The sequence below is a fragment of the Stenotrophomonas sp. FW305-C-20-S1 genome (genome assembly GCF_058783335.1).
In genome coordinates this window covers 1-228,995 of record NZ_JBYTEK010000001.1, presented here as the reverse complement: position 1 = coordinate 228,995, position 228,995 = coordinate 1, and the positions used below count along the sequence as shown (strand labels likewise).

Below are 228,995 nucleotides of genomic sequence, written 5' to 3'. Positions count from 1 at the left end.
GCGCGTGTGGCTATCCAGCACGCTGAAAAGGTCGTCCTTCCGGCGGCGTGGCCCCAACAGCCCGATGAAGGGCACGCGCGCGCCTGCCAGCCGTTCGAGCGCGTCACGGTCGAGCTCGAAATTGTGATGCATCACGAGTGCGGCATCGGCCACGCCGGCGGCAGCGGAAGAACAATACGAACCCGCGGCAAGGGGCAGATGCTCGCGCCAGCGGAGTCTCGGTTCTTCGACATGCGCGCACCAGCCCAGATGGTCCAGCAGGGGTAGCAGAAGCGCCGCCTCCGGGCCTGCTCCGTGCACGTGCACGACAGGCGAACGGTGCCACTGCAGCCGCCAGCGGTGGCTGCCGTCCGGCGGCTGCGGGGCGGCCGGGGGCACCGTGCGGGTGAAGGTGAAGCCGGCGCAGCGAGCGTCCAGCCGTCCATCAGCCTGCAGTGCCAGGTGCAGCGTATGCGGCCCTTGCAGCCACGCATCGAGAAGCTGTTCGATGCCGCCGAGCTGCGGCAATGGAAGCAGTGCCAGCCACTGGCGACCCCGGCATCCGGTGGCATTGCCGGAGAACAGCGCAGCGTCGTCGCGGTTGTCGATCTCCATCCACGCGATGCGCCCGGTATCCACCGCGTTGGCGGCCTGTCGCGCCAGCTCCGGTTCCAGGCAGCCGCCACTCAGCCAGCCCACCTGTCGACCCGGTTCGAACAGCGCACAGGTGCCCGCGCGGCTGTAGCTGGACCCTTCCGTCTGCAGCACCACTGCCAACGCAGCCGGACGACGGGCTCGCGCCGCGTCGGCGGCAGCCTGCAGCACCGGGCGCGGGTTGCCACCGTCCAGATCCAACGGGGCAGGGTGGAGCGCACTGGTCATGCGATGTCCGGCAGGCCGGCGAGCAGCTTGTCCAGGGTCAGTGGATAGTCGCGCACGCGGATTCCGGTCGCGTTGTACACCGCGTTGGCCACTGCCGCGCTTACGCCGCACAGGCCCAGCTCGCCAACGCCCTTGGCCTTCATCGGCGACGACACCGCATCGCTTTCATCGAGGAACACCACCTCCTGGTGCGGCACGTCGGCATGCACGGGTACTTCATAGCCGGCCAGGTCGTGATTGACGAAGAACCCCAGCCGCCGATCCACCACCAGTTCCTCCGACAGCGCTGCGCCGATGCCCATTGTCATCGCGCCAATCACCTGGCTGCGCGCGGTCTTCGGGTTGAGGATGCGGCCGGCTGCGCACACGGCCAGCATGCGGCGGATCCGGCTTTCGCCCGAGGCCACATCCACGCCCACCTCGACGAAATGCGCGGCGAAGGTGGACTGCTGGTACTTCTCCTGCAGCGTGTCGAACTCGATGCTGTCTTCGGCCACCAGCTCGCCGGCCTGAGCGGCATCGGCAAGGGCGCGGCTGCGGCCCCCTGCGGTCACCTTGCCGGCTTCGAACTGCGCTGCCGCCGGGTCCATTCCCAGCGCCTGCGCGACCTTCGTACGCAGTGCCATGCATGCGGCGTAGACGCCCGCGGTGGAGCTGTTGGCGCCCCACTGGCCACCGGAACCGGCAGCCACGGGATAACGGGAATCGCCCAGCTTGACCGTGACCTGCTGCAACGGAACGCCGAGCATTTCCGCGGCCGTCTGGCCGATGATGGTGTAGCTGCCGGTGCCGATGTCGGTCATGTCGGTTTCCACGGTGACCTGGCCATCAGCGGCCAGGCGGACGCGTGCGCCGGATTTCATCACCAGGTTGTTGCGGAAGCCTGCCGCCACGCCCATGCCGACCAGCCAGCGTCCGTCGCGCACGGCGCCCGGGGTGGCGCTGCGCCGCTGCCAGCCGAACCGTTCGGCGCCCGAGCGCAGGCACTGCACCAGCTGCCGCTGTGAAAAGGGGCGTTCGGGATTGGACGGGTCGACCTGGGTGTCGTTGCGGATACGGAATTCAATCGGGTCCAGGCCGAGCTTGATGGCCATTTCGTCCATGGCGATTTCCAGCGCCATCAGTCCCGGCGTTTCGCCCGGCGCGCGCATGGCATTGCCTTCGGGCAGGTCGAGGGTGGCAAGGCGCAGTGCGGCCAAGCGGTTGGGCCCCGCATACAGCAAGCGCGTCTGCTGCACCGCTTCCTCCGGCGAGCCCCCTGGCAGGTTGCCCGACCATGATTCGTGACCGATGGCGGTCAGGCTTCCTTCCGGCGTTGCGCCCAGCCGGATGCGCTGCAGCGTGGCCGGGCGGTGCGTGGTGTTGTTGGCGATCAGCGGCCGCTGCAGGGCCACTTTCACCGGCCGCTTGGCAGCGCGTGCGGCGAGCGCGGCCAGCAGCGCATCGGAGCGCAGGAACAGCTTTCCGCCAAAGCCGCCGCCGATGTAGGGCGACACCAGCCGTACCTTGTCCTTGGCGATGCCCAGGGTGCGGGCCAGATCGGTGCGGCCCCAGTCGATCATCTGGTTGGAGGTCCACACCGTCAGCTGGTCGCCTTCCCAGGCGGCCATCGTCGCGTGCGGCTCCATCATTGCGTGCGACTGGTCCGGCGTGTGGTAGATCGCATCGAGCGTAACCGCCGCCTGGCTGAAGGCCTTCTCGAAATCACCGACGCGCGCATCGGGCTCCGGCGTCTGCAGGGAATCGCCGGCCTGCTTGGCGTCCGCCAGATCGAAGTGGCCACGCTGCGGGGCATAGCGGATGCGGATCTGTCCGGCCGCAGCCCGGGCCTGTTCGAACGTTTCGGCCACCACCACCGCCAGTGCCTGGTGATAGTGGTGCACCTTCGGACCACCCAGCAGCGGCGCCGCGTTGCGCTTGACCGGATGCAGCGGCCCGGCGGTGTCTGCGGTGACGATGGCCAGAACACCGGGCGAGCGCCGCGCTGCGTCCAGCTCCATGCGGGTCACGGTGCCGGTGGCAATGCCCGCCCCGACCACCACGCCATAGGCGGGGGCGGAAGGCGTGGCGTCATGCCATTCGTGTGCGTAGGTGGCCTTGCCGGTGACCTTCAACGGGCCGTCGATGCGATCGTGCGGCTTACCGATGACGGTCTGCGCATCGATCGGATTGCGGCCTGCGGGGGTGTCGAATTTCATGCCTCGGCCCTCACGTCCTGCAGGATGGAAGCCAATGTGCGTTCGGCCAGCGCCAGTTTGAAGGCGTTCTGTGCGGTGGGCGCAGCACCCTGCAGCAGCACCGACATCACGGCGGCGGCGCCCTGCGGCAGGGCCGCATCGGCCGCGGCGCTGTGCCACGGCTTGTGCGCGACACCGCCAAGGGCGATCCGGCCGCTGCCATCGGGCCGCAGGATCGCCGCCACCGACACCAGGGCGAACGCATACGATGCGCGGTCGCGCACCTTGCGGTACACGTGCACGCCACCCGGGGGCGGCGGCAGGACCACGGCGGCGATCAGCTCGCCCTTGTCCAGCACAGTGTCGATATGCGGCGTACGGCCAGGAGCGCGATACAGGGCGTCCAGCGCGATGTTCCGGCGCGATCCGTCGGCGCGGACGGTCTCCACCGATGCATCCAGCGCCATCATCGCCACCGCCATGTCGCTGGGATGGGTGGCGATGCAGTGCTCGCTGGCGCCGATCACGGCCAATTGCCGGCTGAAACCTTCGCGCGCGCCGCAGCCACTGCCGGGCAGCCGCTTGTTGCAGGGCTGTGCGGTGTCGTAGAAATAGGGGCAGCGGGTGCGTTGCAGCAGGTTGCCGGCGGTGGTGGCCTTGTTGCGCAGTTGACCCGATGCGCCGGACACCAGTGCGCGGGTCAGCACCGCATAGTCGCGCCGGATGCGCCGGTCGGCCGCCAGATCGGTATTGCGTACCAGCGCGCCGACGCGCAGGCCTCCCTGGCTGGTGGGCTCGATGGTGTCCAGGTCCAGCCCGTTGACGTCGATCAGATGGGCGGGCGTCTCGATCTCCAGTTTCATCAGGTCCAGCAGGTTGGTGCCGCCGGCAATGAACCGAGCGCCCTGGGTACGCGCCGCTGCCGCTGCCGCCTCGGCGGGAGAGCGGGCGCGCTCGTAGCTGAAAGCTCTCATGCGCTGGCCTCCCCGACGTCCTGGATGGCCTCGATGATGTTGGAATAGGCGCCACACCGGCAGATGTTGCCGCTCATGCGCTCGCGCAGTTCTTCGGCGGTGAAGGCGCTGGGCGCGTCCAACGCGGCGCTGACGTGGCTCGGTATGCCCGCCTTGATTTCCTGCAGCACGGCGACGGCCGAGCAGATCTGCCCCGGTGTGCAGTAGCCGCACTGGAATCCGTCATGCTTGACGAAGGCCGCCTGCATCGCGTGCAGCCGGTCTGGCGTGCCGAGGCCTTCGATGGTGGTGATCTTCGCGCCTTGGTGCATCACCGCCAGCGTCAGGCAGGCATTGATGCGCCGGCCGTCCACCAGCACCGTGCAGGCGCCGCACTGGCCGTGGTCGCAGCCCTTCTTGCTGCCGGTCAGGTGCAGGTGCTCACGCAGGGCGTCGAGCAGGGTGACGCGGGTGTCCAGCCGCAGCGATCGCGCTGTTCCGTTGACCTCGAAGTCCACCTGCATCAGTTCCGGTGCCCGTGCACCTGTCCGGTCCGGCTCCGCCGCAGCGACCACGGCAGGCAGGGCCATGGTGGTGGCCGATCCCGCGCTCAACTTCAGCAGTTCCCGGCGCGAAAGGGGAAGGTGTGACGGTGGGCTCATCGTGGCTCCTCGCTGGCTGCGGCAGGCTGGCTGGCGGATTCAATGCCGGGACAGCATGGCGGTGCCGCGGTAGGCATGCGGTGAAGCATGACCCGGTCGCGCATTCATCCGCTGCCGGCTGCGGCGCAACCTGCGTGGCGGCCTTCAGCCATCGCCGGCCAGCGCGATCCTTACCCGCGAGGCCAGTTCGCCGATGGTGAACGGTTTGCCGATCAAGTGAACCTGCGCATCCAGCACGTTGTTGTCGACCAGCGCGTTGCGGCTGTTGCCGGTGGCGAACAGCACCTTCAGCTGCGGATGGCGCGCACGTGCCTGCTCCGCCAGCTGCCGTCCATTGACCTCGGGCATCACCACGTCGGTAAACAACAGCGCGACCTCTGGATGGGCCTGCAGCAGCGCCAAGGCGCTGGCGGCGCCATCTGCGGCCAGTACCCGATAGCCGAGTTCAGTGAGGGCATCGACCGAGAACGCGCGGACGGCCGCATCATCGTCCACGACGAGAATGTGCTCGCGCCCACCGTGCAGGGCCGGCGCATCGTCATCCGATGCGGCAGCGGGCATGTCGACGTCGGCCAGCAGCCGCGGCAGGTAGACCTGGACCCGCGTCCCTTTGCCGGGCGCGGAATCGAGTTTCACATGCCCGGCCGATTGCTGGACGAAGCCATACACCTGCGACAGCCCGAGCCCGGTGCCTTGGCCGACCTGCTTGGTGGTGAAGAACGGATCGAACGCGCGCGCCATCACCTCCGGCGTCATCCCGTTGCCGTCGTCGGTCACCGCGATCACCACGTAGTCGCCTGCAGGCACGCCCGCATGCGCCGATGCGGTGTCGAGGTCGACGCGCTGGTTGCGGGTCTCGATCTTCAATCGGCCGCCGGAGGGCATCGCATCGCGCGCGTTGACCGCCAGGTTCAGGACCACGTTCTCCAGCTGGTTGGCGTCGGCATGGGTCCACCACAGGCCCGCGCCGAGTGCGGTTTCAAGGATGATGCTGCTGCCAAGGGAATGCACCAGCAGGTCGGTCATGCCGGCCACCAGGCGGTTGGCATCCATCGCCACCGGCTGCAGCGGTTGCTGGCGCGAGAACGCAAGCAGGCGCTGGGTCAGCTGGGCGGCGCGCTGCGCGCCATCAAGGGCCATTTCAATGTACCTGCTGGCGCGCGCGTCGCTGTCGCCGAGGCGCAGCGCCAGCAGGTCGAGCGGCCCGATCACCGTCGCCAGCATGTTGTTGAAGTCATGGGCGATACCTCCGGTCAGCTGGCCCACCGCCTCCATCTTGCGGCTCTGCCGAAGCGCCTCTTCCACCCGCAGGCGCTCGGCGACTTCGGCCCGCACGCGTGCCTCCAGCTGCCCGTTCAGCTCCTGCAGGCGCGCGTCGGCGGCCTTCCGCGCGGTGATGTCGATGGCCACGCCCAGCACGCGCACGCACCTGCCGAACTCGAAGATGCCGCGGCCCTTGGCGGCGACCCAGCGGACGATGCCATCCTCCTTGCCGACGGTGCGGTACTCCACGTCATAGGTCTCGCGCCGCTCGGGATCGCAGGCGGCGGCGAACGCGGCCAGGGTTGCCGCGCGGTCGTCCGGGTGCAGCCCGACACGGAAGTCGTCCATGGTCACCGGCGCACCGGCGGAGATGCCGAACATGGCCTTGGTGCGCGCCGGCCAGATCAGCACGTCCTGCACCATGTCCACGTCCCAGAACCCTTGCTCGCCTGCTTCGGTGGCCAGCCGCAGGCGCTCTTCGCTGTCGGCCAGCGCCGCTTCGGCGGCCTTCCGACCGGAGAGATCCAGCATGGCCCCGATCATCCGCAGCGGGGTGCCATCGGCGTCGCGCAGGACCGTTCCGCGATCCAGCACCGACGCATAACTGCCATCCGCGCGCTGGAAACGGTACTCGTCCGTCCAGCCGCTGCCGTTCCCGTCGATCACGGCGTGGATGCCGTGATCGATGCGTGCGCGGTCATCGGGGTGGATGTGCTGCAGCCACCATTGCGCGGTCGTGTTCTTCTCCGTGTGGCCGAACAGGCTGGCCAGCGCTTCGTTCCAGATCACCTGGCCATCGGCGATGCGCCAATCCCAGATGGCATCGTTGGTGGCCTGTGCGGCCAGCCGGTAGCGTTCTTCGATATCACGACGCTCGGCTTCGGCGGCCTTGCGGTCGGTGATGTCCAGCGACGTACCGACCAGGCCGATCACGGCGCCATCGGCGTCGCGCAGCGGCGATTTGGTCGACAGCCACCAGGCCCGGCGACCATCGGGGAAGCTCACTTCCTCCTCCAGCTGCTCGCTGTTGCCGCTGGACATGATGCGCTCGTCGGTCGCCATCACCGACGCCGCCTGCGCGGGGTCGCCCAACAGCTCGGCATCGGTGCGCCCGATATATTCTCCCGGCGGCAGGCCGATCAGCTCGGTGGTGCCGTGGTTGCCGATCAGCAGCCGGCCTTGCCGGTCCTTGGCATACATCACGCCCGGTGCCGCCTCCACGAACGAGCGCAGCAGCGCCTGCGCCTGGTCGCGCTCGGCCTCGACGCGCAGGCGCTCATCGATGTCGATCAGCACGCCCGGGAAACCCAGCGCGCGACCCTGGGCATCCATATCGACCCTGCCGATGCTTTCCAGCCAGTGGTAGCTGCCATCGGTGGCGCGCGCGCGGTACTGGTGGGCAAAGCGCCCGCCCGTCTGCACGGTCTGCTCAATCGCCGCCGACAGCGCGGGCAGGTCATCGGGATGCACGGCGCCCAGTACGTCCTGCAGGTGCAGTTTCCGCTGCGCCATTGCCGGGTCCAGGCCGAAGGCGCGGGCCAGGGCTTCATCGACCGTGAGCTGGTCGGCCTGGACGTCCCAGAACCAGGTGCCGACGATGGCCCCGGCGGCCAGTGCCATGTTGACGCTGTCGGTGGCCCGGCTGTCGCGGGTGGCAAATGAGGGCAGGGACGTCACGTTGATCTCGAGCGGGAGGAGGGGTGCTGCGCCAGCGTGGCGGGATCAGCACGGGCGAAGGGGCGCAAGTCTAGGCAGCGCCGCGTCACGGCTGCGTGGTGCCGGTGCCCGACGGGGAGCAGGCTACACTGCGGCTCCCATCCCGGCAGGGAACATCGATGTCCGCAGCAGAAGCCGGCGAAGCCTTTCGCCAGAGAGCGCTGCATGAGTGTGCCGCGATCGCTGCGGCGTTGTCGTCGGCATCCGACCCGCACCCGGCCATCCATTCCGCGCGCAAGGCCATCCGCCGATTGCGGTCCCTGCTGGCGCTGCTGGAGCATGCAGCGCTGGACGTCGAGGCTGCCGACCTGGGATTGAAGCGCCTGGGTGATGGCCTGTCCCGCCTCCGTGATGCGCATGTGGTGGTCGAGGTCGCCCGGCAACTGCAGGAGCGGGTTGCCGATCCGCGATGGACCGGCGTCATCCGGATGCTGCTCCTGCGTCGTGAGGGGCTGCTGCAGGCGACCCTGCAGCGTGACCCGGGGTTTGCACGCCGCCTGCGTGTCCTGGCAGCGGTGCAGCAGCAGTTGGCGGTCCAACCCTGGCATCAGCTGCGGCGTGGCCCGCTGCGCCAGAATCTTGAGCGTAGCTGGCGCCGCGTGGACAAGGCTGCCGCACGGGCGAAACGCGACGGCGGTGCCGCGGCGGTCCACCGCTGGCGCCGACGCGTGCGCAGGCTGCGCATGCAACTGGATATCGCCTGCGACCTGCAGCTGCACGTGCCGCACAGCAGGCCGCTGCACGCCTCGGGGCATCGTTACAAGGCGCTGCATCGGCTCAGCGACGAGCTTGGCCGGCAGCAGGACCTGCGGCTGCTGCGCAACCTGGTGCGGGCGTTGCCTGCCAGTGACGGCAAGCGCTCAGTGATGCAGCAGATCAACGGAGAGGTGGCGCCGGACTGAATCGAGGGGCATCGGGACGTACGGCCACCTGACGTTCCGGTTTGCTTCGAAGGCTGGGATGGTCCCAGCCCCCGAAGCGCTGGCGGAGCGTTCAATCGTCTCCGCTGCTCACCCGCGCCACCCGCTTTCGATACTCATACACGTTGTCGCCGCGGATCCGCTTTTCCTGCGTGCCCGAGATCGAATCGACCCGGCGATCCGAGCCGGTCACCGGCTTGGCATCGATCTCGGTCTCGTGCTCGAACGAATGCGATTTGTCGGTATTGCGGTAGAAGCGGTACAGCGCCCAGTACAGCGCAGTTGCGCCGGCCGGGCCTGCGGCCAACAACCAAAGACCACTGTCATCACTCATGTGCTGGCCACCAGGAAGGCAATTGCGAGGGCTTCGATGATCGTACCTGCGGTCAGCGCCGCCAGCAGCATCTTCCACTGCTGCACCGGAACGCTGCCCATGGTTTCACCGGTCCGGCCGTTCACCGCGATGTAGTGCAGCATGCCGCCGTTCCTGCCGGGCTGGTGGTACGAATACAGCCACACCGGCAGGTACATGGCCACCCAGCGGGTGCCGTGCACTTCCAGTTGCTCCTGTTCCCAGCGCACGCCACGGTCGTAACGGCGCACCGTGCCTTCCACCTGCGCGCGGGCGATCGACAGCAGCTGGTCTTCCAGGCGCGGCCGCAGCTTTTCGACGTCCAGGTTGCGCTTTTCCGAAGTGAACCCTGCCAGGTACGAGGCGTTCCACTTCACCGCGTTCTTGGTGTCGAACGGCAGAATCGTGTTGATGATGTTGTTGGTGTTGGCGCGCGTGTCCAGGTTGCCGCGCTCGGCAGAGGATTCCAGCGGCAGGTCGTCCACGGTGAAATCGACCTGGCGTTCCACCTGGTAGATATCCGCGTCGTAGTAGGTCTGCTTGTTCTTCTCGGTGCCACGGGTGTACTCGCGGGTCTTGATCTCACCCTTGCCAGCCACCGCTGCGCTGACATTGCCGTCGACGATCATGTAGGGCAGGTACACGCCCACCACGTTTTCCGGGGTGAACTGTTCCTTGAACGCCTTGAGCGCGAACATCCGGCGCTTGTCGACGAACTGGCGGATGCGCGCGACCGCATCCTCCTTCTTGATATGGAACGGCAGCACGGCGTCGGGCACCGCGCCGTTGGCGATCTGTTCGTTCACGCCGAACACATGCCGGCACCAGTGGCAGCGCGCCGTCATCGTGCTTTCGGTGTTGACCGTGACTTCGGCGCCGCAACCGGTGCACTTGAAGGTCATCAGTGCCGAGGTGTCGGCATCGATATCGCGTGCGCCCGATGCGATGACGGTGCCACGCAGCTGGTCGATGGCTTCGCCCAGCCCGAATTCCTCCTCCACCCGCGCACCATGCCATTGGTGACGGCAGTACAGGCAGACCAGGATGTCGGTGCCCAGCTTGGGCCGTATGTCGGTGGCGCCGCACTTGGGGCAGCGGTTGAGGCCGTCTTTCAGTTCGGCCGCAGCGGTGTCGATGGCGACCGGGTCGGGCGCCTCGACTTCGTTGCGGATGGCCTCAGGCAGCTTGGAAGTATCCAGCGGGAAGCTGCCGGGCAGGGGAGGAACATCCTGCGGCGAACCCGGGCCATCCAGCACCGCCGCCGGCAGGGGCGGGGGTGCTGAAGCGGAACCGGGCAGCGGCGGAGGCGTGTTTCTGGTATCGGACATGGTGGTTGCGCGTCCTGCGTCTTCTTACAGTCCCAGCGCCTTGGCCTTCAGCGCGTCGTAGTCGGTCTGGGTGATCAGGCCCAGGTCGAGCATTTCCTTGGCCTTCTTCAGCTTGGCCACCGGGTCGTCGGCGGCAGGGGTGGCCGGGGTTGCCGGCTGCTGCAGGTTGCCCGCGCCGAACATGCCCGATGCCATGCCCACGCCGACAAGCCCGGCGGCACCGCCGTTCTCACCGGCGGACTGGATCCCCTGGGCGACGCTGGCCTGCAGGTTGGAATTGCCACGCGAGCCGGACAGCGCATCGGCGCGCTGCACGGTCTTCAGCAGCTCGCGGGTGTTGGCGTCGTACTCGATCGAGACGATGGCGGTCTTGACGATGGCCAGGCCACGATCGGACTTCCACTGGTAGCCCTGTTCGACGGCGGCCGACAGGCTCTGCGCAAAGCCCAGCGAATCCTGCTGCAGCTTGGTGATGCGGTTGCCCTTGCCCGGATCGTTGGTGTACAGGCTGAACGCCGGTGCCAGCGAACCCACCACTTCATTGAACAGCTGGCTGGCAGCAGCATTGTCCAGGTCGGTGAAGTCGAACACCTGGCCCGGCCGCAGGTAGCTGGCCGGAACGAAGTTCTTCACGAACAGGATCGGGTCGACGATCTTCAGCGTGTACGAACCACGGGTGACCGCGCCGACCTGGGTGTTGAGGAAACCGTCGTCCCAGTAGATTTCCGACTGGGTGCCGAACCGGTTGTCCGGCAGTTCCTTCAGCGAAACAAAGAAGGCGGCCTGCTGCGAGCCCGGCTGGCCGCCGAACTTGAAGCGCTCCCAGCTCTGCTTGATGAAGGTGCTGACCAGGCCGTCGCCGGCGAAGATCGACTGCGAGTTCAGATCGTCCGAACGCCACTCGTAGCCACCCGGCTCGGCCACGAAGGCAGTGATCGCGCCATCCTGGAACAGCAGCAGGCCGTAGCCCTCGGGTACGACGATCTTCGAACCGTTGCTGATGATGTTGGAGGAGCCGCTGGTGTTCGAACCGCGCCCGGCATTGGTGCCCTGCGGCACCGCCGCGAACAGGGCTGCCGTGGACGGCAGGCCGGTCGGCACGGTGTAGAAGTCCTTCCACTGGTCGGCCAGCACACCGCCGACTGCACCCTTCACCGCTTGTACCAGACCCATGACCCACTCCCTGTAGTTGCCGGACAGGCACCACGCCTGTCGTGCTCGGCTGACTATAGAGGAGGCAGGCTGCATGCGGCTAGCGGCTGGGTGTACCCCCATTCATCTCGCGTCACAGGCCAGGCTGCGGTTGATCAGGCCTGGCCGATCAGCGGCACCCGTTCCGGAGCCCATCGCCGCAATGCGACAGTCCGGCCTGGGCACGGCCCCGCAGCGGATCAAGCCTGCACAGTGCTGGCAACCCGGGGTTCCGGAGCCGGTGCCGATGATTGCTCCATCACACATTCCAGGCCTGAAGCATCTGTGTCCAGCAGGCAGGTGGCGAACAGCAGGAAGCGATACGCATCGGTGAAATTCGATCCCAGCCCGAACGAAATCCTGACCGCACCGCAATCACCCTTCTCCAGGATCTTCTCGTCGAATGTGGTGCAGTCGAGAATCTTCCCGGTCTTGTCCAGCTCACAGTGCTCGGCGCCTGCGGTCGCGTAGGTCGCCTGCTGGACGGCGCCCAGGTTGCAGAAGCAGCCATTGCGCAGGGTGATGCCGAACCGGTCTGCGGCGCGCTTGATGCGGGCGTGCGGCAGGATGGAGCCATAGCAGTCGAAGAAGTTCAGCATCAGCGTCGCGCCCCGCTGCGCAGCGGGCGGGCCATAGATCTGGCACAGCGGCAACGCGCCGCCGATGTGGTGGCGAAGCGATGACAGCTGCGCCTGCAGCCACTCGGCCAACGCACGCGAGCGCAACGCGACCGCTTCCACTCCGCCCAGCGCAGCCACGAATTCAAAGCCTCTGGCGATGGCCGGGAAGGCGGCGTAGTTGGGCGTGCCGACTTCGAATCGCTGGCCCGCATCGCGGTACAGCAGGCGATCGGTGGGTGACCATGGCCCGGAGTAGTAGCACACGCCACCACCGGCAAACGACGGCGGTTTCAGCAGGTCGAGGGCGGCCCGCCGGGCGAGCAGGCAACCGGCGCCGGTGGGGTAACCGAAGATCTTGTAGAACGATGCCACCACGAAATCGGGGTGATGACGGCCGCAGTCAAGCCGGTATTGCGGCACCAGGGCCGCCGCGTCACACAGCACCGTCGCGCCATGCGCCTGGGCCCGCTCGATCCAGGCCAGATCATGCCGGGCGCCGGTCGCATTGGATTGCGCGGGAAAGGCGAGCAGATGCGGCGCGCCGGGCTGCAGCCGCTGCAACGCGCGCCACATCAGCCCTTCATGCAACAGCAGCTCGTCATCCAGCGGAATGTACTTCACCTGTGCGCCCTTCGCCGTGGCGTACTCGCGCAAGCCGTGTACCGAGGTGTGATTGTCCTTGGTCAGCAGAGCCTGCGACCCGGCCTGGAACGGGAATGACTCGGCCACCAACCGGATTGCGCTGCTGGCATTGGCGGTGAACAGTATTTCGTACTCCTCCGGCGTGGTTCCGAAGAAGGCGTGGATCTGTTCACACGCCCCATGAAGTGCGTCCTGGGATGCTTTCGATCCGCTGTGCGGATTGCCGAGAATCGTCCGCTTGAGTGCCTGGTAATCCTGCTCAAGCAGGCTGTCGGGTGGCAATGTTCCGCCCACGTGATCCAGATAGGTCACCTGTTGCTCATCCAGCCGCGCATATTCCTGCTGGCGCATGGCCTCGACCTGATCATGGGGATAATCGGGGTGGTCGGCGAGGAACCGTGCGCGAGCGCTTTCGAAGCCGCGCATCGCGCGCGCATCCTGCTGCAGCGGCAGGTGGAACGCCAGCAGGGGTGAGAAATCCGGTGCCCGGAGGGCGGCCTGCGCAGGAGTGTGTGCAGCATCGACACAGCCGCGCAGCAACCAGGCTTCCACCTGGTAACGCCGGTCTGGCACTGCTGCATGGACGGCGTCCAGCATCGCGTCCAGATAGCGTTCCCTGCTGGGGGCGTCGCACTGGTTGAACTCCTCCAGAAGGATGCAGGCGTTGAACAGGAACTCGCGCACATCGGCGTCGCCCATGGCAAACGCGAGGGGCCGCAGTTCAGCCATCTCGCCCTCGCGCGGGGAAAGTCCTTCGATCGCGAACGCGCGTGTGATGGGCGACGGGTCGGTCAGGCTTAGGGCTGCATCCATCAGCCGCGAGGGCATGCCAAAGTGCTGCCGGGACTGTTCGCGGGCCAGCTCGAACAGCTGGTTGTAGTGGAATGCCGTGGCGTAGACCCGTCCGCCAGGGCGGAGCACGCGCCTGAACTCGCGGGCGACGCGCGCCTTGTCCGGCGGGAACATCAGGCCGAACCCGCAGACGATGACGTCGAAGCTGGCGTCGGCGAAGGGCAGCTCCGCCATGTCCACATCGGCAAGGAGGGGCACGTTGCGCTGCACCTCATCGCTCAGCACGCTGCGTGCCACGTTCACGGCGATCGCTGAGAGATCGGTGGCGACCAACCGTAGGCCGAGCGGCCTGCTCAGGTGCTGGTAAAGGTTTGCGGTGATGACCCCGGTGCCGCAGGCGACCTCCAGGACGTCGGACGCGTTGAAACCGGCCCGGATGTCGCCAGCGATCTCCTCGGCCAGCAGCTTTCCGTACGGACCGAAAATGCGCTGGCTCAGTACGCGCTCATAGAACTCCATGAACGTGCTGAGAGACCATTTCCGTTCGGATACAACCTTGCACTGATGCGGCGAGACATCCTGCATGGCACGCTCCCTGTGGCCGGAGGCCGGTGAATCTTCGCCGCCTTTATTGCATGGGAGTAAATGTCTTTAAGTGATATTAATCACATAAAGCGGGATTGATAATCCGTGAAAGGCCGGGCAGCCCTATATTCCCCCATTCATGGGGCAATGGCGCCATTCGGCGCTAGCGTCATTCTGTTCTGCAACATCACTTCGCGCGGGCTCAGCGCACCGACTGCGGCACACGGCGCAGCTTGCCGGTGTCGTAGCCCATTGCCTTGATGCGGGCGACCGCCTGCTGGTAGTCCGCCTCGCTCACCTGCGGCGTACGCGCCATGTACCACACGTAGTCACGCTTGCTGCGGGCCACGATGGTCTGGGTGTAGCCCTCATCCAGCCAGGCAATCAGGTATTCGGCCTGGATGGGCCAGATGAACTGCATGCCCCAGACCGCACCATTGCCGTGTTTTTCCACACGGCCCACCGGGTGCATCGACTTCTGTGGCGACTGGAAGCTGCCCTTGCGATAGGTGAAAGTGGTCTGGATGCGGCCATCGGCCTGCAGCGCGTAGCTTTCCACCGCGTCGAAGGCCTCGCGCTCGGGCCGGGACGGAATATGGGCGATGACATACCAGTCGCCCATGAAGCGCGGCACGTCCACCTTCGGAGGCAGCGGGATGGGGCGGGTGTCGTGGCTGCTGCAGCCTGCGCCGAACAGGGCAACGGCCAGCAGCGGGAACAGCGATGCGATACGCATGAGGGCGGTCTCCTTCAGCGCGGGCGGAACAGGTAGTGGGCGACCAGCCATTGCTGGCCGTCGTCGTAGCCGAACAATTCGGCGCAGGCCATCCAGAACATGCGCCAGCGCTGCCACCAGATGCGTGCGGCCGCTTCGTCGCCATAGGTCTGTGCCAGCACCGGCAGCAGCTGTTCACGGGCGGCATCCTGGTTGGCCAGCCAATGGTTGGCCGTGCGCTGATAGTGCGTGCCGTCCAGCAGCCAGCGCTGGTCCAGCACCAGGTCGCGCTGGAAGTGCAGCAGCGTGTCCGCTGCCGGCATCAGGCCGCCGGTGAAGAAGTGCCGGCCCATCCAGTTGTCGTCGCCCTCGGTCTCGAACGGATACATCAGCGTGCGATGGGCGAAAATGTGCACGAACAGCGCACCGTCCGGCTTCAGCCAGCGGGCAATGCGGCCCAGCAGGCGGTCGTAGTTGCGGACATGCTCGAACATCTCCACCGACACGCAGCGATCAAATGCAGCGGCAGGCAGGTCCAGCTGGTTGACGTCCCGGGTGAGTACCTCGACGTTACCGAACCCGCGCGCCTCGCACTGCGCCAGGATATGGCTGCGCTGGCTGTGCGAGTTGGACACGGCGGTGATGCGCGCGTTCGGGTAGCGCTCGGCCATCCACAGCGTCAGCGAGCCCCAGCCGCAGCCCAGCTCAAGAATGGCCTGGCCGTCGGCCAATCCGGCGCGCTGCCCGTACAGTTCCAGCATCGCATCCTCGGCCTGGTCCAGCGTCTCGCGGCCGGTGCGGTAGTAGCAGCTGCTGTACTTCAGGCGATGCCCAAGGCAGCCCTGGAAGAAGGCGGCAGGCACCTCGTAATGCTGGCGGTTGGCCGCATCCACGTGCAGTGCCAGTGGGCTGCCAGCGAGCTCGGCGATACGGCGGCTGAAGCGCTGCGCCTGCTCCTCCATGCTGCCGCTCGACTCCTCGGCCAGGCGTTGCGCACACAGGCGGCGTATGCCCGCGCGCAGCGCCGCATCGGGCAGCCAGCCACGCTCGGCCCAACCGGTAAGGCCGGCTTCCGTATCGGCAACCGGAGCAAGGGACGGGGTGCTGTTCATCGGGATCACTCCTTGGGGCTGCGCGGAAACCAGGGGAAGAACATCGGGGTACTGCGCTGGTAGTCGCGATAGTCATCGCCTCGACTGCGCAGCGCCTGTTTCTCGGTGAAGGGAACGCCACTGAGGTAGCGCAGGAACACGTACATCAGCGCCGGCCCGGACCAGGCCAGCCACCACAAGGGTGAGCCGGCTGCCAGCAGTACATAGGTGAACCAGTGCAGCCACTCGAAGAAGTAATTGGGATGGCGCGTGTACCGCCACAGTCCTTGGCGGCAGGTCCGGCCCCTGTTCGCCGGGTCGGCACGGAAGCGTGCCAGTTGACGGTCGGCGAGTGCTTCGCCGCCCACGCTGAGCAGCCACACGACGACCGCCGCTGCGATCCAGCCAGGCATGTCGCTGTGGGGATTGCCGGCCACGGCCGTGAACGGCAGCGCAAACAGCACCACCAACAGCGCCTGCGCCATGAAGAAGCCGAAGATCCTGCCCTGGTGGCCGTGCCAGTGTTCGCGCAGATAGCGGTAGCGACCGTCTTCTTCCTCGCTGCGTACGCGGCGCCACAGATGCAGGGCGAGACGACTTCCCCACAGGCCACCGAGGACGGCCAGTGCGATGCGTGGTTGCAGCGCGCCTTCGCCCAGCCATGCAAGCAGCAGCGCGCCTGCCGCCACGCCCTTTGCCCACAGGACATCGACGATGCCGATGTTGCGGTGCCTGCGCTGCCAGGTCCAACCCCAGGCCATGATCAGCACGGCGTACAGCAGTACCCACCACAGAATGCTCATCAGGCTGCTCCGATCAATGGGGTGTCACGATTGCTGGGCGTTCCGCGACGGGCGACGGCGCACAGCAGCGACAGTGCCACGCACCAGCCCAGCGCCAGAGTTGCCACGCCCAGCCAGGCCGGGGCGGTGAAATGTACGGCCTGGAAACCCCGCGCCGCGGACAGGTACGCCAGCGGCGCCAGCAGGCCCAGGGCCACCGGCAGCATCCAGTGCCGCTGCAGGAACGCCATCGACGCCGTCAGCGTCATCGCAAAGGCCGCCCACAGCGCGAAAATCCACGGTGGCGGCACCCATCCAAGCGGTGCGGCGGCGTACTGCACAGCACCGCTGGCTGCAGCGCTGCCATCCACCAGCCAGGCACACCCCAGCGCGAGCAACAGCAGGCGCAGCTCCAGGCGTGGCCGCGGTGAGGCAAGCAACTGGCTGCCGACATAGAGCGTGGCCGACAGCAGGGCCGGCCATTGCCAGCCGCGGCCGGCACCGGCAACGGCGCACAGCCATACCAGCTGGTTGCCGATCACGTTGACCCAGGTGCGGCGCATGTCAGCCGGCCCGTTGGCCATGGACGTCCGTCTCGGGACGGTAGCCCGGGCGTGCCAGCAGCAGATGGGACACGCCGATCGAGCGCTCCAGGAAGCCGCCCTCGCAGTAGGCCAGATAGAACTCCCACAGCCTGCAGAAGCGGTCATCGAAACCCTGCGCACGTACCGCCGGCAACTGCGCGAGGAAGCGCTGCCGCCAGGCGCGCAGGGTGAGGGCATAGGAGTGGCCGAAATCCTGCTGGGCGATCAGCTGCAGGTCGCAGGCCCGGGTCTTGGCGGCCAGGATGGCGTTGATCGAGGGGATGAAACTGCCGGGAAACACGAAGCGCTTGATGTAGTCCACGCTGCGACGCGCCTGCTCATAGCGCTGGTCCTCGATGGTGATGGCCTGCAGCAGGGCCACGCCATCGGGCTTCAGCAGCCGCTGCAGGGTCGCCATGTAGGTGTCCAGATACTCGGCACCGATGGCCTCGATCATCTCGATCGACACCAGCTTGTCGAACTGGCCCTGCAGATCACGGTAGTCCTGCATCAGCAGGGTCACGCGCTCCTGCAGGCCCGCCTCGGCCACACGCTGGGCGGCAAGCGCGTGCTGTTCGGCGGAGATGGTGGTGGTGGTCACATGGCAGCCGTAGTGCTGGGCGGCATGCAGGGCGAACCCGCCCCAGCCGGTACCGATCTCGACGACGCGATCACCGGGTTGCAGCTGCAGCTGCTGGCAGATGCGGTCCAGCTTGCGGCGCGAGGCGGTTTCCAGCGAGTCGCCGGCATCGCTGAACACCGCCGAGGAGTACATCAGGTCCGGCGACAGGAACAGCGCGAAGAAGTCATTGCCCAGATCGTAGTGGGCGGCGATGTTGCGGCGACTGCCTTCGCGGCTGTTGCGCCGCAGGCGGTTCCAGCCGCGCAGCAGCCAGCCACCGATGCGCGCCGGCCCGCGTTCCATGCCATCCAGCAGGTCGCGGTTGCGCACCAGCAGCCGCACCAGGGCCACCAGGTCATCGCAGTGCCAATCGCCGTGGATGTAGCTCTCACCCGCGCCGACGCTGCCCTGCGCGGCCACCTTGCGGTAGAACGCCATATCGCTGATGGTCACCGTGGCCTGCAGTGCGCCCGCACGATCACCGAGGATGACCTCGCCCAAGGGGTCGCGTACCCGCAGCCCGCCTTCGCGCAGCGGCGCCAGTACCGCCAGCAGCCTCCGGCGCAGGAATACGTCCACCGCGCCGGGGCGGGGCAGGGCAACGGAAGGATTCAGCTCGTTCATCGCGGTTTCTCGGCAAGAGCGGGGTGGTCATGCACGGGATTGCGCTTCAGCCACAGGCGCAGTGCCTGCCAGTGGATGGCGGCTACCACCTGCACGGTCATCAACGGGTAGAACGCCAGTACCCGGGCCAGGCCGCGGCCATCAAGCGGGCGTCGCTGCATGGCCTGGGTGGCATCGAACTGCCGGACACCGTCGCGCCAGACCTGCATATGTACGCGCAGGTCATCGCCGGGCGCGGTGAAGCGCCAGTCGTAGCGGCAATCCATCGGCATGAAGGGGGAAACGTGGAAGGCTTTGTCGAACTGCCAGCGCAGGGCATGCCCCTGCGGCTGTGCGCTTTCAACAGGCAGAACATAGGCGTGCCGTTCCTTCCACGGCGTGTTGGTGATGTCGGCGACGATGCAGTCCAGGGTGCTGCCGTCGGCCCGGTAGCAGTAATAGAAGCTGACCGGATTGAACACGTGGCCACCGAAGCGCAGGTGCGCCAACAGCCGCACCGGGCCGTCCGGGCGCCGCCCCAGCACGGTCGCGGCATGGTCACGCACGGCGTCTGCAAGCGATGTCCTGGGATCGCCGAGATAGTCGCTGCGGCGGAACTCTGCCAGGTTGCGGCGCCCGACCGACCACAGCCAGCGCCCGGCAAATACCTGGTCCAACTCGTCCAGGTCCAGCAGCAGCTGCGCGATGGGGTAGCGGAAGGCATGCGGATGCGGATGGTGCCGGCGGTGCACCACCTGCCCGAAGTAGAGGGCGCTGGCGCTCACGCGGCCACCTCCACCTGCAGGGGAGGCGGCGCGCCGGCATTGCGCAGTTGCAGCGCATCCACTACGCGGCGGGCACTGCGAATTCCATCTTCGTGGAAGCCCCAGCCCCAGTACGCACCCGCAAACCAGGTGTGCCGCCGGCCCTGCAGTTCGGCCCAGCGCCGCTGCGCGTCCACCGCAGCCGGATCATGCACCGGATGCGCGTACTGCAGACGGCGCAGCACCTTGGCCGGATCGATGGCCTCGCTGCGGTTGAGGGTCACCACCAGCGGCGTATCACCGGGCAGCCCCTGCAACAGGTTCATGCAGTAGCTGACCGTGCAGGGTGCGGTGGGGTCGCGCGGTACATGCGCGTTCCAGGCCGCCCACGCCTTGCGGTTGGCGGGCAGCAAGGAGGCGTCGGTGTGCAGTACGGCCTCGTTGGGTTGGTAGCGGATCGCGCCGAGCACCGCATGCTCGATCGGATCGGCGTCGGACAGCAGGGCAAGGGCCTGGTCGCTATGGCAGGCCAGGATCACTTCATCGAAGCCTTCAATGCCGGTTGCGGTGTGTACGCGTGCCCCCCAGGGCATGCGTTCGACCGCGTGTACCGGGCATTCCAGCCGCTCGTGCACCCGCCAGCGCGCACGCAGGGCGTCCACGTAGCGCGCCGAGCCGCCCTTGACCACGCGCCAGGGCGCGCGCCCGGTCATCTGCAGCATCTGGTGATTGGCCATGAACTGCACCAGGTAACGGGCCGGGAAGTCCAGCACCTGCGCGGTCGGCGAGGACCACAGCGCCGAGGCCATCGGCAGCAGATGCTCCTGCACGAACGCTTCGCCATAGCGCTGGCTGTGCAGGTACTGGCCCAGCGTCGGGCCCTGCTCCTCGCCCAGCAGCAGGGGCGCGTCGCGATAGAAGCGCCGCAGGTCGGCCAGCATTCCCCAGAAACGCGGCGAGAGCAGGTTGCGGCGCTGGCAGAACAGGCCATCGAGCGATGTGGCGTTGTACTCCACGCCGCTGCGCTCGCTGTGCATCGAGAAACTCATCGTGGTGGGCTGCGAGTCCACGCCCAGTTCGCCGAACAACGCCGACAGCAGCGGGTAATGGTGCGGATTGAAGACGATGAACCCGGTGTCGACCGCCATCCTGCGGCCGTCCACCGTCACCTCGTGGGTGTGGGTGTGGCCGCCCAGGTAGTCGTTGGCCTCGAACAGGGTGACGTCATGCTCGCCGTCCAGCCACCACGCACTGGCCAGACCCGCGATGCCGGAACCGATGACCGCGATACGCATGTCAGTGCCTCGCCTTGGCCAGTACCCAGGCCGGGATCGGCTTGAGGCCCTTCACCAGGCCCAGCGCAGCCATTGCGCGCAGGCCATACCAGCTGATGTCGATCTCCCACCAGCGGAAGCCCTGGCGGGCGGTGCCGGGAAAGAAGTGATGGTTGTTGTGCCAGCCTTCGCCGAAGGTCAGCAGCGCCAGCCAGAGGTTGTTGCGGCTGTCATCACGGGTCTCGAAGCGGCGCCGGCCGAATCGGTGCGCCAGCGAATTGATGGTGACCGTGGCGTGGAACAACACCACGGTGGAGATGAAGAAGCCCCAGACCAGCAGCTGCGGGCCGGAGGTATGCAGGCCCGGTGCCACACGCTCGAGCACCGCACCCACACCATACAGCGCAGCGGCCAGCAACACGGGAACCACGGTGTCAAACCGGTCCAGCCAGCGCAGCTCGGGGTAGCGGGCCAGATCGGGAATGCGCTGCAGATCGGTGGCAAAGGCGCTACGGGTGAGGAACCAACCCATATGGCTGCGCCAGAACCCGCCCTGGCGCGGGGAATGCGGGTCCTGCGGTTGATCGGCGTGGCGGTGGTGGTGGCGGTGGTGCGCTGCCCACCAGAGCGGGCCACGCTGCACGCTGGCGGCGCCGATGACCGCGAACACGAACTGCACGGTGCGCGATGCCTCGAACGTCCGGTGCGAGAAGTAGCGGTGATAGAACGCGGTGATGGCGAACATCCTGATCGCGTACAGGAACACTGCGACGGCAACCGCTGTCCAGGACACGCCCACCCAGATCACCCCGAGGCAGGCCACGTGCAGCAGCGCGAAGGGCAGGGCGCGCAGCCAGTCGATGCGGTCACCCTGGCTGCGGTCCATCGCCGCTTCGCTTCCGGCATCGGTGTCGAACCAGCGCTGGAAGGTGCGCAACAGGCGCGAACGTCTGCGGAGTGGAGGCGCTGCGGATGCCATGGACGGAAGCCCGAGGGAGTCGATTGCCTACCTCTACGCGTTGCAGTGCAGGTTGGATGCAGTGGATTGCAGCTGACTGCATGTTCACCTGGTCGTAACACCGCAGCTGGCTACCAGCGGTCGCTGCAACTCAGTGCGCCAGCGCTGCTCCGGCTGCTCGGTTGCGGGCGCGGCGAAGCGCACGGTCACCTGCGGATAATCGCCACGTGCATCGCGCAGGTTGCTGGTACCACGGAACTCGAGCAGGCGGCGATCAGCATCGGCGTAGACCAGCGACAGACGTGGGGCCACCGCGCCGAACCAGGTATCAAGGCGGACATTCACCGCATGGGCGGAAAGCCCCTGCCAGCGCACCGGGCCCTGGTACTGCACCTGCACGGGGTAGAAGCGTTGCCGGCCGGGCACCAGAAAAGGCAGGCTGACCGGTGCTCCACCCTGCAGCGTGCGCCAGTGGGCCCGCACGGCGGCATCGAAGCCGGCGTCGATCACGGCATCCGGGGGCAGCGGCAGCTGCTTGGTGCGGGAAGGCGTGGACGTGTCCTCCTTCCAGTCGACCCGGACCACGCCGGGGCCGACCCTCACATCGGCCGCTTGGCCGCTGCGGGCGTCCTGCAGCACATAGCCCCGCACCTGCGGCCGGGTGGCGGCGGGCATCTGCTTGCGGGCGAAAGGTTGGCCAGCAGGGCAAAGGTATTCCACCCAGCGTTCGCTGCCATCGCCGGCGCCGCGCTGCCAATGCACTTCGCGGTAGGCAATGACTCCGTTGGCCAGGGTGGCCACGCCCTCCGAACGCAGCAGCGGCGCGGCCGAAGCGGCGCAGGGCATGCAGAGCAGCAACCAGGCAAGACGCATCGGGGCGATCCATGGGAGGCTTGCGGGCCTGTACGCGCGACGGCGCCGGCTGGATGCACGTTGGCACCCATCCCGGGTGCATCCAACAGGCGCCACCGTGCGTAGAGGGAAGGACTCCTCTTCACCCAACGGCAGCCCCCGCCGATGTACCGTCCTCCCGCCAGTCCCTCCCATCCCTTCGACACCGCGCGGATCGTGTCCAGTTCACAGCAGCCCAGCAACGAGCCAACGAACTGGAACGGCGAGATGGATGGCGTCGCCCGGCTGCGCGATCGTGACTGCTTCATGCGCATCTACGACCATTTCATGCCGCGCCTGTGCATTTATCTGCGTGGCCTTGGCGCACCCGCAGCGGTGGCCGAAGAGCTGGCCCAGGAATGCCTGCTGCGCCTGTGGCTGCGCGCGGCCGAGTTCGATCCTGCCCAAGGTGCGCTGAGCACCTGGTTGTATCGCATCGGCCGCAACCTGCACATCGACCGCGTGCGTCGCGAGCGCAGCTGGATGCAGGTGCAGGAAGCCGTGGAAGACGCCGCTGCCGCTGACGTCAGCGAGCGCAGCAGCGCCGAGCAGTTTGCCGACCATGCCCGCCTGCGCCAGCGCATCAATGAACTGCCGGCCACGCAGGCGCGTCTGGTTCGCATGTCCTACTTCGAGGCCAAGAGCCACAGCGAGATCGCGCAGGCGCTGGGCATGCCGCTGGGCACGGTCAAATCACACCTGCGACGAGCGTTCCTGCAGTTGCAGTCCAAGGTCGGGGGTGCACCATGAATCCGCACCACCACCTGCATGAGTCGACGCTGATGAGCTACGCCGCCGGTGCTCTGCCGGCACCGTTGAGTATCGTCGCCGGCACCCATCTGGAGCAGTGCCCGCACTGCCGCCAGCGGCTGCGCGAAGCGGAGGCCATCGGTGCCGCACTGCTGGAGCAGACCCAGCCCGTGGCGGACGAGGCGCGGCGGGCGGGCCTGCGCGAAGCGATGCTTGCGCAGCTCGTCGAGGTCCAGGCCGACGCGGTGCCAGGCCCGATACGGTCGATGCCGCGCGAACGCCCCGAGGCGGATCCGGACCATCTGCCGACGTCGCTGCATCCGTACTTCGGCGATTCGCTGGGCCGGCTGCATTGGCGCTGGATGGCGCCGGGAGTGCATTGCATCCGTGCCGAGCAGATGCCGTCGCTGATCATGCTGAAGATCGCGCCGGGCAAATGCCTGCCGATGCACAGCCATGGACGCAGCGAACTGACACAGATCCTGCGGGGTTCCTACAATGATGCGCTGGGTCTGTTCGCGCCCGGCGATGTGGCCGACCTGGACGAGGAGGTCGAGCACCAGCCGGTAACGGCGCCGGGCGTACCGTGCATCTGCGTTTCCGCGCTGGATGCGCCGCTGGTATTCAGTGGTTGGCTGGCCCGCCGGATCCAGCGCTTCGTGAATCTCTAGGCTTCTTCAAGGTCAACGCATGTACGAAACACGCCCGCTGCGGATTCTGCTGACCGGCGCGACCGGACTGGTCGGGCAGGGCGTTGCCCGTGCCTGCCTCGCTTCGCCGCAGGTGGCGCGCACCGCTGCCCTGGTCCGCGGCAAGGCCCGGCTCGACGCGCGTATCGAGCAGATCGTGCTGGCCGATTTCCAGCATGCCCGTGGTGTGGGCCCGCAGTTGGCCGGATTCGATGCGTGTTTCTATTGTGCCGGAGCACCGCCGGTCGGCACCGCCGAGGACGAGTATCGGAAGGTGACGCTCGATGCCACCCTCGCCGTGGCTGCAGCATGGGCCGAGGCGAATCCGGACGGCCGGTTCCTGTATGTCTCCGGCGCCCATGCCAATCCCCACAGCCGGATCATGCCCCTGCGCATCAAGGGCGAGACCGAGGCCGCGTTGGCGCAGCTCGCGGTGCGCACCGTCATGCTGCGTCCCGCCGGGGTGCGCCCCGTGACGGGCACCGGCACCCGTCATGCGGCGCTGAAGCCGCTGTATCGCTTTGGCGGTCCCCTGATGGCGGCGGCGGGCCGCGTCCTGCCCTCACTGGTGACCAGCAACGAAGCCATCGGCCGCGCGATGATCGTGCTGGCGACGATGCCGGACCCGCCGCCGGTGCTGGAATGTGCGCAGATCAACCGACTGGGGGGCGCTGCTGCAGCCTGATGGGTGCGGTGCACATCTGCTGCACATCGCGCCTACTACAGTCGTCGCTCATCCTTCTGTGACGCATCGACGTGAACCTGCAGCCATCGTCTTCCCTGCTTCGCCCATCGCGCCCAGCGCCTGAGAACGGCCGCTTCGACCTGCTGGATGTCAATGCACTGCAGGATCCCGGCAGCGGCCGCATCGTCCATCTGTATTCGCTGGTGGCTCGCTGCCTGTGCTGCGAGGTCGTATTCAAGGCGCAGGAGGGCGATGGGCTTGTCAGCACGTCTGCCGCGCGTGTACTGCGCTGCCCGACCGGCTGCGGTGAGCAGGCCTTCAGGGGCAGCGCGCTGCGCCAGTGGCGGCCCGCAGCGCAAGGCTCTCAGGCATTGCCCGGCTAAAGCGCGGCCGGATTGGCCTGCCACACCGCGTAGTTGAGCGCACTGGCGAACGTCACCCATGCCAGGTAAGGCAGCAGCAGCCATGCCGCCGCCGGACGCACGCGATGGAAGGCGACGATCGTGGCCACGATCAGCGCCAGCAACAGTGCGATGTCAGCGAACGCCAACGCCCCCTGTTTCCAGCCGAAGAACAGCCAGCTCCACAGCACGTTGAGGGCCAGCTGCAGCAGATAGAGTGCCAGCGCAGGCGCGGTCGCGCGCCATCCGCCTTGGCGCCACACCAGCCACGCCGCCAGCGCCATCAATGCGTACAGCACCGTCCACACCGGACCGAACACGCTGGCCGGCGGTGCCCATGCCGGCAGCGCCAGGCTCGCGTAGAAATCCGCTGCCGAGATCGAGGCACGCGCGCCCAGTGCGGCCGCCAGAAAAGTGACGATGGCCCAGCCCAGAAGGCCAACCGCTTGCCTGCGGACATTCACGGTGTCTTTCCTCCTGCACTATCGCGAACTGCGGTAGTGCGTTGTACGTAAAGGCGTCGCAACTGGATGCAACCTGCGGCTCAGTCGGCCGTTCCGCCGACGCCAGCCTGTGCCGGGGCCGGCAGCAGAGCGGGCCGACCGTCAAACCATTCCCGCGCGCCGGCCAGGTGCCATTGCCGGCGCTGCCCATCCAGCTCGATGCCGGCACCCAGCAGGCCCCAGCGAAGGTAGAGGTCGCCACGCTTGCGCTGGTCCAGCAGATCCAGCCGCGCACGCAGCGAAAGGCGCTCGTTCTCCGCCTGCAGTCCATCCAGTACCAGATGCCCGGCGCGCCAGCGCAGGCGCGTATGTGCATCCACCTGGCCGGAGTCGAGCAGCGACAATGCCCAGCGCGGGTAATCGCTGCGCTCGGCAAACAGCGCCAGCAGCGGGCCCGCGTCGCGCATGGCAAGATCCGCGCGTGCGTCCACCTGGAACGGTGACTGCGCATCGATGTCACCGCGGGCGATGGTGACCCGGCCCCACCACGGCTGTGAACGCTGCTGCTCACCCACCTGCACGTTGCGCAGCTCGATCACGCTACCGCCCAGATCGAAGCGGCGCTGGCTGAAATCGCCACGCCGCAGCCTGCCATCAACGCGGGCGTCGCCCTGCAGGCCAAGCCCGGCCACCTGCAGGCGTGCGCGTTGGCTGCGCAGGCGGACACTGCCATTGCCAACCCGGCCCTGGGTATCGAGTTCAACGTCGCCGCTCACCTGGCCAGCGCCTCCCAGCAGCCGCACCTGGCCGTCGCCCAAGTAGCGGTTGTAGGCGGTGAGGTCTGGAATGCTTGCGTCATTGAAGCGCAGCTGAGCGCGCACGCCCTTGCGCAGCTCGCGCAGGCGACCGTCACCGGTGAGTGTCAGTGCCAGGTCGCGCCCATCGAACAGCGTGGCACCCTTGGCGCCGCCTGCACGCGCATTGAACGTGGGAAGCTTCACTGCCAGTACGGCGTGCGTCGGCGTCCCGGCCTGCAGTTGGCCATGGGCGCTGGCCGTTCCCTGCATGTGCACGCCGGCCACTTCGGCCACCGCCCGCGCCGCAGGAATGTCGACGCTGCTGCCAGCGGCCAGCTCGCCGTTCTGCAGGCGCAGGTCGGCGCGCAGCACGCCACCGCCCTGCAGCTGGAACCAGGGTTTCTGCACGAACAGTGCGGGAATCCAGTTGAGCGAGGTGAAGGTCCATTCGCCCTTGACCGTCCCGGAGGTGCGGCCCAGCATCTCGCTGGGTTCGGCGAATGGAATGTGCCGGCCGGTGATGGTCAGATCCGCGTCCAGCGCAGCGCCTGTGCCCTCGCGCTGCGGCAACCGCGCCTGCAGGCGGATATCGCGGGCGGTATCCAGCTGCACCGCCAGCGTTCCGCGGTCGGGGGCGCCAGCTCCCATCTGCAGGGGAACCCGCCAGACCGCATGGCTGCCGGGCTGAAGCGCGCCCTGGTCCAGGGTGATCGAGGCCTGTAGCTGCCCCGGCACTGCGGCGCTGGCAATGGAAGGACGTTGCGTGTCCGTATCCAGGCGCAGGCCCTGGCTGCGTGCCTGCACCTCCAGCACGGCATGCAGCAGCCCCAGCTTTGCCAGCCCGGGTGCCTGGTCGCGGTAATGCCGTGGGTAGGAGAACTGCGTTTTCAACTGCATGTCGCCGAGCAGCTGGGTGCCGCTAAGGCTGACGTCGGCATCAGCGAACGCCACCTCCGAGTCCAGCAATTCCGAGGGACCACCACGCAGCTGCTTAACGAAACCGACCGTGCCGCTGCCCTGGCCAACGATCAACAGCTTGCCCGCGCGCACGCTGCGGATGGTCTCGCTATGAATGGCATCGAACCGCAACGTCCAGCCGCGATCGCCGCGCGGTGGTGAGGGAATGGCCTCCTCCACGCGCGCGATCTCGGCGGCCACCCCGGTCGCGTGCAGCGACGGTACGCGCACCTCGCGCTGGAACAGCGGCAGCAATGCCAAGCGTGCACTGGCGCGGTCCGCGCGCAGCACATACACGGTGTGATTGACGTGGCCGCGCATCTGCACATTCCAGGCGATGACATGCCCCGGCAGCAGCGTGATCGCCGGGCCGGTGGTCATCACGAACTTGTGCGGTTTGCGATTGGTGACCTGATCGAACAGCGGCGTATTGAGGAAAACATTGCCCGCCAACAGGTACAGCAGATACAGGCCCAGCAGGTACGGCAGCAGCTTGCGGCCGTGACGGCGCCATCGCTGCGGGCGGGCGAGGGAGTGGGGCATGGACCCTCGGCGTGGAATGGGATGGCCATCACTATCGTGGATGCGGCTGCGGCGCGATGTGAACGTGCTGCGCACACCGCGTCCTATAATCAGCGCGTCACTGTTCAAGGAGGTCACGGCATGAATGCCCAGACCAGCAAGGAAGGCGCAACCCAGGATGCGCCGCGCGATGCCGCCTCGGCGTCGTTCGATCCGACCTACACCTCGTCCAACAGCGAGGTGCGGGCCGCCGCCGGTGGTTACTCGGTCACGTTGAACGAGGGCGACGGCGCGTTGAAAGTGGGTACCGAGCACAAGCGCGCAGTGTCCAGTCTCGCATCGCAGTTCCAGGGGACGTCGCTGAACATGGCCGGCAGCCCGAGGCCCGATGGCGGCAGGGATTACCTGCTCACGATGGAGTCGGTGGTCGGGGCAAGCGCGAAAGGTGCCGGCTTCCAGGACACCAGCAGCACCGGCGTACGCGGGCGCTACAGGGTCAGCCTGCCCAGCGAGGCGGTGGACGTCGATCCCACCCGCATCAACCCGTTCGATCCGCAGACCATTCCCAAGGGGGGCAGCGTCACCCTGGATGGCCAGCAGTTCACCGGCACCGCACTGGAAGGCAGCTTCCGCAACATCGCCATGCAGAGCCAGACGACCGAGGCGAGCGGTGCCAGCTACCGCGTGGATCGCCTGGATGATGGCCGGGTGCGCGTCTCCACCGGGCCGAACGAGGCGGTGGAAGCCTTCAACGGCATGGGATTCATTGCCGGCAGGTTCAGCGCGATTGCCGGTCGCCAGGACGCGCTCGGCCACGCTGCCGTCCGCACTGCCACGTTCGACCTGGATCAAGCCGAAGGCCGCCAGGCCTATGAACAGTTCATCGACAACGGCACCCTGAGCGGCCAGACCCCGGGCGTGCAGGATCTGGCGACGGTCGAGCGGCTGGGCATGAGTTCGCAGACGCGGCTGAAGGTCGGCTATGGCGACACGTTCGGCCTGGACCTGGCGGGGGCACGCAACAGCGGCGACGTGGTGCAGGTCAGTCGCGAGGACGGCAGCCGCACCGAACTGCGCAGCGTGCAGTACAACGGCAACCTGCCGGCAACCCGGGTCAGCGCCTACGGCGCCGACGGCCAGGAAGACAGGGCGCAGCGCCGCTATGAATTCACCTTCGACCTGCGCGGCCATGCGCAGGGTGAGCAGATTGCCGGAATGGCCAACGCGGCGCTGTCCGGCGACCCCAGCGGTGATCGCGGACCGGTGAAGGCCGGTGAGCTCACTACCCTGAGCTTCAGCGAGGCCCAGATGCGCACGCTGATGGAGCGTACCCAGTCGATGGTCGGGGACAACCCGATGCTGGGGCCATCGTGGCAGGTGCTTGCAGAGGACGGCAACGGCAGGCCGCAGCAGGATGTGGACGCCTTTGCACTGGGGCTGGCGCGCAACCAGGGGCAATCCACCTATGGCATGGCCGAACGCCTGTTCCATATCGCCGCGGCTGGCGGCAAGGATCTGCAGAAGATCGACGCTGCCGTGCAGGGCGATCACCTGCAGTCGCTCGCACCGCCCTCACCGCTGCTGCCACGGCAGGACCCACGGCACACCGCCAGCCCGGACCACGGCATGTGGCTGCAGAGCCAAGGCGCGGTGAGCAGCCTCGACCAGGCGATGGGGCGCCAGCCTGATGAGATGAGTGAACGGCTGGGCATGGCCCTGCTGGTCGCGGCCAAGGGCAAGGGCATGCAGCGGATCGACGAGGCCGTGCTCAGTGACGACGGCAGGTACGCGTTCGCGGTGCAGGGCCAGCCGCACGCCGCCGATCGACAGATCGCCCGCACCGATACTGCGCAGGCAGTGGCTACGCCGGTCAGCGAGCACGTGCGCGAGCTGCAGCAGGGCCAGTCGCTGGCGGCAAGCTCTGAGCAGGTGAGCCAGCAGCAGGAGCGGGAGCAGATGTCCCAGGAACACGCTGCACGGGCCATGGCGCGTTGAGTCGGGCGCGCCAGCCCAGCGGCTGGCGCATCGGGTCAGGCAGGCCTATCAGGCTCGCCAAAGCGCCCGGGCCTCATCGGCAAGCAGCGCAGGCTGTTCCTCAGGCCAGAACAGGCGTCCGCCTTCCACCCAGCGGACACCGCGCGATGCCGGCAGCGTCTGGTCCAGCCACTCGGCCCAGCGCCCCGGAAAGAGGGGATCGGCCGTTCCCCACACCATGCGCGTGGGAATCGTACTGCGTTGCAGCGAGGCCTCGATGGCCACCAGCGGATTGGGCTCGAACGCCGCGAGGTGGTCATTGAGCTGCTGTTGGCGCAGGGGCGAGGATACCAGCGGGCGGAAACTGTATTCGATGGCCTCATCGCTGAAATGTGCCGGATCCACATAAGCCGAGCCGCCGATACCGGCCGCTGATCGCGCGTAGCCGCGATCCTGCAGGTGGCGCACAATCTTCTGGTGATAGGTGCCTGCGCGTGCGGCGGCCAGCGAGTTCTTCATCTGCACCGGCGGGCTGTTCTGGTGCACGTCGCAGTTGGTCAGCAGCATCGTGCGCACGCGGCTCGGGTGCTGCACAGCGAACAACTGGGCCACGGTGCCGCCACTGTCATTGGCAACCAGGTCGACCATCGCAACGGACAGCGCATCAAGCAACGCAACGAGCATGTCGCTCTGTGCCTGTGGGGACAGGTCCTGCGTGGCCGCCACCGCGCTGTGGCCCAGGCCCATGAAATCCGGTGCAATGCAGCGGCGGGACGAGGAAAGCTGCGCGATCGCATGCCGCCACTGGAACCCGCTCAACGGGAACCCGTGCAGGAACAGTGCGGCCGGACCCTTCCCTTGTTGCACGCAGGCGATGCGCCCGAACGGTGTGCGGACCCAGCGCCGGCGGGCGGCGAACGCTGCGGCATCCATGGGCTCGCGCAGGCCCGCGCTGGCGCCGCGCACGCTGGGCGGCCATCCCATGGCCAGCAACAGTCCAGCACCGATCAGCAGTGACCTGCGCGACGATGAAGGCGCATCGTTGGATGGACCGCTCATGACGTCACCGCCGTTCGACCGACGACCGCATGCTTGAACAACCGCACGGGCTTGCCCGCTGCGCGCTCGATCACGCCCTTGGCTTCCAGATCCAGCTGCACGGCCTTCAGCCACCAGCCTGCGGTCGCGCCTGCGGGGAACAGATCTGCAGGCAGCGCCGGCAGCAATGACTGCTTGGCAATGGCAACGGAAACCCCGGGCGGCGTCTGCGGCAGCACGTCGAGCAGGGCGATACGCATGGCGCTGTACTTGCCCCGGTCGACCCACTGGGTCCTGCCGGGCGAGGTGATGCTCTCGATCTCGATCTTGTCTGGCTCAGCCATGGACCTCTCCTTCAATGCGGATATCCGGGCTGCGCAGGCCCATCGCAATCCAGGCCTTCATCAACCGGGCATAGAAGCGCAGCGAGTGTTGCTTGAGGTTGGGTACATCGGCGGGCAGCACGGAGGGATCGGGCAGATCGCCCACCATGGTGCGCATCTGCAGCGGCGGCCGGGCATCCTCCGGCCACAGCCCGCCATACAGGCTAAGCCAGTGGCCGCCGGTCAGTTCAAGAAACAGTGGCGTGCTGCAGCAGGTGGCCAGCACGCGACGGGTGCCGGCATCGGCAGAGAGGCGGAACGCGGCCAGGCGCTCCACTCCTGCCAGGAACTCCACCCGGTCCTTGCGATACATGACGAACCGGGTAGTTCCATGTCCGAGCAGCCGCTGGGCGCCGGGCAGGCGCTGCAGACGCAGGCCTGCGGCGCGGCAGCTGTTGCAGCAGCAGTCGACGCAGGCGATGGGTGTGCCGGTCAGGTTCAACGTCACTTCGCCACAGCGGCAGGCAACCTGTTGTGCGGAAGGCATGTGGATGCTCTCTTCGGGGGCTCTTTTTCTATCGACGAACCGGGGGCCCCGGAATCGACAGGGACGGTGGCAGCCGATAGCTCACCCGGTACAGGTCCAGGCTGGCGCCATCCCCGCGACGCGCTGAATAGGTGAGCGTGCCAGGGCGGGACCAGTCGAGCATGGCGCCATAGCTGTCGCTCGCACCGTCGTTGACGGGTGCGGGCAGTCGTATGCCGGGCAGGTAGCGGTCACCGAACGCGCGTGCCGCGAACTGCTCGACCCGCGAACTGCCGAAGTCCTGTGCACGTGCGAAAACGATGGTCCGGCCATCGCCCAGGAAGGTGGCGTCGAACTCCTGCGCGGCCGTGTTGACCGCGCCTGCCACCGGCCGCGCAGGTTGCAGTTGGCCATCGTCCACCCGCGCGACATACAGATCGTGGCCACCGGCGCCACCTGCTCGGTCGCTGGAGAACAGCAGGGTGCCACCGTCGGGTGCGAGCATCGGCGCAAACTCGTTGGCGGGACTGTTGACGGCAGACCCGAGATGCTCAACGGCACCGAACTGCAGGCCCTGCACGGGCACCCGGTACAGGTCATCGCCGCCCAGGCCACCGGGGCGATCAGAGCAGAACAGCACGAAGCGGCCATCGGCGGTGAACGCAGGGTCGAAATCGCGGCCGGGTGTGTTGAACGGAACCGGGCGCGCGGCACTCCACTGGCCGTGCTGCAGGCGCGAAACCCAGATGTCATGGCCACCTTCGCCGCCAGGCCGGTCACGGCTGAACCAGAGCGCTGTGCGTCCGTCGGGGCTCAGCGTCAGGCGGATTTCGCTGTATCGGGTCGACGCGATGCCTGGTGCGAAACGCTCTGCGTGAGGGTCGAGTGCCAACGCCTCTTGGCTGGCATCACCCCCCAGCAGTCCAGCGACCGCGACCGCAAGCGCGACCAGTGAGGCAAGCGCATTCATGCCTGCCGCTCGAAATCGCTGATCCAGTTGGTCTCCCAGGTCGCTCCGCCGTCTGCGGATGCCGCCTGTTCCCAGCGTGCGGAACGCGAGGTGATCCGCGACCAGATCACCCGCGTTCTGATCGGCTGTCCCTGCAGCTGGTCGTCTCCCATGAACGTGCCGACGCCATCGACAAAACCGCCGCGGACCGGTGCGCCGATCCGCGTGGGATCGCGGCCATCCAACCACCAGCTCGACCACTGGCCACTGCTGGCATCCCATGCGCGGATGCCCATGCCGCGTACGGTCGCAGCGGGGAAGTTCATGACGTTGTCGCCAACGTTGCCGAAGCCGCCCAGCACCGGCCAGTTGTGCAGCGTGCCATCGAAGTGGTCCCAGCGGTTGCTGCCAGACAGGCGTTCGCGCAGTCGCTGATGCTGCACGCTCCAACGGCCGACCAGGAAGTCGAAGTCGCGGGGCGCATCCGATTGCAGCGGCAGCGGCGAGGGTATCGCTGCCGTGCGGGTGAACCAGTTGCGCCAGTTCACTTCCCAGTGCACGCCGTTGTCCGCGGAGAATGCCTGCTCCCACCACGGCTGCGCAGCGTGGATGTCGTGCCAGCGGAACCAGACCTGGACGGGCTGGCCCTTGAAGGAATCCGCACCACGGAAGCTGCCGCCTGTACCGCTGAAGCCGCCACGCACTGGCGCTTCGAAGCGGCTGGGAGCGCGGCCATCCAGCCACCAGATTGCCCAGGTGGCGGAGGCCGGATCGAAGGCACGTACACCCAGGCCGCGGTAGGCGCCGCCGGGCAGCTGCATCAGGTTGTCATCGATCGTGCCCAGCCCGCCCAGGGTCAGCCAGACCGCACTGGTGCCGGTGAAGTCCACCCAGCGCGTGTCGGCCACCAGGCGTTCCTGCAGCCGGCGGTGACGCACGTTCCAGTTGCCCTGCAGCCAACGCCAGTCATTGGCATGGTCTCTGCCGGCATGGGCAGGAGTGGCGCCCAGCGGCAGGCACAGCCCGAAGGCGCCGGCACCGTACAACGCGGCAAGGCTGCCCAGAAATCCACGTCGCTGCATGTCTGATCCCCGTTGTCCGAGGCCTCATCTTCGGCGTCGTATGGGGGATTGACCACGCGGATATCGAGGCTCAGGCTAAGCCACACTTATGGTCGCCCACCGCCACCTGCCGTCGCTCGTTGCCATCCGTGCCTTCGAGGCCGCGGCGCGGCTGGGCAGCTTTGCGCGGGCCGCGGAAGAACTGGACACCACGGCGGCATCGGTCAGCTATCACGTCCGGCGCCTGGAAGAGCAGACCGGTGCACGACTGTTCCTGCGCCACGCCCAGCACGTCGAACTGACCGAGGCCGGTGCAAGCGTCGCAAAGGAGGCTACCCGCGCCTTCGATGCCCTGCGTGCCAGTTTCATGCGCGCCGCCGACATGGATGCCACCCGCCTGCGCCTGACCGCACTGCCTACGTTGGGCACCAGTTGGCTGACGCCGCGGCTGGGTGGCTTCCGCGCCCGGCATCCGCAACAGGTGCTGGAGCTTGATCTGTCGGCGGAGCCGCAGGACCTGGCAGGCGGGCGCTTCGATGCGGCCATCCGCAACGGTCACGGCGACTGGCCGGGGCTGCACGCCGTGGAGCTGTTCCCCAGCGTGTTCACGCCACTGTGCGCGCCCGCGCTGCTTGAAGCCGCCACCGGCCTGGGCGGCGCGCGGCTGCCGGATGTGCCATTGCTGGGGCGTCCGGACTGGTGGGCGCTATGGTTCCAGGCATTCGCGCAGACACCGGCACCCGGGGCGGAGCGCTTCGCCACCAACTTCGCTGCCGAGCATCTGGACGTAGCCGCAGCGATCGCTGGCCAAGGCATCGCCATCGGCTCGCCGATCCTGTTCAAGGCCGAGCTGGATGCGGGCCGCCTGGTGCAGGCTCACGAAGGCGTGGCCAGCGATGGCCGCAGCTTCTGGTTTGCCAGTCCGGCAGGACGCAGCAACGCCCCGAAAGTCGCGCACTTCCGTGAGTGGCTGTGCACCGAGGCAGCGGCGGCCCGGCATGCTGCACGATCCCTGCTGCGCGGGGTGGCCACGCCATGACCCAGAGCCCGGAACTGCTGCGCCGCCTGCTGCGTGCAAAAGACCACATGGACCGGGCCAGCCATGAAGACTGGCCGGTGGCGCGGCTGGCCGGGATCAGTGCGGTTTCCGCGGCCCATTTCGCGCGCTCCTTCAAGGACGCCTTCGGGGTGCCGCCACACCGCTATCTGCTCAGCCGCCGCATCGAGCGCGCTGTCGCCCTGCTGCGCGATACCGACCTGCCGATCACCGAGATCGCACTGCAGACCGGCTGGACCAGCCTGGGCACCTTTGGCCGCATCTTTCGTGACATCACCGGCGACAGCCCCGGCGCCCTCCGCGACCGAGAGCGGACCGATGCCCCGGCGCAGGGTCCGGTGCCGGAGTGCCATGCGCGTGCCGCAAGGCGCCCGGACCTGAAGATCGCAGTTTTGGAGAAGCGCCGCCGCACCGGCCTTGTTAGCGTAGATCCCACCTGAGGGAGGATCCTATGACTGGCATGGTGAATGTGGTCGGCCTGTATGTGCACGACCAGGACGCGGCACTCGATTTCTACGTCAACACGCTCGGCTTCCAGGTGCATACCGATGTCGGCAACGGTGACTATCGCTGGCTCACGGTGCATTCGGGCGGCGAGGGCGGTTTCCAGCTTGGCCTGTTCAAACCGGGGCCGCCGGTACACGATGCGGCCACTGCGCTGACCCTGCAGCAGATGGTGGCCAAGGGTGCGATGCCGCCGCTGGTGCTGGCGGTGGACGATTGCCGCGCCAGCTACGAACGGCTGCTGGCACGTGGGGTGGAATTCACCCAGGAGCCGGTGGAGCGCTATGGTGCAGTGGATGCCGGATTCCGTGATCCGTCCGGCAATGGCTGGAAGATGATCGAGCGCCCTGCGAAGACTGCCGCGAGGGCGCCGCAGTGAGGGCCGGCAGCTGGGCGCGTCCCGTGCACCGCTGGACGTCTATCGTCTTCACCCTGACAGTGATTGCCAACTTCGTGGCGCGCTGGATGGGGCAGGGCGAACCACCGGACTGGCTGACCTACTCGCCGCTGCCGCCGTTGTTCCTGCAGCTGTTCACCGGGTTGTATCTGTTTGCGTTGCATTACCGCCGCAGGCCGGATGCCGCGCGCGCCGGCGTCGCACCCTGACGCCGGCTGCAGAGGCAGATCAGGCAGGGTCCTCACGCAGCGCAGGCCCGGCGGAGAAGACTCTGCCGGGCCATCCGGCGCTCAGCTCAGATCGCATCCACTCGGCAGCGGCCAGCTGGCACTGGGCAGCATGTTCTTCAGCGACGCCGGCGCGTTGATCGCCACGTAGCTGGCACCCAGCAGCTCTTCCAGATCCGCGATGGTGACCAGATAACTGTCCAGGCTGCCCAGACCCGTTTCATTGGGAATGATCCAGCTGATGGCCTTGGCGGTGCCGGTGTTTGGATCCTTGGTGATGATCGTCTTCCAGAAGAACTCCGGGGTCGGAACGCCATGGCTGGCCAGGAAATGGTCATTGGACGCATCGCCATAGACAACGCCGCCATAGACGTCGACCGGGGCGATGTCCCGGTAGCATTCGGCCACGTTCTCGGCCTTCACCCAGATGCCCTGGTTGAAGCTGGACACCTGCGGCACGATGTTGGTCATGTAGTTGGCGCGGCGGATGTAAGTGGCGTCGTAGTCCATGTGATTGGACGTCACCAGATGTCCCCGGTCATAGCCGGACCGCACGCTGGCATAGGAGGCGGTGCTGGTCTGGCCGAGGCAGCCTGCCGGCAGGTCCGGGTCCTTGTAGAAGCTGGACGGGCGGGCCGCCGAGCCGGTGTCAGCCACCAACGTGTATTCGTACCGGGTCGCGCTGTGGATGCTGCAGTCATAGGTCAATACGAACCCACCCTTGTTGAGGGTCACGACCTGGGCATGTGCAGCCCCGGCAAAAGTGCTGAAAACAAGGGCAAGGAAGAACGTGGCAAGGCGCATTGCGGATCTCCATGGATATGGGCAAGGCGCAGCCGTCCACCACGGCAGGCCAGGCCATTCCGTGTGAAGGACGATGCGGTGACAGGTATTGGGGATGCGACCCGGCCGTAGCCGGTATTGCCTGGGATCTCGACCGCGCACTGGCGTCAGGAACGCTGTCGCGGTGTCGTTAGCGTCATTTTTTGGCGTCAACAGGTCAACGACCAAAGTGCGAAGGTGTGACTGCGCGCAAGCACTGGACTCCTGTCAGATCAGGGTGCCCATGCATGAAAAGAAGACCTGTTAGTGGCGTGGCCGCTCTCCACAGACCGCTTTGTCGCTGGGCAGAGCAGGGCGAAGGAGCTCGCTTCCAGCAGCACGTCGCGAAGGCGGTCGAGGCCTGCACGCAACGGCCATCCATTCTTGACGGCGCCTTGGCGCCGGACGTGGATACTTCCGCCGTCATTGGCCGAGGAGGACTGAAAATGGGTAGCACCGAGACCAGCAGGGCGCCGCGCATTCTGCGCGTGGAAGTGATGCCGCTGGACTGCGGGGAAACCGCAGTGGTGGTGGAACTGGCATCGCCCCCCGGCAGGGCCTGGGAGAAGGCACTGAAGCGCGTGATTTCTGAAACCGAGGGGCTTGAATCGGCGCAGTCGCGCTGTGACGGTCGCTTCGTCTACATCATCGGTATCGAGCCCGGTGGCCGTGGCATGCTCCATCGGGTGAACCAGGTCCTGGCCGCCACCCACGAACGCATTGCACCGCGCAACGGGCATTCCATGCCGATGCCACAGCAACCGGCAGGCGCCATGGTCAACGCCAGCCTCTGAGCAGCGATGGCCGATACACGGCAACCTGACGGCTGCAGGCCGCGGCACAGGCTTCACGCTGCAGCCAACGTGCGTTCACCATGTTGCTACGAGCCTGTCGCCACCGTAGCGCCATGGCACGTGAACTCCGTCATCCGCGACCGGGCCACCCGGTCGCCGTGGGCTGCGCAGGGTGGTCGCTGCCCACGGACATCGCCCACGCGTTCGCGGCGGGAGACAGTGCGCTGCAGCGCTATGCATCGCGCTTTCCGATCGTGGAGATCAATTCGTCGTTCTACAGACCACATCAGCCCGCCACGTATGCGCGCTGGGCGGCCAGCGTGCCGCACGGTTTCCGTTTCTCGGTGAAGATGCCGCAGGCCATTTCCCATGACGCGCGCCTGCGCGGTGCTGCGCCGTTGCTCGACACGTTCCTGCACGCGGCGGCGCATCTGGGTGATCGACTGGGCGCCCTGTTGCTGCAGCTGCCGCCGAGCCTGGCCTACGATGGCCGCACGGCCTCGGCCTTCTTCCGGGCGCTGCGCCGGCGCAGCGCCGTGCGGGTCGCCTGCGAACCACGCCACCCGAGCTGGTTCGACGACAAGGCCGACGCGCTGCTGGATGACCACGGCATTGCCCGGGTCGCGGCCGATCCCGCCCGGGTTGCAGGGGCTGATCAGCCGGGCGGAGCCAGGCACTGGAGCTACTGGCGGTGGCACGGGCAGCCGCGCATGTACTACAGCGCCTACCAGCAACCGCAGCTCTGCAGTCTGGTGGCCGCCGCAGTAGAGGCCGCCCAGGCGGGGGAGGCGTGGATCATCCTTGACAACACGGCGCACGGCCACGCCGTGCCCAATGCACTGCAACTGCAGTCGATGCTGGAGCACGCCAATGCCTGAAGGTCCTTCCATCGTGCTGCTGCGCGAGGCCGCCGCCAGGTTCAAGGGAAAGACCGTCCGTGGCGTCAGTGGCAACAGCACGCTCGACCTGGCCTGCCTGGAGGGACGCCGGGTGCGGGCCGTGCGCAGCTGGGGCAAGCATTTCCTGCTGGAGTTCAGCCACGTCAGTCTGCGCATCCACCTGATGATGTTCGGCAGCTGGCGCATCGACGAACGCAAGGAGACGCCAGCGCGGGTGTCGCTGCGCTTTGACAACGGCGAACTGAACTTCTACACCTGCTCGGTGAAGCTGATCGATCAGCCGTTGGACGAGGTCTACGACTGGCGCACCGACGTGATGAGCGACCTGTGGGACCCCCGGCTTGCCCGCCGTCGCCTGAAGTCGATGCCCGATGTCCTGGTCTGCGATGCCCTGCTGGACCAGACGCTGTTCTCCGGCGTGGGCAACATCATCAAGAACGAGGTGCTGTTCCGCATCCGGGTCCACCCGGCCAACCCTGTTGGTGATCTTCCGCCGCGCAAGCTTGCCGAACTGGTCAAGCAGGCCCGCGAATACAGTTTCGACTTCCTGCGCTGGAAGCGCGGCTTCGAGCTGAAGAAGCACTGGCAGGTGCACACCCGGCGGACTTGTCCCTGTTGTGGTGGTCCGGTCAGCAAGGTCTACATGGGCACCACGCATCGGCGCACCTTCTTCTGCCCGGTATGCCAGGTCGATTATCGCGCTCGGACGCCGCGGCCGCCGGCGAAGAAGCGCACGCTGGCGAGAGGCCCGGTTCAGCGCGGTGGTGCCAGGCCCGTGCGTTGATATGAGGACGTGGATGACAGCGAAGCGATGATCTGACGGTTGCTGAGTACTTCGACGGCGCCCGATCGCTGCAGTGTCTGCAGGGCCGGCTGGCGGCGGTCGGGCAGGGCGGCGACCGCTTCCCGGGCGACCACCGTCGCGTACTCGCGCGAGTTGGCATCGATGGCAGTGGCCAGCACGCACGCGTCCAGTGCCATGCCGGCCAGCACCAACCGCCGGGTGCCGAGCTTGGCCAGCAGCACCGGCAGTGGCGTGGCGAGGAAGGCGGAGTGCTTCGGCTTGAGGATGAAGTAGTGTTCCTCGCTGGGGGCAAGGTACTCGACGATCCGCGCCGAGGCTCCGCCCTTCTGCCGGCAGGCCTCGACCAGCTGCGGGAAGTCGCGCTGCCAGTTGCCGAAATTGTCATTGGCGTAGATCACCGGCGAGCGGTGCGCGTCGAATGCAGCACGCAGGCGGGCGGTGCGCTGGGCTGCACGTACGGCGTACGGAGCCAGTTGCCGCCCCTGTGGAAAGTCGAACAGGCTGAAAAGATCGATGATGAGCAGGGCGGTGGGCTGTTCCATGGCGGGCTCCGAGGTGTCAGGCCTCCACTGCCTGTTCGTCTTCGGCACCACGCACCAGCGCGCCGGAGCCGCCTGACGGGCGCGGGCTGCCCGGCCCCCTCGGCGGGAGCGCAGGCCCGATCACTGGCCAGCTCCGTCGTCCCCCTCACCCTTGTCGTGCCGAGCGGGCGCCACGCGCTTGCCAAGCCGTTGCGCCTGCTCATCCGGCGTGGCGGCGGCGACGAAGGGAGAGATCGGATCACTGGCCGGGAACGTCTCCGTCAACGCCTGATCATGATTGGCACTGTTGTGGGCCTTGGCCTGTCCAGCGCTGCCAGCAGGCACCGCGGCCGTGTGGTCATCCGGATGGGGCAGGTCTTTCTGATCGCGCTGCATGACATTTCCTCATTGATTGGACCGCATGGTGCGGGTTGCACGACAACGGTAAACGTGAACGCGTGAGTACCCGCATCAAGCCGGTGTAGACGCAACGTCAACAATCAAGGCGTCCTTCCAGATGAGCTCGAAGCCGTTGCACGGTTGCGGCGCCACGCCAGCAGCTGTCCGATCAGCGCGGTTGCCAGCAACAGCAGGTTGGTGACCACGAACACGGTGGCACCCAGCAGCGCGCTGTAGATCGTGAACAGCGTAGACGCGGTCATCTGCCCGATGAAAAGCCACTTCGAGACGGTTTCCGGGTGAGGCGAGTGCCATTGCTTGACCATCTGCCGGACCAGCGTGGCCATCAGTACGGCTGTGGCGGTCCATCCAAGAAGATCAGGGTGCATACGTCATCCTCGTGCAGAAGCGCGCCGCCCCTTGGGGAGCGACGCGTGGGCTGATCTGCGGTGCACCTGCGATCACGCGGCCTGGGCGGCCTTGGCGTTGCCGCCGCTCTTGGCCAGCAGGGTCAGCTTCTCGTCCGTGGCCTTTTCTTCTTCCAGCGTTTCCAGCAGCAACGGCACAGCGTCCTTGTATCCGAGCTGCTTGGCCAGCGCGGCGATGGTGCCGTAGGAAGCGATTTCGTAATGCTCGACCTTCTGCGCGCCGCCAATCAGTGCTGCATCGCGCACCGGGCCCTTTTCAATGCTCTCGATGACTTCCTTGCCTTCTTCCACCAGGCCTTCCATCGCCGCGCACTTGATCCGCTTCAGGCGGATGCCCAGCACCTCCACGACCTGGTCGATGCGCTCGATCTGGCCCTGGGTCTCCTCCAGGTGCGTCTCGAACGCGGCGGCAAGTGCGGGGTTCTCTGCGGCGCGGGCGAGGCGCGGCAGGGCCTTGGTCAGCTGCTTCTCGGCACTGTAGATGTCGGACAGTTCGTGGATGAAAAGGTCTTCAGCGGTCTTGATGGCCATGGTGCGCTCCAGCAGGGAAGGAGCGACGAGGCTATCCCGGCCGGTGTTGGGGTGCGGGGTAGATGCAGTGAACGGCGGATGCGCATCGAGCGCGCAGATGCATGCATTCCCCTCACGCCGGGCACTGGGCGCGCGTCGGAACCTAGCTCAGCGTGGGTCGGCCGCTGCTGCAGATTGGCCGGTTGCCGCCAGGTGTTCGCGGTCTACCAGGCGCGCATTGCTGACGGCCTGGTGCGACCCGCACCTTCCGCAGGTCAGCAGCGTGCCCCCCGTCATCCGCTTGAGCTCCGCGTCGGCGCGGGACACGTGGTGGCACTGGTTGCAGCGGAAGGCGATAGCGGTGACCTGATCGATGCAGCCTCGTGCATCGGTCGCGTAGTCCACTGAAAAGACGTAGAAGAGTCCGGTGTCAGGCATGAAGTCGATCTCGCGGGCGGACCTGTTTCATGCCATGGGGCAGCAGTGCATGGCGTGAATCCTTTTCGGGTTCGTTTTCACATTTCACTGAATTGTTCTGTTTCAGGCTGCGCCTGCTGCGCTGCCTCAACCGGCCTTCTGCTACGGTTGGGAGCCCACTGCAGGGAGGTCGAACGTGCCCATCAGAGCCGTTGTATATACCAGCGAGGCGGCAGCGGATATTGCTGCCAGCCGGCTGGGCCAGACCGGGGGCAGGCTGTGCGGAATCGTGGATGACGCAGCACGTTTCAACCGTGGTGCCGGCGTCACTGGCGTACTACTGTTCGATGGCGCGCGCTTTGTGCAATACATGGAAGGCCCGGACGATGGCCTGCAGGTGGCATATTCCCGGGTGCTGGGTGCCAGCAGCCACAGCGGCCTGATCGAACTGCAGCGAGGCAGGGTGGGGCAGAGACGCCTGCCTTTCTGGCCCATGCGTTGGCTGCCGGTGGAACCGACGGAGCTGTGGCGGGTGGCCGGCGCGGACTGGACCGGTTTCGTCCAGCGCGAAGGCACCGCTGCGCCCACCACTACTGCCACGGGCATGGAGCTGCTGCGCGCCCTGGTTGAACCCTATACCGCCTCACCCAGTACGGAGTCGCCATGACACAAGCAACTTTCCACAGCGGACACCACCGCCGGCTGGACGTTCTTGCCGGAGCGTGGGAGACCACCCTCATCGCGCTGCAACCCGACGGCAGCACGGGCGGGGTGTCGTTCGCATCGGACGTTTACACGTGGATGCCCAATGGTCACTTCCTGGTGCATGAGGTCGACGCGATGATGGACGGGCAGCGTGTGCGCTCCACGGAAATCATCGGCGTCGATGTTGAATCCGGTGGTTTCTTCAGCCGCAGCTACGACGCTGATGGTGGCACCAGCGATTTCACTTCACGACTTGATGGCGGCAGGTACACCATCCAGGGCCAGTCCCAGCGGTTCGACGGCGTGATCAGCAGCGACCGGCAGTTGCTGACCGGGGAATGGGAGCATCGGGTCGGCGATGACTGGATACCGTTCGTCCGCATCGTGCTTGAAAAGGCCGAGTAGATTCGCTCGTTCGGCGGGCGCCCCCGGATCGGGGGCTTCGCGGCTCGCTGCGCCTAGCGCTTGGGCGGCGGCGGCGGCGCGGCTTCTTTCCCGCGTTCGGCCTTTGGCCCCGAGGCCTGGTCTTCGGAGGCGGCGGTGCCGCTGCCGCCGCCGGGCACGTTGCGCGCCGGCGCGCTGGCCGCTGGCGGGGTTTGCCGAACCGCATCGGCATGTTGTGCCTTATCGGTCGGTTCGCCTTGGTTGCAGGCCGACAATGCCATCGTCGCCACGGCACACAGCAGCAGTACCCGCATGGCCACTCTCCAGAGTAGGAAACCCCTTGTTTCTAGCGTTGAGCGCGTTGTGCGGGCGTGACGGGGGCGGCAGCGCACCGGCTGAAATCTGCCTCTGCTGGTGCCGGGAAGAAGGGCGCTTCGGCGCGCAGCGGCTCTTCCTGCTCACTCCGCGACGACGTTCAGGTGCGTTAAAGTTGCCCGCGTAGGTGCCCCCCGCGTCGCGGTCAGGGGCAGCCGAAGAAGTGACGCATCAGGAGTCCACATCATGAGTGTTCCCGAGGGATTGGAAGGGAGTGGGCAAGGCCTGACGCGCAGAACCTTCCTGCTGGCCGTTGGCTCCGCTTCGCTGCTGGTTGCCTGCAACGGCAAGGCGCCAGCAACCCATGCCGGTGCCACGCCAGCGAAACGGGCGGACGGGCGCTTTCTGCAGCTCTCCCAGGCACTGACCGGCAAGTCCGACCTTGATCCGGCAACCGCCGGGCGCATCGAAGCCGCCTTCGCCAAGCTGCATCCCGACATGCACGCCCAGTTCCCCGCACTCGCGGCCAAGGCGCAACAGGTGCACGGCGCTGAAGCACTGCTGGCGGCTGTTGGTGATGCACGGCCGACAGCGCTGGCCATCATCACTGCCTGGTACACCGGCAGCGTAGGCAAGGGGCCGCAGGCCATCACCGTTTCCTATCGCGATGCGCTGATGCAGCGCCCGGTGGACGATGGCCTGTTCCCGCCCACCTACGCACAAGGCGGTCCCGCATGGTGGACGGCCGAACCGCCGGCGGCGGTACGCGCGCACGGCTGAGCCTGCGCTTCCAGCTCTTTTCCCGTAATTGTTATGGATTCCCCTCATGAAAGCTCCGGTTTTCCGTGATGGCGACGCCGATGCCGATGTTGTGATCGTCGGTTCGGGCGTCGTCGGCGCATTGATTGCCCACCAGTTGGTTCGTGCCGGAAAATCGGTTCTTGTGCTGGAGGCGGGCCCCCGCCTGCATCGTTCCGACGTGGTCGAGAACTGGCGCAACGTCAGCTTCGAACGACGCATCGGCAGTGATTTCCAGGGACCGTATCCGCAGTCACCGCTTGCCACCGCGCCGCTGTACTTCCCGGCCAATGACTACGTGGGCCTGACCGGCCCCGACGCCAGCAGCTTCCATCAGGGCTTCATCAAGGCCGTGGGTGGCACCACCTGGCACTGGGCCGCCTCCTGCTGGCGCCACCTGCCGGTGGACTTCAGGATGCAGAGTACCTACGGGGTGGGGCGCGACTGGCCGATCAGCTACGACGACATCGAGCCTTATTACTGCCGCGCCGAGGAGGCGATGGGCGTCTCCGGGCCGAATGATCCGGACAAGCAGAGCCCCTCCGAGCGATCCAGGCCCTACCTCGCCGACATGATTCCCTGGGGCAACGGTGACAAGGTGTTCGCCGAGGTGGTCAATCCGCACGGCTACAACCTGGTGCCCATTCCGCAGGGCCGCATGGTCACGCCCTGGAATGACCGGCCCGCCTGCTGCGGCAACAACAACTGCCAACCGATCTGCCCGATCGGCGCGATGTACAACGGCATCCATACCATCGAAGCGGCCGAGAAACTGGGCGCGCAGGTGCTGGCCGAAGCAGTGGCCTACAAGATCGATACCGACGCGCAGAACCGGGTCACGGCCATCCACTGGTATGACAACAACAAGGTCAGCCACAAGGCCACCGGCCGCAGTTTCGTGATTGCGTGCAATGCACTGGAGACGCCGCGTCTGCTGCTGCTCGCCGCCAATGAGCAGAACCCGAACGGCATCGCCAACAGTTCCGACCAGGTGGGGCGCAACATGCTCGACCATTCCGGTTTCCACTGCTCGTTCATTGCCGACAGGCCGATCTGGCTGGGCCGTGGACCGGCGCAGTCCAGCTGCATGGTCGGCCCGCGCGACGGCGCCTTCCGCTCGCAGTACTCGGCCACCAAGATCATCCTCAACAACATCAGCCGGGTGGCGATCGCCACCGACCAGGCGCTGAAGAAAGGCCTGGTCGGCGACGCGCTGGATGCGGAGATCCGCCGCCGTGCGGTCTTCGGCGTGGATCTTTCGATCAGCCTGGAACCCTTGCCGGATCCCAGCAATCGCCTGACGCTGTCGAAAACGCGGGTCGATGGCCACGGCCTGGCCTGCCCGGATATCCATTACTCACTGGGCGACTACGCCCGCAAGGGCTACGACGAATCCTGCAAGCAGTTGCGTCACATCGGCTCGCTGTTCAACGCCGAGGAATTCGTCATCACCACGGCGCTCAACGCCAACAACCACATCATGGGCTCGACCATCATGGGCGCGGATCCGCGCGATTCGGTGGTCGATGGCGATTGCCGCGCACACGATCATCCCAACCTGTGGCTCCCGGGCGGCGGCCCGATGGTGTCGGCCAGCGTGGTCAACAGCACCTTGACCATGGCCGCGCTTGCGCTGAAGGCAGCAGATGCCATCGAGCGTGCCGCATGAAGACCTTCTGCTCGCTTCTGCTGATGATGCTGGCTGCAGCCAGCCAATCCGCGCGCGCAGACGAGGTTGCCGAACGTGGGCGCTACCTCTCGGTCGCTGCGGACTGCGTGGCATGCCACACCAGCCCCAAGCAGGGCAAACCCTACGCAGGCGGCTACGCGATTGCCTCGCCGCTGGGTGAGATATGGGCAAGCAACATCACGCCCTCCAGAAGCCATGGCATCGGCCTCTACAGCGAAGACGATTTCGCCAAGGCGGTACGCGAAGGCGTGCGCAAGGACGGCGCCCATCTGTATCCGGCGATGCCCTATACCTCCTATGCCAAGCTGACCGACGAGGACATCCACGCGCTGTATACCTACTTCATGAGGGAGGTGGCGCCGGTCGATGAGGAAGCTCACGCGACCGAGCTGCCGTTCCCCTTCAGCATCCGCCAGTCCATGGCGGTGTGGAACCTGCTGTTCCTGGACAAGGAAACGTTCACCCCCGATGCGGGCAGGAGCGCGCAGTGGAATCGCGGCGCCTATCTGGTGGAGGGTCTGGCGCACTGCTCCAGCTGCCACAGTCCGCGCGGGCTGATGATGCAGGAGGTGGACGGCAAGGCCTTCGCCGGCGGATCGCTGGGTGACTGGTACGCCCCCAATATCACCTCCCACCCCACCAGCGGTATCGGGGGTTGGAGCGATGCCGAGCTGGCCCAGTACCTGAAGACCGGCCGCGTCGCCGGTAAGGCGCAGGCCGGCGGCGGCATGGCCGAAGCGGTGAGCAACAGCCTGTCCAAGCTGCAGGACGAGGACATCGCCGCCATCGTCGCGTACCTGCGCACGGTGCCGGCCGTGGCCGACCCTGATGCCACGCGGGCCGCCTTCGCGTGGGGAGACGCCGCCACGGCGCCGGGTGAGCAGCCGGTACGCGGAACGAGTGCTGCATTGGCCTCGGGCGGTGTGCTGTATTCGGGCCTGTGTGCAAGCTGCCACGGTTCGCGCGGCGAGGGCAGCAGGGACGGGTACTACCCCTCCCTGGTGCACAACACCACCGTCGGCATGACCCGCCCGCAGAACCTGATCGCCACCATCATTGGCGGCATTGACCGCGATGTGCACGGCGAACACGCGTTGATGCCGCACTTCTCGAAAGGCTCGTTCGTACAGGACCTGAGTGACGCCGATATCGCAGCGGTTGCGACCTACGTGCGCACGCAGTTCGGGCCGGGCGACCAGGTCACCGAGGCGCAGGTTGCGCTGACCCGTGCCGGCGGCGAGAAGCCACTTCTGGCGAAGATTGCACGCTTGTGGCTGCCGATGCTCATCCTTGCCGTGCTGGCGTTGGTAGGCATCGTGCTGCTGGTGCGACGCGCCTGGAAGACCCGAAAGGCGCGGAGGGCGGTCGCATGAATTTCGTATCCTTGACCGGCATTGGGCTGCTTGCCTTCATCGTCAACGGGTCGGTGTCGGCTGCCGAATCCAGTGCCACCGCCAAGCCCAAATCGGTCGACAGCGTCGCGCAGACGCCGCTGAGCGCAGATTGGGCGGCGCGCCTCTGGCTGCAGGACCGCGGTGTCACGCCGAGTGCGCGCATCGTGATCGGCAGCGGTGTCAACAGCGATGGATACAAGGGCAGCGGCTGGTCCACCGCCGAGCACATCGACCTGGGCGCGACGATCGACACCGGCAAGGCATTCGGCTTCGACGGCACCCTGCGCGTGGTGTTCTCCGATCGCTTCGGCAACGCCATCAACGAACGATCCACCGGTTCCTACATCCAGAACCAGGCCTTCTATGGCCAGGGCCAGAACCTGCGTTTCAACGAGCTCTCCTACGAGCGTTTGCTGCTGGGCAAGCGGTTGAGCCTGAAGGGTGGCTTCTACTCGATGGGCAACGACTTCGGTGGCTTGCCCTACACCTGCAATTTCAACAACAACGGCCAGTGCGGGCATCCGCTGGGCCCGATCTACAGTTCTGGCTGGCTGGACAATCCGACAGGCCAATGGGGCCTGCGGGTCAAGTGGAATGATCCTTCAGGCTGGTACGCACAGACCGGCATCTACGACGTCAACCCGACGCGCAAGCAGGCCAAAAGTGGCTTCCGTGTTTCGACGAAGGGAAAGACCGGCCTGTTCCTGCCGGTCGAGCTGGGCTACAGCCATGGCAAGTCCGGCGAGGACTATGGCGGTACCTACAAGGTCGGCTACTACCTGGATACCTCCAACGCCGATGACATCGGTGACCCGACGGCACCTCGCGCTTCGCATCGCAGCGGTTCGTACGTGCAGGCCGCACAACGGGTGTGGAAGCCCGAGGGTGACACGGTGCGCGGCATTTCGGTGTTCGGCGTGGCTACCCGTGCCGACGCAAAAACAGGGCTCATGCGCTACTCGTGGGAAGCGGGCGTGAGCTGGCGTGGCGTGATCGCATCGCGCGAAGATGATGTGCTCAGCCTGGCCTGGAACCGGCTGGACATCTCCGACCGGCTCGCCCGCCATCAGCAGCTGACCGGAAAGGATGTGCAGAGCAACGAGCAGTTCGTCGAGCTGAACTACGGCGTGCAGGTCGCCCCGTGGCTGGTGCTGCGGCCGGCGGTGCAGTACGTGGCACGGCCCGGCGCCTATGCCAGCCGACCCGACAGCTGGGTGTTCACCCTGCAGGCGCAGGCGACGCTGTAGCCGGATCAGGGCCCGCAGCATGGGGTGCCGAACGTGCGCCCCATGCTGCAACGCAAGGTGTAAGCCACCATTCGCACTGGTACGGTCCTGCCCGTTGCACCACCAACGACGGGGAGAGACGACGATGCGCAAGGTATTGCTGCTGTTGATCCTGCTGACCGGACTGGCGCCCACCGCCTGGGCTGCCACGGTCAAGACCACCCACCGCACCCTTCCCAGCTGGGACGGCACGCCCCTCGGGGTCTTTGTCATCGAACCCCAGGACGCAGGTGGCGGCAAGTACCCGCTGCTGGTGATGCCCAGCAGCTGGGCCGTTCCCAGCGTGGAGTACGTAGGGGTGGCACAGTCGCTGGCCAAGCGCGGCTATGTGGTCCTCAGCTACAGCTCGCGCGGCTTCTGGGAGTCCGGCGGGGCCATCGATATCGCCGGGCCGGCCACGGTCGAGGATGTCAGCGCATTGATCGACTGGGCGCTGGACAACACCCAGGCCGACCCGGCGCGGATCGGCGTCTCGGGCATCTCCTACGGCGCAGGCACCAGCCTGCTGGCGGCGGCACGCGATCCCCGCATCAAGGCGGTGGCCGCCCTCAGCGGATGGGCCGACCTGCAGGCGTCGCTGTACGCCAACGACACCCCCAGCGCACAGGGAATCGCGCTGCTGGTGGCCGCCGGCCTGGTCACCGGCCGACCCGGGGCAGAGCTGGCCACGATCAACCGCAACGTGGTGGTCGGCAACTACCAGGGTGCAGTGGAATCGCTGCTGCCCGTGGCCGCCATCCGCAGCCCCGCTGCGAGCATCAGCGAGATCAACGCCAACCAGCCGGCCGTGTTCCTGGCCAACGCATTCAACGACAGCCTGTTCCCGCCGGGTCAGCTGGTGGACTTCTTCAACCAGCTGAAAGGCCCCAAGCAGCTGCAACTGCGCCACGGCGACCATGCCCTCAACGAGGCCTTGGGCGCACTGGGCATTCCCAACGAGGTCTACGACTCGGCGGGTGACTGGTTCGACCATTACCTCAAGGGCGTGGCCAACGGCATCGACCGCGAGCCGGCGGTGCAGCTGAAGTCGCAGAAGGGCAGCTGGAGCAGCTACCCGGACTGGCAGGCGACCAACAGTGGCGCGGTCAGCTATGCGTTGACCGCACCCGGCGGCCTGCTTCTGCCCACCGGGGGGTTGGTTGAGAACGGGCGCAGCAATGGCTGGAACTATCGCATCGGCAGTGGCCTGGCAACCGCCGCCAATTCCGGCGTGGCGATGGTGTCCGGCTCGCTGCAGATGATCAACCTTCCGCCGGGTGCGTACGTGCCTTTCATCGGGCGCAACGCCGCCGGCGTCTGGCAGGGGCCGGTGTACTGGAACGCACGCCGCCTGGACGGCGCGCCGGAAGTGCGCGTGACCGTCACTCCCAGCCGCGCCAACACCACGCTGTATGCCTATCTGTACGCGGAAGATGTGCTGGGCAATGGCCAGCTGATCAGCCACAAGCCCTACACCCTGCGAGGCGTTGCGCCCGGCCAGGCGACCACCCTCGATCTGCGCCTAGAAGCGAGCAGCTGGAACATTCCGGCGGGCAGCCGGCTGACGCTGGTGGTCGATACGGTGGACCTGCGCTATGCAGGCATCAGCCAGTTGGGCGGGGCGGTGACCTTCAGTTCGCCCGCGTCCGCACCATCTGTGCTGAAGGTGCCGTTGCATTGAATCGATCCCGTGCCCGCCGTTGCGGGCACGGGCACTCCCTGTGCGCACGGACGCCACCACGTGCTGGAGTCAACGCTTGCCGGCCGTCCTGTATCGGGACGCTCCCTGTCCGCTCAGCGTACTCCTCAGGGCTGCACGTGCTGTGTCTGCACCATCTGCACCACCACCTTGCCCTTGGCGCGGCCGCCGTCCATGTAGGCCAATGCTCTGCCGGTTTCCTCGAAGGGAAAGACCGTGTCGACCACCGGGCGCAGGGCGCCTGATTCGACCAGTGCCGTGACCTGTTCCAGCTGTTGCCCATCAGCACGCATGAACACGAAGCTGTACCGGATGTTCCTGCGCGCGGCCTTGCGGCGGATGCGAAGGCTCAACAGGCGCAGCACCTGCCGAAGCGGCCAGGCCAATCCTCTTGCCGCACCGAATGCTGGCGTGGGTGGCCCGGAAATGGAAATCAGGTGACCGCCGGGCTTGAGGATGTCGAGGGATCGATCGAGTTCGTCGCTGCCGAGGCTGTTGAGGACCACGTCGTAGTCACGCAGCACGGTAGCGAAGTCCTGCTGCCGGTAATCGATGACGACGTCCGCACCCAGTGCCTTCACCCAGGCAACGTTGGCCGTGCTGGTGGTGGTGGCGACGAAGGCGCCCAGGTGCTTGGCAAGCTGGATCGCAATCGTGCCGACGCCACCGGAGCCGGCCTGGATGAAGATCCGCTGTCCCTTCTTCAGTGCTGCGGTTTCGACCAGCACCTGCCAGGCGGTCAGTGCCACCAGTGGCAGGGCAGCCGCCTCGACCATGCCAAGGTTCTTCGGTGCAGGTGCTACCGACGAGGCCTTGACCGCGATGTACTCGGCAAATCCGCCGATGCGATCATCGTCCGGGCGGGCATACACCTGGTCGCCCGGTTTGAACCGGCCTGCGCGATCGCCGACCCGCACCACCGTCCCGGCCACATCGTTGCCCAGGATCAACGGAAAGCGATAGGGCAGGATCTGTTTGAACTCGCCGTGCCTGATCTTGCTGTCCAGTGCATTCACGCCTGCGGCATGAACCCGGATCAGGACATCGTCGTCGCCCACATGCGGCTCGGGCACGTCGGCGATTCGGCCGACGTCCTTCCTGCTGTAGCGGTCAATGATGAAGGCTTTCATGGCGGACGGTTCCTGCAGTGATGGGGCCGGGTGGATGCAACGGAGGCCGGCCTCAGGCGCCGGTGCGGTAGCGCTCTGCGGCGTGCGCCTGGCGGATGTCGCCGAGCAGAGCCTGACGTGCGCCATCCAGCGTGTCCCAGCGTTCGGCCACGTGCAGCGGCGGAATGGTCACCGTTTCGCGACGATCGAAGCCGACCAGCGCTGCATCGACCAGTTCGCCCACGTCCATCACTTCAGCAAGCGTGGTGATGTCGATACCGGCGCGTTCCCAGATCTCGGTGCGCGTGGCAGCGGGCAGCACCGCCTGCACATGGACGCCCTTCGGGGCCAGTTCCTGGCTCAGGCCCTGCGACAGGAACAGCACGTACGCCTTGCTCGCGCCGTACACGGACATGCCGAACTCCGGTGCAAGGCCAACCACCGATCCGATGTTGATGATCGCGCCGTTGCCGGCACCGACCAGCCGCGGCGCAATAGCGGCGGCCAGGCGCGTGAGCGCGGTGGTGTTCAGGGTGACCAGGCGTTCGATGGCGTCGGCCGACTGTGCGAGGAAGTCGCCGGACTGGGCGATACCGGCATTGTTGATGAGGATGCCGATGCGCGCATCGTCGCGCAGCCGTGCCTCGACCGTGGCCAGCGCGTCAGCCTGGGTGAGATCGGCCGGCAGTATGTCCACCGCCACGCCGGTCTCTTGGCGCAGTCGCGCGGCGAGTGCTTCCAGTCGGGCGCTGTCACGCGCGACCAGGACGAGGTCATGCCCGCGCCGCGCGAAGCGGTCGGCATAGGTGGCACCGATGCCGCTGGAAGCGCCGGTGATGAGGACGGAAGGGAGGACGGACATGATGGGCTTCTCTGGACGGGGGACGTGTCGGATGCGGGCGGCCGCGTTACTGCGCGTGCGCTTCAGCCAGGGTGGGGTAGTCGGTGTAGCCTTCGGCGCCACCGCCATACAGCGTGGCCGGGTTCAGTGCCGCCAGCGCTGCGCCGCGCTTGAGGCGCTCGACCAGATCGGGGTTGCTGATGAACGGGCGACCGAAGGCGACCAGATCGGCCTTGCCTTCGGATACACGGGCGCTGGCCAGCTGCAGGTCGTAGCCGTTGTTGGCCAGGTAGGTGCCGTTGAAGCGACGGCGCAGCCCATCGAAGTCGAACGGTGCCACATCGCGCGGGCCACCCGTGGCGCCCTCGACCACATGCAGGTAGACAATGCCCAGTGCGCTGAGTTGATCGACGATGTAGTCGTACTGGGGCTGCGGATCGCTGACGGTGGAAATGGCATTGGCCGGCGACACCGGCGAAATGCGCACGCCGGTGCGGTCAGCGCCGATTTCGCCCGCCACCGCAGCGGTCACCTCAAGCAGGAGGCGGGCACGGTTCTCGACCGAGCCGCCATACGCGTCGGTGCGCTGGTTGGCCCCGTCCTTGATGAACTGTTCGAGCAGGTAGCCGTTGGCGCCGTGGATCTCCACGCCGTCAAAACCCGCTGCGATGGCGTTGGCAGCCGCTTGGCGGAAATCGTCGACGATGGCGGGCAGCTCGTCGATTTCCAGGGCGCGCGGCTCGGACACATCGACGAAACCATTGTTGACGAAGGTCTTGGTCTGCGCGCGGAGGGCCGAGGCGGAAACCGGCGCGGCGTTGCCGGGTTGCAGGTCGACGTGCGAGATGCGGCCGACGTGCCACAGCTGCACGAAGATGCGCCCGCCGCGTGCATGCACCGCATCGGTGACGGTGCGCCAGCCGTCGATCTGGTCCTGCGTGTACAGCCCCGGGGTGTCCTGGTAACCCTGCGCCTGCGCCGAGACCTGGGTGGCTTCGGTGATGATCAGGCCGGCTGATGCGCGCTGGGCGTAGTAGGTGCTGGCCAGCGGACTGGGCACCAGGCCCTCCCCGGCGCGGTTGCGCGTCAGCGGTGCCATCACGATGCGGTTGGCCAGCGTCAGCGGGCCGAGGGGATAGGGCTGGAAAAGCGTGGCGTCGGACATGGGAGGGTGGGCTCGTCTAAGGAGGAAGGGTCTTGATCAATGATGATGACCGTCATCATTGATGTCAATGGTTTGATGATGAATATAATCTATGTGTGTTAAAGTGCCCTCCACACGCGACAGGACTCCCAAGGGCGAAGGCTCATGAAGGTCACCAAGGCACAGGCGCAGGCCAACCGGGCACACATCGTCGAAACCGCCTCCACGCTGTTCCGCGAGCGCGGCTACGACGGCGTTGGCGTGGCCGACCTGATGGCCGCCGCTGGCTTCACCCATGGCGGCTTCTACAAGCATTTCGGCTCGAAGGCCGACCTGATGGCCGAAGCAGCCGCCTGCGGCCTGACCAGCTCGGCTGCAGCGGTGGCTGATCTGGATGTGCAGGCATTCGTGAGCGAGTACCTGTCCCGCGCGCACCGCGACGGGCCCGGCCAGGGTTGCACGCTGGCGGCGCTGTGCACCGATGCGGCGCGGCAGACGGACGCGGTCAAGGCTGCCTTTGCGGCCGGCATCGAGGCCAGGCTGGCAACACGTGCCACGCAGGAGGGGCAGGCGCAGCGCGATCCGGATGATGCGGCGCGTGCGCGCAGGATTGCGCTGATGGCTCAAGCGGTCGGCGCGTTGGTGCTGTCGAGGTCCTGCCCGGACGAATCGCCGCTGGCGGACGAAATCCTGGATGCATGCCGGGCGGATCTGCTGGCCCGGTTACCAGCTGCGTCCAGCCGCTGAGCTGCGCCTTCCAGCGCCAGGACGTGCTGGAAGACGCAGCGCTGAAAGGCAGTGGTCAGTGCTAGCCGGACGTGCGCAGCAGCGCCGCAACCGCTTTTGCCGTCGCCTTGGCCGACTGCGGATTCTGGCCGGTGACCAGCCTGCCATCGACAACCACCTTCGGCACGAACGGCAGTAGCCCCTTCTCGTACAGCGCTCCCCGCCGGGACATTTCCGCCTGCGCGTTGTATGGCATCTGCCTGGAAACACCCGCCAGGATTTCCTCGGTCCAGGAGAATCCTGTTACCCGCCGGCCCTGCACCAGCAGTTTCCCATCGCTCAGCCGGGTATTGAGCAGGCCGCAATAGCCGTGGCAGACCGCCGAGACGATTCCGCCCTGCTCATGGATGTCCCGGGTGATTTTCTGGATGCCCTCGCTGTCCGGGAAATCCCACATCACCGCATGCCCACCGGTGAAGTAGATCGCGTCGTACGCGGCAGCGTCGACGTTGTCGGGGGCGAGCGTGTTGTCCAGCAGTGCCATGCGCGCCGGATCCTGCAGCCATGCCTTCGCCGAATGGTCCAGCGCCGGCCATTTCAGCGAGCGCGGCTCAAGCGGTGAGTGCCCGCCGCGCGGGCTGACCAGGTGCTGTTCATGGCCTTGCCCGGCGAACAGGTCGTAGGCATGCGTCAGTTCCGACAACCAGAGCCCGGTCCTGTGGCTGGGGTCATCGTAATGCGCGACGTTGGTAACAACATGAAGGATGCGACGGTTCATCAGATACGCCTCTGGCTCATTTTCCGGTTTCCCATTCGTGCTTGATCTGCCGCAGTCCTGCGTCGTAGCTGGTTACGGGAAAGTCGGGAAAGCGCTGCTTGAACTTTCCGGATTCGAAGCGATTGTCATGCTCATAGCGCGGCAGCAGCTCCCGAATCTCGCGCGCACCTTTCGAGAACAGGCCGGCGATGTACAGCGCAGTCCTGCCGAGGGTGGCGTGGGTGTCCGGCCTGCCGAACACAGTGCAGGCCAGGGTGGCGAACTGGGCATAGGTCAATCTCGGCTCACTGCAGGGCAGATGCCACGTCTGGTTCTGCGCGTCGGGCGTATTGCCCAGCAGTGCGAGCGCGCGACTGGCGTCGGGCGTCCAGATCAGCGTTCTGAGGGTATCGTCGCGCAGTGGCACGCGCGGCGACTTGCCAGCCTTCAGCCTGTCGATGACGAGGGCATTGGTGAAGCTCTGCGTGTTGCCCGGGCCATAGAATTCCGGTGCTCGGGCGATGGTGACGGCGATGCGCCCGGCTGCCATCTCATCCAGGACCATGCGCGCCATCTCTGCACGCACGCGTGCCTTCCTGCCGGCCGGCGCGAACGCGGTGTCCTCGGTCTGCGCAGCCGCCGTCTGCGGATACATGTAGGTATTGTCGAAGTACGCAAATGCAGCGCCGGTGGCGACGGCGGCATCCAGTGCGTTCTTCAGCATGGAAGGAAACTGCCGCTCCCAGAGCCCTGAATCCGGCGGCAGCCCTGCGGTGAAATAGACGATGTCGCTGCCTTCAACGGCTTTCAGCGTCTGCTCTGCATCCAGCAGGTCCGCCGGCACAAGCTGGTCGCCCGTGTTGACCGGCCGCGGCGTGCGGCTCACCAGGCGAAGGTCGTCGGTGTAGGTGCGCTTCAGCGCGCGCGCCAGTTCCTGGGCGATCTGGCCGTTTGCTCCCAGAATGGTCTGCATCTCTTTTCCTTGGGCGTCCGGGCCTCTGATCGCCCGGGGTGGAAGTTCAGCCCAGGGCGCCCGCATTTCAGTGCCGCGCGGGTGCTCGCCAGACCGCCGTCGGCAACCTCTCACGCTGACGGTCGCGGCAGTGTATGTTTAAAGTCAACTTGAAGGTCAAGGGGCAGTGTCAAGATGAAAATCGGGGATCTGGCCAAGGCCACGGGCCTGGCCCCATCGCGCATCCGATTCTATGAGGCCGAAGGCCTGATCAGCGCGCCGCCCAGGGGGAGCAACGGCTACCGGATCTATTCCCCGGACGTATTGGGCGTGCTGCAGATCATTGACAACGCGCAACGCGTCGGCTTCTCACTTGATGAGATCCGGCATTTCCTGCCTGGGGGCACGCAGGCGTGCGTTCACCAAGGCCTGGTCGAGTCGCTGGGCAGGCGCCTGGCCGAGATCCGGCGCTTGATCCTGCAACTGCAGGAGAACGAAGCGCGCCTGCTGGGCATCATCGAGGGTGTCACCCAACGCCCTGAGGGCATTTCCTGCACCGACAACCAGCTCAGGCTGATGGATCTGCTGGATCCTCCACGGCGCCAGCGGGACGGGCGCGCAGGGCGACCACGTAGAGGAATGAAGTGACCCTCCGTTGGCCGCAGGCCGCAGCGTCAACCTGCGTCGGTGGCTGCGCCCACATCATGCAGGCTGCGCAGCTTCTTCTTGTTGATCTTGCCCACGCTGGTGCGTTCCAGCGAATCGACGAAGCTGACGCGGTCGGGGATCGCGTAGCGGGAGATATCACCGGAGCGGCTGCGTGCTGCGACCAGTTCGATGATCTCCGCCTCGGTCACATCGCTGCCATGCTGCCGGACCACCAACGGCAGCGGTCGTTCGCCCCATTTCGTATCGCTGATGCCGATGACCGCGACCTCGTTGACCGCCGGATGCAGGGCGATGATGTCCTCCAGGGCGAGCGAGGAGATCCACTCGCCACCGGTCTTGATCACATCCTTGATGCGGTCGGTCACGCGCAGGTAGCCGCTGCCATCGATGTTGCCGATGTCCCCGGTGTGCAGGTAACCGCCGGCCCATAACGCCGTCGAAGCGTCCGGATTGTGCAGATAGCCCTGGGTGAGCCAGGGCGTGCGCACCACCACTTCCCCGGTGGCGATGCCATCGTGGGCAACATCATTCATGCGTTCGTCGACGATGCGCAGGTCAACCAGCGGCACCGGAATGCCGGCCTTGGTGCGCAGGGACAGCTCCTCGTCCGGGCCGTCCACGGCGTCGGCATCGATCTGCGCGAGGGTGAGCAGCGGGCAGGTTTCGGACATGCCGTAGCCACCGAAGATGTCGATGCCACGGGCCAGTGCCTGCTGCGCCAGTGCCCGCGGTAGTGCTGCGCCGCCGATGATCACCTTCCAGCGGCGCAGGTCGGTATCGGCAGCGGTGGGATGGCCCAGCAGCATATGCAGGATGGTCGGCACGCAGTGCGAGAACGTCACCTTCTCGCGGGCGATCAGCGCCAGCAACGCGCCCGGCAGGTAGCGGCCGGGGTAGACCTGCTTGATGCCCAGCAGCGTGGCCACGTACGGCATGCCCCAGGCATGGACATGGAACATCGGCGTGATCGGCATGTAGACATCGTCGCGGTGCAGGCGGCCCTGGCTGGACGCGCTGCCGAGGGCTGCCATCGCCGCAAGCGAGTGCAGTACCAGTTGCCGATGGCTGAAGTACACGCCTTTGGGCAGGCCCGTGGTGCCGGTCGTATAGAACGTGGTGGCGCGGGTGTTCTCGTCGAAGTCCGGGAAGCGGGTGATGGGCGGGGCCTCGCGCAGCCCAGCCTCATACTCGGTCACGAAACCCGCTGGCAGCGGGCCCTCATCATCATCCAGCAGGATGCGCGTGCGCACGTCCGGCAGCTGTTCTTCGATGGCGTCCAGCACCGGCAGGAACTCGCGGTTGGCCAGGATCACCCGCGCACCGCTGTGATTGAGCGTATAGGCAATCTGCTCGGGCGCCAGGCGGATGTTCACCATCATCAGCACCGCTCCGATCATCGGCACGGCGAAATAGCTCTCCAGGTAGCGGTTGCTGTCCCAGTCCATCACCGCCACGGTATCGCCGCGCTTTACCCCCAGTGAGGTCAGCAGCCCGGCCAACTGGCCGATGCGCGCCTGCAGGGTGTGGTAGTCGAAGCGGACCTTGTCGCCGTAGACGATTTCCTGCCGTGGACGCACTGCCAGAGGTGTCAGCAGCAGCTGCTTGATCAGCAGGGGGTAGGCATGAGGCTCGGCGGCGGGCGCGTCTGCGGCGGTGGCGAATGACATGTGATCTTCCTGATGGGGCGGCGCGTCAGCGGCCGGGGGGCGCGGGAATGGACAGCTGCTCGCGCAGCAGCGGCGCTTCCGCGCGTGGGCTCGGCTGGATGAGTGCATCCTGCGGCAGCGCTCGCCCTGGATCTTCAAGGTGTTCCCACACCTGGTCCATCGCCGCGAACAGGTAGGGCAGCAGCGGGACGTAGCGCTTCCGGTAGTCCGGGAAGGCCAGCAGCGAGTCGAAGTGCTGTGCCTTGTTCACCCGCCAATAGGCGATCTGCGCCCCGGCCTTGCGGGCAAGTGGCACGTAGCGATCACTGGTCATGCTGATCGGTACCAGCCCGTCGTCCAGGCCATGGATGACCACGATCGGCAGGCCGCGACGCGGCGCCTTGGCAGTCGCTGCGGCGATGCCGGCGCGTACCCGTCGGGCGTCGGCGCTGTCATTCTCGCCAAGTGCGCGCAAGCAGCGCAGGCCACGCAGCGGATCAGCTGCCGCCCCGGTGGCATTGCCGTCCACCAGAACCACGCCGCTGCCCGGCGGAATGCCGCTGCCCTCGCTCGACCAGGTTGCACGAACCTCGGCCGTGGCCGCGTGGCGTCTGCCGTCGGTGCCGGCGGCCGAGAAGCTGTACGCGCAGGGATGTTTGCCTGCGGCGTAGCGTCCATAGGCTGACGAGTAGGTCGCTGCGATGGCGCGCCACAGATCGAAGCCGGTGGAGAATGCGCCGGCGCGAAGTGCATCGGCGCTCAAACCCGCGTCGAGCAGCTGCTGCCGTGCCGACCGTGCCTGTGCTGCAGTGTCATCGCCTTGCACCAACCCAGCGGATTTCAGCGTGGCACATCGCTGGGTCCACCCTGGCACGGCCTGCGCCCGCATCGGCGGTTGTGGTAGATCGTCCTCGGTCAGCAGGGCACAGGGCATCAGCAACGCGGCCTGGGTGACGAAGTCATACAACGCTGGTGCGCCGGCCACCGAGACATTGGGTTCGCCGGCCACCATTGCATCGAACCAGTCGCCTTCGATCTCCGCCGCGCGCAGCACGGCGCCACCGCCATTGGATACGCCCACGCCCAGCGTGCGTGTGTTGGTCGCAGTGAATGGGGCCGATTGCGGATAGGCACGGTCCAGCGCCTGCAGGCCGAACTGCAGCGCCTGCAGCAGATGGCGGCCCCAGTCCGCTTCCGGGTTGTCACCGGAATGGGCATGTTTGAAGGCGATTCCCTGCGTGGCTGTCGCACCCGCAGGAATGAAGGCCAACGCGCCTTGGCTGGCTGGCGTGCCGTCTGCCTGGAAGCCGGCCTTGGCGTCCAGATCGTAGTAATCACTGCCGGCGCCCTTGTCGGTATAGGCGACCGCGCAGCCATGTGCCAGGCCCCAGCTGCCGGCAACCGCGATCGCGCCATGGATGCCACGCGAGCCGGAAGATGCCGCGACGACCAGGCAGCGCCGCGCGGCGTCGAAGCTGTCGGGCACCTGCACCAGCACGCGGTGGGGATGGCGCGCGCCGGGAACGCGCGCATAGGCGGAGAATTCGCGGCCGGGTACCGCCTGCAGGCTGCCGTAGACATCGCCAAAGCCGCCGCCGGGTGTCAGGTCGGCGATGCCGCGCCAGCTGCTCCAGATCGCACGACGCCGGACTTCCTCGGCCGTGGGCTGGGCCGGGTTGGCAAACGCCGGCGCGGTGGCCGAGCGCAGGGCGTCGATGCCCAGGCCTGCGGTCAGCAGTTCGTCGCTGCCGCGATGCACGGTTTCCCGCCACTGCTCGAACACCGGAACAGCGGTAGTGGGGCGGGGCGGGGCGGCGTGGGTGCTGGAGATGCTGCCCAGAAGCAATGGCAGCGCGGCGCACAGCAGCATGACGGGGCGGTGGATGTTCATTGCTCCACCCTAACCATCCGGGCGGCGCACGCCAGCGTACCTTGGTACCCGTGCCCAGGCGCAGGCGATTTGCTAACCTCGGCTGGACATGCCGACCCTGCTCATCGCCGATGACCACCCCTTGTTCCGCGCGGCGCTGCATCGCGCCGCCGAAGAGGCGGTGGCTGACCTGCAGATCAGCGAGGCCGATTCGCTGCACGGCGTGCTCGAAGCGATCGAGAGCCAGCAGATCGATCTGATGCTGCTGGACCTGCACATGCCGGGCAACCACGGCCTGGCCGGACTGGCGACCATACGCGCGTTGCAACCGGGGCTGGCGATCATCATCGTTTCGGCCAATGAAGAGCCGCACGTGATCCGCCGCGCCATCGACCTGGGCGCAGCCGGGTACCTGCCCAAGAGCTCGGGCCTGACCGACCTGCAGTCCGCACTGCAGACCGTGCTGGAAGGTGAGCGCTGGATACCGGCGCTGCTGCGCGAGCCGGTGGCGCGGGTGGCGCCCTTCAGCAAGGACGCCGATCTTGCCGCGCGCTTGTCCAGCCTGTCCGCGCATCAGTACAAGGTGCTGAGCCTGGTGGCCGAAGGGCTGCTCAACAAGCAGATCGCCGACCGGCTGGGCGTGCAGTTGCGCACGGTCAAGGCACACATGACCCGCATCATGGGACGACTGGGCGTACGCAATCGCGCGCAGGCCATCCGCGTGCTGCACGAGATGGGGTTGACCGACCCATCCCGGCAGATCGAAGACGCGCAGGACGCCTGATCCTTCGTCAGGTCCTTTCCGTGCTGGCCGTTGCCAGCAGATGGTTGATCGCCCAGCGCAGCGCCAGCGGCTTGAACGGCTTGTTCAGCAGTGACAGGCCCACACTGCGCACCGCCTCGCGCGTGTCATTGCCGGTATCGGCGCTGAGGATCACCGTCGGCCGCGCGCCATGCACGGCGACGAGGCGCTTCCACAGTGCGACGCCGGTATCGCCCTCATCAAGGTGGTAGTCGAACAGCCACAGTGCCGCCTCATGTGCGGACGCGCCCAGCGCAGCGACATCACGCGCCGCGATGACATCGCAGCCCCAGGCAAGCAGCATCAGCCGCATTGCCTCCAGTGCCTCCGCATCGTTGTCGACCACCAGCACGCGGATGCCCTTGATGCTGCTGTTGCCAGCGGCGGGCTCAGTGCGTGGGGCCGCCGGTGGCGCTGCCCGCGCCACGGTGATGGAAAAGGCCGAGCCGCGATCCAGTTCGCTTTGCAGTTCCAACGGTGCATGCAGCAGGTCGGCAATGCGGTGCGCGATGGTCAGGCCAAGACCGAGGCCCTGGCCATTGCTGCGGTCGCCACGGTGGAATTCCTCGAACACCACGGCTTGTTGCTCCGGCGCGATGCCGGGGCCGCTGTCATGCACGCCGATCGACAGTGCCTGGCCGTGCCGGCGAACGCCCAGCAGTACGCCGCCACGGCGGGTGTAGCGGATGGCGTTGGCCAGGAAGTTCTGCAGTACGCGGCGCAGCAGCAACGGGTCGCTGTGCACCCACGCGCGGGTGCGCACATGGCGGAACTGCAGGCCGCGTGCCGCGGCCAGCACGGCGAACTCCTGCGCAAGCGGCTCCAGCACGGTCGACAATGCGAACGGGCGCGGATCGGCCACCAGGCCACCGGCTTCCAGTCGCGAAATATCCAGCAGGCCCGACAGCAGATCGTCGGTGGAATCCAGCGCGCCGCGAATCTGGCGCAGGAAACTGTCTAGGAATTCCGATTCGATGTGCTGCGACATGGCGTCGGTCAACAGCTGCGCCGCATGCAGGGGCTGGATCAGGTCATGGCCGACCGCGGTCAGGAAGCGGGTCTTGGCCACGTTGGCCCGCTCGGCTTCATGCACGGCCTGTTCAAGCCGGGCGGTGCGGTCCTGTACGCGACGCTCCAGGGTTTCGTTACTGCGCTTGAGCGCGTCCTCTGCCCGCCGGAAGGCGGTGACATCGGTGAAGGTGGCCACATAGCCGCCACCGGGCATTGGGTTGCCTCGGATCTCAACGATGGTGTTGTCCGGGAAAATCCGCTCGGAAAGGTGCGGCGTGCCGCGCCGCATGTGCACCACCCGCCGCTGCAACGCCTTGTCGCGCGAGTCACCAGGGGTGTCGCCGATCTTCAGCTGTCCCAGTGCCCACGCCGTCAGGTTCGACACCGGCTGCCCCACCTGCAGCAGCTCCGGCGGGAACTTGAACAGCGCGGCGTAGCGGCTGTTCCAGGCCACCAGCTGCAGCTGCGCATCGACCACGCTGATGCCCTGGCTCATGTTTTCCAGGGCGGCCTCCAGCAGGCGTTGGTTGAAGCGCAGCACCTGGGTGGCTTCACCGACCGCGCGGGTAACAGCGTCCAGCGGCGCAGCGCCGCCATCGCGTGCCGCCTCCACCAGCAGCCGCGCCATGCCTGCACCGACCACGGCGGTCAGTTCGCGCTCGATGGCAGTCACCCGGTCGTCGTCCAGCATCTGCCCGGCGTGCCCGTCCATCAGCTGGCGTGCCCGTTCCTGGCCGAGGAAGCGACCAGCCGTCTTGCGCAACGATGCAGCAGCCACCGCGTCGCGCTGCCGAGGCACAGAAGGACGCACCGCGCGCGACACCAGCACGACGGTTACCAGGTTGACGGCCAGGCTGGCGCCCATGCTGATGGCGATATGGCCCGGCTGCATGCGCAGCGAGAACATCGCCAGCCAGTGCAGTCCGTCGGGACCGGCCGACGCCAGCGGCGCAGGGAGCACCATGGGCAGCAGCACCAGCCACAACCAGACCAACGAGCCCAGTACGATGCCGGCGATGATGGCCGGGGAGGGCGTGCGCGGACGGTACACCGCCAGCAGCACCGCCGGTGCCAGCTGCGAGAGCGCGGTGAATGACATCAGGCCGAAATCGCTGAGCGCCTCGGTGCCGCTCATCGCACGGCTGTACAGCCACGACATCAGGAACACGGCGAGGATGCCGGCGCGCCGGAAGGCGAGCACCCGCGGTCGTAGATCCGCGCCGGTGTTGAAGCCATTGACGCCGCTCAGCAGGCGCGAGCCCACACCGTGGTTGCCGAGCATGATCGACAGGGTCAGCCCGGACAGGATCATCATGCCGGTGGCGGCACTCAGACTGCCCAGGTATGCCAGCAGTGCCAGCAGGTGATGGCCGCGCTCCTGCGGCAGGGCCAGCACGTACAGATCCGGCGTCATCGAGGGCGGCAGCTGCGCGGCACCGGCCAGTGCCATCGGCACCGACGGCAGGCCGATCAACAGCAGGTAGACCGGGAACAGCCAGCGCGCCGTCTTCAGGTCCGACGACTGGCGCAGCTCGACCACGCCCACATGGAACTGATGGGGCAGGGTGAACGCGGCCATGGCACCGAGCGCCACCATGGTCAGGTAATCCGGCACCACTGCCGGCGGCGGCAGGTGCGCCATCTTCTCAAGCAGCGGCGTGCCGGCCTTGTGCACCGATAGCGCGGCATACAGGCCAATGGCCAGCAGTGCCGTCAGCTTCAACAGTGATTCCAGGCCCAGCGCGACCACGATGCCGCGGTTGTGCTCGGTCGCCGACGCCTTGCGTGCGCCGAACAGAGTGGTGAACGCCGCCATCGTCAGCGCGAACCAGAACGACACGTCCAGCTGCCAGCCAACGGGTGCGAACTGATCACCGAGCAGGGCGGCAAGGCCCTGGCTGACCGCTTTCAGCTGCAGCGCGATGTAGGGAATGATGCCGAACAGCGCGACCAGGGTGATGGTGATGCCCAGCCCTTGGTCGGCGCGCAGGCGCGCGACCACCAGGTCGGCGATGGTGGCGCTGTTGTGCTGCTTGGCCAATCGCCCCAGCCGCACCAGGAACGGCAGGCCGAAGGCAAAAATGAGGGCCATGCCGATCAGTGTCGGCGGAATCGGGAAGCCCCATTGCACGCCCTGCGAGGCAGCCCCGTAGTAGGTCCACGCCGTGCAGTGCACGCCCAGTGACAGCGCGTAGATGGCTGGCCATACCTTTGACAGCCGATGCCCCTGGCGTTCCCCCCACAGGGCGACGCCGAACAGCAGCACGGTCCACGCGATGCAGGCGAACAGGACGATGGAGGGCGTCAACATCGCTCCAGTGTAGAGAGAACCGCGGCCGGCGGGCAGCCGGCCCGCCCCGCGCGGGAGGACGGTGCGGCGCTAGTCGGCGAGCACGATCAGCGACAACTGTTCGGCGACCACGGCTGTCTCGCCGGCGGGAACCACTTCCACGGTCTTGTGCTGGGTCAGCAGCCACTGCCCGGGCCTGCGCGCTTCCAAGGACATCAGCTGCGAGCGCACCCGTACCTCGGAACCACTCGGCACCGGCGCCAGGAAGCGGACCTTGTTCAAGCCGTAGTTCAGTACGTGTGCGATGCCGGGAAAACCGGCCAGGGCCGCCACGTCGTCCTCTACGGTAAGCGAGAGCAGAAGGAACCCATGGGCGATGGTCTGCCCGCCCGGCAGGCCGGTCCGTGCGCGGGCGGGATCGGTGTGGATCCAGTTGTGGTCACCGGTGGCTTCGGCGAAGGCATTGATGCGCGACTGCGCGATGCGCGTGCTGCCGCTCAGCCGCTCGCTTGCCGCCCATTGGTGCAGGGCCTGCAGGGCGGCAGGCAGCGCATCCATCGACACGCCGGAACTCATCGCACGCGATCCAGCAATGCCAGGATCGCGTCACGCGCCTCGGGCTCGGACAGCATCGGCGCATGGCCTACCTCCGGTACCTCAACGAGGCGGGCGTTGGGCGACGTGGCGGCCATCTGCTGCGCGACATCGGCAGGCAGGATGTCCGACAACGCTCCGCGGACCACCAGCACCGGCACCCGTGCGGTCAGCCCACGCACCGCGCGCCACAGCACCGGGCGCAGCAGCCACAGCACCCACGGCCGCGTGGTACGGATCACCGCCGGGTCGTAGTCCAGTTCCAGCAGGCCATCGCTGCGCTGGCGGAACGTGCGTACGGCCATCGCACGCCAGTCGTCGCTGGTGAAGCGCGGAAACGCGGCCTTGCCGATGGATTCCACATAGGTCGTGGCCTGTGCCAGGTCCATCGGTGGCACGGGCTTGCCGGCGTACTTGCCGATCCGCGCCAGCGCTTCGCGCGGCACCTTGGGGCCGGCATCGTTCAGAACTGCCGCGGCGATCAGCCCGGGCGCACGCGAGGCCAGGGTGATGGTGACCAGCACCCCCAGCGAGGTGCCGACGAAAACCGCCTTGTCGATGTTCTGTGACCGCAGCAGCGCCACCATGTCGTCGGCATAGGTGCGCGGGTTGTAGCTGGACGGGTCCGATGCGCGTTCCGAACCTGCGCGTCCTCGCAGGTCAACCGCGATCACCCGCCAACCCGCAGCAGTCAGCGATGCGGCCAGCGCATCGAAGTCGGCGCCATTGCGGGTCAGGCCGGGGATGCAGACCACGGTGCCGCGCGCCGGCTGCGCGCCTGCAGGAGCATGGTCACGCGCATGCAGGCGCAGGCTATCGTCACTTTTCCAGTACAGATCATCGTAAGACGGTGTCATGCAGAAGCTTCCTAGAAATCGTAACGGACGCTGAGGCTATATTGGCGCGGCGGCCCATAGAAACCAATCAGCGTGCCGACCGCCGGAATGTTGTAACCGGTGGTGCGGTACTCCTTGTCGGCCAGGTTGGTACCCTGCAGCGAGAAGGTCCAGGCATCGTCAAGCTTCCAGGTCACGCCGGCATTGACCAGCCCGTAGCCGTCCTGGCGGATCACCGGGCTCAGATCGGTGGTCGGCCACACTTCACTCTGGTAGCTGTAGCTCACCCGTGCGGACAGGTTGCTGCCATTGGCCAGGTCGGTGCGGTACTCCACGTTCAACGCGCCCGAGAAGTCCGGTGCGTTGGTGAACTTCATCTGCTTGGCCACATTGACGCCGCGGTCCAAGTACTCGTCATACTTGGCATCCAGCCAAGCCAGGTTGCCGGAGATCAGCCAGTGCTGGCTGGGCAGGTACTGGTACTCGATTTCCAGGCCGTTGATGGTGCCGGCGCCGGCATTGGTGAAGTCGCCGAAGAAGGCATCGTCGACGCCGTCGCCATTGGTATCGATGCCGGTGAACACCGACAGCTGGATGTCCTTGTACTTGTTGTGGAACGCCGACAGGTTCAGGAACAGGCGCTGGTCGAGGAAGGCCATCTTGCTGCCGATCTCGAAGCTGTCGACCGTCTCGTCATCGAACGGCTCGGCCGAGCGTGGCACGGCAACGGCATTGGCGCGGATGTTGTAGCCGCCGGACTTGAAGCCACGCGTGGCCAGGCCGTAGACCATGATGTCCGGGGTGATCTGGTAGTCCAGCGACACCTTGGGCGAGACGTTCTTGAAATTGGTCTTCTTGTCGAAATCGGCGGCGACCGCAATCGGACGGGTGAACGTCGCATCGGAGTAGAAGCGGTTGAGCACGATCGCGCGCTTGTCCTCGTCGGTGTAGCGGGCGCCGACGTCCAGCTTCAGCTTGCTGGTCAGGTCGAACGTCCAATCGGCATACAGCGCGATGCTGTCGGTGAGCACCTTGCCACGGGTGTCGCCGAACTGCAGGTTGAAGAAGTTGTTGCGGATCTGTCCACCGGCCTCGCCACTGAACTGGTACAGGCCCACCACGCCGCGCACGCGGCCGCCGGCATCGTAGTTCAGCTGCACCTCGTTGCTGACCTGGTCGTCATGGTAAGTGCCACCCACATCGGCCAGCTTGACCGGCGTGCTGTCGAAGTCGATGTTCGCGTCGCTGTCCGACTTGCGCTTGGCCGCCACGTACTTCAATGCAACGTCTTCGCTGGGCCGCCAGTTCACCGTGGCCGAGGCGCCCTTGGTCTCCACGCTGTTGAGGTTGCGCATGCCCGAGCGGATGTCGTAGCGGTCATCCATCGGCGGGTAGGCGCGCACGAACGGGTTGGGTGCCAGCATCTTCGAGCCACGCATGCCGGACTGGTCATCGATCCAGTCCAGGGCGAACTGCACGTCGAAGTCGTCGCCCGCATACGCACCCAGGTTGAAGCGTGCCGCATTGATCTGCTTGTCACTGACCGGCTGGTCGGTGAAGGTGTTCTCGCCGAAGCCGTCACGATTCATGCTGGCCACCGCCACGCGCGCGCGCAGGCCGCTGTCGGCCCCGCCGATCGGGCCGCCGATCGCCGCCTTGGCGTCCAACTGGCTGTAGTTGCCGACGGTGATCTGGGCGAAGCCTTCGGTCTGGGTGGGCAGGCCGCGCGAGATGTACTTGATGGCACCGCCAATGGTGTTCTTGCCGTACAGCGTGCCCTGCGGACCGCGCAGCACCTCGATGCGCGAGACGTCGAACACGTCCAGCAACGCACCCTGCGGACGGGCGATGTAGACGTCGTCCAGGTAGATGCCCACGCCCGGGTCAGCGCCCCAGGTGGGGTCGGACTGGCCGATGCCGCGGATGTAGGCGGTGACCGTGCTGCTGGCGCCGCGCGCCGCGTAGATGGTCAGGTTGGGGACCTGTCCATCAAGGTCGCTGATGTCCTGGACGTTCATCTTGTCCAGGGCTTCGGACGTAAAGGCGGTGACGGCAACCGGCACCTCCTGCAGGGTCTCCTCGCGCTTGCGTGCGGTCACCGTGATGCTGTCCAGGTTGGTGGCCGAAGCGGTGCGGCCGGCTGCCGGCGCGTCCTGCGCCAAAACCGGCCCGGTGGCCAGCAGCGTGCCGATCATCAGGCTCAAGCAATTCCGTTTCATTCGGTCCTCCCCCAAGGCATGTACGCGGCGAATGGCCCATTGCCACCCATGGACGCTAGGCTAGCGGCGCGGTTGCGCACCGGCGAGTGGACCTAGGTCCAGTCGGCAGCGGTCGCCAGATCCGGATACTGGGCGCGTCCCCACCCGGAAGCGCCGTATGTCGTTACTGATCGTACTTGCAGCGCTGGCCTTCCTCATCCTGGTGGCCTACCGCGGTTACAGCGTGATCCTGTTCGCGCCCATCGCCGCGCTTGGCGCAGTGCTGCTCACCGATCCCTCGCTGGTGGCACCGATGTTCACCGGCTTGTTCATGGACAAGATGGTTGGCTTCCTCAAGCTCTACTTTCCGGTGTTCCTGCTGGGCGCGGTGTTCGGCAAGCTGATCGAACTGTCCGGCTTCTCCCGCTCGATCGTGGGTGCGGCGATCCGCTTGTTCGGACCGCAGCGGGCGATGCTGTCGATCGTGCTGGTGTCGGGCCTGCTCACCTACGGCGGCGTGTCATTGTTCGTGGTGGTGTTCGCGGTCTATCCGTTCGCGGCCGAGATGTTCCGCCAGAGCAACATCCCCAAGCGCCTGATTCCGGCCACGCTGGGGGTGGGCGGCTTCAGCTTCACCATGGACGCATTGCCGGGCACGCCGCAGATCCAGAACATCATCCCGACCACGTTCTTCGGCACCGATACCTGGGCGGCTCCGGTGCTGGGTACGCTGGGCAGTGTGTTCGTGCTTGCGGTGGGCATGGCCTACCTGGAGTGGCGCCGTCGCGCGGCGGCGCGCAGTGGCGAGGGCTACGGAGACCCGGCCACCCTGGTGAACGAGCCGGCACCGTTCGCAGGCACCCATCTGGCCCACGCGGGCATTGCCGTGCTGCCGCTGCTGCTGGTGTTTGTGTCCAACAAGCTGTTCACCCTGGGCATACCGCACTGGTACGGTGCGGAGCACAGCTTCGTGCCGTCGATCATGGGCAGCGCCGCGCCGGTGGTGCAGGGCGTGGCGAAGATCACCGCAATCTGGGCCGTACTGGGGGCGCTGCTGGTTGGCATCCTGTCGGTGCTGGCGCTGGCCTGGCGCCCGGTGGTCACCCAGTTTGCCGAAGGCACCAAGGCGGCGATCGGTGGTGCCGTGCTGGCAGCCATGAACACCGCCTCGGAATATGGCTTCGGCGCGGTCATCGCCGCGTTGCCCGGCTTCATGGTGGTGGCCAACGCGCTGGGGGCGATCAAGGACCCCCTGCTGCATGAAGCGGTCACCGTAACCGGTCTGGCCGGTGTCACCGGCTCTGCATCGGGCGGCATGAGCATCGCCCTGGCGGCAATGTCGGAGACCTTCATCGCCAACGCACAGGCTGCCGGCATCCCGATGGAGGTGCTGCATCGTGTCGCCGCGATGGCATCGGGCGGCATGGACAGCCTGCCGCACAACGGTGCGGTCATCACCCTGCTGATGGTCACCGGGCTGACCCATCGGCAGGCCTACAAGGACATTTTCGCAGTGACCATCATCAAGACCCTCGCGGTGTTCGTGGTGATCGGCATCTACTACGCCACCGGCTGGGTTTGACAGCGGCGTCGCAGCACCCTCTGGAAGGTCGGTCCACGAGGATTTCCGGTACCACTTCATCCACGACTCACGCATGAGGATCTGGTCATGAAATCTGGAATCGATTCAATCAAGGCGCTGATGCTGCTGCTGTGCACCTGGCTGGCCACCACGGGCGCCGCCTCTGCGGCAGACCCACCCGGACATTGGGACGTTGGCCTGTACGGCAATCTGTTCGGCGCCCGCGAGTACCAGGTGTGGGTGCCGGCCGGCTACGACGAAACGCGGCCACTGCCCCTGTTGCTGGTGCTGCACGGCTGCGTGACCGGGCCGAACCTGATGGGCGAGGCCTCCGGCTTCAACGAGGTGGCCGACACCGAAGGCTTCATCGTGGTCTACCCGCGGCAGAACGTAACCTCCAACCCCGCGCGCTGCTGGAACTGGCAGCTGCCGATCAACCAGGCGCGCGACAGTGGCGAAGCCTCCATCCTGGCCGGCATCGTGGACAAGGTGAAAGCGGGCTACAGCATCGATCCGCACCGGGTGTACGTCACCGGCATTTCCGCCGGCGGGGCGATGACTTCGATCATGCTGGCCTGTTATTCGGATGTGTTCGCGGCGGGCGCGATCCACTCCGGCGGCATGTACAAGGGCGCGACCACGATTTCCGGCAGCGCCTATGCGCTGTTGGCCGGCAGCATCTACTCACCGGACAGCAACGGGCGGCTGGCCTGGCAGTGCTCGGGCTCGCCGTCGCCGCGACCGATCCCGGTGCTGGTCTTCCATGGCACCGCAGACGCCACGGTGAACCCGATCAACGGGCAGCAGGCCGTGCGCCAGTTCCTGCAGACCAACGACCTGGCTGACGATGGCGTGGACAACGACTCGGTGAAGTACGTGCCGACCAGCACCTTCCACGGCCAGGTGCCGGGTGGGCGTGCCTACACGGTTGACTCTTACACCTATGGCGGCAGGACGCTGGTGCAGCATTACGTGGTGCAGGGGATGGGGCATGCCTGGAGCGGCAGCCAGTCCGGTTTGCCGTTCACCGATCCCAAGGGGCCCGATGCCACGTTGATTACCTGGCTGTTCCTGAAGGATCAGCAGCGCTGAGTTTCGGGCACAGGAGTAGGGGAGGCGGCGCCAGTGTGGGAGCGGTGGGCTCCCGCACTGGCGCGCGGCCTTTGCCTCATCCATCCAAGCGTGTCCGCCCGCATGCGCACTCGTGCTCAACCCCGGGCCAGAAGCTCGTCGCGGATGATCTGTGCACCTGCGCTGAGCGCGCGCAGCTTGCCTCGTGCCACGTCACGCGACAGCGGCGCCATGCCGCAGTTGGTGCTGGGGTAGAGCTTGTCAGCATCCACGAACTGCAGGGCCTTGCGCAGCGTGTTGGCCACTTCTTCCGGCGTTTCGACCGTGCTGGACGCCACATCGATGGCACCAACCATTACCTTCTTGCCGCGCACCAGCTCGATCAGGTCAATCGGCACGTGCGAGTTGTGGCATTCCAGCGAGATGATGTCGATGCTGGACGTCTGCAGCTTCGGGAACGATTCTTCATACTGGCGCCATTCCGAACCCAGCGTCTGCTTCCAGTCGGTGTTGGCCTTGATGCCGTAGCCGTAGCAGATATGGACCGCGGTTTCGCACTTGAGCCCTTCGACAGCGCGCTCCAGTGCAGCGACACCCCAATCGTTCACTTCGTCGAAGAACACGTTGAAGGCAGGCTCGTCGAACTGGATGATGTCGACGCCGGCCGCCTCCAGTTCCCTGGCTTCCTGGTTGAGGATCCCGGCGAACTCCCAGGCCAGCTTTTCGCGGCTCTTGTAGTGCGCGTCATACAGGGTGTCGATCATGGTCATCGGGCCCGGCAGCGCCCATTTGATCGGCTGCGTAGTCTGCCTGCGCAGGAATTTCGCATCTTCCACAAACACCGGCTTCGGGCGGCTGACAGCGCTCACCACGGTGGGCACACTGGCGTCGTAGCGGTCGCGGATGCGGACGGTTTCACGCTTCTCGAAATCGACGCCACTGAGGTGATCGATGAAGGTGGTGACGAAATGCTGCCGTGTCTGTTCGCCGTCACTGACGATGTCGATGCCGGCGTGCTGCTGTTCCTGCAGGGACAGGCGCAGGGCATCCTGCTTGCCTTCAATCAGGCCGTCATCCTGCAGCTTCCAGGGCGACCAGAGCTTTTCGGGCTCGGCCAGCCAGGAGGGCTTGGGCAGGCTGCCTGCGGTGGAGGTGGGGAGCAGTTTCTTCGTCGACATTGCGTCTTGTGTCCTGAGGGGCGAATGGAAAAGCGGTGGATCAGCGGGCGGCCCACTGCTCAAGCACGGCGCGGTACGGCTTGATGAAGTGTTCTTCGGTGAACCGGCCTTGCTTGACCGCCAGCTGGCTGCGTTCTTCGCGGTCGTAGACGATGCGGGTGGACGAATAGTCCTGGTGCTTCAGGCTGGGCTGGTAGACCTTGCCCGCTACGGAATTGGCGTTGTAGATCTCGGGGCGGTAGATCTTCTGGAAGGCCTCCATCGTGCTGATGGTGCCGATCAGTTCCAGGTTCGAGTAGTCGCCCAGCAGGTCACCCTGGAAGTAGAACGCCAGTGGCGCAACGCTGCCTGGCGGCATGAAGTAGCGCACCTGCAGCCCCATCTTGTCGAAGTACTGGTCGGTGGGGGAGAACTCGCCTTGCCGATACTCGACGCCCAGGATGGGATGGTGGTTCTCGGTGCGATGGTAGGTCTTGCTGCTGGACACGCTGATGCAGATCACCGGCGGCTTGCTGAAGTGCGCACGGTAGGCGTCGGACGCCAGGAAGTGCTTGAACAGCTTGCCATGAAGATCGCCGAAGTCTTCGGGAATGCCGAAGGTGGCCTTGCCTTCGTTGCTGGCGGGCAGCACGACGCTGAAATCGTAGTCGCGGACGTAGGAGGAGAAATTGTTGCCGACGATGCCTTCCGTGCGCACGCCGGTACGCGTGTCGACGATGGTCGGCCGCAGTACCTCGATCAACGGGAACGTATCGCTGCCGTCGCTGCCATCGATGTGCATCTCCACCGAGATGATGTCCAGCTCGACCGCGTAGCGATCCGCGCTGGGGTTGTCCCAGTGCGCCAGATCGTTGAAGCGGTTGTTGATCATGCCGAGCGTGTTGCGCAGGTTTTCCTGGCGGGATTCGCCGCGGGCCAGGTTGGCGAAGTTGGTGGTGATTCGCGTGCCTTCAGCGGGCTGGTAGTCCTCGTTGAAAGGAATACGGGTGATGCTGAAGGTGAAGTTCTCGGTCGTCATGGGCGGCGTTCCGGGTTGCGGGGGTGACATCCGAATGCAGGTCGCTGGCATTCGGCATTCAGAGGACTGCAGCGGCCTCGGTAACGGCAGGTGCTGCACGATGGGAGAGGGCAAGCAGGGGCATCGCTCGCTGCACCGCCAGCCGCGCCCGCTGCATCAGGGCCTCGTTCTGCACGCAGCCGTCTGCGAAATCCTTGTCGGTTGCGTAGACACCCAAGGGCAGGGTTCGCGCCTGGAAGAAGCTGAAAAGCGGTCGCAGCTGGTGGTCGATCACCAGCGCGTGGCGTTCGCTGCCGCCAGTGGCGGCCAGCAGGATCGGGGTATCGACCAGCGCGTCCTGGTCGATGAAATCGAAGAAGTGCTTGAACAGGCCGGTGTACGAACCGCGGTAGACCGGCGTAACCACCACCAGCACATCGGCCCGCTCGACAGCGGCCAACTGCCGCTCCACGGTTTCGGGCAACTGCGAGCGCCGGAGCGCACCGGCCAGTTGTGGCGCCAGTTCACCCAGTTCAATCAGGTGCTGATCGCAGGGGACGCCTTCGCCGATCAGGTCCAGCAGGTGCTCGGCCAGGGTCGCGGCCCTTGAGGGGCGCTGCAGCCCGCCGGAAACGGCGACGATACGGAGGGGGCGGGTCATCTCTTCGCTTCAGCAGGGGAGGGGCTGCTTCGGGGTGACCTGCAGGGGCGCAGTCCTGCGTGCCGGCTGGGTAGCCGCGCTGGCAGGGATCCGAAGGCATGAGCCGATGCTAGCCAGCCCTTCCCATGACGTAAAATGGTATTACTTCACCAATCCATGAGTGAGATTCATCGTCATGTTGGAGCGGATCCATCTCAGCATCGTGCAGCAGGTCGAACAGCAAGGCTCGCTGACCGCCGCCGCCGGCGTGCTGAACCTGACCCAGTCAGCCCTGAGCCACAGCATGAAGAAGCTGGAGCAGCAGTTGGGCACCAACGTCTGGTTGCGCGAAGGCCGCAGCCTGCGCCTGACCCAGGCGGGCCAGTACCTGCTGGCGGTGGCCAACCGGGTGCTGCCGCAGCTGGACCTGGCCGAGGAACGGCTGGGCCAGTTCGCGCAGGGCGAGCGTGGCGCGCTGCGCATCGGCATGGAATGCCACCCCTGCTACCAGTGGCTGCTGAAGATCGTCTCGCCCTATCTGGCCAGCTGGCCCGACGTCGATGTGGACGTCAAGCAGAAGTTCCAGTTCGGCGGCATCGGCGCCCTGTTCGGCTATGAGATCGACCTGCTGGTCACGCCCGACCCGCTGTTGAAGCCGGGCCTGAAGTTCGTCCCCGTCTTCGATTACGAGCAGGTGCTGGTGGTGGCCAAGGGCCACGCGCTGGCGTCGGTCGAGCACGTCAAGCCCCGCCAGCTCAGCCAGGAAGTACTCATCAGCTATCCGGTGCCGTTCGAGCGGCTGGATATCTACAACCAGTTCCTGCTGCCTGCCGGGGTCACGCCCCGGCGCCACAAGGCCATCGAAACCACCGACATCATGATGCAGATGGTGGCCAGCGGTCGCGGCGTCGCCGCCATGCCACGTTGGCTGGTGGAGGAATATGCAGCCCGCATGGACGTGGTACCGGTGCGTCTGGGTGCGAAAGGCATTCCCAAGCAGATCTACCTGGGCGCGCGTGAGGCCGATACCGGTATCGATTACCTGCAGGCGTTTGTCGAACTGGCACGGAACAGCTCCACAAGCGCCGGCAACCTGCGTGGTGCCGGCTGATGTCAGCAGGCGTTGGCCGCATGGAGCCACTGGCGCAGACCTTCGTCAACGCCTTTTCATTGGAAGTCAGTGCCAAGGCCATGCCTGCGCTGCGCGCCGAAGCCGCCCGCATTGCACGGGGGACGACGATCTCCATTCCCTACCTGCCGAGCGAGGACGATGCTGCGCGACTGGCCGCGGCACGCAGGGTGCGCGAACTGGGGTTGGAGCCGATGCCGCACCTTTCCGCACGCCGCATCGGCTCGCGGGCGGCGCTGGAGCACTTCGTCGAGCGTGCCGTCATCGACGCTGGCATTGACCGCTGTTTCGTGATCGCAGGCGATCTTGCCACGCCTGCCGGGCCGTTCGCCGACAGCACATCGATCATCGAGAGCGGCATTCTCGAGCGCGCCGGCATCAAGGTCGTAGGGGTGGGCGGGCATCCGCAAGGCCATCCGGTGATGACCAGCGCCGAGAGGTGGCGCGTGCTTGAAAACAAGTGCCAGCGTATCGAAGAGCGAGGCATGGCACCGCTGGTCATCACCCAGTTCGCATTCGACGCCGATATCGTTCTGGCCTGGTTGAATGAGCTGCGCGCCCGTGGCATCACCCATCCGGTGCTGGTGGGCGTTCCCGGGCCGGCCAGCATCGCGCGGCTTGTACGCTATGCGGCCATGTGCGGCGTCGCTGCAAGCACCTCGATGCTGTCCCGCTACGGCATCTCCATCGGCCGCCTGCTGGGAAGGGCCGGGCCGGATGTGTTCGTGGACCGCCTGGCAGAGGGCTTGACCGAAGCCCATGGGCAGGTCAGCCCGCATCTGTTTCCCTTCGGCGGTATCGCACCAACCATCGAGTGGGTGGAGCACTACCGGATGCGTGCAGGCGATGCGCACACGACCGGCTGACCTGTTGCCGATGAACCGTCATGACACGCATGGGCCTGTCATGGCCGATCACTGCACTCCTCACCCAGCCATTGGCAGAACGCCTGCACATCGGGGCGGTCCTGAGCCCTCTCGCGACGGATCAACCAGAATGCGTAACGGTTCTCCAGCTCCAGGCTGAAGGGTTTCACCAGCCTGCCTTGGCGGAGATCGTCTTCCACCAGCGGCGCCACGCCGAGCGCCACGCCATGGCCGGCCACCGCCGCTTCCTGCGCAAGATAGATGCTGGGGAAGACCGGCCCGGCGCTGGCATTGACGTTGATGGCGCCGGCGGCCTCCAGCCAGTGTGACCACGCCGGCACGCCGGGGCGGTCCGTGGCACTTTCATCGTGCAACAACGTGCAGTGGCGCAGATCATCAGACCGCTGCAGCCGGCCAGCAGTGCCGGCCAGCAGCGCGGGCGAGCACACAGGGAATACCGGCGCCTTCAACAGCAGCTCAGCACGCACGCCGGTGTAGTTGCCTGCACCGTAGCGGATGCCGACATCGAATCCTCCGCGCAGAAAGTCGGCGTGTTCATTGCCGGTGTCGATGCGCACCCGGACATTGGGGTGCGCATGGTGAAAGCGGTGCAGCCTTGGGGCCAGCCATTTCGCGGCGAACGACTCCATGGTTGTCACCCGCAGCTCGTGTGGTGCGCGCGTCCTGGCGCGCTCCAACGCCAGGTCCAGCTGCCCAAGTAGATCGCCGACCGTTGTTGCCAGCGCCGCGCCGTCTGATGTGAGCGCCACGGCGCGGTGATTGCGCTGGAACAGGCTTACGCCCAGATAGGCCTCGAGGTGTTTGACCTGATGGCTGACCGCAGCCGGGGTGACGAACAGTTCGCGCGCCGCCTGATTGAAGCTGAGGTGGCGGGCAGCCGCTTCGAACGTGCGCAGCGCATTCAGTGGGGCAGTGGGGCGGGCTTTCACGGGCACCATCCAAAGCAGGGGCCCTGTCATCGTAGCGCATGAATTTTTCTAACGCGAAGCGTAGAACTACTCGTTTGCCGGGTGCCGCATGAGTTGGTGATGATGCCGATCCTCCCACCCGGAAAGCCCGCCGTGCGAATTCAGGAGCTTGCCCCAGATGTGCTGATGTTCGTCGGTGACCAGGTTGAATCGGTCGCTACCGCCTTCGTCAACGGAGACCAGGTGCTGCTGGTGGACGCGTTGGGCAGCGAGGAGGATGCCGCCTGGTTGCGGGACGTACTGCACGGGCAGATGGGCAAGAGGGTACGACTGGTTGCCGCCACCCATTTCATGAGCGACCACATCTGTGGCATGACGCTGTTTCCGGAGGCGCTGACCCTGGCGCACCGCCATCACCGGCATGCCTTTCTTTCGCAGAACCAACCGGTGGCATCACGCTACCGCGATCCCGATATCGTGTTCGACAATCTCGCCATGCGCTGGGGGCGCCACCAGCTGCGCTTCCTGTACAACCCCGGCAAGACGATGGACCACATGAGCGTGGATGTGCCGAGCGCCGATCTGGTCTGCGTGGGCGACAACATCGTCGGCAACATCGTCTATCTCTCCCGGTCGGACCCGGCGCTGCAGCGCGCCGCCATCGGCCGTATCCAGCAGTTCGGGCGCAGCAGGGTGGTCGGCGGGCATATCGGGGTCTTCGATGCGGTGGTGCTGGGCAATGCACTCCACTACCTGCAGCGGATGCAGGAGATCGTCGTGGATATCCGGCTGCGAACTGCGCCGACGGAGACCACGGCGCTGATGGCAGCCATCAGACTGGAGGATTGCATCGCGTCGGGGGTAACGCCGACGGCATTCGAACGAGAATGGCATGGACACAATCTCACGGCGATCGTCGCGCAGTCGATCTTCTCCCTGGATGCTGCGCTGGCAGCAAGGGAGCAGGCCGCATGAAACACGATGCCATCAACGCACCGGCGCTGGGCAGTCGCAGACGCTTCCTTGCCCGTTGCGCCGGTGTGGCCGCTGCTGCGCTGGTCCCTGCTGGTTCCGCTGCGCCACCGGCGGAGATGCGCAGCCTGCGCGCCCAGCGATTGGCGTGGGCCGGGGTGCGGCTACAGCTACCGGAGAGCACGCTGCTGATTGATCCGCTGGTGAATCCCGCAACGTGGGGCAAGGCATTGCCGGACCGGCTGGTGCCGGTGAACGATGTGTTGGGCGAAAGCCACGTGCTGGTCACCCACACCCACTCCGATCACTTCGATGCCGATGCGGTTGCGGCGGCGCTCAGCAAAGGGGGAACACTCGCATATCCAGCCGGCCTGCAGCCCATGCCGCTACCCGCAGCCGCACGTGCACGGCCGAGCGCGCTGTGGGAGCCCCAATTGCTGGGCGACTTCACTGCAACGCCGGTACCGGCATCGGACGGCTACGGCGATACGCAGGTTTCCTGGGTGGTAGCAGCGGGCGGCCGACGCATCTTCCATGGCGGCGACACCCAATGGCACGGCCATTGGTGGCGTATCGGGCGCCAGTTCGGACCGTTCGATGCGGCCTTCCTCCCCATCAATGGCGCCACGTTCGGCTGGCGCGAGCCCGTAAGTGGCCAGCCTGGCGTACTGACGCCGGAGCAAGCGGTGGCAGCGGCGGCAATCCTCGGCGCACGCACGCTGGTGCCCATTCACTATGGCATCAGCGGAATGGTCAACTATGCGGAAGTGGACGACCCGCTCGGGCGGCTTCGCAAGGCAGCCGGTGACCGTGCCGTGGCCGTGCAGGTCGTCGAGCCGGGCGCGTGGCTGACATGGCCGGCGTAGTCCCGTATCCGCGCGTGAATCATTCCTGGCCCTGGGAGAACCCATGAATCGAGCACACTGCATTGCAACCGCCATCGCGTTTTCTTCTTTTTCCATGGCCGCCCTGGCGGCGGAAACCACCAGCCCCAAACGCCCCTCGGTCGAGCAGCTGCAGAAGGTGATCGTCAGCACCTCGCCGCAGACCCGCGTGGATGCTCCCGACAAAGAACGCATCACGGCGCGGCGGATCGATATCGTCGACGAGAACGGGGTGATCCGGATGACGCTCTCGGGCCAGACGCCACCGCCCATCATCGATGGCATCCAGTACAAGCGAGCCTTCAATGTGGCGGGCATGGTGCTGTACGACCACAAGGGCAGCGAGCGCGGTGGCTTCGGAACCGCAGACGTCGAGGGCGGCATGGCCGTACTGGCGCTTGACCACCCGGCCATGGATGCAATTGGCTGGCGCGTGTCGCCCGACGGCGACGTGCGGTTCTCGATCAACCAGGCGCCGCCGCTGATTCGCGAGCCGCGGCTGGACAATCGCCTGATTCCGGGGGTGCAGACGCCAACACGCATCGAGATGGCGGTGGCAGCCGATGGCACCCCCGCCATCGCGCTGAACGATCAACAGGACCGCGCCAGGCTGCGCCTGACCGTAACGCCGGAAGGCTACGGGGCCATCGAGTTCCTGGACGCGCAGGGCAGGGTGATCCATACCCTGGCGCCCGAAGCCCATCGGCAGTGATGGCAGGTTGTCACTGACGCAGCAATCGCCCAACTACCATGGAGCCGGCATGGACACTGAAATACGGCAGCTCGAAGAAGCGCTGCGCATCGCGATGCTCACCAGCGACGTGGCCGCGCTGGATGGCCTGATTGCAGACGCCCTGATCTTTGTGGGGCCTTCGGGCGAAGTGTTTGGCAAGCAGGATGATCTGGCCCTGCATCGTTCAGGGCGCCAGAAGCTGAGCATGGCCGAATGGCAATCGGTGGAGATTGCCCTGCATGATCAAACCGCTGTTGCACTCACCACTGCGGCCCTGGCCGGAACCTTCGATGGCGCAGCCTTCTCTGGCCGCTTCAGGTACTGCCGCTTCTGGGGCAAGACGGCCGGTGTCTGGCAAGTGCTGGGCGGCTCGGTTGTCGCTCTGCCCGCAGCAATGGAGACAATCGCCTAGACAGCCGGCGGTGGCTCATGGCCCGGGGTGGACGTTGTTCTCCGCATCCTCCATTCCCGGGCTCACCCGGCGGCCGATGTCCTTCAGCCTTGCCAGCTGGTCGACCATCGACGGTGCATCGTCCAGGCTGCCGACAAAGGTCCACAGGTAGGTCATCACCGCATAGACGTGGCCAGGGGTCACGCCATCGGTCGTGGCGAGGCGGCCGATGGTCAAGGCAAACAGCACCGCAGCAGCCGCACCGACCACCACGAAGGCACCAGCCTCGCGATCGGAGAGCAGGATGCGCAGTCGCGACAGGGTGCGGTAGTGGCGGCGCAGTACCGACGGGCCGACCCGGTCGACCAGCCGGATTTCATGCTCCAGCCGGTTGTTCAGGCGGCCGTGCAACTGCTCGTTGCGGCGAGCGAACGAGGGCAGCAACACCAGCGCACCGAGCAGGGCGATGAGGCTGGCGGCCCCCACCAGGGGTTCGATTGCCAGCAGCATCGCCGCCGCGCCGAACATGGAAACGAGCGCAGTGGCGATGATCGGCACGTGCTTCTCGAAGAAGTCGACGAACTCGCGGGCCAGTACCACCCGCGCCGCCGAGGTGGAGGTAGCCTGGCCCAGGCGCCGCTGCGCCTGCACCACGTTTACCGCCAGATCGGCGTAGATACGGGTGAAGGTGCGTGTATCGACCGCACGGCGGGCGGCGCCTACCAGCCAGAACAGCAGCACCACGCCGGCGTAGGAAATGGCATGGCCGACATTGCCACGGATGATCGCGTCCACCGCGAAGCCGGCGAACAGCGGATAGGCCAGTAGCAGCGCATTCTCCAGCGCCACCAGCGAAAAGGTGCCAGTGAGCTGCCAGGGGTAGGTGCGCAGGATGGCTTTCAGGGTGGCGGCCGCATTCTGCTGGCCGATGCTGCCGGCTGCGACGGCCGGATCGTGTGGGGGCTTCATGGGGACCTGGGCAGATCGAGGATGGGGCAGGGGATCGATGGAGGCATTTCCCCTGATCGCTGCCAGTATCTGCAGTCCTTTGGAGGGAGCATGGAGGAGCGATGGAGATTGCGTGGAGATGCTGGCAGCGTTCAGCGACGGGCGTGCACCGGCCAGGGGAGCTCGACCCGGGGCGAGGCTCGGCATCCATCGGCAATCGAGCCCCTGCCATCGGGTATCTTAAGAGCCCTTTTCCCACCTCCCTTCAAGCGCCTACGCATGCATGCGAATCCGATGACTGTTCGAAACAGGCGATGGCTCGGCAGCTTGGTCGTATCCGCGGCGTTGTTGACGGCAGGCTGCGCCAGCGAGAAGGCCGCAACGAAGGATCTCGGGGCGGAGATCGACGAAGTTGCCGCGACGCTGATCCAGCGGCCGCTACTTCATTCGACCTCGATCGGCGTCGTGTACCGGGGCGAGGAATTCGTCCGCCATCGCGGCGACATGGAAACCGGCAAGCCTGGCCCTCCAACCGATGCGACCCTCTACGAGATCGGTTCGTTGAGCAAGACCCTGGCCGGCACCCTGATGGCCAATGCCGTTCTGGAACACAAGGTCAGTCTGGACGACGACGTCCGGCAGTACCTGCAGGGGGACTATCCGAACCTGCAGTACAAGGGCGAGCCCATCCGCATCCGCCATCTGCTGTCGCACACCAGCGGCCTGCCGAACATGCTGCCGGAACGCGCGAACACGGTGTTGGAGGACTTCACCGATCATCGTACGCCCAGCGAACTCAACACCCTCTATGCGCACTACGGCAAGGCTGACTTCTTCAAGGATCTGCACGCCGTCGAGATTGACCGGGCATCCGGCAAGGACTACGCCTACTCCAGTGCCGGAACGGAACTGACAGCACATATCCTGGAAACCGTCTACAACAGCGACTACGAGTTGCTTTTACGCGGATTCCTTGGCGATTCCGCGGCGATGACGGGTCTCAGAATCAGACTCAGCGACAGCGAAGCGCCCCGGCTTGCGGTCGGCTATCACAGCGACAACCCGATACCGACCACGCCGATGCCACAGTTGCCGTGGGGCGCCTCCGGGAACGTGAAGGCAACTGTCCCGGAAATGGTGAAGTACCTCAGGTTCCAGCTGGCCAACGGGCCGGTGGTAAAGGAGTCGCATCGCCCTCTGGTCACGTTCGATTCGGAGTTCAGCATCGGCTACTTCTGGAACATCGTTTCCGGTGACCAGTTGAAGGGCGTCTACCATGCGCATCATGGTGGCGTACCGCGGTCGCAGTGCTACATCTACATCGTGCCCAAGTACGATCTTGGCATCTTCATCATCACCAACCAGAGCGGCGACCAGACGGCGCGCGCCATGGAGGCTGCGATCGATGCGCTGGTCGAAAAAATCGCCGCGCGGGAAGCTCTCGCTGGTAATGATGTTTCCCGATAGAGAGGGTGTTTCCCAGCTGTCCGGTGTGGTGCCGAACAGTGTTGGCACCCCAGGCAGGAGCATTGCGCATTGATCACCCGTACGTTGAACAGGATTCTACTGCTCGCAGGCTTGGGGCTTGTCATTGCGCCGAACGCCCCGGCAGCAGAATCGATCCGCAGCACCGTTCCCAGGCAGGATGAAATCGATCAGGCGCTGGCACTTGTGTCCTGCAAGGCGGATCGCACCGCATTCCGGGCGTTGGCCCATCAATTGCGTGACATCGCAACCCGCGGGAAGCCATCGGGTGGCTGGCAGCCGATCGCCGGCAAGGGTGGGGGTTACAGCAACGCACTGGGCGACATGCCCGGCGTTGTCGCGGAAATGAAGCTTCCAGCACCGGCTCTGGTCTTCGGTCATCCGTCCACGCTGCTGATACTGTCGCGCAGTTCCGTGGTGGCTGTCTTCGATGCAGCCCTTGCTGCAGACCTCACCAAAGCGCTTTCCCTCGATGGGCCGGGGACGCAGGGCGAACCCGGAGGAATGCGGGTGGTCCAGTCAGCACCGGAAGCCCAGGGCGATGGCATTGAAGTGATGGCACTGGTGGCCCAGCGCATCGAGGCCGACCCGATGCCGATCGCCGTGGCCGGGTGCCTGTACTTCACCCGGTGAAGTGCGCGACGTTTTCATGGACGGGCGCCTTCCTGGTTCCCGATCTTCGCTCCGGGGCTGTGAACAGAGGGATTCAAGGGCGCGGACCAACCTCGAAATCCTGCGCACGTACGGGCTGTTCGATCCGCAGGAATGCCAGGCTCGCTTTGCGCGGTGAACACTGAACGTCTCGGCGCGTCCCAATTTCAGCCGTGGTTTCCATCCCTTCGTCGGTCACCACGGGAATTGGTCGCGCGTCCATCAGCAGTGTCGATGCGTTTTGCTAGGCTGGATCGATCGACCACAAGGATGAATGCTTTCGATGCATCGCTGGCTCTTTCTGCTGCTTGCCGCGCTCCCGTTCGCTGCCGGGGCCATCGTCATCCGTGATGATGTCGACGATGGCAGGTACCGCATCGAACGATCTGACTTCCCGGCGCTGGCGGACATGCCGGGAGAGGGGCACGGCGTTCTCATCGCCCCGCGTTGGGTGCTGACCGCAGCGCATGCAGCGCCGATGGAAGGGATGGGAGCAACGATCGCGATCAATGGCAACGCGTATGGCGTTGAACGCGTATTCCCGCATCCCGGCTACCGGAGGATGCCCGAGGCTCTGGGAAAGGAGGCGATGGCAACAGGAAGTCCTTCCCGGATCCATGCCTTCCTGGCGGCCTCGGATGACATCGCGCTGATCAAGCTTGCCGCGCCGGTGACCGATGCCACGCCCGTGGCGCTGTATCGGGGTTCAGCAGAGGTCACGCAGGTCGCCGTCCTGATAGGGAAGGGCGCCACCGGCAACGGTGCGGTTGGCCAGTTGCCGGATGCGCCGCACCGTACATCCCTGCGGCGGGCCCACAACACGATTACCGGCGGCAATCAGCGGTATCTCTGGTACCGGTTCGATCCGCCGCCGCAGGGCCTGCCGCTTGAGGGCGTACTGGGAAGTGGAGACAGCGGTGGTCCGCTTGTGGTCAACGACCACGGCACCTGGCAATTGGTGGGACTGGGGTCCTGGATCACGGCCGTACCCGGGCATGCCCTTGAAGCGGGCTTCTATGGCCAGATGGTCCACAACGTTCGTGTGTCACGCTACGTCGACTGGATCGAGGCCGTCATGCGGCAGGGGGACGATAGCCTGCCGCCCAGTAAAACCGGACGCGCCAATGGCTCACTTGGAAATGGACGCCCGTAACAGGTTCGATCGTGAAATCCCGCACAAACTGGTCTGAAGCGGGAGCGCGCGCAGATGTGCCGCGCTCAGCGCTCAGCGCTCAGCGCTCAGCGCATGTCGCTGAGGTGACCCGCGGGGCGGGCACCCGCCACACCTGTTCACCTTCCTCGTCATTGCCCACGTAGAACGCGATGCGCCCATCCTCCTCGCGGCGAAGCGTGGGACTGAACGTGATGGTGTCCATTTCGCCGCCCTTGCCGACGAAGCGCATTTCACCGCCGCAGACAAAGTTCGAGCCGGCCTGCTCTCCCAGCGCACCACAGTTCAGTGGTGAGGATTCGACGCGGACCAACGGCTTTACCCGAGGCTGGATGCGCCCTTGGTCAGCCAGCTCGCAGAAGTGGTCGGCGATGGTGCTGCGCATCTCGGCCTGTGAGGGCATCCATGCGGGGCAGCGGGACGCGTCGTCCTGGCAGCTGCTGGCCGGGGCGGTGGAGGCGGGCTGCGTGGACGGTGCTGCGATCGCCCCGGAAAGCGGCAGCAGGGAAGCTGCGATGGCAAGCAACAGGCGAGTGGAGACGAGCATGCGTATCTCTGGTCAGTTTAGCCCGGCATCGTAACGCAGGGCGCTGGCCATCACTCTCCTGACTTTTCCGGCGGCAGGCTGTCATCACGCTCGTACCAGGATGGAAGCTCCAGCGCGTGGCTTTTGAGCATGCCCTGGATGCACGCGTGCGCCTGGCCCCTTTCTGCGTGCTCGCATTGGTCCAGAATCTCCGCAGCCAGCGTTTCAAACTGCGGCCAGAACTGCGCTGGATGGCGCGACCGCGCCAACCAGTGCATCAGCATCTCTGCCAGCGCATCAAGCTGCACCTGTATTTCAGGGCGCACGTTCATCCCGGGGCCGCACCCAGATCAAGCGCGACGCGGTAGTGATGGCCGTCGTCGCGCAGCAGGACGGTGAGGTCCGGCTGCAGCACGCCATCCACGTGCAGCGTGGGCTGGTCCTGCGCAGTGCGGGTCACCACGAACTCGTAGAAGCTGCGGCCGAAGCGGTAGCTCAGTTCGAATGACGGCCAGTGATCGGGCAGGCACGGTGCCAACGAAAGACGATCGCCCTGCCGACGTATGCCCAGCAGCGATTCGACCAGCAGGCGATACATCCAACCGGCCGAGCCGGTGTACCACGTCCAGCCGCCTCGCCCGACGTGCGGAGGCACGGCGTAGACGTCGGCTGCCAGCACATAGGGCTCGACGCGGTAGGTCTGGATCGCCTCCGGGTCCAGCGTGTGACTGAGCGGGTTGATCATGCGGGCCAGCTCCCAGGCACGCACCGCATCGCCCTGCTGTGCGAATGCCATGGCCGCCCACACGGCCGCGTGGGTGTACTGGCCGCCATTCTCGCGCACGCCCGGTACGTAGCCACGAATGTAGCCGGGGTCTTCCGGGGTCTGGTCGAAGGGCGGATCGAGCAGCTGGATCAGCTTGGCGTCCTTTCGCACCAAGTGCGTATACAGCGAATCCAGCGCCTGCGAGGCACGTTCAGGCGCGGCGACGCCTGACAGCACCGACCAGCTCTGCGAAATCGAATCGATGCGGCATTCTTCGTTCTGTGACGAGCCCAATGGCGCGCCGTTGTCGAACCAGGCGCGGCGATACCATGCCCCGTCCCAGGCATGCTGTTCCAGGTTCTGGCGCAGGCTTTCGGCCTGCTGTTGGCACCACTCTGCACGGGGTGCATCGCCATGCGCGTTGGCCAGCACGATGAAGCGGCGGAGCGTGTCATGCAGGAAGAAGCCGAGCCACACGCTTTCACCGCGCTGCTGGTCGCCGACGCGGTTCATGCCGTCGTTCCAATCCCCGCTGCCCATCAGTGGCAGGCCGCGCTCGCCGAGCAAGCGGCAACCGCGCTCGAGCGCGAGCACGCAGTGCGCATACAGCGTGCCGCGCTGCGTCGAAGGCGTGGGCATGTCGTAATACCCTTCCTCTTCGGGTGTCACCGCGCGCCCCTCGATGTAGCCGACCACTTCGTCCAGCACGCTGGCGTCGCCGGTAACCTCCAGGTAGCGGCATGCGCCCTGCGGCAGCCAGAGGTAATCGTCCGAACAGCGGGTGCGCACGCCGCGACCTTGCGGAGGGTGCCACCAGTGCATCACGTCGCCTTCGGTGAACTGGTGTGCAGCGCATATCAGCAGGTGCTCGCGGGTCAGGTCCGGGCGAGCGTGTACAAGGGCGAGTGCATCCTGCAGCTGGTCGCGGAAACCGAACGCACCGCCTGATTGATAGTAGCCACTGCGTGCCAGGTAGCGGCAGCCCAGCGTCTGGTAGACCAGCCAGCCGTTGGCCAGTGCGTCCAGCGCCGGGTCTGGCGTGCGCACCTGCACCGTGGCCAGCACGTTGCGCCAGTGGATGCGCACGGCGTCCAGCGCATCGATGGCTTCATGGGCGCCCTGACGGCTTCGTGCCAACGCCAGCGTTTCCTTGCGGTTGCGCCCGGCGCCAAGGCGGAACGTCGTTTCGCTGCGGTCGCCTGCAGCCAGCAGCAACGGCACCTGGATCGCCGCGCAGGGATCCAGGCCCGCACCCAGCCGTGAATCCAGGCGCTCGCGACGCAGCGCCGCCGGTGCGTGCAGGCTGCCGTTGCGGCCGATGAACTCCAGTCGGTCACAGGTCCAGCCGCAGCCATCGGCATCGGTGTCGAAGAAGGCCATCCGGCCGCCGAAGTCGGTGCTGTAGGTGTTGCGCGCCAGCAGCGCGCCGCTCTGCGGGTCGCGTTCGGTGAGTACGTGCATGCGCGACTTCGCGCGCAGGTCACCCATCACCCATTCAACGTAGCCGATGGCCGACAACCGCCGTGGCCGGCCCGACAGGTTGTGCAGCCGCAGGACCGAGAACTTCAGCGGCGCGGCGACGTCGACGAAGACCCACAATTCGCTGGCGATGCCGTCTTCAACATGCTCGTAGACCGTGTAGCCGAAGCCATGGCGCGTACGGTACGCGCCCGTGCCACGGCGCGGCAGCGGCATCGGCGACCAGACACGACCGGTGTCCTCGTCGCGCACGTAGAAGGCTTCGCCGCCAGTGTCCGACACCGGATCATTGAGCCAGGGCGTCAGGCGGAATTCGTGTGCATTCTCGAACCATGTGTAGCCCGGCGCACTCTCGCTGACGACCGTGCCCAGGCGGGCGTTGGCGATCACGTTGGCCCATGGCGCCGGCGTCGGCGCGCCTTCGCGTACCACCACCACGTACTCGCGGCCGTCCTCGCTGAAACTGCCGGTGCCGTTGTCGAATCGGCCGGTGCCGCGGTAGGGAAGGAAAGGCCACGGGTCGTCCACTTCTTCGTCGTGCTCGGCGCTCGGCGGCAGTCCGGGCTCCGGGCCCAGGTCGGCAACGATGGGCAGCCCGGGCGTCGCCTCCATCGACAGGGCCAGCTCCTGCTGCAGCGCTTGCGGCACCAGGGCCGGGATCCGTCGCGGAGGCAACGGCTGACGCCCCACCTGCGCGACCAACGTACCGTCTTCATCGCTGATGACCGCCCGTGCCACCGCCTGCAACAGAATGCGGTCCTCGTGGGTCATGTTCTGCACCGGCCGCACGAAAATGCCGCCGGGGCGGTCGAGCAGGCCGGTCTCCGAACTGGCGGCCACCATCCCCAGAATCTGGTCCTGCAGCTCCTGCCGATAGCCGGCCTTGCTGTCGTTCCAGATGACCAGGTCGGTGTTGAGGCCCTTCTGGCGCCAGTAGGCATGCGCCTGCACCAGTTGCCGGACCAGTTCCACGTTGTCCGCGTCGGTGACCTTCAGCAGCACGATGGGCAGGTCACCGGAGATGGCATGGCCCCACAGCCCGGATTGTCCTCGCTGGTTCTGCTGCAGGACGCCTGCACCGGCGCGCAGCAGCGGACCGGCATACAGCACGTGGCTGGCCAGGCGCTCGTACAGCGATGCCTCGGCCTGGCTTGCGTTGATCTGCCGGCGCACCACCTGGCTGTGTGTCCAGGCCAGGTCGAAGACGCGGTCGGCCAGGCGGCGATCACGGTATTTGTCCACCAGTGCTTCGCAACCGCCGCGACTGGCGCCGATGCCATACACCATGTCCAGCTGTACGGTCTGCTCGGGCTCAAGCACCACGCGGACGCGGATGGCCACGATCGGGTCCAGCACCGAGCCATCGGTGCCGGACAGGTCGGCATCGGTGGTCAATGCCTGCGGCGTGCGCGGCGTGTTGCCACGGCCCAGGAAGCGCGCACGGTCGGTTTCATAGGAGATCGCCACCACCTCCGCATCGTGCACCGCCACCAGATGGAACATCCACGGCGGCACCTCGTCGTGCGAACGTGGCCGGCGCGTGCACAGCACCGCCTGCTTGGCGGCCAGGATCTCGCTCTGCACGAAGAGGTTGCTGAAGGCCGGGTGCGCATCGTCGGCCGCGGCGGGTGCCAGCACCACTTCGGCATAGGTGGTGATCTCCACCGTGCGCGGGCGACGGCTGCGGTTGGTCAGGCGCAGGCGCCTGAGCTCGATGTCGTCCTCGGCGGAGATGGCGACCTGCAGGTGGCTCTCGCAGCCGCGGCGCACACCGCGGAATTCCGCCTTGGCGTCAGAGAAGATCGCCTCGTAATTGTCCACTGCCACGCAGGTGGGCTGGTAGGCGGCAGACCAGAACTCGCCGCTGTCCACGTCGCGCAGATAGCAGAACGTGCCCCATGCATCGGTGGTACCGTCCTCGCGCCAGCGGGTAAGCGACAGGTCGCCGTGGCGGCTGTAGCCGCCGCCGGCATGGGTCAGCATGCCGTGGTAGCGACCGTTGGACAGCAGCTGAACTTCCGGGCGCGGGCCACCCGGGTCGCGCAGGACGCGCAGGGACGTCTCGTGCTCGGCCAGTGCCGAGTGCTCGCCAAGCGCTTCGACCTCATGGGGATGGAACACGCCCACGCGCGGGATACGTTCCTGCAGCAGCAGCAAGGTCGCCTGGAACTCGACATCGGCAAGGAAGCGGCGCTGCATCGGCTGGTCGCGCAACAGGTAATCCAGCGACAGCAGGCCCATGCCCTGATGGTGGGCCATGAACGAACGCAACAGGACGTGATCCTGTCCCGGCGGCACCCGGGTGGGCGTGTAGTCGATCGCCTCGTACATGCCGAAACGCCCGCAGAAGCCCAGTTCTTGCAGCGCCTGGAGGTTCTGGCAGGCCGCTTCCGGCGCCACCATCAGTGCCATCATGCTGGCATAGGGCGCGATGACCCGATCCTGCCCAAGGCCGCGCTTGAGACCCAGTCCGGGCACGCCGAACGCCCGGTACTGGTAGTTCAGGCGGGCATCGACGGCGTTGTAGCCGGACTCGGACACGCCCCATGGCAGGTTCAACGTACGGCCGTAGACGATCTGCGCCTCGACCGCGTGCCGTGCGGTCTGGTCCAGCAACGTGTCCGGATAGCTGGGCATCACCAGCTGCGGCATGAGGTACTCGAACATCGAGCCACTCCATGACAGCAGTGTCGGCGTGCCGTTGACCTCGGTGAGCATGCGGCCGAGCGCAAACCAGCTTTCCTGTGCCAGCTGGCCCTGCGCAATGGCAACGAACGCGCCCAGCCGCGCTTCGGAAGCCAGCAGGTCGTAGAAGCTGTTGTCGAGGCGGTGGTCGTCTACGTTGTAGCCGATCGAAAGCAGGTTGCGGGTACGGTAGAACAGGAACCCGTATTCCATCAGCGAGAACTGCCCGGCGCGGTGCGCCAGGTCCTGCAGCTGCTCGATGCGCGCGCGCGCGTCCGCGCCGGCCGTACCGGGCAGGGCGGCCAACTGACGCAGGCTTGGCACCGGTGCATCGACGGCCGCGCTGGCATCGGCAGGGATATCGGCAAGCGAGGCGTGGGCGGCATGGCATTCGGCGGCGAACAGCGCCGGCCAATGCAGCTCACCGTCTTCGGGCGAGGGCGGTGCCGGCCATTGCAGCAGCACGGCGTCGGCCAGACCGGCCAGTTCCTGCAGACGGGCCAGCGACTGCGCCGTCCCGACGGGACGGTCGATACGCGTAGACGCCAGGCGCTGGCGAAGATGATTGAGCGCCTCGACCAGCGGCGCATCGTCGGCGCGATGACGCTGCCGCTCCTCTTCCAGCACGCCCAGCGTATCGGCCAGGCCATCGAACGTGTGCGGCGCCAGCACCGGCGCATCCACCAGCGCGAGCAGGCCTTGGCGCAGGGTAAGCAGGTGGCCGGCAAGGTTGCCGCTGTCCACGGTGGAGACGTAGCGCGGCGGTAGCGGCGCCAGGGTTTCGGTGTCGTACCAGTTCAGGAAGTGGCCGCGATGGCGCGGCAGCTGGTCCAGCGTATCGAACGTGCGGGCGGTACGTTCAGCCACCGCGCCCTGCTGCAGATAGCCGAAATCCCACGCAGACAGATTCGCCAGCAGGGACAGGCCGATGTTGGTCGGCGAGGTCCGCCGCGCGACCACCAGCGCAGGATGCTCCTGGATGTTGTCCGGCGGCAGCCAATGGTCCTGCTCGCGCACCCAGGCCTGGAAGAAGGACCAGGTGCGCCGCGCCAGCCGGCCCAGGAACGCCCGTTGCGTGACCGACAACTCGGCCACGCTTGCAGCCGGCGGGCGGCCCAGCCACGCCATCAATGCCGGCGCAAAGGTCCATGCCAACAGCAGGGGCAGGGCGATCGGCAGTGCCTGCGGACGCACGCCGGCCACCACAGCCACCAGCGCGAGCGCCAGCAGCGAGGCCGGCGCCATCACCCGCCATTCCGCGCCACGGTCGCTGCCAAGGCGGCGCTCGACTTCGCTGGAGGGATTCCATTGCAGCAGGTGACGGCGTGTGACGGCCATGCGCCAGAGCGTGCGCAGCACGGCGTCACTGGCCAGCAGTGCTTCGTAGGGCAGGCATGCAATCTGGGTGGATGCGCGCAGCAACGACTGCAACGTACCGCGCCCGACCTTGATGTAATGCGCTTCCAGCGGAGTGTCTTCCGGAACGCTCAGGCCATCACGCAGCATGCCTATCAGCGGCGGCGCGAACCACAGCGCCAGCACCCACGCGGTCCACGCAGCAGGGTTCCGCGCGTACAGCCAACCGGCTACCAACAGCGCCAGGGCAGCGATCGGCACCACGCTCCGGCGCAGGTTGTCCAGCAACTTGCCGCGCGAGAGCAGGCTGAGCCGGTTGCGTTCCCAACCCGGGCCCGGGCGCGGTGTCCACGGCAACAACCACGGCAGCAGCTGCCAGTCGCCACGGATCCAGCGCGCACGGCGCTTGGCGTCGGCGGCGTAGCGCTCGGGATAGTCCTCGTACAGGCGCACATCACTGACCAGGCCTGCGCGTGCATAGCAGCCTTCCAGCAGATCGTGGCTGAGGATGCGGTTCTCGGGCAGGCGGCCCTCCAGCGCATGCTCGAAGGCGTCGACGTCATAGATGCCCTTGCCCACGAACGAGCCTTCGTCGAACAGATCCTGGTAGACGTCGGAAACCATGCGCGTGTACGGATCGATGCCGGGCTCGCTGCCGAACATCCTGGCAAAACGCGAGGTGCGGCGCCTGCCCAGGCTGGTGCCGACGCTGGGCTGCAGGATGCCGTAGCCCTCCACCACGCGTTGCAGCTGCGGATCGAAGCGCGGGCGGTTGAGCGGGTGCGCCAAGGTGGCGACGAACGCGCGTGCCGCATCCCGCGGAAGCTGCGTGTCCGAGTCCAGCGTGATGACGTAACGGACGCCGATCAGGGCCGCCGCGTCTCCGACGATGCGCATGAACGCAGCCGCATCGCCTTGGCGGAGCAGGGCATTGAGCGCGGCCAGCTTGCCGCGCTTGCGCTCGTGGCCCATCCACACACCTTCGCCCGGGTTCCATTGCCTGGGCCGGTGCAGCAGGTAGAAGCGGTCGCCGCGCTCGGGCGCGTAACGATGGTTCAGTTCCTCGATCCGTGCCACGGCGTGCGCAAGCAGAGCGTCGTCCATCGGCGCCTGTGCTGCTGGCGCGTCGAGAAAATCCGTCAACAACACGAAGCGCAGCTGGGGATCGCGGTTGGCCAGGAAACGCACCTCCAGCGCTTCGACCAGAACGTCGATGCCGTCGACGCTGGACAGCATCGAGGGGACCGCGACCACAGTGGCGCACGCGGCAGGAATGCCTTCGCTGAAATCGAGCTTGGGAAGCGGCCTGGGGGCGACCAGCACCGTCGCGGTCCAGTTCACCAGCACGATGCCCAGCTCACTGAACACCAGCAGCCCGAGCAGCGCGGCCAGCCAGACAGGTACCGAGCCGCTGCCGGTTGCCAGCAGGCCGCTGGTGGCCAGCACCGCCAGCAGGCCGATCGGCAGCAGGTACAGCGCAAGCGGCACGCGATGCGCCAGTCGCCGTGCCTTGCGGTGGCGCGGTGCTGCCTCGGCCACCGCCGCAACAGTGGTCTGCAGGCCTTCGCCGACCAGCCAGTAGCCCACGTGCGTGCGTGGGCCGTCCGCCGGCGTAGCCGCCCGTGCCAGGTCCAGCGCGATGGTCGCAACCCGCTCCTCGGCGATGCGGCTGCCGCGGGCAATCTTCTCCACCACGTGGCGGTAGGCATCGCGGGTGCCGAAATCCATCTGCACATAGACGGCCATGGGGTCTTCCCGCAGCCGCTGCTCGACCACACTCATGTCTTCGACAAAGGTGCGCCAATCCATGGTGGAGAGGAAACGCAGGCTGCCGATGCTGTTGCCGATGGAGACCTGGTCGGCCGCCTGCTGCTGCCCCTCGGCGGCAACCAATTCGTCGATGCGCTGCCCAGCCGCTGCCGCCCACTGTTCCAGCCACGCGATGGGCATGGCCCACGCCCCGCCGCGCCCCTGCAGCGAGCGCGTCAGCTCGGCGATGAACGCGCCGGTCAGCGGCGGCGCGGATCGCGCCATGTCGGCAACCACCAGGACCACATCGGTAGGGGTGTCGGACGCCGCGCGATTGAGCTGGTCGGCCCACTGCGCAGCCAGGCGGCGGTCGGTCCCATCGCGCATCACCCGCGCGGCCATGCGCCGCAGGTTCTCCAGCAGCGCCAGGCGCAGCATGATCGGAACGGCCCACAGTTCGCCCAGGCTCAGCGGCGCGAGCGACTGGTACGAGGCGATGAAGCGGCCCAGCGTATCGGCGTCAATGCGGCCGTCACCGTGCGCGATCGCCTGCATCGACAGCTCATACACCCGTGGCAACCCGGCCGATGGGCCGGAGGCAAGTGAAGGCAACTGGCGGCTGTAGCCGCGCGGCAGGTGGCGTCGCGCGGTCTGGATCTGTTCTTCGACCAGGTAGTAGTTGTCGAGCAGCCATTCCCCCGCCGGGGTGACCGGCCGCTGTTCGCGCACCACGCTGCTCAGCAGCGTGTTGGCGTCTTCCAGCACGCGCTCGTTGGCCTGCAGTCGTTCGAGCAGGCGCTCCGGGCTGGGTCGCAACCGCACGCGATGCTGTCGCGCAAGTGCGCGGCCGTACTCCTCCATCTGTTCAACGTTGTACAGCGCGGCACGCAGTGGGCCCTCGGTGGCCTCGATGGCCGGGGCCGATGCCTGGTGCTCACGCCAGCGCCAACGCACACGACGACGCAGGCGCAGCCAGCGGCCAAAAAGACGACGAAGGTGGGGCATAGGTTACCGATGGGGGCAGGGCGCGTCCTGCATGGTTGCATTGCAGGGGCCGTGGTAACTGTGAAGGCCGGGCCCGGTTGGCGTGGTCGCCGCTCAATGCGGTCTGATCCTGAGGCGACCCGCAGTCAGCAAGGCAAGGGTAGTGCCGGCCGCTGGCCGGCAACGCGGCATCCATCGCGCTCCTCGACTACGATGGATGCCGAGCCTGCTCGGCGCACTTCTTTCTATGTTGAGGCCAAGGCGCGCCCGCGCCGGGTCGCCCCAGGCGAGTGCCCGATGACGCGCTTGTAGGCGCGACTGAAAGCGGCCTGCGACGCGTAGCCGAGACGCTCTGCCACTACCTCGATCGGTAGGCTCTGGTGGGTCAGCCATTGACTTGCCAATTGCATTCGCAGCTCAGTCACGTACCGCAGGGGTGCGGTTCCAATAACGGTGTGGAACCGATCTGCAAAGACAGAGCGTGAGATGTTGGATTCTGCGGCCAGCGCTTCGACGGTCCAGTCACGCCCGGGGTCTCTGTGCAGGGCAAGCAACGACAGCGATAGACGCGGGTCGCGCATGGCCATGACCAGGCCGGATGCGCCGTCGCAACCGCGCTCGACCCAGTCACGAACGATCATGGCGGCCACTGCATCCGCCAGCCGGGAGAGTATTCCTGCATATCCGATACGTCCGGAGCAGACCTCGCGCTTCATCGCGTCGACCATGGGCAACAGCCCAGGGAACTGCGTGCCGTTGCCATCGGCCAACATCACCGCCGGCATCACCTTGCTCAGCCCTTGCATGCCGCCCAGATCGAACACCATGCAGCCGTGGAAGAGCACTGCGCTCGGCACGGCGTGCGTGCTCGGGCACGTGTCTATGCCGCTCACCGCGTCACCCAGCGGGGCTGCGTCTATCGTTTCCAGGCACTGGACGGGGTGGTCGTCGCCCGACAGCAACGCGTGTCCTTCTCCGCGGGGAAGAAGCACGACATCCCCGGCAGAAAGGCGGTGTTGGCTGCCGTCCGCGCCACGAAGAATGGCAGTGCCCACTGCCAGGTAATGGAAGTAGGCATGGCCTGGCTTCGGAGGAAATCCAAGCCCAAAGGTCGGCCCGGTCTGAATGCGTCGGTATTGAACGCCATGCAGCCGCATGCCGGTCAGCAGCTCGCTGATCAGGTCGGTGGGCTGGGATGGAGCGTGGCTCATGAGACGACCCGGGGTTTCGATCAAAAATACAGGTCATGCAATCATAGATCATCCGGGTGTGGCTCCCTAGACTCTCGGCTGCACGATTGCACTGGGATCTTTGATGAGTAATGACGTAGCTGATGCCGCAGACGCACCTGATTCTGTGGCCTGGAGTAGCGGGGAAACTTCTTCGTCGGCATGGGTAGCGGTGTTTTCGCTGGCCATGGGTGTCTTCGGGCTGCTCACGGCCGAATATCTGCCTGCCAGCCTGTTGACGCCGATGGCGGCGGACCTGGGGGTGTCGGAGGCGCTGGCTGGTCAAGCAGTGACGGTGACCGCTGTAGTGGCCCTGTTCGCTGGCCTGCTGGTGCCGCGGCTGACCCGTTCGATAGACCGGCGACTGGTGCTGTTGAGTTTCACGGGTCTGATGATCCTCTCCAACGCCCTGGTGGCATTGTCGTCCAGCATGGGCGTCCTGCTGGTGATGCGCGTCCTTCTGGGCATCGCGCTGGGCGGTTTCTGGAGCATGGCAGCGGCCGTGGCCATGCGGTTGGTGCCGCCGCAGCGCGTGCCTCGCGCGCTTTCCATCATCTTCAGCGGCATTGCGGTCGGCACCGTGGTCTCCGTTCCTTTGGGGAGCTACCTGGGAGGTCTGCTGGGCTGGCGCAGCGCCTTCTGGGCTGCGACGGCGGTAGGTGGACTCACGTTTGCGTTCCAGTGGTTCACGCTGCCCCGAATGGCCCCGCGCAAGGCGGCAGTCCCAGAGTCGGTGGTGCGGCTCCTGCGCCGGCCAGGCGTTGCGGTCGGCATGCTGGGCTGCGTTCTGGCGCACACCGGTCAGTACTCGCTCTTTACGTACATCCGCCCAACGTTGGAGAGCCTGGGGCAGATGAGCGCGGATGGCCTGGCGCTGATTCTGCTCGGATTCGGTGTGGCGAATTTCGTTGGCACCCTGCTGGCCGGCTGGCTCATGGAGCGCAGCTTGAAAGTCACGTTGGTGATCATGCCCGCCTTGGTTGGCGCAGCCGCGCTGGGCATGCTCCTGTTTCCGGTGGGCGTTGGCGGGCTGTCGGTTCTGGTCGCGCTCTGGGGCCTGGCCTTCGGTGGCGTGCCCGTGGCCTGGTCGAGCTGGGTTGCGCGTGCGGTGCCCGATCAGGCCGAGAGTGCCGGCGGGATGGTGGTCGCTGCTGTGCAGTCTTCCATCGCCGCGGGTGCCGCTTTGGGCGGCCTGGTGTTCGGGTTCGGGGGCATTGTTGCCGTGCTCACCGTTGCTGCGGCGGTGATGCTCATCGCGAGCCTGCTCATTGCGTTCCGTGTCAGGGTGAGTTCGGCGACGTTGTCGGCGGGTCCGGCGTTTCACATCTAGCTGTCACCTGTCCTGAGCGTCCTACTGGGTATCACGCCGGTGATCGACCGGGTGTCTTCGTGCGCTGAAGTGCCTGAGGCGTTCAGCCGGCGCGGGCAATGCGGGCCGCGCTGATCTTGTCGGCCCTGGCGTCGCCCCGGACCTCAGGCATCTCGCCTCAGCCAGGCCACCAGCGCCGAAAATGCCGGCGAGGGCTGCCGACGGTTCGGGTAATACAGGTGATAACCGGGGAAAGGCAAGCACCACTTGTCCAGCACGGCAACCAGCCGCCCCTCGGCAATGTGGTCGGCAACCATCGGCTCGGGCGCATACGCCAGGCCCAGTCCATCCAGTGCGGCATTGATGACGTGGATCATGCTGTTGAACACCAGTTGCCCATCACCGCGCACGGTGAATTCCTTGCCCTTCTCTTCGAACTCCCAGGCATAGATGGCGCCGTTCGGGCGATGCCGGATGTGCACGCAGCGATGTTGCGTGATATCGGCAGGCTTCCTTGGCTTGGCGTGCCTCTCGAAGTAGTCGGGGGATCCAACCACCACCAGGCGCCAATCCGGTCCGACCCTGACCGCGATCATGTCCTTGCTGAGCGCCTCACCCAGCCGGATGCCGGCGTCGAAGCGCTGTTCAACCACATTGGTGAAGCCGTAATCGACGTAGAACTCAAGTGTGATGTCCGGATACTCGGCGAGGAACCCGGCAAGGCGAGGGCGGACGATGGTCTCCATGGAATCGTCCGTACAGGAGATACGAAGAGTTCCGGCCGGGCGGTCGCGCAGATCCCCCAGTGCCTCTACGCTGGCGACGATGGCCTCGAAATGCGGTGCGATGGAGCGCATCAGGCGCTCGCCCGCCTCGGTCAGGGAGACGTTGCGCGTGGTCCGGGCCAGCAGGCGGATGCCCAGGCGCTCTTCCAGCAGCCTCATGGAATGGCTGAGCGCTGAGGGCGTAACACCGAGGCGGACAGCTGCCCTGGTGAAGCTCTGCTCCTGTGCCACCACCAGGAAGGCTTGCAGATCATTGGTCTTCACGCCGTTCATGGGCCAATTGTGAGCGCAACTCAATAATGCATCAACTTTCAGCTGGCTTATCGCGGTAGCGGGCGGCGCCTATCGTGGCGACCTGAGTCCCCACTGAGGCCGTCCGCACATGAAACCCACCACGCTGCTGTTGGCACTGATCGCCAGCCATTTCGTTCCGCAGTCGGCCTTGTCCGCTGAGGCGCCGGCGGCCACAAGAACCGCCGGCGCCGACAATTTCTACAGAAGCGACAGCGTAAAAGGCGAGCGCGTCAGCTTCCGCAACCAGTACCAGATGGAAGTGGTCGGGACGCTGTACCGGCCTCAGGGCCTGACGCATGGCGGCCGCGCACCCGCCGTGGTGGTCGGACACCCGATGGGCGCGGTAAAGGAGCAGAGCTCACAGCTGTATGCGCAGAAGCTGGCGGAGCAGGGTTTCGTTACGTTGGCGATCGATCTTTCCTTCTGGGGAGAGAGCGCGGGTACCCCGCGGCACCTGGTGTCGCCTGAAATCTATTCGGACGATGTCAGCGCGGCGGTGGACTTCCTGAGCACGCAGTCGTTCGTGGATCCGCAGCGGATTGGTGGCCTGGGTATCTGTGGCAGTGGCAGTTTCGTGATCAGCGCAGCCAAGATCGACCCGCGCATCAAGGCAATCGCTACGGTGAGCATGTATGACATGGGCGCCGCCGCGCGCCAAGGTCTGAACCACGCGCAATCGCTGGAGCAGCGCAGGCAGATGATCAAGGCTGCAACGGACCAGCGTCTGGTCGAGTTCAACGGCGGGCCGGCAGTCCATGTACCTGGAACCGTGAACAAGCTCGAGGCCGATGCGTCCGAAGTGCAGCGCGAGTTCTTTGATTTCTACCGCACGTCGCGTGGCGCTTACACTGCCGAAGGCGAGCGCAGCGACTTGACCACCCAGCCGCTGTTCAGCAGCTTGGTCAAGTTCGTCAATTTCTACCCCTTCAACGATATCGAGACCATCTCGCCCAGACCGATGCTGTTCATCTCTGGCGACCACGCCCACTCGCGTGAGTTCAGCGAGGACGCGTACCGCAGGGCAGGGCAGCCGAAGAAGCTCTTCTGGGTGAAGGATGCCGGTCATGTAGACCTGTATGACCGCACCGACCTGATTCCCTTCGCAAGCTTGGCGACGTTCTTCCAGCAAGGCCTGGCTGGGAAATGAGCAGCAACGACGCGACGGCCGACCGGGCCAACTGGGGCGGGGTGCTGGCAATGACGCTGTGCGTGTTCGCACTGATCGCCTCTGAATTCATGCCGGTGAGCCTGCTTACGCCCTTGGCGGCTGACCTTGGCGTGAGCGAAGGGCTGGCCGGGTATGGGATTGCCATCTCTGGTGCCTTCGCCGTGCTGACCAGCCTGTCGATCTCCCGCTTGGCCGGGAGCATCAACCGGAAGACAGTGCTGCTGACGCTCACCGCATTGATGGCGGTATCCGGCGTGGTGGTGGCATTGGCTCCCAGCTACCCGATCTACATGATGGGCCGGGCATTGATCGGCGTGGTGATCGGCGGCTTCTGGTCGTTGTCTGCGGCCACGGCCATGCGGCTGGTGCCGGCAGCGCAGGTGCCGCGAGCACTGGCGATCTTCAATGGCGGCAACGCGCTGGCAACGGTAGTGGCTGCCCCCTTGGGCAGCTACCTTGGCGGCGTGATCGGATGGCGTGGGGCATTCCTGTGCCTCCTGCCTGTGGCCGCCATCGCGCTGGCATGGCAGTGGCTGTGTCTTCCTTCCATGGCCGCGGAACGACGGCAATCCCGGGGCGGGGTGCAGGCCCTGTTGCGGCGGCGGGTTGTGATGTTGGGAATGGCGGCGTGCGGCATCTTCTTCATGGGGCAGTTTGCCTTGTTCACCTATGTGCGCCCGTTCCTGGAAAAGGTCACGGGTGCAGGGGAATCCGCCGTTCCGCTGGTGCTGCTGGCCATTGGTGCAAGCGGCGTTGTCGGCACGCTCGCGATCGGGGCATTCATCAGGCGTGGTCTCTATCGCACACTGGTGGCCGTCCCGATCCTGATGGCGGTGATTGCCGCGGCGCTCGTGGCGCTGGGGCCTCAACTCTGGCCGACGGCCGTACTGTTTTCGGTATGGGGTCTGCTGGCCACGGCTGCGCCGGTGGGTTGGTGGAGCTGGCTGGCGCGCACGTTCACCAACAACGCTGAAGCGGGCGGCGGGCTGATGGTAGCGGTGGTGCAGTGCTCGATCGCGCTGGGTTCCAGCCTTGGCGGCGTGCTGTTGGACAGTGTTGGTTTCGCCTGCACATTCCTGGCCAGTGCGGGCTTGCTGCTGTTTGCGGCATTGCTCGCCTATGTCACGGCCGCCGATGCTGCGTCCGCATCCGGCTCGGCGGTCGCCGTAGAGGCATGAGGCTGATGAGGCGCGCGACGAGGATCATTTGGCAGCTGCTTTCGCTTTGCCTTGCCTGCTCTTTTGCCGGAGCTGAAAATCAAACAGCCGCCGGGCGGGTGGTGGACCGATACCCAAACGGTCACCATTTGCCGGCGTGACGGCGCGGCGCTACGCTTCCACGATGTCTACTTCGACCTCCGCAGCACTCGACGGCGGGCGCGGCCCCGCCGAGCACGACGTGCGCACCCAGATCATCGTGGCCGCCACCGCGCATTTCAGCCATTACGGCTACGACAAGACCACGGTGTCCGACCTTGCCAAAGCCATCGGTTTTTCCAAGGCTTACATCTACAAGTTTTTTGCCTCCAAGCAGGCCATTGGTGAGGTGATCTGCGCCAATTGCCTCGGTCAGATCGAAAGCGAGGTTCGTCAGGCCCTGCAGGGGGTGCAAGCGCCTGACGATAGGCTGCGTGTGTTGTTCACCGTCATTGTGGAGGCCGGTCTTCGCCTGTTTCTGCAGGATCGGCGCCTGTATGAAATCGCCGTCGCCGCCGCGACGGATCAATGGCCATCAGCGAAGGCGTATCAAGACCGGATCGGGCAGCTTGTTGAAGACATCATCAAGGAGGGACGTGCCTGCGGAGCGTTCGAGAGCCGGACATCACTTGAAGAGACCGGCCGCGCGGTCTACCAGGTCCTGCTTCCTTATCTGAACCCGGTGACGCTGCCGCACCTGGCGCCCTTGCACGAAGAAGCGCCCAAAGCCTTGCAGGAACTGGTCCTCAGGAGCTTGCAGCCACACCAGTAGTGACTATTGACGAAATTAGTCACTAGGAACAAAATGCGTCCGGACACCCCACTCCGGAAGGCCGCATGCGTCGCCGTTTTGTACTCCCAGCCATTTCCTGTGTTGTTCCGTTGCTCCTTGTGGCCTGCAGCAGGACGGGTGAAAGCGACCCCCGAACCGCGCCGCCCATCGTCCGGGTCGCCCAGGTGCAGCCGGACACGGGAAATGCGCGGACCTTCACTGGCATCGTCGCCGCACGGGTGCAGAGCGATCTGGCCTTCCGGGTGGGGGGCAAGATCACCGAGCGCCTGGTCGAGACGGGGCAGACGGTCAAGCGCGGCGACGTGCTGTATCGAATTGATCCCATCGATCTGAACCTGGCCGCAGCGTCCCAGCAGCAGGCCGTCATCGCAGCCCGTGCGCAGAATGTGCAAGCCACCGCGGACGAGGCGCGCTATCGCGACCTGGCGGCCAAGGGCGTTGTATCCCGGTCGGCCTACGATCAGATCAAGGCTGCCGCAGACGCGGCGTCCGCGCAGCTCAAGGCAGCCGAAGCCCAAGCACGTGTCGCGCGCAATGCCAGTCAGTACACGGCACTTGTTGCCGATGCCGATGGGGTGGTCATGAACATTCTGGCCGAGCCCGGCCAGGTCGTTGCAGCGGGGCAGATCGTCGCCCGGCTTGCCCGTGCAGGCAGCCGCGAGGCCGTCGTCCAGCTGCCCGAGACACTTCGGCCGCAGATAGGCTCGGCAGCGTCCGCTTCCCTGTTCGGGGCAAGTGGCAGGATTCCGGCACGGTTGCGTGTGCTCTCTGAATCGGCAGACCCCGCAACCCGCACCTTTGAAGCCCGCTACACCCTGGAGGACGGCAGCACGGCATTGCCGTTGGGATCCACCGTGGCGGTAGCGGTTGAAGGCACCGCAGCTGCAGGCAGGGCGGGGGGCGTTGAGGTCCCATTGGGCGCGGTGTTCGATCCCGGCAACGAGGCCGGTGTCTGGGTCATCGGGGGCGAGCCACTCAAAGCCCGTTGGACGCCGGTAGTGGTCAAGCGATTGGGTGACGACCAGGCCCTGGTTGAGGGCGCGTTGAGTGCATCCGACCGCGTGGCCGCGCTGGGCGCGCACCTGCTCCGCGAAGGGCAGGTGGTTCGCCTGGCCGATACCGCCACGACCACCGCTGGCAAGGGAGCCCACCCGTGAGTGGGTTCAACCTGTCGGCGCTTGCGGTGCGCGAGCGCGCGATTACCGTCTTTCTGATCTTCCTGGTCTCGGTTGCCGGCATCGTGTCGTTCTTCCAGCTGGGCCGCGCAGAGGACCCGGCGTTCACTGTCAAGGTGATGACAGTGATCACGGCGTGGCCGGGTGCCACGCCCACGGAGATGCAGGACCAGGTGGCCGAGAAGCTGGAAAAACGCCTGCAGGAGCTGCGCTGGTATGACCGCAGCGAAACATATACGCGTCCCGGCCTGTCTTTCACCACGCTGACACTGCAGGACGGTACGCCTCCTTCGGAGGTGCAGGAAGAGTTCTACCAGGCGCGCAAGAAGATGGCCGACGAAGCCGCAAACCTGCCCGCAGGTGTCATCGGCCCGATGGTCAATGACGAATACGCCGATGTCACCTTCGCGCTGTTCGCGTTGAAAGCCAAGGGCGAGCCGTTCCGCGCGCTTGCACGTGACGCCGAAACCCTTCGCCAGCGCCTGCTGCATGTCCCGGGGGTAAAGAAGGTCAATATCATCGGCGAGCAGTCCGAGCGGATCTATGTGGAGCTTTCCCACCAACGTCTGGCCAACCTGGGCATCACGCCGCAGGCAGTGTTCGCCGCGCTGAACGGGCAGAACGCGTTGACGCCCGCCGGCTCCGTGGAGGCAAAGGGCCCGCAGATTTTCATCCGCCTCGACGGCGCGCTGGATCAGCTGCAGAAGATCCGGGATACCCCCATCGTTGCGCAGGGCAGGACGCTGAAGCTGCAGGACATCGCCACCGTCAAGCGCGGCTATGAAGATCCGTCGACCTTCATGATCCGCAACGGGGGCGAGCCCGCCATGCTGCTCGGGATCGTCATGCGCGACGGCTGGAACTGCCTGGATCTGGGCGCCTCGCTCGACGCTGAGGTCAAGAAGATCAACGACGGCCTGCCGGTGGGGATGGCCTTGGAGAAAGTCACCGATCAGGCGGTGAACATCAGCGCCTCGGTCGACGAGTTCATGATGAAGTTCTTCGTCGCACTGCTGGTGGTGATGGTGGTGTGCTTCGTCAGCATGGGCTGGCGTGTCGGCATCGTGGTGGCAGCTGCCGTACCGTTGACGCTGGCCGCGGTGTTCATGGTGATGGCTGCCACCGGAAAGAACTTTGATCGCATCACGCTCGGTTCGCTGATCCTGGCGCTGGGCTTGCTGGTCGATGACGCGATTATTGCCATCGAAATGATGGTGGTGAAGATGGAAGAGGGCTACAGCCGGATCAAGGCATCGGCCTATGCCTGGAGCCATACGGCGGCGCCGATGCTGGCCGGCACCCTCGTCACGGCCGTGGGCTTCATGCCCAATGGTTTTGCCCGCTCAACTGCCGGCGAATACACCAGCAACATGTTCTGGATCGTCGGCATTGCGCTGATCGTGTCGTGGGTGGTCGCGGTTTTCTTCACGCCCTATCTTGGCGTGAAGCTTCTGCCTGAACTGAAGGCCGTGGAGCGCGGCCACAGCAGTCTCTACGATATGCCGCGCTACAACCGCTTCCGGTCGATCCTGGCGCGCGTGATTGCGCGCAAGTGGCTGGCCGCAGGTTCGGTAATCGGCCTGTTCGTGCTTTCGGTGGCAGGCATGGGGTTGGTGAAGAAGCAGTTCTTCCCCATCTCTGATCGCCCGGAGGTACTGGTCGAGGTACAGATGCCCTACGGCACCGCCATCGAACAGACCAGCCTGGCGGCCAGGAAGGTGGAGAAGTGGCTGTCCGCGCAGGAGGAGTCGAAGATCGTCACGGCCTACATCGGCCAGGGCGCGCCGCGCTTCTACCTCGCCATTTCGCCGGAGCTCCCCGATCCCGCGTTTGCCAAGATCGTCGTCCGCACCGACAGCCAGCAACAGCGCGATGCGCTGAAGGCAAGGCTCCGCCAGGCAGTGGCGGAGGGACTGGCGCCTGAAGCACGCGTGCGCGTCACGCAGCTGGTGTTCGGACCTTACTCGCCTTATCCGGTGGCCTATCGGGTCAGTGGCCCGGATCCGGATGTCATCCGCGGCATTGCGGCCAAGGTCGAGCAGATCATGCACGCCAGCCCGATGATGCGCACCGTGAACACCGACTGGGGCGTTCGCACGCCAACGTTGCACTTCACGTTGGACCAGGACCGCCTGCAGGCGATGGGCATGACCTCTGCGTCTGTCTCGCAGCAGTTGCAGTTCTTCCTCAGCGGGGTGCCGGTCACTGCCGTTCGCGAGGACATCCGCACCGTCGAAGTGGTTGCCCGATCTGGCGGGGATACGCGCCTGGACCCGGCGCGCATTGCCGATTTCACTTTGGTCGGCGCCGGTGGCCAGCGCGTGCCGTTGTCCCAGATCGGCGCTGTCGAAGTGCGCATGGAAGAGCCGGTACTGCGGCGGCGCGATCGCGTGCCGACCATCACCGTGCGCGGTGATATCGACGATGCCCTGCAGCCACCGGACGTATCGGCGGCCATCAGCAGGCAGCTTCAGCCACTCATCGCCTCGCTTCCCGAGGGATATGCCCTTGCCCAGGCCGGCGCCATTGAAGAGTCCGGCAAGGCGATGAGCGCCATGCTGCCGCTGTTCCCGATCATGCTGGCGATCACCTTGCTGATCATCATCCTGCAGGTGCGCTCCATCTCCGCAATGATCATGGTCTTCATGACCAGCCCCCTCGGCCTGATCGGCGTGGTCCCGACCCTGCTGTTGTTCCAGCAGCCGTTTGGCATCAACGCCCTGGTTGGACTGATTGCATTGTCGGGCATCCTGATGCGCAACACGCTCATCCTTATCGGTCAGATCCACGAAAACGAAGAAGCCGGGATGGAAACCTTCCACGCGATCATCGAGGCGACGGTTCACCGGGCGCGCCCGGTGATCCTGACCTCCCTGGCAGCGGTGCTGGCCTTCATTCCGCTGACCCATTCGGTGTTCTGGGGAACGCTTGCCTACACGTTGATCGGCGGCACCATCGCCGGCACCGTGATGACGCTGGTCTTCCTCCCGGCGATGTATGCCATCTGGTTCAAGGTCCGAGCGGACAAGACCCGCGTTGCCTGAAAGTGGCCTGGATCTCTTCTACATGGGAAGTGAGTCATGAACATTGCCGACAAAGATCGCATCGTAGTGACCGGAATGGGTGTGGTGAGCCCGCTGGGCTGCGGCGTGGAAACGGTGTGGTCGCGCCTGCTGGCGGGACGTTCCGGAATTGGCCCGCTGGGCGAGGCGCTTTCTGCCGGAACGGGCTGCAACGTAGGCGGCCGCGTGCCCGACCGGGTGCAGGATCCTGAGGCGGGCTTCGACTCCAGCGACATCATCGCGCCAAAAGATCTGAAGAAGATGGACCGGTTTGTCGAGTTTGCGCTGGTAGCCGCCCACGAAGCGCTTGCGCAGGCCGGGTGGCGTGAGGCTGATGAGCGTGGCCTGCTGCGAACGGCGACCGTGATTGCGACGGGGATCGGTGGCTTTGGATCCATCGTCAATGCGGTGCACACCACCGAAAGCCGTGGGCCTGGCCGGTTGTCGCCTTTCACTGCGCCTACCTTCCTGGCCAATATGGCGGCAGGGCAGGCGTCGATCCGGTACGGGTTCAAGGGGCCGCAGAGCGCACCCGTCACGGCATGCGCGGCGGGCGTCCAAGCCATTGGTGATGCGGCGCGCCTCATCCGGTCCGGCGAGGCGGACATTGCACTGTGTGGTGGCGCGGAAGCTGCGATGCATCGGGTCAGCCTGGGCGGCTTTGCGGCGGCCAAGGCACTGAGCACGTCGTTCAACGACACGCCACAGGCAGCGTCCCGGCCGTTTGATGAGCAGCGGGACGGCTTCGTCATGTCCGAAGGGGCAGGGCTGCTGGTGATCGAGCGGCTGGATCATGCGCTGGCGCGTGGCGCCACCCCGCTGGCCGAGCTGGTCGGCTACGGCACCACCTCTGATGCGTATCATCTGACTGCGGGCCCCGACGACGGCAGTGGCGCGCGCAGGGCGATGGAGATCGCGCTGGCGCAGGCGGGCATTGCCGCCGGGCAGGTCGACCACATCAACGCGCACGCAACCTCGACCCAGGTGGGGGATCGGGCAGAGCTTGCGGCCATGCGTGCCCTGTTCGGTGCCCGCCCAGATCTTCTGATCTCTGCCACCAAGTCCAGCACCGGGCACCTGCTCGGGGCAGCTGGCGGCATCGAAGCCATCTTCACCGTGCTTGCTTTGCGCGATCAGGTCGCACCAGCGACACTCAACCTCGGCCGCCCCGATCCGTTGGCCGAGGGGCTTTCGATCGTCGCCGGCGTGCCGCGCACGGCTGGCATCGAGTTCGCGTTGACCAATGGATTTGGTTTTGGCGGCGTCAATGCCAGTGCACTGTTCAGGCGCATGTGAGCGTGGCTGCCTCCAGCGGCTTCCCAAGCAAAACCGCCCTGCGCTGGGAAGGTGCACGGGCGTTGAGCCGGCGCTGGATGCTGGATGCCGCCGGCACTGTGTTTGCGGAAGAAGGGTTCGAGAACGCGACGATGAAGCGCATTGCCGAGGTCTGTGGCGTTACCAAGGTCACGATCTATGCGCACTATCGTGACAAGGCGCGGCTCTACAGGGCGGTCATGGACGGCCATCTGGCATCGATACCGGATGCCCGGCTCGACGCGCACGGAGCAATGGATCTTGGTGATGTGCTGATGCGCATCAGTGACGGCATCGAACGGTTGGCAGCGGACCCGGCATGCCAAGCCTTCTGCCGGACGCTGTCGCGTTCTGATCATGCGCGTGATGTCTACATGGAACACTGGAACACGAAACTGGAACCGTATCTGGACCTTGCGACACGAGCGATGGCGAGCGCCCCGGTCCGCTCGAGCCACCCGGGTGACAGTGAGAAGTTCCTCAGGCTCATCCTCACAGAACATGGCCTGCCTCATGGGGCGATGCCCGTGTCCGGGAGTGAAGCAACCGTGGCGCTCTTCATGCGCGCCTATGGGATGACGCGCCCGCAGGCCTGAAAGACTCCCCGGGAACATTGAGTCGATGCCTCAAGGCCATCCGGCTTTCGTCATGGCCCCGCCAGGCATTCAGCGCACGCTCGATTTCAGTCCAGGAAGCATGACTTCATGCACTGCAGATTGACTACAAATGTAGTCATTGTCTCTGTGTCCATTGAAGGAACCCGCCATGAGAGCACGTCTGCTTGCCTGCATTGTCTTCCTGGTATTACACCCGTTTGTGGCCGCAGCCAACACGCCTGATGCCTTGGCAGCGATAGAGCGAAATGCCCGCAACGCGCATTCCGACGCGGTCTACATTGAAAGCGGGCGCGGGGTGCTGCTGCAGATCGCGCCGGCAGCCGGTGAAGACCGCATCCACCTGATGTCGGCGACCAAGTCCGTCGTCGCCCTGGCCATCGGGCTGCTGCTCGATGACGGCAAGCTCGCATCCATCGACGAACCGGTCAGCACGGTGTACCCGGAATGGCGCCAGGGCAGGAAGCGGGACATCACGATCCGGATGTTGATGGACCACACCTCCGGCCTGCAGAACGTGGCCAACGCGGGGGTGGAACTGGAGGGCGCGCCGGATCTGGTGAAGCTGGCGCTGGCGGCCGAGGTGTCCAGCGATCCAGGCACCACCTTCGCCTACAACAACAAGGCGACCAATCTTCTGCCGGACATCGTGCAGCGGCTTGCCGGCAAGCCACTGGATATCTATCTGGACGAACGGTTGTTCAAGCCGCTTGGCATCACCGGCCATGCATGGATGAAGGACCAGGCCGGGACGCCCATGGGCATGGCCGGGCTGTCGCTGTCGGCGGTTGATCTTGCAGCGATCGGACGATTGATGCTGGACGGCGGCGTCACCCCGGGCGGCAAGCGGTTGCTGAGCGAACGCTCGGTAGCGTTGATGACCGCCGAAAGCGCGCGTTCCCCCGACGTCGGCCTGTTGTGGTGGCGCATCCCCGCATGGGAGCACTACCGATTGAAGGCCGGTGCAGCCACGCTTCTGAGCGCTCGCAGCATGGATGCCATGATGCTGGACGCGCTGCTGGCCGCCGACGGCCAGGTATTTGACAGCAAGTCAGCGCTGATCAGCTTCCTGGCCGAACGGCTGGGACCGAGCTGGCCACAGCGCTACGCTGCGGAAATCACCGGGCGTGGACTGAAGCTCGGCGATATCTTCGACATCGACCGAGGGCCGGTAGCGGCCTACGCCGCCAACGGCTATCTCGGCCAGCACCTGGTCATTGTTCCCGACAAGCGCGTGGTGGCGGTAAGGCAGATTCAACGGCGGGAGAGCCACAGCGCCCCGCTCGACGATTACGCCGCGTTTCCCATGGATGTACTGCGATTGGCAGAGACGCTGTGACCGGCCAGTACGCTAGGGAATGCGGCAGCCCGCGAACACATCCAGTCCCGGCTGGTAGATACCGCTGCTGATATCGAACAGTCCCAGCAGGGAGTGGAAGAGATTGTCGTGGCTGTAGGATCCGGTGCCCGCGGCATGGCGCAGGCAGGCCAGATCAAGGCGGGCATGGGTAGCAAAGCCCGGGGAGAACCACATCACCATCGGCACCTGGGTCTGCTCGCGTGGCGCAATGAAGTAGGGCGTTCCGTGCAGATACAGGCCGCGCTCGCCAAGCGACTCGCCGTGATCGGAGACATAGATCAGTGCAACGTCACGCTGCTCCGAATAGGTCTGCAGCAGGTCGATGGCCTTGCCCAGCAGCCGGTCGGTATAGACCAGCGTATTGTCGTAGGTGTTGGTCAGCGCTTCGTTGCTGCACTTCTGTATCTGGTTGCTGTCGCAGGTAGGGCTGAATGCCCTGGAGTCGGCGGGATAGCGTTCAAAGTAGGTGGGGCCATGGCTGCCCAGCTGGTGCAGCACGATCAGACCATCACCCTGCATGGCCGCGATGCGCGTGTCCAGCTGGTGCAGCAGGATCTCGTCATGGCAGGTGCCGTCCTTGTTCACGCACAACCCAGGCACCTTCAGCGGCGGCATGTCGTCGGTGGGAACGCGGTTGCACACGCCCTTGCAGCCACCGTTGTTGTTGTCGCGCCAGAGCACGCTGGCGCCGGTGCGCTGCAGGACGTCCAGCACGTTCTCCTCCGATGCCGCAGCGACGCCCTCGTACCGCGACCGCGGCATCTGCGAGAACATGCACGGCAGTGACACCGCCGTTGATGTGCCGCAGGATGCAACGTCCCGGAAGCTGATGACGCCGTCCTTGCGTGACAGCTGCGGGTTGGTTGGGCGCGGATAGCCGTTGAGCTGGAAGTTCTTTGCACGTGCCGTCTCGCCGGCCACCAGGATGACCAGGCGCGGGCGCTCGCCGAGCGCGCGCGTGGCGTCTTCGCCGATCGTGCGCAGCGGCTGTGCCTTGGCGCTGTAGCTGCTCCGGAGGTAGCCATAGGTGTGACGAAGGACGTTCATCGGCAGCACCTGCTCGCGGATGTAGCGGTTGTTGCGGAGCAGGGACGAGTACTCCTTATAGAACGCCAGGCTTACCGCTGCCAGCACCATCAGCGTCGCCAGCACGTTCCCCAACCACGCCAGCGCCGTCCGCAAAGGACGCCCGCTGTTTCCACTGCGCATGATCAGCAGAACACATGTGGGCAGCGCGCCCAGCAAAAGCACCGTCAACAGCAACGGCAGCGACAGGTAGGAGGTCATTTCAGCCTGGTTGGTCTCCAGTGCGTTCTGCACCATGTCGCGGTCGATCAGTACGTTGTAATGCAGCATGAAGTAGGTGCACGCAGCGCTGACGACAACCAGCAACGCCAGCACCGGTTTGCGCACATAGGGAAGCATGCCGATGGGCGTGAACAGCAGATTGAACAGGCACAGCAGAAGCACCGGAAGGCTGCAGAAGAACAAAGCGCTGCGCAGATCATGGATATCGATGAGAGACCAGAGCGTCTTCCAAAGAGCGATGTTTCCCAGCGTGGTGAAGAACAATGCCGTGCACCAGACAAGCATGATCGGATGTTGCGGGACAGACCTGAAGCATGAACGCACGTGCAGAATCCGCTGAGCCAGAAGTGCGCGCAGTATCTGGACGCGTTCATCAGGAAGTTGTCAGGTTCGTTGCTCATCCCAACAGGACCACGGCCCACACCGTACCCACCATCAGCAGGGCCGTGCTCTGTGCGGCGCTGCCCATGTCCTTGGCGTTCTTGGAAAGTGGATGGTGTTCCAGAGAGATGCGATCCACCACCGCTTCGATGGCCGAGTTGAGCAGCTCCACCAGCAGGCTGATGAAGCAGACCATCAGCATCAGGGCGCGCTCGCTGCGGTTGACGTCCAGCAGGAGCGCGACGGTTGCCAGCGCGCCATGCAGCAACAGCAGCTGCCGGAACGCGGCCTCACCCTTGAATGTCGCGACGAAGCCGTCGCGGGAATGGATCACGGTATGCAGGATGCGGCGCAGCCCGGTCTTGCCGTGCGCGTACTTGCCGTTGCCCTTGGGTTGCCCTGGCTGCATTTCGTACCTGCCTTCATGAAGAGATCCGGCAAGGGTGGAAGGGGCAATGTCAGGAAGCTGTCAGGTATCGGCTGCGGCTGGGCGCATCTGCAGGGTGAAGCAGCAGCCTTGCACCGAGGTATCGACCGTCATCTGCCAGCCAAGATGCTCGACCACGCGCTGCACGATGGACAGGCCCAGACCTTCGCCACTCTGCCGGGCGCTGGTCACGAAGCGCTGGAACTGCTGCGCGTCGATGCTGGACGGGAGCCCCGGGCCGGTATCGGCAACCCGCAGCGTGGTGCCACGCAGTTCCACCCGTACCTCGCCTTCCTCCGTGTACTGGCACGCATTGCGCAGCAGGTTCCAGATCACGCTCTGTGCCAGCACGTCATTGGTCAGCAGCTGCTCGTCCTGCGCCGCATCTAGGGTCAGCCGCACCGGCTTTCCTGCCAGCCACGGCACGCATCGCGCCATGCATTCCTCGATCACCGGTCGCAGCAGCAGGTTGCTGCGTGGCACCGTCCTTGGGTCGCGGGAAAGCAGCAGCAGGCAGGTCAGCTGGCGCTGCATTTCCTGCGTGGTCCGCACAATGCGCTCGGCACTGGCCAGCAGCCGGCTGTCGGCCGGCAGCTGGTGCAGCAGCGTTTCGGCGGCGCCACCGATGATCGCCAGTGGTGTGCGCAGTTCATGGCTGGCGTCGCCGGCAAAGCACTGTTCACGCTGCAGGAACTGCTCAAGTTCGTCGCTGTGCTGGGCAAAGGCGCGCGCCAGAACGCCGATCTCGTCGCGCGCGTCCTGGAAGGGGAAGGGCTTGTGCTTGTTCTGCACGGCATCAGCCAGGCGCGTAATGGGCGCGATGACGTGGGCCGACGTCCGGCGACCAATCCAGAACGCACAGAGCACGCAGGTCAGGATCACCAGCGCAGCAAAGGCGTTGATCAGGTGCTCGAGGTAGGCGTAGTGATCACCGTGCTGCAGCAGGTAGTAGCGCTGTCCGTTGCTTTCGAAGACCCGAAGATGCCATTCGTTCGGTGCGGCTTCACCGTGGTAACCCAGCCCGTACCGGCGCAGCACCTGCGGAACCGTATGCGGATCAAACAGCTGGCTGCCTTCCGGCAGGTCCGGTTGCACGCCTTGGGCCAAGGCCACCTGCAGCCTGCGGACCTCCCGGTCCTGACTCATCGAAACCACGGAGGCCCTTACTTCGTCATAGTCCACCAGTTCGACCAGTACGATGAAGCCCATGGCACCGGCCATCAGCAGCACGAAGGCAACGGTGATGCGCGTTCTCAGGGTCAAGCTTCGATAGAGGGACTTCAGCGAGCGGGCATTCATGGGTGGCGACTATTCCGCGTGTGCTGGCGCAGGCATGCCCAGGCGCCAGCCGACACTGTGCACGGTAGCAATGAGTGCAGGGTCGAACGGCCTGTCCACCTGAAGGCGCAGCTCATGGATATGCGTACGTAGTGCGCCGCTCTCCGGCGGCTCGTCGCCCCATATCAGGTACTCCATCTCCTGCTTGCGCACCACCGCCGGCGCGGCCCGCATCAGGCACATCAGCAGCTTGTGCGTGGTCGGTGTCAGGTTGAGGGCCTGGCCCTGGCGCCATGCCTGTGGCGAACGGGTGTCGACCCGAAGGTCCGCCCAGGCCAGCACGCTCTGCACCTGCCGGCCCTGGGCACGGCGGACCAGCGCCTTGATGCGCGCGTCCAGCTCCTTCAGGGAAAAGGGTTTGACCAGGTAATCATCCGCACCCAGCGCGAGCCCCTGCACGCGGTCTTCCACCGGATCACGGGCGGTCAGCATCAGGATCGGAACCGGGTTCTGGAACTTCTCGCGGAGTGTCTGGCACAGTGCCATGCCATCAAGACGGGGCAGCATCAGGTCCAGCAGGATGGCATCGTAATCATTCTGCGTTGCCCTGCGCAGGCCGCTGGCACCATCCCGTGCGTCGTCAAGTACGTAGCCCAGTGGCTCGAAGAACGCGTAAAGGTTGGCAACCAGCTCGGGGTTGTCTTCAATGATGAGCAGTCGTGTCATGGGCTACGTGCATCCGTGCATGAGCAGCGGACTTTGGACGATCACCTGGGGTTTGCCAAGTGCGGGGCGGTGCTGCAGGCCATCGCCGGGCGCGGCGACAGGCGGCTGTGATAGCGTGCCAGGATGAAGATCCTTGCCATATCCGGTAGTGCACGCCGGCTGTCCACCAACACCGCATTGCTGAGGGCGCTGGAAGAAATCGCGCCGCCGGATATCGCGCTGACGACCTGCGCCGATCTCGGCGGGCTTCCCGTTTTCTCTCCCGACCTTGAAGATCTGCCCTTGCATGACAGCGTCGTGCGCTTCAAGCAATGCATTGAAGCCAGCGATGGCATCCTGATTTCAAGCCCCGAGTACGCAAGAGGCATTCCCGGCGGCCTGAAGAACGCCATGGATTGGCTGGTATCGGGCGACCTTGTGGTTGCAAAGCCCATCGCCCTGGTGCACGCCTCCCATCGCGGCGACGACATGCTCGCGTCTCTCCGGCTTGTGCTGTCGACCATCAGTTCCCGCTTCAACGAGGAACTGTTCCTGCGCTTTCCTTTCATGAAGATGGAGCCGGAGGCCATTGCCAGTGCTGTAAGACAACCGGTCAATCGCGCGCCGGCAGAGGCCTTTCTTCAGGAATTCGCCCGCTACTGCGGCCGACCGCAGGGTGATCGCGCATGATCGATAGCGCGGCCTGCTGACAAGGGCGTTCCGGACACGCACCGTGCGTCCGCAAGGCCCGGCCATGCGCTTGCGGCGTCAGCGGGTCACAGGGGTGCAGATGGGAATAGCCTGCAGCGTCCACGAACTGCGGCAGCGTCCACAGCTGGCCATTGGGCCCCCAGCGCCTGCAGACGCTGTACATGTCGCCGGCAATGATGGCGCCCGCCGCAGCAGCTCATCCAGTCGGTGCGCTTGAACCGGGCGCGGCTGATGCTGGAAAGCGGCAGGCTTTCGGTGGAAGAGGTGGCCGCGCAGGTGGGCTTGGGCGATTCTGCGACACTCAGGCGATTGCTGCGCCGCCGATTGGGCCTGACTCCCACCCGGATTCGAGGGTGAGGGCGCCGCATTGCTGAATGCGGGTTTGCGGGCGCCCATCGGATCCGGTCGGGCTCACGGATTCATTCACAGGCGCTGCCCTATATTCCGGGTCACAACGCCGCATACCGCGGTTGGACCGGGAGCATCCCCATGAAAACCGGACATTTACTTGGCATTGCCCTGGGCGCTGCAATCACCTTGATGGCCGCCCCCGCCTGGGCCGATCCGCCACACCATGCACGTGGCAACGGACCGCCGCCCCACGCAGGCGGCCCCCACAACCGCGACGCACCGCCGCCGGGCTGGCAGAAAAAGGCATGGCGCCGCGGTGACCGCTTGCCCTGGGCCGAAGTTGACCGCCGCTACTGGGTGGACGACTACGCGCATTACCGTCTGCGCGACCCCGGTCGCGGTCAGCGGTGGGTGCGGCAGTCGGATACGGAATACCTGCTGGTGGAGATCGCCACCGGCGTGATCATCGACGCCTTGCGTCGCTAGGGATTCCGGCACGGGCCCCCGGGCGGCACGCAGCCGCCGCGGGGGTAATGGCGGCACGACCGCCGGTGACATCGCGCTCTCACCCCGGCAACTCGCACTTCATCTTGCCGTCCACGTAATACGGCTTGGGTACGTTCGGGTTGTCGCTGGTCTTCTCAAAGACCACTTCGAACGACGCTGCGTCGGGCGAGCCCTTGCGATCGGTACACGCGTCGTGGAGTTTTTTCTTGACCGCGGCAATGCCGGCCTCGCGGTTGGCACCGTCGGCGCTGTTGGTCAGGTTCACGGTTTCAGCCAGGGCCAAGGGGCTGAAGGCAGACAGGCAGCCGGCGATCATCAGGGTATGCAGCTTGGTCAAGGGGTGCACCTCGCGGAAGTCCAATGAGGCGGTCAGCATAATGCGGGAGCGTTAACAGCACGTACCCGGTTGCCGCAGTTGGCTTGGCTGACGTTGTTTGGTACAAGCCAAGCTGTCGAAGACCAGAGAATGGGCGCGAGCCATGTCCGAACCCTATTCGGCCCTGCTCAGGCTGCAGCTGCCGCGCGAGCGTCTTGCACGCTGGTTGGCGGCCCCGGTGCCTGCAGCATCGAGGTGGGATGACTGGCGATCCATCGCCGGCCGGTGGCGCCTGCCCGGCGGCGTCGATCTGGCTGCGTCCAGTGATGTGGAGCTGGGTGAATTCCTCTCCGATTGCACTGCAATGCTGGCCCGGCATGCGGACAATCGCGCCGCGTTGGCCGCCCTCCTGGAATCGGCGCAGGCGGAGAACATCAAGGTTGCGGCCTACGATCGGGCCGGGGCGTACTTCGTTGCAGGGTCACTGACGTATTCCGAGAACCTCTATGATCTGGTCGTGTTTCTGGCGATGGCGCGGGGCGCCGCCGATTTCCTTGAGCCTAGCGAGCGCGGCGTGGCACTGGTGCACGACTACCTATGGGCCGAGGACGGTGAGCGGGAGACGGTTGCTGCGGTCCACCTCGCCGGCAAGGGCGATTCGGGCTTCATGACGCCGGCGCAGGCCGGCGAAACCGCTGCGACCTTCGATGCAATGGTCGAGCTCATGCTGGACGGAGCGGACGACCCGCAGTTCACTCCACGCAATCAGTTCGACCGTATCCAGGAGCGCGGCCATGCTGCCCAGGAGAACTAGATGACAAGCACAGGCACCCGCAGGGATCCAGTCAGCAGGAGAGCACGCTGCTTGCCCGGCGCCCTCGTGCTCTGCTTCTGCATGCTGGCCGGATCTGCGCTGGCGCAGACAGCGCCGGTCACGCGCACCTGGTTCGTGAGCGGAGCAGAGTTGGCCAAGCTCCTGCAGGGCAGGGGTGAAGACGGATTCTGCAGCGGCGATCAGTGCCGGAACCTGGCGAGCGCCCGCGCGGGCGCCTACATCCAGGGCGTTGCGGATACAGGCCGAGGGCAGTGGTGTGGCCAGGGACATATTCTCCCCCATGAACTGGTCGACCGTGTGTCTTCGCACATCCGGCAGCTACCCGCCGAACGACTGCATCAGGATGCCGCATCTCTGGTCATTGAAGCGCTGGGGACTGCGCTTCCCTGCCAGCAGGCGGCGTCCACCAGCGACCGCGCCCACGCCGCGCGGAGTGGGCGATGAGCCCCTGTCGCCGCTGCAGGTCGCCTGGCCGGACCAAAGCGAGAGCTGCCGCATGCGAGTGATGGAGACAGCGTTGTCTGCCGACGTGCTGGCCCTGCTGGAGACCAGCGGCCTGCCTACGGAGGATCTGCGTGCAGGCAGGCCGATCACCTTTCTGGCAGCGTCATTGAATGGAGAGCTGCTCGCTTGCGTGGGCTATGAATCGAGCCGCGACGTCGTGCTCCTGCGCTCTTTGGCGATCCAGCCGATGTCGCAGGGCAGGGGCCTGGGGCGACAACTGGTGGTGGAACTGCAGCAGCATGCCAAGGCGGCGGGCGGCAGGACCGTGTTCCTTCTCACGACCACGGCAGCACCGTTCTTCGAGCAGCTTGGCTATGAGCGCGTCGCGCGCGATGCAGCACCGGGATTCATCGCTGCGTCGACGCAGTTCAGTGGACTGTGCCCAGGCTCGGCCCAGCTGATGATGCGTCGGCTGTAGGCCGGCCGGGACCCGGCGGGTGCTTCAGCCCCCTTGTCCATCGATGTCCGGGGCTTGCCGCGTTGCGATCCGGGATGCCCGGAGTCCAGAGGACAGCGGCGGTGCCGATACCGAGGCGCGCGTGATCAACTGGTGCGCAAGCACGTGGTTGACAGTGACGCGCCTTGAGGACGCGGGGCGGCGCATTTCCCGCAGCAGGATGTCTATCGCGTTGTCCGCCATCTCTGCGACCGGCTGATGGATGGTGGTCAGTTCCGGCCACACCATGGTCGCGGCGGAGGTGTCGTCGAAGCCCACCACCGAAAGATCCCCCGGCACCTGCAGGCCGCGGCGGTGGGCTACTGAAACAACCGCCGATGCCATGTCATCGTTGCTGGCGAAGATCGCACTGGGTGGCGGGCCTTGGGCCAGCAGCCGCTCGGCTGCCTCCAGGCCGGAACGGTAGGTGAAGCAGCCGGGTTGCACGAGCGCGTCGTCGTAGCCGATGCCGGCGTTGGCCAGTGCATCCCGGTAGCCCTGCCAGCGGTGCGCGCTGGCGGTCTGGTTCGGGTCGCCCTTGATATAGCCGATGCGGGTATGCCCGTGGGCGATGAGGTGCGACACCATGTCATGGCTGGCCTGGCGGTCGTCGATGCGCACGCAGGAGATCCTGTCGCTGAAGCGGCTGGAGGCGATGGAGACGACGGGAATGCCCGCGTTGACGAATACCTCGACGATGTCCTTCGATTCACACAGCGGCGGCGGAAGAATCACGCCTGCCACGGTGGTGGCGAGTTGCCGTGCCGCCTCGCGACGCGCCGGGGTGCCCAGCTCATCCCAGGCAGCGATGACCAGCTGCGCCGCCGACCGGGTGGACCCGCGCAGCGCGCCGACCAGCAGTTCGCGCAGGTAGCTGGAGCTGGGGTTGGTGTAGATCAGGGCGATGCAGGTGTGCTGCGCCGCAGCCAGGGCGGAGGCAGCAGGGTTGGGCCGGTAGTCCAGCGCCAGTACGCTGCGCAGGACGCGTTCGCGGTTGCCTTCGCGTACCCCGGCATGGCCGTTGATGACACGTGACACCGTCATGGCGGAAACACCGGCATGGGCAGCGACGTCATCGATGGTGATGGCGCTTGCTTTTCGACGGACCGCTTTATGGCCGTTTTTCAAGGCTGGATTCCTTTGCTGCGCTGCATGATGACAAGCGCGATTGCGGATGAGTAGTCTGCGCCGTGACGCGATGGTAGCGCTACCACTGAGCCGGTGTAAGGCCAGCGGATGCCCCCCCTTTACCGCGCGGCTGTTCCGGCAGGTCTGAAAGCGAGTTTGAGTCGCAGTGGGTGCAAAGCGCACTGCGATGTTCGGTGTGGAAGACGGGCGTCGCCCGTACGTGCCCCCAGGAGGGGCGGTACATCCATTCGATCGTATGTCAGAGGGGAGAGTCATGAGCGCTGCTACTTTCCGTCGTACCCCAGGCCGGAGGGCTCGTCGATGAGCCGGACGCTGGCGAAGTTCACTTCCAGGGCCATGTTCACCTTTGTCGGTGGCGTCCTGGTCATCAATCCCGCATTCGCACAAGAGGCGTCAACACCGGCACCCGTCGCCGGGCAGCAGAACCCGCCCAGCCCGACGCAGCTGGACACCGTGCAGGTCACCGGCATCCGCAACAGCCTCAGCCAGGCCATGGACATCAAGCGTGATTCGGCCGGCGTGGTGGATGCGATCAGTGCGGAGGACATCGGCAAGTTCCCCGATACCAACCTGGCCGAATCCCTGCAGCGCATCACCGGCATCTCGATCGAGCGCCGTGATGGTGAGGGCGCACAGGTAACGGCGCGTGGTTTCGGCCCTCAGTTCAACATGGTGACGCTCAACGGGCGGCAGATGCCCGGCGCCGATGCGTTCGGTGCGTCGGGGCAGGTCGCCATCGGTGGTGTCGACGGCGGCACCCGTGCCTTCAACTTCGCCCAGCTGGCCGCTGAAGCCATCAATGGCATCGAGGTCTACAAGACCAGCCAGGCCAATGTCCCCAGCGGTGGCATCGGTGCCACCATCAACATCCTGACCTCGCGGCCGCTCGACCACGAGGGCATCGTCGCCAGTGCCGGGGCGAAGGCCGTCTCCGACCGCAGCCAGCCGTTCGGCGACGACCTGACGCCGGAACTGTCCGGCATCTTCAGTTACGCCAATCCCGACAAGACCTTCGGCGTGGGCGTGAGCGCCAGCTACCAGAAACGCAAGGGCGGTTCGGTGCAGGCCACCGACAACTACTGGAACGTGCAGCCGTGGACCGGCACGATGCCGGGCAACCCGAGGGTGGTCAATGCACCGGCGATCGGTGCGCTGTATGCGCGGCCGAACGACCTGCGCTATGCCTTCTCCGAATTCGAGCGTGAGCGCATCAACGGCCAGGCCGTGCTGCAGTTCGCGCCGACCGATGCGGTGACCTTGACCCTGGATTACACCTATTCGACCAACGAGATCACTGAAAATCGTGGCGAGCAGGGCATGTGGCTGCAGAACAGCAACTACACCGACGTCGAATTCGATACCAGCGGTGCGGTTGCCACGCCGATCTACATCCGTGAAATCGCCGGCACCAAGGATTTCGGCCTTGAGCAGCAGCGCAGCATGCAGAAGTACAAGCTGGGTTCGCTCGGCCTGAACGCGGTCTGGAATGTGACCGACCGCTTCAAGCTCAGCTTCGATGCGCACAACTCGAAGAACGAAAGCCGCCCGAACGATCCGCTCACTGGTGGCGGCTCCATCTTCAGCAGCATCGCCGGCACCAACAACTGCACCGCCGGACCGCATTGCGGTGGGTCATGGGTGCAGGAAATGGTCTTCAACAGCGGCCTGCCGGTGGGCACCCAGGTCTGGTACCCGAGCACGGCCGATGCCATCGCCAACACCAACGGCGTGGTCAATCCGGGTTTCGCGCCGGGCGAGATCGGTTCGCAGGTATTGCGCATCAACTCGCAGACCCAGATCAGCGAGATCAAGCAGGGGCGTGTCGACGGTGAGTGGAGCTTCGACAAGGGGCGCTTCCAGTTTGGCGTGGACTCGAGCAAGCAGACCACCCACCGCATCCAGGCAGCGGAGAATTACAACACCCTGGGCGATTGGGGCGTGGCCAACGTTGACGGGGATGTTGCCAACGGGCTGATGGACCTGCTGCAGCCGGTCAACATCGTCGGGCTGTTCAACGACTTCAATGCCAACAGCTTCACGGCCTGGCGCGGCGATGCCGGTCGCCTTGCGCAGTGGGCGGCGGACAACTATGGCGCCAATCTCGGCGTGAGCCCGCAGCGCGCCGCCGATAACCTGGTGGAAGAGAAGACGAAGTCGGCCTACTTCCAGGTGGAGCTGGATGGCGAGCTGGGCGGCATGCGTACCAATACCCGCCTGGGTGTGCGCTATGAAACCACCGATGTTGTCTCCACCTCGAACATCGCCATCCCGGAAGCCATCGAGTGGCAATCCAACAATGACTTCCGCGTGGTGTTGTCCGACGAACAACAGCCGTTCACCGAGAAGAACAGCTACAGCTACATCCTGCCCAATCTGGATTTCAGCATCGATCTTCGTGAGGACCTGAAGGGGCGTGTCTCATTCGGCAAGAGCATCGCACGCGCGCCGATCGGCAACCTGTATGCCGGCCCGACCGCCCAGCAGCCGTTCGGCTCGGTCCTCATCGACCCGTCCTCGCGGGCCAGCGGTACCGCACAGAACCCGCAGCTGAAACCGCTGGAATCGGACAACCTGGATCTGGCGCTGGAGTGGTACTTCGCCGATGCGAGCTACGTCTCGCTGACCTACTGGAACAAATCGGTCGACAATTTCGTCGGCAACACCATTGTCCAGGAGAATCTGTACGGCCTGCGCGATCCTACCGCCGGTCCGGATGCGCAGGCGGCGCTGGCGTTCCTCACCAGCGGTGCCTGCGTCACACAGGTCGGCGCTGCCAATGCAGCGGCGTGCTCGGCCAATGACACCTCGCTGTTCACCGCCCTGGCCCTGCTGCGCAACAATCCCGCCGGGTTGGGCGCCTACAACGGTACCGACGCCCAGGTGCTGGCCACTGAAGCAGCCTACGACCTGTACGGTACGGCCGGCGATCCGCTGTACCAGTTCAACGTCAATCGTCCCATCAACCAGAACAAGGCCAAGCTCCACGGCTGGGAACTGGGTGGGCAATACTTCTTCGGCGATACCGGCTTCGGCATCCTGGCCAACTACACCCTGGTCAATGGCGATGTGGGCTTCAACAACGCAGGCGACCCGGGCATCGACCAGTTCTCGCTCACGGGACTGAGTGACACGGCCAATGCGATGCTGATGTACGAGAAGTACGGTTGGTCGGTACGACTGGCGTGGAACTGGCGTGACCAGTACCTGATCCTGGCCAACCAGGGAGCCAGCCGCAATCCGTACTATGTGGAGGCGTACGAACAGTGGGATCTCAGCGTGAACTACACCCTGGATGACCACTGGTCGTTTGGCCTGGAGGCGATCAACCTGACCGGTGAGGATGTGCGCTGGCGTTCGCGCACCTCGCAGATGATCGTGAAGCTGGCCGACCAGAGCCCGCGTTACATGCTGGGCGTGCGTTACAGGTTCTGAACCGTGGGGTGCCGCTGCCACGGCAGCGGCACCCGTTCCAGGCTGCTGACGGATTGGACAACACCATGTCGCGTTACGAAATGCTCAACAACATTGCCCATCGGGACCTGCGTGTGGCCACCGGCTTCGGCGCCGAGTTCGGCGACGCGGTGGGCATGGTGCCGGCCTATCCGAGCGAGTTCGCCGAACTGCAGCGGGAATATCCCATCTTCCTGCGCAGGGACCCCGCCACGGGCGGCTGGCAGGCGGTGGCCCTGCTGGGGTTCGAACAGCACGAGAACCTGTTCCTGCAGGACGGTCGCTGGAACGCCTCCTACCTGCCCGGCGCCGCAGCGAAAGGGCCATTCCTGGTCGGTTTCCAGGAAGGGCACATCGATGGTGCGCTTACCCGGGAAGCGGTGTTGCACGTGGATCTGGATCATCCGCGCGTGACCGCAATGCACGGCGAGCCGGTGTTCCTGCCACAGGGCGGTAACTCGCCCTATCTGGACCATATCGCCGGGGTGCTGCGCGGCATCCACGACGGCCATGCCTTTGCCGCGGACATGTTCGCCACGCTCGACGCGAAAGGGTTGATCCAACCGATCACGCTGGACGTGCGGATCGACGCGGAGCATCGGGTCGGCGTCAACGGCCTGCATGCGGTCGACCGTGACCGCCTCGCGCTGCTGGAGGGTGCGGCGCTGGCCGAACTCAACCGCGCCGGCTACCTGGAGGGCGCCTATCTGATGCTGGCATCGCTGCACAACATGCGCCGCCTGATCGCCGAGAAGCAGCGACGCCTGCGCGCAGCGGATACCGCCGTCGCGGGCGGCAGGAACTGACCGGTGCTGGACGGCGTCGCCATGCGCACACTGGAAGGCCTGGATTCCACGGCGCTGCCGCTGCAGGCGCTGGTGGCAGCCGGCGAGCCAGTGGTGCTGCGCGGCATCGCGCGCGACTGGGCATTGGTGCAGGCCGGGTCGCGTTCCCTGCAGGAAGCCATGGCCTACCTGCGCGGGTTCGAAGCAGGCCTGCCTGTTCCCTATTCCTTCGGCGGCCCCGAGATCGAAGGGCGTCCGTTCTACAACGCGGACTTCACCCGCTTGAACTTCGAGGTCCGGCGTGGCCTGCTGACAGAGGTGCTGGACGCAATCGCCGACCACCTCGATTCGCCGAGCCCGCCCACCTATTACGTCGCTTCGCTGCTGATCGCGCGTGCGCTGCCTGGGTTCGCCCAGCACAACGACGCCGGACTGGCGGGGCAGGGCATCGATGCTTCGGCCAGCATCTGGGTCGGCAACCGGGTGACGGCCTCCTGCCATTACGACATTCCGGACAACCTGGCGTGCTGCGCGGTGGGCCGGCGCCGCTTCACCCTGTTTCCGCCGGAGCAGATCGACAACCTCTACCCGGGACCGATGGAGCCCACCCCGGGTGGGCAGGTGGTCAGCGTGGTGGATGTCGACCAGCCGGATTTCGACCGCCATCCGCGCTTCCGTGATGCCCTGGCAAGCGCGCAGACTGCCACGCTTGAGCCCGGTGATGCCATCTTCATCCCGGGCCTGTGGTGGCACCACGTGCGCAGCCTGGAACCGTTCAACGTGCTGGTGAACTACTGGTGGCGCAGTGCGCCTGGCTATCTCGGCTCACCCCTGCCGGCGCTGCAGCATGCGATGTGGGCCCTGCGCGATCTACCGGCGCGCGAGAAGCAGGCGTGGGCAAAGATCTTCCAGTACTACGTGTTTGGTCCCGGCGAGCAGGCAGGGCAACACCTGCCAGAAGCGGCCCGGGGTGAGCTGGCACCGTTCGACGAGACGCAGGCGCGGCGCATGCGCGCCCAGCTGCTGGGTCGACTCAACCGCTGATGGGAGCATCGCATTGAACGCTGCGGACACTACACAAGGGCCGATCCGGAGAGTGGTGATCGCTGGTGGCGGCACCGCCGGCTGGCTGGCCGGCTGCGCACTGGCGCACCAGTTCCGCCAACAGCTGGACATCACCCTGGTGGAGTCCGAGCAGATCGGTACCGTGGGTGTGGGCGAATCCACCGTGCCGCCCATCCGCACGTTCCACCGTTTCCTGCAGATCGATGAGCAGGAGTTCCTGCGTGCGGTCGCCGGCACGTTCAAGCTGTCGATCTCGTTCGAGAACTGGCGTCGCCCCGGTGAACGCTTCATCCATCCTTTCGGCACGATCGGGCAGGGCACCTGGGCCACGCCGTTCCATCACTTCTGGCTGGACAGCCTGCGCCGCGGCATGCCCTCCGAGCTGGGCGACTTCTGCCTGGAAAGCGCCGCTTCCCTGGCCGACAGGTTCTCGCTGCAGACCCAACCCCAGGTCAACTACGCCTACCATTTCGACGCCGGGCTCTATGCCAGGTTCCTGCGCGGCAAGGCCGAAGCAAACGGCCTGCGGCGGGTGGAAGGCAAGATCCGCGAAGTCCGCCAGCATCCCCATGACGGCTCGGTTGCGTCGCTGGTGCTGGACGACGGGCAGGTCATCGAAGGCGATCTGTTCATCGACTGCACCGGCTTCCGCGGCCTGTTGACCGAGCAGACCCTGCATACCGGCTATGAAGACTGGAACGAATGGTTGCCCAGTGATCGCGCCGTTGCCGTGCAGACCGACTCGCCCGCGCCGCCGGTGCCCTACACCCGTGCCATCGCGCACGAGGCCGGGTGGCGCTGGCACATCGCGCTGCAGCACCGGGTCGGCTGCGGGCTGGTGTTCTCCAGCCGCCACATGTCCGATGACGAGGCGCAGGCCAAGCTGCTGCGTGATGTCGACGGACGGCCCCTGCGCGATCCCTGGCTGGTGCCGTTCCGCAGCGGGCGCCGGTTGCAGGCCTGGAACAGGAACGTGGTGGCGCTCGGGCTGGCCAGCGGCTTCATCGAGCCGCTGGAATCGACCAGCATCCACCTGACCATCAGCGCCGTGGTGCGCCTGATCCAGCTGTTCCCGTCCGACGGCATCACCCCTTCGCTGGTGGCGCTGTACAACGACGTGAGCCGCCAGGAGATGGAGCACGTGCGCGATTTCATCATCCTGCATTACCACGCCAACCAGCGCGACGAGCCGATGTGGAAGGCCTGCCGCGAGATGGCGCTGCCTGAATCGCTGCAGGTCCGCCTGCGCGCGTGGCGCGAGCGTGCCCATGCCTGGCAGGACCCTGGCGAGCTGTTCCGGGTCGACTCCTGGACCAGCGTCCTGATGGGCCAGGGCATCCAGCCCGGACCGCCGCACCCGCTTGCGCGGGCCATCGGCGATGCGGACCTGCGCACCCTGTTGCATCGCATCCGGCAGCCAGTGCAGGAAACGGTGGCGAAGATGCCGACGCAGGCAGAGTTCATCGAGCGCTACTGCAAGGCGGCGCCGGACGCATGGCAAAGGGGCAGGGCCGTGGCGTAGCCGCAGTGCGCGCTGTTGCATCGAATTGGTAGCGCTACCTTCAAACCACTACGGGGTGCAGTGAATGGAATTGGTTGCGGGAATCGACGCTGGTACGCAAAGCCTGAAGGTGGTCGTCTACGACCCTGAAGGGCGCAGTCTCGTGGCCAGCGCCAGCGCGCCATTGCAGCTGACCAGCGCTGCAGACGGCAGCCGGGAACAGCGGCCGGCCGATTGGGTGACGGCACTGCACGCCTGCTTTGCTGCGATCGATCCGGCGGTGCGCTCCCGGATTGCCGCGCTGGCAGTCTCAGGACAGCAGCATGGGTTCGTGCCGGTCGATGCGGCCGGGGAGGTGCTGGCTCCGGCCAAGCTGTGGTGCGACACCAGCACCTCGGCCGAATGCGTGCAGATCATGGACGCCGCAGGCGGCACGGCGCGCACCATCGCGTTGGCCGGCAACCCGGTGCTTGCCGGTTACACCGCCTCCAAGCTGCCGTGGACGAAAACGCACCGGCCCGACGCCTACGCGCGGCTTGCCACCATCCTGCTGCCGCACGATTACCTCAATTTCGTGTTGACCGGCGAGCGCTTCTGCGAATACGGCGATGCGTCGGGCACCGGCTGGCTGGATGTGCGCACCCGAACCTGGTCGGCCGAGCTGCTGCACGCGACCGATCCGCAGCGCGATCTCGCCGACTGCCTGCCACGCATCGCCGCAACCGAAGAGATGTTCGGCATCACCCCCGCCGCGGCGGCGGCGTTGGGCCTTCCCGCATCGGTGAAGGTGGCCGTCGGCGGTGGCGACAACATGATGGCGGCCGTGGGTACCGGCTGCGTCGTACCCGGTCGCCTGGTGATGAGCCTGGGTACGTCCGGCACCCTGTTTGCCTTCTCGGACACGCCCGTGGTCGACCCGGGCGGGGCTTGGGCCGCGTTCTGCTCGTCGACCGGCGGCTGGCTGCCGCTGATCTGCACGATGAACTGCACCGTAGTGACCGGACAGGTCGCCGACGCCTTCGGCTTCAGCAGCCGCGAGGGCGACCGGCACCTGCAGGCCACGCCGCCCGGTGCCGACGGCCTGGTGATGCTGCCGTTCCTCAACGGCGAACGCACGCCGGACCTGCCGCAGGGCAAGGGGGTGCTGGCGGGCCTGGACACGACCAACATGACGCCGGCGCACATCTACCGCGCGGCCATGGAAGGGGCCACCTACGCCCTGAAGTATGGCTACGACGCATTCGTCGGCGCGGGCATGCAGTTCGAACGCATCGTGCTGACCGGCGGCGGCAGCAACAGCGCGCAGTGGCGGCAGCTGGTGGCCGATGTGTTCGGCCTGCCGGTGGACGTGCCGGCCCAGTCCGAAGGCGCGGCATTCGGTGCGGCATTGCAGGCCCTGTGGGCATTGGGCCACGGCCGCGGCGATGCCGCCTCCATCGCCGACGTCGCCGACCGCCACGTTGCGCTTGACCCGCTGCGTTCGGCACGCCCGGACACGGCGCGCGCCGAAGCCTACGCCACGGCCTACGCCCGTTTCCTTCGACATCTCGACGCCATCACGCCGCTGTACCGCGGCTGATCTCCTTTCCGCGACACCTCGCACAACGACAGGAAGACGCACCATGAGCACGCAACCTTTCATCGGCGCCAAGGAATACTTCCCCGGCATCGGCCGCATTCCCTTCGAAGGCCGGGGCTCGGACAACCCGCTCGCGTTCAAGGTCTACGACGCGGACAAGGTCATCGGCGGCAGGACCATGCAGGAACATCTGCGCTTTGCAGTCTGTTACTGGCACACCTTCTGCAATGCCGGGCACGATCCGTTCGGTCCGGGTACCCGTCATTTCCCCTGGGAGGCCGGCTCGCCGATGGCGACCGCCGAGGCGAAGGTGGACGCGGCATTCGAGTTCTTCACCAAGCTGGGCGTGCCGTACTGGTGTTTCCACGATATCGACCTGGCGCCGGACGCCGAGGATGTCGGGCAGTACGAAAAGAACCTGAAGCACATGGTGGGCCTGGCCAAGGCGCGCCAGGATGCAACCGGCATGAAGCTGCTGTGGGGCACGGCCAACCTGTTCTCGCACCCGCGCTACATGAACGGTGCGTCCACCAACCCGGATTTCGCTGTGGTGGCGCGTGCCGCCGTGCAGGTAAAGGCGGCGCTGGAGGCCACCGTTGAACTGGGCGGCGAGCATTACGTGTTCTGGGGCGGCCGCGAAGGCTATGCCGCGCTGGCCAATACCCAGATGAAGCGCGAAGTCGACCACCTCGCGCGGTTCCTGACCATGGCGCGCGACCATGGCCGCAGCATCGGCCTGAAGGGCAACTTCCTGATCGAGCCCAAGCCGATGGAACCGATGAAGCACCAGTACGACTTCGACAGCGCCACCGTGGTGGGGTTCCTGAAGGAACATGGCCTGGACAAGGATTTCAAGCTCAACATCGAGGCCAACCACGCGACGCTGTCCGGCCACACCTTCGAACACGATCTGCAGGTCGCCTCGGACCACGGCCTGCTCGGCAGCATCGACGCCAACCGCGGCAACGCCCAGAACGGCTGGGATACCGACCAGTTCCCCACCGACCTGTACGACACCGTGGGCGCGATGCTGGTGGTGCTGCGCCAGGGCGGTCTGGAAGGCGGCTTGAACTTCGACGCCAAGGTGCGCCGTGAATCGACCGACCTGGAAGATCTGTTCATTGCCCACGTCGGCGGCATGGATGCCTTCGCCCGCGGGCTGGAAGTGGCCCATGCGCTGCTGAACGACTCGCCGCTGGAGCAGTGGCGCAAGGAGCGTTACGCCAGCTTCGACAGTGGTGCCGGCAAGGACTTCGCGGGCGGCGCGCTCAGTCTGGCAGAACTGGCTGCGCTTGGTGCCAAGGGCGGCGAGCCCAGGCAGATCAGCGGCAAGCAGGAGCGCTACGAGAACCTGATCAACCAGTACCTGCTGCGCTGAGCACAGCGGCTCGCATCGATGACACCGAACCGGGGAGGGGCACGGCAATGCAGCAGGCAATGAGCGGTGGAGAGAACACCCGGCTGATCGTACTGATCAGCGTGGTGGCGACGATTGGCGGATTCCTGTTCGGGTTCGACAGCGGCGTGATCAACGGCACCCAGGACGGCCTGCACCAGGCATTCAGATCGGGCGAGTGGATGCAGGGGTTCGAGATCGCCTCGATGTTGCTGGGCTGCGCCGTGGGCGCCTTCAGCGCCGGCCGGCTGGCCGACCGTCTCGGCCGCCGCAACGTGCTGATCGTCTCGGCAGTGTTGTTCCTGCTGTCGGCGATCGGCGCTGGCGCCGCATCCTCCTCGGCGATGTTCATCGTCGCGCGGGTGTTGGGGGGCTTTGCGGTGGGGGCCGCCAGTGTCATCTCCCCGGCCTACATCGCCGAAGTCGCGCCGGCGCGCTACCGTGGCCGGCTCGCCACGGTCCAGCAGATCGCCATCATCAGCGGGCTGACCGTCGCGTTCCTGTCCAACTATCTGCTGGCGGCCACCGCCGGTGCGTCCACCGAGGCACTGTGGGGCGGGCACGCAGCGTGGCGCTGGATGTTCTGGATGCAGGCCGTGCCCTCGCTGCTGTTCCTGGCACTGCTGCTGACCATTCCGGAAAGCCCGCGCTACCTGATGGTGAAGCGCCGCAAGGACGAGGCGCTGCAGGTGCTTGCGCGGCTGTACGGCGGTGTCGAGGCGCAGGCGAAACTTGCCGAGATCGACGCTTCGCTGTCGAGCGACCACCATCGGCCGCGGCTGTCGGACCTGCGTAACAAGGCCACCGGCAGGATCCGCCCGATTGTCTGGGTCGGCATCGGCCTGGCCACCTTCCAGCAGCTGGTCGGCATCAACGTGGTGTTCTACTACGGTGCCGTGCTCTGGCAGGCCGTCGGCTTCTCCGAGAACGACGCGCTGCTGATCAACGTGTTGTCCGGTGCGCTCAGCATCGGCGCCTGCATCGTCACCGTGCTGCTGATCGATCGCATCGGACGCAAGCCATTGCTGTGGGTGGGCTCGGCCGGCATGGCGGTGTCACTGGCACTGCTGGTGGCCGCATTCGCCAGTGGCTCGCTGGTCGATACGCACCTGCAGCTGCCTGCGGGCATGGGCACGCTGGCGCTGGTGGCGGCCAATGCCTATGTCGTGTTCTTCAACATCTCGTGGGGCCCGGTGATGTGGGTGATGCTGGGCGAGATGTTCCCCAACCAGATCCGCGGTTCGGGCCTGGCGGTGGCCGGTGCGGCGCAGTGGACCGCCAATTTCGCCGTCACCGTGACCTTCCCGATTCTGCTGGCCGCCACCGGGCTGGCAGCCACGTACAGCATCTATCTGGTGGCGGCGGTCATTTCGGTGTTCTTCGTGCTCAGGTACGTGCACGAAACCAAGGGCAAGGAACTGGAGCAGATGGAAGGATGAACGCGATGACCCATCGACACGTTGGCCGCGCCCACGCTGGCGTGCTGCTGACCACCCTGCTGCTGGCACTGGCGGCCTGCGGCAAGGATGAAAACGTTGCCGCAACTGCAGCCGCGACGCCGGACCCGTGGCCGCAGGCCGCCTGGCCACTGGCCGAGGCCCCCGCGCTGGAGAAGCGCATCACCGACCTGATGGCCACCATGACGGTGGAGGAGAAGGTCGGCCAGCTGGTGCAGGGCGATATCGCCAGCATCACCCCCGACGACGTGCGCCGCTATCGGTTGGGCTCGGTCCTGGCCGGCGGCAATTCCGATCCCGGTGGCCGTTACGATGCCGCGCCGGCCGAATGGCTCGCGCTGGCCGATGCGTTCTACGCAGCGTCGATGGACACCTCCACCGGCGGCAAAGCGATTCCGGTGCTGTTCGGCATTGATGCCGTGCACGGGCAGAGCAACATCATCGGCGCGACGCTGTTCCCGCACAACATCGGCTTGGGCGCGGCCCGCAACCCGGATCTGCTGCGCCGGATCGGCGAGGTGACCGCGTTGGAGACCCGTGCGACCGGGATGGAGTGGGCGTTCGCACCAACCGTGGCGGTACCGCAGGACGACCGCTGGGGGCGCACCTATGAGGGCTATTCCGAATCGCCCGAGGTGGTGGCCAGCTATGCCGGTGCAATGGTCGAAGGGCTGCAGGGCAAAGTGGGTACGCCCGCGTTCCTCGATGGTCGTCATGTGATCGCCTCGGTGAAGCACTTCCTCGGCGACGGTGGCACTACCGATGGCAAGGACCAGGGTGATACACGGATCAGCGAAGCGGACCTGGTACGCATCCACGCGGCCGGGTATCCGCCGGCGATCGCTGCAGGCGCACAGACCGTCATGGCCTCCTTCAACAGCGTCAACGGCGAAAAAATGCATGGTCACAGGCAGTACCTGACCGATGCGTTGAAGGGCCGCATGCACTTCGGTGGGTTCGTGGTGGGCGACTGGAACGGCCACGGGCAGGTCAAGGGCTGCACGACCACCGATTGCCCGGCCACCATCAATGCGGGCCTGGACATGGCCATGGCCTCGGACAGCTGGAAGGGCTTCTACGAAACCACGCTGGCCGCCGTGAAGAACGGCACCATCAGCCAGCAACGGTTGGACGAGGCGGTGCGCCGGATCCTGCGCGTCAAGATGCGGCTGGGTCTGTTCGAGGCCGGCAAGCCGTCCACACGTGCGGTCGGCGGCCAGTTCGCCCTCATCGGCGCACCGGAACATCGTGCGCTGGCACGGCAGGCGGTGCGCGAATCGCTGGTACTGCTGAAGAACCAGGGGGGCGTGTTGCCACTGTCGCCCAAGCAACGGATCCTGGTGGCCGGTGACGGCGCCAACGACGTGGGCAAGCAGGCCGGCGGCTGGACGCTGAACTGGCAGGGCACCGGCACGACCCGCAAGGACTTCCCCAATGCGGACACGATCTACGAGGGCATCGCCCAGCAGGCGTCGGCTGCGGGTGGCGAGGCAGTGCTGGCGGTCGATGGGAAATATGTAACGAAGCCGGATGTGGCCGTGGTGGTATTCGGCGAGAGCCCGTATGCCGAGTTCCAGGGCGATCTGCCGACGCTGGCCTACAAGCCGGGGGACGATGCCGACCTTGACCTGATCAAGCGGCTGAAGGCCGACGGCATTCCGGTGGTGGCCGTGTTCCTGAGCGGACGCCCGCTGTGGGTCAACCGCGAGATCAACGCCGCTGATGCGTTCGTGGCGGCGTGGCTGCCCGGTTCGGAAGGTGCTGGCGTTGCCGACGTGCTGCTGCGCAGGCCTGATGGCAGCGTGCAGCACGATTTCAAGGGCAGGTTGAGCTTCAGCTGGCCGCGCACGGCGACGCAGTACGCCAACAATGTGGGGCAGAAGGATTACAACCCGCAGTTCGCCTTCGGCTTCGGCCTGTCCTACGCCGACAACGGCGATCTGGCGGCGCTGCCGGAAGTCTCCGGGGTAACTGGCAATGAAGGTGCCGCCGGCGTGTTCTTCGCGCGCGGCGAAGCCGGTTCCGGCATGGCCCTGCGCCTGCAGAACAGCACGGGGCAGGGCGTTACGGTCACCAAGGTGCCGGAGGCCCTGGAGGGCGATCTGCTCAAGGTCACCGGCGTGGACCACCTGGCACAGGAAGACGGCCGCCGCCTGGCCTGGTCGGGCAAGGCTGAGGCAGTTGCCGCGCTGCAGTCACACACGGCACTGGACCTGCAGCGCGAAAGCAACGGCGACCTGATGCTGCTGACCACGTTGCGGGTGGAGTCTGCACCCCGTGGCGAGGCCTGGTTGGCGGTGGACTGCGGCACGGGCTGCTCGGCCCGCATTGCGCTCACGCCGACGCTGGCAAAACTGCCGGTGGGCCAATGGACGCGCGTGGGCGTGCCGCTGAAGTGCCTTGCAGCCGCAGGTGCGGACGTCGGCAAGCTGGATCGCCCGTGGTCGATCGGAACGGCGGGGGCGATGACACTGTCGGTGTCACGTGTCGCGCTGGGCGCCCTGAACGAGGCGGAGACCAGCATCGGGTGCGCAGGCGCGTGACCGTGACGCTGCGTCCTGCGCTATCGGGAACCGGGTGGGCGCGTGACCGAATCGCGCACCACCAGCCGGTGCGGCACCACGTGGTCGGTCAACACGCGCACGCCCTCGCTGCGGCGGCGGATGGTGCGCAGCAGGATCTCGATGGCGGCATCGGCCATCGAGGCGATGGGCTGATGGATGGTGGTGAGCTCGGGCCAGACCGTCGTGGCGGCGGAGCTGTCATCGAAGCCCACCACCGACAGGTCGCGGGGCACCTCCAGGCCACGCCGGTGCGCGACGGAGATCGCCGCCGCGCCCATATCGTCGTTGCTGGCCAGGATTGCGGTGGGCGGCCTGGGCTGGCACAGCAGTTTCTCGGCAGCGGCCAGCCCGGAGCGGTAGGTGTAGTCGCCCTGTTCGACCAGGGCGGGGTCGACCTCCAGCCCGGCGTCGTGCAGCGCGCTGACAAAGCCGTCATAGCGCCGCGCGCTGGCACTGAGGTCGGTGCGCCCGCAGATGAAGCCGATGCGGCGGTGGCCCTGCTGGATCAGGTGTTCAGCCAATTCCCTGCCGGCGTGGAAGTCATCGATGCGCACGCAGGAAATGTCATTGCCGAGGTGACCCGGGGCGATAGCCACCACCGGGATGCCGGCCTTGACCAGCTCGGTCACCACGGGCTTCGATTCGCACAGCGGCGGCGGCAGGATGACGCCGTCCACCCGCCCGGCCAGGGCACGCGCGGCCTTGCGCTGGGCCGCCGGGCCCGGCTCGTCCCAGTAGTCGATGACCAGCTGGATGGCAGCGTTGGACGCTACGCGCAGCAGGCCGACCAGGAGTTCGCGCAGGTAGGCACCGCTGGGGTCGGTGTAGATCAGTGCAATACGCGTGTGCTGCGCGGCGGCCAGCGAACTGGCGGCGAGGTTGGGCGTATAGCCCAGTTCACGCACTGCGCGCATCACGCGCTCGCGGGTGACGTCGCGCACCTTGCCCTGGTTGATCGCCCGCGACACCGTCATCGGCGACACTCCGGCCAGGGCCGCCACCTCGTCGATCGTCACGCCACTGGTTTTGCGGCGGACCGATTTCTTCGGCTTGTCCAATACGCGCTCCCGTTCTTCTCTGTGACGCTGCCGAAGCCCGCGCACGTCCGGAGCTTACAAGGTTTGCCGGCCGCCCAACGGTCCGGTCCGGATGGCGAGCGGTGTCATTGGATGTTCGCTGCCGTGCTGGCGCTGCTGGCGCTGCTGGCCTGCATCGGCGACGCGCGCGCAGAGGACGGCCATGCCCTGTGGATGCGCTACGTTCCGCTCGAACCGGCCCTCGCTGCCGACTACCGCACCCGCCTGGGGCAGGTGGTGGCCCCTGATCACACAGCCACGCAGCGCGCCGCGCGCGATGAACTGCAGCGTGGACTGGCCGGGCTGCTCGGCAGCGCTCCGCATTTGCCGGGTACGGCAGCCACCGGCCCCATGCTGGTGCTGGGTACGCCGCAGTCGTCGGCGTTGATCGCGCCGTTGCGTGCGCAGATGCAGCCGCTGGGCGAGGAAGGCTACCTGCTCAAGCGCACACGGGTAGGCGGGCGCGATGCGCTGCTGGTCGCCGCACCGCGGGATGTCGGCGTGCTGTACGGGGTGTTCCACCTGCTGCGGCTGCTGCAGACGGGCGCGGCACTGGACGCTCTCGATGTGCGTCAATCGCCACGGCTCCGGCTGCGCGTGCTCAATCACTGGGACAACCTGGATGGCCATGTCGAACGTGGCTACGCAGGCCGTTCGCTGTGGGACTGGCAGACGTTGCCGGAGTGGCGCGACCCGCGCTACACCGACTATGCACGCGCCAACGCATCCGTAGGCATCAACGGCACCGTGCTCAACAACGTGAATGCAAACGCACAGAGTCTTGCGCCGGACTATCTCGACAAAGCGGCGACACTGGCCGATCTGTTCCGGCCGTATGGCATCCGTGTCTACCTGAGTGCACGCTTCAGCGCACCCATCGAGCTGGGCGGGCTCGACACCGCCGATCCGCTCGACCCGGCCGTGCAACGCTGGTGGCGCGACAAAGCCGGCCAGATCTACGCGCGCATTCCCGATTTCGGTGGCTTCCTGGTGAAGGCCAATTCGGAAGGGCAGCCCGGCCCGCAGGACTACGGCCGCTCGCACGCCGACGGCGCCAACCTGCTGGCCGATGCGCTGGCCCCGCACGGCGGCGTGGTGATGTGGCGCGCCTTCGTCTATGCGCACGACGTTCCTGCGGACCGCGCCACGCAGGCCTACAGCGAATTCGCCGGCCTGGAGGGTGCGTTCCGCCCGAACGTGGTGCTGCAGGTGAAGAACGGGCCCATCGACTTCCAGCCGCGTGAGCCGTTCCATGCGCTGTTCGGGGCCATGCCGCGCACGCCGCTGGTGATGGAAGTGCAGATCACCAAGGAGTACCTGGGCTTTGCCACGCATCTGGTTTACCTAGGGCCGTTGTACGAGGAAGTGCTGCGGGCCGACACCCGCACACGCGGCAAGGAGGCCACCGTGGCGCAGTCCCTGGCCGGCATGGCCGGGGTCGCCAACATCGGCACCGACCGCACCTGGAGTGGATCGCACTTCGACCAGGCCAACTGGTACGCCTTCGGGCGTCTTGCGTGGGATCCGCGGCAATCGGCCCAGGACATCGCGGCGGACTGGGCGGCGCTGACGTTCTCGGCCGATCCCGGCGTGGTGCGGCCCATCGTCGGGATGATGATGGCCTCGCGCGAGGCTGCGGTGAACTACATGACGCCGCTGGGCCTGCACCATCTGATGGCGCGGGGGCACCACTATGGTCCCGGTCCATGGGTCGATGGCGGCCCGCGCGCGGACTGGACGTCGGTGTACTACCACCGTGCGGATCACAACGGCATCGGCTTCGACCGCACCGCACGCGGCAGCAACGCCGTGGCCCAGTATTCCCCCGGCGTGGCCGAGCAGTATGGCGACCTGGCGCGGGTTCCGGAGCCGCTGCTGCTGTGGTTCCACCACGTGCCGTGGGATCACCGCATGGCCTCGGGGCGGACGCTGTGGGACGAACTGGTCGGGCGCTACTCGCAGGGGGTACGGCAGGTGCAGGGCATGCAGGCCACCTGGGCGGGGCTGCAGGGCAAGGTGGATGCGCAACGGCATGCGCAGGTCACGGCCTTCCTGCGTATCCAGCAGCGCGAAGCACAGTGGTGGCGCGATGCCAGCGTGGCGTACTTCCAGTCGGTGAGCGGCAGACCGTTGCCCGCAGGCGAAGCCGCGCCGCCGCATCCGCTGGCCTGGTACCAGGCCCTGCAGTTTCCCTCCGCGCCAGGAGATGGCCGATGAAGCCGACGTCGTGGGTGGGATGGCTGCTGCTGGTTGCCATGGGCGGCAGCGCCACGCGTGCAGCGGCACAGGAGCCAACGATGGCGCTGCTGCATCCGCTGTTCCAGGATCACGCCGTGCTGCAGCGTGACCGGCCGATTCCGGTATGGGGCCAGGCCACGCCGGGCGCCTCGGTTTCCGTGGCGTTTGCAGGGCGCACTGTCAGCACGCACGCGGCTGGCGATGGCCGCTGGCACGCAACGCTGCCGCCTGCCGCAGCCGGCGGACCTTACGAAATGTCGGTCCGGTCCGGGCATGCCAGCCAGATCGTGCGCGACGTGCAGATCGGCGATGTCTGGTTGTGTTCCGGGCAGTCGAACATGGAGCTTCCGCTATGGCGCGCGCTAGATGCAGGCAGCGAGATCGCCTCCGCCACGGAACCGGGGATCCGCCTGTTCACCGTGCCGAAGGCGGCGGCGGTTTCACCACAGAGTGATTTTCCCGCGTCTGTGGCATGGCGCCCCGCGTCACCGGACACGGTGCGTGACTTTTCCGCCGCGTGTTTCTACTTTGCGCGTGAACTGCGCAAGACCGTCGACGTTCCGATGGGGCTGATCCAGGCAGCGTGGGGCGGCTCGCGTATCGAGGCCTGGACCAGCAGCAATGCCCTGCGCATGCAGGGTGGCCTGGGCCCAGCGCTTGACGTGCTCGCGCTGTACGCGCGTGATCCGGCGGCGGCAAACGAACGTTGGGGCCAGCAGTGGCAACACTGGTGGACAACACGCGCCGATGCCGTCGCCGCCGATGCACCCTGGCAGCCAGGCAACGACAGCCGTGGATGGCAACGCGCACCCGCCACGCTCGGGGCGTGGGAGCGCTGGGGTGTGCCAGCGCTGGCCGGCTACAACGGCATGGTCTGGTACCGCACCCAGGTGACACTGAGCGCCGACCAGGCAGCCAAGCGCGCACAGCTTGAGCTCGGCCCCATCGACGAGACGGACATGACCTGGGTGAACGGCGTGGCCGTGGGCAGCCAGTACGGTGCGGGCGAGCGGCGAACCTATGCGCTGCCAGCCGGATTGCTGAAAGCCGGCGCCAACACCGTGGTGATCAATGTCCTGGACACCTACGGTGAGGGCGGCCCCGCAGGGCCCGCGAGCGCGCACGCCATCGGCCTGGATGACGGTACGCGCATCGAGCTGGATGCCCGCTGGCAGTACCGGCTGGCGCCAGGCGCACAGGCGCCGCCGCTGGCACCGTGGCACGCCGCCACGGGGCTGTCGACGCTGTACAACGGCATGATCGCGCCGCTGGGCGCCTATGGCCTGCGCGGCATGCTGTGGTACCAGGGTGAATCCAACACCGGTGACGCAACGGCATACCTCGCACGCCTGCGCAGCCTGCGTGACGACTGGCGGGGGCGGTTCGGCGCGCACACGCCGCTGCTGCTGGTGCAGCTGGCCGGCTATGGCCAGCCACCCGTGGCGCCGGTTGAAAGTGGCTGGGCGCAGGTGCGCGAGGCGCAGCGGCTCGCTGCGGCGGAAGACCCGCGCACCGGGCTGGCCGTGGCCATCGACATCGGCGATGCCTACGACATCCACCCGCCGAACAAGCAGGAACTGGGCCGGCGGCTGGCGCGGGCAGCGCGCCATGTGGTCTATGGCGAGCGCAGCCTGGCGCCCGCCGGCCCAACTGCACACACAGCATCGGCCACGCGCGCCGGCGTGCGTATCCGCTTCAACGGGGTCACCGGCACCCTGGTCACGACCGGCGCCAACGGCCCCATCGGCTTCGAGCTGTGCGACGCCGATGCGCACCACTGCCACTACGCCGACGCGGTGCTGCACGGGCACGACGTCGTGCTGCGCAGCCCGCTGGCAGACGCGGGCGGGCGCGTGCGCTACTGCTGGGCCGATGGCCCGGTGTGCACCCTGCGCGACAGCAGTGGGGCGCCCGCCGGCCCGTTCGAGCTTTCCATCACCCCTGCGGAGGTTCCCTGATGCGTCTGCTGCTGGCTCCAGTACTCGTGTTGATGTCGTTGCTGCCGCAGGCGTGGGCAGCGCCGCCCGCGCCGCCGGTCTACTTCGACTGGTTCGAGTACAGCGGTCGCGACGCGGCCTTCGATGCGCCGTTGCCGGCCGGGCACTATCGCAACCCGATTCTTGCCGGGTTCCATGCCGACCCCAGCATCGTCGCCGCAAACGGGCGCTTCTATCTGGTCAATTCCAGCTTCACCTACTTCCCGGGCATCCCGGTATTCGAAAGCGTGGACCTGGTGCACTGGAAGCAGATCGGCAATGTGATCGACCGACCGTCGCAGCTGGACTTCGACGGACTGGGCGTGTCGCGCGGTATCTTCGCGCCGGCCATCAGTTACCACGACGGCATGTTCTACGTGGTCACCACGGCCGTCGACAGCGGCGGCAACTTCATCGCTACCGCCCGTGATCCTGCCGGTCCCTGGTCCGACCCGCACTGGCTGCCTGGCATCGATGGAATCGATCCGTCATTGTTCTTCGACAACGACGGCACCGTGTATCTGCTCAACAACGATGTACCGCCCGGCCCGCCACGTTACGAGGGCCACCGTGCCATCTGGATGCAGCAGATTGATCTGGCGACCTTCTCCCCGGTAGGTCCCCGCAAGGTGTTGATCGACGGCGGGGTGGAGCCGGCCAGGAAGCCGATCTGGATCGAGGGACCGCACATCTACCAACGCGATGGCTGGTACTACCTCTCCGACGCGGAAGGCGGCACCGGGCCGCAACATTCGCAGGTGGTGCTGCGCAGCCGTGATGTGTGGGGGCCCTACGTGCCGTATGCGGGCAATCCGATTCTCACCCAGCGTGACCTGCCCGCCGACAGGCCGTTGCCGATCACCAATGCCGGACATGCGGATCTGGTGGAGGGGCCGGACGGCTCATGGTGGGCGGTGTTCCTTGCCAGCCGCAACTACGACACGCGCCACTACAACACCGGGCGCGAGACCTATCTGCTGCCGGTGCAATGGCGTGACGGCTGGCCGGTGATCCTGCCGGCCAACCAGGCCATTCCGTATGCGGCCAGAGCGCCCTCCTGGATGCAGGGCGAAGCGTCGCAGGCGCCGTCCACCGGCAATTTCACCGAACGTGACGAATTCGATGCGCCGGCACTCGGCAGCGGCTGGCTGCGCGTGCGCATCCCCAGGCAGCCGTGGGCCGACCTGCGCGAGCGACCGGGGGCCTTGGCCGTGCATCCGCTGGCGGAGAACCTGGACACGCTGCGCAACCCCGCGTTCCTCGGCCGGCGCCAGCAGCACCTGCGCTTCGAATCCAGCACGGCCATGACCCGGCCGGCGGCGGGCGTGGCCGCAGGCCTGGCAGCTTTCCAGAGTGAGACCCACTGGTATTTCCTTGGCGTGCGCAGCCTCGGCGGTGACCGCGTGGCGGTCTTCCTGGAAGCGCGCGACGGCGGCGGTGTCACCCGCACCCTGGCAACGCGCCAGGCAACGGCAGCGACGTCGCTGCGCCTGAAGATCGCCGGTGACGAAGGCCGCTATGCGTTCGCCTTCGACAGCGGCGAAGGGCGTGGCTGGCAGACACTGGCCGATGCCGTGGACGGAACGGTGTTGAGTACGGATCGTGCAGGCGGCTTCGTCGGCGCCCTGCTGGGACCATTCGCGCGCGACGAGCGTGCATTGAGGAGCAAATGATGACGCGCACTCCCATCTTCCGCACGCTGGCCCTGTGCGCTGCCATCGCGCTGGCGGGCACGGGTTACGCAGCCGAGCCCGCGCCCTGGCTCGACACCTCGGCCAGCTTCGAAAACCGCGCCGCTGCCCTGGTCGCCCGGATGACCCTGGAGGAGAAGACAGCGCAGATGCAGAACGCCGCGCCCGCGATCGAGCGTCTGGGCGTTCCCGCCTACGACTGGTGGAACGAAGGCCTGCATGGCGTGGCGCGGGCAGGGCAGGCCACCGTGTTTCCGCAGGCCATCGGCTTGGCGGCCACCTTCGATGTGCCGCTGATGGGGCAGGTGGCCAGCACCATCAGCGACGAGGCACGTGCCAAGCACCACCAGTTCCTCCGTGAGGGCTCGCATGGCCGCTACCAGGGGCTGACCTACTGGTCGCCGAACATCAACATCTTCCGCGACCCGCGATGGGGCCGCGGCCAGGAAACCTACGGCGAGGACCCGTACCTCACTGCCCGCATGGGCGTGGCCTTCGTGCACGGCCTGCAGGGCGATGACCCGGTGTACCGCAAGCTCGACGCCACCGCCAAACACCTGGCCGTGCACAGTGGCCCCGAGGCCGATCGCCACCACTTCGATGCGCGCCCGAGCAAGCGCGACCTGTACGACACCTACCTGCCCGCGTTCGAGGCGCTGGTGAAAGAGGGGCAGGTGGACGCGGTGATGGGCGCCTACAACCGGGTGTACGGCGAGTCCGCCAGCGCCAGCCGGTTCCTGCTGCGCGACGTGCTGCGCCGTGACTGGGGCTTCAAGGGCTACGTGGTGTCCGACTGCTGGGCCATCGTCGACATCTGGAAACATCACCGGATCGTTCCCAGCCGCGAGGCGGCTGCCGCGTTGGCGGTCCGCAACGGCACCGAACTGGAGTGCGGCCAGGAATACGCCACGCTGCCGGCGGCGGTGCGGCAGGGCTTGATCAGCGAGGCGGAGATCGACGATGCGGTGACCCGCCTGTTTGCCGCGCGGATGCGGCTGGGCATGTTCGATCCACCCGAGCGCGTGCGCTGGGCGCAGATTCCCGCGTCGGTCAACCAGGCTCCGGCGCATGATGCGCTGGCCCTGAAGGCCGCCCAGGAATCGCTGGTGCTGCTGAAGAACGATGGCGTGCTGCCGCTGTCGCGCAACCTCAAGCGCATCGCCGTGATCGGCCCCACGGCCGATGACACCATGGCACTGCTCGGCAACTACTTCGGTACCCCGGCCGCGCCGGTCACCCTCCTGCAGGGCATCCGCGATGCCGCCAAGGGAATCGAGGTGAGCTACGCACGCGGCGTGGACCTGGTTGAAGGGCGCGACGATCCCAGCGCCACACCCTTGATCGAAGCGACCTACCTGCGCCCGTCGGCTGACTCCCCGGAGCGCGGGCTGCGCGGCGAGTACTTCCGTACCGCCGATCTTTCCGGCACTCCGGCCCTGGTCCGCACCGATGCCCAGATCGGATTCCGCTGGGATCGGGGTTCCCCGACCGACAACCTGCTGGCCCGTGGTGAAGCAGCGCCGGGGCAGGGCATCCCCAGCGATGGTTTCAGCATCCGCTGGACTGGCCAGTTGCTGCCGCCCGTCTCGGGGCGCTACCGGATCGAGGCGGCCGCCGACGATGGTTTCCGCCTCTACGTGGACGGCAAGCGTGTGCTCGACCACTGGGCCAACAGTGATCGCCTGCACGGCGATGGCGTGGAACTGGACCTGCAGGCCGGCCGCGCCTATGACCTGAGGCTTGAGTACTTCGACGCCGAGCGCGATGCCGGCGTCCGCCTGGGGTGGCGCATGCCCGGAGCCAAGCCGCCGTTCGAAGCGGCGCTGGAGGCCGCGCGCAACGCCGATGTGGTGGTGTTCGTGGGCGGCCTCACCGGCGACGTCGAAGGCGAAGAGATGAAGGTCAACTACCCGGGCTTCGCCGGCGGTGACCGTACCGACCTGCGCCTGCCCGCGCCCCAGCGCTCGCTGCTGGAAGCGCTGCATGGCACCGGCAAACCGGTGGTGATGGTCCTCACCGGCGGCTCTGCCATGGCGGTGGACTGGGCGCAGCAGAATCTGTCCGCCATCCTGATGAGCTGGTATCCCGGGCAACGCGGCGGCACTGCCGTCGGCCAGGCGCTGTTCGGCGACGTCAATCCGGGCGGGCGCCTGCCGGTGACCTTCTACAAGGCGGACGAGGCGATGCCGGCCTTTGACGACTACACGATGGAAGGACGCACCTACCGCTACTTCCGCGGTACCCCGCTGTATCCGTTCGGGCACGGGCTGTCGTACACCAGCTTCGACTACGGCAGGCTGCAGCTCGATTCAACGCGCATCGCCAACGACGGGACACTCAAGGTGCAGGTCGAGATCGCCAACACGGGCAAGCGCGCCGGCGACGAAGTGGTCCAGCTGTATGTGCGACGGCTGCAGGCCGGGCCTGGCGACGCACGCCAGACATTGCGCGGCTTCCAGCGTGTGCACCTGGCCGCTGGCGAGCGGCGCACCGTGGTGTTCGACCTGGAAGCACAGCAGGCCCTGCGCCACTATGACGACGCGCGCGGCGGCTATGCCGTGCCGGCGGGCGCGTACGAGGCATGGGTGGGCAGCTCCAGCGCCGACATCCGCGCGAAGGCCGGGTTCACCGTGGAGACCAACCGTGACTGATGCGCGCCGCATCGAAAGCACCGGGCACACGCTGTCCATCCGGGAGAAGCTCGGCTACAGCCTGGGCGACCTGGCCGCCAACCTGATCTTCCAGACGCTGATCACCTACCTTGCGTTCTTCTACACCGATGTGTACCGGCTGCCGCCCGCCACGGCCGCCACGATCATCTTCGTGATCGGCGTGCTCGGTGCCTTCGTGTTCACCCCGTTGATCGGCATCGCCGCCGATCGCACGGTCAGCCGCTGGGGCAAGTTCCGGCCGTGGATCCTGTGGACGGCGATTCCCTTCGGGGTGCTGTCACTGCTGGCCTTCAGCACCCCCGACCTGGCGCCGCGCGCCAAGGTCGTCTACGCCCTGGCCACCTACGGCCTGTTGATGCTCGTGTATGCGGCCAACAATCTGCCGTACTCGGCACTCAGTGGCGTGCTCACCGGCAGCATGGCCCAGCGCAACAGCCTGTCGGCCTACCGCTTCGTGGCGGTGATGATCGCGCAGTTCATCATCCAGGTCCTGCTGCTGCCGCTGGTGCTGATCCTCGGCGACGGCGACCGGGTGCTGGGCTTCGAGCGGGTCATGACGGTATTTGCGGTGGTGGGAACGGTGTTCTTCCTGATCACCTTCGCCACCACGCGCGAGCGCATCGTACCGGCGAAGGAACAGACTGCCGGGGTGCTGCAGGACCTGTCCGACCTGCTGCGCAACCGCCCGTGGAAGGTGATGCTGGCGCTGACCATCCTGGTCTTCATCAACCTGTCGCTGAAGGGCGGCACCTACGTCTACTACTTCCAGTACTACATGAGCGAGGCCGCCCTGGCGGGCTTTCTCGACACCTCCGGCTTCAACCGCTTCATCGGCGCCGTCAACGCGGCACTCAACGGCCTGGGCCTGGCCGGCTTTGCCTGGCCGAAGGATCCGGCAACATCGGCCTTCAGCCTGTTCAACGCCTGCGGCATCGTCTGCATGATCCTGGGCATCGGCGTATCGCGCCGCCTGGCCGACCGTTTCGGCAAGCGTGATGTCTTTGGCGGTGCCTTGCTGGTGTCCACCGTGTTCCTGCTGGCGTTCTATTTCTTCCCGCCCACGGCGGTTGCCGTGGCCTTCGCTGCCTTCATGCTGCACGGGTTCTGCTACGGCATCACCATCCCGCTGCTGTGGGCGATGATCGCCGACGTCGCCGACTACTCCGAATGGAAGAACCATCGCCGTGCCACCGCCATCGTCTTCTCGGCGATGCTGTGTGGCCTGAAGATCGGGCTCAGCATCGGTGGCGCGCTGGTCGCCGGCATCCTCGCCCATCACGGCTACCAGGCAGGCGCACCGCGACAGCCCGAAGCCGTGGTGGACGGCATCCGCCTGACGGTGAGCATGTACTGCTCCCTGCCGTTCCTGGCTGCAGTAGCGCTGCTTTTCCTCTACGAGATCAACAAGCGCATGGAGACCCGCATCGAGCAGGACCTGCAGTCGCGGCGCCAGGGCAGCGATCTGCAGCAACTGGCAGCACACGCCATCTCCCAGCCTCTGGTAAGCCACATCTACACGGCCGACCCTTCGGCCCATGTGTTCGAGGGGCGGCTGTACATCTATCCATCGCACGACATCGACAGCGGCGCACCCTTCGACGATGAGGGCGGCCACTTCGGCATGCAGGACTACCACGTGCTGCGGATGGACACGCCGGAGGGCGAGGCGACCGACTGCGGCGTAGCGCTGCATGTGCGCGACGTGCCCTGGGCCAGCCAGCAGATGTGGGCACCGGATGCCGCCTCCCGCAATGGCCGCTATTACCTGTACTTCCCGGCCAAGGACGCCCACGGCATGTTCCGCATCGGCGTTGCGGCGGCGGATCGGCCGGAGGGCCCGTTCACTCCAGAGCCCGAACCCATCGAGGGCGCGTACTCGATCGACCCGGCCGTGTTCGAGGACGACGACGGCACGCACTACCTCTGTTTCGGTGGCATCTGGGGTGGCCAGCTGCAGAAGTACCGCGACAACCGCTACGACCCGGCGCATGAAGAACCTGCAGGCGAGGCGCCGGCACTGGGCCCGCGTATCGGGCGACTGGACGCCGGCATGACCCGGCTTGCCGAACCCACCCGGGAGATCGTCATCCTGGACGAGCACGGGCAGCCGCTGCGCGCCGACGACCATGCCCGTCGCTTCTTCGAAGGACCGTGGATGCACAAACACCAGGGCCGGTATTACCTGTCGTACTCCACTGGTGATACGCACCTGCTGTGCTATGCCACCAGCGACAGCCCGTACGGGCCGTTCACCTATCGCGGCGTGATCCTCACCCCCGTGGTGGGCTGGACCACCCATCACTCCATCTGTGCGTTCCAGGGGCGGTGGTACCTGTTCTATCACGACGCGTTGCTGTCCGGCGGGGTCACCCACCTGCGTTCGGTCAAGTGCACACCGCTGCACATGGAAGCAGACGGCAGCATCCGGACGATCCATCCCTATGGCACCTGAGCCGACTTTGCCCATGGATGATGCGCAGGCGGCGCTGCCTGCCGGCCCACTGCACTGGTTGCGCGCAGGCAGGCTGGAGGTCGCGCTTGCACCGGAAGCCGGTGGGCGCATCGCCCAACTACGCTGCGACGGTGTGGACTGGCTTGTCGGCGAACATGAAGTAGGGCAGGCGGGCATTGCGTGGGGGTGCTATCCGATGCTGCCTTGGGCCGGGCGCATCCGGCAGGGGCGCTTCGCCTTCGAAGGCAGGCCCTATCAGCTGCCGGTGAACTTCGGAATGCACGCCATCCATGGCGTCGCCTTCTCACGGCCGTGGCGCATCGACCGCCTTGAACCGGACGGCGCCTCGCTGTCGCTGGACCTCCCTGAGGATGCCTATTGGCCCTTCGGGGGCAGGGCATCGCAGCACCTCCTCGTGCAACCCGACCGCCTGAAGCTGCGCCTCGCGGTGCAGGCCGGTGCCATGGCAATGCCAGCCGTGCTTGGCTGGCATCCCTGGTTCCGCAAGCCGGATCGACTGCTGTTCGCACCCAGCGCGATGTACCCGCGCGACGGGGAGGGCATCGCCACCTTGCCCTGCGTGCAGCCAACGCAGGGCCCGTGGGATGACTGCTTCATCAACCAGACAGAAGTGACGCTGCTTGCCGCCGGCCAGCGGCTGCGGCTGAGCGCCGACACCGATCATTGGGTGGTCTACGACGGGGCAGCGCACGCCACCTGCGTGGAGCCGCAGACCGGCCCACCCGACGGATTCACGCTGGCGCCGACCCGGTTGCAGCCGGGACAACAGCTGGAACTGAACTTCGAACTGCGTTGGGAGATCGGCAGCGATGGCGATCTGGCTGGCGTCGACGCCAGCTGATCATCGCTTCCTCGCAGCGCCATGGAATCGTCCGCGGCAGCTCTGCCGTATCGAATGCCTGCCGGCCCTTCTGTTCTTCGCATCCGCCGGGCATGGCCCGGCGCTACCCATCTTCGCGTCCGCCGGGAATGACCCGGCGTTGCCCATGCGTTGCGTCCGCCGGGCATGGCCCGGCGCAACCCATCTTCGCGTCCGGTAGTGCCGGCCGCTGGCCGGCAACACGCGATCCGGCGCGCGCTTACAGCGCGCTCTGCGGGCGCACCTTCAGCAAGGAGGCCCGCCATGTCGCGTGGCACGCACCGTTGGCTTCAATTGGCCGTGCCTACCCGGTCGGATCAGGATCAGGCCGTTCGTAGTCGTCGGGCGCAGCTTTGGGGTCATCACCATCATCGGGCATGTCGTGCTCCTTCCATGTCGCTTTGTCATTCCTGAGCATGTCCGGGGTATGGCTCTTCGACGCATCGTCCACGTCGGCGCCAGGGTTGAAAGGCAGGTCATCCCGCAGCTTCTTCTCGTTCACTGGAGTGTGCTCCTCGGGCGTGTTGACCAGCCTCTGCCACGGGGCGTTAACGCTGCAACACAGGCGGATGAAGGGCTGCCGCACGGCCCATCAACCCATGTGCGCAGCCTCGGCATGCGGCTGCGATGCAGCGCGCCTTGCCTCATTGACCTGTCGTTGACGCACAGATGTCAGACTCGCGCACAAAGGGGTGTCCGGGTGAATTGCAGGGGAGTGATCATCAGGAGAGCTGGCAATGCCGTTCTTCACTGATTCAACAGAAGTCGCCGTCGAGGGCGTCGGTGCAGCCCGGCGCATCGGCTGGATGCGCTTCGTGGGGAACGGCTTGGGCGCGCTTCCGATTGCCTCGGTCATTCTGGAGCGTCAGGCGGATGCTGCCCCCTGGATGCTGCTGTTGCTCAACGCCCTCGCATGGCCGGCGCTGGCGATGCTCCTGACACGTCGCGCCCGCGAACCTGCAGCAGCGCAGTTCCGCTGCATGATCGTCGACTCTCTCTTTGGAGGCGCATGGATCGCCTTCATGGCCCTCAGCACGGTGCCCAGTGCGTTGTTTGCCGCGTTGCTGGTGGCCGACAAGATCGCCGCCGGCGGCATCCGCCTGGCAACGAGGGCAACCCTGGCCCTGGTGGTCGGGTTCGCCGCCACCTGGCTTGCCCTGGGCCTGCCTTATCAACCCATCACCTCGCAGCGCACCGTTGTCCTCAGCCTGCCTTTCCTGTTCGTCTACGGCATCGGGTTGAGCGTGCTGAGCTGGCGGCTGGCGCGCCGGGTGAAATCACAGAATCGCCAACTGCAGCGCCTGAGCCGGATGGATCCGTTGGTGGAGCTGGCCAACCGCGGCTTCCTGATCCAGCGCGCCCAGCAGGTGCTGCAGACGGGGCAGCACCACGGCGGCGACGCGTGCCTGCTGATGCTTGATGTTGATGATTTCAAGCGGATCAATGACTCGCATGGCCATCGTGCCGGCGATGAGGTGCTTCGCCGCATCGCGGTAGTGCTGCGTCAGCTAGCCCAGCCGGGTGACATGCCAGCGCGTCTGGGCGGTGATGAGTTCGCCGTTCTGCTGCGCCAGCGGATACCGGCAGAGGCCATGGATGTGGCCGAGCAGATAAGGCACTACCTGCAGGAGCCGGGTGCCCCTGAAACAGCCGATATCCAGTTCAGCGTCAGTATCGGCATCGCCGCAGCGGCTGGCACGGGCAGCGCGGAGGACTGGCTGGCGAAGGCGGACAAGGCGCTCTATCACGCCAAACGGCACGGCAAGAACACCGCAAGCTACGCCGAGTAATCTGCACCGGGGCCGCTGCACTGCTCATGTGGCTGGAGAGCAGGCTGCCATTACACCCCATACGCACCAGGGCGCGCTCAGTTCTCCACGCGCCATTGGCTCATCAGCATCTGCAGGAACCGCTCTGCGGTGGGCGAGAGCAGGGCACCTCGACGGCGCACGATGCCAATGGTGCGCGACACCACCGGGTTGCCGATCGAACGCGTCACCAGCGTCGGATGATCGCCATCAGGGGTTGCCATTTTCGGCAGCACCGATACCCCGATGCCGGCCTCGACCATGCCCAGCGAAGTGGACAGGTGAGTCACTTCGTAATGCCAGCTCAGCTTGAGGTTCTCGCGCGCCAATGCGCCGTCCAGCAGCGTGCGGTTGCCACTGGTGCGATGCACGGTGATCAGCTGGTGCTCGGCCAGATCAGCCCATTCCACCGTGCGCTTGCGGGCCAGCGGATGATCACGCCGGCATGCCAGCACGAACGGATCCTCGGCCAGCACGTCGAAATCGAGGTTGGGATCATTGGCGCCCATGAAGTTGATGCCGAATTCGACCTCGCCGCGCTCCACCGCCTGCAGGCCCTCGGTGGCCGGAATATCCAGGATGCGGAAACGCACGTTCGGATGCGCCTCGTGGAAGCGCGCCATCACGCTCGGCAGGAAGTAGAACGCCGCCGTGGGCAGGCAGGCGATGGTCACCGTGGCGCCGCGGGTGTCTTCGCGGCCGCGCAGCGAGAACAGCGAGCCATCGAACTCCTCCAGCATGCGCCGCACCAGCGGCAGCAGGTTCTCGCCCACGGCCGTAGTGCTGACACTGCGCGTGGTGCGCTCGAGCAACGGCGAGCCCACGGCCTGCTCAAGCTTCTGGATGCGACGGCTCAGCGCCGGCTGGGAGACGTGCAGGATTTCGGCCGCGCGATGGAAGCTGCGGGTTTCCGATACCAGCAGGAAGGCGCGCAGATCGAGAATCTCGCAATTGATGCTCATCAGGTATCAATCATCCAAAAATCAGCAATTCACAGATCAATTGGGGTCATGCCAGTATCGAATCACAGAGGGGTCATTCATCCCCTATACGCATCAATCTAACACACGTATGTCCAACGATCTGCTCAGCATTCCCTGCGTGCTCATGCGTGGCGGCACCTCCAAGGGCCCCTTCTTCCTGGCCAGCGACCTGCCGGCTGACACCGCCGAACGCGACCGCCTGCTGCTGGAGGTGATGGGTTCGGGCCACCCGCTGCAGATCGACGGCATCGGCGGCGGCAACGCACTGACCAGCAAGGTGGCCATCATCGACCGCTCCAGCCACCCCGATGCCGACGTGGACTATCTGTTCGCCCAGGTGCGGGTGGAACAGCAGGTGGTGGATACCTCGCCCAACTGCGGCAACATGCTGGCGGCGGTGGGCCCGTATGCAATCGAGCGCGGGCTGGTGCAGGCCCAGGACCCGCAGACCGAAGTGCGCGTCCACAACGTCAACACCGGCAAGCTGATCATCGCCACGGTGGAAACGCCGGGCGGCAACGTGGTCTACCGGGGCGACACCCGCATTGCCGGAGCGCCGGGCTCGGCCTCTCCGGTCCGGTTGTCCTTCCTGGATGCGGCAGGCGCACGGACCGGCAAGTTGCTGCCCAGTGGCCATGCGCAGGAAACCATCGACGGCGTGCCGGTCAGCCTGATCGACTGCGCGATGCCGATGATGCTGGTGCACGCTGAGGACCTGGGCGTACGCGGTGATGCGTCACCTGCCGAACTGAATGCGGATGCCGCGTTCATGGCGCGGCTGGAGGCGTTGCGTATCGAGGCCGGCGCCCGAATGGGCATCGCCGACGCCGGCAGCAAGGTCATTCCCAAGCCGGTGCTGCTGTCCGCACCGCAACATGGCGGGCAGCTGCAGGTGCGCTATTTCATGCCACACCAGTGCCACACCGCGCTGGCCATTACCGGCGCGGTGGGCATCGCGACCGCCGCCGTCACCTCGGGCACGTTGGCCCACACTTTGGTCGGGTGCCTGCCGCTGCCCGGCAGCATTACCCTCGAACATCCGAGTGGGGCCCTGGAGGTGGGCCTCAGTCGCAGCGCGGACGACGCGCCGGTGATCGCCAGCGTGGTGCGCACCGCACGTCGTCTGTTTGAAGGTCGTGTGTTCGCCACGTCGCCCGCGCCCGCCAGGGCCAGTGCTACCCAAGCCCGCCAATGGACGTCAGCGGCATGATCTGAAACCGGTCGGGCCGGCACGGCTGTGCTTGCCCGCCACCACAACGTAGATGCTTCACTCCTGGGAGGGATGATGTACAAGCAGTTCTTCATGGCCGCGCTGTGCGCGGTCGGCCTGGCCGCGGCCGGATGCAGCAAGCCGGACGCCGGTGCGGCCGGTGGTCCCGCACGCGGCGGCGACAATGCCCCGGTGCGCATCAGCGTCGGTTCCTACAACCTCAACAACCTGCCGTTCTTCATCGCCGACGCCAAGGGCTATTTCAAGGACGTCGGCCTGGAAGTGAAGACCGAGAACTTCGCCCAGGGCGGTTCGAAAGTACTGCAGGCGCTGGTTGCCAACTCCACCGACGTGGCCGTCGGCTTCTACGACCACACCATCCAGATGCAGGCCAAGGGCAAGGACGTAGTCGCCTTCGTACTGCTCTCGCGCAATTCCGGCCTGGTGATGGCCGGCCGCGAAGACGCCACGTTCGATCCGGCGCGCCCGCAGACCATCAAGGGCCAGAAGGTCGGCATCACCGCACCGGGCTCCTCGTCCGACTTCTTCGTTCGCCATTTCCTGGCCCAGCATGACATCCCGGTCGACAGCATCTCGCTGATCGGCGTGGGTTCCGGTGCCGCTGCGGTCGCCGCGCTGGAGCAGGGCAAGATCGACCTGCTGGTGAACTACGATCCTGCCGCCACCCTGATCACCGAACGCAAGGTGGGGAAGATCATTCTCGACGCACGCAGTGATGACGGCGCACGACAGGTCTATGGCGGCCTGTACCCGACCTCGGTGATGTACGCCAACCAGAGCTTCCTGGACAAGCGCCCGGAAGCGGCCGAAAAGATCGCCCGTGCCGAGCAGATGGCGCTGAAGTTCATCGCCGACAACAGCGCCGAGGACATCGTCGCAGCCCTGCCTGACAGCTATGTCTCCGGCGACCGCGCCACCTATGCCCGCGCCGTGGAGAACGCCCGCGCGATCTTCACCACCGATGGCCACTTCATCGCGGCCGACCTGGAAACGCCACTGAAGGTGCTGCGCGAATTCAACACGGATGTGGCCAAGGCCAACATCGATCTGTCCAGGACCTACACCAATGCCTTCGTCGAGCGTGCCCACGCTGCGGCGCCGGCAGCCCAACGTTAAGCGGAGGTAACCCCATGGCCCTCAATGCCACCGTGCGCCAGCTCAATGGCGCGCCACAGCTGGAGCCTGCACAGACCATGGTCGCCATCAACAAGGTGACCATGTCCTTCGGCGAATTCACCGCCGTGCGTGACGTCGACATCCAGGTGGGCGACGGCGAGTTCCTCGCCATCGTCGGCCCCACCGGCTGCGGCAAGAGCACCATCCTCAACTCCGTGGCGGGGCTGCTCACGCCATCGTCCGGCGAGGTGGCCATCGACGGGCGCAAGGTCAGCGGCGTGCAGGAATCTGTCGGCTACCTGTTCCAGCAGGATGCGCTGCTGCCATGGAAAACCGCGTACCAGAACGTCGAACTGGGCCTGCGCTTTCGTGGCGTGCCCGAAGCCGAGCGCAAGGCCAAGGCCAATGCCTGGCTGGCCAAGGTCGGCCTTGCCGGCTTCGAGCATCGCTACCCGCACCAGCTGTCCGGCGGACAGCGCAAGCGCGTGCAGATGGCACAGGCGTTGATCGTCGAACCGAAGGTGATCCTGATGGATGAGCCGTTCTCGGCGCTGGACATCCACACCCGTCACCTGATGCAGAACGAACTGCTGCGGCTGTGGCAGGAGGACCGGCGCTCGGTGATCCTCATCACCCATGACCTGGAAGAGGCCATCGCGCTGGGTGACCGCGTGGTGGTGCTGTCCTCCGGCCCCGCCAGCCGCGTCGTGCGCAGCTTCGACGTGGGCCTGGAACGGCCGCGCAACGTGGCCGAAATCAAGCTGGACGAACGATTCACCGACCTGTACCGCGACATCTGGGCCTGCCTGCGCGGCGAAGTGGAGAAGAGCTATGCACGCCAAGACTGACAAATTCATCCAGCTGGCCCTGGTGGTCGCCGTATTCGGCGGCTGGGAAGGCGGCATCGCGCTGGGCGTGATCGATCCGTTCTTCTTCCCCTCGCCAACGGCAATCGTGCAGCAGGCCTGGACCTGGCTGTCCGACACCTCGTTCTACCAGCACGTCTACATCACCCTGACCGAAACCGCGCTGGGCTACATCATCGGCACCGGGCTGGGCGTGGCCGGTGGCGTGTGGCTTGGCCTGAGCCGACGCTCGGCACGCATCCTGGACCCGTTCATCAAGGGCTTCAACGCGATTCCGCGTGTGGTGCTGGCACCGATCTTCGTGCTGTGGCTGGGCCTTGGGCTGTGGTCGAAGGTGGCGCTGGCGGTCACGCTGGTGTTTTTCACCACGTTCTTCAACGCCATGCAGGGCGTGCGTGAAGTGAACCCGGTGGTGCTGGCCAACGCACGCATCCTGGGGGCGGGCCGCAGCGATCTGCTGCGTCACGTGTACTTCCCGGCGGCGGCCAGCTGGATCCTGTCCTCGCTGCGCACGTCCGTCGGTTTCGCGGTGGTCGGTGCGATCATCGGCGAGTACCTCGGTGCCTCGGCAGGGCTGGGCTACCTGATTGCCCAGGCCGAGGGCAACTTCAATGCCGTGGGCGTGTTCGCCGGCATCATCATCCTGGCCGCCTTCGTGCTGGTCATCGACGCACTGCTGGATGTGGTCGAGAACAAGCTGATCACCTGGCGCCCGAACGCGCAGACGCAGGCCACCAGCTGAGCGCGGCCGCCTGAGCCCGCTTGCCGCGCCGCCGGACTGATCCGGCGGCGCGCGCCTCCTTCCCCGATCTTCCCCCGCACCACCGCAACAGGCCAGCGCCAGGCCAGGGGGCCGGCTGGCCGGAGAGAGAGACCATGAACCATTCCACCGTGCTGCCGCCGGCAGCGCTGTCGGTCGCGCTCGGCCTGCTGTTGGCCAGTGGCCATGCCGGCGCTCAGTCCACTTCGTCACCGCCTGCACCATTGAGCCAGGCCGAGCTCTCGCAACTGGTGCAGCAGCAGGCCGTGCAGATCCAGCAGTTGGAGGCGCGCCTGCGCGCTGTCGAAGGCGGGCAGGGCCCTGCAGCGGTACCGGCGGCAACGCCCGCCGCTACGCTGGAAACCCGGGTCGCCGCGCTGGAATCGGGCCAGTCCAAACAGCCCAAGGTGTCCTGGTCCAAGGGGGCGCCGGAGTTCAGCAGCGCCGACGGCAACGCAGCCTTCCGGCCACGCGGCCGCCTGTTCGTCGACGCATCCAGTACCGACGGGTCCTCGGTGAGCGACCGCAACCTGTCCGGTACCGAAATCCGTTCGGTGCGCCTGGGCGCCGAAGGGCGTTACGGCATTCTGGGCTGGGCCGTCGAAGGCGATTTCGCCGACAACGACGTGGCCTGGAAGTCGGTCTATGCCACTGTCGATCACCGCCTGTTCGGCCTGCCTGCCGATCTTACCGTCGGCAACCGCCTCAATGACCGCGGCATCGATGGTTCCAGCAGCACCTCCAACACGCCCTTCCAGGACCGCAATGTCGTGGGCACCTTGATGCTGCCGCAGCGCGGGCTGTTCGGAGTCGGCCTTACCGAGCGGGTGTATGGCAAGGGCTGGCACGCCAGCCTCTCGGTGGCGGGCAATGACCTCAACAACGCAGGTACCGACAACGACAGCCAGACCTGGGCCACGCGCGTGCACTGGAATCCCATCGAGAGTTCCGCCGCGACGGTGCACCTGGGCGCATGGGCCTTCCACGAGGAGATCGCCGCCGGTGCCAGCAGCGTGGTGCGCAGCTCGGCCATCGCCGGGCATTTCAACGATCTGGTCAAGATCACGCCGGGCACGCTGCTCGGCGCCGAGCGCAGCACCGCCTATGGCGCGGAGCTGGCGGGCTTCTTCGGCCCGGCATGGGCGACGGGCGAATGGGGCACCCGCAACCTGCGCGGTGCCGATGCCAGCGGTCGCTACGACCTCGACCACCAGGCCTGGGCTGTCTCGGCCGGCTGGTTCCTGGCCGGTGCCATGCCAGCCTATTCGGGCAAGGCCGGCACCTGGAGCCGGGTGAAGGTGGCCGACCCGGTCACACGCGGCGGCAGGGGCGCGTGGGAGCTGAAGGCGCGCTATGAAGACGTGGATTACGCCGAACTGCCCAGCGGCGGTACCGGCCATGCGTGGACGCTGGGCACGAACTGGTACCTCAACGATTTCAGCCGCGTGATGTTCGAGGCCATCCGCTGGCAGACCGACAACCGCAGCGGTACCGGGCCGGGCAGGGACGAAGGCACCACCTTCAATACCCGTTTGCAGGTGGCGTTCTAGGCAAATACTGCGCCCGCGCCAGATCAGAGCAGCAGCAACGCCCCGATCAGCGCGGGCGGCATCACCAGCGCGCCGACACGCAGGAAGTCGAGCGCGCTGACATGCTCGCCTTCGCGGCGCAGCGCCACCAGCCACAGCATGGTAGCCAGCGAGCCGGTCACCGACAGGTTCGGGCCCAGGTCCACGCCGATCAGCAACGCCGCGCGCGTCTGCGCCGGCAGCTCGGCCATCTGGCCCAGCGAGCCCGCAGCCAGGCCCACCGGCAGATTGTTGGCCACGTTGCTGAGCAGTGCGGCTGCGCCTCCGGCCAGCCAGCCCGCCTGGTGCGGCGAGGTCTGCGCCAGCGCCTGCAGGTTGCTGGCCGCTGTCTGGATGACACCGGTCTGCGAAACCGCTTCAACCAGCACGAACAGGCCGGCCACCAGCGGCAGCACGCCCCAAGAGACGTGGCGCAACAGCGGCAGCGGGCTGCGGCGCTGGCGGATCGCCACCACCGCTACGCTCAGCGCGCCCGCACAGAACGTTGTCAGGCCCAATGGGCCGTTCAGTGCGGAGGTCACCAGCAGCACGGTGCCGGTGAACAACACGCCCAGCGCACTCAGGCGGCCACCCTCGGTAAGCGGGCGATGCTCGGGCGACGCTGCCAACGGCTGTGCGATCTCGCGGCGATGCACCCAGCGCAGCACCAGATACGTGGCACCGATCGCGGCCAGCGACGGCAGCGCGAACTGCGCCAGCCACTGCAGCAGCGGCGGCATGTGGTTGCCATACACCACCAGGTTGGCCGGGTTGGAAATAGGCAGCACGAAGCTCGCCGCATTGGCGATGAACGCACAGACAAACAGATAGGGCAGGGGGTTGGCGCGGGCCGCCTTGCACGCCGCATAGACCGCCGGCGTCAGCACCACCGCCGTGGCATCGTTGGACAGGAACACCGTCACCACCGTGCCGACCAGGAACACCAGGTCGAACAACCGCCGCCCCGAGCCGCCCGCATGCCGTACCGCATACAGCGCCAGCCAGTCGAACAGGCCCTCGCGCCGCGCCAGCTCGGCCAGCACCATCATGCCGACCAGGAACAGATAGACATCCCGCCCTTCGGCAACCGCGTGCCAGGTCGTGCCGAGCGACACCGCCCCAAGCAGCGGAAGCAGCGCGGCCGCGCCCAGCGCCCACACGTACTCCGGAATGCGGAACGGCCGGAACAGCAGGCCGACGGTGGCAACGGCCACGGCCGCCCAGATGATGAAGGGGGAACAGGAAGCGAGCATGGAGTGGGTGGGGTCTCAGCTGCACCGGCGCGTAGCCAACAGCAACGCGCGCTACAGCGATGGCAAGTGCGAGAAAGTCGGCATCATACCGTGCCGGCTGCAGCGCCGGCCCCGCCAGCAAAGGGCCGTATCAGAACCCGGCGTGCGCCCGATTGAAGGCGCATGCCATTCACCGTGACGCGTCACGGTAATGCCGATTCCGGACATCCGCATCGCAAGGGTGGTGCCGGCCGCTGGCCGGCAAGACGCCAAGTGGTGCCGCCTCGGCTACGATTCGGTGAGCGGCACAACGCCGGTGGAGCAGGGGTGCAATCGACATGCGGACAGGAACCGAATTCGATTCATCCGTTCGCTGGTCACGGTGACACGATAGGACACGCGTACATCGCCGAGCGCCGCGCAGAGGACGGGGTGCAGGCTGTATCGCTGACACCTGTCACTTGTCCGTGCAATGCGTACCGCCAATAGTGAGCGCCACCGCCGCCTGCCTGGCCGGCACTCACCGAAAGGACCTCCCGTGAACCTGCTGCAGCAACTTCTCTGGCAGACCCCCATCTGGGTCTGGGTGCTTCTGGCGTTCCTGGTCTCGCGCGGCATCGCGGCCATGCGGCCGGGGCAGACCTCGCTGCGGAAGCTGACCATCGTGCCGGCGCTGTTCAGCGTCTGGGGCATCTGGTCGATCAGCCACCGCTATGGCGGCTCGCCGGTGGCGTGGGGCGAATGGCTGGCCGGCATCTGCGCGGGCGCAGCAGTGGGCTGCCTGCTGCTGCGCCGGGCAACGCTGACCGTGGACGCCTCCACGGGCACGCTGTGGCGCAGTGCCGACTACAGCCTGCTGCCACTGCTGCTGGTCACGTTCGTCATCAAGTACGGTTTTGAAACGGCGCTGGCCGTGGCGCCCGGCCTGAGCAGCAACGCAGGTTTCAGCGCCGCCTATCTCCTGCTGTCTGGCGGATTCACCGGCATCTTCATCGGCAAGTACTGCCGGTATCTGGCGGCGTCGCGCGGGGCAACGCCCAGCGGGATGCAGCCTGCGGGCTGAGTCCAGTCCAGGATGGGGGCGGTGCACGCGCCCTCACCCTGTTCACCCTGCAGCGGCAAGAATAGGCCACGGCTTGGGCGGGAGCCGTCCACACTGGACTATTCGCTTCGCGCTCAGTTCAAAGACGCCTCAAGGAGTGCCCATCCCCGGTTGGAAACCCGCGCCGCTTTGGCAGGGATTGGAGTGCGTTATCGAGGCTGTCCGTCGATTTCACTAGTAGGTCAGCTTCCGGAAACCAACCTGCGTCGAAACCTCGTCTTCGCATTCCACCACGAAGGCAACCGCGTCATGAGGAAGATGCAGGCGCTGCCGAAGCGCCTTCCCGCCGTAATCGAATGCCCTCACAGCGAGGAGATAGTTGGGGTGCGAGGCGTCCAACTCGACACAGGCAAGGCACGCCAGCCCATACCACGTTCCATCCACTCCCTTTCCGGCATAGCACTTGCTGGATGTGGACAGCGGATCAAGTATCACCAGGCGATTGGATCGTCCGCAGCCGCCAATCGTTGTCCAGGTATGGCAATGGCCCTTCGCGCTTCGACCAGATCGAGGCCTATGCCCAACGCACTCTGATTGGCTCCAAGCAGGTGCTTCAGCTCGGCGAGCTGTCGGTCAGCAATCCGTTGTTCTCGGGCGCTCCGATTACGGGCATGCAGCTGCTGCCCGAGGAAGCACTGCAACAAGGCTCTTCCAGCGTGGAGGTGCAGCGCATGCTGAAGCCCCGATGCAGGCCATTCCATCGGATCCGTACGAACGTGTCTAGGCGTAATGACGCAGGTGTGGCGATTCGAGCGGGTTGTGCGCCCACGACGTGCCGCAGCGGCTAACCGTCCCTGCTGGCCAGATAGCGTTCTCCCCACAACTTCATTGCTTCCAGTGTTGGCGCCAGTGTGGTGCCCAGCGGCGTCAACGTGTATTCAACACGCGGCGGAACTTCTGCAAACACTTCGCGCCGGACGATGCCGCTTGCCTCAAGCTCGCGCAGCTGCAAGGTAAGCGAGCGCTGGGTCACGCCGCCGATCAGCTTTCGCAGTTCCCCAAACCGTTTGGTGCCGCTCAGCAGGTAGTGAACGATCAACGGCTTCCACTTCCCGCCGGCGATCTCGACAGTCACTTCTACGGCACACCGGTAATCCGAAGGCAGGCCAGCGGGCATCATCACTCCAATAGGATACTTTGTATCCCTATATATACAAAGTGTGCCTGGTTGTAAATTTGCCACTGGCCTCTGATAGTGCTGGCCCGGAAGGGAGCCCCTTCGCAATCAGAGAGAAGACGCATGAGAGCTGCGTATTACGACCGCCAAGGCCCGGCTGATGAGGTGCTCTGCGTTGCAGAGCTGCCCACCCCACAACCGGGGCCAGGTGAAGTCCGGGTGCGGATGCACATGTCCGGGCTCAATCCCACAGACCTCAAGGCCCGCACAGGGTTCTCCGCGCCGATGCCCTTTCCACGAATCATTCCCCACCAGGACGGTGCCGGTGTCATCGATGCGGTGGGCGACCCGGAAGAGGCGGGCCGTATAGGGCAGCGCGTGTGGATCTATGAAGCCCAGTACGGCAGGGCGAGCGGAACGGCTGCAGCGTTCGTGGTCGTGCCCGCTGGGCACGCCGTGCCGCTGCCTGGCGATGTCTCTTTCGAGGTGGGTGCATCGCTGGGTATTCCGGCACTGACGGCGCATCGCTGTCTCTTCGCGGATGGCGACATCAACGGCCGAAGGGTGTTGGTGCAAGGCGGGGCAGGCGTGGTCGGCACCGCCGCCATCCTGCTGGCAAAGTGGGCGGGCGCCTGGGTCGCGGCCACGGTCATGAATGCCGAGCAGGCAATCATTGCCAGGGCGGCCGGAGCGGATCTGGTGCTGGACCGTCTGAATGACGATGTCGCCGGCGCGATCAACACCCATACCCGGGGCGCGGGCGTGGATCGCATCGTAGAGGTCAATGTGCAGGCAAATCTCGACCTTGACCTGGCATGTCTCGCCTCTGGCGGCGTCATCAGCGCTTATGCGGCCGCGCAGGCAACCGATGAGCTTTCCCTGCCACTGTTGCGTGCCATGGTGCACGGATGCGTGCTCCGCTTCGTGTACATCTATTCGGTCCCCCAGGAAGCGAAGATCCACGCGATCAGGGACATCACTGCGTGCCTTGTCAGTGGCGCCTATTCGCCCCATGTCGGTTTGAAGGTGGATCTGCAGAAGATCGCTGAAGCGCACCAGGCACTTGAAGCTGGAACCGTGATGGGGAAGGTTCTCATCGCCATCTGAGCGATACGTTCGCCGCCACGCGCCCCTTGCAGTCGGCGGGTGAATGCGGCTTGCGGGTCATTTGCATGCCCCCAGGGTGGGGCTGCACGTCCCCTCACCACATTCACCTCGCAGCAGCGAAAATGCGTCCTTGGGCGCGCTCCAGGGCGCACCGATCACTGCCTGCAGGAACGCAACGATGTCCAACAACCCTTTCGGTGAATCCTCATGCGCGGCCGCAGCCAACGGTTGCGTGGAGGTGCGCGGCGCGCGCGAGCACAACCTCAAGAATGTCGATGTCTCGATCCCGCGCAATGCACTGGTGGTGTTCTCCGGGGTGTCGGGTTCGGGCAAGTCGTCGTTGGCCTTCGGTACCGTCTTCGCTGAGGCGCAGCGGCGCTACTTCGAGTCCGTAGCGCCATACGCGCGGCGCCTGATTGACCAAGCGGGCGTACCCGATGTGGATGCCATCGACGGGCTGCCGCCTGCGGTTGCCCTGCAGCAGCAGCGCGGCGCCAGCAATGCACGTTCCTCGGTGGGCAGTGTCACCACGCTGTCCAGCCTGGTGCGCATGATGTATTCGCGCGCCGGAGCTTACCCGGCCAACCAGCCCATGCTGTACGCCGAGGACTTCTCGCCCAATACGCCGCAGGGCGCCTGCAGCACCTGCCACGGCCTGGGGCATGTGTACGAGGTGACCGAAGCGCTGATGGTGCCGGACCCGTCGCTGAGCATCCGTGAACGCGCCATCGCCTCCTGGCCACCGGCATGGCATGGCCAGAACCTGCGCGACATCCTGGTCACGCTGGGCTACGACATCGACGTGCCGTGGAAGAAGCTGCCGAAGAAGGACCGCGACTGGATCCTGTTCACCGAGGAAATGCCAACCGTGCCGGTCTATGCCGGCTTCACGCCCGCAGAGACCCGCGCCGCGCTGAAGCGCAAGCTGGAACCCAGCTACATGGGTACCTATACCGGTGCGCGTCGTTACGTGCTGCACACCTTTGCCAACACCCAGAGCGCGCTGATGCGCAAGCGCGTTTCGCGCTACATGGAAGGCAGGTTGTGCCCGGCCTGCCACGGAAAGCGCCTGAAGCCGGAAGCGCTTTCGGTCACCTTTGCCGGCGTGGATATCGGTGAGTTCATGCGGCTGCCACTGGACCAGTTGGCGGGCCTGCTGGAGCCCATCGCGCAGGGTGATTTCAGCGCGCACAGCCGCGGCGCGCGTGCCAGCGGCAGCGCCACGAAACGCGATCGCACGCAGCGGGCTGCAAGCGGCCGCCCTGTCCATGCTGGAGCCCCCGACGTGCGGCTGACCTCGGCCCTGTCGGAAGAGAAGCGCTTGGCCGCGCAGCGGCTGGCAGGCGGCGTCATGGCGCGTGTACACCAGCTGCGAGGCCTGGGCCTGGGGTACCTCTCGCTGGATCGCGCCACGCCAACATTGTCGGCCGGCGAACTGCAGCGCCTGCGGCTGGCCACGCAGCTCAGCTCGTTGCTGTTTGGCGTGCTGTACGTGCTCGACGAACCCTCGGCCGGCCTGCACCCCGCCGACAGCCAGGCGCTGTACGACGCGCTGGACCGGCTGCGCGACGGCGGAAACTCGGTGTTCGTTGTCGAGCACGACCTGGAGCTGATGCGCCGCGCGCAGTGGCTGGTGGATGTTGGTCCGGAAGCGGGTGAGCACGGCGGGCGCGTTCTCTACAGTGGCGAGCCCGACGGCCTGCGCAAGATCCAGGAATCGCGCACGGCGCGGTATTTGTTCGACCAGGTGCCCGCGGCCGCCAGCCGGCAGCGCACCGCCAGCAGCTGGCTGGAACTGAAGGGCATCCACCGGCACAACCTGCAGGGTGTGGATGCGCAGGTGCCACTGGGGCTGCTGACCGCAGTGACCGGCATTTCGGGGTCGGGCAAATCCAGCCTGATGGCGCAGGCACTGCCCGAGCTGGTGCTGCTGCACCTGGGGCATGAGCCCGAGGACAACAGCGCCGAGAGTGCGCCCACCGACGCGCCGACCGTGATCGAAGCGACCCGGGGCCGGTTGGCTGGCGATGCGGACGCCATCCAGCGGGTAGTGCAGGTGGACCAGAAGCCCATCGGCCGCACCCCACGCTCCAACCTGGCCACCTATACCGGCCTGTTCGACCACGTGCGCAAGCTGTTCGCCGCTACGCCCGCCGCGCGCCGTCGGCGTTTCGATGCCGGCCGTTTCTCGTTCAACGTGGCCAAGGGCCGATGCGAGACCTGCGAAGGCGAAGGTTTCGTCAGCGTCGAACTGCTGTTCATGCCCAGCGTCTATGCGCCGTGCCCCACCTGCCACGGCGCGCGTTACAACGAGGCCACGCTGAAGGTGCTGTGGAATGAGCGCAACATCGCCGAGGTCCTGCAGATGACGGTGGACCAAGCGCACGCGTTCTTCATCGAGGAAGAAGCCATTGCCCGCCCGCTGCAACTGCTGCAGGAGATCGGCCTGGGCTATCTGAGGCTGGGCCAGCCGGCCACGGAGCTTTCAGGCGGTGAAGCCCAGCGCATCAAGCTGGCCACCGAGCTGCAGCGGAGCCAGCGCGGGCGCACGCTTTACGTACTGGACGAACCCACCACCGGCCTGCATGCATCGGACGCGGACAGGCTGCTGGTGCAGCTACAGCGACTGGTGGACGCGGGCAATACGGTGGTGATGATTGAACATGACATGCGCGCGGTCGTGCAGGCGGACTGGGTGATTGACGTCGGGCCTGGCGCAGGCGCTGCGGGCGGCACCATCGTCGCGAAGGGAACGCCGCAGCAGGTGGCGCGCGCCAAGGGCAGCAGGACGGCGCCGTTCCTTGCGCGCGAGCTGGGGCAGGGTGGGTGAGGCGGGGCGTCGCCGAGGTTGTATTCCTACTTCCGCACGCCACACCGCTCATCCTCAGGCACATCGCCAGCAAGCGTCAGTAGCAGCCGGTCCTGCAGCGTAGGTTCCTGCACGCCAGACAGGACCTGCTCCAGATAGGTCAACGGCACCAGTGACCATTGCAGCGTGGCCTGCAGGGGGTAGATCGCAGGCGCCCGTTGCTCGGTACCCAGCGCAACCCGGATCAGCAGAAGCGGCGGCTGCCTCTCCACGTGCAGCACCGGCACACCCTTGCACTGGATCTGGAAGGACGCCGAAGCGGGCGTCCCCTCCAGGAACGCGAAGCCCTCCCGCGCCCGCGCCTCTGCGAATCGAAGCGCGTGGCGTCGCAGCGTCCAGAACGTCTCATCGGGAACGCTGCGGTACGCGAGCACTTCCGGCTCAACAGGCTCTGGCAAATGCATCTGTACGGTAACGACCAGCGCCAGAAAGAGCACCCACATCACCCCGTGGCGCACCTTCATTTCAGGCCCCACCGAAGTGATCCTTCACTCTGCCGGCTGCAGCCGTTCGCTTGCGTGCGCTGCCAGCCCAAGGCCGGCCATGATCAGCCCTTCCATCACCCGGTCGCCGACGTACTGCTCCGGCTCACCATTCTGGCGGGTGCGTTCTGCCGCCAGCAGCACCTCCAGCACCACGCGCAGGCCTGTCAGCGAGCAGTCGGCATCGGCCAGCGCCATCTGCCGGCCACGCAGCTGATGCCGCTCTGGCCAGGGCTGGCCGTTGGCGGCCACGCCCGAGCCGATGCTGTGCAGTAGCGCGATGAGGGTGTTGGGGTCCACGGTAGGCCCGGCCGAGGGCGCCTCGTGGATGGGCTGTGGGGCAGGGGAGTAGGGCGTGGTCATGGCTGGGCTCCTTGCGTGCAGGCAGAAGCCGCCACCGATAAAGGTGGCGGACGATGCGTGGCTCGAAAACCGGAACACGACTCAGCCCGGGTGGGCGCAAGGCCCCCACGCACCGCCCGCCATAGCCGGCAGACGGATTGCCAGCCGGCACCCCCTTGGCAGTGGTGCCGGCTGGCAAGCGTAAACAACGGTCGTGTTACCGGGATTTTCGAGACCCCGACCACCGGTTCTCGGTGGCGTGGCTAGGAATACGCCCGGTTGCACGAGGTGCCAATACAGTAAGGGCAATGCCGTCACCGGATTCGACGTTTTCAGAATCGTTGTATGGCAGGGAAGGGCGCTGGAGGCTTGGCGTGCAAGGGCTGTGGGTGGTGCCGATTGGTCTGCATCTAATGTGCCGGTACCGACATGCTCAGGATAGGAGTGGGGCAGACGCGACAAAGGGATGGACGGGTCGAACCCTCGATGTCCCTTCAGGGGAACCCTGGTTCGCTGCAATCAGATTGCACTGCGTGGCTGACGCCGCGCTCCACGCCATGGCACTATCCGGGATGCGTCAGGGGCGCTTGATGGGGGGTACATGGAAAGTACGCAGAAAAGACTAACGATGGCCGATGTGGCTGGCTGGGGTTCGGCTGTCGTCACGTTTGGCCTGATTCAAGGCGCGCTCTATCTGAAGGCGTACTGGGGCCACTTTGGCCTTGATCCCTTTCAGTTTGTTGCCGTGAGCGAACTGGCGCTGGCTGGCCTGGCAGGCATCGGCATGGTGTTGTTTCTGATGCTGGTGGCCTTGCTGTTTGGCGGCTGGGTGGAGACGAAGGTGACGAGCGGCAGCGCCAAAAGCAAGCTGTTCGCATGGCTGTTTCCGATACTTTTCTTCACTGGCCTGGGGCTGCTGCTCTGGTGGTCGAACTCGTGGCCTCTTCTGATAGGGCTTCTTCTGACGATCATCTGTGCGCTGATCGTGCAGCTTTCGCCGGTGGTGCCCGCAGCGGTGAAAGGTTCCCCGTGGCTGATCTATGCCCTGGTGATGCTGGTCTACGTTTCGATAGTGTCAATCACGCTTGGTTCCGAGCGTGCCGGGACGATCTCCTCTGGGGGTGGCAAGCACGTGGCAGCTGCGACCATTGATGGAGAGGTGCAGGGTGGCCTTGGGCTGATTGGTCGTCTTGGTGATTCCTATGCGCTGTGGGACCCGGCGCGGAAGGCTGCTGTGCTCGTGCCTGTTGGCGATGTTGGAAGGTTGGAGATTGTGCGAAAGGGTGTGATGCCAGCTCCAGCTGCGGAATAGGGCTGGGTTTTGGCATGCATCGCGCAGTGACCTCCGGCACATCCTTTTTTGGGGCGGTGAATAGAGATGCTCATCGAAGTTTGGCGGCATTGTAGATTCCGGCCCAAAGCGCGTACTGATACGTCGCTGAGCCTAACGCCGGGTCCGGTTATACGCTGGCTTGTTAGCCGGACCCCACCGCCCTAAGATCGAGCTGTATCGAGGGGAAAGCACGGCAAAGAGGCATTTCGTACAATCGGGGAGGGTTCACTAGATGGCGAAAAAGGAAACGACTTCCAAGAAGGCTGCCACTAAGGCATCTAAGACTCTATCGAGCGGCGCCGCTTCGAAATCTGCCAAATCAGCAGCCGGTAGCGCGCTTTCACAACGCAAGGCGCCCGATAAGCAAACGTCATCCGCCGCCGGAAAGGCCGCATCTAAGACCCTGCGCGACCAGAAGGCCGGAAAGGCTGCAAAGTCAGCGGCCGGCTCTGCCCTCACGCAAAGGCCGGCTGCGGCGGCGCGAAAATCTGCGACCAGAGCACGAAAGGGCGGCGGAACGGAGAGCGGCGGACCACGCGGGAGGGGGAAGTGAAGCTTAAGGATGCGCTGGACAACTATTACGTTTATAGCGGGAAAGCCAGCGATATTGTCCGGCAGCTCGCCCTCGGCGGCATCGCGATAATTTGGATGTTTCAAGTTGCCGAAGGCAGTTCACGCATGCTTCCGTCGGAGCTGTTCCTCCCGCTCAAGTTAATCGTGGCGGCCTTGGCGGCCGATCTACTTCAGTACGCTGTTGGCGGCGTTCTGTGGAGCATGTACCACCGCTACAAGGAAGATCGCACAGCCGAGGATGAATCGTTCAAGGCGCCCATTGTTATCAACTGGCCCGCAATCGGCTTCTATTACACCAAAGTGGTTCTGGTGATTGTGGCCTACTGGCACCTTTGGCGTTTTCTGTCACTTGCTATCCAGCCAAAGCTGTAACATTTCATTCAAGCCGACGCCGCTTTGCGGCGCGGCTTAATTCCGGCATTGAACGTCGCACTTCTGCTGCGGACGGGCCAGCAAGACCGTGGAGACCCGGCGAAACGCTGCATTCGTCGCCCGGGAAGTGGCGGCGTGTTCATCGCCTTCGTAGTGGCCTAGTCGCGGATCACCACACGGCGTGAAAATCCAACTTCAATTGCGCGCAAGCTTCGCGCCACAAATAGCAGAGCGGAGATCGAATGGAAAGCAGCAGGGGGAGCTATGTTTGATGATTTCATCCGAGGATTTCGCGAGTACGTGTCGGATAGGTTCCTCAGCCCGCTAGGTTCATCGCTTACAGTTTCATGGTGCCTGTGGAACTACAAAGCCCTGATCGTGATTCTTTCAGGCGAGTCCGCGATCCGGAAGATCCATCTTCTCCACCTTGTCTACCAGGACCTTGGCTATTCGATACTTCATTTGGCTCTTGGCCCACTAGTCACGGCCGCCTTCTATATCTATGTGTTCCCATATCCCTCGAATTGGGTGTACAGCTACTCACTAAGGCGACGAAAGGAGGGTTTGAGGGTAAAGCGCGAAATCGAGGACCAAACCGTCCTAACTCAGGAGGAATCTCGCGCACTTCGCAGGCAGTTCGAAGAAATGGATCTCGAGCACACATCTGCCGCTCTGCGGCTCAATACCCGTATCGATGCGCTGAAGGATCAGGTTAAGCAATTGACTGATGAACGGGATGGGCTTCTTAGGGCGCTGGCCGATGCGCAGGTCACATCAATTGATCCGTCAATCGAGCCGAACGGCACTCCGATGGAGTCCATCGAGTTGGGCAAGATCCATTGGCGCGTACTGGACGCACTAGGCAGGGAAGGCAAGGATGTTTTGCTCTCCACTTTGTCGAAAACGCTCCTGCTAGGCGAAGCGGGCATCTGGCTTATTCTGGGCGAACTGGAGGAATTTGGTCTCGTCTATCGCGAGGATGAAGACAATGAATTAGGGCTTCCTCGGTACGCCGGCCTGACGGAAGACGGGCTTCGCACATTCATGAATAACGTTGGGTGATGGATTTGAGGTGTTGTAGGAGCGGCACCGCATGCATCGGGCCCGCAATGGCCGAGACGGAGCCGCAGCCTTTGCCACGCGGAGCCAACGAGCCCAACTAAGGCGGATACAGCATTTCGCATAATGTATATTATGTTCAAAGCAGACTGAGCATCGACCCAGACCGGGCTTTCCCGTATTACGGCGCGCCTTGCGAATCGATCACGATCACCTCGCCCAACCCCAGCGCGCGCACGGGCGCCTCGACCCGGGACAAGTCCCCCACCACGACCCACGTCAACTTGCTGGCGTCCAGCGCGGCGGCAGCGGCCCGAACCTCGTTGAGATCGAGTTGACGGAGGGAGCTGCTGCGCTGGGTGGTCCAATCGTCTGCCCGGTCGAACCGCACGATGTCTGCGATCTCCGAGGCGACGGCCTCCCGCGTCTCGAAACTGCCCGCCAGACGCCGCACTTGGCTGTCCCGAAAGCGTGCAACCTCGTCCTGCCTGGCGGGCGCGGGTCCGGACGCATACTCCTCGATCTCGCGCTGAATCTCCGCCATGGCCTCCGCCACGCGGTCGGACTGCACCGGTGCCACCACGCGCCAGGGTCGCGCTATCGGGGCATTGGCAGCACTGGAGATCACGCCGTAGGACCAGCCCTTGGCCTCTCGTAGATTCATGTTGAGGCGCGCACTTGGCGATCCTCCCAGGACGGAATTGGCAACGTCGAAGGCCAACGTCTGGGGGTCTGAACTCGGCGCGACAAGTTGCCCGGCCACCAGGGTGGCCTGCAGGGCGCCAGGGCTGTCGACCAAATACACTCGCGGCCCCGCCTGGGCGGGCAGGCGGCCGTCAATGCGAACCTCAGGCACCCCACCCGACCCGCGCCAGTCGCCCAAATGCCTCTCAAGGACTGGGATCAGCTCCTGGAGCGTCGCGTCCCCGACCACGACAAGCGTGCCGCGCTCCGGCCGGATCCAGGCGTGGTGGAACTCCACGAGGTCATCGCGACGCAAAGCCTCAACGGAGGCAAGGGTTCCCGGTGCATTGAAGGCTTGGGCATACGGATGATCCAGCCCGTACAGCAACGCAGGCAATAGGCTCGTGGCCAAGCGCTGTGGGTTGGCCGCTTCCTCCCGAACCGCACCCATCTTGGCGGCACGCATGCGATCCATCGCTGCCGGCTCAAAGCGCGGTCGGCGCAGCATGTCCGCGTATAGCGCAACCGAATCGTCAAGCGTGTCTCTGAGACCTACCAGGGTCACCGCGCCGCTGCCCACGTCGACACTGGAACCCAGCTCCGCCCCCAGCGATTCAGCGCGCGCCGCGAACGCCAGGGCATCGTAATCCCCGGCCCCTTCCGCCAGCATGCTGAACGCCATGTCTGCCAGACCCGCAGTTGCCGCGGGATCCACCGGGAACTGGTAGGACATGCGAACAAGCGGAACGTCCTCCCGTCGAGCCAGGATCACGTGGGTGCCGTTCGACAGCGCCGCCCGCTCGATCGCAGGGAATCTCAACTCCGGATAGCTTTCAGGAAACGGTGGCCCTGCGCCGCGATCCACGCCCGGTGCTGCAGCGCGACGGGTCTTGCTTGGGCTTTGCGCGTGGGGGACCGCGTCAGCCGGCTCGGCCTCCTCAGCGGACGCAGCGCGGGCGCCCGGAATGACCGTCAGGATGTGATCCCCCTGCCCCAGCCAGCGGCGAGCGACGCGAACCAGCGGGGCGGGCGTGGACGATGCCACCACGTCGCCGGACCGCCGGTAACAGCCTGCATCGCCTTCAAATACCTCACAGGCGGCGAGCACTTCTGCCTTTCCGTCCATGCCACCGTTACGCTCGATGCTCTTCAAGAACTCGGCCCGCATCGCGGTCCGCGCACGTTGCAGCTCATCCAGGGTGGGACCGTCCGCCAGCAGACGCTGAAGCTCCGCCTCGATGACGGCTTCCACGGTCGACGGATCGATGCCGTCGCGTACGTTGGCGACGATCATGAGCCGCGATCCGAGCTGCCCCCCTGCCTCGGCCGTGACGTCGGTGGCGAGTTGATCGGAATGCACCAAGCGCTTACCCAGCCGGGAGGCATTGCTTCCTCCCAGAATGTGAGCGAACACCCGCAGCTGATCAAAGTCCGACGTCCCACGAGCTGCGATGTTCCATGTCCGGTGAACGCGCGCTTGAGGAACCTGATCGGACAACGTTTCCCGGGTGGTGGAAGCCCGCTTGGCAACGTCCACGGAAGCCCTTTTTACCTCAGGTGCCGGCGGGATATGCCCGAAATAGGATTCAACCTTCTTCTTGGCCTCTTCAACACCGACATCTCCCGACAGCACCAGCACCGCGTTGTTCGGACCGTACCAAGACCGGAACCAGTCCTGGACGTCGGCAAGAGTGGCCGCTTGAAGATCGCGTGCGGATCCGAAGGTCGAATGATGGTACGGGTGTCCCGGCGGGTAGCTTGACCGGGAGAGCTGCTCCCATACGAGCCCGTAAGGCACGCCGCGCCGCTGCAGCTTCTCGTTCTCGACAATGCCCCGTTCGGTATCCAGCGCCTTCTGGTCGATGGCACCCAGCAGATGACCCATGCGATCGGACTCCATCCAGAGCGCCAGGTCCAGCGCCGTGGATGGAACCACCTGCATGTAGTTGGTGCGCTCAGGCGTGACCGTGGCATTGACGTCGGTGGCGCCCACGCGCTGCAACGGCCCGTAGTAGGCGTCGCGGTAGTGCTCGGTGCCTCGGAACATCAAATGCTCGAAGAGGTGCGCAAAACCGGTCCGACCGGCAGGCTCATCTCCGGAGCCCACCTGATACCACAGATGGACAGCCACGATCGGCGCCTTCCGGTCGGTGTGCACGATGACACGCAGGCCATTGGGCAGTGTGAAACGTTCGAAGGGGATGTCCACCGCGTGCGGAGCTGCCGCTGGGGCGTGCGACGCCGCTTCCGGGGTGCGCGCCGCCACTGACACGGTGAAAGCGCCCACTGCTAGCGCCGCCCAAAGCAGCCTCTTCGCACCACCTACGAAAGCGCCCATGCGTCCATCCCCCGCAAAGTAGTTGCCCACCAGCAAGCCCTGCGACCCCACATTGGCCCACCGGAGTTGTTTGGGGCTCTCAAGTTCTAGTTCAGAAAAGCAGGCCTCGCCCCTGCCTCTCCGCGCGCAGCGCCCCCACTGCTGGTTCGATCTTAACGCCCAAACTGCTCGCAGTGCTTGGAGACCATCGCTTGATAGTCCGCCATGGGCGTCAGGCCCATTTGAGCGCGACGCTGCTCAAGCTTCTCAGGCGCTTCGACCGCGCGGGCCTCCCAACGCCCCTTGTCCACACAACGCCCCTGCGTTCCGTAGCGCTGAGGTTCGTGGGTGCGGTCCCAAAGATAGGCGTAATTGGACGCTTTGACCTGCCCTGGAGCTACCAAGGGCTCCATGGCTTCTGCGACAGAGCGCTGGAACGCCGGATCCTTGTCCGCATGCTGGGCCAGTAGCCAAGCCGCGTCTGCCCCGTCGTGGCCCACCTGCGCCACGGTCGGCCAGCCATGGACCGCAACGATCGCCTTCAACCGAGTGGTGTGCACCGCATCGACGGCACTAAGCACCCTCTCCTCGCCCTCGGTGGTCAGGGGAAGCTCTCGGACCGCCTGATCGGCATCCTTCATCCGCAGAAGCTCAGCGCGTAGGTCTTGCGCCGCCGGCGAAGCGGCTCCGGCGGTGGAGGCCCAAATGAGGGCCGCAGCCCATGCCCAGCATGCCCGTTTGCAACTCCTGGCCACCAATTTAAACCTGATCATGCGATTCGCTCCCAACTGCCTCTCTGGCTGTGCTCAGCGAGCTGGAGACGCCAGTAGGCACCGCATTCGAAGCAGCAAAAGAACTGCCCCCCCCCCAACACCGGAGGGCCCTCTTCATACCAGCAAGGCAGCTCGGTCCTGTAGAACACCCCCACCAGTTCGGCGGCCTCAACGGCTTGGCTAACTTCGGTGAAGTGCAGATAAGTGGTTTGCTCGCCTTTCACTGTGATACCCGCCCCTAGCTCTAGGCAATACTTGACAGGAAAGGCCGCTCGTAAGCCCTTGATTGCGCAGGTCCACATTTGGGGACAAGATCTAGGAACACCGACAACCCGGGCCCCAACCCAGCCGTAGCTTCTCTGCACTCATGGTCGCTGGCGACCCAGAGGCATCCCGCCACGTCCAGGCGACACACGTTCGCTCAAACAGTCGCACGCTCCAGTCTCCACCAGTCAGGCGTACCTCGCCGGACCAACGTTCAATTCTGAGGGAAACCCAAGCCCTCAGCCCTGCAGAATTCAACGCCGGCGGACCCGTGACCGCCGTGACGCGTCACGTTAATGGCGCCCGCCACCCCGTCAATCGCGCCGCCCTGGAACGCCTCGTGATTGGAACTGTCCTTGACCAGAGCGTGGACGCTGGCATTTCGCCAGCGGAGCGCGCACTAGACTTGCGCAGCGCACGCAGTCCGCGCGCATATTGCAGACGCGATTCAAAAATCATCAGACGCAACAGGCTACTTCGCTGCACCCGCGCTGTGCAGATCCCGACACAAACCTCCAACTTTTCCTACTTACACTCTAGGAAAAGTCTCAAAAATCGAACGTTTTCGATGCTCGACGCGACAGCGGCGCCAGAATGAGCGCCACGCCACTGGGCGCTGACAACACTCCTGCGCATGAACGGATTCCCTGCACCGCGCCGGCTTCGCCTGGCCCTGCTTGATGACCATGACGTCGTCCGCCGCGGCACGGCCTTCCACCTGGGCAACGACAGCCGCTTCGAGATCGTCGCCAGCCACAGTGACAGCCAGGCGTTCGTGCAGGCGCTGCAGCAGCGTCATGCCGATGTGGCCATCATCGACATCACCCTGGCGCCCGGTGATATCAGCGGCACCGAGCTCGTCGAGCACCTGCGGCAGGCATTGCCGAGGGTAACGCTGCTGGGTTTTGCCGGACAGACCTCGGTGGCGATCATCAACCACCTGCTGGATGCCGGAATCAGCGGCTTTGTCGGCAAATCCGAGCCGTTGATTGAACTGTCCGACGCGGTCGTACGCGTGTCCCAAGGGCTCTGCCGCATTCCGCCGTCGTGCAAGCTGCTGACGCCCTGCGATGCGCTGAGCCGCAACGAGCGCGAGGTCATCCGGCTGGTCCTGGATGGGCTGACCGTCTCGGAGATCGCCCTGCATCGGCACCGCAGCATCAAGACCGTCAGCACGCAGAAGATTGCCGCGCTGCGCAAGCTGGGGTTGCGTAATGACGCGGAGATCTTCGCGATACGGCAGCAGTTGGAGGCACTGTGACCGCGCTGTTCAAGCGTGGCCGCAGGTTCATGCTGCTGGCGCTGTTTACCCTGCTTCCCTGTACGTCCGCGGGCGACATCCAGCACGGAAAGTGGACAGCGGGGCGCGTGGTCCGGGTCGCCGCAGCCCCCACGCTGCACCCTGTGCCCGAAGATGCTGCCGACCCCGAGGTACTGCAGACGCTGGCGCATGGCTATGCCGCGCTCGTGGCCCGCCATTCCGGCCTGACCTTCGTCGAAGTCCCTTTTCCCAGCACACTCGCCGCGATGGCCGCCGTCTGTGAGGGGCGGGCCGATCTTGTGCTGGCGATGGGTGCTGACGATGGGGCACGCCTGCCCTGCCCCAGCCTGGCGCCCTCGCGCAGTTTTCCTGGCGGTGCCAGCGTGCTCGCCGGCCGCATTGGCGAGCGCTTGCCGCGGCGGGTTGCCGATCTCGGCACGCTGCGCATCGCTGCGGTTGAAGGAGGCCCCTACCCTGTGTGGCTCGCACAGCACCACCCTGCAGTGCCTGTGCTGCCGCACCCCAGCATGCGGGCGGCATTGGCTGCCGTGGATGCTGGCATTGCCGACGCTGCGATCGGCCTGGAATCCACTGCAGGTGCGATAGCACGACGTCACTTCTCCCACAGCCTGCGGTTGCAGACAGTGGATGCCGATCTTTCGACCCAGCTGCATCTGCTTGCCCGACGCGAGGACCAGGCGCTGCTTGATCGTATCGAGGCGGCACTGGATGACATCACCATCGAAGAGCACGCCCAGTTGCTGCAGCGCTGGGCTCGGCAGACGCTGCCGGCCGCGCTCGGCCAGAAGGTGCGCGAAGGCCTCGATGGTACCGTGCTGTGGCTGTTGCCAGCCGCAGCACTGCTGCTGGCACTTCCGTTGCTGGCTGCACGCAGGCTGCGCCAGCAGCAGGGTCTTGATCAGAAGCAGGCGCAGATGACGGGCATGATCAGCCATGAGGTGCGTAATTCCGCCCAGGCCGTCATGGCGTCGATCGACCTGCTGGGCCAGGCGCCACTGCCCGCCGGGCAACGCGAACTGGTAGCCGCTGCGGCCACCGCCAGCCAGACATTGCGCGGATTGCTCAACCGCACGCTGGACTTCTCCCGCCTGGCCAGCGGCACGTTCCGGCCAAAGCAGGTGCCCTGCAACGTCCCTGCGATCTGCACGCAGGCGCTACAGGCCATTACGCCCCTCGCGCAGAAGAAGGCGCTCAGCCTGCAGCTCTGCGCACCGCAGGCGCCGTTCCCGATGCTGGCAACGGACCCGGACTGCCTGCGCCAGCTGCTCGACAACCTGCTCGGCAATGCCGTCAAGTTCACCGACGTAGGTGGCGTTGAACTGCGCCTTCAGCTGGATGCGCCCACGAAGAACGCATCACTGTTGATAGAGGTCATCGACAGTGGCATCGGCATCGCGCCAGCGCAGATGAGCGCCCTGTTCGAGCCCTTTCGGCAGGCCGATGCAGGCAGGCAGCGCGGTGGCAGCGGCCTGGGCCTTTCCATCTGTCGCACGTTGGCCGAGGCCATGGGCGGCACCCTGGATGTCCATAGCGTGCATGGCCGTGGCAGCCGCTTCATTCTTCGCCTGCCCGTGCAGCAGGTGCAGGAAGATGCGCCGGCCACTGCCGCTGCGTCCGCCCTGCCCCGGCTGGCCGGCACGCGCATCCTGCTGGTGGAGGATCACGCGCTGACCCGGCAGGTCATTGCCGCCCAGTTGCGGCGTTGGGGCGCGACGGTGCAGGAGGCTGCCAATGCCGAAGATGCCTTGGCGGCCCAGATGCAGGCGCCCTGCCCGTTGGTGATGCTGGACATCGGTCTGCCGGGAATGGATGGCTACGCGCTGGCCCGGCAATTGCGGCTGCATGAGGCAGAAGGCGCGCCGCGCGCCCGGCTGATCGCGCTTTCCGCATTCACTGGCGACGATCACACGCGGCGCTGCCAGGTTGCCGGCATCGACGCGGTATTGCTCAAGCCGTTGCAGGCCGATGCGCTGCTGCAGGCGCTGGACCAGACTGTGCCCGACCGTGCCTTCGAAAGCACTGCCCGAGAACTGGTGGCCGCCTACGAAGAAGATATCGATCGCGAGCTGCAATGCCTGCACGAAGCGATCGCTCGTTGCGATGCCGCGCAGCTGCGCCATCATGCGCATCGCCTGCAGGGCGTGCTGCAGATGCTCAACGCGGGCGGCATGGATGCACGCGCCGGCGAACTATGGGAGCTGGGCGATCGCGTGCCGCCCGGCTGGGACGATGCGCGCCAGCTGCTGGCCGAGCTGCAGTCGTGGCGCGGCTCCCGGGGTGCGGGAACCGCGCCGTCGCCCTGAATCAGGCGGCGTTGCGGCCTGCCTGGCGGCGGGTCAGGTCGTTGAAGCGACCCAGCGACATCAGGTGCTGGTGGATCAGCGCCAACCAGCCGTTGCGGTGCCATTCGATGACGGTCGCATCCGGCAGCGCAATGAACTTCTCGACGTCGACCACGAAGAAGCCGTTGAGGTTGAACTCGCGACCATCGGGCAGGCGCACGGTTGCATTGCGCTCGACCAGCAGGCCGTTGTCGACCAGTGCCTTGGAGAAGGCCTGGGTCTGTTCGTGCTCGCGGGTGAACTGGCCGCAGAACTCAAGCGCCTGCTGCACCATCTCGGTGGCCTTGCCATCGACGAACAGCGGCTGGCCTTCTTCGCCGCCACGGACGATGCGCGGGCTGTCTTCGTCGATGCCGAGCAGGAAGTCATTGTCCGCGCCGGTGTCGATGAAAATGAAGGGGTGGCGGCGCAGGTAGGCCGGGATGTAGGTCTCGTCGTCCCACAGGCCATCGGTGATGAACAGGTTGTCGGTGGTCACACCCACGGCGGCCATCGGCACCGCGCTCGGGCCTGCGAACAGGATCGGGAAGTGGTGCAGCGCCAGCGAGAATTCGCCCAGCACCAGCGGGATGGAGTTGCTGCTGGCAGCGAACTCGAGCTTGCCCGGCAGGATGCGCAGATCGGCGTGCAGGTCTGCCTGCAGCGGCACCGGGCGGGTGTAGAACAGGGGCGCGCTGCTCGGCGCAGCTTCGGTGGTGGTGTCGCTGGTGGTGGTCATCGTGGAAACCATGTCGATCATGCGCGCCTGCCATCCCGGGCGCGCCAGCGGGAACAACCTGAATCCCGCATTATCAACAAGGCAGGTGACAACGGCCACCCCGCCGCCGACTTATTTCAACTGCAACGGGTAGCGCTGCCACAGTACGTGGACAAGAAAGCCAGCCAGTTCGGTGTCGCGCGCACTGACCGCCGCGCGGATCTTGTCCAGCAGGACCATGTCGCTGCAATGCCGCACATCGGCGTGGTTGGCCTGGCCAGCGCGCCGTGCCCGATAGCGTGCAGCCCGCTGTGCGTCGCTCATTGCGTACCCGAACTTGGGCGGCCGACCGCGTTTGCGCGGCAGGGTCAGCTCCAGGGTTCCGGGATCATTGTCATCACGCATGGGCAGGGTGCGGGCGGCGGCAAGCAACGGGGGGTGCGCAATTTATCGTGAGGCATCACTTTAATCCAGCTTTTTCTGCAGTTTTGTTGCAATGCAATGCAGGCACGTGGCGCACGGATGGCACCCATCCACGCCTGGCCTGGGAAGTAGATCCACGCCATGCGTGGATGACCCCCGCCAATGCAAAGGTCGGTAGATCCACGCCATGCGTGGATGCCCCCCTAGCCAATACAAAAAAAGGGAGCCCGCGAACGGGCTCCCTGCATCCACCTTACGCTGCACGCACCGGCTCGTAGCCATGCAGGTGCGATTCGCTGCTGGCCCGTCCCTGGCTCAGCGAACGCAGCGAGGTCGTATACCCGACCAGCTGCGCCAGCGGCGCGAACCCGCTGACTTCGGCGCGACCGTCCTGGTCGTCGATGCGGGCAACGCGTCCATGGCGGCGATTCAGATCACCCACCACGTCCCCCACCGAGGCGGACGGCGAATGCACCGTCACCGCCATCACCGGCTCCAGCAGCTGCGTACCGCTGGCCGCCAACGCGGCCTTGATGCCCTCGCTGCCTGCCCGATGGAACGCCATCTCCGACGAATCCTTCGCGTGGGTCTGGCCATCCACCAGGCTGACTTCGATGCCGACTACCGGATGGCCCTGCGGGCCTTCCGACAGCGCGGCACGAACGCCCTTCTCCACCGCAGCGATGAAGTTGCGCGGCACCACGCCACCGACGATGCGGTCATTGAACACGACCTCGCCGTCGTCGCGCGGCACCACATCCAGCACCACGTGCGCGAACTGGCCCTGGCCACCGGTCTGCTTGACCAGGCGGCCCACAACGCCTTCCACGGCACGCTGCGGCGTTTCCTGGTAAGCGACGCGCGGCGCGCCAATGCCGATGTCCAGCTTCCATTCGCTGCGCAGGCGCTCGACCATCACCTCCAGGTGCAGCTCGCCCATGCCCCAGGCCAGGGTTTCACCGGTCTCGCGATCGGTTTCCACCCGGAACGAGGGATCTTCCTGGGCCAGGCTTGCCAGGCCCTGCGCCAGCCGGATCAGGTCGGCCGCACGTGCCGGCTCCAACCGCCAGGCCAATACCGGGGCCTGTGCCTGGATGCTCTCCAGGCGCAGCGGCTGCCCTCGCCCGCTCAGCGTTTCACCGCTGACCGCATCCTTCCAGCCCAGCACCGCCACGATGTCGCCGGCCACGGCCTGCCCGATGTCCTGGGTCTGGTCGGCCTGCACGCGCACCAGCCGGCTGATGCGACGCCCTTGCGGGTGCTGCGAGCTGGCCACGTTGTCGCCTACCTTCAAGGTGCCCGAGTACAGCCGCACGAAGCTCAACGCACCGTGCTGCTGGTGGGTGATCTTGAACAGCAGGCCAGCCAGCGGACCGTCCGGATCCGGCGGCAGCAGGACGTCGCCGCCCTCGCCTTCGGCAGTGACCGCAGGACGATCCAGCGGCGACGGCAGGTAGTCGACCACCGCATCCAGCAGCGTTTCGATGCCCTTGTCCTTGAAGGCAGCACCCGCCAGCACCGGTACGCCGGCGCCCGCCAGCGTCGCGCGACGGATCGCTGCGCGCAGCGTCGCCGCGTCGATGTCACGACCTTCCAGCCATGCCGTTGCCAGCACATCATCATGGTCGGCCACGGCTTCGACCAGCGCATTGCGCTGCGGTTGCCACTGCGCGCGCTCGGCTTCGCTCCATGCCGTCACCGTCGCCGCGCCTGCGTCCTGCCACTGCAGTACGCGGCCATCGACCAGGTCGACCCAGCCGTGGAAGTCGCCCTCACTGCCCAGCGGCACGCCCAGCGCCCACGGTCGCGCCCGCAGCTTGTCCTGCAGCTGCTCCAGCACGCGCTCGAACGAGGCACCGATGCGATCCATCTTGTTGACGAACGCAATCAACGGCACGCCATGCCGGCGCGCCTGGCGCCACACGGTTTCCGATTGCGGCTGCACGCCGTCCACGGCCGAAAACACGGCCACGGCACCGTCGAGCACGCGCAGCGAGCGCTCGACCTCGATGGCGAAGTCGATGTGGCCGGGCGTGTCGATCAGGGTCAGCTGGTGCAGCGGCAGATCGCGTGGCGCCCATTGCGCATGCACGGCGGCCGCACCGATGGTGATGCCACGTTCGCGCTCGATCGCCGAGAAGTCGGTGGTCGCGTTGCCGTCATGCACTTCGCCGACGCGGTGGATCTCGCCGGTCTTCCACAGAAGGCGTTCGGTAAGGGTGGTTTTGCCAGCGTCGATGTGGGCAATGATGCCGAGGTTGCGAAGACGCGACAGCGTCTGGGTGTTGGTGTTCATGAGAAAGGTTCCTGCTGGGCCAACTTCGGGGGCCGCACACGCTGGTTGGCAACGGCGTGTGCGGCTAGCGTTCGGTCTCGGCGATCTGGTGCATGGCACGTTCTCCTTGCGGTGGAGCGGGTTGAGGGATGGGGGGGGGTGGAAACGAAAAGAGCGCCCCGGAGGGCGCTCTGTGGATGGTCCAGCGAAGGCCGCGATCAGCGGCCTCGTAGGGCTCCAGGCAGACACGCCCGTTCCGCGCTTGCGCGGGTCAGGGTGAAAAACTTCAGGAGCGGCATCCGGTTCATGCGGCGCATTCTAGACCTGTCAATCTGGCGCGCAAGTGAATATTGCGCACATGGATGGAACGATGAGCCCCGAAGTAGAGCCACCCCATGGGTGGCTGCAACCCAGGTCGTCAGGCGAATTACTTGCAGTCGTGCAGCCGGCGGGCATCGCCCACGGTCGCCGCGTGCTGCTCAACGGTCGACACCCAGCCCTTCAGGGACATCGCCGGGTCGGTGCGCGGCTTGCGCGGACCACCATGGATCAGCACTTCGGTCCAGCTGCCGGTCGGTGCCAGTTCGGCCAAGCGTGCGGCCTGGTCCTCGTCGGTACTGAAGGTGTCGTCAGGCGAGGAGGGTTTTGCGTTGTTGACCGTCGCCTGCTTGCGTACGCGCACACGCAGGGCGCCATCCGGCATGCGCTGGGTGGCCACCTCGTAGCGCTCCACGCCGTAGGCCCACTTTGATTCGCCGGGGCGACGCGTCTCAGTGCCGTCATCGGCAACCTCGATCGACTCGCCGGTGACCGAGCCCAGCGCAGCAATGCCGCCGAAGCCGGCCATCATCGCCTCGTAGGCCACCATCTGCCGCTGCTCGACCGACAGCTTGCTGGCGTCCGGTTTCATGCCGGGCAGGTTGAGATAGGCCGCCTTCTTGCACAACAGCAGCACGCGCTTGTCCTCCCAGGCCATCGAGATCTCACCATTGGCGAAGTACTCGGTGGTGAACGATGAAACCGCTGCGCCCTCGCCGGTTGAATGGCGGGTCTCAATCAGCGACGCCTCTTCGGACGCTGTCATCAGCGAGACCTTGGTGGTCGCAGCGGCGCTTGCGGCGCCAACAACGCCGATCAAGGCGACAAACAGAGCGCAGCGCGGGCGGGAGAGATTCATCAGCCATTCCATTGAAAAAAACGAGCTGGCAATGATACGCCGACTGCGGGCGCTCCATATCTGCGGAGAGGCGCCTATGACTCATCCGTCTCGAAGGAAAAGACATGCTCAACCGAGCCCCCCGCATCAAAGCCATCGCGATGTGCGGGCACATAGCACCAGTCCCACACGCGTTCGACTGCGGCCGCATCCTGCGCTGCGTCGCCACTGGACTGAACAATATCCACAGTTTGCAGTTGACCAGAGGCATCCACGTGCATCCGCAATCGAGCTACACCTCCCGTGCGTTGGGAAGTCGGGTAATCCAGTGGATTCAGCAATGCGGAGAAGAACGAAATGTCGACCTCCGCGCCCCGGGTTGCCGTCATGGAGCAGTCATCCCGTGCTTGGAATCGCTTCTCTCGCCTCACCCTGACCTGCAGCAACGCCTCCGAGGCAACGTCCGCACATGCGTCACGCTCACTATCCAGTTGGCTTCTGCAGGAGTGCTGTGCCCGCTTACGCTCAGCCGGCTCCAGATCGCAGCCGGGCAAGCAGATCAGGATGGCCGGCAGGATTACGGCGACTAGAACTTTCATGGCGGGAGGAGATTTCTGTAGAGATCCTGAAACTATCCATTCACCTTGAACCCGACTCCATGCAACTAGTCTGAAAGTAAGGCCTCACCAGGTCGCTGCCGATCGGTTTCGCCGGGATCAGGAATACTTCTCCGGGTGCTGCCGATAGTCCCAGTTCTCCTCGGCGTGCGCCCTGACCCGAGCACTCCTGTCCTGTACGAATACCGAATGCAAGCGAGCGGCGAGCGGCTTTGGCATGTCAATCAGATGGCACGCCACGCGGAAACGAACTGCGGCTGCGGAGTGGGAAGCGAGTTCAATCCAAGCGCACTCTGTGATTGGGTACGCATGATTCAGCTTACAGAGCCAACTGCCGGCCGTCTCCCAAGTCCCAGCAGTCCCCTCCACCAAACCTCTGCTAATGAATTTGATCACTGTCTCGATCGGCACGACACCTTCCTTGAAATCGTGGATGGCGTTGATGATGTCAACCACAATCTGTAGCTCACCTTCTTTGGTGTGGCACTGAGCCGCATGCTTGATTTCGTGTTCCCTGCCAAATGTGAACATATAGGCGCCTGCGTCTGGAACAGCTAATGTTCAAGTGACTATGACTTTCAGCGCAACCCGGAGCGCCGCCCACCAGCGATGGCGCAAAGGGGGTGCACCGGGCGAGGCCCGGCTCGAGCGAGCTCAGCCGCACTTCTCCTGCAGAGGAGAATCATCGAATTCATACGTCACCCTGAACCATCGGAGGCCATTTGCGACAAAGCCCAGCAATCAGGTCACCACCACCAACGGCACACCGCGTCGCGGATGCTGCAGCACCACCACGTCCTGCTGGTAGACACGCTGCAGGTTGCCCTCGGTCAGCACGTCCGAAGGCGCGCCGTCAGCGGCCACCCTGCCCTGCTCCAGCAATACGATACGATCGGAGTACCCGGCCGCCAGGTTGAGGTCATGCAGCACCACGATCACGCACGCACCGGCCTCGGCGCAGGCCCGTACGCTGCGCAGGGTGCGCTCCTGGTGGCGCAGATCCAAGGCAGCCGTAGGCTCATCCAGCAGCAGCAACGGCGTGTCCTGTGCCAGCACGCGCGCGAACGTGGTGCGCGCCGATTCGCCGCCGGACAACTGCTGCACTTCGCGCAGGCGCAGCGCCTGCAGTTCGGCAGCATCGATCGCCCGCTCCACCTGGGCCTCATCCACCTGCGGATCCGGCGGGTGCGGCAGGCGCCCCATCGCCACCACTTCCTCCACGCTGAAGGCGAAGCGCACGCCGTGCTCCTGCGGCATCACCGCACGTTCGCGTGCAAGCGGCCCAGCCCTGTAGTCGCGCAGCGGGCGTCCGTGCAGATGCACGTCGCCACCGTCGGCGCGCAGATCGCCGGCCGCCACCCCCAGCAGGGTCGACTTGCCGGCACCGTTGGGGCCCACCAGCGCCGTCACCGTGCCCGGCTCGAATGCGAGGGTGATGCCATGCAGGATCTCGCGCTGCTGGCGACGCACCACCACGTCGCGCAGTTGCAGGAAGGCGCTCATGCCGCCGCCTTGCGGCGCTGCTGCAGCACCAGCCAGAGGAAGAACGGCGCGCCCAGCGCGGCGGAGAACAGGCCCAGCGGAATCTCGGCAGGCGGGTCCAGGGTGCGCGCCGCAGTGTCGGCCACCACGATCAGCAGTGCACCCAGTAGACCCGACAACGGCAGCAGCCAGCGGTGGCCAGGGCCAACCAGCAGGCGCGCCACGTGCGGCACCACCAGGCCGACGAAACTGATCGAGCCGGCGAACGCTACCGCCGCGCCGACCAGCAGCGCACTGAAGGCCACCAGCAGGCGCCGTGTACGCGCCACGTCCAGCCCCAGATGCTGTGCCTGGCGCTCGCCGAGCGCCAGCATGTCCAGCGGCGTGGCCAAGCGATGCAGTGCGAACGCGCCGATGGCGAACAGCGGCAGCACCGCCACCACGTCGGCCCAGTTCGCGCGCGCCAGCGAGCCCATCTGCCAGAACACCAGCGATTGCAGCTCGCTTTCGTTGGCGATGTAGGTCAGGAAGCCGATCAGTGCCGAACAGAACGCGGCCATCGCAATGCCCACCAGCAACAGCGTGGCATTGCCACTGCCCTTGCCCGGCCGCGCCAGCGCGTAGGTCAGCCCGATCGCGGCGGCACCGCCGCCGAAGGCCGCCACCGGCACCAGCCAGCCGGCTGCACCCGCAGCGCCCAGCACGATCGCCGCCACGGCACCCAGCGCGGCGCCCTGGCTGACACCGACGATGCCCGGATCGGCCAGCGGATTGCCGAATAGTCCCTGCAGGCTGGCACCGGCCATCGCCAGCGCCGCGCCGACCATCGCCCCCAGCAATGCACGCGGAATACGCAGCTGCCAGACCACGGCCAGGTCACGGCTGCTGACCGATTGCGGATCCAGCAGGCCCAGCTTCACCGCCAGCGCCTGCATCACTTCCAGCGGTGGCAAGCGCAGCGGCCCCACGGCGAACGACGCCAGCACCGCGCCCAGCAGCGCGAGCAGCGCAATCAACAACATCGTCCGCCCGCGACGGCGGCGTCGATCCGCAGGGCTCATGCCTTCGGCAGCGCCGCCAGCGCCTGCGCCAGGGCCAATGCCCCCGCACCGGAACCGATGCTGGCGTACTTCAGCTGCGCATCCGGCATCACCCAGACCCGGTTGGCCTGTCCGGCCGGGGTCTGCTTCAGCGTCGGGTAGGCCTTCCACAGGCCTTCGGCACCACCGAACAGCTGCAGGTCGTGTTCGGTCACCAGGATCACGTCCGGTGCCGCCGCGACCACGCCTTCGTTGCTCAGCTGCGAATAGTTGGCCACGCCGGCCTCGGTGCCGATGTTCAGGCCGCCGGCCAGGGCGATCAGCTTGGCCGATGCGCTGTCGGCACCGGCCACGGTGGGCGAGCCGCCCGCTCCCGTCGCCGACACATGGATCACCCGCGGCGCATGCGCCAGGCCCTTGCCGATCGCGGCGGCCTCATCCAGCTGGCGCTGCACCTGCGTGGCCAGGGTCTGCCCTGCGTCGGCCACGCCGAGCACGGCGGCGATCTTGCGCACCTTGTCCGGCGCCGGCTGCAGGTCATCGATCACCACTGCAGGCTCGCCCACTTCGCGCAGCTTCTTTGCCAGTTCGGTGTGGCGACGCAGGCTGTTGCCGATGAACAGCGACCCCTGCAGGCTGAGAACCCCCTCCACGCCGGTCGTGCGGTTGAACAGGAACTGGTGCGGTGCGGCCAGGCCTGCCTCGGTGGTGGTGTTGGTCGGCGCGGCGAACACCTGCTTGCCCAGGCCCAGCGCCTCGATCACCGCGATGATGTCGTCACCGCCGGCAATGATCCGGCTGCTGTCATCCACCTCCACATCGGCGCCATCGTCGGAGTGCACCTTGCTCGGCAGCACCGCCTGCTGACCCGGCAGTGTCGGCACATCGTTACCTGCCACCCGCTGCCAACCTGCGGGTAGTGCTCCCGCCTTGGCGGTGGCGGCCGCCGGTGCTGCTGCGTCTGGGCTGCCGGCAGACGGCGGCGCTTTGTCGCCACAGGCGGCCAGCACCAATGAAACGGCAATCGGGAGCGCGCACTGGCGCAGGCGGGAAGCGATGTTCATGCAGATTCTCCTTGCTGGCAGGGCGGCGGGGTGCCGCCCTGCCCTGTGGCTTACGGCTGGCGCAGGCTGATGCGGGTGATGCGGTCACCCTTCGGATCTTCAGCGCCACGCGACTTGTTCACGGCGAAGACATTGCCCTTGCCATCGGCGCGGACGTGATTTGGGAAGGTGCCGCCATCGAGGTTGCCGACCACCTTGCCATCACGGTCGACGGCAGTGACGGTGCCGGCACCGCGATTGGTGACATAGGCCAGGCCACTCTTCGCATCGAAGGCCACGTTCAGTGCACCGGCGCCGACCGGCACGTCGTGCACGACCTTGCCGCTGGCCACGTCGACGATCAGCAGGTTGTCGGTGCCCTGCGAGGCCACGTAGAGGCGGTTGCGCTCGGCATCGAAGGCAACGCCCGAAGCGCTGATCGAATTGCCCAGATCGATGACCTTGTCGACCTTGCCGCTGGCCACATCGATCACCGCCGCTTCCGGCGTACCGATGCTGACCGTGAACAGTTTACCGCTGGGCTCATCCAGCACCAGGCTCATCGGCACGAACTTCTCGTCATCCACGCCGGAGGCCAGGGTGATCGGCTCCAGTGCCTTCAGCGTCTTCGCATCGAACACCGACAAATGGTCCTCACCGGCGGCCGAGGCGAACACCTTGCCGTGCGTGCTGTCGACCACCACGTCGCGGGCGTGCGGCACGGCGCCGACCGGGAACTGGTGGACCAGCGACAAGTCTGCCTGGCGATAGACAGCCACGGTGTCCTGGCGGGTGTTGCTGACCCAGACATTGCCATTGGCATCATCGACGCCCACGCCATACACCGCGAACACCGCACCGTTGGTGCTGCCCGGCACCTGCGCCGGGGTGATGGCCTTGGTCACCTTCAGCGACTTCGGGTCCAGTTTCAGCAGCTGCGACTGGGTGACCGGCGGGCGGCCGACGGCCGAGGTCACGAACACGGCATTGCTGGCAGCACTGTAGGCCGACTGGTACAGGCCCGGCACCAGCTTGTTGGACTGGGTGGCGAACTTCGCCTGGCCCGACAGCGGCAGCTGCGGCGACACACGCAGCTTCAGCACGGCTGCGGCGGCCGGCTGGCTGGCGCGCACCACCACCGGATGGGTACCCGGCACGGCGTCGGCCGGAATGGCCAGCTGGGTCTTGAAGTTGCCATCGGCATCGACCACCACCGGCTGGCTGTTGAGCACGGTATCGCCACGCAGCAGGCTGACCTGCTGGCCCGGCACGAAGCCGCGGCCGGTGACATCGGCGGTGCTGCCGGGAACCACGTTCTCACCGCGTGAGACAACCTGGCCCTTGAAGGTAGCGCTGGCCGGCTGGTCGAACACCGGCTGTGCGCTGGCGGTCACTGCCAGCAGCAGGCCGGCGGCCAGGGAAGTGAGGCGGAAAGACGGACGGAATGACATGGAAGGCTCCTTGCACACGTAGGCCGCGCCTGGTGGCGCGGGATTCATCGGTTGCCTTGGCCGCTGCACATCGACAGTCCGCCTGGGTAGTGGGGTCGCACGGCACTGCCGTGCGAGGGGGTCATTCGGCGGCGTTGTCTCCACCGGCCGGCTGGCCGTCGGCGGCGCTGCGGTCGGTCACGCCATAAAGCTCGTGCAGCGCCGCGTGGAAGGACGCCGGCAGCATCGGGCCATGGCCCAGGCCTGGGAACTCGCGGTACTGCACGCTCAGCCCCGGCACCTTGCCCAGGCGCTCGGACAGCTGCATCGCCGCATCCGGAGTGGCGCCACCAATGCGGCGCAGATGCGCGACCACGCGCGGATTGCTCATGTCGCGCTTGCCACGGTCGCCGACGCGCTCGGCACCGCCCAGCATCAGCCACACCTTTGCTGGCTGGCCATGCACGTTCTGCACGAACTGCTGCTCGATGTCACCCAGCGGCGCACCCTGGCTCCACCACAATGACGGACTGGAACTGAGGTAGTACTGGAAGGCGGCCGGACGGGTGTACAGGCTGCTGAGCACGAACAGGCCGCCCAGCGAATGGCCCCACAGGGCCTGCTGCTGGCGATCGATGTTGGCGCGGCGTTCCACTTCGGGCTTGATGCGACGCTCGATCATGTCCAGGAAGGCCGCTGCGCCGCCGCCGACAACCTGCGTCCTGCCGCTTTCATCATCGGCGCGATCGATCCATGCGGTGTAGTCGCGGGTGCGCGACGCCGAATCGATGCGCAGGTCGTTGTCGTAGCCGATCAGCACCAGCACCGGCGGCGCCTTGCGTGCGGCCAGCTCGGCCAGCAGCGGCTGGTCCAGCACCATCGCCACGGCGTTGCCGTCCAGTGCGTACAGCACCGGCGATGGCGCCTTGGGGGCCTTGGCCGGAATCGCCACATTCACCCGCCAGCGGCGCTGCTGATCGGGGCTGTCGATCACGAAACGCTCGAAGCGATAGCTGGCCGCCGGTGCATCAAGCACGGTCTGGCCCATCTTCTGCAGCGGATTGCGTTGCTGCGCGTATGCGTACGGGGTAGCCAGGAGCAGGCCTATCATCAAGGCGGCCAGGCCGGACAGCAGCGGGCCGCGGCGCGGAGGCAGGACGGAAGACTTCATCAGTGACGGCGAAAGCGGCACACGGCCACCGGTTCACAAGGGACCGCAGTCTACCTTAAACGCGAATGATTATCACATCGATCAAACGTCACGCTATGTATCACGCGCGCGACAGTGCGTACGCCAGCGCTTGCACCGGAAGTCCGGGTTCATCTACTTTGCCTGCCATCGGGGCGCAGGAATCGCCCCGCCCTTGCGGGTGCCTGCCTGGCCCCTGCCCATCAGCTCCACAACCGCCATGGGATCGGATCCCATGATTGTGAGAACCCCTTGAAGCACAAAGTACTGATCGCACTCGTCGCCGGCCTTCTCGCCCCGCTGGCCGGCCATGCCGCGCCGAGCCTGGCCGGGCTGTATTCGGCCTATGAAGAGGCCGGCTATTCCTCCCTCGGGCTGGAACAGCTCAACCAGACCGTGCAGTTCACGGCGGTGAGCCTGGGCGCTTCCAGCAACCTGCAGGGCGAGCCGGTCCTTGAGGCGGGCGATGAGGATGGCCAGGTACTGGCCCGCCTGACCGCCTCCGACGACGAGCAGAACGCCAAGCTCGCAGCGATGGAGGACGGCGTCACCTTCACCGCCAGCTGCACGCTGCAGTTCAGTTCGGGATCGGACTATCTGGCGTTGGGCGACTGCGTTCTGCAGTAATCAGCTTGGCACTGCTGACAGCAGCGCAGAAACGACGAAGCCGGCCCTGGGCCGGCTTCGTTGCATCGGGCCGAAACCCGTTGACTCAGGGGCCGGCGGGCACCGGACCGTACGGGTTGTCCTGCGGCGTACCCGGCAGCAGCGCAAAGATCAGGATCACCACACCACCGCCCGGCACCAGCGCCAGCAGGTACAGCCACCCTGACTGGTTGCAGTCATGCAGGCGGCGCACGGTCACCGCGATCAGCGGCACGATCGTGGCCAGCCAGAGCGCGCCCACCAGTGCCACCGCGCCGATCGTGATCCCGGCCATCCAGCTGGAATCGGCTTCCAGCACGAGGCCGGCAACGAGCGCCACTGTCAGCGCAATCACGCATACCGCGGCTCCCGCAAGCAGCAGGAACAGCTGGAACATCCAGTACTCGCGGCGGTTGGCGCGGCCTTCGAACTGGGCGTAGCGCTTCAACGGCAGAATCATTTCCTGCACGGCATCGTTCCTTGAAAAACAAGCCGCGCAGTCTGCCAAATGCATGCGGGCGGAGCAATGCGCCGCCTTGCCACACGCAGACGACTACGCGCCCTTGGCCGCCCTCGCCGCCTCACGCTCGGCGCGCAGGCGATCCAGTTTTTCCTTCAGCTTGATCTCCAGCCCACGCGGCACCGGGTTGTAATACACCCGCTCGCCCATCGCATCGGGGAAACCGGTCTGATCCAGCGCAATGCCACCCTCGGCATCATGGTCGTACTGGTACTCGGCACCGTAGCCCAGCTCCTTCATCAACTTGGTCGGTGCATTGCGCAGGTGCAGCGGCACTTCTTCGGTACCACTGTCGCGCACATCGGCCTTGGCCTGGTTGAAGGCGGCATAGCCGGCATTCGACTTGGCGGTGCTGGCCAGGTACAGCACCAGCTGCGCGAAGGCGAGCTCGCCTTCCGGGCTGCCGAGCCGCTCGTAGATGTCCCACGCTTCCAGCGCCATGCTCTGCGCGCGAGGATCGGCCAGGCCGATGTCCTCGATGGCCATGCGGGTCAGCCGGCGCGCCAGATACGAGGGATCACAGCCGCCGTCGAGCATGCGCGTGAGCCAGTACAAGGCGGCATCGGGATTGGAGCTGCGCACGGACTTGTGCAGCGCCGAGATCTGGTCGTAGAACTGCTCGCCGCCCTTGTCGAAGCGGCGAGTGCGGTCGGCCAACACCTGGGTCAGCGTCTGCGGGGTGATGCGCCCGCCCTCCCCGCCCGCCAGCTCGGCGGCGATTTCCAGCAGGGTCAGCGCACGGCGGACGTCGCCATCAGCGGCGGTGGCGATTTCCAGCAGCAGCTCGGGCGCGACTTCGATGCGTTCCTCGCCGAGGCCACGCTCACGGTCACCCAGCGCACGTTCCAGCGCTTCGACGATGTCGGTTGGCGAAACACCTTCCAGCACGTGCACGCGGCAACGCGACAGCAGCGCCGAGTTCAACTCGAACGACGGGTTCTCGGTGGTTGCACCAACAAACAGGATGGTGCCGCGCTCGATGTGCGGCAGGAACGCATCCTGCTGCGCTTTGTTGAAGCGGTGCACTTCATCGACGAACAGCACGGTGCGACGACCTTCGGCGAAGCGCTGCGCGGCCTCTGCCAGCACCTGGCGCACCTCCGGCAGGCCGGACAGCACGGCGGAAATGGCACGGAATTCGGCGTCGGAGTATTCAGCCAGCAGCAGTGCCAGCGTGGTCTTGCCGCAACCGGGCGGTCCCCACAGGATCATCGAATGCACGCGTCCGGCTTCGACGGCGCGGCGCAACGCGCTCTCTGGCGCGAGTAGACGCTTCTGCCCGACCATCTCATCCAGGGTGCGGGGGCGCATGCGCTCGGCCAGCGGGCGCATGTGTTCCCGATCGACACTCAGCAGATCGGGGCCGGGGAATGAAGTGGAGCGATGTCTTGGCACGCGGTCATTGTACCGCGAGAGCATGCCAACCAAGGTTGGCACCCACCAGGGAGGTAGCGCCGGGCCATGCCCGGCGGACCATGAACGGTAGTGCCGGCCGCTGGCCGGCAACCTCGGAAACTGTCGGAAATGGGCCGTAACCGCCGAAGCAAATCCAATGGTAAGCCACTGATTCAGCGGGGCTTACCTCTCCTCAGCACCACGCGCCGTCTCCAACAACCGAGAATTCGGAACTCAACCATCCAGGACCTACGCGTGCGCGATCCCGAATCCAATGTCCTTGAGTTCGTTGCCGGCTGCGCTGTCGACGCGGACATCTACTACCTGGCTGCCGCCCTCGGCCCAGGCCATGAGTACTACGATCCAGATCCCGGCCCGCCCACCCGAATGTTCGTCTTTGGTCGGGTACCTCAGGAAGGATGGTTCCATCACGACCTGCCGGACTTCCAGGTCATGTCCACGCTATTCATCCCAGCAGAAGACAACAGTGGCCCGCGGCGGGTGCTTGCGCTGGACTACTGGGGACAGCTGGAAGACTACACCCGCGCTGGCGCCACGATTGAGCGCATTAAGGCAGATACAGGCGGCCTGACCCGCATTCGGCAGCTGGGTGAAGATCTTTTCTGCTGCGGTGTGCACGGAATGATCTATCACCGCAACGAGGCTGGGTGGAAGCAACTTCCCACTCACTTCCCCGCACCCGAGCGCAGGAGCCTCGAGGACGATCTTGATTCGATGGATTTCGAAACGTGGCTTTTGTATTGCGGCCACATATTTGAACTTGACGGCGCTGCCGCACTACCCACTGATCCGGCGAAGCGTGAGGCCGAGCTGCGCCGGAAGTTCGACGAAACGCGCAACCAGATTGCTGAGGGCCGCAAGGACCCTGCGTACAGGGAGTTGCTCGCCAGTTTTGACGTGGCCAGCGTGAACGACCTCTGCGGAACCGGCTTAGCAGACCTATACGCAATCGGCTCTGATGGCCTGATTGCGCATTGGGATGGCTTGAACTGGACACTGCCCGAGCAAGTCACCACTGCGGAGCTGTTTCATGCCTGCAGAACTGACCAGGGTCGCCTCGTCTTTGTCGGCACGGAAGGCACCATCATTACGGGCGACATTTCCACTGGATTTGAGTGCCTGCGCCACGACGTAGGCGAAGAGGTCAATTTCAATTCAGCCTGCCAGCACGAGCAGAAGATCTATATAGGCACGGAAAATGAAGGGTTGTACGTCTACAGCCTCGTCACTGGCTTGGTTGAACCCTTGCTAGAAGGCATCCCCGAAGAACTGAGAAATGCGACGATCGTTGACATTAGTTCCGTCGGCAGCACGCTGTGGGTGCTGACGCCCTGGGACCTGATGCGATTTGATGGCGCTGCGTGGCAGGTCATTGTTCACCCAGACAACGGATGAGCCGGCCGAAAGCGTGTCAACCAAGGTTGACACCTACCAGAGCGCGTCAGGTCGGGCCACGGTAGCGCCGGGCCATGCCCGGCGACTGCGATCAGTTGCCGATGACGTCGGTACCGGCCGGCGGGGTGAAGCGGAACGTGTTGGCGGCGAAGCTGGGGTTGCGCTTCCAGCCGCTGAAGCTGATCACGGTGCGCTGGCCCACGGCGTCGGTGATTTCCATCTTCGCCAGGCCCTGCGCGTTGAAGCCCAGCGCGGCGTACTGGAAGCTGGCTTCGGTCTCGCGCTTCGGCGACAGCGACAGCCACTGCAGGCCATCGCGGGTGGCGGCCTCTTCGCTCACGTCGTACTGCTGCTCCAGCAGCGCCGGGTTGATCAGCGCGGTCAGCGGGCTGTTCTGCTCTTCCTTGCCCTGCTCGCGCACGGTCGCCTGCTCCAGGTCCGGCTCGAACATCCACACCTTCTTGCCGTCAGCCACGATCAGCTGCTCGTGCGGGCGCACGTATTCCCAACGGAACAGGCGCGGTGCCGACAAAGCGACGCGACCACTGGTGGATTCCTTGACCTTGCCGCGGCTGTCGAACACCTGCTGGCTGAACTGCCCATCCAGGCCCTTCAGGCCGGTGGTGAAGGTTTTCAGGTCATCACGGGCGCCGGCCCAGGCGCTGCCGGTAGCGGCGCAGGCCACGGCCAGGGTGGTGGTGGCAAGGAAACGGCGGAGGCGAAGGTTCATGCAGGGATCCTGTGGGCGCGCGGCCAGGAAAGTTGGGTGCCAGTGTGCCCGGCGAAAGATGAATGGGCGATCAGGACGCCATTATGACGCCCTGATCGCTGATCGGCGATTCAGCCGCCAGCGGCCGGCAGCTTGCCGTACAGCACCTGGCCACGGAAGCCGCGGCGTACCTCGCGGAACAGTGCTCGGAACGCGGCATAGTCCTGCGGCTGGCACAGCGCCTCGGCGCCGCGCACCGCGTTCTGCTGCAGGCGGTGATGCACGGTCACTTCCTGGCCCTGCCGGCTCCAGTCGACCCGGTACTCGCCGGCCGCATTGGCAAACCGCTGGCTGCGCGGAATCGCGATGATCGGGGCATTGGCCGGGAACTGCAGGCGATAGGTTTCCTCGCGCAGGCTGGCATTGCAGTAGAACGGCGTCTCGTTGTCCGGCGCCGAGGCGCTGGCATACAGCCCGCGCACCGATTCACCACCGGGCGGATCGGGCACGGCCATGCCGCCGGCCACGTCGAAGTCCACGTAGTCCTCGGCCTGGAACGCCATGCGATAGCCAAACGGCCGGGTCAGGTCGACCGGCACACCCTGCAGCTGCAGCTGGCCGCGGCCATCGAAACCGGACGCGGCCATGATCGATTCTTCAGCGCGCGCCCGGTTCTGTGCATTGAGCTGGGCGAACTGCGCGCGCATGCCGATCTCGGCGTTGTCGCTCAGCTGCGGCACTGTCTCGCCACGCAGGTTGCCCTGCGCGTCGAAGGTGAAGCGCACATCCATCACCGTGGCGTTGCGCTGCGGATCATTGGCCGGCGTGCGTGCGAGGGTGGCATCGCGGGTGTGCAGCACCGGCGCGCCAAGGTCGCCATCGGGCAGCTGGCCGAAGCGCGCCCAGGCACTGGTCGAATCCAGGTACAGGTCGAACTCGGGCACGTAGGTGATGGCGTGGTTGAAGCGGCCCAGCAGCGGAATCTTCGGCAGCGTCGGGCCGCCACCGGCACCGATCAGCACCGGCGAACTGGTGATGCCCTTGGCCGCCAGCAGCGCCTCGAGGATCGTTACGTGGTCCTTGCAGTCGCCATAGTGGTTGTCGAGGATGCTCTGCGCACTGTTCGGCTCCAGGCCGCCATTGCCCAGGTACACCGCCACGTAGCGGATGTTCTGCGCCACCCAGCGGTACAGCGCATCGGCCTGCGCGCGACGGTCGCTGATGCCGGCGGTGACTTCATCAGCCAGCGCCTGGATCTCCGGGGTGACCTGTGCGGCCGGCCCTGCTTTGAGTTGATAGGCGCGGCCCATCTGCGCCCAGTCGCGATAGGTGCTGGCCATGATGTTCGGCCCGAACTCCCACACCGCCGCCGACCAGTTCTGCGCCTGCATCGGCTCGCGGCGCTGGTAGCGCCAGCGCCATTGCGCCTGGCCGTTCTTCACCACCGGTCGGTCACTGCCCTGCACGCCACGGCTGTCCACGAACATGGGCAGATTGGCCGGCGCGCTGAGGGTCACTTCGGCATCGTCGTACTGGGTGAACACATTGAAGGTTTCCCACAGGCCGAAGTAGCCCGGGAAATAGGGCGTCAGCTGGGTCCGGCGCACCTGGTAGAACAGCCGCGTGCCCGGCGCCAGGTTCGGGAACACGATCACCCGCACCTTGCGGTCGGCATACATCGCCGCCGAGGCACTGGAATAGCTTTCCTGGGTGTAGATGCGATCGGCCGGCACTTCGCGGCGCTGGCCGTCGGCGGTCAGCGTATAGGCGTTGACCACATCCAGCGTCTCCATCTTCTCGCTGTAGCTCAACCGCACCTGGCTGAACTGCTCCACCGCTGCCTTGGTCTTGAGCAGGATTTCGTAGGTTTCAGTCTGCACGTTGCCGGCATCGGCGCGCACCTGGTAGTCGGCGCGATAACGTACAAAGCTGAAGTTGTTGCTGGCCTCGGCATCGCTGCCGGTGGACGGTGGCGCGACTGCGGGTACAGCCGTCGCGGCGGCGTCGGCCAGCGCCGGGCCGGCTGCCAGAAGGCAGGCCAGCGCCAGCGCGCAGGAAACGGGTTGAAGCATGCGTCGGTTCCTTGGACGTCGGGAATGCGGCAGGGCTTGGCTTACTTCGGCGGGGGCGGTGCCAGCACCGTGCGGTCGCCGTTGTGCTCGGGCGGACTGACCACACCGGCCGCTTCCATGGCCTCGATCAGTCGCGCCGCGCGGTTGTAGCCGATCTTCAGGCGACGCTGCACACCGGAAATCGACGCGCGGCGGGTCTCGGTGACCACGCGCAGCGCTTCGTCGTACAGCGGGTCGGACTCATCGCCGCCGCCGGAACTGGTCTCCGGCAGGCCGGTCGCACCGACCACCACGCCATCGCCCATCGTCTGTACTTCGTCCAGCACGCCGTCGACATAGTCCGCCGGCCCCATTGCCTTGAGGTGCTCGACCACGCGATGCACTTCCTCATCGGACACGAAGGCGCCGTGCACACGCTCGGGCATCGCCGTGCCCGGCGGCAGGTACAGCATGTCGCCGTGACCGAGCAGCGTCTCGGCGCCGGACTGGTCGAGGATGGTGCGCGAATCGATCTTCGAGCTGACCTGAAAGGCGATGCGGGTTGGAATGTTGGCCTTGATCAGGCCGGTGATGACATCCACCGACGGGCGCTGGGTGGCCAGGATCAGGTGGATGCCGGCCGCACGCGCCTTCTGCGCCAGTCGCGCGATCAGTTCTTCGACCTTCTTGCCGACGATCATCATCATGTCGGCGAATTCGTCGATGAAGATGACGATGAACGGCAGCGTCTCCAGCGGGCGCGGCGCCTCGCCCAGCTCCGGGTTCGGCTTGAACAGCGGGTCCATCATCGGCTGGCCGGCGTCCTGGGCGTCCTTCACCTTCTTGTTGAAGCCGGCCAGGTTGCGCACGCCCACCGCGCTCATCAGCTTGTAGCGGCGCTCCATCTCGGCCACGCACCAGCGCAGGCCGTTGGCGGCCTCCTTCATGTCGGTGACCACCGGCGCCAGCAGATGCGGAATGCCCTGGTAGACGCTCAGTTCGAGCATCTTCGGGTCGATCATCAGCATCCGCAGGTCTTTCGGCGACGCCTTGAACAGCAGGCTCAGCACCATCGCGTTGACCGCCACCGACTTGCCCGAACCGGTGGTGCCGGCCACCAGCAGGTGCGGCATGCGCGCCAGGTCGGCCACGGTCGAGCGACCGGCGATGTCCTTGCCCAGCGCGAGGGTCAGCGAACTGGCCGACTTGTCGTACTCCTTCGAGCGCAGCAGCTCGGACAGGTAGATCATCTCGCGGGTGACGTTGGGGATTTCCAGGCCGATCACCGACTTGCCCGGGATCACATCGACCACACGCACCGACTTGACCGACAGGCCGCGGGCGATGTCCTTGTCCAGCGAACTGATCTGGCTGACCTTGATGCCCGGCGCCGGCTCGATCTCGAAGCGGGTGATGACCGGACCGGGATTGGCGCCGACCACCTGTGCATCGATGCGGAAGTCCTTGAGCTTGAACTCGATCTGCCGCGACAGCGCGTCCAGGGTGTCCTTGTCATAGCCCACGGGCTGCGGCTTGGGATCATCCAGCAGGGCCAGCGGCGGCAGGTCCGAGCCGTCGCCATTGACGCCACGGAACATCGGGATCTGGTTGTCGCGCTTGGCCCGGTCGCTCTTTTCGATCACCGGCTCCGGGCGCGGCTCGATCTTCACCGGCTCGCGCTTGGCACGCACTTCGGCATCGGCCTTGCGCACTTCCTGGCGTTCCTCGCGCAGGACGCGGGTCTGCTGCCATTCGGTGGCCTGCTCCTTCTTGCGCTCCAGCAACGGTGCCAGCGACATCACGCCGCGACCGATCTTCTCCATCACCACGAACCAGGACAGGCCCGTGGCCAGGGTGATCGAGGCCAGCAGCAGCACCAGCACGAACAGGTTTGCCCCCAGCGCACCAAAGCCCACGCTGAGCGAATTGCCGACCAGCTTGCCGAGAATGCCGCCTGCATGGGACACGTCGCCACTGAACAGGCGCACGTGCAGGAAACCGGTGCCGGCGATCAGGAAGCCGACCAGGCCGACCAGCCGCAACGCGGGGTCCAGATCGTTCTCGCCCTTGCTCTCACGTTTGAGGCCGAACATTGCGATCCAGGCCAGCGCGCCCAGCACCACCGGCAGCAGGAAGGCGATGTAGCCGAACAGCTGCAGCAGCACGTCGGCGATCCACGCGCCCGCGCGGCCGCCCATGTTGTGTACCGGCGCAACCACGCTGCCGGTGTGTGACCAGCCCGGGTCCGTCGCTGAATAGGTGAAAAGGCTGGCAGCCAGATACAGCAGCGCCGGCGCGATGGCGATCAGACCCAGGTCGCGCCACAGGCGCTGACGGCGTGGGTTGTCGGTCGTGGCCGCTGCCGCCGAGCGACGCGATGCCTTTTTGTCGTCGGACTTGGAGCGTTCGGGGACCTGCTTCGCCACCTTAGACCATACCTTTGGAATGCGCTGTTAGTGTTTGATAATAAACGAGACGGCGTCAGTTTTCAGTTATCCGTTGCCGCACAAGCGAGGACGGGGCCTGAAACCGCCCGTGGATGGCGCTGTTCTGTTCATCGGCTTGAATCGCCCTGCCCCAGCCGCCACTCTATGACCAGCCAAGGATGCTGTGCAAACATCGCCGCGCCTTGTCCCATCTACCTTTTCGCGAGTCTACATGAGCACCAGCCTGCCCTCCCGCCACCAGCGTCTTGTCATCCTCGGTTCCGGCCCGGCCGGCTGGACCGCTGCCGTCTACGCTGCCCGCGCCAACCTGAAGCCGGTCGTCATCACCGGCCTGCAGCAGGGTGGCCAGCTGATGACCACCACCGAAGTGGACAACTGGCCGGGTGACGCCCATGGCCTGATGGGCCCGGACCTGATGGCGCGCATGCAGGCGCACGCAGAGCGCTTCGAGACCGAGGTCATCTTCGACCACATCCATACCGCGGACCTGTCTCAGCGCCCGTTCAAGCTGATCGGCGACAGTCACGAATACACCTGTGACGCCCTGATCATCTCCACCGGCGCGACCGCCAAGTACCTGGGCATCCCGACCGAAGACGAGTTCAAGGGCCGCGGCGTCTCCGCCTGCGCCACCTGCGACGGCTTCTTCTACCGTGACCAGGACGTGGTCGTGGTCGGCGGCGGCAACACCGCCGTGGAAGAAGCGCTGTACCTGTCCAACATCGCCCGCAAGGTCTACCTGGTCCACCGCCGCGACACCCTGAAGGCGGAAAAGATCATGCAGGACAAGCTGTTCGCCAAGGTTGAAGCCGGCAAGATCGAAACCGTCTGGCACCATCAGGTGGAGGAAGTGCTGGGCAACGAGGCCGGCGTGACCGGTGTGCGCGTGAAGTCGACCCTGGACGGCAGCACCCGCGACATCGACGCGCACGGCTTCTTCGTGGCCATCGGCCACCACCCGAACACCCAGCTGTTCGACGGCCAGCTGACCATGAACAACGGCTACCTGGAAATCCGTTCGGGCTTGGGCGGCAACGCCACCCAGACCTCGGTGGAAGGCGTGTTCGCCGCCGGCGACGTGGCCGACCAGCACTATCGCCAGGCGATCACCTCGGCCGGCTTCGGTTGCATGGCCGCACTGGACGCAGAGCGTTACCTGGATGCACAGGGCAAGGCCAGCTGAGGCTGGCCCGGCACTGGGGAGTCGAGCTGCGCTCGGCTCGGGACGGGCGCGAAAGCGCCCGTTTTTTTGGGGGCTATTTACCCGCCTCTGTAGGGAACACCAAACCGACGCTCAGACCTGCACACACGAGTGCTGGAATACGACAGGCGGTGTTGCGACACCATCCGCATCCCGGAGCACAACGCTCCAGCGGGCGACCCCTGGGTTGGATCCTTTGCACGTCAGTTCTGCCCTGATCGGCTTGGTGGGATCTTCGAACAGCGTTCTGGTTGGCGTGCACGCGCCGGGTTTAGAACATGATGCGGAGGTGAACTCGATGGTGACCGGATACTGAGGGTTGCCCTGATGGCCAAGCTCGATCTCCCTGGCTGACTGTGTGGGAATCTCAACATCTGCGATGGGCGCCAACGTCAGTGGCTCGCAGGACTTTCCGGTAGCCCACAAGCGATAGCCCTTCTCAACACCCTTCATGGCAGCAGACCGGAAGACCGGGTCCTGCAGTGCGGCAACATCCTCCGGATTGGAGTGATAGGCCGTCTCGACGATCACCGACGGCATCGTGCCAATGCGGTTCTCACCGTGGCCTTCAGCAACCGATTCGGCTCGGACAGGAAAACTCTCGTACCCGGGCTGCGCATGGATCACCTCTCTCATGCCGCACAGGATGCTGTCACCCAGCGCCTTGTCCTCTGGCTTGGTCCGATGATGATAGACCTCGGCACCGCGAACGCCGGGGGCGGGGTTTCCGTTTGTGTGCAGGCTCAGCATTACGTCGACGCCAAGGTGATTGGCGTAGTTGGGACGAGCACGGATGTCCTCCTTCACCTCCCGATCACTGCTGGGACTATTTGGAAGCTCATTCCATATGTCGGCACGTTCAGGGAAGAGCGCCTTCAAGTGATATCTGGAGGACATCTGTTCCCAAGGGTGGCCAGACTCCGGATGCGAGTCTTTAGAACGACTGCGAGCGCGATGCACCACCAATCCACTTCGCTGCTCCAGCAAATCCTGCAGTTCGTCGCCGTATGTAGGGCTCAATACGTCCTCCTGCAGGCCGAGCGGAGCAGGGCGCTGGAATTCCCACGCCCTACTGGGATGCAAGGCAATATATCCATGACTCGATGAAACCAGAGCCTGCGTGTGCGCGGATCGGGATTTCGCCGCTCTCGGCATAGGGCGATCTTCTGGAAAATGCGCCTCTATTGGCTTGCCCTGAAAAAGGAACTCCACATCCAGAATTTCCAAGCCCGCCTGATCCGAGTAGTGCCGAAGATCAGCGGCCAATGGGATGAGGAAAAGTTCTCCATAGTTCTGTTCATCGCCCGGAAGGTATCCGGGGCCGAAGTCGACGACCATCCTGCGTTTTTGCGGATCGACTGCCACACTCACAGTCACTTGCCGCAGCCTGCCCTCCTCTTGCAGATGGCGCGTCAACTGGGCGCCAATCTCGCGCTCAAGCAGCGCCAACAGCTCGGCATAGGTGCCCGGGTCTTCCGCTGCCCTTGAGGCCTCGGCTCTAGAAGCCAACACTGGTGACACAAGGAACAGGCTGCACGCGACTACGGCAGTTGCAAGCTTCAATCCCTTCATTATTGATTTCTCCATGTGGTGGGATACACGCCGCTCATGCAGCGCCCCGCCACCCTGCCCAGCCGTGCGCCAGCGATTCCGCATCAGGCGCACACCGATGGACATTTCAAACTTCCCTCATCCCCAACCAGAACAAACCAACCCAGCCCCGCCAACACCGTTCGTGATCCACCTGGCCTATCCTTGCCAACCATGCCCACCGCCCGCTTCCTCGACTCCCTGCAGTCCGTTCCCGCCACCGCCTGGGACGCCCTGCACGATGGCCGCAATCCATTCGTCAGCCACGCCTTCCTGTCCGGCCTGGAAACCTACGGTTGCCTGCGCGAGGACTGGGGCTGGCAGCCGCAGCACTTCACCCTGTGGGACGGTGATGCCCTGGTCGGCGCCGTTCCCGGCTACCTGAAGACCAATTCCCACGGTGAGTTCGTGTTCGACCACGCCTGGGCCAATGCCTATGCGCGGCACGGACGCGACTACTACCCGAAGTGGCTCGGCGCGGTGCCGTACTCGCCGGTGACCGGCCCACGCCTACTGGCCCGCGACGATGCGCAGCGCACCGCCCTGCTGACGGCACTGCGCGAACAGTTGCCCGCGCTGGATGTGTCATCAGCACACATCAACTTCCACACAGCGGCTGACGAAACAGTCTTCGATGACGACTGGCTGCTGCGCGAGGACATCCAGTTCCAGTGGCAGAACCCGGGTGACTGGGTGACGTTCGAAGAGTTCCTGGGCGCGATGGACCACAAACACCGCAAGAACATCCGCCAGGAGCGCGCCAAGGTCGGCCGCCAGGGCATCAGCTTCCGGGTGGTGCATGGCGATGAGGCCACCCGCGCCGATCTGCAGGCGATGTACCGCTTCTACCTTCAGACGTTCCTGGAATACGGCAACGCGCCAGCGCTGACCGAAGCGTTCCTGCGCCATCTGGCGGTTTCACTGGGGCGCGGGCTGGTGCTGTTTCTGGCCGAACAGGACGGCGAACCGATTGCCGGCGCGTTGTGCCTGCGCGGTGGCGACACGCTGTACGGCCGCTACTGGGGCGGTGCCACCCTGCCCGGCCTGCACTTCGAGGCCTGCTACTACCAGGGCATCGAGTACTGCCTGCGCGAGGGCGTAGCCCGCTTCGAACCGGGTGCGCAGGGCGAGCACAAGCTGGCACGTGGCTTCCTGCCCACCATCGTGCGCAGCCGGCACTGGGTAGCCGACGCGGACTTCGCCGAGGCACTGCAGGACTGGTGCCGACAGGAGCGACGCGATGTGCGGCGCTACCAGCAGGAGCTGCAGGGGCATGGCCCTTTCCGCGCGGAACCGTAGCGTCGGAGAAGCGTGCCAACCAAGGTTGGCATCTACCACGGCAATGGCGGGGATGCTGCGCTCAGGTGCACTGCCAGAAGTGCCCGCTCACCCGGCACTTCGCGCACCAGAAGCTGTACAGCATGCCGCCACTACCCCACAGCAACATGCCTTCATTGGTAGTCGGCAACGTTGAGTCCAGCTGCATCACGAAAGGCATCTGCTCGCCGCAATCGATGCACGCCGGGTAGTGCGCGCTCTGCACCCAGCTCGGTGCGCCACCCACCCGCGACAGGTTCTGCCGGTGATTGGACTGGCCCCAGTCCTGCTGCTGCCAGCGATGGCTGTCCATCGCGGCAAGACCCACTTCGGCCTGCAGCAGGTCGCCGCTGTCGGTGGGATTGATCGGCACCTGGCAGTGCTGGCTGGGGTGGCAGCGCGGCATGCCTTGTGCATCGTGCCGATAGAAACGCACGGGCGGGTCTTCCCAGCCACAGCAGTCCAAGCACAGCCCGAGCGTGACCTCACCCTCCGCGTCCGGCTGCAGCGCCGCAGCATCGGACTGCAGCAGACGCTGCAGCGGCGCATGACAGCTGCCGCACAAGGCATCGAGCAGCCCGCCCACGCGCCCGGCGTGAAGCACCTGGCCGCCATTCCAGGTGGGATGCAGCCGCCAGATCCGCTTGCGCCAGGCAGGCTCTTCGGCCACCTGTGCACGATGCTGTTCGCGCCCGAAGCGCAGGTGCAGCGGTTGCCGGCCATGCAGATGGCGCAGACGCGGGCCATCGGCCAAGCCCGCCCAGTGCGCCCAGACCTCGGCATCCAGGTCGCTCCAGTCGGCCAGGTAGCCACGGGCGGCGGCATGGGTCTCCGGCTGGGTGGCCAGCAGCATTGCCTTGGCCCGCTCCAGTTCGCGATCGTCGTCTGCCTCGGTCAACCGATGCGCCCAGTCAGTCGCAACCGACGGCGGCAATGCCTGCCAGACCTGCGAGGCCAGCTGGATGTGATCCTCAATGGCGACCTCCAGCAGCGCCTCCCAATCGTCGTGCAGCGTGTGCGGCGCCTGGTAGCTAGCAAACTCCAGCACGCTGGTCAGCAGCTCGCCGCGCTCGCCGTCACGATAGCGCCGCCAGGCGTCAATACAGACCGGGGCGACAGCCTCGTCCGGCAGCAGATCCAAGGCGGTGTCGAGGAAGGTGGAGCTGGGCGAGCGGCGGTCCAGCGCCCGCAGCAGCAGCGCGCCAAGCTGGGGACGGTCTTCGCTGGCCAGGGTCAACAGCATGGCCAGGCTGTCATTGCGTGTGCGCGGCGCATCGTGCGCATCGAGGATGGCGGTGATCGGATCGCTCATGCGGGGCTCCTTGCCGGTAGTGCGTGATGGTGCCAGACATCGCCCATCGCCACGACGAATACAATGCCGGCATGACCCGTCAGTTGCCTTGGCGCCTGGCCGATGCGCCGGATGCCCCCTTCCCGCCGGCCGAGACAGCGCTGCGCCAACCCGATGGCCTGCTTGCGGTGGGCGGCGACCTGCATCCGCTGCGCCTGCTCAATGCCTATGCCGGCGGCATCTTTCCGTGGTTCAGTGAAGGCGAGCCGATCCTGTGGTGGTCGCCGGACCCGCGCATGGTGTTCCGTACCGACGGCGTGCGCCTGAGCAGCAGGTTCCGCCGGCAGCTGCGCGGCAACTGCTGGGAAGTGACCGCCGATACCGCCTTCAGCCAGGTGATGCGTGCCTGCGCCAGCGCGCCCCGCCCCGGCCAGGACGGCACCTGGATCAGCCCGGCGATGGTGGATGCCTACAGCCAGCTGCACGACCTGGGTTTCGCACATTCCTTCGAGGTGTGGGATCGGCAGACGCTGGTCGGCGGCATCTATGGCGTGGCCATCGGCACGATGTTCTTTGGTGAAAGCATGTTCAGTGGCGAAAGTGGCGGCTCCAAGGTGGCGCTGGCCGCACTGGCACGCACGCTTCACGGCTGGGGTTGGCCACTGATCGATGCGCAGGTGGAAAATCCGCATCTGCTGCGCATGGGCGCCGAGCACCTGCCGCGTGCGCCGTTTCTGCAGCAGGTCCGCAGCGCGGTACAGGCGCCGGGCCGGGAAGGCGCCTGGACCCGGCTCGTCGGGCGCGTGCCGGCAGCGGATTTTGCCGGGGAATAACACAATCTTTGCAAGCTGGGCGTTTGACGCGTAAAATGCTGCGCCTTAGGCCCAGCGTGGCCGTTTTCTGAACCGCACAGGACTACATGTCGAAAGACGATTCCATCGAGTTCGAGGGCACCGTCAGCGAGACGCTGCCGAACACCACTTTCCGCGTTCGTCTGGAAAATGGGCACGAAATCATCGCCCACATCTCCGGCCGCATGCGCAAGAACTACATCCGCATCCTCACCGGTGACCGGGTCAAGGTTGAAATGACCCCGTACGACCTGACCAAGGGTCGTATCACCTACCGAATGAAGTAAGCGGCTGGCGCGTTGCGCCACCTCGACAAGGCCAGCCCTGGACGCTGGCCTTTTGTCATGCCTGCAATCCGGCCCTGCCGGACGGCACCCTGACCGAATGCACCGTGACATCGGTCAGCCATGCTTGCGGCAGATTCGCATTCGCAGCGGCGGCGTCATCGTGGCATCCGATCCAGTCCGGATCGCCATCCCCTGCCCCTGCCATGAACGTGACTTCCCTGCCCGCTGGCTTCGCCGCCCTGGTATTCAGCACTGCCGCCCTGATCGCACCCGCCGCCCAGGCCGCCGACACGCCGTCGGCAAGCGCCGGTGACAGCTGCATTGCCTTGAGCGAAGACCAACAGATCGTCCGCGCCGGCGCCGATCGCGATGTGCTGCTGCGCAATGGTGACCAGCACTACCGCGTGGTGTTCAAAGCCTCCTGCAACGGCGCCGTGACCTCGCGGCGGCTGGCCTTTGAAACCCAGGGCGAAAGCAACCAGCTCTGCGCCGGCTCACGCAGCGTACTGAAGACCGACCGCGCCAGCTGCACGGTCGAGCGGATCGAACCCCTCGAAGCTGCCACCTTCCAGCGCATGGCCCGCCAGCGCAGCCGCTGAGGAGCTGACACGACAAGGGCGGCCTGCGCCGCCCTGTCGTTGCTTCCGTTGCCGGGCGCTGCCCGGCACATCCTTACTCCACCGTGGCCGGCAACAGCCGTTCCGGCTCGGCCTGCGCCTCGACCACCAGCTCGTCGTTGCGCACGTCGATGCTGACCTTGCCACCGTTGACCAGCTTGCCGAACAGCAGTTCGTCGGCCAGCGGGCGCTTCACCTTGTCCTGCAGCACCCGCGCCATCGGGCGGGCGCCCATCAGCGGGTCGAAACCGTGGTGGGCCAGCCAGTCACGCGCAGTCGGTGTGGCCGACAGGCTGACGTGCTTCTCCTGCAGCAGCATCTCCAGTTCGATCAGGAACTTGTCCACCACGCGCAGGATGTGTTCGAAGCCCAGCGGCTGGAACTGCACCACCGCATCGAGGCGGTTGCGGAATTCCGGGGTGAACGCACGACGGATGGTCTCCATCGCATCGGTGGCGTGGTCCTGCTTGGTGAAACCGATCGAGCGCCGCGAGGCCTGCGCCGCGCCGGCGTTGGTCGTCATCACCAGCACCACGTTCTTGAAGTTGGCTTCGCGGCCGTTGGTGTCGGTCAGCACGCCGCGGTCCATCACCTGCAACAGGATGTTGAAGATGTCCGGGTGCGCCTTCTCGATTTCATCCAGCAGCAGCACGCAGTGCGGCGTCTTGACGATCTTCTCGGTCAGCAGGCCACCCTGGTCGAAGCCGACGTAGCCCGGGGGCGCACCGATCAGGCGGCTGATCGAATGCGGCTCCATGTATTCGGACATGTCGAAACGGACCAGTTCGATGCCCAGCTGCAGCGCCAGCTGCTTGGTCACCTCGGTCTTGCCGACACCGGTGGGGCCGGCGAACAGGAAGTTGCCGATCGGCTTTTCCGGATTGCCCAGGCCCGAGCGTGCCAGCTTGATGGCCGACGCCAGGGTGCCGATGGCAGGATCCTGGCCGAAGATCACCATCTTCAGGTTGCGCTCCAGGTGCTGCAGCACATCCTTGTCGGTGGCGCTGACCTGCTTGGCCGGGATGCGCGCCATCTTGGCGACGATGGCCTCGACTTCCTCGACGTCGATCAACTCCTTGCGCTGGCCTTCCGGCATCAGGCGCTGGCGGGCACCGGCCTCATCGATCACGTCGATGGCCTTGTCCGGCAGCAGGCGATCGGCGATGTGCTTGACCGACAGGTCGACGGCGGCCTGCAGCGCTTCATCGGCGTAGGTGACGCCGTGGTGGGCTTCGTACTTCGACTTCAGGCCCTGCAGGATCTCGTAGGTTTCGCCCACGGTCGGCTCGACGATGTCGATCTTCTGGAAGCGACGGGCCAGCGCCCGGTCCTTCTCGAAGATGCCGCGGTATTCCTGGAAGGTGGTCGAGCCGATGCAGCGCAGCTCGCCCGACGCCAGCGCCGGCTTGATCAGGTTGGAGGCGTCCATGGTGCCGCCCGACGCCGAACCGGCGCCGATGATGGTATGGATCTCGTCGATGAACAGCACCGCATTGGGCACCTTCTTCAACGCGGTCAGCACGCCCTTCAGGCGCTTTTCGAAGTCGCCACGGTATTTGGTACCGGCCACCAGCGCGCCGAGATCGAGCGAATAGATGACCGCATCGGCCAGCACGTCCGGCACCGAACCCTCAACGATGCGTCGGGCCAGGCCCTCGGCAATCGCGGTCTTGCCGACGCCGGCCTCGCCCACGTACAGCGGGTTGTTCTTGCGGCGGCGGCACAGGACCTGGATGGTGCGCTCGATCTCGTCGGCACGGCCGACCAGCGGGTCGATGCGACCGGCACGGGCCTGCTCGTTGAGGTTGCTGGCGAACTCGGTCAGGGCATCGCCCTTGGGCTCGCCTTCGCCCCCTTCCATGCGGCCCTCACCCTCGGAGGAGGACGGCTGCTCGCCTTCCTCGCCCAGCTTGGCGATGCCGTGGGACAGGTAATTGACCACATCCAGCCGGGTGACATCCTGCTGGTTGAGGTAATAGACCGCGTGGGAGTCCTTCTCGCCGAAGATGGCGACCAGCACGTTGGCGCCGGTGACCTCCTTCTTGCCGGAGGACTGCACGTGGTACACGGCCCGCTGCAGCACGCGCTGGAAGCCCAGCGTGGGCTGGGTATCGCGGCCGTCATCTTCGGCCAGGCGGGACACGGAGGCCTCGATGGCCTGCTCCAGCTCCTGGCGCAGGCGGTCGGCGTCGGCGCCACAAGCCTTCAGTACGGCCTGGGCGGACGGGTTGTCGAGCAGTGCCAACAGCAGGTGTTCGACCGTCATGAACTCATGTCGGGCCTCACGGGCGCGCTTGTAGCACTGGCCGATGGTGTGTTCGAGGTCTTTGCTGAACATGGATTACTCCGGCGGCAGTTGGAGACAATATGCGGCCTGACTACACGATTTCCATCACCCTAGCGGATTGCGACGTTCAGATGGCGTTAGCACTACCAAACGCTTGATCATCGTTCACTCCAGGACAGCCCACCCACATGAGCGAACCCTACCTGAGCCGCTGGCGATTGCGACGTGATGGTCCTTCGATCCGTACCCCCCATGCCCGGCTCTGGCCGGTGCTGACCGCCTCTGGCGAGGCGGCCATGTTGAAGGTGAGCACGGAGACAGAGGAACAGAACGGCCATCGCCTGCTGCGCTGGTGGAACGGCGACGGTGCCGCACGCCTGCTGGCCCACGAGGGGCCGGCGATCCTGATCGAACGGGCGCACGGCGATTCGCTGCGGCAACGCTCGATCAAGGGCGAGGACGACGCCTGCACCATGATCCTGTGCCAGGTCCTGCAGCGGCTGCACCGGCCACGGAGCGCGCCACCAGAAGATCTGGTCTGCCTGCGTAGATGGTTCGCCGATCTGCTGCAACCAAGGGCACCGCTGCCGCCATTGCTGGAACAGTGCAGATCGCTGGCGATGGCACTGCTGGAGGACGAGCAGGAGATCCGGCCCCTGCATGGCGACCTGCACCACGACAACGTGCTGGATTTCGGCGCGCGGGGCTGGCTGGCGATCGACCCGAAGCGGTTGCTGGGCGACCGCGCGTTCGACTACACCACGATGTTCAGCAACCCGGACCTGTGCGGGCCGGGCATCCATGTGGCAACACGGCCCGAGCGCTTCCACGCCCGGGTGGAACAGGTCTGCCGGCTGGCCGATCTCGAGCGCACGCGGCTGCTGCGCTGGATCGCGGCCAGTGCCGGCCTGTCAGCGGTGTGGTTCAGGGATGATGGCGACCCGGCCGACATCGATGAGGCGGTGGCCATGATGGCCCTGCAGGCGCTGGCGGAGGCGTGACTCGAACCTGGCAGGTGCCCACCTTGGTGGGCACGCCGTGCCAGGATCAGGCCTTCTCCATCGTGCACAGCAGCGGGTGCTGGTTCATCCGCGCGTACTCGTTGACCTGGGCCACCTTGGTTTCGGCCACTTCGCGGGTGAACACACCGCAGACGCCACGGCCACGGGTGTGGACGTGCAGCATCACCTGGGTGGCCTTGTCCAGATCCATGTTGAAGAACTGCTGCAGGACATCCACGACGAAATCCATCGGGGAGTAGTCGTCATTGAGCAGCATGACCTGATAGAAGGGCGGCGGCGCCACTTCCGGGCGCGCGGGCTCCACGGCAACGCCGTGCTCGTGGTGGGAATCGGGGGCGGACTCGCGAGGCATCTGCCGATTATAAGGGGTGCGACGGCCTTGCGTAGGCCCCGCGTGGAATGGACGGCACGGGCGCCCGCCGTCACAATTGCACCTTCCCACACACTTGGTTTCACAGGATCTTCATGAAAAGGACCCTTCTCTCCGCCCTGTTGATCGCCCTGGCTGCCGCGGGCACCGCTGGCGCTGCGACCACCACTGACAGCACGAAGGCCGACAAGGCCGTTGCCCGTCACCTGGAAAAGCTGGGTTACACCTACGAGGTCGATGAAGACGGCGATTACCAGATGGTGTTCGATGTCGAAGGCGATCGCACCCAGATCGTCTATGTGCGCTCGTCGGTGGAAGACTTCGGTACCCACAACATCCGCGAGATCTGGTCGCCGGGCTACACCTCGCAGACCAAGCAGTTCCCGGTGGCCGTGGCCAACCGCCTGCTGGAAGATTCGCAGGACGCCAAGATGGGCGGCTGGGTGAAGCAGGAGTCGACCGCGATGTTCGTGGTGAAGATCGATGCCGACGCCACCTCCGACCAGCTCAGCGACGCCATCGATGCGGCCATCCGCACCGCCGACGCGATGGAGCTGGAGCTGACCAAGAAGGACGATCTCTGAGTTGAACACCTCGCCGGACCCGCGCTGGGCACCGCATGCAACCGTCGCCACCGTGGTGGTCGACGGCGGCAGGGTGCTGCTGGTGGAAGAAACCATCGAGGGCCGGCAGGTGCTGAACCAGCCGGCCGGGCATCTGGAGCCGGGTGAAAGCCTGGCCGAGGCCGCCCTGCGCGAGACCGTCGAGGAAACCGGCTGGACGGTGGAACTGACCGCCTTCATCGGCTGCTACCAGTGGACCGCCGGTGACAGCACCCCGTTCCTGCGCTTCTGTTATGCCGCGCGCCCGGTCTCGCACGACCCCGCGCGGCCGCTGGATGCCGGCATCGATCGGGCGCTGTGGATGACCCCGGCCGAACTGCAGGCCGCCGCCGGACGCCAGCGCAGCCCGCTGGTCTGGCAGGTGCTGGCCGACTACCTGGCCGGCCAGCGCTATCCGCTTGCACTGGTCCGGGAGGTCGCATGAGCAGCCCACGGGTGATGGTTGGCGTGTCTGGCGGCGTGGATTCTTCCGTGGCTGCCTGGCGCCTGGTGCAGCAGGGCGAGGCCGTGGCCGGTCTGTTCATGCAGAACTGGGCCGACGACGGCAGCGGTGACTGCCGCGCCGAGGACGACCGCCGCGACGCGGTAGCGGTCTGCGGACTGCTGGGCATTCCGTTCCATTTCCGCGATTTCTCCAACGAATACTGGCAGGGCGTGTTCGAGCACTTCCTGGCCGAATACGCCGCCGGCCGCACGCCCAACCCGGACGTGCTGTGCAACCGCGAAGTGAAGTTCAAGCACTTCCTTGATGCGGCCCGCGAACTGGGTGCCGAGCGGATCGCCACCGGCCATTACGCGCGCATTGCCCAGCGCGGCCATCAGTGGCTGCTGCTGCGTGGCGCCGACCGTTCCAAGGACCAGAGCTACTTCCTGCACCAGCTTGGGCAGGAGCAGCTGGCGGCCACCCTGTTCCCGATTGGTGACTTGGAAAAGAGCGACCTGCGCCGGATTGCCCGCGACGTCAGCCTGCCGACCCACGCCAAGAAGGATTCCACCGGCATCTGCTTCATCGGCGAGCGCGATTTCCGTGAGTTCCTTGGACGCTACCTGCCGGCCAAGGCCGGGCAGATCCTCGATCCCAGCGATGGCAGCGTGATCGCCGAACATCCGGGCGTCTTCTATTTCACCCTGGGCCAGCGCGAAGGCCTGAACATCGGCGGCGTGCGCGGCCGCCCTGCCGCGCCCTGGTATGTGGTCGGCAAGGACGTGGCAAGCAACGTGCTGTACGTGGACCAGGACCGTGACAGCCCGTGGATGCTGTCCAACCGGCTGCGCTCGGAGACCGCGCACTGGATTGCCGGCGCACCACCGACACGGCGTTTTGAATGCACCGCGCAGACCCGCTACCGCCAGCCCGATGAGCCGTGCACCGTGGACGTGCTGGACGACGGCAGCGTGCAGGTCACCTTCGCCCGGCCGCAGCGTGCAGTCACCCCCGGGCAATCCCTGGTGCTGTATGACGGTGAGGTCTGCCTGGGTGGCGCGGTGATCGCCGCCACCGACGCGCCGCTGGAACAGCGCCTGCGCACCACCCCTTCTCCTTTTGAGGTAATCGCTGCATGAGTTTCACTGTCGACGACCGCGTTCTGGCTTTGGCCGGCATTGCCCAGGCCCTGCAGCAGGTACGCCGTATCGCCGATACCGGCCACTCCGACGCCGCTGCCGTGCGCACTGCCGTGGACAGCGTGTTCCGCATCGATGCGTCCTCGCCGCAGGCGGTTTTTGGCGATCGGCACGCCCTGAAATCCGGCCTGCGCCTGCTGCACAATTATTTCCGCAGCCAGGGCCAGGACCCGATCCTGCCCAAGCTGGCCCTGTCGGTACTGCAGCTGGAGCGCCGCTTCGTGCAGGACGGCGCCACCGTGAACAAGGTCGCCTCGGGTATCGAGCGCGCCCAGCGCCAGGCCACCGAGCTGGGTGACAGCGGCCACCCCGATGTGCTGGCCGCGCTGGGCGGCCTGTATGCAGACACCATCAGCCACCTCAAGCCGCGGGTCATGGTGCAGGGCAACCCGCATTACCTGGGCCAGGCCGGCGTGGTGGCCGAGATCCGCGCGCTGCTGCTGGCCGCCGTGCGCGCCGCCGTACTGTGGCGGCAGCTGGGTGGCAGCTACTGGGACTTCCTGCTCAGCCGCAAGGCGATGGTCGAGGCCGTGGACCGGCAGCTGGCCTGAGGGCGGGGAGCCCGCCGGGCATGGCCCGGCGCTGGCGACCGAGCACCCGAGGGTAGCGCCGGGCCATGCCCGGCGGACGGCGCCAGAAATCCGGCGCATTCAGTGAGCACATCGACGTTAAAGAGAAAGGGGGTACGGCCGATACATCCTCCGTGCACCTCCCGAGAACGTCCATGTACTCACGCATTTTCATCCGTCTGGCCGCCCCCCTGGCTCTGACCCTGCTGCTCCCCTTCGCCATCGGTTTCGAATGGCCGGTCGCCCTGCGTTGGGCGATCCTGACCACGATGACGCTGAGCTGGCTCGGCTTTGCGTGGTGGACCGCCCGCGCTCAGGCGCACCGTTCCCCGGAACATGCCCGTGTCCTGCGTGAGCAGGACCAGCTGCTGACCGAACTGCGCAACTTCGTCGGCAACGAGATCGACGGTTCGCGTGGTGAAGTGGAACGCGCCCGCGACCTGATCCGTCAGGCCGTCTCCAGCCTCGGCGGCAGCTTCGATGCCATGAACCGCAAGTCGCGCCAGCAGAGCCAGGCCCTGTCACGCATCGTCGACCGCGCTGGTGACGAAGGCGGCGCCGGCCTCGACGTTGCCCGTTTCGCCCAGCACGCCAGCCACCGCATGGAACAGCTGGTGGAAGCGCTGGAGCAGGTCAGCGGCCAGAGCAGCACCACCGTGCAGCACATCGACCAGATGGCGCAGCACCTGGATGGCATCTTCGCGCTGCTGGAAGACGTCAAGTCGATTGCCGACCAGACCAACCTGCTGGCCCTGAACGCTGCCATCGAAGCTGCGCGTGCCGGTGAAGCCGGTCGTGGTTTCGCCGTGGTTGCCGACGAGGTCCGCAACCTGTCCGAGCGTTCGACCACCTTCAACGAGCAGATCCGCAAGCTGGCGCACAGCTCCAAGGATGCCATCGCCAAGGTCCGCGAGACGGTTTCGCACATGGCCTCGCGCGATATGGACCGCTCCCGTGAAGCGCGCCAGGAAGCGGCGGCGATGCTGGACAACGTGGCGCAGATCAACGCTTCGCTGGGTGACGGCATGCGCGAAGTGTCCGACTGCGCGCGCTCGATCGATGGCAGCGTGGCCGAAGCCGTGCGCGCCCTGCAGTTCGAGGACATCGCCACCCAGGCCCTGGGCGGCGTGCATACCCACCTGGACCGCCTGACCGCGATCAATCGCGAAGCGGTGGCCCTGCAGGAACTGCTGCATCGCAATGGCGGCGTGTTCGACGAAGAAATCGCCTCTGCCCTGCAGCGCACCGGCAACCGCCTGCGCGAACTCCGCAGCGAATGGGAGCGCCCGCCGCACAAGCCGGTTGCCCAGCAGAGCATGGGCGCCGGTACGGTCGAGCTGTTCTGATCCTGATGTCCGCTGCCCCGTCCGGCAGCGTGCGAGGCCCCGGTTCTGCCGGGGCCTTTGCGTGTGACCCGCCTTTGGATGCATCCTGCAAGCGCACCATGACCCTGATCCGCGCCCTGCCCCCGATCAACGAGAACGAGCGCCCGCGCAATGCGGGTGTACGTGAGCAGCTGCGCCAGCTGGAAGAGGTGGCCCGCGAAGAATTCCAGGAGCTGCAGAAGCTGGCCGACGCCCGCCCTGCCCCGTCGGCAGCCGGCGATGACGTGCTGGGCCTGGCGTGGGACCTGGGGTTGGATGGCAGTGCCTTGAAGTAGATCCACGCCATGCGTGGATGCAACTGCCCACGTGGCATGATGCCCCGGTCCCGTTCATGGAAGACCGATGGCCATCGCCCTGATCGCATTGCTGCTGATCGAACTCCTGCTGCTGGCCCTCTGGGCGCCGTTCTTCTTCCGCACCGGCATCGCGCTGTTCAACCAGCGCATCGCCGCTACGCCGGCAGAGCTGGCGCAGCTTTCACTGGCCGGTCTGGAGCATGACCTGCCGCCCGATACCTGGCTTTGCCTGGTGTTCCGCGCGCTGCCGGACGGCAGTATCGCCTTTCGCGAGAGCTTCGTGCCGAGCGTTGGCCGTCGCTACTTTCCGCTGATGCGCGGGCGGGTGATGATCGATGCACGGCGCAGGGAGGTGCGGGTGATCGGGCTGTGCAGCTGGTTCGCGCTGGGCCTGACACTGATGCTGGTGCCGGTCATCCTCGTCCGACCAGCTGCGTGGCCGATGCTGGTGGCCCTGGTGCTGTTCTACATAGGCTATTTCATCCAGCGCCGACGCTATGTAGAGGTGGTCGAAGCGGTACGCGCACGACTTCGCTCCGAATTTCCGAAGCGCTTGGTTGCCGCGCCGCAGTAGATCCACGCCATGCGTGGATGGATCCACCAGAGCCATACAGTTTCGGATTGTTTGCATGGACCTCGGCCAATCCGCCATTCATCGTGACAGGCCGATTCCGGCTCTGATCAGACTGCCGCCCGATGTCCAGCACAGCCCTCTGCCTTTCAGTTGCCTTGCAGCTTCCGGCACCCCCTCACCCATTGACCATGGATCCCGATTCACTCGAGGCGCTTCAGCAGGCCCTGCAGACATTTGGAGAGTTCCAACAGCCCTACTCCGCTCCGATCGATCCGTACGATCCTGACGCAGGCGTGATCGACGCAGCGGTCGAGGTGGCCGCGGGGTGCCTGCACGACGGTCCGCCAGCCATCATCCTTGACGATGATGCCGATGAGGCACTGCAGCGCTATCTGGTGCTGGAGGAGTCGTGGCACGGCCTTCCAGCGGGCGCCTTGTTGCTTGTCTCAGGAAGCAAAGCAACCGCCATTCCATCCCACGAATCGACCCCGCAGCTTGCACACGCCGAGGCGATGCTGACGTTCCTTGGCTATCTGTCAATCGGCTTCGACGGAAATGCGCTGGCCGCCCCAGGCATGGGAGCGCAACCAGCGGGCATTGAATCCGACGCGTTCATGCAGAGCTTCACTGTGAGCTCCAAAGGCGAGGCGGTTCCCGAGGCAACACTTGCGGCATGGGAAGGCGTCTTGCCTGACCTGCTGCTGGCGCTGTGGCGACGCGACGGGTTCGCACGCTATCGCGACGACAGGCTCGTCATGGTCGATCCCCACCTGTATGCGGGGGTTGTCGAAACTTACCTGCAGGGCAATCCGCTGCAGCACGCCGATACATTTCACGCCTACGCAGTGACCGCTTTCGGCCAGATTCTGTTGTGTGGGCAGAATACCGCCGTGCAGATCAGCATCGACCCGCACGGCGCACAGGTTTCGGCGGACTCGGATGTACCGGGCCCCGCCGATGCGGCGGAACGCTACTGGAAACTGGCGTTCCTGCTGGACGTCTTGGATGGGCCTTATCTTGACGTCACCGACGAAGAGGAGCGGCCCTTGCATGCACATGCACTCGATTCCCTGGGGCCTCTGGCTCCGAACGAGATTTACAGTTTCTCGCCCGCGGTTGTCGAAGGCGGCTGGGAGGCAGCGCACCTGGTCAAGCGGGATCGTCTCGCTGAACTGAAATCACTTGCCGAGCAGGCAGCAGCGAGGCGGTCCTTCCGGCCCGATGCTGAATACAGGTAAATCCGCGCTGTGCATAGCTGATCGCGATCTCAGGCATCCGTGCCGACCAACGGTCGGCACCCACCAAAGCTTGCCCAAGGTCGGCACCCACCAAGGCCGGCCCAGAAGTAGATCCACGCCATGCGTGGATGAGTACGTCAGCGCGCCAGCATCACTTCGCTGGCGGCATCGGTGCGGCCTGGTGCAAGGTGCTGCTGGCGCAGCCACTGCGCCAGGTCGCGCGGTGTGAGCGGGCGCGAGTACAGGTAGCCCTGGATCTCGTCGCAGCCCTGGCGGCGCAGCATGTCTTCTTCCTGGTGCGTTTCCACGCCCTCGGCAACCACCTTCATGCCCAGTGCGTGGCCAAGATGGACGATGGCCTGGGTCACCTCGGCGGTGCCCGAGTCGTGCAGCATGCCCTGCACGAAGCTGCGGTCGATCTTCAGGCGGCCGACCGGGAAACGGTTGAGGTAGTTGAGGTTGGAGAAGCCGGTACCGAAGTCGTCCACCGCCAGCGGCACGCCGTGCCGTTCCAGCACATCGAAGCAGTGGCGCAGGATGTCGGTGTCACGGATCAACGCCGATTCGGTCAGCTCCAGCTCCAGCCGCTGCGGCGGCCAGCCATGCGCGTGGCAGATCTCGATCACGCGCTCGGCAAAGCCACGATCACGCAACTGCACCGCCGACACGTTTACGGCGATGCGCTCGAAATGCAGGCCGGCACGATCCCACGCGGCTGCCTGGCGACAGGCTTCGGACAATACCCAGTCGCCGATGCGGACGATTTCGCCGCACTTTTCGGCGATCGGAATGAATTCTGCCGGGCTGCAGTAGCCGATGCCCGGGCGATGCCAGCGCAGCAACGCCTCGATTGCGGGGGGCTCGCCGTGATGGGCGTGCAGCAGTGGCTGGTAGGCCAGGCTGAACTCGTCGCGTTCGATGGCGCCGTGCAGGCCGTGCTCGATCTCCAGCCGGCGCTGGATCCGCGCCAGCGCGTCCTGGCTGTAATACTGATAGGTATTGCGACCAGCTTCCTTGGCCGCGTACATCGCCGCGTCGGCAGCGCGCAGCAGCGAATCGAAGTCGGTCTGGCTCTCGCCGAGCATGGCGATGCCCACGCTGGCGCCCACTTTCAAGGTGGTGTCACCACGGCGCAGCGGCTCGGCCAGCGAATTGATCAACTTGCGCGCCACGTGCCCGGCATCTTCCGGTTCGGCCAGGTCGCGCAGCACCACGATGAACTCGTCGCCGCTGAAGCGGCCGAACAGGTCGTTGTTGCGCAGGTTCTGGTGCAGCCGGGTTGCGGCGGCCTTCAGCAGCGCATCGCCGGTGGCGTGGCCGAAGCTGTCGTTGATGTTCTTGAAGCCGTCCAGGTCGATGAACAGCATCGCCAGCGAGGTGCCGCGATCGCGCGCCTCCTCGATGGCTTCGGAGGTCTGCTCGCCCAGCAGCACCCGGTTGGGCAGTCCGGTCAGCAGATCGTAGTGGGCAAGCAGTTCAATCCGCTCGTTTGCTTCGCGCTCGCGGGTGATGTCACGGAACAGGACCACAAAGCGCGGCGGCAGGCCATCACGACGGTCCAGTTCGATCAGCACCTGCACCCATACGCGCAACCCCGACTGGCGGTAGAAGCACAGATCCAGCTGCTCCGGCAGGCCGCCACCGGCGATGCGCCCCAGCGCGGCTTCAAACGCCGCGCGCGAATCCTCGGCATACAACGCGAGCGCCTGGTCGAGGGTGATCGGTTCCTTGCGCAGGCCGTGGATGCGATAGCACTCCTCGGTCCATTGCATGTTGCGCGTCGCCACTTCGATCTCGCAACCACCGATGCGACCCAGCGCGGACACGCGGTTGAGCAGTTCGGTACGCCAGCGGATGAGGGCATCGGTCTGATGCTGTTCGGTGATGTTCTGCACCTGCCCCAGCAGGCGCTTGGGCTGCCCGTCCATGTCCAGCAACGGTTGCATCCACAACCGCAGATGCTGCGAGGGTTCGTTGCCGCGGGTCAGTTCCAGTTCGAGGTTGGCGGCCCGGCCATCGCGCCACAGGCGGCGCCAGGCCGCACGCAGTGCACCACGTGAGCGCGGGTGCAGCTGCTTGAGCCAGCGTCGCTGCCCCGGGATGCTGTCCTGCCGCAGTGCCAGCAGCGAGCGCAATTCCGGCGACCACCAGAATTGCCGGCTGTGCGGATCGAACGACCAGCTGCCCATGCTGGCGATGCGCTGGGCTTCGCGCAGATGAAGTTGTTGCTCCTGCAGCAGGGCTTCCAGTTGCTTCTGCTGCTCGATGTCGGTATGGGTGCCGACCATGCGCAGCGGCTGGCCGTCGGCGGTACGGGCCACCACCCGGCCGCGGTCCAGCACCCATCGCCACTGGCCATCGGCCTGGCGGAAGCGGAACTGGGCGCTGTACTGCTCACTGTCACCGTGCAGGTGTTCATCCAGCGCGGCGCGCACCTGGGTGATGTCGTCGGCGTGCACGCGCGCCAGGATCTGCGTGGCCGTTTCCTCACCCAGTGCGGGCGTGCGCGCTACCCGGTCGCTGGGGATGTCCCAGTCCCACAGGCTGTGGCCGGCGCTGTCCAGTGCAAGTTCCCAGCGACCGCCACCATCAACCGGCACCGGCTCGGGCACGCTGAGGGTGAAGGCGAGCAGGTTGCCGCTGCCGTCATGCACCGCGCGCAGGTGACCATCGTAGTGGCCGCGCGGGCCGCCCGGCAGCGTGCAGGCGACGATGCCACCGTCGGCGGCCAGCAGGCGCAGGTCTTCCAGCATCGGCGCGTAGGCGGCCACCGTGGCCGGCAGGCCATGCTCGCGCGCAGCCGGATTGGCCGCGAGCGGGCGCCCGCTGCGGTCGACGATGACCAGCGCCGAGGCGAGCGGATGCTGCAGCAGGCTGGCGATGATCCCTTGGTCCACGCGATCTTGCTCCGGATGAAACGCCCGACAGCGGGGCACGCAGTGGTTAACGGCGCCTGCGGCGGATAATTGAGTGGCCAGGGCACAGCTGCGCGGTAAGATGGCCCGCACCCCTTCTCCCTGCCCGCCTCCCTGCCCTGTCCATGCCCGTAGAACCGACCGGCACCGCCCCTGTTCCCGACCCGCGGATGGCGCAGGCGCTGGGGCGCGACCGTCGGCGCATCGTGCTGAGCTACCTGGCGATGGCGCTGGCCTGGATGATCGCCACCGACGGCGCGGTGACCGCGCTGGTGCCCGACCCGCAGCAGGCGGCGCTCTGGCAGAGCATGAAGGGCGCGTTCTTTGCTTTGGCCAGCGCCGGCCTGCTGTACCTGCTGCTGCGGCCGCTGGCCGAGCACGTGCTGCACACCCATGCCCGCCTGCAGGCCTCCGAACTCCGCCTGCGGCAGATGTTCGAGGGCAACCCGGGCCCGATCCTGGTGTATGACCTGGACAGCCTGGCCATCCTCGATGCCAATCCGGCCGCCTGCACCACCTTCGGCTGGGACCGCGAGGCGCTTCTGGCGCAGACCATCGACGTGCTCTGGCCACCCGGCCAGGACCAGGCGTTGCAGACCAAGCTGGAGGAGATCCGCGGCGCGCCCGAGCAGCTGTGCATCCTGCGCGCGCAGTTGCAGCTGCGTGATGGCAGCCTGCGGCAGATGGAACTGCGTTCGAACGCGATCGACTACGACGGCCACACTGCGCGCCTGCTGATCGCCATCGACCGCACGGCCGAAGACCTGGCCCAACTGCGGCGCGACCAGGCATTGGCCCGCGTGGAAGAAGCCCACGAGCTGGCCCGGATCGGCGCGTGGGAGCTGGACCCGTCGACCGGCCAGGGCCGTTACTCCAACCAGGTCTATCGCCTGCTGGGCCGTCGCCCGCCCGAGGCGCGACGCTGGCATCGTTTCGACGAGCTGCTGGTGGCAGCCGACCCGGCCACGGCCGCACAGACCGACCAGGTGCTGGCCGAGCTGTGCTCGGGTGAGCAGGTGCAGGTGGACGTGCTGCTGCCGGTACTGGCAATGGATGGCCGTGCGCTGATGGTGCACCTGCGTGCCGCCAGCGGCGTGGATGAAGCCGGACGTGACCGGATACTGGGCACGTTGCAGGACGTGACCGAGCGTGAGCAGTCGCGGCGCCTGTTGCGCGAACGCGAAGAGCAGTTCCGGGAGCTGGTGCGGGTGCTGCCCGATGGCGTGGTGATCCTGTCCGACGAACATGTGCTGTATGCCAATGCGTGGGCGGCCGGCCTGTTCGGCTACGGCAGCCACACGCTGCTGGGCGAGCCGCTGTCGGCCCTGGTGGCAGGCGGCGATCTGGCCCGGATGCGCGCGCAGATGCGCGCCGGGCAGCCGCAGCACAGCCCGGGCCACAGCAGCGTGGTGGCCATGCAGCGCGCCGACGGCCGCAGCTTCCAGGCTGGCATTGCGGTGGGCGACGTGCGCTACGGCGGCCGCGACTGCAAGCTGCTGATCGTGCGCGACCTGAGTGAATCCGAACAGACCCGAAGCGCGCTGGAGACCAGCAACCGCGAGCTGCAGGCGATGGCCGGCCGCCTGTTCTCGCTGCAGGAGGACGAGCGCCGGGCAATCTCGCGCGACCTGCACGATGACATCGGCCAGGCGATCACCGCGATCAAGCTGTCGGCCTATGCGGCGCAGGACGAGGACGATGCGCAGCGGCGCGGCGAGGACCTGGCACAGATCGTCAGCCTGGCCGATACCACCGTTGCCAAGCTGCGCGACATCTCCACCCTGCTGCGGCCGCCGCAGCTGGATGCGCTGGGCCTGGAAGCGGCATTGAGCTGGCAGGCACGCGTGCTGTTCCGCTCGTCCACCGTCGAGCTGCAGGCCGAGATCGAATCGCTGCCCACGCGCCCGGACAACAGCATCGAGCAGGCCTGTTTCCGCATCGCCCAGGAAAGCCTGACCAATGCACTGCGCCACGCGCGCGCCAGCCAGGTGGTGCTGCAGCTGCGCGACGTCGACCAGCGCGGGCTGCACCTGATGATCCGTGACGATGGCGAAGGGTTCGATCCGGATGGCCCGCGCGGCCTGGGCCTGATCGTGATGCGCGAGCGCGCGCAGAGCGTGGGCGGCCATGTGCGGATCGAGTCGGCGCACGGCGCCGGTACCCTCGTCGATGTCCACCTTCCTTACCAGGCCGCTGTTACGGCGGCCGTCGAGTCAGCGGAATACTGAGCCCATGTGGAACCCCAACCTGCCCCCGGTCAGCATCGATGATGCACCTGATCGCCTCGGCGCCGGCAACCCCGAGCTGCAGGCGATGGTCGCCGAAGCCGCCTCCGGTGGTACCCCGCTGATGCTGATGCATGTGGACATCGACCACTTCGCCTCGGTCAACGAGAACATGAGCGCGGAGGTTGGTGACCAGGCCCTGGTGCTGGTGGCCCAGCGCCTGCAGTCCTACCTGCGCGGACGCGGCATGCTGTGGCGGCATGGCAGCGATGAGTTCCTGATTGCCGTGCCGCGCACCGCCGATCTGCCCCTGGCCGAGGATTTCGCCGAAGAGATCCGCCAGCAGATGGAACTGCCGCTGTCGGTACTGCCCTATACGCTGTTCATGACCGGCAAGCTGGGGGTGAGCCTGTGCCCGGAGCACGCCAGCAATGCCTCGCGCCTGCTCGACCATGCCGAGGATGCGCTGTACCAGGCCGCCCGCGAAGGCGGCAATGCGGTGCGCATCCACGCGGTGGACACGCCGCCGAGCGCGCACAGCGAGAGCATCATCGCGCGGCAGATCGTTGATGCCATTCCCAACGGCGAACTGAAGCTGCGTTACCAGCCGCTGGTCAGTGCCCGCGATGGCCATGTGGTGGGCATGGAGGCGCTGCTGCGCTGGCAGTCGCCAACCCTGGGCATGCTGGTGCCGGAGCGGTTCATGCGCACCGCCGAGCGCCTGGGCATCATCGTGCAGATTGGTACGTGGGTGCTGGAAGGCGCGTTGAAGCAGGCCCGGCTGTGGCGCGACCAGGGCTTTGATGACTTCACCATCGCGGTGAATGTGTCCACCCTGCAGCTGCTGCGCCCGAATTTCTTTGCCGAAGTGATGGGCGTGATCCAGGCGTCCGGCGTGCCGGCGCAGATGCTGACACTGGAAATCAACGAAAGCGCGCTGACCAACAACGTCAACTTCGTCCACGAAACCCTGGCCAACCTGCGCAACGAAGGCATCAGCCTGAGCCTGGACAATTTCGGCACCGGCGATTCGAGCCTGAGCGCGCTGGTGCGCTACCCGGTGGACAAGCTGAAGATTGACCGCAGCTTCATCAAGAGCGCCCCGGCCGGCAATCGTGAAGCGGCGATCGCTCGCGCGATCATTGCGATGGGCCACCAGCTGGGCATGACGGTGATCGCCAACGGCGTGGAATCGCAGGCACAGCTGGGCTTCCTGCGCCGCAACGACTGCGACGTGTTCCAGGGCTACCTGTTCGGCGAACCGATGTCCGCCGATGCCGCCGGCATGACCCTGCGCCGCCGCTACCTGCGTCCCGAAGCGTTCGCCGAAACCCGGCCGGACCGCACCCTGCTGCTGCTGGATGACGAGGAGAACGTGCTGCGCTCGCTGGTGCGCCTGTTCCGCCGCGATGGGTACCGCATCCTGGCGGCAGGCAACGTGCGCGATGCGTTCGATCTGCTGGCCATCAACGACGTGCAGGTGATCCTGTCCGACCAGCGCATGAGCGACATGAGCGGCACCGAGTTCCTGGGCCGGGTGAAGATGCTGTACCCGGACACGATCCGGCTGGTGCTGTCCGGCTACACCGACCTCAACACGGTGACCGATGCGATCAACCGCGGTGCGATCTACCGGTTCCTGACCAAGCCGTGGAACGACGACGAGCTGCGCAAGCACATCCACCAGGCCTTCCGCACGTACGAGGAACAGCGGCGCAGCAACGGTGGCCTGGCGGCTGTCGAGCCGGCCGACGGCGGTGAGGATCGTTCGCCGCTGCGGTAACCGCATCCGCCGGGCATGGCCCGGCGCTACCGCAGACCAGGGATAGCGCCGGGCCATGCCCGGCGACCACGATCAGCGCGGCTGCTTGATCGGCAGCACGAGACGGAAGCGCGAGCCGACGCCTGGGGTGCTGTCCAGATCGATGCGGCCGTGGTGCTTGTTGATGATGCTGTAGGAGATCGACAGGCCCAGGCCGGTACCGCTGCCCACCGGTTTGGTGGTGAAGAACGGATCGAAGATGCGCTGGCGCAGTTCCGGCGAAATGCCACCGCCGGTGTCTTCGAACTCGACCCACACCGTGTCGCCGTCCACGCCGGTACGCACGGTGATCGTGCCGCGCTCGGCGATGGCGTGGCCGGCGTTGAGCAGCAGGTTCATGTAGACCTGGTTCAACTCCGAGGGCAGGCATTCCACCAGCGGCAGCTGGCCGAACTCGCGCACCAGGTGCACCTTGTACTTGAGCTCGTTCCAGATGATGTTGATGGTCGATTCAAGGCCGGAATGCAGGTCGACCAGCTTCCACGATTCGTCGCGGCCGGAATAGGAGAAGTCCTTCAGGTCGCGCACGATGCGGGTGACGCGCTCGATGCCTTCGCGTGACTCGGCCATCAGCTGCGGCAGGTCGCGGCTGATGAAATCGATGTCCAGGCGGTCACGGATATCGTCGATTTCCGGAATCAGCGCCTTCGGGTCGGGCGCACGCAGGGCGCGTTCGTAGGCTTCGATCACCGTGAACAGGCTGCGCAGGTATTCCTGCAGGCTGCCCAGGTTGGAATGCACGTAGCCGATCGGGTTGTTGATCTCGTGCGCCACGCCGGCGGCAAGCTGACCGATGGACGCCATCTTTTCCGACTGCAGCAGCTTTTCCTGGGTGCCGTTCAAGCGCAGGTAGGCCTGGCGCAGTTCGGCATGGCGCTGCTGCAGTTCGCGTTCGTAGTCTTCCTGGCCTTCGATATGGCGGAACAAGGCCAGGTAGTGCCCCGAACCGGGTTCGCCATGGAAGTACAGATGGGCGATGACCACGCCCTCGCCCAGCGGCAGGCTGCCGTTCCAGTGACCGTGCTGGCGCGCATGTTCCAGCGCATCCGGCGGCAGCAGCTGGCGCAGGCGCTGTGGCGGCGGCAAGGTGCCTTCATCGCTGCCCAGCAGGCTCTGCGCGGCCGGGTTGGCCAGGGCGACCTGCCCATCTTCGGTGAACAGCAGCAAGCCCTCGCGCAGGCGCTCAAGCAGGGCCTGCAGCACCGGTTGCGGCGGAAGGGGGGCGGTAACCAGAACGTTGGCGGCAGACACGGCGGCTCGGGGCGATCAAACAGGCGCCCAATATACGCGTTCATGCGGCGGCCTACAGCCGCCATCGGGCGGTCAGCCGACCGCCGGTCCTGTCAGGCGACGGCGAGTGGCCGCCGCGCGGTGACGGTATGCGACTGGCCCTTGGCATCGTATGCCGAGGACTCTTCGGTGCGGCCCATCTGGCGCAGTGCCCAGTTGACCTCGCGCCGGCGCCGCGACAGCAGCACCCCGTTGGCGCGGTTGCGCTCGGCCAGTTCCTGCAGCTGCTCGCCCTCGCCCACCGGTGGCGCGCCTTCCAGCGCACGCAGCGCTTCCAGCTTCGCACCGGTGGCACGGATCAGGGCATGCACGTCGTGCTCGACCAGGGCCTGGCGTTCAACGTCCAGGGCCTGGGCAAGGCGCTGCAGCGGCTCGCTCATCGCCGCGGTCATCCTTGCAGCTGCTGGTCCAGTTCAAGCATGCGCGAAGCGATCGCGTCCGGATTGATCTTGTAGGTGCCGTTCTGCAGCGATTCGCGCACCGCTGCAACACGCTGGGCGTCGATCGCCGGGGCGGTGCTCAGCTCACGCTCGATGGCCTGCAGGTTGGTGGCTTCGCCGGTCAGGCGCAGGCTGTCGGCCGCCTCGACTGGACGTGCCGCCGAATCGGTGCTGACGCCGGGCTTGGCGGCCGGGGTGGTCACGCTGCGCAGTGCCTGGGGGACCTGCAGGTTGCCGTCGATTTTCTGGCTCATGGGGTGTCCTGGAGTTGCCGTACACAAGGGATAACGGCCGCAGGGCCGTGATCTTTAGGGGAATTCTGCATTATTTCAACGCGCCACGATTACGTCACCGGTCGCGTCCACCGTGCCCTGCACGATACGGCGCGAGGACAGGTTTTCCACAGAGACGCGCTCGTTCTGCCCGGCATCGCCCAGTGCGCGGCCGGCGATGCGGACCTCGACCGAACCACGCCGCGATACCAGTGCCACACTGTCTCCTCGCTTGATGAGACGCTGTGCAACCAGATCGTTGCTCGACAACAGTGTTCCTGCCGGCAACGGCCGACGGGCGATGCGGCCGATCGCTGCGGCAGGATCGGCCAGCACTGCACCGGCAATCCGTGCCGCGTCACGCTGGGCAGTACTGATATCGGCAGCGGCGATGGATTCTCCAGTGCCGATGCCTCGGGTCAGCACCAGCACGGTCTGGTTGCGGCGCACCTTCACCGGCACGAACAGGCGCCAGCCACCGGCGTCGGGACAACTCACTTCCACGGTGGTGTTTGCCGTGGGCTGCACCTGCAATGCGCCGCCGCAACGCGGAAGGCGCAGCGCATCAGCAACCACGGCCTCACCTTCAGTGCCGGCGGCCAGGGTCGACAACGCGGCAGCACGGATGCTGGCCACCGGCTGCCAGTCGGCTGCGGTTGCCCACGGCGCGGCCACGGCCATTGCAATGGCAAGGAAAGAAGCAATGCGGCGCATGGCGCCTCCTGTCGGTAAGACCTGGCCCAGACGCGTGCAAGCTGCGTGCCACAGACGGGCCACGGAAATCTCACTGGGCCCGGCGCTGCACTCGCCCTCAAGTTCCCCCCTGCCCGCGCCGATACAGCAGCCATGTCCCATGACCTGCTCAACCGGATCGACCAGCGAACCCGACTGGCCGGCCACAATCGCCTGGCGCTGCTGCTGTTCCGCCTCGGCGGACGTCAGCTTTTTGGCGTCAATGTCTTCAAGGTGCAGGAAGTGCTGCGCCGCCCGGAACTGTTCCAGGTACCCGGCCTGCCCGGCCAGTTCGCCGGCGTGGCCGACGTACGCGGCCGTTCGGTGCCGGTGCTGGACCTGGGCCTGGCCATCGGCCACCCCGAGCGCGAGCCCGATGCGGACACCGCACCCGGTTACCTGGTGGTGACCGAGTTCAACCGCTCGATCCAGGGCTTCCTGGTCAGCGGCGTGGAGCGCATCGTCAACATCGCGGTGGAAGACATCCACCCGCCGCCGGAACTGGGCGCTGAATCGAGCTACCTGACCGCAGTGACCCGCTTCCAGGGCGAGCTGATCCAGGTGATCGACGTGGAAAGCGTGCTGGCCGACATCGCCCAGGTGCGCGGTGAGGCCGTGCTCGACCCGGCCATGGCGATGCCCGCCGACGCCCCGCAGCTGCAGGTGCTGGTGGTGGATGATTCGCGGGTGGCGCGCCAGCAGATCCGCAGCGTGCTGGACCAGCTGGGGGTGGGCGCGACCCTGCTCTCGGACGGCAAACAGGCGCTGGACCACCTGCTGCAGATCCATGCCTCGGGTGAAAACCCGGCCGAACGCTACGCCATGGTGATCTCGGACATCGAGATGCCGGCGATGGACGGCTACACGCTGACGACGGAAATCCGGCGCCATGCCGGCCTGTCCGGGCTGTACGTGCTGCTGCATACCTCGCTGTCGGGCGTATTCAACAATGCGATGGTCGAGCGCGTGGGTGCCAACGCCTTCGTCGCCAAGTATTCGCCGCACGAGCTGGCCGACTTCGTGCTGGACCGCCTGCGCAAGGTGGCGATGGCGGCGTAAGGCCGCCGCACGCGTCTCCGCCGGGCATGGCCCGGCGCTACCAGACACCTGCTCCGACCCACGGTAGCGCCGGGCCATGCCCGGCGAGCGCGATGTTGCGCACCACGGTTCTGGCACACCGCTTGCAGCTTCCCGGGCAACGTTCCCGTGGGAGTGCACCGTGCGCAACCTGATTACCGACTACCTGGGCGTCCATGCCCAGGCAATGCCGTTGCGCGAACAGCGCATGAAGCTGATCGCCAGCAACCTCGGCAATGCCGACACCCCCGGCTACAAGGCCCAGGACCTGGACTTCGATTCGGCCCTTCGCCATGCGCAGGGGCTGGATGCCAACGGCCTGATGACCACCACCAACGAGCAGCACTACGAAATCGGTAGTGGCCTCAACCCGTTCCAGGTGGCCCGCGAGGGCGTACAGCCCAGCATCGACGGCAACACCGTCGACCCCGATGCCGAACGCGCCGCCTATGGCCGCGCTGCACTGGAATACCGCGCTTCGCTGAGCTTCGTCGAAAGCAAGGTGCGTTCCATGCTCACCGCGATCACGGGGCAATAAGCCATGAGCAACCTGCCGATCTTCGATATTGCCGGCTCCGCGCTGCAGGCGCAGTCGGTGCGCATGAGCACCATCGCCTCCAACCTGTCCAACGCTGACAGCATCGCCGGCTCGGCCGACGCGGTGTACAAGCCGCTGGAACCGATCTTCCAGGCGGTGACCAGCAAGACCGATCCGAACATCACCTCGGTGCAGGTCAAGGAGATCACCCAGAGCAACGCGGCGCCGATCAAGCGCTACGAGCCGGGCCATCCGCTGGCCGACGGCGATGGCTACATCTACCAGCCCGACGTCGATCCGGTGGCGCAGATGGTCAACCTGATCTCGACCTCGCGCAATTACCAGGCCGGCGTGGAGATGTTGACCACCGCCAAGGAACTGGCCCTGGCCACCCTGACCATGGGCCGCTGAGGCCCGCTGCACCGGACACCGCCATGACCACTGCCGTCAACAACCAAAGCAACCAGGACGTCTACGCCGCACTCGGCCTGAACGCCCCCAACAGCAACGCCACCAAGAAGAAGAACACGTTGGACCAGGCCGATTTCCTGCGCCTGATGACCGAGCAGCTGCAGCACCAGGACCCGCTGAAGCCGATGGACAACACGCAGATGGTCTCGCAGATGGCGCAGATGTCGACCGTGCAGGGCATCACCGATCTGAACAAGTCGGTGAAGGGCTTCCAGGAGTCGATGGCCAGCGACCAGGTGCTGCGTGGCGCTGCCCTGGTCGGCCACCAGGTGCTGGTGCCGTCGGAAAAGCTGGTGCTGGAGAAGGAAGGTTCGGTGGAGGGCACGGTTGCCGCGCCGGCCGCCGGCATCGTCACCGTGGACGTCACCGACGCCAACGGCGCCAAGGTCACCTCGATCAGCGTTGAAGCCAAGGCCGCCGGCGAGACCGCGTTCACCTGGGATGGCAAGGATGCCAACGGCAAGCGCATGGAGCCGGGCAAGTACAACATCGTCGCCAACCACGTCGACACCACCGGCAAGAGCACCAAGCTGTCCACCTTCGTGCAGGCACCGGTGGAAAGCGTGACCGTCGGTTCCGACGGCCTCTACCTGAATCTCAAGGGCCTGGGCACGGCCCCTCTCGACTACGTGCTCCGCGTCAGCTGAGCCGCACCTACCGCATCCAACAGGAGCATCCCATGGGCTTCAACATTTCCCTGTCCGGCATCAACGCTGCCAACTCGGACCTGAGCGTCACCGCCAACAACGTGGCCAACGTCAACACCACCGGCTTCAAGCAGTCGCGCGCGGAATTCGCCGACCTGTTTGCCGCCACCAGCTACGGCCTGTCCAAGAACGCGATCGGTTCGGGCGTGCGCGTCTCCAACGTGGCCCAGCAGTTCATCCAGGGCAACAACGAGCAGACCGGCCGCAGCCTGGACATGGCCATTTCCGGTGAGGGCTTCTTCACCATGAACATGAACGGTGCACGCGTGTACTCGCGCGCCGGCAACTTCCAGACCGACGCCGCCGGCTACGTGGTCAACCCGCAAGGCGCACGCCTGCAGGTGTTCGCACCGAACGCAGACGGCACCAACTTCGACGCCGGCCGCCTGGTCGATCTGCAGCTGCTGACCACCGACAGCCCGCCCAAGCAGACCAGCGAGGTCAAGGTCGGCTTCACCCTGCCGGGCAATGCCAAGCAGCCGACAGTGACCACCTTCGACCCCACCAATTCCAACAGCTACAGCCATTCCAGCGGCGGCATCACCGTGTATGACTCGCTGGGCGTCAGCCACACCCAGGTGTCCTACTTCGTCAAGGAAGCGGCCACCAACGCCTGGACGGTGCACAACTACGTCGATGGCCAGCCGGCCGGTACGCCCACCCCGCTGACCTTCGACAACGCCGGCAAGCTGACCGCACCGGCCAGCGGCAAGATCAGCTTGGGCACCTTCACCCCGACCACCGGCGCCGGCGTGCTGAACATGACGCTGGATGTGAGCGGCTCGACCCAGTACGGCGAGAAGTTCGCCCTGCGCAACACCCAGCAGGATGGCTACGCGGCCGGCAAGCTCAACGAGATCACCGTTTCGGAAACCGGCGTGGTGTTCGCCCGCTATTCCAACGGCGACGACAAGCCGCTGGGCCAGGTCGCACTGACCAGCTTCAACAATCCGCAGGGCCTGGAACAGAAGGGCAACAACCTGTGGGTGGAGACCTTCGATTCGGGCACGCCGCGCACCGGCGCCGCCGACACCTCCAACCTCGGCAAGATCCAGGCCGGTTCGCTGGAATCCTCCACCGTCGACCTGACCGAACAGCTGGTCAACATGATCACCGCGCAGCGCAACTTCCAGGCCAACGCGCAGATGATCACGACCCAGGACCAGATCACCCAGACCGTCATCAACATCCGTTGATGACCTGCTGACCCTGTCACGGAACTCCCCGCATGGATAAAGCCCTTTACGTGGCGATGACCGGTGCCCGCGCCTCCCTGCAGGCGCAGGGAACGCTCAGCCACAACCTCGCCAACTCGGACACCCCCGGCTTCAAGGAAGCGCTGGCCAACACCGAAGCCTTCCCGATCCGTGGCCCGGGCTTTGCCTCGCGGGTGGATGCACTGCACGTCGATGCGGGCTTCAACCGCACGGCCGGCGCGCAGCACATCACCGGCAAGCCGCTGGACCTGTCGTTGCAGACCGGCACCTGGCTTGCCGTGCAGTCCACCGATGGCAGCGAGGCGTACACCCGTGGCGCCGCGCTGTCGGTGACTCCGAACGGCCAGCTGGTGACCTCCAGCGGCCGTCCGGTGCTGGACGACAACAACAACCCGATCGCGATTCCGCCCTACCAGGCGATGGAGATCGGCAACGACGGCACGATCTCGATCATCCCGCAGGGCGAAGGCCCGCAGACGATGGCGATGATCGGCCGGATCAAGGTGGTGCAGGCGCCGGATGATCGCCTCGAACGCGGCCTGGATGGCCTGTTCCGCAATACCGATCCGCTGCAGCCGTTCGCCCAGGCGCAGGGCACGGCGGTGCACAGCGGCCAGCTGGAAGGCAGCAACGTCGATGCCGCCGGCGCGCTGGTGCAGATGATCCAGCTGCAGCGCCAGTACGAAATGCAGGTGCAGGTGATCAAGCACGGCGATGACAACGCGCGCAGCGCCAACAGCCTGTTGCGCCTGGGCAGCTGACGGAATTCCGGCACCGGCCCGCGCCGGTGCTGGCACGCCGCTTGCACTCCCTACCCCATGGGCCGCACCGCGCGGCCGGCTTCACCCAGACAGGACTCCGAAGATGAACCAGGCATTGTGGATCGCGAAAACCGGACTGGATGCGCAGCAGATGCGCATGTCGGTGGTTTCCAACAACCTCGCCAACACCAACACCACCGGCTTCAAGCAGGACCGCGCCAGCTTCGAGGACCTGTTGTACCAGCAGGTGCGCCAGCCCGGCGGTTCCTCTTCGGCACAGACCCAGCTGCCCACCGGCCTGCAGATCGGCACCGGCGTGCGCGTGGTGGCCACCGCCAAGAACTTCGAGCAGGGCAGCCAGCAGCAGACCGGCCGCGCGCTTGACGTGATGGTCAACGGCCGCGGCTTCTTCGAAGTGCAGATGCCCGACGGCAGCTCGGCCTACACCCGCGACGGCTCGTTCAAGATCAACCAGGACAGCGAGCTGGTCACCAACAGCGGCTACCCGGTGCAGCCGGGCATCCAGATTCCCGAAGGCGCGCAGTCGGTGACCATCGGTACCGACGGCACCATCAGCGTGAAGATGGCCGACGGCGCGGCATCGGTGGAAGTCGGTGCATTGACCCTTACCGACTTCGTCAATCCGGCGGGCCTGCAGGCACGTGGTGAAAACCTGTTCCTGGAAACCACCGCCTCCGGCCCGGCGCAGAACGGCAATCCCGGCCTGAACGGCCTGGGCACCGTGGTGCAGGGTGCGCTGGAAGGCAGCAACGTCAACGTGGTGGAAGAGCTGGTGTCGATGATCGAAACCCAGCGCGCCTACGAAATGAACGCCAAGGCGATCTCGACCACCGACTCGATGCTCGGCTACCTCAGCAACAAGCTCTGATCGCCCTCACCGGGAAACTGCCATGTCGCCCCTTTCTTCCTTCGCCCGTACTGCCCTCGCCTGCGCCGTGGCTGCCCTGCTCGGCGGCTGCGTGATCGCTGGCGACGTGCGCCCCTATCCGACGATGGCGCCGTTGCAGCCGATCATGCCGCCGCAGGCCGAACCGACCGCCGGCGCGATCTACGCCGCCGGCCCGACCCTGCAGCTGTATTCGGACCGCCGTGCGCGCGATGTCGGCGACCTGCTGACCATCACCCTGCTGGAAAACACCACCGCGCAGACCAGCGCCAACACCGCCACCAACAAGGAATCGAACCTGAGCCTCGGCACGCCGTCGATTCTCGGCGCACCGGTCACCCTGGGCGGCAAGGACATCCTGAGTGCAACGGCCAAGGGCGCACGCGACTTCACCGGCAAGGGCAACAGCGCGCAGAGCAACCGCCTGCAGGGCAACGTGACCGTGACCGTGGTGCAGCGCCTGCCCAACGGCAACCTGGTGGTGCAGGGCCAGAAGAACCTGCGCCTGAACCAGGGTGATGAGCTGGTGCAGGTACAGGGCATCGTGCGCCCCGGCGACATCAGCGCGGACAACACCGTGCCTTCCAGCCGCGTGGCTGAAGCGCGCATCGTCTATGGCGGCCGCGGCCCTGTTGCGCAGTCCAACGCGATGGGTTGGCTGAGCCGCTTCTTCAACTCCGGCCTGACGCCGTTCTGAGTATGGCCATGAAACTCTCCTTCTCTTCTTCCTGGCAGCGACGCGCAGCGTCGCTCTACTGTGCCGTGTTCATGGTCTTTGCGGTGGCTGCCCCCGCCAGCGCCGAGCGCATCAAGGACCTGGCCCAGGTGGGTGGCGTGCGCGGCAATGCACTGGTGGGTTACGGCCTGGTGGTCGGCCTGGATGGCAGCGGCGACCGCACCAGCCAGGCGCCCTTCACCGTGCAGAGCCTGAAGAACCTGCTGGGCGAGCTGGGCGTCAACGTACCGGCCAACGTCAACCCGCAGCTGAAGAACGTGGCGGCAGTGGCAATCCACGCCGAACTGCCGCCGTTCGCCAAGCCCGGCCAGCCGATCGACATCACCGTGTCCTCGATCGGCAACGCCGTGTCGCTGCGCGGTGGCTCGCTGCTGATGGCGCCGTTGCGCGGTGCCGACGGCCAGGTCTACGCGATTGCCCAGGGCAACCTGATCGTGGGCGGCTTCGGTGCACAGGGCAAGGACGGTTCGCGCGTCTCGGTGAACGTGCCCAGCGTCGGCCGCATCCCCAACGGTGCGACCGTTGAGCGCGCCCTGCCCGATGTGTTCGGCGCCAGCGGCGAGATCACCCTGAACCTGCACAACAGCGACTTCACCACCATCTCGCGGATGGTGGGTGCGCTCAACAATGCCTTCGGCGAGGGTTCGGCGCGTGCCGTGGACGGCGGCACCGTTGCCGTGCGTGCGCCCACCGATGCCGGTGCGCGCATCGGCCTGCTGGCCCGTATCGAAAACCTGGAACTGACCCCGGGCGCTGCACCGGCCAAGGTAGTGGTCAACTCGCGTACCGGCACCGTGGTCATCGGCCAGCAGGTGCGTGTCGGCCCGGCCGCGATCTCGCATGGCTCGTTGACGGTGACCATCCAGGAAAACACCAACGTCAGCCAGCCCAACGCCTTTGCCGGTGGCCAGACCGTGGCCACGCCGCAGTCGACCATCACCGCCACCAACGATGGCAGCCGGATGTTCAAGTTCAACGGCGGCACCACTCTGGACGAGATCGTGCATGCGGTGAACGCCGTTGGCGCGGCACCGGGTGACCTGATCGCGATCCTGGAAGCACTGAAGCAGGCCGGCGCCCTGAGCGCCGAGCTCGAGGTGATCTGACATGCGCATCACTCCCGCATTCGAACTCAGCCCGGCCCAGCAGAACGACCCGGCCAAGATCGACAAGGTAGCGCGCCAGCTTGAAGGCCAGTTCGCGCAGATGCTGGTCAAGAGCATGCGTGACGCCAGCTTCGGCGATTCGCTGTTCCCGGGTGAAAACAAGATGTTCCGGGAGATGTACGACCAGAAGATCGCCGAGGCGATGACCCGCGGCAAGGGCCTGGGCCTGTCGAGCATGATCACCCGGCAGTTGTCCGGCGCGCAGGCCGATGGCCCGGCGCTGGATACCCGGGTGGACCCGGCCAAGGCCAGCCGCGCCTACCAGCTCAATGCGCCGGCGGCGCCGTCGCTGCCGCTGCAGGACGCCGGCCAGGCCGTGCGCATGCTGCAGCAGATGGCGGCCGGTGTGCAGGATGGCGCGCAGTCCTCCGTCGCCCCGATGGAGCAGGCGCTGGACCTGATTGCGGGCCGGGAAAGCAGCGGCATGCACCGTTCGCTGGGTACCGACGATCCCTATGCCGGTGCCATCGGTGGCGCCGATTGGGCCGCTGCCAGCGACCAGTGGGCGCCGACCGCCAGCAACCGCGGCAGCAGCGGCACCCCGGCCGATGCACTGGCCACGCGCACCGCCGTCGCCCAGTTGGGCGCACACACCCCGGAAGGCTTCGTCGCCAGCATCTGGCAGCACGCACAGAGCGCGGCCAAGGAACTGGGCGTGGACGCCCGCGCCCTGGTTGCCCAGGCAGCGCTGGAAACCGGCTGGGGCAAGCGCCAGATCAAGCATGCCGATGGCAGCACCTCGCACAACCTGTTCGGCATCAAGGCCACCGGCTGGAAGGGCCAGAGCGCTACCGCCGGCACCCATGAGTATGTCGATGGCGTGCGCCGCAACGAGACCGCCAGCTTCCGCGCCTACACCTCGCCTGCAGAGAGCTTTGCCGACTACGTGCGCCTGCTGAAGACCAGCCCGCGCTACCAGCAGGCGCTGCAGGCCGGCACCGATGTGCAGGGCTTCGCGCGCGGCCTGCAACGCGCCGGCTACGCCACCGACCCGCGCTACGCGGCCAAGATCGCCGCGATCGCCGGCGGCCCGACCATCGAGCGCGCCGTGGCCGCCGTGGCCGACGCCGGCTCACGCATCGGCCAGACCTTCGCCAGCACCGCAACCGCGGCGCTGGGTATCACCCGTCGTTGAGGAACCCCATGTCCAGCGTACTTTCCACCGGTACCAGTGCCCTGCTCGCCTTCCAGCGTGCGTTGGCCACCACCAGCCACAACGTGGCCAACCTCAACACTCCCGGCTACAGCCGGCAGAAGGTCGACTTCGCCACCGCCACCCCGCAGAACTACGGCTATGGTGACGTTGGCAACGGCACCCGCATCGTCGACATCCGCCGCGCCGCCGACCAGCTGGCGATCTCGCGCCTGCTCGACAGCGGCGGCGAACTGGCACGCCTGAAGCAGCTCTCGGGCATGGCCGACCGGGTCAATGCCCTGTTCTCCGACGCGGCCACCAACGTGGCCGGGGTCTGGTCGAACTTCTTCGATACCGTCAGCGGCCTGTCCTCCAACGCAGCGGGTACGGCCGACCGGCAGAACATGCTCGATGGCGCCAAGGCCCTGGCCAATCGCTTCAGCCAGCTCAACACCCACCTGAACAACCTCAATGGCGAGGTCAACAACGGATTGATGGCCGGTGCCACCGAAGTCAACCGGCTGGCGTCGGAGATCGCGCAGATCAACGGTGCCATCGGCACCAACATCGCCAACGCCGCGCCCGACCTGCTTGACCGCCGCGACCAGCTGATCTCGCAGCTGGTGGGCTACACCGGCGGCACCGCGGTGATCCAGGACGGCGGCATCATGAACGTCTACACCGCCGGCAGCCAGGCGCTGGTGGTGGGCACCACTGCATCGAAAGTCACCACGGTGGCCGACCCGTACCAGCCCGAGCGCCTGCAGCTGGCGCTGCAGACCCAGGGCGGCACCATCACCCTGGACCCGAAGGCCGTGGGCGGCCAGATCGGCGGCCTGCTCGAATTCCGCGACACCGTGCTGACCCCGGCCCAGGCCGAACTGGGCAAGCTGGCTGTGGGCCTGGCCGAGACGTTCAACAGCACCCATCGCCAAGGCGTGGATCTGTACGGACAGATGGGCGGCGACTTCTTCAACATCGGCACGCCGCGTGTCACCGGCAATGCCGGCAACACCGGCACCGGCGCGATCACCGCCAGCTACGGCGACCTCGGCAAGCTGGAAGCACAGAACATCGTGCTCAAGTTCGATGGCAGCAACTGGGCCGCCAGCCGCGCCGACACCGGCGCCAGCGTGCCGCTGACCGGCACCGGTACCGCTGCCGACCCGTTGATCATCAACGGCGTGAAGCTGGTGGTGGGCGGTGCCCCGGCGGCCAACGACCGCTTCCTGCTGCAGCCGACGGCTGGCGTAGCCGGCAGCCTGGAGATGGCGATCACCGATCCGTCGCGCATTGCCGCGGCCGCCGCCATCAAGGGCGCTGCCGCACTGGCCAACACCGGCACCGGCAAGCTGAGCGGCGTGACCGTGACCGATGCGGCCAACGCCAACCTGCGCAATCCGGCTGCGATCGTGTTCACCTCGGCCACCACCTACACCATCGATGGCGGCCCACCGCAGACCTATACGCCCGGGCAGACCATCAGCGCCAACGGCTGGAGCTTCGTGCTCGATGGCGTGCCGAAGAATGGCGACACCTTCAACATCACCCCGACTCCGGCCGGCTCTTCGGACAACAGCAATGCCACCAAGCTGTCCAAGGTGGAATCGGCCAAGGCGTTCAACGCCGGCACGGTGACGCTGGGCGGCGCATTGGGCGGGCTGACCACCCAGGTCGGTGCAGCAGCGCGTTCGGCGGAGTATTCGCTGGGGGCGCAGCAGGTGATCGCCGACCAGGCACAGGCAGCGCGTGACGAAGTGTCCGGCGTCAACCTCGATGAGGAAGCGGCCGACATGCTGCGCCTGCAACAGGCCTACCAGGCCGCCTCGCAGCTGATCTCCACCGCCGATTCCATGTTCCAGACCATCCTGGGAGCCGTGCGCCGATGAGCAACCGCATCTCCACCGGAATGATGTACAGCCAGTCGGTAGCGCTGATGATGGCCAAGCAGGCCAAACTCAGCCACCTGGAACAGCAGATCGCCACCGGCAGCAAGATCGTCAGCGCCAAGGACGATCCGGTCGCCGCAGGCGCTGCGGTGGGCCTGGACCGCAGCCTGGCCGCACTGGAACGCATGAAGCTCAATGGCAACAACGTGCAGAACCGCCTGGGCGTGCAGGAAAACACCCTGGCCCAGGTCAACGACCTGATGGCGCGCGTCAACGATCTGACCATCCAGGCCAGCAATCCCGCCTTGAGTGCGCCCGACAAGAAGACCCTGATCACCGAGTTGAACCAGATCCGCGAGGGCCTGCTGTCGCTGGCCAACAGCAGCGACGGCACCGGTCGCTACGTGTTCGGCGGCACCAACGACAGCGATCCGCCGTTCGCCAAGATTGACGGCAAGGTCGTCTATCGCGGCGACCAGACCCAGCGCCAGGTGGAAGTCGGCCCGGATACCTACGTGCGCGACGCCCTGCCCGGCAGCGAGATCTTCCTGCGCATCCCCACCGGCGATGGCTTCGTCGATGGCAGCGCAGCGGCAGGCAACGCCGGCAACGGCGTGCTGACCAACATCACCCGTGATGGCAGCGACAGCTGGAACGGGCAATCGTTCAGCGTGCGCTTCACCGCGGCCGACCAGTACGAAGTGCTCGACGGTGCCGGCAACGTGACCGGCACCGGCACCTACAAGGCCGGCAGCGAACTGGAGATCAATGGCGTTCGCCTGCAGATCGCTGGCGCGCCGGCAACAGGTGACAGCTTCAACGTGCAGGCCGCCAGCAGCCGCGACATCTTCGGCACCATGGACAAGCTGATCGCCGCACTGGATGCCGATACCGGCACCCCGGCGAAGATGGCCGCGCAGCAGAACGAGCTGCAGAGCGCATTGCGTGATGTCGGCCGCGCGGCGGAACGGATGATCGATTCGCGCGCTGCCGGTGGCGCGCAGCTGAAGGCGCTGGACAACGCGGCGGAGATGCGTGAGGCCAATGGCGTGACGCTGAAGACCACGCTGTCGGAGATGCGCGACCTGGACTACGCCGATGCGTTGAGCCAGTACCAGCTGGAAAGCACCGCGCTGCAGGCGGCACAGACGCTGTTCTCGCAGATGCAGTCGATGTCGCTGTTCAACAAGATCCGCTGATTCCACGCGCCAGCGCTGGAGCCCAAGGCCGCGATGCCCTGCATCGCGGCCTTTTTCGTTTCGGCGGTCATGTACCGCTGCGCTCGCCGGGCATGGCCCGGCGCTACCGAAGGGTTGGCTCTGGTAGCGCCGGGCCATGCC

At 66.0% G+C, this 228,995-nt stretch carries 200 protein-coding genes and 2 pseudogenes (1 of these 202 running past the window's edge); 109 read left to right on the top strand and 93 right to left on the bottom strand.

Annotation, left to right across the window (positions count from 1 at the left end):
- From AC3WTC_RS01010 to AC3WTC_RS00990, 5 genes are all read right to left on the bottom strand, one after another.
- Positions 1–861, bottom strand: the 5' portion of a protein-coding gene (locus AC3WTC_RS01010; RefSeq protein WP_492710108.1) for an XdhC family protein. Its footprint begins 132 nt before the window's first position; only the first 861 of its 993 coding nucleotides appear in the window; the start codon lies at positions 859–861; the stop codon falls past the left edge of the window.
- Positions 858–3,059, bottom strand: a complete 2,202-nt coding sequence (paoC, locus tag AC3WTC_RS01005) for an aldehyde oxidoreductase molybdenum-binding subunit PaoC (protein ID WP_492710106.1) — start codon at positions 3,057–3,059, stop codon at positions 858–860. Before paoC ends, AC3WTC_RS01010 begins: the two co-directional genes overlap by 4 nt.
- Positions 3,056–4,012 carry an FAD binding domain-containing protein gene (locus AC3WTC_RS01000; RefSeq protein WP_223482540.1) on the bottom strand — a complete coding sequence of 319 codons (957 nt, stop codon included), beginning with the start codon at positions 4,010–4,012 and terminating at the stop codon, positions 3,056–3,058. Before AC3WTC_RS01000 ends, paoC begins: the two co-directional genes overlap by 4 nt.
- Positions 4,009–4,653 (bottom strand): aldehyde dehydrogenase iron-sulfur subunit PaoA, encoded by a 645-nt coding sequence (gene paoA, locus AC3WTC_RS00995; RefSeq protein WP_032974655.1) that lies wholly within the window; start codon positions 4,651–4,653, stop codon positions 4,009–4,011. Before paoA ends, AC3WTC_RS01000 begins: the two co-directional genes overlap by 4 nt.
- Before the next feature lie 144 nt (positions 4,654–4,797).
- A complete protein-coding gene (locus AC3WTC_RS00990; protein ID WP_492710103.1) occupies positions 4,798–7,593 on the bottom strand; it encodes a PAS domain-containing hybrid sensor histidine kinase/response regulator in 2,796 nt (931 codons plus the stop codon).
- A 158-nt stretch (positions 7,594–7,751) separates the two neighbouring features.
- On the opposite strand from AC3WTC_RS00990, the gene AC3WTC_RS00985 reads away from it, so the two are divergent.
- Complete coding sequence (locus AC3WTC_RS00985; RefSeq protein ID WP_492710101.1) at positions 7,752–8,534, top strand: CHAD domain-containing protein; 783 nt, start codon at positions 7,752–7,754, stop codon at positions 8,532–8,534.
- 91 nt (positions 8,535–8,625) lie between these two features.
- Here the strand turns inward: AC3WTC_RS00985 and AC3WTC_RS00980 are convergent, their stop codons facing one another.
- The 13 genes from AC3WTC_RS00980 to AC3WTC_RS00920 form a co-directional block, all read right to left on the bottom strand.
- A complete protein-coding gene (locus tag AC3WTC_RS00980; RefSeq protein ID WP_025874461.1) occupies positions 8,626–8,886 on the bottom strand; it encodes a hypothetical protein in 261 nt (86 codons plus the stop codon).
- The gene (locus tag AC3WTC_RS00975) at positions 8,883–10,232 is read right to left on the bottom strand and encodes a TFIIB-type zinc ribbon-containing protein (protein ID WP_492710099.1); all 1,350 of its coding nucleotides are present in this window, start codon (positions 10,230–10,232) and stop codon (positions 8,883–8,885) included. Before AC3WTC_RS00975 ends, AC3WTC_RS00980 begins: the two co-directional genes overlap by 4 nt.
- Before the next feature lie 24 nt (positions 10,233–10,256).
- A complete protein-coding gene (locus tag AC3WTC_RS00970; RefSeq protein WP_492710097.1) occupies positions 10,257–11,405 on the bottom strand; it encodes an SPFH domain-containing protein in 1,149 nt (382 codons plus the stop codon).
- A gap of 218 nt (positions 11,406–11,623) precedes the next feature.
- Complete coding sequence (locus AC3WTC_RS00965; protein WP_313443861.1) at positions 11,624–14,062, bottom strand: aminotransferase class V-fold PLP-dependent enzyme; 2,439 nt, start codon at positions 14,060–14,062, stop codon at positions 11,624–11,626.
- 202 nt (positions 14,063–14,264) lie between these two features.
- A complete protein-coding gene (locus tag AC3WTC_RS00960) occupies positions 14,265–14,798 on the bottom strand; it encodes a lipocalin family protein (protein ID WP_033831173.1) in 534 nt (177 codons plus the stop codon).
- A gap of 14 nt (positions 14,799–14,812) precedes the next feature.
- On the bottom strand, positions 14,813–15,889 hold the full coding sequence (locus AC3WTC_RS00955; protein ID WP_080148694.1) for an SAM-dependent methyltransferase: 1,077 nt from the start codon (positions 15,887–15,889) through the stop codon (positions 14,813–14,815).
- A 5-nt stretch (positions 15,890–15,894) separates the two neighbouring features.
- Positions 15,895–16,671 (bottom strand): DUF1295 domain-containing protein, encoded by a 777-nt coding sequence (locus AC3WTC_RS00950; RefSeq protein WP_080148695.1) that lies wholly within the window; start codon positions 16,669–16,671, stop codon positions 15,895–15,897.
- Positions 16,671–17,213, bottom strand: coding sequence for a DUF2878 domain-containing protein (locus tag AC3WTC_RS00945; RefSeq protein ID WP_080148898.1), 543 nt, complete (start codon positions 17,211–17,213; stop codon positions 16,671–16,673). The genes AC3WTC_RS00950 and AC3WTC_RS00945 overlap by 1 nt, the downstream gene beginning before the upstream one ends.
- Before the next feature lies 1 nt (position 17,214).
- The gene (locus tag AC3WTC_RS00940; RefSeq protein WP_080148696.1) at positions 17,215–18,480 is read right to left on the bottom strand and encodes an SAM-dependent methyltransferase; all 1,266 of its coding nucleotides are present in this window, start codon (positions 18,478–18,480) and stop codon (positions 17,215–17,217) included.
- Positions 18,477–19,244 (bottom strand): DUF1365 domain-containing protein, encoded by a 768-nt coding sequence (locus AC3WTC_RS00935; RefSeq protein WP_080148697.1) that lies wholly within the window; start codon positions 19,242–19,244, stop codon positions 18,477–18,479. Before AC3WTC_RS00935 ends, AC3WTC_RS00940 begins: the two co-directional genes overlap by 4 nt.
- The gene (locus AC3WTC_RS00930) at positions 19,241–20,518 is read right to left on the bottom strand and encodes an NAD(P)/FAD-dependent oxidoreductase (RefSeq protein ID WP_080148698.1); all 1,278 of its coding nucleotides are present in this window, start codon (positions 20,516–20,518) and stop codon (positions 19,241–19,243) included. The genes AC3WTC_RS00935 and AC3WTC_RS00930 overlap by 4 nt, the downstream gene beginning before the upstream one ends.
- Before the next feature lies 1 nt (position 20,519).
- Positions 20,520–21,476: an acyl-CoA desaturase gene (locus AC3WTC_RS00925; RefSeq protein ID WP_080148699.1), complete on the bottom strand. Its 957-nt coding sequence runs from the start codon at positions 21,474–21,476 to the stop codon at positions 20,520–20,522.
- 84 nt (positions 21,477–21,560) lie between these two features.
- Positions 21,561–22,328: a hypothetical protein gene (locus AC3WTC_RS00920; protein ID WP_492710092.1), complete on the bottom strand. Its 768-nt coding sequence runs from the start codon at positions 22,326–22,328 to the stop codon at positions 21,561–21,563.
- A gap of 144 nt (positions 22,329–22,472) precedes the next feature.
- On the opposite strand from AC3WTC_RS00920, the gene AC3WTC_RS00915 reads away from it, so the two are divergent.
- The 4 genes from AC3WTC_RS00915 (at position 22,473) to AC3WTC_RS00900 (ending at position 24,853) form a co-directional block, all read left to right on the top strand.
- Positions 22,473–23,096: a sigma-70 family RNA polymerase sigma factor gene (locus tag AC3WTC_RS00915; protein ID WP_483021074.1), complete on the top strand. Its 624-nt coding sequence runs from the start codon at positions 22,473–22,475 to the stop codon at positions 23,094–23,096.
- Positions 23,093–23,767: a ChrR family anti-sigma-E factor gene (locus AC3WTC_RS00910; protein WP_492710089.1), complete on the top strand. Its 675-nt coding sequence runs from the start codon at positions 23,093–23,095 to the stop codon at positions 23,765–23,767. The genes AC3WTC_RS00915 and AC3WTC_RS00910 overlap by 4 nt, the downstream gene beginning before the upstream one ends.
- A 19-nt stretch (positions 23,768–23,786) precedes the next feature.
- On the top strand, positions 23,787–24,470 hold the full coding sequence (locus AC3WTC_RS00905) for an NAD(P)H-binding protein (RefSeq protein WP_099784212.1): 684 nt from the start codon (positions 23,787–23,789) through the stop codon (positions 24,468–24,470).
- Between the two features lie 71 nt (positions 24,471–24,541).
- Positions 24,542–24,853: a hypothetical protein gene (locus tag AC3WTC_RS00900; RefSeq protein ID WP_248150157.1), complete on the top strand. Its 312-nt coding sequence runs from the start codon at positions 24,542–24,544 to the stop codon at positions 24,851–24,853.
- Here AC3WTC_RS00900 and AC3WTC_RS00895 read toward each other — a convergent pair.
- Positions 24,850–25,335, bottom strand: a complete 486-nt coding sequence (locus tag AC3WTC_RS00895) for a TspO/MBR family protein (protein ID WP_354275315.1) — start codon at positions 25,333–25,335, stop codon at positions 24,850–24,852. The two genes, AC3WTC_RS00900 and AC3WTC_RS00895, sit on opposite strands and share 4 nt — an antisense overlap.
- Positions 25,336–25,415: 80 nt before the next feature.
- Positions 25,416–27,611, bottom strand: coding sequence for a hypothetical protein (locus AC3WTC_RS00890; RefSeq protein WP_492710087.1), 2,196 nt, complete (start codon positions 27,609–27,611; stop codon positions 25,416–25,418).
- A 120-nt stretch (positions 27,612–27,731) separates the two neighbouring features.
- Here AC3WTC_RS00890 and AC3WTC_RS00885 point away from each other — a divergent pair, with 120 nt between their 5' ends.
- Positions 27,732–29,585, top strand: coding sequence for an XVIPCD domain-containing protein (locus tag AC3WTC_RS00885; protein WP_492710085.1), 1,854 nt, complete (start codon positions 27,732–27,734; stop codon positions 29,583–29,585).
- Between the two features lie 48 nt (positions 29,586–29,633).
- Here AC3WTC_RS00885 and AC3WTC_RS00880 read toward each other — a convergent pair whose 3' ends face one another.
- The 5 genes from AC3WTC_RS00880 to AC3WTC_RS00860 are packed head-to-tail and all read right to left on the bottom strand — an operon-like array spanning position 29,634 to position 33,482.
- Positions 29,634–30,623, bottom strand: coding sequence for an alpha/beta fold hydrolase (locus tag AC3WTC_RS00880; protein WP_492710083.1), 990 nt, complete (start codon positions 30,621–30,623; stop codon positions 29,634–29,636).
- Positions 30,620–30,946, bottom strand: coding sequence for a DUF6958 family protein (locus AC3WTC_RS00875; protein WP_032974682.1), 327 nt, complete (start codon positions 30,944–30,946; stop codon positions 30,620–30,622). The genes AC3WTC_RS00880 and AC3WTC_RS00875 overlap by 4 nt, the downstream gene beginning before the upstream one ends.
- Entirely contained in the window at positions 30,939–31,472 is a 534-nt protein-coding gene (locus AC3WTC_RS00870) for a GFA family protein (protein ID WP_492710081.1), read from the bottom strand. The genes AC3WTC_RS00875 and AC3WTC_RS00870 overlap by 8 nt, the downstream gene beginning before the upstream one ends.
- A 28-nt stretch (positions 31,473–31,500) precedes the next feature.
- Positions 31,501–32,421: a TolB family protein gene (locus AC3WTC_RS00865; RefSeq protein ID WP_492710079.1), complete on the bottom strand. Its 921-nt coding sequence runs from the start codon at positions 32,419–32,421 to the stop codon at positions 31,501–31,503.
- Entirely contained in the window at positions 32,418–33,482 is a 1,065-nt protein-coding gene (locus AC3WTC_RS00860; protein WP_492710078.1) for a hypothetical protein, read from the bottom strand. Before AC3WTC_RS00860 ends, AC3WTC_RS00865 begins: the two co-directional genes overlap by 4 nt.
- Before the next feature lie 88 nt (positions 33,483–33,570).
- Here AC3WTC_RS00860 and AC3WTC_RS00855 point away from each other — a divergent pair, with 88 nt between their 5' ends.
- The 4 genes from AC3WTC_RS00855 to AC3WTC_RS00840 are packed head-to-tail and all read left to right on the top strand — an operon-like array spanning position 33,571 to position 35,628.
- A complete protein-coding gene (locus tag AC3WTC_RS00855) occupies positions 33,571–34,500 on the top strand; it encodes a LysR substrate-binding domain-containing protein (protein ID WP_248150179.1) in 930 nt (309 codons plus the stop codon).
- Positions 34,497–34,958, top strand: a complete 462-nt coding sequence (locus tag AC3WTC_RS00850) for a helix-turn-helix domain-containing protein (RefSeq protein ID WP_025874482.1) — start codon at positions 34,497–34,499, stop codon at positions 34,956–34,958. The genes AC3WTC_RS00855 and AC3WTC_RS00850 overlap by 4 nt, the downstream gene beginning before the upstream one ends.
- Positions 34,959–34,969: 11 nt before the next feature.
- Complete coding sequence (locus tag AC3WTC_RS00845; RefSeq protein ID WP_313114563.1) at positions 34,970–35,401, top strand: VOC family protein; 432 nt, start codon at positions 34,970–34,972, stop codon at positions 35,399–35,401.
- On the top strand, positions 35,398–35,628 hold the full coding sequence (locus AC3WTC_RS00840) for a hypothetical protein (protein WP_099842541.1): 231 nt from the start codon (positions 35,398–35,400) through the stop codon (positions 35,626–35,628). The genes AC3WTC_RS00845 and AC3WTC_RS00840 overlap by 4 nt, the downstream gene beginning before the upstream one ends.
- 81 nt (positions 35,629–35,709) lie before the next feature.
- On the opposite strand, the gene AC3WTC_RS00835 is transcribed toward AC3WTC_RS00840, so the two are convergent.
- Entirely contained in the window at positions 35,710–36,450 is a 741-nt protein-coding gene (locus tag AC3WTC_RS00835; RefSeq protein ID WP_263928876.1) for a DNA/RNA non-specific endonuclease, read from the bottom strand.
- 464 nt (positions 36,451–36,914) lie between these two features.
- Between AC3WTC_RS00835 and AC3WTC_RS00830 the strand changes: the two genes are divergently transcribed.
- The 3 genes from AC3WTC_RS00830 (at position 36,915) to AC3WTC_RS00820 (ending at position 38,945) form a co-directional block, all read left to right on the top strand.
- Positions 36,915–37,262, top strand: a complete 348-nt coding sequence (locus AC3WTC_RS00830) for a hypothetical protein (protein WP_492710075.1) — start codon at positions 36,915–36,917, stop codon at positions 37,260–37,262.
- 113 nt (positions 37,263–37,375) lie between these two features.
- A complete protein-coding gene (locus AC3WTC_RS00825) occupies positions 37,376–38,140 on the top strand; it encodes a DUF72 domain-containing protein (protein WP_059064230.1) in 765 nt (254 codons plus the stop codon).
- Positions 38,133–38,945, top strand: a complete 813-nt coding sequence (locus tag AC3WTC_RS00820) for a DNA-formamidopyrimidine glycosylase family protein (RefSeq protein WP_099784186.1) — start codon at positions 38,133–38,135, stop codon at positions 38,943–38,945. The genes AC3WTC_RS00825 and AC3WTC_RS00820 overlap by 8 nt, the downstream gene beginning before the upstream one ends.
- On the opposite strand, the gene AC3WTC_RS00815 is transcribed toward AC3WTC_RS00820, so the two are convergent.
- The 5 genes from AC3WTC_RS00815 to AC3WTC_RS00795 form a co-directional block, all read right to left on the bottom strand.
- Positions 38,915–39,508, bottom strand: coding sequence for a cysteine hydrolase family protein (locus tag AC3WTC_RS00815; protein WP_483021065.1), 594 nt, complete (start codon positions 39,506–39,508; stop codon positions 38,915–38,917). The genes AC3WTC_RS00820 and AC3WTC_RS00815 overlap by 31 nt on opposite strands.
- Positions 39,509–39,628: 120 nt before the next feature.
- On the bottom strand, positions 39,629–39,883 hold the full coding sequence (locus AC3WTC_RS00810) for a hypothetical protein (RefSeq protein ID WP_051501597.1): 255 nt from the start codon (positions 39,881–39,883) through the stop codon (positions 39,629–39,631).
- A gap of 104 nt (positions 39,884–39,987) precedes the next feature.
- The gene (locus AC3WTC_RS00805) at positions 39,988–40,275 is read right to left on the bottom strand and encodes a hypothetical protein (RefSeq protein WP_059064233.1); all 288 of its coding nucleotides are present in this window, start codon (positions 40,273–40,275) and stop codon (positions 39,988–39,990) included.
- Positions 40,276–40,347: 72 nt separating this feature from the next.
- On the bottom strand, positions 40,348–40,845 hold the full coding sequence (locus AC3WTC_RS00800; RefSeq protein ID WP_032974702.1) for a YciE/YciF ferroxidase family protein: 498 nt from the start codon (positions 40,843–40,845) through the stop codon (positions 40,348–40,350).
- Between the two features lie 147 nt (positions 40,846–40,992).
- On the bottom strand, positions 40,993–41,262 hold the full coding sequence (locus tag AC3WTC_RS00795; protein ID WP_105164115.1) for a hypothetical protein: 270 nt from the start codon (positions 41,260–41,262) through the stop codon (positions 40,993–40,995).
- 175 nt (positions 41,263–41,437) lie between these two features.
- Between AC3WTC_RS00795 and AC3WTC_RS00790 the strand changes: the two genes are divergently transcribed.
- Together AC3WTC_RS00790 and AC3WTC_RS00785 are read left to right on the top strand one after the other, a co-directional pair.
- Entirely contained in the window at positions 41,438–41,908 is a 471-nt protein-coding gene (locus tag AC3WTC_RS00790) for a BLUF domain-containing protein (protein ID WP_492710071.1), read from the top strand.
- Positions 41,905–42,351: a DUF1579 family protein gene (locus tag AC3WTC_RS00785; RefSeq protein ID WP_154231482.1), complete on the top strand. Its 447-nt coding sequence runs from the start codon at positions 41,905–41,907 to the stop codon at positions 42,349–42,351. Before AC3WTC_RS00790 ends, AC3WTC_RS00785 begins: the two co-directional genes overlap by 4 nt.
- A gap of 53 nt (positions 42,352–42,404) precedes the next feature.
- On the opposite strand, the gene AC3WTC_RS00780 is transcribed toward AC3WTC_RS00785, so the two are convergent.
- Positions 42,405–42,644: a hypothetical protein gene (locus AC3WTC_RS00780; RefSeq protein ID WP_492710069.1), complete on the bottom strand. Its 240-nt coding sequence runs from the start codon at positions 42,642–42,644 to the stop codon at positions 42,405–42,407.
- Between the two features lie 247 nt (positions 42,645–42,891).
- Here AC3WTC_RS00780 and AC3WTC_RS00775 point away from each other — a divergent pair, with 247 nt between their 5' ends.
- The 5 genes from AC3WTC_RS00775 to AC3WTC_RS00755 all read left to right on the top strand — a co-directional run bounded on the left by AC3WTC_RS00775 (position 42,892) and on the right by AC3WTC_RS00755 (position 49,473).
- On the top strand, positions 42,892–43,425 hold the full coding sequence (locus tag AC3WTC_RS00775; RefSeq protein WP_032974705.1) for a sugar dehydrogenase complex small subunit: 534 nt from the start codon (positions 42,892–42,894) through the stop codon (positions 43,423–43,425).
- Positions 43,426–43,471: 46 nt separating this feature from the next.
- The gene (locus AC3WTC_RS00770; RefSeq protein ID WP_032974706.1) at positions 43,472–45,112 is read left to right on the top strand and encodes a GMC family oxidoreductase; all 1,641 of its coding nucleotides are present in this window, start codon (positions 43,472–43,474) and stop codon (positions 45,110–45,112) included.
- Entirely contained in the window at positions 45,109–46,506 is a 1,398-nt protein-coding gene (locus AC3WTC_RS00765) for a c-type cytochrome (RefSeq protein ID WP_025874505.1), read from the top strand. The genes AC3WTC_RS00770 and AC3WTC_RS00765 overlap by 4 nt, the downstream gene beginning before the upstream one ends.
- Positions 46,503–47,774 carry a carbohydrate porin gene (locus AC3WTC_RS00760; protein ID WP_492710066.1) on the top strand — a complete coding sequence of 424 codons (1,272 nt, stop codon included), beginning with the start codon at positions 46,503–46,505 and terminating at the stop codon, positions 47,772–47,774. Before AC3WTC_RS00765 ends, AC3WTC_RS00760 begins: the two co-directional genes overlap by 4 nt.
- A gap of 124 nt (positions 47,775–47,898) precedes the next feature.
- Entirely contained in the window at positions 47,899–49,473 is a 1,575-nt protein-coding gene (locus AC3WTC_RS00755; protein WP_492710064.1) for a CocE/NonD family hydrolase, read from the top strand.
- A gap of 125 nt (positions 49,474–49,598) precedes the next feature.
- Here the strand turns inward: AC3WTC_RS00755 and AC3WTC_RS00750 are convergent, their stop codons facing one another.
- The 3 genes from AC3WTC_RS00750 to AC3WTC_RS00740 are packed head-to-tail and all read right to left on the bottom strand — an operon-like array spanning position 49,599 to position 52,606.
- Positions 49,599–50,621 (bottom strand): NADP-dependent oxidoreductase, encoded by a 1,023-nt coding sequence (locus tag AC3WTC_RS00750; RefSeq protein WP_492710062.1) that lies wholly within the window; start codon positions 50,619–50,621, stop codon positions 49,599–49,601.
- Positions 50,622–50,673: 52 nt separating this feature from the next.
- Complete coding sequence (locus AC3WTC_RS00745) at positions 50,674–51,462, bottom strand: SDR family NAD(P)-dependent oxidoreductase (protein WP_492710060.1); 789 nt, start codon at positions 51,460–51,462, stop codon at positions 50,674–50,676.
- A 46-nt stretch (positions 51,463–51,508) separates the two neighbouring features.
- Positions 51,509–52,606 carry an alkene reductase gene (locus AC3WTC_RS00740; RefSeq protein WP_492710058.1) on the bottom strand — a complete coding sequence of 366 codons (1,098 nt, stop codon included), beginning with the start codon at positions 52,604–52,606 and terminating at the stop codon, positions 51,509–51,511.
- 144 nt (positions 52,607–52,750) lie between these two features.
- Between AC3WTC_RS00740 and AC3WTC_RS00735 the strand changes: the two genes are divergently transcribed.
- Complete coding sequence (locus AC3WTC_RS00735; protein ID WP_025874512.1) at positions 52,751–53,332, top strand: TetR/AcrR family transcriptional regulator; 582 nt, start codon at positions 52,751–52,753, stop codon at positions 53,330–53,332.
- Positions 53,333–53,393: 61 nt separating this feature from the next.
- Here AC3WTC_RS00735 and AC3WTC_RS00730 read toward each other — a convergent pair whose 3' ends face one another.
- Positions 53,394–54,089: a type 1 glutamine amidotransferase domain-containing protein gene (locus AC3WTC_RS00730; protein WP_025874513.1), complete on the bottom strand. Its 696-nt coding sequence runs from the start codon at positions 54,087–54,089 to the stop codon at positions 53,394–53,396.
- A 16-nt stretch (positions 54,090–54,105) separates the two neighbouring features.
- The gene (locus tag AC3WTC_RS00725; RefSeq protein WP_492710055.1) at positions 54,106–55,041 is read right to left on the bottom strand and encodes an NAD-dependent epimerase/dehydratase family protein; all 936 of its coding nucleotides are present in this window, start codon (positions 55,039–55,041) and stop codon (positions 54,106–54,108) included.
- 174 nt (positions 55,042–55,215) lie between these two features.
- On the opposite strand from AC3WTC_RS00725, the gene AC3WTC_RS00720 reads away from it, so the two are divergent.
- The gene (locus AC3WTC_RS00720) at positions 55,216–55,668 is read left to right on the top strand and encodes a MerR family transcriptional regulator (protein ID WP_492710053.1); all 453 of its coding nucleotides are present in this window, start codon (positions 55,216–55,218) and stop codon (positions 55,666–55,668) included.
- Positions 55,669–55,694: 26 nt separating this feature from the next.
- Here the strand turns inward: AC3WTC_RS00720 and AC3WTC_RS00715 are convergent, their stop codons facing one another.
- Together AC3WTC_RS00715 and AC3WTC_RS00710 are read right to left on the bottom strand one after the other, a co-directional pair.
- A complete protein-coding gene (locus AC3WTC_RS00715) occupies positions 55,695–57,356 on the bottom strand; it encodes a fatty acid--CoA ligase (protein WP_492710051.1) in 1,662 nt (553 codons plus the stop codon).
- A gap of 25 nt (positions 57,357–57,381) precedes the next feature.
- The gene (locus AC3WTC_RS00710; protein ID WP_492710049.1) at positions 57,382–59,226 is read right to left on the bottom strand and encodes a 3-hydroxybutyrate oligomer hydrolase family protein; all 1,845 of its coding nucleotides are present in this window, start codon (positions 59,224–59,226) and stop codon (positions 57,382–57,384) included.
- Positions 59,227–59,314: 88 nt separating this feature from the next.
- Here AC3WTC_RS00710 and AC3WTC_RS00705 point away from each other — a divergent pair, with 88 nt between their 5' ends.
- On the top strand, positions 59,315–59,989 hold the full coding sequence (locus tag AC3WTC_RS00705) for a response regulator transcription factor (protein WP_025874518.1): 675 nt from the start codon (positions 59,315–59,317) through the stop codon (positions 59,987–59,989).
- Positions 59,990–59,996: 7 nt separating this feature from the next.
- On the opposite strand, the gene AC3WTC_RS00700 is transcribed toward AC3WTC_RS00705, so the two are convergent.
- The 4 genes from AC3WTC_RS00700 to AC3WTC_RS00685 all read right to left on the bottom strand — a co-directional run bounded on the left by AC3WTC_RS00700 (position 59,997) and on the right by AC3WTC_RS00685 (position 66,933).
- On the bottom strand, positions 59,997–63,329 hold the full coding sequence (locus AC3WTC_RS00700) for a hybrid sensor histidine kinase/response regulator (RefSeq protein ID WP_301863628.1): 3,333 nt from the start codon (positions 63,327–63,329) through the stop codon (positions 59,997–59,999).
- Between the two features lie 69 nt (positions 63,330–63,398).
- The gene (locus AC3WTC_RS00695; RefSeq protein ID WP_099842516.1) at positions 63,399–63,884 is read right to left on the bottom strand and encodes a MaoC family dehydratase; all 486 of its coding nucleotides are present in this window, start codon (positions 63,882–63,884) and stop codon (positions 63,399–63,401) included.
- Positions 63,881–64,759, bottom strand: coding sequence for an alpha/beta fold hydrolase (locus AC3WTC_RS00690; RefSeq protein ID WP_492710045.1), 879 nt, complete (start codon positions 64,757–64,759; stop codon positions 63,881–63,883). The genes AC3WTC_RS00695 and AC3WTC_RS00690 overlap by 4 nt, the downstream gene beginning before the upstream one ends.
- A gap of 11 nt (positions 64,760–64,770) precedes the next feature.
- Positions 64,771–66,933, bottom strand: coding sequence for a TonB-dependent receptor (locus AC3WTC_RS00685; protein WP_492710246.1), 2,163 nt, complete (start codon positions 66,931–66,933; stop codon positions 64,771–64,773).
- A 181-nt stretch (positions 66,934–67,114) separates the two neighbouring features.
- Here AC3WTC_RS00685 and AC3WTC_RS00680 point away from each other — a divergent pair, with 181 nt between their 5' ends.
- Together AC3WTC_RS00680 and AC3WTC_RS00675 are read left to right on the top strand one after the other, a co-directional pair.
- Positions 67,115–68,518 (top strand): GntP family permease, encoded by a 1,404-nt coding sequence (locus tag AC3WTC_RS00680; RefSeq protein WP_492710043.1) that lies wholly within the window; start codon positions 67,115–67,117, stop codon positions 68,516–68,518.
- A gap of 87 nt (positions 68,519–68,605) precedes the next feature.
- Positions 68,606–69,610 carry an extracellular catalytic domain type 1 short-chain-length polyhydroxyalkanoate depolymerase gene (locus AC3WTC_RS00675; protein WP_025874524.1) on the top strand — a complete coding sequence of 335 codons (1,005 nt, stop codon included), beginning with the start codon at positions 68,606–68,608 and terminating at the stop codon, positions 69,608–69,610.
- Between the two features lie 116 nt (positions 69,611–69,726).
- Here AC3WTC_RS00675 and AC3WTC_RS00670 read toward each other — a convergent pair whose 3' ends face one another.
- Genes AC3WTC_RS00670 through msuE form a run of 3 tightly spaced genes read right to left on the bottom strand, consistent with a single transcriptional unit; the run spans position 69,727 to position 72,425 of the window.
- A complete protein-coding gene (locus AC3WTC_RS00670) occupies positions 69,727–70,767 on the bottom strand; it encodes a methionine synthase (RefSeq protein WP_492710041.1) in 1,041 nt (346 codons plus the stop codon).
- Between the two features lie 40 nt (positions 70,768–70,807).
- Complete coding sequence (locus AC3WTC_RS00665; RefSeq protein ID WP_492710039.1) at positions 70,808–71,785, bottom strand: DUF1852 domain-containing protein; 978 nt, start codon at positions 71,783–71,785, stop codon at positions 70,808–70,810.
- A 58-nt stretch (positions 71,786–71,843) separates the two neighbouring features.
- On the bottom strand, positions 71,844–72,425 hold the full coding sequence (gene msuE / locus AC3WTC_RS00660; protein ID WP_025874527.1) for an FMN reductase: 582 nt from the start codon (positions 72,423–72,425) through the stop codon (positions 71,844–71,846).
- Positions 72,426–72,600: 175 nt separating this feature from the next.
- Here msuE and AC3WTC_RS00655 point away from each other — a divergent pair, with 175 nt between their 5' ends.
- Positions 72,601–73,515, top strand: coding sequence for a LysR family transcriptional regulator (locus AC3WTC_RS00655; RefSeq protein WP_025874528.1), 915 nt, complete (start codon positions 72,601–72,603; stop codon positions 73,513–73,515).
- Entirely contained in the window at positions 73,515–74,399 is an 885-nt protein-coding gene (locus AC3WTC_RS00650; RefSeq protein ID WP_492710036.1) for a methylenetetrahydrofolate reductase, read from the top strand. Before AC3WTC_RS00655 ends, AC3WTC_RS00650 begins: the two co-directional genes overlap by 1 nt.
- Positions 74,400–74,437: 38 nt before the next feature.
- On the opposite strand, the gene gcvA is transcribed toward AC3WTC_RS00650, so the two are convergent.
- On the bottom strand, positions 74,438–75,349 hold the full coding sequence (gene gcvA / locus AC3WTC_RS00645; protein ID WP_202968387.1) for a transcriptional regulator GcvA: 912 nt from the start codon (positions 75,347–75,349) through the stop codon (positions 74,438–74,440).
- A gap of 99 nt (positions 75,350–75,448) precedes the next feature.
- Here gcvA and AC3WTC_RS00640 point away from each other — a divergent pair, with 99 nt between their 5' ends.
- From AC3WTC_RS00640 to AC3WTC_RS00625, 4 genes are all read left to right on the top strand, one after another.
- A complete protein-coding gene (locus AC3WTC_RS00640) occupies positions 75,449–76,303 on the top strand; it encodes an MBL fold metallo-hydrolase (protein ID WP_492710033.1) in 855 nt (284 codons plus the stop codon).
- Entirely contained in the window at positions 76,300–77,166 is an 867-nt protein-coding gene (locus tag AC3WTC_RS00635) for an MBL fold metallo-hydrolase (protein WP_492710031.1), read from the top strand. Before AC3WTC_RS00640 ends, AC3WTC_RS00635 begins: the two co-directional genes overlap by 4 nt.
- A 94-nt stretch (positions 77,167–77,260) precedes the next feature.
- The gene (locus tag AC3WTC_RS00630; RefSeq protein ID WP_144435759.1) at positions 77,261–77,896 is read left to right on the top strand and encodes a hypothetical protein; all 636 of its coding nucleotides are present in this window, start codon (positions 77,261–77,263) and stop codon (positions 77,894–77,896) included.
- Positions 77,897–77,945: 49 nt separating this feature from the next.
- Positions 77,946–78,329, top strand: a complete 384-nt coding sequence (locus AC3WTC_RS00625) for a nuclear transport factor 2 family protein (RefSeq protein ID WP_033831124.1) — start codon at positions 77,946–77,948, stop codon at positions 78,327–78,329.
- A 15-nt stretch (positions 78,330–78,344) separates the two neighbouring features.
- On the opposite strand, the gene AC3WTC_RS00620 is transcribed toward AC3WTC_RS00625, so the two are convergent.
- Positions 78,345–79,277: an ABC transporter six-transmembrane domain-containing protein gene (locus AC3WTC_RS00620; protein ID WP_025874535.1), complete on the bottom strand. Its 933-nt coding sequence runs from the start codon at positions 79,275–79,277 to the stop codon at positions 78,345–78,347.
- A 273-nt stretch (positions 79,278–79,550) separates the two neighbouring features.
- On the opposite strand from AC3WTC_RS00620, the gene AC3WTC_RS00615 reads away from it, so the two are divergent.
- The 3 genes from AC3WTC_RS00615 (at position 79,551) to AC3WTC_RS00605 (ending at position 82,545) form a co-directional block, all read left to right on the top strand.
- A complete protein-coding gene (locus tag AC3WTC_RS00615) occupies positions 79,551–80,723 on the top strand; it encodes a serine hydrolase domain-containing protein (RefSeq protein ID WP_492710028.1) in 1,173 nt (390 codons plus the stop codon).
- Between the two features lie 69 nt (positions 80,724–80,792).
- The gene (locus AC3WTC_RS00610; protein ID WP_492710026.1) at positions 80,793–81,374 is read left to right on the top strand and encodes a hypothetical protein; all 582 of its coding nucleotides are present in this window, start codon (positions 80,793–80,795) and stop codon (positions 81,372–81,374) included.
- A gap of 301 nt (positions 81,375–81,675) precedes the next feature.
- Positions 81,676–82,545: a S1 family peptidase gene (locus AC3WTC_RS00605; protein WP_301863643.1), complete on the top strand. Its 870-nt coding sequence runs from the start codon at positions 81,676–81,678 to the stop codon at positions 82,543–82,545.
- 79 nt (positions 82,546–82,624) lie between these two features.
- Here AC3WTC_RS00605 and AC3WTC_RS00600 read toward each other — a convergent pair whose 3' ends face one another.
- From AC3WTC_RS00600 to AC3WTC_RS00585, 4 genes are all read right to left on the bottom strand, one after another.
- Positions 82,625–83,110: a hypothetical protein gene (locus AC3WTC_RS00600; protein ID WP_492710024.1), complete on the bottom strand. Its 486-nt coding sequence runs from the start codon at positions 83,108–83,110 to the stop codon at positions 82,625–82,627.
- 50 nt (positions 83,111–83,160) lie between these two features.
- Positions 83,161–83,421 carry a hypothetical protein gene (locus tag AC3WTC_RS00595; RefSeq protein ID WP_492710022.1) on the bottom strand — a complete coding sequence of 87 codons (261 nt, stop codon included), beginning with the start codon at positions 83,419–83,421 and terminating at the stop codon, positions 83,161–83,163.
- The gene (locus AC3WTC_RS00590; RefSeq protein ID WP_492710021.1) at positions 83,418–92,129 is read right to left on the bottom strand and encodes a glycoside hydrolase family 94 protein; all 8,712 of its coding nucleotides are present in this window, start codon (positions 92,127–92,129) and stop codon (positions 83,418–83,420) included. Before AC3WTC_RS00590 ends, AC3WTC_RS00595 begins: the two co-directional genes overlap by 4 nt.
- A 224-nt stretch (positions 92,130–92,353) precedes the next feature.
- The gene (locus AC3WTC_RS00585) at positions 92,354–93,319 is read right to left on the bottom strand and encodes an AraC family transcriptional regulator (RefSeq protein ID WP_492710019.1); all 966 of its coding nucleotides are present in this window, start codon (positions 93,317–93,319) and stop codon (positions 92,354–92,356) included.
- A gap of 103 nt (positions 93,320–93,422) precedes the next feature.
- Between AC3WTC_RS00585 and AC3WTC_RS00580 the strand changes: the two genes are divergently transcribed.
- Positions 93,423–94,667 carry an MFS transporter gene (locus AC3WTC_RS00580; RefSeq protein WP_492710017.1) on the top strand — a complete coding sequence of 415 codons (1,245 nt, stop codon included), beginning with the start codon at positions 93,423–93,425 and terminating at the stop codon, positions 94,665–94,667.
- Between the two features lie 143 nt (positions 94,668–94,810).
- Here AC3WTC_RS00580 and AC3WTC_RS00575 read toward each other — a convergent pair whose 3' ends face one another.
- Positions 94,811–95,704 carry a LysR family transcriptional regulator gene (locus tag AC3WTC_RS00575; RefSeq protein ID WP_032974737.1) on the bottom strand — a complete coding sequence of 298 codons (894 nt, stop codon included), beginning with the start codon at positions 95,702–95,704 and terminating at the stop codon, positions 94,811–94,813.
- 109 nt (positions 95,705–95,813) lie between these two features.
- On the opposite strand from AC3WTC_RS00575, the gene AC3WTC_RS00570 reads away from it, so the two are divergent.
- From AC3WTC_RS00570 to AC3WTC_RS00535, 8 genes are all read left to right on the top strand, one after another.
- Entirely contained in the window at positions 95,814–96,872 is a 1,059-nt protein-coding gene (locus AC3WTC_RS00570) for an alpha/beta hydrolase (RefSeq protein WP_492710014.1), read from the top strand.
- Entirely contained in the window at positions 96,869–98,071 is a 1,203-nt protein-coding gene (locus AC3WTC_RS00565; protein ID WP_492710012.1) for an MFS transporter, read from the top strand. Before AC3WTC_RS00570 ends, AC3WTC_RS00565 begins: the two co-directional genes overlap by 4 nt.
- Before the next feature lie 163 nt (positions 98,072–98,234).
- Positions 98,235–98,861: a TetR/AcrR family transcriptional regulator gene (locus AC3WTC_RS00560; RefSeq protein WP_059064256.1), complete on the top strand. Its 627-nt coding sequence runs from the start codon at positions 98,235–98,237 to the stop codon at positions 98,859–98,861.
- 65 nt (positions 98,862–98,926) lie between these two features.
- Positions 98,927–100,039, top strand: a complete 1,113-nt coding sequence (locus AC3WTC_RS00555; protein WP_492710010.1) for an efflux RND transporter periplasmic adaptor subunit — start codon at positions 98,927–98,929, stop codon at positions 100,037–100,039.
- Positions 100,036–103,101 carry an efflux RND transporter permease subunit gene (locus tag AC3WTC_RS00550; RefSeq protein ID WP_492710009.1) on the top strand — a complete coding sequence of 1,022 codons (3,066 nt, stop codon included), beginning with the start codon at positions 100,036–100,038 and terminating at the stop codon, positions 103,099–103,101. Before AC3WTC_RS00555 ends, AC3WTC_RS00550 begins: the two co-directional genes overlap by 4 nt.
- Positions 103,102–103,137: 36 nt before the next feature.
- Positions 103,138–104,415: a beta-ketoacyl-ACP synthase II gene (fabF, locus tag AC3WTC_RS00545; RefSeq protein WP_492710007.1), complete on the top strand. Its 1,278-nt coding sequence runs from the start codon at positions 103,138–103,140 to the stop codon at positions 104,413–104,415.
- 2 nt (positions 104,416–104,417) lie between these two features.
- Entirely contained in the window at positions 104,418–105,029 is a 612-nt protein-coding gene (locus tag AC3WTC_RS00540) for a TetR/AcrR family transcriptional regulator (RefSeq protein WP_492710005.1), read from the top strand.
- A 169-nt stretch (positions 105,030–105,198) separates the two neighbouring features.
- A complete protein-coding gene (locus AC3WTC_RS00535) occupies positions 105,199–106,386 on the top strand; it encodes a serine hydrolase domain-containing protein (protein WP_492710245.1) in 1,188 nt (395 codons plus the stop codon).
- 12 nt (positions 106,387–106,398) lie between these two features.
- On the opposite strand, the gene AC3WTC_RS00530 is transcribed toward AC3WTC_RS00535, so the two are convergent.
- The 4 genes from AC3WTC_RS00530 to AC3WTC_RS00515 form a co-directional block, all read right to left on the bottom strand.
- Positions 106,399–108,000, bottom strand: a complete 1,602-nt coding sequence (locus AC3WTC_RS00530; protein ID WP_492710003.1) for a phosphoethanolamine transferase — start codon at positions 107,998–108,000, stop codon at positions 106,399–106,401.
- Between the two features lie 112 nt (positions 108,001–108,112).
- Positions 108,113–108,505, bottom strand: coding sequence for a diacylglycerol kinase (locus AC3WTC_RS00525; RefSeq protein ID WP_059064351.1), 393 nt, complete (start codon positions 108,503–108,505; stop codon positions 108,113–108,115).
- 60 nt (positions 108,506–108,565) lie between these two features.
- Positions 108,566–109,822, bottom strand: coding sequence for a sensor histidine kinase (locus AC3WTC_RS00520; protein ID WP_134832551.1), 1,257 nt, complete (start codon positions 109,820–109,822; stop codon positions 108,566–108,568).
- A gap of 9 nt (positions 109,823–109,831) precedes the next feature.
- Positions 109,832–110,527, bottom strand: coding sequence for a response regulator transcription factor (locus AC3WTC_RS00515; protein WP_336028436.1), 696 nt, complete (start codon positions 110,525–110,527; stop codon positions 109,832–109,834).
- Positions 110,528–110,650: 123 nt separating this feature from the next.
- On the opposite strand from AC3WTC_RS00515, the gene AC3WTC_RS00510 reads away from it, so the two are divergent.
- The 3 genes and pseudogenes from AC3WTC_RS00510 to AC3WTC_RS00500 all read left to right on the top strand — a co-directional run bounded on the left by AC3WTC_RS00510 (position 110,651) and on the right by AC3WTC_RS00500 (position 112,054).
- Positions 110,651–111,196: an NADPH-dependent FMN reductase gene (locus AC3WTC_RS00510; RefSeq protein ID WP_059064348.1), complete on the top strand. Its 546-nt coding sequence runs from the start codon at positions 110,651–110,653 to the stop codon at positions 111,194–111,196.
- Between the two features lie 216 nt (positions 111,197–111,412).
- A pseudogene (locus AC3WTC_RS00505) lies at positions 111,413–111,574 on the top strand (helix-turn-helix domain-containing protein); the annotation flags it as partial.
- A gap of 132 nt (positions 111,575–111,706) precedes the next feature.
- Positions 111,707–112,054, top strand: a complete 348-nt coding sequence (locus AC3WTC_RS00500) for an RcnB family protein (protein WP_059064347.1) — start codon at positions 111,707–111,709, stop codon at positions 112,052–112,054.
- 79 nt (positions 112,055–112,133) lie between these two features.
- On the opposite strand, the gene AC3WTC_RS00495 is transcribed toward AC3WTC_RS00500, so the two are convergent.
- Complete coding sequence (locus AC3WTC_RS00495) at positions 112,134–112,412, bottom strand: hypothetical protein (protein ID WP_033832140.1); 279 nt, start codon at positions 112,410–112,412, stop codon at positions 112,134–112,136.
- A 142-nt stretch (positions 112,413–112,554) separates the two neighbouring features.
- Here AC3WTC_RS00495 and AC3WTC_RS00490 point away from each other — a divergent pair, with 142 nt between their 5' ends.
- Genes AC3WTC_RS00490 through arsN2 form a run of 3 tightly spaced genes read left to right on the top strand, consistent with a single transcriptional unit; the run spans position 112,555 to position 114,148 of the window.
- On the top strand, positions 112,555–113,205 hold the full coding sequence (locus AC3WTC_RS00490; protein WP_431601328.1) for a hypothetical protein: 651 nt from the start codon (positions 112,555–112,557) through the stop codon (positions 113,203–113,205).
- Complete coding sequence (locus AC3WTC_RS00485) at positions 113,206–113,670, top strand: Rap1a/Tai family immunity protein (RefSeq protein ID WP_492709998.1); 465 nt, start codon at positions 113,206–113,208, stop codon at positions 113,668–113,670.
- A complete protein-coding gene (gene arsN2, locus AC3WTC_RS00480; protein WP_492709997.1) occupies positions 113,570–114,148 on the top strand; it encodes an arsenic resistance N-acetyltransferase ArsN2 in 579 nt (192 codons plus the stop codon). Before AC3WTC_RS00485 ends, arsN2 begins: the two co-directional genes overlap by 101 nt.
- A 24-nt stretch (positions 114,149–114,172) precedes the next feature.
- On the opposite strand, the gene AC3WTC_RS00475 is transcribed toward arsN2, so the two are convergent.
- Complete coding sequence (locus AC3WTC_RS00475; RefSeq protein WP_258954715.1) at positions 114,173–115,210, bottom strand: LacI family DNA-binding transcriptional regulator; 1,038 nt, start codon at positions 115,208–115,210, stop codon at positions 114,173–114,175.
- A gap of 405 nt (positions 115,211–115,615) precedes the next feature.
- Here AC3WTC_RS00475 and AC3WTC_RS00470 point away from each other — a divergent pair, with 405 nt between their 5' ends.
- The 8 genes from AC3WTC_RS00470 to AC3WTC_RS00435 all read left to right on the top strand — a co-directional run bounded on the left by AC3WTC_RS00470 (position 115,616) and on the right by AC3WTC_RS00435 (position 129,091).
- Positions 115,616–118,747, top strand: a complete 3,132-nt coding sequence (locus AC3WTC_RS00470; protein WP_492709995.1) for a TonB-dependent receptor — start codon at positions 115,616–115,618, stop codon at positions 118,745–118,747.
- A 65-nt stretch (positions 118,748–118,812) separates the two neighbouring features.
- A complete protein-coding gene (locus AC3WTC_RS00465) occupies positions 118,813–119,571 on the top strand; it encodes a SapC family protein (protein ID WP_492709993.1) in 759 nt (252 codons plus the stop codon).
- 21 nt (positions 119,572–119,592) lie between these two features.
- Positions 119,593–120,594 (top strand): cupin-like domain-containing protein, encoded by a 1,002-nt coding sequence (locus AC3WTC_RS00460; protein WP_492709991.1) that lies wholly within the window; start codon positions 119,593–119,595, stop codon positions 120,592–120,594.
- 52 nt (positions 120,595–120,646) lie between these two features.
- On the top strand, positions 120,647–122,137 hold the full coding sequence (locus AC3WTC_RS00455) for a tryptophan halogenase family protein (protein ID WP_492709989.1): 1,491 nt from the start codon (positions 120,647–120,649) through the stop codon (positions 122,135–122,137).
- A 64-nt stretch (positions 122,138–122,201) separates the two neighbouring features.
- Entirely contained in the window at positions 122,202–123,695 is a 1,494-nt protein-coding gene (gene xylB, locus AC3WTC_RS00450; RefSeq protein WP_263928838.1) for a xylulokinase, read from the top strand.
- 43 nt (positions 123,696–123,738) lie between these two features.
- Positions 123,739–125,073 (top strand): xylose isomerase, encoded by a 1,335-nt coding sequence (gene xylA / locus AC3WTC_RS00445; protein ID WP_025877150.1) that lies wholly within the window; start codon positions 123,739–123,741, stop codon positions 125,071–125,073.
- Between the two features lie 47 nt (positions 125,074–125,120).
- Positions 125,121–126,530: a sugar porter family MFS transporter gene (locus tag AC3WTC_RS00440; protein WP_080148775.1), complete on the top strand. Its 1,410-nt coding sequence runs from the start codon at positions 125,121–125,123 to the stop codon at positions 126,528–126,530.
- Positions 126,531–126,535: 5 nt separating this feature from the next.
- Positions 126,536–129,091, top strand: coding sequence for a glycoside hydrolase family 3 N-terminal domain-containing protein (locus tag AC3WTC_RS00435; RefSeq protein ID WP_492709986.1), 2,556 nt, complete (start codon positions 126,536–126,538; stop codon positions 129,089–129,091).
- A 20-nt stretch (positions 129,092–129,111) separates the two neighbouring features.
- On the opposite strand, the gene AC3WTC_RS00430 is transcribed toward AC3WTC_RS00435, so the two are convergent.
- Positions 129,112–130,170, bottom strand: a complete 1,059-nt coding sequence (locus tag AC3WTC_RS00430; RefSeq protein ID WP_032974760.1) for a LacI family DNA-binding transcriptional regulator — start codon at positions 130,168–130,170, stop codon at positions 129,112–129,114.
- 111 nt (positions 130,171–130,281) lie between these two features.
- Here AC3WTC_RS00430 and AC3WTC_RS00425 point away from each other — a divergent pair, with 111 nt between their 5' ends.
- From AC3WTC_RS00425 to AC3WTC_RS00395, 7 genes and pseudogenes are all read left to right on the top strand, one after another.
- Positions 130,282–132,405: an alpha-glucuronidase family glycosyl hydrolase gene (locus tag AC3WTC_RS00425; protein ID WP_492709984.1), complete on the top strand. Its 2,124-nt coding sequence runs from the start codon at positions 130,282–130,284 to the stop codon at positions 132,403–132,405.
- Positions 132,402–134,384 carry a sialate O-acetylesterase gene (locus AC3WTC_RS00420; protein ID WP_492709982.1) on the top strand — a complete coding sequence of 661 codons (1,983 nt, stop codon included), beginning with the start codon at positions 132,402–132,404 and terminating at the stop codon, positions 134,382–134,384. The genes AC3WTC_RS00425 and AC3WTC_RS00420 overlap by 4 nt, the downstream gene beginning before the upstream one ends.
- Positions 134,384–136,075 carry a glycoside hydrolase family 43 protein gene (locus AC3WTC_RS00415; protein ID WP_492709980.1) on the top strand — a complete coding sequence of 564 codons (1,692 nt, stop codon included), beginning with the start codon at positions 134,384–134,386 and terminating at the stop codon, positions 136,073–136,075. The genes AC3WTC_RS00420 and AC3WTC_RS00415 overlap by 1 nt, the downstream gene beginning before the upstream one ends.
- The gene (locus tag AC3WTC_RS00410) at positions 136,072–138,744 is read left to right on the top strand and encodes a glycoside hydrolase family 3 protein (protein ID WP_492709978.1); all 2,673 of its coding nucleotides are present in this window, start codon (positions 136,072–136,074) and stop codon (positions 138,742–138,744) included. The genes AC3WTC_RS00415 and AC3WTC_RS00410 overlap by 4 nt, the downstream gene beginning before the upstream one ends.
- A gap of 10 nt (positions 138,745–138,754) precedes the next feature.
- A pseudogene (locus AC3WTC_RS00405) lies at positions 138,755–140,236 on the top strand (MFS transporter); the annotation flags it as partial.
- Positions 140,228–141,217, top strand: coding sequence for a glycoside hydrolase family 43 protein (locus AC3WTC_RS00400; protein WP_492710242.1), 990 nt, complete (start codon positions 140,228–140,230; stop codon positions 141,215–141,217). The pseudogene AC3WTC_RS00405 and the gene AC3WTC_RS00400, both read left to right, overlap by 9 nt.
- Entirely contained in the window at positions 141,207–142,079 is an 873-nt protein-coding gene (locus tag AC3WTC_RS00395) for an aldose 1-epimerase (RefSeq protein ID WP_492709976.1), read from the top strand. Before AC3WTC_RS00400 ends, AC3WTC_RS00395 begins: the two co-directional genes overlap by 11 nt.
- A gap of 322 nt (positions 142,080–142,401) precedes the next feature.
- Here the strand turns inward: AC3WTC_RS00395 and AC3WTC_RS00390 are convergent, their stop codons facing one another.
- On the bottom strand, positions 142,402–142,599 hold the full coding sequence (locus tag AC3WTC_RS00390) for a hypothetical protein (protein WP_492709975.1): 198 nt from the start codon (positions 142,597–142,599) through the stop codon (positions 142,402–142,404).
- Positions 142,600–142,834: 235 nt separating this feature from the next.
- Here AC3WTC_RS00390 and AC3WTC_RS00385 point away from each other — a divergent pair, with 235 nt between their 5' ends.
- Positions 142,835–143,887 carry a sensor domain-containing diguanylate cyclase gene (locus AC3WTC_RS00385; protein ID WP_492709973.1) on the top strand — a complete coding sequence of 351 codons (1,053 nt, stop codon included), beginning with the start codon at positions 142,835–142,837 and terminating at the stop codon, positions 143,885–143,887.
- A 77-nt stretch (positions 143,888–143,964) separates the two neighbouring features.
- Here the strand turns inward: AC3WTC_RS00385 and AC3WTC_RS00380 are convergent, their stop codons facing one another.
- A complete protein-coding gene (locus AC3WTC_RS00380) occupies positions 143,965–144,867 on the bottom strand; it encodes a LysR family transcriptional regulator (protein WP_033831088.1) in 903 nt (300 codons plus the stop codon).
- 109 nt (positions 144,868–144,976) lie between these two features.
- Between AC3WTC_RS00380 and AC3WTC_RS00375 the strand changes: the two genes are divergently transcribed.
- From AC3WTC_RS00375 to AC3WTC_RS00355, 5 genes are all read left to right on the top strand, one after another.
- Positions 144,977–146,098 carry a 4-oxalomesaconate tautomerase gene (locus AC3WTC_RS00375; RefSeq protein ID WP_080148783.1) on the top strand — a complete coding sequence of 374 codons (1,122 nt, stop codon included), beginning with the start codon at positions 144,977–144,979 and terminating at the stop codon, positions 146,096–146,098.
- 75 nt (positions 146,099–146,173) lie between these two features.
- Positions 146,174–147,235, top strand: a complete 1,062-nt coding sequence (locus tag AC3WTC_RS00370) for an ABC transporter substrate-binding protein (protein ID WP_492709970.1) — start codon at positions 146,174–146,176, stop codon at positions 147,233–147,235.
- A gap of 14 nt (positions 147,236–147,249) precedes the next feature.
- Positions 147,250–148,083, top strand: coding sequence for an ABC transporter ATP-binding protein (locus tag AC3WTC_RS00365; RefSeq protein WP_033831085.1), 834 nt, complete (start codon positions 147,250–147,252; stop codon positions 148,081–148,083).
- Positions 148,067–148,843 carry an ABC transporter permease gene (locus AC3WTC_RS00360; RefSeq protein ID WP_032974771.1) on the top strand — a complete coding sequence of 259 codons (777 nt, stop codon included), beginning with the start codon at positions 148,067–148,069 and terminating at the stop codon, positions 148,841–148,843. Before AC3WTC_RS00365 ends, AC3WTC_RS00360 begins: the two co-directional genes overlap by 17 nt.
- 134 nt (positions 148,844–148,977) lie before the next feature.
- Positions 148,978–150,411: an OprO/OprP family phosphate-selective porin gene (locus tag AC3WTC_RS00355; protein ID WP_492709967.1), complete on the top strand. Its 1,434-nt coding sequence runs from the start codon at positions 148,978–148,980 to the stop codon at positions 150,409–150,411.
- A gap of 23 nt (positions 150,412–150,434) precedes the next feature.
- Here AC3WTC_RS00355 and AC3WTC_RS00350 read toward each other — a convergent pair whose 3' ends face one another.
- On the bottom strand, positions 150,435–151,682 hold the full coding sequence (locus AC3WTC_RS00350) for an arsenic transporter (protein ID WP_447945082.1): 1,248 nt from the start codon (positions 151,680–151,682) through the stop codon (positions 150,435–150,437).
- 517 nt (positions 151,683–152,199) lie between these two features.
- Here AC3WTC_RS00350 and AC3WTC_RS00345 point away from each other — a divergent pair.
- A complete protein-coding gene (locus tag AC3WTC_RS00345; protein ID WP_492709965.1) occupies positions 152,200–152,724 on the top strand; it encodes a DUF6622 family protein in 525 nt (174 codons plus the stop codon).
- 335 nt (positions 152,725–153,059) lie between these two features.
- Positions 153,060–153,551 (top strand): fimbria/pilus outer membrane usher protein, encoded by a 492-nt coding sequence (locus AC3WTC_RS00340; RefSeq protein WP_425602657.1) that lies wholly within the window; start codon positions 153,060–153,062, stop codon positions 153,549–153,551.
- Here AC3WTC_RS00340 and AC3WTC_RS00335 read toward each other — a convergent pair.
- Positions 153,548–153,880 (bottom strand): winged helix-turn-helix transcriptional regulator, encoded by a 333-nt coding sequence (locus tag AC3WTC_RS00335; protein ID WP_136638043.1) that lies wholly within the window; start codon positions 153,878–153,880, stop codon positions 153,548–153,550. The two genes, AC3WTC_RS00340 and AC3WTC_RS00335, sit on opposite strands and share 4 nt — an antisense overlap.
- Positions 153,881–154,003: 123 nt before the next feature.
- Between AC3WTC_RS00335 and AC3WTC_RS00330 the strand changes: the two genes are divergently transcribed.
- Both AC3WTC_RS00330 and AC3WTC_RS00325 read left to right on the top strand, forming a co-directional pair.
- Positions 154,004–154,987 carry an NADPH:quinone reductase gene (locus AC3WTC_RS00330; RefSeq protein ID WP_140226983.1) on the top strand — a complete coding sequence of 328 codons (984 nt, stop codon included), beginning with the start codon at positions 154,004–154,006 and terminating at the stop codon, positions 154,985–154,987.
- Positions 154,988–155,165: 178 nt separating this feature from the next.
- On the top strand, positions 155,166–157,817 hold the full coding sequence (locus AC3WTC_RS00325) for an excinuclease ABC subunit UvrA (RefSeq protein WP_492709962.1): 2,652 nt from the start codon (positions 155,166–155,168) through the stop codon (positions 157,815–157,817).
- A gap of 26 nt (positions 157,818–157,843) precedes the next feature.
- On the opposite strand, the gene AC3WTC_RS00320 is transcribed toward AC3WTC_RS00325, so the two are convergent.
- The gene (locus tag AC3WTC_RS00320) at positions 157,844–158,320 is read right to left on the bottom strand and encodes a hypothetical protein (RefSeq protein WP_492709960.1); all 477 of its coding nucleotides are present in this window, start codon (positions 158,318–158,320) and stop codon (positions 157,844–157,846) included.
- A 24-nt stretch (positions 158,321–158,344) separates the two neighbouring features.
- Positions 158,345–158,701 carry a hypothetical protein gene (locus tag AC3WTC_RS00315; protein ID WP_442251925.1) on the bottom strand — a complete coding sequence of 119 codons (357 nt, stop codon included), beginning with the start codon at positions 158,699–158,701 and terminating at the stop codon, positions 158,345–158,347.
- 580 nt (positions 158,702–159,281) lie between these two features.
- On the opposite strand from AC3WTC_RS00315, the gene AC3WTC_RS00310 reads away from it, so the two are divergent.
- From AC3WTC_RS00310 to AC3WTC_RS00300, 3 genes are all read left to right on the top strand, one after another.
- The gene (locus tag AC3WTC_RS00310) at positions 159,282–159,992 is read left to right on the top strand and encodes a hypothetical protein (RefSeq protein WP_492709958.1); all 711 of its coding nucleotides are present in this window, start codon (positions 159,282–159,284) and stop codon (positions 159,990–159,992) included.
- Between the two features lie 570 nt (positions 159,993–160,562).
- A complete protein-coding gene (locus AC3WTC_RS00305) occupies positions 160,563–160,958 on the top strand; it encodes a hypothetical protein (RefSeq protein ID WP_492709956.1) in 396 nt (131 codons plus the stop codon).
- Between the two features lie 264 nt (positions 160,959–161,222).
- Entirely contained in the window at positions 161,223–162,020 is a 798-nt protein-coding gene (locus tag AC3WTC_RS00300; RefSeq protein WP_492709954.1) for a coiled-coil domain-containing protein, read from the top strand.
- A 178-nt stretch (positions 162,021–162,198) separates the two neighbouring features.
- On the opposite strand, the gene AC3WTC_RS00295 is transcribed toward AC3WTC_RS00300, so the two are convergent.
- Positions 162,199–165,039 (bottom strand): M16 family metallopeptidase, encoded by a 2,841-nt coding sequence (locus AC3WTC_RS00295; protein ID WP_492709952.1) that lies wholly within the window; start codon positions 165,037–165,039, stop codon positions 162,199–162,201.
- A 152-nt stretch (positions 165,040–165,191) separates the two neighbouring features.
- Positions 165,192–165,791 (bottom strand): DUF6624 domain-containing protein, encoded by a 600-nt coding sequence (locus AC3WTC_RS00290; protein ID WP_080148797.1) that lies wholly within the window; start codon positions 165,789–165,791, stop codon positions 165,192–165,194.
- A gap of 898 nt (positions 165,792–166,689) precedes the next feature.
- Between AC3WTC_RS00290 and AC3WTC_RS00285 the strand changes: the two genes are divergently transcribed.
- Together AC3WTC_RS00285 and AC3WTC_RS00280 are read left to right on the top strand one after the other, a co-directional pair.
- A complete protein-coding gene (locus tag AC3WTC_RS00285; RefSeq protein ID WP_033831073.1) occupies positions 166,690–167,316 on the top strand; it encodes a response regulator in 627 nt (208 codons plus the stop codon).
- Entirely contained in the window at positions 167,313–169,640 is a 2,328-nt protein-coding gene (locus tag AC3WTC_RS00280; protein ID WP_492709949.1) for an ATP-binding protein, read from the top strand. Before AC3WTC_RS00285 ends, AC3WTC_RS00280 begins: the two co-directional genes overlap by 4 nt.
- Position 169,641: 1 nt before the next feature.
- Here the strand turns inward: AC3WTC_RS00280 and AC3WTC_RS00275 are convergent, their stop codons facing one another.
- The 11 genes from AC3WTC_RS00275 to AC3WTC_RS00225 all read right to left on the bottom strand — a co-directional run bounded on the left by AC3WTC_RS00275 (position 169,642) and on the right by AC3WTC_RS00225 (position 181,013).
- Positions 169,642–170,397 carry a SapC family protein gene (locus AC3WTC_RS00275; RefSeq protein WP_025877209.1) on the bottom strand — a complete coding sequence of 252 codons (756 nt, stop codon included), beginning with the start codon at positions 170,395–170,397 and terminating at the stop codon, positions 169,642–169,644.
- A 111-nt stretch (positions 170,398–170,508) separates the two neighbouring features.
- On the bottom strand, positions 170,509–170,781 hold the full coding sequence (locus tag AC3WTC_RS00270) for a hypothetical protein (protein WP_025877210.1): 273 nt from the start codon (positions 170,779–170,781) through the stop codon (positions 170,509–170,511).
- 271 nt (positions 170,782–171,052) lie between these two features.
- Positions 171,053–173,095, bottom strand: a complete 2,043-nt coding sequence (gene fusA, locus AC3WTC_RS00265; RefSeq protein WP_025877212.1) for an elongation factor G — start codon at positions 173,093–173,095, stop codon at positions 171,053–171,055.
- A 406-nt stretch (positions 173,096–173,501) separates the two neighbouring features.
- Entirely contained in the window at positions 173,502–174,251 is a 750-nt protein-coding gene (locus tag AC3WTC_RS00260) for a hypothetical protein (RefSeq protein WP_313281838.1), read from the bottom strand.
- Between the two features lie 74 nt (positions 174,252–174,325).
- Positions 174,326–174,829 (bottom strand): energy transducer TonB family protein, encoded by a 504-nt coding sequence (locus AC3WTC_RS00255; protein ID WP_229291316.1) that lies wholly within the window; start codon positions 174,827–174,829, stop codon positions 174,326–174,328.
- 117 nt (positions 174,830–174,946) lie between these two features.
- The gene (locus AC3WTC_RS00250; RefSeq protein WP_229291315.1) at positions 174,947–175,378 is read right to left on the bottom strand and encodes a hypothetical protein; all 432 of its coding nucleotides are present in this window, start codon (positions 175,376–175,378) and stop codon (positions 174,947–174,949) included.
- A gap of 210 nt (positions 175,379–175,588) precedes the next feature.
- On the bottom strand, positions 175,589–176,350 hold the full coding sequence (locus AC3WTC_RS00245; RefSeq protein WP_492709945.1) for a heme ABC transporter ATP-binding protein: 762 nt from the start codon (positions 176,348–176,350) through the stop codon (positions 175,589–175,591).
- The gene (locus tag AC3WTC_RS00240) at positions 176,347–177,390 is read right to left on the bottom strand and encodes a FecCD family ABC transporter permease (protein WP_025877218.1); all 1,044 of its coding nucleotides are present in this window, start codon (positions 177,388–177,390) and stop codon (positions 176,347–176,349) included. The genes AC3WTC_RS00245 and AC3WTC_RS00240 overlap by 4 nt, the downstream gene beginning before the upstream one ends.
- Entirely contained in the window at positions 177,387–178,433 is a 1,047-nt protein-coding gene (locus tag AC3WTC_RS00235; RefSeq protein WP_025877220.1) for a heme/hemin ABC transporter substrate-binding protein, read from the bottom strand. Before AC3WTC_RS00235 ends, AC3WTC_RS00240 begins: the two co-directional genes overlap by 4 nt.
- A gap of 50 nt (positions 178,434–178,483) precedes the next feature.
- Entirely contained in the window at positions 178,484–179,863 is a 1,380-nt protein-coding gene (locus AC3WTC_RS00230; RefSeq protein ID WP_059064162.1) for a YncE family protein, read from the bottom strand.
- A gap of 121 nt (positions 179,864–179,984) precedes the next feature.
- Positions 179,985–181,013 (bottom strand): alpha/beta hydrolase, encoded by a 1,029-nt coding sequence (locus tag AC3WTC_RS00225; RefSeq protein WP_492709943.1) that lies wholly within the window; start codon positions 181,011–181,013, stop codon positions 179,985–179,987.
- Positions 181,014–181,283: 270 nt separating this feature from the next.
- Between AC3WTC_RS00225 and AC3WTC_RS00220 the strand changes: the two genes are divergently transcribed.
- Positions 181,284–181,658: a hypothetical protein gene (locus AC3WTC_RS00220; RefSeq protein WP_218789388.1), complete on the top strand. Its 375-nt coding sequence runs from the start codon at positions 181,284–181,286 to the stop codon at positions 181,656–181,658.
- Between the two features lie 85 nt (positions 181,659–181,743).
- Here the strand turns inward: AC3WTC_RS00220 and AC3WTC_RS00215 are convergent, their stop codons facing one another.
- Positions 181,744–182,145: a DUF805 domain-containing protein gene (locus AC3WTC_RS00215; protein ID WP_025877228.1), complete on the bottom strand. Its 402-nt coding sequence runs from the start codon at positions 182,143–182,145 to the stop codon at positions 181,744–181,746.
- 84 nt (positions 182,146–182,229) lie between these two features.
- On the bottom strand, positions 182,230–183,615 hold the full coding sequence (locus tag AC3WTC_RS00210) for a replication-associated recombination protein A (RefSeq protein WP_492709940.1): 1,386 nt from the start codon (positions 183,613–183,615) through the stop codon (positions 182,230–182,232).
- Positions 183,616–183,846: 231 nt separating this feature from the next.
- Here AC3WTC_RS00210 and AC3WTC_RS00205 point away from each other — a divergent pair, with 231 nt between their 5' ends.
- Positions 183,847–185,007, top strand: a complete 1,161-nt coding sequence (locus AC3WTC_RS00205) for a hypothetical protein (RefSeq protein WP_080148805.1) — start codon at positions 183,847–183,849, stop codon at positions 185,005–185,007.
- 91 nt (positions 185,008–185,098) lie between these two features.
- On the opposite strand, the gene lolA is transcribed toward AC3WTC_RS00205, so the two are convergent.
- The 3 genes from lolA to AC3WTC_RS00190 form a co-directional block, all read right to left on the bottom strand.
- Positions 185,099–185,737 (bottom strand): outer membrane lipoprotein periplasmic chaperone LolA, encoded by a 639-nt coding sequence (gene lolA / locus AC3WTC_RS00200; RefSeq protein WP_025877232.1) that lies wholly within the window; start codon positions 185,735–185,737, stop codon positions 185,099–185,101.
- A gap of 110 nt (positions 185,738–185,847) precedes the next feature.
- Positions 185,848–187,788 carry a DUF3857 domain-containing protein gene (locus AC3WTC_RS00195; protein ID WP_080148806.1) on the bottom strand — a complete coding sequence of 647 codons (1,941 nt, stop codon included), beginning with the start codon at positions 187,786–187,788 and terminating at the stop codon, positions 185,848–185,850.
- A gap of 41 nt (positions 187,789–187,829) precedes the next feature.
- Positions 187,830–190,193, bottom strand: coding sequence for a DNA translocase FtsK (locus tag AC3WTC_RS00190; RefSeq protein ID WP_033831062.1), 2,364 nt, complete (start codon positions 190,191–190,193; stop codon positions 187,830–187,832).
- A 232-nt stretch (positions 190,194–190,425) separates the two neighbouring features.
- On the opposite strand from AC3WTC_RS00190, the gene trxB reads away from it, so the two are divergent.
- Positions 190,426–191,397, top strand: a complete 972-nt coding sequence (gene trxB / locus AC3WTC_RS00185) for a thioredoxin-disulfide reductase (RefSeq protein WP_025877237.1) — start codon at positions 190,426–190,428, stop codon at positions 191,395–191,397.
- A 111-nt stretch (positions 191,398–191,508) separates the two neighbouring features.
- Here trxB and AC3WTC_RS00180 read toward each other — a convergent pair whose 3' ends face one another.
- Positions 191,509–193,092, bottom strand: coding sequence for an N-acetylmuramoyl-L-alanine amidase family protein (locus tag AC3WTC_RS00180; protein WP_134832516.1), 1,584 nt, complete (start codon positions 193,090–193,092; stop codon positions 191,509–191,511).
- 87 nt (positions 193,093–193,179) lie between these two features.
- On the opposite strand from AC3WTC_RS00180, the gene AC3WTC_RS00175 reads away from it, so the two are divergent.
- Positions 193,180–194,304, top strand: coding sequence for a GNAT family N-acetyltransferase (locus tag AC3WTC_RS00175; protein WP_492709936.1), 1,125 nt, complete (start codon positions 193,180–193,182; stop codon positions 194,302–194,304).
- Positions 194,305–194,365: 61 nt separating this feature from the next.
- Here the strand turns inward: AC3WTC_RS00175 and AC3WTC_RS00170 are convergent, their stop codons facing one another.
- The gene (locus tag AC3WTC_RS00170; RefSeq protein WP_492709934.1) at positions 194,366–195,634 is read right to left on the bottom strand and encodes a hypothetical protein; all 1,269 of its coding nucleotides are present in this window, start codon (positions 195,632–195,634) and stop codon (positions 194,366–194,368) included.
- A gap of 71 nt (positions 195,635–195,705) precedes the next feature.
- On the opposite strand from AC3WTC_RS00170, the gene aat reads away from it, so the two are divergent.
- From aat to AC3WTC_RS00155, 3 genes are all read left to right on the top strand, one after another.
- Positions 195,706–196,446, top strand: coding sequence for a leucyl/phenylalanyl-tRNA--protein transferase (aat, locus tag AC3WTC_RS00165; protein ID WP_492710240.1), 741 nt, complete (start codon positions 195,706–195,708; stop codon positions 196,444–196,446).
- An 86-nt stretch (positions 196,447–196,532) separates the two neighbouring features.
- A complete protein-coding gene (gene infA, locus AC3WTC_RS00160) occupies positions 196,533–196,751 on the top strand; it encodes a translation initiation factor IF-1 (protein ID WP_005409596.1) in 219 nt (72 codons plus the stop codon).
- Between the two features lie 203 nt (positions 196,752–196,954).
- Positions 196,955–197,350: a hypothetical protein gene (locus AC3WTC_RS00155; RefSeq protein ID WP_025879129.1), complete on the top strand. Its 396-nt coding sequence runs from the start codon at positions 196,955–196,957 to the stop codon at positions 197,348–197,350.
- 73 nt (positions 197,351–197,423) lie between these two features.
- On the opposite strand, the gene clpA is transcribed toward AC3WTC_RS00155, so the two are convergent.
- Positions 197,424–199,706: an ATP-dependent Clp protease ATP-binding subunit ClpA gene (clpA, locus tag AC3WTC_RS00150; protein WP_032974818.1), complete on the bottom strand. Its 2,283-nt coding sequence runs from the start codon at positions 199,704–199,706 to the stop codon at positions 197,424–197,426.
- A 137-nt stretch (positions 199,707–199,843) separates the two neighbouring features.
- Between clpA and AC3WTC_RS00145 the strand changes: the two genes are divergently transcribed.
- Positions 199,844–200,656, top strand: coding sequence for an APH(6) family putative aminoglycoside O-phosphotransferase (locus AC3WTC_RS00145; RefSeq protein WP_492709915.1), 813 nt, complete (start codon positions 199,844–199,846; stop codon positions 200,654–200,656).
- A gap of 46 nt (positions 200,657–200,702) precedes the next feature.
- Here AC3WTC_RS00145 and clpS read toward each other — a convergent pair whose 3' ends face one another.
- Positions 200,703–201,029, bottom strand: a complete 327-nt coding sequence (clpS, locus tag AC3WTC_RS00140) for an ATP-dependent Clp protease adapter ClpS (protein ID WP_025879127.1) — start codon at positions 201,027–201,029, stop codon at positions 200,703–200,705.
- A 113-nt stretch (positions 201,030–201,142) separates the two neighbouring features.
- Between clpS and AC3WTC_RS00135 the strand changes: the two genes are divergently transcribed.
- The 8 genes from AC3WTC_RS00135 (at position 201,143) to AC3WTC_RS00100 (ending at position 207,355) form a co-directional block, all read left to right on the top strand.
- A complete protein-coding gene (locus AC3WTC_RS00135) occupies positions 201,143–201,631 on the top strand; it encodes a hypothetical protein (protein ID WP_025879126.1) in 489 nt (162 codons plus the stop codon).
- Between the two features lies 1 nt (position 201,632).
- Positions 201,633–202,094, top strand: a complete 462-nt coding sequence (locus AC3WTC_RS00130) for an NUDIX hydrolase (RefSeq protein ID WP_492709913.1) — start codon at positions 201,633–201,635, stop codon at positions 202,092–202,094.
- Complete coding sequence (mnmA, locus tag AC3WTC_RS00125; RefSeq protein WP_218789335.1) at positions 202,091–203,233, top strand: tRNA 2-thiouridine(34) synthase MnmA; 1,143 nt, start codon at positions 202,091–202,093, stop codon at positions 203,231–203,233. The genes AC3WTC_RS00130 and mnmA overlap by 4 nt, the downstream gene beginning before the upstream one ends.
- Positions 203,230–203,844, top strand: a complete 615-nt coding sequence (gene hflD / locus AC3WTC_RS00120; protein ID WP_025879123.1) for a high frequency lysogenization protein HflD — start codon at positions 203,230–203,232, stop codon at positions 203,842–203,844. The genes mnmA and hflD overlap by 4 nt, the downstream gene beginning before the upstream one ends.
- A 173-nt stretch (positions 203,845–204,017) precedes the next feature.
- Positions 204,018–205,208 carry a methyl-accepting chemotaxis protein gene (locus tag AC3WTC_RS00115; RefSeq protein ID WP_025879122.1) on the top strand — a complete coding sequence of 397 codons (1,191 nt, stop codon included), beginning with the start codon at positions 204,018–204,020 and terminating at the stop codon, positions 205,206–205,208.
- 98 nt (positions 205,209–205,306) lie between these two features.
- Entirely contained in the window at positions 205,307–205,522 is a 216-nt protein-coding gene (locus AC3WTC_RS00110; RefSeq protein ID WP_431602300.1) for a hypothetical protein, read from the top strand.
- A gap of 67 nt (positions 205,523–205,589) precedes the next feature.
- Entirely contained in the window at positions 205,590–206,117 is a 528-nt protein-coding gene (locus AC3WTC_RS00105; protein ID WP_025879120.1) for a hypothetical protein, read from the top strand.
- 188 nt (positions 206,118–206,305) lie between these two features.
- On the top strand, positions 206,306–207,355 hold the full coding sequence (locus AC3WTC_RS00100; protein ID WP_492709910.1) for a GAD-like domain-containing protein: 1,050 nt from the start codon (positions 206,306–206,308) through the stop codon (positions 207,353–207,355).
- 137 nt (positions 207,356–207,492) lie between these two features.
- On the opposite strand, the gene AC3WTC_RS00095 is transcribed toward AC3WTC_RS00100, so the two are convergent.
- Entirely contained in the window at positions 207,493–210,252 is a 2,760-nt protein-coding gene (locus tag AC3WTC_RS00095; protein ID WP_025879118.1) for a bifunctional diguanylate cyclase/phosphodiesterase, read from the bottom strand.
- 143 nt (positions 210,253–210,395) lie between these two features.
- Between AC3WTC_RS00095 and AC3WTC_RS00090 the strand changes: the two genes are divergently transcribed.
- Positions 210,396–212,498 (top strand): sensor histidine kinase, encoded by a 2,103-nt coding sequence (locus AC3WTC_RS00090; RefSeq protein WP_080148819.1) that lies wholly within the window; start codon positions 210,396–210,398, stop codon positions 212,496–212,498.
- Between the two features lie 4 nt (positions 212,499–212,502).
- Positions 212,503–214,278, top strand: a complete 1,776-nt coding sequence (locus tag AC3WTC_RS00085; RefSeq protein ID WP_025879116.1) for an EAL domain-containing protein — start codon at positions 212,503–212,505, stop codon at positions 214,276–214,278.
- 72 nt (positions 214,279–214,350) lie between these two features.
- On the opposite strand, the gene AC3WTC_RS00080 is transcribed toward AC3WTC_RS00085, so the two are convergent.
- From AC3WTC_RS00080 to flgA, 4 genes are all read right to left on the bottom strand, one after another.
- Positions 214,351–215,568, bottom strand: a complete 1,218-nt coding sequence (locus AC3WTC_RS00080; RefSeq protein WP_025879115.1) for an ATP-binding protein — start codon at positions 215,566–215,568, stop codon at positions 214,351–214,353.
- A 92-nt stretch (positions 215,569–215,660) separates the two neighbouring features.
- Positions 215,661–215,999 carry a flagella protein gene (locus AC3WTC_RS00075; RefSeq protein ID WP_025879114.1) on the bottom strand — a complete coding sequence of 113 codons (339 nt, stop codon included), beginning with the start codon at positions 215,997–215,999 and terminating at the stop codon, positions 215,661–215,663.
- Positions 215,996–216,301, bottom strand: coding sequence for a flagellar biosynthesis anti-sigma factor FlgM (gene flgM / locus AC3WTC_RS00070; RefSeq protein WP_025879113.1), 306 nt, complete (start codon positions 216,299–216,301; stop codon positions 215,996–215,998). Before flgM ends, AC3WTC_RS00075 begins: the two co-directional genes overlap by 4 nt.
- A 75-nt stretch (positions 216,302–216,376) precedes the next feature.
- Positions 216,377–217,033: a flagellar basal body P-ring formation chaperone FlgA gene (gene flgA / locus AC3WTC_RS00065; RefSeq protein WP_033831051.1), complete on the bottom strand. Its 657-nt coding sequence runs from the start codon at positions 217,031–217,033 to the stop codon at positions 216,377–216,379.
- A gap of 132 nt (positions 217,034–217,165) precedes the next feature.
- On the opposite strand from flgA, the gene AC3WTC_RS00060 reads away from it, so the two are divergent.
- The 12 genes from AC3WTC_RS00060 to flgL all read left to right on the top strand — a co-directional run bounded on the left by AC3WTC_RS00060 (position 217,166) and on the right by flgL (position 228,854).
- Positions 217,166–218,110, top strand: a complete 945-nt coding sequence (locus AC3WTC_RS00060) for a chemotaxis protein (protein WP_025879111.1) — start codon at positions 217,166–217,168, stop codon at positions 218,108–218,110.
- Positions 218,111–218,270: 160 nt separating this feature from the next.
- The gene (gene flgB / locus AC3WTC_RS00055; RefSeq protein ID WP_025879110.1) at positions 218,271–218,666 is read left to right on the top strand and encodes a flagellar basal body rod protein FlgB; all 396 of its coding nucleotides are present in this window, start codon (positions 218,271–218,273) and stop codon (positions 218,664–218,666) included.
- 3 nt (positions 218,667–218,669) lie between these two features.
- Entirely contained in the window at positions 218,670–219,077 is a 408-nt protein-coding gene (gene flgC / locus AC3WTC_RS00050) for a flagellar basal body rod protein FlgC (RefSeq protein ID WP_025879109.1), read from the top strand.
- A gap of 23 nt (positions 219,078–219,100) precedes the next feature.
- Positions 219,101–219,784, top strand: coding sequence for a flagellar hook assembly protein FlgD (locus tag AC3WTC_RS00045; protein ID WP_025879108.1), 684 nt, complete (start codon positions 219,101–219,103; stop codon positions 219,782–219,784).
- Between the two features lie 32 nt (positions 219,785–219,816).
- A complete protein-coding gene (gene flgE, locus AC3WTC_RS00040) occupies positions 219,817–221,040 on the top strand; it encodes a flagellar hook protein FlgE (RefSeq protein ID WP_492709903.1) in 1,224 nt (407 codons plus the stop codon).
- 32 nt (positions 221,041–221,072) lie between these two features.
- Positions 221,073–221,822 (top strand): flagellar basal body rod protein FlgF, encoded by a 750-nt coding sequence (locus tag AC3WTC_RS00035; RefSeq protein WP_025879106.1) that lies wholly within the window; start codon positions 221,073–221,075, stop codon positions 221,820–221,822.
- Positions 221,823–221,925: 103 nt separating this feature from the next.
- On the top strand, positions 221,926–222,711 hold the full coding sequence (gene flgG / locus AC3WTC_RS00030) for a flagellar basal-body rod protein FlgG (RefSeq protein WP_025879105.1): 786 nt from the start codon (positions 221,926–221,928) through the stop codon (positions 222,709–222,711).
- A gap of 22 nt (positions 222,712–222,733) precedes the next feature.
- Positions 222,734–223,426, top strand: coding sequence for a flagellar basal body L-ring protein FlgH (flgH, locus tag AC3WTC_RS00025; RefSeq protein ID WP_025879104.1), 693 nt, complete (start codon positions 222,734–222,736; stop codon positions 223,424–223,426).
- A 2-nt stretch (positions 223,427–223,428) separates the two neighbouring features.
- Entirely contained in the window at positions 223,429–224,571 is a 1,143-nt protein-coding gene (locus AC3WTC_RS00020) for a flagellar basal body P-ring protein FlgI (RefSeq protein WP_025879103.1), read from the top strand.
- Position 224,572: 1 nt separating this feature from the next.
- Positions 224,573–225,766, top strand: a complete 1,194-nt coding sequence (gene flgJ, locus AC3WTC_RS00015; protein WP_025879102.1) for a flagellar assembly peptidoglycan hydrolase FlgJ — start codon at positions 224,573–224,575, stop codon at positions 225,764–225,766.
- Positions 225,767–225,774: 8 nt separating this feature from the next.
- Complete coding sequence (gene flgK, locus AC3WTC_RS00010; RefSeq protein ID WP_492709898.1) at positions 225,775–227,655, top strand: flagellar hook-associated protein FlgK; 1,881 nt, start codon at positions 225,775–225,777, stop codon at positions 227,653–227,655.
- Positions 227,652–228,854 carry a flagellar hook-associated protein FlgL gene (gene flgL / locus AC3WTC_RS00005; RefSeq protein ID WP_033831049.1) on the top strand — a complete coding sequence of 401 codons (1,203 nt, stop codon included), beginning with the start codon at positions 227,652–227,654 and terminating at the stop codon, positions 228,852–228,854. The genes flgK and flgL overlap by 4 nt, the downstream gene beginning before the upstream one ends.
- Positions 228,855–228,995 lie beyond the last annotated feature (141 nt).

Bases quoted from the DNA above. Each gene is read 5' to 3' on its own strand.
- paoC (WP_492710106.1), bottom strand. From the start codon at position 3,059: ATGAAATTCGACACCCCCGCAGGCCGCAATCCGATCGATGCGCAGACC.
- AC3WTC_RS01000 (WP_223482540.1), bottom strand. From the start codon at position 4,012: ATGAGAGCTTTCAGCTACGAGCGCGCCCGCTCTCCCGCCGAGGCGGCA.
- paoA (WP_032974655.1), bottom strand. From the start codon at position 4,653: ATGAGCCCACCGTCACACCTTCCCCTTTCGCGCCGGGAACTGCTGAAG.
- AC3WTC_RS00985 (WP_492710101.1), top strand. From the start codon at position 7,752: ATGTCCGCAGCAGAAGCCGGCGAAGCCTTTCGCCAGAGAGCGCTGCAT.
- AC3WTC_RS00980 (WP_025874461.1), bottom strand. From the start codon at position 8,886: ATGAGTGATGACAGTGGTCTTTGGTTGTTGGCCGCAGGCCCGGCCGGC.
- AC3WTC_RS00975 (WP_492710099.1), bottom strand. From the start codon at position 10,232: ATGTCCGATACCAGAAACACGCCTCCGCCGCTGCCCGGTTCCGCTTCA.
- AC3WTC_RS00970 (WP_492710097.1), bottom strand. From the start codon at position 11,405: ATGGGTCTGGTACAAGCGGTGAAGGGTGCAGTCGGCGGTGTGCTGGCC.
- AC3WTC_RS00965 (WP_313443861.1), bottom strand. From the start codon at position 14,062: ATGCAGGATGTCTCGCCGCATCAGTGCAAGGTTGTATCCGAACGGAAA.
- AC3WTC_RS00960 (WP_033831173.1), bottom strand. From the start codon at position 14,798: ATGCGTATCGCATCGCTGTTCCCGCTGCTGGCCGTTGCCCTGTTCGGC.
- AC3WTC_RS00955 (WP_080148694.1), bottom strand. From the start codon at position 15,889: ATGAACAGCACCCCGTCCCTTGCTCCGGTTGCCGATACGGAAGCCGGC.
- AC3WTC_RS00950 (WP_080148695.1), bottom strand. From the start codon at position 16,671: ATGAGCATTCTGTGGTGGGTACTGCTGTACGCCGTGCTGATCATGGCC.
- AC3WTC_RS00945 (WP_080148898.1), bottom strand. From the start codon at position 17,213: ATGCGCCGCACCTGGGTCAACGTGATCGGCAACCAGCTGGTATGGCTG.
- AC3WTC_RS00940 (WP_080148696.1), bottom strand. From the start codon at position 18,480: ATGAACGAGCTGAATCCTTCCGTTGCCCTGCCCCGCCCCGGCGCGGTG.
- AC3WTC_RS00930 (WP_080148698.1), bottom strand. From the start codon at position 20,518: ATGCGTATCGCGGTCATCGGTTCCGGCATCGCGGGTCTGGCCAGTGCG.
- AC3WTC_RS00925 (WP_080148699.1), bottom strand. From the start codon at position 21,476: ATGGCATCCGCAGCGCCTCCACTCCGCAGACGTTCGCGCCTGTTGCGC.
- AC3WTC_RS00920 (WP_492710092.1), bottom strand. From the start codon at position 22,328: ATGCGTCTTGCCTGGTTGCTGCTCTGCATGCCCTGCGCCGCTTCGGCC.
- AC3WTC_RS00915 (WP_483021074.1), top strand. From the start codon at position 22,473: ATGTACCGTCCTCCCGCCAGTCCCTCCCATCCCTTCGACACCGCGCGG.
- AC3WTC_RS00910 (WP_492710089.1), top strand. From the start codon at position 23,093: ATGAATCCGCACCACCACCTGCATGAGTCGACGCTGATGAGCTACGCC.
- AC3WTC_RS00905 (WP_099784212.1), top strand. From the start codon at position 23,787: ATGTACGAAACACGCCCGCTGCGGATTCTGCTGACCGGCGCGACCGGA.
- AC3WTC_RS00890 (WP_492710087.1), bottom strand. From the start codon at position 27,611: ATGCCCCACTCCCTCGCCCGCCCGCAGCGATGGCGCCGTCACGGCCGC.
- AC3WTC_RS00885 (WP_492710085.1), top strand. From the start codon at position 27,732: ATGAATGCCCAGACCAGCAAGGAAGGCGCAACCCAGGATGCGCCGCGC.
- AC3WTC_RS00880 (WP_492710083.1), bottom strand. From the start codon at position 30,623: ATGAGCGGTCCATCCAACGATGCGCCTTCATCGTCGCGCAGGTCACTG.
- AC3WTC_RS00875 (WP_032974682.1), bottom strand. From the start codon at position 30,946: ATGGCTGAGCCAGACAAGATCGAGATCGAGAGCATCACCTCGCCCGGC.
- AC3WTC_RS00870 (WP_492710081.1), bottom strand. From the start codon at position 31,472: ATGCCTTCCGCACAACAGGTTGCCTGCCGCTGTGGCGAAGTGACGTTG.
- AC3WTC_RS00865 (WP_492710079.1), bottom strand. From the start codon at position 32,421: ATGAATGCGCTTGCCTCACTGGTCGCGCTTGCGGTCGCGGTCGCTGGA.
- AC3WTC_RS00860 (WP_492710078.1), bottom strand. From the start codon at position 33,482: ATGCAGCGACGTGGATTTCTGGGCAGCCTTGCCGCGTTGTACGGTGCC.
- AC3WTC_RS00855 (WP_248150179.1), top strand. From the start codon at position 33,571: ATGGTCGCCCACCGCCACCTGCCGTCGCTCGTTGCCATCCGTGCCTTC.
- AC3WTC_RS00850 (WP_025874482.1), top strand. From the start codon at position 34,497: ATGACCCAGAGCCCGGAACTGCTGCGCCGCCTGCTGCGTGCAAAAGAC.
- AC3WTC_RS00845 (WP_313114563.1), top strand. From the start codon at position 34,970: ATGACTGGCATGGTGAATGTGGTCGGCCTGTATGTGCACGACCAGGAC.
- AC3WTC_RS00835 (WP_263928876.1), bottom strand. From the start codon at position 36,450: ATGCGCCTTGCCACGTTCTTCCTTGCCCTTGTTTTCAGCACTTTTGCC.
- AC3WTC_RS00830 (WP_492710075.1), top strand. From the start codon at position 36,915: ATGGGTAGCACCGAGACCAGCAGGGCGCCGCGCATTCTGCGCGTGGAA.
- AC3WTC_RS00825 (WP_059064230.1), top strand. From the start codon at position 37,376: ATGGCACGTGAACTCCGTCATCCGCGACCGGGCCACCCGGTCGCCGTG.
- AC3WTC_RS00820 (WP_099784186.1), top strand. From the start codon at position 38,133: ATGCCTGAAGGTCCTTCCATCGTGCTGCTGCGCGAGGCCGCCGCCAGG.
- AC3WTC_RS00815 (WP_483021065.1), bottom strand. From the start codon at position 39,508: ATGGAACAGCCCACCGCCCTGCTCATCATCGATCTTTTCAGCCTGTTC.
- AC3WTC_RS00810 (WP_051501597.1), bottom strand. From the start codon at position 39,883: ATGCAGCGCGATCAGAAAGACCTGCCCCATCCGGATGACCACACGGCC.
- AC3WTC_RS00805 (WP_059064233.1), bottom strand. From the start codon at position 40,275: ATGCACCCTGATCTTCTTGGATGGACCGCCACAGCCGTACTGATGGCC.
- AC3WTC_RS00800 (WP_032974702.1), bottom strand. From the start codon at position 40,845: ATGGCCATCAAGACCGCTGAAGACCTTTTCATCCACGAACTGTCCGAC.
- AC3WTC_RS00795 (WP_105164115.1), bottom strand. From the start codon at position 41,262: ATGCCTGACACCGGACTCTTCTACGTCTTTTCAGTGGACTACGCGACC.
- AC3WTC_RS00785 (WP_154231482.1), top strand. From the start codon at position 41,905: ATGACACAAGCAACTTTCCACAGCGGACACCACCGCCGGCTGGACGTT.
- AC3WTC_RS00780 (WP_492710069.1), bottom strand. From the start codon at position 42,644: ATGCGGGTACTGCTGCTGTGTGCCGTGGCGACGATGGCATTGTCGGCC.
- AC3WTC_RS00775 (WP_032974705.1), top strand. From the start codon at position 42,892: ATGAGTGTTCCCGAGGGATTGGAAGGGAGTGGGCAAGGCCTGACGCGC.
- AC3WTC_RS00770 (WP_032974706.1), top strand. From the start codon at position 43,472: ATGAAAGCTCCGGTTTTCCGTGATGGCGACGCCGATGCCGATGTTGTG.
- AC3WTC_RS00765 (WP_025874505.1), top strand. From the start codon at position 45,109: ATGAAGACCTTCTGCTCGCTTCTGCTGATGATGCTGGCTGCAGCCAGC.
- AC3WTC_RS00760 (WP_492710066.1), top strand. From the start codon at position 46,503: ATGAATTTCGTATCCTTGACCGGCATTGGGCTGCTTGCCTTCATCGTC.
- AC3WTC_RS00755 (WP_492710064.1), top strand. From the start codon at position 47,899: ATGCGCAAGGTATTGCTGCTGTTGATCCTGCTGACCGGACTGGCGCCC.
- AC3WTC_RS00750 (WP_492710062.1), bottom strand. From the start codon at position 50,621: ATGAAAGCCTTCATCATTGACCGCTACAGCAGGAAGGACGTCGGCCGA.
- AC3WTC_RS00745 (WP_492710060.1), bottom strand. From the start codon at position 51,462: ATGTCCGTCCTCCCTTCCGTCCTCATCACCGGCGCTTCCAGCGGCATC.
- AC3WTC_RS00740 (WP_492710058.1), bottom strand. From the start codon at position 52,606: ATGTCCGACGCCACGCTTTTCCAGCCCTATCCCCTCGGCCCGCTGACG.
- AC3WTC_RS00735 (WP_025874512.1), top strand. From the start codon at position 52,751: ATGAAGGTCACCAAGGCACAGGCGCAGGCCAACCGGGCACACATCGTC.
- AC3WTC_RS00730 (WP_025874513.1), bottom strand. From the start codon at position 54,089: ATGAACCGTCGCATCCTTCATGTTGTTACCAACGTCGCGCATTACGAT.
- AC3WTC_RS00725 (WP_492710055.1), bottom strand. From the start codon at position 55,041: ATGCAGACCATTCTGGGAGCAAACGGCCAGATCGCCCAGGAACTGGCG.
- AC3WTC_RS00720 (WP_492710053.1), top strand. From the start codon at position 55,216: ATGAAAATCGGGGATCTGGCCAAGGCCACGGGCCTGGCCCCATCGCGC.
- AC3WTC_RS00715 (WP_492710051.1), bottom strand. From the start codon at position 57,356: ATGTCATTCGCCACCGCCGCAGACGCGCCCGCCGCCGAGCCTCATGCC.
- AC3WTC_RS00710 (WP_492710049.1), bottom strand. From the start codon at position 59,226: ATGAACATCCACCGCCCCGTCATGCTGCTGTGCGCCGCGCTGCCATTG.
- AC3WTC_RS00705 (WP_025874518.1), top strand. From the start codon at position 59,315: ATGCCGACCCTGCTCATCGCCGATGACCACCCCTTGTTCCGCGCGGCG.
- AC3WTC_RS00700 (WP_301863628.1), bottom strand. From the start codon at position 63,329: ATGTTGACGCCCTCCATCGTCCTGTTCGCCTGCATCGCGTGGACCGTG.
- AC3WTC_RS00695 (WP_099842516.1), bottom strand. From the start codon at position 63,884: ATGAGTTCCGGCGTGTCGATGGATGCGCTGCCTGCCGCCCTGCAGGCC.
- AC3WTC_RS00690 (WP_492710045.1), bottom strand. From the start codon at position 64,759: ATGACACCGTCTTACGATGATCTGTACTGGAAAAGTGACGATAGCCTG.
- AC3WTC_RS00685 (WP_492710246.1), bottom strand. From the start codon at position 66,933: ATGATCGGCACGCTGCTGGCCACCGGGCCGGTTTTGGCGCAGGACGCG.
- AC3WTC_RS00680 (WP_492710043.1), top strand. From the start codon at position 67,115: ATGTCGTTACTGATCGTACTTGCAGCGCTGGCCTTCCTCATCCTGGTG.
- AC3WTC_RS00675 (WP_025874524.1), top strand. From the start codon at position 68,606: ATGAAATCTGGAATCGATTCAATCAAGGCGCTGATGCTGCTGCTGTGC.
- AC3WTC_RS00670 (WP_492710041.1), bottom strand. From the start codon at position 70,767: ATGTCGACGAAGAAACTGCTCCCCACCTCCACCGCAGGCAGCCTGCCC.
- AC3WTC_RS00665 (WP_492710039.1), bottom strand. From the start codon at position 71,785: ATGACGACCGAGAACTTCACCTTCAGCATCACCCGTATTCCTTTCAAC.
- msuE (WP_025874527.1), bottom strand. From the start codon at position 72,425: ATGACCCGCCCCCTCCGTATCGTCGCCGTTTCCGGCGGGCTGCAGCGC.
- AC3WTC_RS00655 (WP_025874528.1), top strand. From the start codon at position 72,601: ATGTTGGAGCGGATCCATCTCAGCATCGTGCAGCAGGTCGAACAGCAA.
- AC3WTC_RS00650 (WP_492710036.1), top strand. From the start codon at position 73,515: ATGTCAGCAGGCGTTGGCCGCATGGAGCCACTGGCGCAGACCTTCGTC.
- AC3WTC_RS00640 (WP_492710033.1), top strand. From the start codon at position 75,449: ATGATGCCGATCCTCCCACCCGGAAAGCCCGCCGTGCGAATTCAGGAG.
- AC3WTC_RS00635 (WP_492710031.1), top strand. From the start codon at position 76,300: ATGAAACACGATGCCATCAACGCACCGGCGCTGGGCAGTCGCAGACGC.
- AC3WTC_RS00630 (WP_144435759.1), top strand. From the start codon at position 77,261: ATGGCCGCCCTGGCGGCGGAAACCACCAGCCCCAAACGCCCCTCGGTC.
- AC3WTC_RS00625 (WP_033831124.1), top strand. From the start codon at position 77,946: ATGGACACTGAAATACGGCAGCTCGAAGAAGCGCTGCGCATCGCGATG.
- AC3WTC_RS00620 (WP_025874535.1), bottom strand. From the start codon at position 79,277: ATGAAGCCCCCACACGATCCGGCCGTCGCAGCCGGCAGCATCGGCCAG.
- AC3WTC_RS00615 (WP_492710028.1), top strand. From the start codon at position 79,551: ATGACTGTTCGAAACAGGCGATGGCTCGGCAGCTTGGTCGTATCCGCG.
- AC3WTC_RS00605 (WP_301863643.1), top strand. From the start codon at position 81,676: ATGCATCGCTGGCTCTTTCTGCTGCTTGCCGCGCTCCCGTTCGCTGCC.
- AC3WTC_RS00600 (WP_492710024.1), bottom strand. From the start codon at position 83,110: ATGCTCGTCTCCACTCGCCTGTTGCTTGCCATCGCAGCTTCCCTGCTG.
- AC3WTC_RS00595 (WP_492710022.1), bottom strand. From the start codon at position 83,421: ATGAACGTGCGCCCTGAAATACAGGTGCAGCTTGATGCGCTGGCAGAG.
- AC3WTC_RS00590 (WP_492710021.1), bottom strand. From the start codon at position 92,129: ATGCCCCACCTTCGTCGTCTTTTTGGCCGCTGGCTGCGCCTGCGTCGT.
- AC3WTC_RS00585 (WP_492710019.1), bottom strand. From the start codon at position 93,319: ATGAGCCACGCTCCATCCCAGCCCACCGACCTGATCAGCGAGCTGCTG.
- AC3WTC_RS00580 (WP_492710017.1), top strand. From the start codon at position 93,423: ATGAGTAATGACGTAGCTGATGCCGCAGACGCACCTGATTCTGTGGCC.
- AC3WTC_RS00575 (WP_032974737.1), bottom strand. From the start codon at position 95,704: ATGAACGGCGTGAAGACCAATGATCTGCAAGCCTTCCTGGTGGTGGCA.
- AC3WTC_RS00570 (WP_492710014.1), top strand. From the start codon at position 95,814: ATGAAACCCACCACGCTGCTGTTGGCACTGATCGCCAGCCATTTCGTT.
- AC3WTC_RS00565 (WP_492710012.1), top strand. From the start codon at position 96,869: ATGAGCAGCAACGACGCGACGGCCGACCGGGCCAACTGGGGCGGGGTG.
- AC3WTC_RS00560 (WP_059064256.1), top strand. From the start codon at position 98,235: ATGTCTACTTCGACCTCCGCAGCACTCGACGGCGGGCGCGGCCCCGCC.
- AC3WTC_RS00555 (WP_492710010.1), top strand. From the start codon at position 98,927: ATGCGTCGCCGTTTTGTACTCCCAGCCATTTCCTGTGTTGTTCCGTTG.
- fabF (WP_492710007.1), top strand. From the start codon at position 103,138: ATGAACATTGCCGACAAAGATCGCATCGTAGTGACCGGAATGGGTGTG.
- AC3WTC_RS00535 (WP_492710245.1), top strand. From the start codon at position 105,199: ATGAGAGCACGTCTGCTTGCCTGCATTGTCTTCCTGGTATTACACCCG.
- AC3WTC_RS00530 (WP_492710003.1), bottom strand. From the start codon at position 108,000: ATGCTTGTCTGGTGCACGGCATTGTTCTTCACCACGCTGGGAAACATC.
- AC3WTC_RS00525 (WP_059064351.1), bottom strand. From the start codon at position 108,505: ATGCAGCCAGGGCAACCCAAGGGCAACGGCAAGTACGCGCACGGCAAG.
- AC3WTC_RS00520 (WP_134832551.1), bottom strand. From the start codon at position 109,822: ATGAATGCCCGCTCGCTGAAGTCCCTCTATCGAAGCTTGACCCTGAGA.
- AC3WTC_RS00515 (WP_336028436.1), bottom strand. From the start codon at position 110,527: ATGACACGACTGCTCATCATTGAAGACAACCCCGAGCTGGTTGCCAAC.
- AC3WTC_RS00510 (WP_059064348.1), top strand. From the start codon at position 110,651: ATGAAGATCCTTGCCATATCCGGTAGTGCACGCCGGCTGTCCACCAAC.
- AC3WTC_RS00500 (WP_059064347.1), top strand. From the start codon at position 111,707: ATGAAAACCGGACATTTACTTGGCATTGCCCTGGGCGCTGCAATCACC.
- AC3WTC_RS00490 (WP_431601328.1), top strand. From the start codon at position 112,555: ATGTCCGAACCCTATTCGGCCCTGCTCAGGCTGCAGCTGCCGCGCGAG.
- AC3WTC_RS00485 (WP_492709998.1), top strand. From the start codon at position 113,206: ATGACAAGCACAGGCACCCGCAGGGATCCAGTCAGCAGGAGAGCACGC.
- arsN2 (WP_492709997.1), top strand. From the start codon at position 113,570: ATGCCGCATCTCTGGTCATTGAAGCGCTGGGGACTGCGCTTCCCTGCC.
- AC3WTC_RS00475 (WP_258954715.1), bottom strand. From the start codon at position 115,210: ATGACGGTGTCACGTGTCATCAACGGCCATGCCGGGGTACGCGAAGGC.
- AC3WTC_RS00470 (WP_492709995.1), top strand. From the start codon at position 115,616: ATGAGCCGGACGCTGGCGAAGTTCACTTCCAGGGCCATGTTCACCTTT.
- AC3WTC_RS00465 (WP_492709993.1), top strand. From the start codon at position 118,813: ATGTCGCGTTACGAAATGCTCAACAACATTGCCCATCGGGACCTGCGT.
- AC3WTC_RS00460 (WP_492709991.1), top strand. From the start codon at position 119,593: ATGCGCACACTGGAAGGCCTGGATTCCACGGCGCTGCCGCTGCAGGCG.
- xylB (WP_263928838.1), top strand. From the start codon at position 122,202: ATGGAATTGGTTGCGGGAATCGACGCTGGTACGCAAAGCCTGAAGGTG.
- xylA (WP_025877150.1), top strand. From the start codon at position 123,739: ATGAGCACGCAACCTTTCATCGGCGCCAAGGAATACTTCCCCGGCATC.
- AC3WTC_RS00440 (WP_080148775.1), top strand. From the start codon at position 125,121: ATGCAGCAGGCAATGAGCGGTGGAGAGAACACCCGGCTGATCGTACTG.
- AC3WTC_RS00435 (WP_492709986.1), top strand. From the start codon at position 126,536: ATGACCCATCGACACGTTGGCCGCGCCCACGCTGGCGTGCTGCTGACC.
- AC3WTC_RS00425 (WP_492709984.1), top strand. From the start codon at position 130,282: ATGTTCGCTGCCGTGCTGGCGCTGCTGGCGCTGCTGGCCTGCATCGGC.
- AC3WTC_RS00420 (WP_492709982.1), top strand. From the start codon at position 132,402: ATGAAGCCGACGTCGTGGGTGGGATGGCTGCTGCTGGTTGCCATGGGC.
- AC3WTC_RS00415 (WP_492709980.1), top strand. From the start codon at position 134,384: ATGCGTCTGCTGCTGGCTCCAGTACTCGTGTTGATGTCGTTGCTGCCG.
- AC3WTC_RS00410 (WP_492709978.1), top strand. From the start codon at position 136,072: ATGATGACGCGCACTCCCATCTTCCGCACGCTGGCCCTGTGCGCTGCC.
- AC3WTC_RS00395 (WP_492709976.1), top strand. From the start codon at position 141,207: ATGGCACCTGAGCCGACTTTGCCCATGGATGATGCGCAGGCGGCGCTG.
- AC3WTC_RS00385 (WP_492709973.1), top strand. From the start codon at position 142,835: ATGCCGTTCTTCACTGATTCAACAGAAGTCGCCGTCGAGGGCGTCGGT.
- AC3WTC_RS00380 (WP_033831088.1), bottom strand. From the start codon at position 144,867: ATGAGCATCAATTGCGAGATTCTCGATCTGCGCGCCTTCCTGCTGGTA.
- AC3WTC_RS00375 (WP_080148783.1), top strand. From the start codon at position 144,977: ATGTCCAACGATCTGCTCAGCATTCCCTGCGTGCTCATGCGTGGCGGC.
- AC3WTC_RS00370 (WP_492709970.1), top strand. From the start codon at position 146,174: ATGTACAAGCAGTTCTTCATGGCCGCGCTGTGCGCGGTCGGCCTGGCC.
- AC3WTC_RS00365 (WP_033831085.1), top strand. From the start codon at position 147,250: ATGGCCCTCAATGCCACCGTGCGCCAGCTCAATGGCGCGCCACAGCTG.
- AC3WTC_RS00360 (WP_032974771.1), top strand. From the start codon at position 148,067: ATGCACGCCAAGACTGACAAATTCATCCAGCTGGCCCTGGTGGTCGCC.
- AC3WTC_RS00355 (WP_492709967.1), top strand. From the start codon at position 148,978: ATGAACCATTCCACCGTGCTGCCGCCGGCAGCGCTGTCGGTCGCGCTC.
- AC3WTC_RS00350 (WP_447945082.1), bottom strand. From the start codon at position 151,682: ATGCTCGCTTCCTGTTCCCCCTTCATCATCTGGGCGGCCGTGGCCGTT.
- AC3WTC_RS00340 (WP_425602657.1), top strand. From the start codon at position 153,060: ATGCCCTCACAGCGAGGAGATAGTTGGGGTGCGAGGCGTCCAACTCGA.
- AC3WTC_RS00335 (WP_136638043.1), bottom strand. From the start codon at position 153,880: ATGCCCGCTGGCCTGCCTTCGGATTACCGGTGTGCCGTAGAAGTGACT.
- AC3WTC_RS00330 (WP_140226983.1), top strand. From the start codon at position 154,004: ATGAGAGCTGCGTATTACGACCGCCAAGGCCCGGCTGATGAGGTGCTC.
- AC3WTC_RS00325 (WP_492709962.1), top strand. From the start codon at position 155,166: ATGTCCAACAACCCTTTCGGTGAATCCTCATGCGCGGCCGCAGCCAAC.
- AC3WTC_RS00320 (WP_492709960.1), bottom strand. From the start codon at position 158,320: ATGAAGGTGCGCCACGGGGTGATGTGGGTGCTCTTTCTGGCGCTGGTC.
- AC3WTC_RS00315 (WP_442251925.1), bottom strand. From the start codon at position 158,701: ATGACCACGCCCTACTCCCCTGCCCCACAGCCCATCCACGAGGCGCCC.
- AC3WTC_RS00310 (WP_492709958.1), top strand. From the start codon at position 159,282: ATGGAAAGTACGCAGAAAAGACTAACGATGGCCGATGTGGCTGGCTGG.
- AC3WTC_RS00300 (WP_492709954.1), top strand. From the start codon at position 161,223: ATGTTTGATGATTTCATCCGAGGATTTCGCGAGTACGTGTCGGATAGG.
- AC3WTC_RS00295 (WP_492709952.1), bottom strand. From the start codon at position 165,039: ATGGGCGCTTTCGTAGGTGGTGCGAAGAGGCTGCTTTGGGCGGCGCTA.
- AC3WTC_RS00290 (WP_080148797.1), bottom strand. From the start codon at position 165,791: ATGATCAGGTTTAAATTGGTGGCCAGGAGTTGCAAACGGGCATGCTGG.
- AC3WTC_RS00285 (WP_033831073.1), top strand. From the start codon at position 166,690: ATGAACGGATTCCCTGCACCGCGCCGGCTTCGCCTGGCCCTGCTTGAT.
- AC3WTC_RS00275 (WP_025877209.1), bottom strand. From the start codon at position 170,397: ATGACCACCACCAGCGACACCACCACCGAAGCTGCGCCGAGCAGCGCG.
- AC3WTC_RS00270 (WP_025877210.1), bottom strand. From the start codon at position 170,781: ATGCGTGATGACAATGATCCCGGAACCCTGGAGCTGACCCTGCCGCGC.
- fusA (WP_025877212.1), bottom strand. From the start codon at position 173,095: ATGAACACCAACACCCAGACGCTGTCGCGTCTTCGCAACCTCGGCATC.
- AC3WTC_RS00260 (WP_313281838.1), bottom strand. From the start codon at position 174,251: ATGAATCTCTCCCGCCCGCGCTGCGCTCTGTTTGTCGCCTTGATCGGC.
- AC3WTC_RS00255 (WP_229291316.1), bottom strand. From the start codon at position 174,829: ATGAAAGTTCTAGTCGCCGTAATCCTGCCGGCCATCCTGATCTGCTTG.
- AC3WTC_RS00250 (WP_229291315.1), bottom strand. From the start codon at position 175,378: ATGTTCACATTTGGCAGGGAACACGAAATCAAGCATGCGGCTCAGTGC.
- AC3WTC_RS00245 (WP_492709945.1), bottom strand. From the start codon at position 176,350: ATGAGCGCCTTCCTGCAACTGCGCGACGTGGTGGTGCGTCGCCAGCAG.
- AC3WTC_RS00240 (WP_025877218.1), bottom strand. From the start codon at position 177,390: ATGAGCCCTGCGGATCGACGCCGCCGTCGCGGGCGGACGATGTTGTTG.
- AC3WTC_RS00235 (WP_025877220.1), bottom strand. From the start codon at position 178,433: ATGAACATCGCTTCCCGCCTGCGCCAGTGCGCGCTCCCGATTGCCGTT.
- AC3WTC_RS00230 (WP_059064162.1), bottom strand. From the start codon at position 179,863: ATGTCATTCCGTCCGTCTTTCCGCCTCACTTCCCTGGCCGCCGGCCTG.
- AC3WTC_RS00225 (WP_492709943.1), bottom strand. From the start codon at position 181,013: ATGAAGTCTTCCGTCCTGCCTCCGCGCCGCGGCCCGCTGCTGTCCGGC.
- AC3WTC_RS00210 (WP_492709940.1), bottom strand. From the start codon at position 183,615: ATGCTCTCGCGGTACAATGACCGCGTGCCAAGACATCGCTCCACTTCA.
- lolA (WP_025877232.1), bottom strand. From the start codon at position 185,737: ATGAACCTTCGCCTCCGCCGTTTCCTTGCCACCACCACCCTGGCCGTG.
- AC3WTC_RS00195 (WP_080148806.1), bottom strand. From the start codon at position 187,788: ATGCTTCAACCCGTTTCCTGCGCGCTGGCGCTGGCCTGCCTTCTGGCA.
- trxB (WP_025877237.1), top strand. From the start codon at position 190,426: ATGAGCACCAGCCTGCCCTCCCGCCACCAGCGTCTTGTCATCCTCGGT.
- AC3WTC_RS00180 (WP_134832516.1), bottom strand. From the start codon at position 193,092: ATGTCCATCGGTGTGCGCCTGATGCGGAATCGCTGGCGCACGGCTGGG.
- AC3WTC_RS00175 (WP_492709936.1), top strand. From the start codon at position 193,180: ATGCCCACCGCCCGCTTCCTCGACTCCCTGCAGTCCGTTCCCGCCACC.
- AC3WTC_RS00170 (WP_492709934.1), bottom strand. From the start codon at position 195,634: ATGAGCGATCCGATCACCGCCATCCTCGATGCGCACGATGCGCCGCGC.
- aat (WP_492710240.1), top strand. From the start codon at position 195,706: ATGACCCGTCAGTTGCCTTGGCGCCTGGCCGATGCGCCGGATGCCCCC.
- infA (WP_005409596.1), top strand. From the start codon at position 196,533: ATGTCGAAAGACGATTCCATCGAGTTCGAGGGCACCGTCAGCGAGACG.
- AC3WTC_RS00155 (WP_025879129.1), top strand. From the start codon at position 196,955: ATGAACGTGACTTCCCTGCCCGCTGGCTTCGCCGCCCTGGTATTCAGC.
- clpA (WP_032974818.1), bottom strand. From the start codon at position 199,706: ATGTTCAGCAAAGACCTCGAACACACCATCGGCCAGTGCTACAAGCGC.
- AC3WTC_RS00145 (WP_492709915.1), top strand. From the start codon at position 199,844: ATGAGCGAACCCTACCTGAGCCGCTGGCGATTGCGACGTGATGGTCCT.
- clpS (WP_025879127.1), bottom strand. From the start codon at position 201,029: ATGCCTCGCGAGTCCGCCCCCGATTCCCACCACGAGCACGGCGTTGCC.
- AC3WTC_RS00135 (WP_025879126.1), top strand. From the start codon at position 201,143: ATGAAAAGGACCCTTCTCTCCGCCCTGTTGATCGCCCTGGCTGCCGCG.
- mnmA (WP_218789335.1), top strand. From the start codon at position 202,091: ATGAGCAGCCCACGGGTGATGGTTGGCGTGTCTGGCGGCGTGGATTCT.
- hflD (WP_025879123.1), top strand. From the start codon at position 203,230: ATGAGTTTCACTGTCGACGACCGCGTTCTGGCTTTGGCCGGCATTGCC.
- AC3WTC_RS00115 (WP_025879122.1), top strand. From the start codon at position 204,018: ATGTACTCACGCATTTTCATCCGTCTGGCCGCCCCCCTGGCTCTGACC.
- AC3WTC_RS00110 (WP_431602300.1), top strand. From the start codon at position 205,307: ATGACCCTGATCCGCGCCCTGCCCCCGATCAACGAGAACGAGCGCCCG.
- AC3WTC_RS00105 (WP_025879120.1), top strand. From the start codon at position 205,590: ATGGCCATCGCCCTGATCGCATTGCTGCTGATCGAACTCCTGCTGCTG.
- AC3WTC_RS00100 (WP_492709910.1), top strand. From the start codon at position 206,306: ATGGATCCCGATTCACTCGAGGCGCTTCAGCAGGCCCTGCAGACATTT.
- AC3WTC_RS00090 (WP_080148819.1), top strand. From the start codon at position 210,396: ATGCCCGTAGAACCGACCGGCACCGCCCCTGTTCCCGACCCGCGGATG.
- AC3WTC_RS00085 (WP_025879116.1), top strand. From the start codon at position 212,503: ATGTGGAACCCCAACCTGCCCCCGGTCAGCATCGATGATGCACCTGAT.
- AC3WTC_RS00075 (WP_025879114.1), bottom strand. From the start codon at position 215,999: ATGACCGCGGCGATGAGCGAGCCGCTGCAGCGCCTTGCCCAGGCCCTG.
- flgM (WP_025879113.1), bottom strand. From the start codon at position 216,301: ATGAGCCAGAAAATCGACGGCAACCTGCAGGTCCCCCAGGCACTGCGC.
- flgA (WP_033831051.1), bottom strand. From the start codon at position 217,033: ATGCGCCGCATTGCTTCTTTCCTTGCCATTGCAATGGCCGTGGCCGCG.
- AC3WTC_RS00060 (WP_025879111.1), top strand. From the start codon at position 217,166: ATGTCCCATGACCTGCTCAACCGGATCGACCAGCGAACCCGACTGGCC.
- flgC (WP_025879109.1), top strand. From the start codon at position 218,670: ATGAGCAACCTGCCGATCTTCGATATTGCCGGCTCCGCGCTGCAGGCG.
- AC3WTC_RS00045 (WP_025879108.1), top strand. From the start codon at position 219,101: ATGACCACTGCCGTCAACAACCAAAGCAACCAGGACGTCTACGCCGCA.
- flgE (WP_492709903.1), top strand. From the start codon at position 219,817: ATGGGCTTCAACATTTCCCTGTCCGGCATCAACGCTGCCAACTCGGAC.
- AC3WTC_RS00035 (WP_025879106.1), top strand. From the start codon at position 221,073: ATGGATAAAGCCCTTTACGTGGCGATGACCGGTGCCCGCGCCTCCCTG.
- flgG (WP_025879105.1), top strand. From the start codon at position 221,926: ATGAACCAGGCATTGTGGATCGCGAAAACCGGACTGGATGCGCAGCAG.
- flgH (WP_025879104.1), top strand. From the start codon at position 222,734: ATGTCGCCCCTTTCTTCCTTCGCCCGTACTGCCCTCGCCTGCGCCGTG.
- AC3WTC_RS00020 (WP_025879103.1), top strand. From the start codon at position 223,429: ATGGCCATGAAACTCTCCTTCTCTTCTTCCTGGCAGCGACGCGCAGCG.
- flgJ (WP_025879102.1), top strand. From the start codon at position 224,573: ATGCGCATCACTCCCGCATTCGAACTCAGCCCGGCCCAGCAGAACGAC.
- flgK (WP_492709898.1), top strand. From the start codon at position 225,775: ATGTCCAGCGTACTTTCCACCGGTACCAGTGCCCTGCTCGCCTTCCAG.
- flgL (WP_033831049.1), top strand. From the start codon at position 227,652: ATGAGCAACCGCATCTCCACCGGAATGATGTACAGCCAGTCGGTAGCG.